Consider the following 230,686-nt stretch of genomic DNA (forward strand, 5'->3'; position numbering starts at 1 on the left):
GATAACTCTTCTGTATTCGGCTTGATAACAGTTGGCTTCTGCTGGCTTTCTAAAACGTTTTTCAGCGCCTCACCAGAACAATCCAGAACAACAGCAACACCACATTTTTTACAAAGTTCAATGACCTTAACATAATAGTTACTAGCAAGTCCCTTAGGCAAACTTCCTGAAATAGCAACAACATCTATATTGTTCAGGATAATTTCTAGATGTTCGATAAAATTCAAGGCTTCATGTTCTTGAATAGTTGGTCCTTGTTCTAAAATCTCCGTCTGTTTGCCATCATGAAGAACCGCAATGCAATTACGTGTCTCATTCCCAATTTCCACAAAGGAATTTTTAATATCATTTCGAGTGAGTTGTTTCTTTACATAACTTCCAATCTCACCACCAATGAAACCAGTAGCCACAACATCTTCACCGATTTGTTTCAAAACCCGTGTCACATTGAGTCCCTTACCACCAGCTGTTTTTTGAACTTTTTCTACTCGATTGACAGTATCCAATTGAAAGGTATCCAATTGATAGGCAATATCAACCGACGGATTTAAAGTGATCGTCAAAATCATGTGAGCCTCCTAGTCGTGGTATTCTCCACGATCCCACTTTTCAAGAAATTCAGTAAAGAACTCTGGATTAGCCTGCTCTTGATTGAGCGTTTCAACTGCAGCAATTTTTTCGATCAAACGTTTGTTTTCTTCAGTTGGTTTGTATTCTGCTTTAATGAAGGCTTCAATGATGTCGCACATAAGCAACTCACCCGTAATTTTACCACCAAAACCAATGACGTTGGCATTTAACTCTTCCTTAGCATAAAGCGCAGAGGTCATATCACGAACCAAGGCTGATCGAATTCCAGGAACCTTGTTTACAGCATTGTTGATTCCAACACCTGTTCCACAAATACAAATTCCCAAATCTGCTTGTCCGCTTGCAACAGCTTCACCAACTTTTTTACCAAAGATTGGATAATGAGTACGGACATTATCATAAGTCCCAAAGTCCAATACTTCATATCCTTGATTTTTCAAATAATCTACCACAGCGATTTTTTCATAGGTTACAATGTGGTCACAACCGATTGCAATTTTCATCTCTTATTCTCCTTTGTTTACAACAATTAGCACATTTTATTTAGCATATCGACACGAATTTGGTGACGGCCGCCATCATACTCACCTTCAACAAATCCTTTAACGATATTTTTAGCAATTCCTTCTCCTACAATCTCACTACCGATTGTAATAATACGCGAATTGTTGTGCCCTCTTGTCATATAGGCAGAACGTTCGTCTGAAACTTCTGCAGCAATCATGCCTTTGACTTTAGTTGCGGTCATAAAGGGACCAACTCCATAAGCATCAATCACAATACCAAGATTTCCTTCCTCTTGATTGACTGCTTCAACTACTGCCAAAGTTGTATCAACAAAATCACTTCCATCACTGACATCTTTAAAGTCATATGATTTTTCTAGCAAATAACCTTTAATAACGTCTTTTAGTTTTGAGCCCGCTGGATCAGCACCGATAATGATTGTCATAACCTATCTCCTAACAAAAATAGAAAGTTGTAGCCATATGTGGCAGAAAATCTTTGTTTTGCAAAACTTAGAAAAGCGTTTTCGCTTTTTATGTTTAAATTATACAACCAAACAAACACAAAGTCAACATATTTTGTTTTATTTTTGTTTATTTTTTTCGTATATAAACAAAAAACCAACATTTTGCTGTTGGTTTTGATAACTTTATGATTTTGTAGAAATAATTTCAATGTGGTTATGTAATAATTGGTAATTTTCATCCTTTGCATTCATATCTGTCACTAGAGCAGTTACATCATTCAAATCACAAAAGGAAGTAAAATCATCTTTGCCAATTTTCGAAGCATCTAGCAGTAGATATTTTTCTAAAGAATGTTTAATAGCAATATTTTGCGTATAGGCTTCAGCTAGGGTGGAAGTCATGACATCAGTCCCCTTAAGTCCATTACCCGAAAAGAAAATCTTGCTAAATCGCATTTTTTCTAAACTTGTATTGGTAATTTCTCCTACAAACGATTCTGTCACTTGGCGATATTCTCCCCCCAGGAGAAAGACTTGAAAATCCTCTGTCTTCTTTTGAGATAAGATTGTAAAAACTGGCATACAGTTTGTGATGACAGTTAGACGAGGATTTTTAATAGCTTCAGCCAGAAAGGCAACTGTTGTTCCTGGACCTAAAAATACCGTATCTCCATCTTCTATCAGCTGTGCAGCCCTTTCTGCTATCTCTTGCTTGGCTTCCTTATTTTGAATGTGTTTCTCAGAATGGGAATATTCCCGATATTGAAAAGCCTTATTACTTCTAGCACCGCCATGGATTTTGGTTAAGACCCCCTGCTCTTCCAATTCCATAAAATCACGTCGAACGGTCATATCAGTAACATTTAGCAATTCAACAATCTCAGAAATTCTAACTGTACCTTTTTTGTTTACCAATCGTGTAATTTCTTCTAGTCGTTCTCGTTTATTCATGTTTAATCCTTTGTTCTTTTTTTACATTATATCAAAAATAAACAAGAATATGTTGGAATTTTGAACATTTAATCAATATTAATGGAAAAATCGTCTGTCTTGTATTTACTCATATTTAAAACTCTTACGTATTTATCCAACTTCCTCACCGCATTTTCGTAATCTTCGATTTCATTGTCTAACTGATTCTGTATCATTTCAATCTCAGATTCAATCTGTCCAATCGTTACATCCTGCGATAAATTCATCTTGGAACATTCATACTTAGCTAATCGCTTGGAATCTTGATTCTCGCTTTGTAAGTTAACAAGGACTTCTGCCATCTTGTTTAAGGTGGCATTTTTTTCTTGTAGATTTGTCAAATCTATATCTAGCTGTGCGATTTCTTCAACCAATTCATCTTTTAATTCAAGAAAGGATTTATTTTGAGTGTTTAGCGTTATCAATAGATTGATTTCTTCAATTTTTTGTTGAAGATCGACCAGACTTATTCGTTTCTTATATGGTAGAGACCTATTATCATATGCCAGTTGGCGAATCAAGTCTCTTCCTTTCATAAAACGATTCTTTTCTGAATTTTCCTTGTGAAAAATGAAATAAGAAGATGTTTCTCGAATAAACAACATATACTGTTTCTTATTTTCTTGTTCTAAGATATTTAGTTGATGATTTGGAATGAAGATTAGTCCTTCTTGTCCAATCCCCATCCAAACTTTTATGAAAAGCCCATCTGAAACCACCTTTTCAACTAGCTCCTCAGCAATCTCAACTTCAAACTCATGTACTGCATCTCTCTTAGTCTTGTACGTCTCATAAGCTTCGGTTATTTCTTCTTCGGTTAATATTTCCGAAAGCTGTTGTGACTCAAATTTTTCAAATTCCGTTTTTACTTCACTATTATGAAGCACTTCAACCACATCATGTTCTTTGAAGTAGCTCTCAAAATACATAGTGTCATAAAGATTTTTCTTACTTAATGACTTATTTGGTATGGAAATGTAGCTTTGTCCATCAGAAAGAACAAAATCTATCGTTTTTATTTTGCTCCTCAATTCTAATCCCAGTAACCCAGCTTTCTCAACTAAATCATCAAATGAATTGGATCTTGGCAACAAAAATTCTAAAATCTGTTCAATTTTTTTCTTGGAAAAGTAATATTGAAAATATTCTTTTGAATAGGGTTCTCTCTTATTCAACTTATCTCCTCGAATGACTTGCTTCATATCCCTATCTGTCATGAAAAATCGACTATGTTTCCTTGAGAAATCTATTTTGATATTTAGTTGTTCAGATTTTTGTATAAAATCATTGAAATCAATTGAATGTTCCATGAGAAAAAATAACCGCTGCTTCAATTCGTATTTGTGATTAGAACGGCGATAGACCTCATAATCTCTATGAGAATATCGTTTAGGTGGAATAATTTTGGCACCAGCTACTTTAGAAATTCTATCCGAAATCATTTGTAAATTTCTTTCAAGAGCGTAGTCCCACTTCAACTTTTTTTGAGATTGGCAGTCGATTGAGTTTATAATAATGTGATTATGACAATGGTCCTGATCAACATGAGTGGCTACAATGAATTTATAGTGACCACCTGTCAACTCTTTTATCGTTTCATAGCCAATACGATTGATTTCCTCTGGGCTTAATTTATCTTCAGGTGAGAAAGACTGAATAATATGATGAGCATGTATTTTCTGTTGCTTTTTCTCTTGTCTATCAAACCGTGAATCGTATAGTTGGTCATTTGAAAGGAAATTATTTTGATACATCTTTACCAGTTCCACATAGTCAGGAAAATCAAGATAATTACTCATCCCAAAATCTGAAATCAACGATAAATTCCTGGTTTTCTTAGGATCAAGAATATACTTTATCAGTTGACGTCGATATTTTTTCCCATGAACAGCATAATGCTTAGTAATGACCATAAAATTCTCTCAATCGTTGACACTTTATGTCAAAATCTTGTTGCAACTGTTTTTCTAACTGAGCTATACCGAGCTGCAAATCTTTTACTTGTTGAAGATTTAATAGGTGGCTTTGATTTACCGCACGTGCAATCTGGTTTATATTGTTTCCAATCCTACGAATTTCAAAAATCAGGTCTTGGAATCCTCTGGTATCGATTGTGATAAAATTCATACCAGGATCGAGTAAGGTCTTTCTGGCATAATGCGAAAAGTTTGGACACTGGCTATGAGCAAGATTTTTGTTTAGGATAATTAATTCTTGATCACTTAAATACACCTTTTTCAAATTGGTTCGATAACGATTTTCCATAATAGCTTACCCCATGTACTTGTCTTTGAATGAATGACTTAAAGGAATAGTTCTCTCAATTTCCTTCATCAAATCTTTGACACAAGTCAAAATGATTTCAAGATGTTCAAGGGTAACGGATTGGGACAACTTTGCCAGAACAAGAATCTCATGTACATCTCGGTAAATCTGTTCTACTTTTTGGTGTTGTAAATATTTTATCCATTCTTCAAGTTGCTGGGATGAATGGTGGTTTATTTTCAATAATTTACCTCTAGCAAAAGGGGGAAATTGTTCATATCCCTCCTGTTCCATCAAATTTTGTATCTGTTGATACTCTTCTATTGAGAAATTGACTTCCTTACGTATCTCTCTAACTAAATTTTCCATCCTGTATCCCCCTCATTCTTTAATATCGGTATATCCCCGCCCTCGTATTAGACACGGCACTGAATAATATCTTCCTTTCAGGTCTTTGCGAGCTCAGATATTGTGTCCACAATATCCCAAAAATCATATCGCCAGCTGACTAAAACTCTCCAGTTTTGACAGCTAACGATATGATAACTTGGTGGCTTCGCCCCCAAACCCCCAGTAGAAAATCAAAACTTGATTTTCTTAAGAATGATATTAGGATAATAGAGGTGATTTGGAAAAGGTATCACAACATGATAAATGAGGGTAAGAAAAAAGAGAGCCGAAGCTCTCTAAAAATTAACATAATAATTTATTCTAAAGACAAATTAGCTAGAGACCTAGTCGGACTACAGTTATGAATGGAACAAATTATTCTGGCTCATAATTTATACTATTTTGAAATGAACTAGCACCATGGAGAGATATCATATTTATCACCTATTTCTTTATAAAACTTAAGGGGCAACTCTCTCCCTATTCGCACATTGAAATTACTCATTATTTTCTAAAATATAAGTATTCCAATACTCTTCAATATCTTTATTAAGCTCCGGAGTTTTTCCTTGGCTTAATTCCACTTTGTCAGGAAATTCAATGTTATTAAATAACGGTACTTCCTCAGCAGCTTTCATTTTTCGTCCAATATTAATATGCTCAATTAACTTATTTAGTGTATTTATCAACTGATTATAAAAATCTCCTTTAGACAAATCAGAATTTTGAGTAAGATTTAATAGAAATTCACCTTTTTGATTAAGATAATCAGGAATCAGATCATATTCATCAAAATTGATTAGATAATCTTCTGCACCTCGCGTTGCCCAAGCAGCACCTCCTTCAAACATACAATAATCTGAGTCTTTAAAATCCTTCGTAACATAAAAGAATAATAATGTATTTTTATTGACAATATTTTCTTTAGAAATTTCACCTAAGTTTTGCTTAATATCAATTTGAGGTGCATCCTCTTTACTTGTATAGAAAATCTCGTCTGAAGTAACACCAATCTTTTTTAATAAATAATAGAAAAAGTCTAATACATTCTTATTTCTTCGTGAATGGGAAAAGAAAATAGTATACTCGTTTTTAAAATTTTCTCCTTTGAGTTGTTGTACAACCCTATTTTTTATATTAATATTTAGCTGATCCATTTCATGGGTACTAAAGCTATTTCTATCCTTTTGAGACTTAAAATCATCAAATATTTTATCAATATTTTTAGAAGTCGATTCTTTAGCAATTTTTTCAGATTTTGTTCGTAAAGATTGAATCTCATTATTCATTTTATTTCTAACTTCTAATCTTGTACGAATTAAACTTGATACTTCTTGTTTTATTTTTTTTGCTAAATCCACTACTCGAGGATCATTTTCATCCATATTTTGTCTACTAGTCGTTGCAATATCTTTAAAGTTGTTGTCATCAAGAATGTCATAACCGATTTCACCTTCAATATAGTTTACAAAAGCTTGCGTATTATTAATTACTGGCAAAAAATTAGAGATAGCTAATTTATTTCTAACATAAATTCTAAGACTCAAAGGATTATATAACTTATTTTTCTTGAAATTAGTATCATTTAACTCCGTTGCTTCAGACGAATTTATAGTAGAGTGTATACCAATCCATCCAGTTATCTTACCAACCTTTGTTTTTTCTTGACCATCTTTGCTATATGTAAATTCTGTACCTGTAGCTTCTTTATAAACGACTTGAATATTATCCGAAAATTTTTTATCAAAGCCTTTTAAATTCAACTGATAGTTTTTATTTGAATATTTTTTTGATAACTCATCGTATGTTTCTTTATCAAAGCAAGTAATCTGTACCATATTTTTAAATGGGATAGTTTTAATTACTTCAGTGTATTCTTTTTTTAAATCATTATCATTTTTTACAACTTTTAAAAATATCTTTTGTGAGTTTAGGTTAGACACAGTAAAATAATCAGATAGTGTAGAATTTAGCGTTTCTATAGATGCATCTCCATATCCTGTTAAATTTACCTTCTCCATTCTTATCATGGTTCCGGACTCATAATGTAAAAATTCACGATTATTGAAAGCATCAAAAGAAGAACTTGACATTTGAGGATTTTGAGTATCATTTTCTAATTCTGAATTTGGGAATTCCATTTCATATACTAATAATTCAGTATCTTTTTGTTTTGTAGCAACATAATAGTGATTGCTTAGATACAAAGCTGCAAGCTTACCTATTCCCTTTCTCCCCATAACACTTTCTGAATTTTTCTGATTTAAGCGCCTGTTTCTTCCAATTTTTATATAATTTTCTTTTAAATTATCATAAGACATCCCTTCACCATTATCATAAACTTCAATCACAGAGTTACCTTTTTGTCTCATATCTATAGCTATATAAACTTCTGTAGAACCTGCATCTAAACTATTTGCAACTAGCTCAGAAAGTGCAGCCCATGCATTAGAATAAAGATTTTTCCCCAATAAACCTAATGCCATGTATGAAAAACTAAACTGTAAATCATCACTTTTTTTATTATGCTCCATAACTATCTACCTCTATCTTCATCAAAATTATTTAGAAAAAATCTTTTAACACTATCAGCTAGCGCAATACTTAACAGAGGAGGAACAGCATTGCCTATTTGAATATTTACTTGAGTTTTTGATCCATAAAATTGAAAGCTATCTGGAAATGATTGGAGTCTTGCTCCTTCTCTCGAAGTTAAAGCTCTATTTTGCTTAGGATGAATACATCTTAAAGAAGAGGGAGTTGATAAATTATTCGTAATTGTTGATGATGGTTTATCCCACCATAATCTTCCATAAGAGTTTCTATAACCTGACGTTAGGTATAGTTCTTTTGAAGCTTTCCCTTCATCAACAAGTTTATTGATTTGATTTTTTCCTTCACCTTGCTTCACTAACTTCATAAGTTCTAACATTCTTAATCCGTAAGTTCCATTTTTATGATTAGTAAGTCTCCTCTCTCCATCCCTCATTAGATATTGATATTTAGTATTGGGTTTTGAATCGTAAAATGATTTTTCCTCACCATTATTTAACTTAGGCAAGTCACTAATTGCATCAGAAACAGATAGTGGCTTACTTACTTTTTGGGGAGGGAATTCCCAACCTTCTTTAATCAATAAATCATTTCTGATACCAACTAAAAATACCCGCTCTCTGCTCTGTGGCACACCATAATCTTTAGCATTAAGTAACTCCGTATGAATATCATAACCAAGATTGTCTTCAAAATCTCGGAAATTCTCAAAACTTTCAATGACATTTTCTATCACAGGTCTATTTTGGTCATCTTTCATTGTTAATAACCCGTAAACATTTTCAAATATAAACATTTTAGGTCGTATAATAGATAATAAACGTCTATATTCTTTATACATTTTTGCACGTTCATCATATTGACGCTTCCCTACTGTACTGAAAGATTGACATGGGGGACCTCCTATAATTAAATCTACATCATGGATATCCACCTGTTTATCGTTTAAAAATTTTTCATCAATAGTTTGAATGTCGTCATTAAACATTTTAATATTAGGGAAATTAGCTTTAAAAGATTGTGAAGCCTCAAAATTTAATTCATTTGCAAAAATAATCTGAAAACTATCGTCATCTCTAAATCTATTTCGATATATTGCTTTCTGAAATCCAAATGTCAATCCACCGGCTCCAGAAAATAAATCTACAACTTTTATAGGCATATTTTTCCTTCCATGTTGATATATAGTATTTTACAACATTACAAATAAGTATCCATGGTGCTAGTTCATTTCAAAATAGCGTAAATTATGAGCCAGAATAATTTGCTCCATTCGTAACTGTAGTCCGGCTAGGTCTCTAGCTAATGTATGTTCTATGTCAAAGAGACGACACAGTTCAAAAAAACGTGTTTCAATAGTTCGTCTCATTGCCATCACTTTCCAATTGTTATGTTCTTCGGCCCCTGCCATGTTTTGTAGAAATGGCGTTGTGACGTTATGCCTAGTTCAGCTTGTAACAAAAGCAAGACAAGAAGCGCTTCATCTGAAACTTTGCCTAAGCCAACATTACGCCGATGTTTAAAGGAATCTGGGCAATAGGTTTTATAAAAGTAATGACAAATTTGTGATAATTGGCGCACATTCCATTGCAAATGATGAGATTTAGCAGTATACTGTAAGTAGCTTATTTGGACTAACCTCCAGTATGTTTCGTCACTTACAGTATAGTCCTTTTGGGCTTTTTATTGTATTTTGAAATTAACTAGTATCACGGGTAAGTTCTATCTCTTTTATAAATCTGAATCTGGTCAAAGAGCTTGTCGCCTTCTAGCTCTCTTAGGTTATCAACCAAGTTCTCTACAATCCCATCATGGTGTTCTTTTGGCGTTGCTCTAGCCTGATTGGGATCGATGGCATAAAGTTCTTCGTAACGAATCAAGGTGCTGAGATAAGACAGTTCTGGTTTGGTACCAATTACAGCTAAAGAAACTTGGTAACCTTTAGAAGCTAATAATTGAGCAGTCTGATGAGGAACTTGAGTAGTTCGCAAGGTTCCCTCGATCAGCAAATGATAACCTTGTGTGCTAAGTTCATCAACCAGATGCTCTACCATTTTTCCTGCAAATCCCTTGGTATAGTCCACGCTGTCCTTGCCATACTTTTCTTGCAGGGCTAAGTAATTGGGTTGCTGAGAACGGTAGCTGTCACCATCGATGATAATGATATTACCTTGAAATTCCTTTTGCTTGATACGATGAATAGTCGTCTTACCTGCTCCGCTTTGTCCACCAAGTAAGATAGCTTTCGGTTGTTCTGGAATTGTTTTGCCTCGGGTTAAAGCCCGAATGGTTCGCTGTAAGGCCTTCTGAAACTCAGCTTCACTGAATTCTTCTAATCTCATTATGCCACCACCCGATGATGCACCATATCTAACATCCGCTCAATACCGTCTAAATAGCCATTGTAACGCTCTATTTCATCGAAGGTATCAACAAGGTAAATTTTCGTATTGATCAATTCAGCCAAATCATCACTCATCAAAATCCAAGGATTGGTTTTATCATCAAAAGCAATATCTTGACTATCCTGGTATCTATAAAGCTGTGATAATATGGCTGCTCCACGTTCTTTTATCACTTCTACTTTTAAAGTCAGTTGGTAATCTTCAACAGGTGTTAGCATCTTGTCCTCCCCTACAATATCGATATAAGAGACATTAAATTTCTGACAAATACGGTCGATAAGCTCTGTTGAAACTGTACTAGTCCCATTTTCATAACGACTTAAGCTATTGCGTGAAATACCGACCATTTTCGCAAATTCTGGCTGTGTTAAATCGTGTGTTCGACGTAGTGATTTTATATTGTCTCCAATCATAGATAAAGACCTCCTCATATTTGCTTTCATTATACCATAAAAAACGGATAACGCACCAAATATGGTGCGTTATCCGTTTTTAGGTTTCTTCGATTGCTTAAATTGCTCTATTCGCTTCTCCAACTGCTCAGTATTCAGTTTATTTTTCGCTTCTTGGATCGACTTATCAAGACTTTGTTCCTCATCGGTTATAACGCTTTGAGATAATTCAACGTTCCTATCAGGCTTAAAATTTGTATCAAAAACCACATCTAGGAGTTGTTCTACTTTGGTTAGTTCAGTATCTGACATCCCAGATAGTCGATGAATCAGTCGTTTAAATTGATCCTGGTTCTGTTTTTTCTTTTGAAAAAATTTCATTATCTTCTCCATGCATTGTAAAAAGGTAGCCCGCTTAGGACTACCTGACTTATAAATCATCAATGGCTACTGAAATAGCCTGTAACTTTTTATTTTGGATTTTCTTTTCATCAATCAATTGATGAAGTTCTTCAATTTGCTTCTGACAGGCGGAAATATCCTTGTTGTTTTGTGCAATGGTATCAGCCAAGTGTTGTTTATAGTCACTTGTGATATTTACCTTCTTCGGCTGATTTTGTTTAACGGTTGATGCGAGCGTTTGTACATCTTTTGATTCTGACTCCTTTTGTTGCTGTTCAAAAGCAGCCACATAATCTACTTCTTCAATTGGTTCTTCATCCTGTTTATGGAAAAGTGCTGCGATTTTAGCTCGTTCTTCATGGGACGATGTTGATTTCACATCGTCTAGTGGCTGATCAAAATTCCATGTTTTACTCATTCTATATCCTCATTTCTGTAATTTGTTTCTTTACCAAAGGCTTGCTCTAGTGCTTCATGAAATGACAACTGACTTGATTGTTGCCGTTTGATAAAGGTACTATACATAGCTGTTTGTAGTTGGTCACGATAGTGTTCCAATTTCTCCGTCTCACGTGAGACCTTTTCTTCTTGCCTAGCAACTTTCTCAGCTAGACGTTCAATCACACTCATAGGGTGTCCTCCTTGTCACATTCTAGATTATGATAGCGGACTTGATTTTGTTATCACAATTCCAATGCATGCTCCCATTTAGGTGGAGGATGATTCTTATTAACATGTGCTTGGGCTGTTTGGATAAAATCACTTAAGGATATTTCCTTCTGTTTTTTCACAATATCATTCCAATCAGACTTTATTTCAATCCCCTGCAATGGTGGTAAATCTTGAACGATTGGAAGTCCTTTGTCTAACAATTTTTGACAAAATTCTCTTCCTGCTTCATCGTTATCAACAGCCAATGTTATGACGTTTGAATGAGTTTGAAAAAAGGTTGTCGTCTCTTGTATTGCCAGAAGATAATGGCTAAGTCTGCTTGGTTTTACTGTATCTAGAAATGCCAATTTCCCCTGTTCTTCTGCTGCCAGACGTAAGGTCTGATAAGCAATCACAGAAAGTTTTAAGCCTTCCATTGAAATAAGGCGAACATCGGATAATTGCTTTTGGTGAAGCTGATAATAACTCATCATATCGATAACGGATTCACAAAAAATGAGTCGCTTGGGATTCCCAATATCGAAACTAATACCGACATGGCCATGAGATCCATTCATGATTTTCTTCAAATAACCACGTTTGTGTTTTTCTTCATTTTTGACGAGACCCTGAAGGCTTGCGGCCTGTAATCTACCATTATGGTCATAGCTTTTAAACACTAATACTGACTCCGATTGATAAGTAGCTTGAGCAAGCAATCCTTGTCTACCAAAGGTATTGATAATCTGATCACTTAGGCCACGGATGTCTTTTGAGTAAATACGTGCTTGCTGAAAGAGTTCTTCATGCAAATAATATTGGAAGAGTTTATAAGTTTCTTCTATCACCTTAGCTTGTTCAAAATCCCCAGTTTCAAGATAGGATACAGCCTCTTTGAAAGTAACACCTGTTACTAATTGAACAAAGTCAATTACATCTCCTTGTATATCTCTTGAAAACCATTTGAAAGTATTAGTATCCGCAAAAATCCGAAAGGAATCATGATCTGGGTGTTCATAAATGTGTCCTGATAAACGTCTAAAGGAATAACCTAGACTTTCAGCCACATCTAAAATGGCCTTTTGTTTTACTGCTTTAATTCGTGTCATCTTGTCTCCCTATCAAAAAAATCAGAAGACTGTCTCCTGCTAGTTGTTCTCACTTGTTGTAGTTCCTTGGATCGTTGGTATGCTGGAATTAGCACCATCTGTGGTTTCTTTCATGTCCTCCAGTTTCCCATTCCAAATGGTCAACTGATTAACCAGGAGCTTGTCGGAAACCTTGGAGTAGGATAACATAATCGTCTTGGTTTCTGTCTGAGTTGTTCGCTGTTGTTGCTCACTCAAATCAGAAACATAGGGCACTTGATAGGAAACTTCCGCAAGTGCAACATTGCTTTCTGTATTGACATAGATACTGGCTGATTCAAATCGGTAGTCAAGCATATAATCTTTATAAACTTGATTGATCGCTTCATTCTGATTTGTTTCCTCTTCTGAAAATGCCGAATCCGTCATGTAGGGCTTGATACGAACGTTATTTTCACCCAGCTGAACTTTGGTGAAATATTGAGTGAGAAATTCTTTGACAAGCTCATCTGAAAGGACTGTCGCTCTTTCCTCCTGCTTTTTCTTTGATACAAGTTTATTGGCTTCTGCTCGTATTTGGTTCTCTGTTTGCTTTGAAATGGTTTGTGAGCCAATCGTGTAGCCAATCATGACCATAAAACTGACTGCGATTAAACCTCCTACTCCAATCAGAAATCGAGCTTTCACTTTATTTAACATGGCTTACTCCTTTATTAGTGATAGCCTCATCATATCAAGATTAAGTTGGAAATTTTATCACAAGAAAATATGATTAACTACAAATTATACTCTGTAAAAATCAAAAATAGCAAACCAGAACCTATTCAATAGATAAAGATGTTGAATTATAGTTCGTTGCGTTTTGAAGTAGCCAGCTCTATTCCAAATTCTACTGAACTAGTTTTCAGAAATTGGTGCTCAAATATCTTTTCAAGAAAATATAGTTATAATGACTCTTTAAGAACATTAAAAATTTTCACTCCGATTACTTTAAAACTGAGCCAAATAACTTTATTTTCCGGATTAACTACTTTGTAGAATAATTTAAACTAAATTTTTTTTAAGATATACTACAATAAAAGACATATCCTATAATTTCTGTAGTAGGAACAATCTATACAGAGGCTATAGTTTTTTGAGTATATAAAAAAGTTCCATAAGACCTCCCTAATCATCATTAGGAAGTGCTTATGGAACAATTTTAGAATACCACAGTACTCTTCGAATTAGAAAATAAGAACATCAAATCGAGACCATTTTTTCAAGTCAACACGCATATCACTATTCAGCGTGAGCTTGATTACCCAGCTCCAAACTGCCTTAGTCAGATGTTATTACCAACATAAATCTACAGTATCTATTCTGAATATCAAAGGGATACCAACTATGTTAAAAACCAAAGATGTCTTCTTCAGTGTAAATTCTGTAAACAGATGACAGTCACTGAAGTGTCTCTCATCAAAAAACACTAAATCTCACACCCCATCTGCATAAAGATCACTCAATACTGCACCGAAAAACTCACCGACACTTCCACTACCTAAAGACTTCCTTTCTCAACCTCTGTCGTACAACGTCAGTTAGAACTGCTATCTGACGGAATTTCCCTATTCTAACACTAATTTAAAGCAATCGATAAGCTCATCAAGGATATCAAACGTCAGTCACTCAGTTTTCGACAAGTTACAAACTTCAGAAACAAATTTCTAAACTAACTTAACATCAAAAAGATAGAATCAATCTGTTCCTCTCTCCTATAGATTATAAGTCTCCTACTACAGCTGCAATGGGGCTTTTTAACAACCAAATTATGACCATCTGAATAATTTATAACTTATCAAATGTAGAAGATAGTATATCTTTGTATTTATTCTACATTATTGCTTTCTAAATTTTAAACTACATACTAGAAAGACTATGAATAACAAAACATCGACAACATACAGAGACCTACTCTCAAGATATATTCGGATGGCATTGAATAGAAAAAACATTGATAGAGTTAATAACGCATACGGTATTACTTTTTTCATGAATTTGAACCTCCTTTACACCAGTATATCTAAGTTACAATACAAAATCATGAGTAAAAAGGGTAATTACTTAATATATCCTAACTTCTGAGCTTTTATAACAGCTTTTAACGTTGAATCAACTTCGAGTTTTTCCAATATATTTTGAATATGATTCGTTAGCGTTCTATCAGAAATGTAAAGGGATTTAGCAATGTCTTTTCGTTTTTCGCCATTTCCTAAATGTATAAGTATTTCTTTTTCGCGTTCTGTCAATTCATCTATAAAATAATTCTGATTTGGAAAATAATTTTTCCCATAGGAAATATCTTTAAGAATCTGAATTAATCTTTTGGAACTTATATTTTTAGGAACAAATGCCTTTACTCCTAACTTCTGAGCTTGATATTCATATACAGGTAAATCAAATCCCGTCAATAATGCTATCTTGGAATCAGGATATTCCTCTAAAATATCTTGAGCTATTCCAAAGCCATCCGTACTAAATTTTTTGTCTAAGTTAATGTCTAATAGTATCACTTGGTACTCAATTACTTTTGAAAAAATGCTTTTAAATTCATCTTCATCATTCATTATATCAATGTGAATATCTGGTTGATACTGATGTATAGTTAAGGCTAAACTCTCTGCAAACAGGCTATGATCATCTATTAATAAAATTTTCAATTGCCTTCTCTCCTTCCATCATCAATTTGATATCGACTCTTAATCCGTTAGAGTCCGATTGCTCAAAAGTAATAGTCCCCCCTACTGACTTTACTTGTTCTTCCAAGACTAATAATCCGTGTCCATGTTTAAATGGTTTTAACTTTTGATAATAGCCATTATCCATAACTGATAAAGAGAGTTCCCGCCCATCTCTAGCCAATTTTACAGTAACCGTTTGAGCATTGGAATACTTATAAGCGTTATTAACGAGCTCTCTTAACCATCTATATATTAAAAAATCATAAGGAGGATAGATAACTATGTTTTTTGCTGAATAAAAGTGCAGAGAAATATCCGTTTTAGGGTAACGTTTTTCAAATGCTTTTAGCATCATACGATAGTTATCATACAAAGATAAGCCTTTTAGCAATTGAGGACTATACTGATTCATTCGCTCACGAACAAAAGTATTGAGATACTCTAGTCTTTCTTCAATAATTTTAACTGAAACGCTTGGATTGTCTAAACGAGATAGTTGAATTAAAGCATTGATATCTTGAAGAATATTATCATGCAGGAAATTCGCAAACTCTTGTTTTAAAGCTTCTTCTTTCAAAATTGAATTAATCCCTACATGTTCAGATTGCGTACTTCCAGTTATTAGTCTATAACTTTCTCCAACTAACTGGAAAAAGTACTGAAAATATAAAATAATTGTTATCGTTTCAAGAACAACTAGACTCGTTCTCTTTAAAATTAGAATAAACAGAACAATATATAATAAAATCAGAAAAATAAGTGTTAATAATTGTTCTTTTTGTTTAAATACTGCACCATTATGATAAAACAAGATGAGTATTAATCCTGTAATTAGAGCTAAAAAATAAAATAACCAGAACCCAGAAAATAAAGCTGATGAATTAAAAAAAATGAAACCAATAGAACTGAAACAAATCATGAGGTAAAAGATTAATAACATTAGCCAATAAAATCTATTGGAATCATTTCTATAAAACGTTTGCTTGTTCCTTAGAAGAACAATTAAGAGAGCCATCGCGAACGTAACTACCAAATAAAGTGAAAAGGCAATACTAGTCAATCTTGGAAAAAGTAAGCTTACACTCGATAGAAGCCCTACTATCATCACAAATAGATAAAAAGAAGTCTGTAACTTTTGAAAAAACAAGCTGAGCGATATAGATATTAACGAAGAATAGATTATAATGCCAATCATATACTGTATCCATGGAGGAAATGCGGAATCTCCTATGACAAACAAAATTGAGTGACACTGACAAAGTCTGATTAACCAAATAATAAATTTGCTAATCTTAGACCTAGTAGATATTGCTCTGTGCAAAATAAAATCCAATAACAATAATACATTTAAAGCAAGCAAAAACAAGATATTTTCGATGTTATTTAGAATGCATTTAGCGGACAAATAGATTAGTCCTGTAATAAACAAAGCATAATACGCTGTACTTAACAAATTTCTTCTCATGTCTTACTCAAATCTATTTTTTTCTTACATAATATTATACCAATAAAAGACAAAGAAAAGACTAGAAAAAACGCTAAATAGTGGGTTACAGTAAATGATTTAAAATTTGCTAAATAGCTTAAATAGGAGTAGGGGTTAACAATCCATGTGATTTCTCCCAGAGGGAAACGTCCAACAACGACTCCTACAATAGCTGTTAAAATAGGTAATACATAATTCCCGCTTGACTGATGTATCAGTAGACTAATATTGATGAGTGCAATGATACTTAAAATTGATAACAGTAAAAATAAGCTATTATCAATAATCACATTAAGGGCACTTTCTCCTCTCAAGGAAATAAAAATCAGTGGAATCAAAAAGTGACAAAGAAATAAAATTGGCATTACTATCCAATAAAATTTTACTATAGACCACTTTATCTGTTGACTAGATATTCCTTTTATTGTTAAGTTTTGAAAAGCAGTATTCTCAACTTCACGTTGCAATGAAATGATAAGAAGTACAGGAATCATCACTGGTAGTAAAAAATTACTATATAAATCTAGACCTGTCACAAATAAAACCTTCGCTGGAATTTCTTTAATCGTATATCCTGCGTAGCTTTGAAAAATGACTAAAAACATACCTATCCCTATGAATACGGGAGCTAAATAGGTTCTCTTATACTTTAATAATTCTAATTTCCACATAATTCCCTCCTAAAGATGAAACTTTTTAGAAACTACTAAAAGAACAGCACCACTCCATATAATATTCTCTAAAGTGATTACTAAAATTATAATTGGATTGAGAATACTAGAAGTTATCAGATAAGAAATACCATTTATCGGGAACACATAAATAAATATAGTATTAGAGGCAAAAAGTGTTTGCAACAGAATAAGAATAATAACACTGCTTAGAGCAGATAAACTATTTTTTTCTAGCAGGTGAGTACAAAACTGAAGTGTGATCGTGAGTAAGCTGAAAAATATTGCTGATGATAACACTAAGAATACCGTAGACCAATCAATCGTTAACGATAAATATGTCTGTGTAACTATAACAAAGAAAATAGTTGACAGTAATTGATAAAAAACAAAAGATAGAATGACTGTAAAATACTTTGAAAAGATAATTTTATTTTTCTTCCCTATCCCCAAAAGCAACAATTCCCAAGTATGGTTATTGTGCTCGCTTGAAGTAACAAAAAAGTTAGTAATACCATTTACCACTAAACTCACCAATCCAGAAAAACCTAAAAAAATTAGCATGGACTTCTGAAAAGGTGTTTGTGCTATGTCCCCAACTTGCACATCTAATGATTTAATGATAAAAACCGTTCCTAGCATTTGCAAACAAAAAGTAATGCCAAGCAATAACAAGGCTGTTGGGGTTCCTACAAACCTCTTTATTTCATTTTTTATCAATGTGACCATACACTTTATCTCCTTTCGTTAAGTCTAAGAAGATTCTTTCTAGGTTTTTATTTGGTGAAACCTCCAAAATATCGATTCCTTCTTGTACAATGAATTTTATTAAATTTGGTATATCTTTTTTGTAAGAATTTATTTCAAAATGTGATTCTTTTCGAATAAATGAGATATCTCGAACTTTCAAAATATGTTCAAAAACATCTGGATTTGCGACTTCAAAAAGATAAGAGCTGTCCCTTTTATTATAAAGTTCAGAGAGTGTTCCCTCAAAAATAAGCTCACCGTCATGTATTATACCGACCATATCTGCAATCGTTTCTATTTCACTAATATGGTGACTTGATATAAAAATCGTTTTTCCTTCTTCTTTAGCTAGTCTGTATAAGAGTTCTCTGATTTCAACAATTCCTTTCGGATCTAATCCATTCGTAGGTTCATCTAATACCAATATATCTGGATTATTTAAAAAAGCAAATGCTAAACCAAGACGTTGTTTCATACCAAATGAGAACGAAGACACAACTTTATTGCGAACCTCACTTAGGCCCACCAGATTCAAAACTCGATCAATTTCTTCTTGCGGTTTTTTGAGAACTTCTTGTATAATAGCTAAGTTTTCATAAGCTGTTAAGTTTTTATAGTAACTTGGTGTACTAATAAAAGCTCCTATTATTGACTCCTGATTTTTTAAGTCGTTAAGACTTACACCGTCAAAGTATATGTTACCTTTTGTAGCAGGTAGTAATCCAGTAAGGATTTTCATCGTTGTAGTTTTACCAGCTCCATTAGCACCAATAAACCCATAAATTTTCCCTGAAGGAATCCTAATAGTGACATCGTTTAAAATGATTCGATTACCATATTTCTTACTTATATGATTTAAATGTATATCCATTTTCTCCCACTCCTAATTCTAATTGTTTTGATCCAGGTTGAATTAATTCATTATCATGTGTAATAATAATTTTGGTTGATTCAAGAGCATTAATAGCTGCCATGATAGCTTTTGCGTTTTCAGAATCCATATTACTTGTTGGCTCATCTAAAATAATAACCTTATATTCTTGCAAAAATAATCTTAGCATTCCTATTCTTTGACGCTGACCAGTTGAAAAATTAGTACCATTTTCCAATATAAATAAATTTTCAATATTTAAAGCATGAGGAAATATATCTGAAAGATTTACTTTATCAATTGCTAACATCAGTTCTTCAATAGTGTAGTTTGGACAGAATAATTTCAAATTTGATTTCAGAGTGCCTTTAAAAAGAATTGACGGATGTGATATATAGCAAATATCTCTTCTTAAATCTAGGTTTTGGTCTAGTAAGTTAACTCCTCCAATAATTATATTTCCTTCATTACCTTCCCCACTAATACTTTGTAAACCTAGTAAAATTTTTACTAAGGAGGTTTTGCCGGTACCTGATTTTCCAGTTATAAAAAGAGTATCTCCTTCCTTAAGAGAGAACGAAAGATTTTTGAAAAGATATGGTGATGCATTATCGTATCTATATGATAACCTGTCGACATTAACTATGCCGTTTTGAATCTTCGTAAAGGTTTTAGGAATTTGTTCTTCTCCTACCAAGTCTACAAGTCTTTCAATATTTGGATACAGATTAGCCACGTTAATTAGGCTACTTACAATTCCCATCGTGGGAGAATACAATATCATAGCCATAGAACTGATTAAGGCAATTTCCCCACTTCTTTCAGGATTCAATAACACTATAACTAGGCTCATAATAGAAATTAGAAGAGAGAAGAATGTCGAAGTGGCTTGCTGGAATGTTATTGATTTAGCTTCTACAATTCCTCTATCAATCTGCGACTGTACATAATCTGATAAACTACTTTTGATTTTTTTTAGATAACGATGGGTAATTCCTGATCCTATTAAAAAATTATAAGATAGAATACCATCATTAGCAACACTTCGAAGTATAGACCGTTTATAACTTTCATTTTTGGATAATTTCATTAAAATAGTGATGAATATACAGTTAATGATAGCAATTAGTAAAAGTAGCAAAATTAACATACAAGCATAGATTCCAGTGTTTAATATTAAGTATAAACTTGCAAAGAAAATAAGCATTATTGAGATAATCATATTAGGTACTTCAACTGCCAAAAATCTACAGATTTGAGGATTAACCGATATTCGTGACATGATATCGCCACTATGGTATCTGCTTATTTCAGATTCAGTTAGACTAAATAACTTCTCGTAAATATTAACTGTTGATTTTTCTTCAAGAATTATTGTTTTTTGACTCCGAAATTTTTCTAAAATATAGTTCAAACCAGCTGTTAACCATATAACACCTATTAAAATAATTACTTGATTTATATTAACGTCTCTTGTTGATAATTCATTTATTAATTTACTTATTAAAACAGGTATCATTAATAATAATATATTGTAACCCACCAAAACAGTAGGATAGACTTTTCCAAATTTCAAATTCCAAATTTTTGTGTTTCTGATCCTAGATACCTTATCTCTTAGGGATGACTTTCGCTTTGTAAAAGATTGATTTGGTCTTAGCTCCATACAGTATCCTGAAAAGAATTTTATAAATGTATCTTTGTTAAGAGTTTTTCGTCCATAATTAGGGTCAAGTATAGTTACCTCTAACTCGTTGTACTTTTCTAGCACTACAAAATGTGAGAAATCCCAGTAAAGTATTGCTGGAAGTAGTATTGATGACATCCCTCTCATATTAACTATCCTAAACACAGTAGCGTCTACACCGAATTGTTTTGCAACGTTCTTTATATCTCCCATGCTCCATCCAACAGCGGTATTTTTATATTTATATAGTTCTGATAACTCAACATCTCTTCCTAAATAGTCCAAAATCATTGCTAAACAGCATGGTCCACAATCATTTTGTTGGGATTGTAGCTTTTCTCTTATTTTTTTCATTGGCATCTCCCTTAGAACCCTAGAGTAATAACAGACCCTCTAAGTGTTTTTTTTCGTTTGAGATAATAGAGAAATCCTGAGATTCCTGTAAATAGCGAAATATCTTTTTTTAGAATATTATTGTGATTGGATTTAAAAATTAAAGTTTTCTCCAATATTTCCAGTCTCTTCTTATGCTCGTTAGAAAGCAAATTATCCTGATTCAATACTTGCAAGAAATCCAATCCTCCTAAAAATCCGTGGCACAAACAATATTCCTCAGTCTCACATAATTTATTCATAAGATAATCAATATTAGATAATACTTTATCAAGATATCTAGAGTCGTTACTTATTTTATATAAAATATATTCAGAAACAAGATAACCTGTCAATCCGTTGCACCATCCCGAGCTAGGATATAATAAAACATTATCCTGACTCTCAAAGTACTCAAATCTATTCATAAACTCTGAATTATCTGGCAAAATAAGAGAACATATTTTATAAATAACCTTTATACCGGTAAATCCATGAGCAAATCCCACTTTAAACTGTTCCTGATTTTTTGTTAATTCTAGGAAAACTTCTCCTAACTTCTTCAATTCAACTACATCTACTAATTCTGGCTTTTTCAAAAATATTAAATAGCTTTGTAAAATTAATCCACCCAAACCATCAATTATATCAAATTCAGTAAAGTCTATATCATGAAGTAAATAATCATCTTTATTTAAAGAGTTATTTAAATTTTTATAAAGCAATAATGAAGCATAGCCATTAATTAAGCCTATATCTTTTGAATTTATAATTTCTTGTTCAATAACTTTTAAATCAAATATTTCTTCCAATTCATCATAAGATAATAGCAATCCCAACTTTCCTTCATATAGTCCCAAATTAGACTCTCCATATATGTAATTACCACTAGAATCTTTCTGAAGAGTCAGTGCATAAGGCCGTGTGACATTAAATATTGATTCCCTTACTAATTTTTTAACATCTAATTCAAGATGATTATTTCTCAATTTAGAAAAATTGTAATTATCAATATTCAAACAGACTCTAAGGAGATTTAATTGATATTGTAAATCTTCATCGGACATACAATTTAACTTAAAATTTACAGAATCGTAAAGACTCATAAGATATTTTGTATCATTTCTTGAAACATTTCCAAAATTACCAAATGTAAACAATGGGACCTCACCATTAACTAATTGCTCAACTTCAAGCATAATGTACTTTTTTTCATGACTACTGATTACTGGTATTTCTTTTAAGAAGCTTGTTAAAACATTTCTTGTTTTTAGCTCATCCATCAATAAATCTGGCACAGTAATTCGATCAATAAGTGCTGAATATACAGATGTATTTCTTAAGACCAATCTACATAGTAAGGCATTTTTATACCTTAAGACTACTGTTTTTATAATCTTATAACAACTTCTCAATCTTGAATAACCAAATATGAATCCAGATTCAATATCACCTAAAAATTTATTTGCAGAAATATGAGATTCATGGAGTAAAGGTAAGAATTCTTTGATATCATTAAATTGGTGTTCTGTCAATTCCAATCGTAATTCCGAACTAAACGGGTTAATTTCTTCAAAAACTTTTTTTACAACTATATTTACTTGACCTATACTACTACAGTCAAATATTCCATCAAAATTTCGTCTATATTTCATTGGGAGTAAGCCAGTTGAAAAGATGCTTTGTGAAATTCTTCCCTCTATTTGTGACACAGGATTTATTAAAGTTTCAAAATCAATCACATAGGGATGTTCTTTACAAGCAATAATATTTTCATTGTGCATATCATTTCCATTCAACACATACGTAAATGCCAAAAGCACTCCCATATTTCTATAAAATGAATGGATTTGACTTTTATCATGGCAGGACAAATTGTCAATCTTCTCTTGGATCATAAAATTGCTACCAATGAATGTATCAGGAAATTTGAAATACTTAGAATCGAATACTCTACAATTTAATTCATTCAAAATTGGATACAAAGTGTATCCTGAAGTCTTATAAAAAAATGATTTATTTTGAAGTTGAAAGCTGATATTCCTATTACTACCGTGATTGTCTCCCACCATTGATAATATTTTTACACTTATATTTTCTTGCCTTAGATCAAAATTTTCTATAATTTCATTATAATTCTTGGTTAAATTTTTCAAAAAACATTCAATGCTAATTTCATAATTTTCTTTCAAAAGATTCAATCTTCTTTTTAAAACTGGATATTTATCAAGAAAGTACAAACCGTTATTAAGAATATTTTTACAAAATTCATTGTATTCACTATATTTTGAATTGGTTCCTTTCCCTATCCTAAATAAATTTATTTCTTGGACCAATACAGGAAGTAGTATTTTTCTAAACTCTTCCTTAAAACTATTAATAATGCTATCAGAAAAGGAGCACACTTCACTAAATTTTGAAGTGGAGAAAGAAAATTCCTCTATTACCTTTGAAATTACTATATCAAAACTTTTTTCCTCTGTAATATTAATTGTCATAGATATTACCTCTAGTAAAATAAAAGGAAATGTCCTATCAATTATGGCGATAGGACATACATAGTTACAAACTAATTTTTATTTTAACAATTTTTGCACCCAGAGATGAATCCAATATTTACACAAACATTTGATAAAAAGCCTGGACAGTCTTTAGTTAGAGTCTTAACAAACCCACTTCCAGCACCACCAATTAATAATGTAATTTCTTGATCAGTTGCAGTTTGAACATAGATTTCTGGTTTAATATTATTCATTATAAATTCCTCCTTGAATAATTAATTATTTGTAACTATGCTTCCCTATAAGATTATTATAAATCGATTAGTGATGTAAAACATGAGTAAAAAAGGCAAAACTCTATGGTACAAATCCTAAAAATAACGAAACGAGAAAATAAACCTGCAAACTAAATAATTGGTTCTCTTTATTCCTACTATTAAATTTTGCTTTTTGCTTCTCAAGTTCATCTATTCTGAACTGTACTATAGCTTGAAATATCAGTTCACATTGGCTTTCTTCTATGTGTATTCAAAAAAGCCAAATAATATCTTAAACCAATCACTAGGAATACCAATTTACATATTCCTGATAATCCTAAGATTTAGGTTGCTCTATTTTTAAGATTTTTATAGTAATTATAAACAAGAGAAAGTTATTAAAGATAATATAAAAACCAGTAAAACTCCAAATACCATTAGTTGCTAAATCTTCTGTATAAAGGTAGCTCTCAGTAAAGAAGAGGTAAATTCCATAGATTTCAATAAAGATTATTCCACTGATGAGTCCGATAAGAAATAAAGCACCTGAAACTTTCACAATCTGATAAAGGACAAGCAACATCAGTCCTATTGCTATGATAATCAGAAAGCTTTGTAGAATTTGTTCCAACATCTTACACCTCTTTCTAGGCTAATTGCTTACGGTAATAGTTGGCTTGTTCCTGGTCAAGTTCATCTAGTTGAGCAATCAAATCAAGGTATTCTGCCTTCGTCACCTCATCTAAGCTTGGAAAATCATTCTCACGACTTGTGATGATGAGTTCCAGTTGTCCAGTGATTTCACGCTTTGAGAAGCTATAATCAAGAGTTTCATCTTCATACTGTTCCTTTAAAGCTTGGTAGTTGGCTCTAGCCTCTGGGCTTGTAAAGCCTTGTGCCAACCATTCTTCAATTTGATAACGCATTTCTTCTAGTGTTTGGACCATGATCTATTCTCCTTTTGTGATTTCTTGACTTCATTTTACCGCGTTCAAAAATATTTGTCAGCCTTTTTTCTTATATCTCAATTGCTATTTGTTGCTTCATTTGGGGTGTTGAATCTTCACTAAACTTGGCCAAAGCTGCATCTATCTCCTCTATCTCAGCTTCTTTTTCGACCAAGGGAGCCAAAACTTCATACTTGGCCTTTACAAGCTGGTACTCCTCTTCCTTTGGAAAGACTTTCTCAACTTCAACTTTAGCTACTTTTAACTTATCTCGTAAATCCTTAACCATTTCTTCAGTCTTTTCTTGATCATCTATAATATGGTCGATGGCATTACTAATTCGTTGAATGGTTCCTACGTCTGATTTCAAATCAAGAGCGACTGTATACTGGTTATCACCTACAATCATTAAAGAGACGGTCTCTGGCAAGGGCTCACTAGGACCTCGTGTAGTCATTTTTAAATCAAATCCTCTAAAGCTGGCAAGGGTTCTGACTTCCTTGGTCTCTGAGCGGTTATAGGTAATGAGTTTTCGCAGATAGTCCCCTGCTTCTGCACGATTATCCGTTTTCTGATTATCAAATTGCATGACAAAATCTTGCGACTTTGTTGCCAAAGATTGGGCAATATCTTTATCATATTGACTCAACCGTTTTTCCATGATAGGGAGGTGCTTCTCGCAATAGGAAATTGTGTGGCGGTATTCATCTTTTGAGCGATTAAAAGCTCGTTTTTGATTTTCTAAAACTGTTAGTTCATTTTCCAATTCCATTTTGAGTTTGAGATAGGGGTTTCCAGTTGCCAAGGCCTTAAAGTCCGAGGCGGTCATGGTTTGTTCATCAATGTCTTCTGCCGACCGAACAGGGTCTTTTGAGGTCATAATCTGAGTGATATATTTGAGCTTATTCTCCTGCGTCTGCCAGAGGTAATTATCAAAACTCCCTTTGGTAATGTAGTGATAAATATCTACCTCATGGTGCATGTTTCCTTGTCGGATGAGCCTTCCATTTCGCTGTACAATATCAGTCGGTCATTTTTTGCGGACAGTTCAATACATGCCTGTCTGTTTCGCTCCCTGCTCCTGCGTTTGCTCTCGTTTGATTTCTCCCTCTGTATCTTCTTGGCACAAGCAGGACAATACTTCGATATGCCAGAGCGGGGAACATATTCAACACCGCACACCGTACAATTCTTAGGCTTTAACGCAGTCCACCGCTTTGTCGGTGTGATATGTAATTCACCGACAAAGCCGATGAATTTATAATAAATCTTGATTTCCTGCCGCACCATTCCGTCTGTAAGTTTCTCACGTTCCGAAACAAGTATCTTGTCTATAAGTGCGTTTATGATGGTTGCGTCCAGTTCCTTAATGCCTTGATAGTTGCGGATTAGGGAGAGGAAATCACGGACACCCTGCGTCTTCTCATAGCTGTCGCTGAGCGTTTCCGTTACCTCTTTCAGCCTTGCTTCAATTTCAAGCTGTTCTTTCTGGTATTTTCCCGACATCATCTCAAAATTCCGCTCGGTAATACGCTCCATCACCTTATCTTCATAGAGTGAGGAAAACAGCCTGTCCAGTTCTGCAAGGCGTTTGTTCAGTTTTCTTTGCTCCTTTTCCAGTGCCTTTGCCTTGCTCTGGTCTGTTTCCGTGAGCCGCTTTTCAATCGCCCTCACTGCCTTTTCATCATTGACTGCCATATCCGCAAATCGGTTGATGTCGGTGAGGACAGCGTTGAACAAGTCCCTCGCTTCAATGCTGTGTGCGGTACACATGATATTACCGTATCTGCCATAATTATTGCAGGAATATTGTACGCAGTCGATGATGTCGGGGCGTTTCCTCCTGTTGGCACTCATAGCCCGCATCGCATAGCCGCAGTCCGCACACTTAATAACGCCTGCAAAGATGTTCTCAAAGCCGCCCTTGTTTTCTGGTAATCTGCGGCTTGTAATAAGCTGCTGTACGGTATCAAATTCCTCCTGCGTGACTATCCCCTCATGGGTGTCTGGTATCACTTCCCATTCTTCGGGCAGCTTAGAGGGGCGTTTCTTGCTTTTCATGTTGGCGGCAATCCGCTTGTAGCCTGCAAGGTTTCCCGCATATATCGGGCTTCTTAAAATGCCCCTTACGCTGTTCTCGCTCCAAATATAACGGTTCTCCTCATTCTCCTCAAAATACCTCTCATAGCCTGTTGCCCCCTGCTCCGCCGCATAAGCGGCGGGGCGTAAGATATGCTGTTTGTTGATGTGCTTGCGGATTTTGGCGATTCCGTTGCCCGCTAACGCAAGGTCAAATATTTCCCTTACCACATGGGCAACTTTGTCATCTATCAGCAGATGGTTGTGGTCGGCGGGGTCTTTGACGTAACCGTATGGTGCTGTCGTCCCCATGAATTTCCCCTGCTGAAACCTCGCTCGGTACGCCGATTTTATCTTGACCGACACATCGGCGGAATACATTTCGTTTAGGATGTTGCGGAAAGGCGTGATGTCCATAGCGGATTTATTGAGCGTGTCCACGCCGTCATTGACCGCTATATACCTCACATTATGCTCTGGGAAAAACACTTCCAGATACAGTCCGCAATCAAGATAGTTCCTCCCCAGACGAGATAAATCTTTCGTGATAACGCAGTTTATCAGACCGCTTTCAATGTCCTTAATCATGTTCTGGAAACTTGGTCTTTGGAAATTTGTACCAGAGTAACCGTCGTCCACATACGTTTTTGCTAAGTGCCATCCCTGCTTTTTCACATAATCCGTGAGGATGGATTTCTGTGTCGCAATGCTCGCACTCTCGTTATCCGTGCCATCGTCTTTTGACAAGCGGCAGTACATGCCGACTTCATAAATCTTGTTCTCCATTCTTATTCCTGCCATACTGTAAAACCTCCATATCTGTCCTATCTGTTTTCATGTTCCATTGCGTACATTCTAAGCGGACAGCCCCTCATTGTCGAAGGTGTCGCCCTCGGCAATCTTCTTCCGAATATCCTCGGAAATAATCGGGATAAACGCTTCTGTGACTGTCTGCGTGCCGACATATTCACGGCTGATTATCATCTGAACTGGTGCTTTCGGCACGATACGCTTTCTCTTTTTATCTGCTTTCTTATCCTCGCCCATACTTAAATCTTCCTTTCCAGACAGGGCAGGAGAACGTCTGGAAACGCCCCGCCCTGTCAATCAGATACCATCAATCCCCGCTGTTTACTTCTTTCTGTAATGCTTCAAGGAGTGCTGCTGCTTCATCAGCGTTCAACGTGATACCCTTTCCGCACTTCTCACGGTTCGGGGAAAAGCTGCGGATGTCATATTTCGGCTCTCTTCCGTTCCATGAGATAAGATTGATTTCTTTTGTGTAGCCGCTGTCGCCCTTAGACAATACGGCGATTTCCTTTACAATCTCATACTGGATTTCTTTCATTCTTCATACCTCAATTTTCTGCATTTACCTCCCGAAAAGAGAAGATTAGCGGCTGTCCCTGCCCCGTTTCCTCTGCAATTCACGCTCCAAAAGTTTAATGATGGTTTCCTCCATCTGCTTCGGCGTTGTGTTCTTCGGAAAATACTTTTTCAGCTTGCTTGTGTTGATTTTCAAGGTTTCTTTCTGGTTTCCCTTTTCCTCCGTCATAATTGCAAATATCGTATCCATGTCAAGCCGCCCGCTCTGGCTTAGGCTTTTCATCCGCTGTGCCTGTGAGAGTGAGGGCGTTGCTTCTTCGCTCTCCATCGTGGCAAAGAGGTTTTCCTGCTCGTCTTTCTTCAAAAAGGACAGTTCCACCGCAGGCGTGAGGGCGATTTTCCCCTCGTCCACCATCCGCAAAATCGGCGGTATCAGTTCCGTCAAACGGATAAATCTTTGTACGGTCATCCTGCCTACGCCGAAGCCCTGTGCCACCTTGTCGTCCGTCCGCAACTTCGTCACAACTTGTGACGAGGTTAAGTCTGTGCGGAAACCCTGCCGCTTCATGGCTTCGGATTTCATCTTGTAGGCAAACGCCCGCTCTGATGGCAGGATATTCTCACGCTGTAAATTACTGTCTACAAGGGTGATGATGGCTCGGTCACGGTCTAAGGGCAGGACAAACGCAGGCACGGTATTTATCCCTGCAAGTTCAGACGCACGGACACGCCGCTGCCCTGCAATCACTTCATAGCCGTTCCCGTCCTCTTTCGGGCGTGTGATTATCGGCGTGACAATGCCAAATTCCTTGATGCTTTCCGCTAATTCTGACAGCGTTTCATCCTCTGCCACATGAAACGGATTGTCGGGAAACGGGTACAAGTCTTTGGTCTTTAACACCTTAAAATCCTGTTTCTTCATTCACATATCTACCTTTCTTTCGCTCTGCTTTTATGGTTTTTCTGCAATTCTTCCAACACTTCGGGCGGTATCTTTGAGAGCAGCCGCCCCATCTGCTCGTTGGTTCTCTGCAACTCAAATATCTTCTGGTTCGCTTTCTGCACCTTTAGTTCCTGCTCATACTTTTCATCACGCATACGCCCCGCATAGTCTGATTCCTGCCCGATTTGCTCCTTTAGGCTATTGATATAGGCACTCTGCTTACTGATTTCCTTTGAGAATTTCTCCACGTCTGGGAGCCATGCCGCAATCAGTTCCAGAGCCTTGTCACGCTTCTTCCCTGCATTAAAGGCGTTGATGTCGGACAGTGCAGACACAATTTCCTCATACTGTTTATCAAGCCTGCCGCCCAACTTATAGAGCCATGTGGGGACATGTTTCCGCTTCGTTTCCATTGAGGACTGACCTCTTTCAAGCTGATTCCACCGTGAGGACATCCGCTCATGGTAGGCGGTCTGCCATTCGGACAGGCTCTTTTGATTGCCTAAAATTGTTTTGGCAGACAGCTTATTGTCTGGTGTAATCGGCACAAAACAGAGGTGCATATGCGGCGTTCTCTCGTCCATGTGGACGACTGCGGAGAGGATATTTTTCTCCCCGACACGCTCTGAAATGAAATCCAGAGCCATCGTAAAATACGCTTTCTGTTCTTTGGGCGGCAGGCTGTTCATAAATTCTGGCGAAGCCGTGATAAGCGTTTCCACCATCATCACGCTATCTTTCCTCGTCCTGCACCCTGCTTCGGCTACCATGCGGTTAATCTCTTTCTTGTAGGTGTACCTCGGCGGATTCACAAGATGGTAGTTATCTTTCGAGCGTTCCATATCTATATCTGGATTGCTTTTATAGGCTTCTTTTTTACGCTCGTTGTGGCGTTCGCAAGCCGCAACGCCGCCCGCTTTGCGTTTCTGGAAACGCAGGATTGCATAGGGCATAATTCATCATCTTCCTTTCTTCGGCGGGTAAACTGCCCTTTGGGTGACAGCGGTGACGGCGGTGACAGCAGTTTTGGGATACCCCCTACCGACTGCCTCAACTGTCACCCTTATTCCCTGCATGACGGTCATGTCGATGATGACGGTGTTTTTGGAATACCCCCTCGCAAGAGCCGTCACCGTCATGCTGCCATTCTTTTATCCGAAGCGTGGAGCGTAGGATAAGCAGGGCGTAAGACCTGCCATAAGGGAGTCCAGAGGGAACGTCTGGCACACGACTTTGCAGGGCAAAGTGTAGTGTGTTACACCCTGTAAACGCAGTCGGAAAAATCGGAAGGATTTTTCTGACCGCAGGGGTGGTTTTACACGCCGAAAAGGGCGGGTAAATCCTACGCCTGCACTTTGCGTTTACGGGGTGTTCTCCCGCAGGGATGACAGCGGCAGGGTATCCTAAAATCACTGTCACCGCCGTCACCGCTGTCACCCGCAGGGCAGAGTCGCCAGCTTTACACGGCTTTAAGCGTCAATGACAGTAACAGGGGGTATCCCAATATCGCTGTCACCACCGTCACCGCTGTCACCCGCCCGCTTTGCAAGCGAAATCTGCCTGCCGTGTTTTTTGCGGCTGTACTGATAAACGATATGGTTCTCATTTAAAAATGTGGTGCGGTATTCATTGAGCCATTTCGTAATCACCGTGGGTATGGTTTCCGTTTCCCTCATAGCGGCTAACAGCTCCGTTGCCGTGCCTGCCCATTCTTCCTTATCCCTCATAAAATCCACCAACCGAAAAAGGACGTCTGGTATCGTTTCTTTCGCAAGCTGCTCCTGCGTTTTTCTCTCCACAAGTTCCCAACTGCAATCACGGAAACGCAGCGTGTATTCCTGATAGGGCGTGTCCCTGCCCGTCACATACAGCTTGGCGGTGTCGGATGCCCGTTTCTCCTTTTCCAGAACAAAGGTAGCGTCCGCACTCCCCGTTAAGCCTGTCGTCCCAGACACCTTGTTGAACACATCGCTGTCATTCTGCTTTCGGATGTGGTGTACGACAATGACCGCCAATGAATGCCTGTCGGCAAAGTCTTTGATTAGTGAGATGTCCCCATAGTCGCTTGCGTAGGCATTGTCTTTTGAAGCTGTACGGACTTTCTGCAAAGTGTCAATGACAATAAGCCTGCTGTTTGGGTAATCTTTCAGATAATCTTCAAGCTGCACGATAAGACCGTCTGACAGCTTGCAGCTTGCCACGGCAAAGTGAAGCCGCCTGCTCGCTTCGTTCGTCAATCGGAACAGCCTGTCCTGTATACGGCAGAACGTGTCCTCAAGGCAGAGGTAAAGCACGTCGCCCTCCATTGTCGGCATATCCCACAAGGGAAGTCCCTGCGACACGCATAAACATAGCTTCAGCATGAGCCAGCTCTTTCCTATCTTCTGTGAGCCGCAGAACAGCGACAAGCCTGTGGGGATAAGGCTGTCCACCACAAAGGACGGCTTCTCAAGCGGTTCATAAAGGAGCGTTTCGGCGTTGACTGTCTGTAACTTCTGCATGGCTTTCCTCCTTTCGGGCGGTGTTTTTGTTTTCGTTGCACATAGGCGTTGACCTCCTTAAAAATAGATTTACTCCCACGAAGAAAAAGTGAGAGTATGTAATGCCGCCAATCCCACACAAATAAAAAACAGATTTCTTTTTCGGGCGGTGTCGGTCACGGTTGGAGATACTTCCTCATTTCCGCCTTTACTTTCTCCTTTGCAATCGCAACAGATTTCTGTATTGCCGAAGCGGTGCAATGCTCCATAGCGGCGATTTGGTAAAAATTGAACTCATACTCGTAGTAGAGCAGGAAACGCCGCCTTTGTATCTCTGGCAGTCCGTCAACCGCCTTACAGAGCAGTTCTGCCCGTTCTGCCTCAATCATTTGTTCCTCTATGCTCTTAGGCAGCTTCAACGCCCGCCTGTTCAGCGTTTCGTCCCATACTTCCGAAAACTCCCTGTGCCGCTCGTCCCATTGGAGGAGATTCCTGTTCCTGCGTTCCATCTGCCGAAACTCCATAAAGAACTGTTCCGACACTTCCAACTCGTGGGATTTGCCCTGCCCGTCCTTAAAGCTGATAAAATACCTTGTGCCGCTTTCCGTGGATTCCTCCCGAAGCGTGTACGCCTTAACTCTGTATGCCATCCCGCTTGCCTCCTGCAAAAAATAAGTGAGGGGATTTCCATCCCTCACCCAGTAGCCCGCAGGACGGCAGGCTGTTTTAGACGCTATAAAATTTTCGTAGCTTCTTCCGCAGATGGTCTAACCTCGCATAGATGGCACCAGTCGTCAAATGCACGAGCGGGGCAATCTCCTTTGTGGAATACCCCTGCATTTTCAGCAGGACGATTTTCAAGGTACGCCCGTCCACCGCGACTAATACTTGATAGAGATTTTCGCTCTCAATCTCGTCCAGTAACTCCGCAACCGTACCCACTTCCGTCTGCCGCTCCCTGTCTGCCATGTCCTCAAGGTATTCCGCAATGTCATTCGTCCATCGGTAAAACCGCCTGTTGGAATTGAAGTCTGCCCTGTCCGCAATGCGTATCTGCTCAATGGTCGCTTCATCAACGCCGCACTCACGCAGCAGCTTTTCCTCCGCTTCTTTCCAGATACGCCATTTCCTGTCCTCCCGTCCGTGGTTATATGCCATGCTTCTTTTCCTCCAATCAGAATTGATTGAGAGGGCAGAGAAAAACCCCCTCATTTTCCCAAAGGAAAAAACAAGGGGGCTGAACGCCTTAAATTTTAATTTTCTATTATCTTTCTTAGTTTTCTTAGGATTCTGGCTTTGCGTTTGTTCACAACGCTCTGGGTTATGCCGAACCTCGCCCCGACTTCACGCTCAGAAAGTCCGTCAAAAAAGATTGCCTGTATCAATTCCTGTTCACTATCCGACAGCAAAGGCAGGGCGGCTTTCAGCCTGTCCACCATAACCGCATTGACAACGGTTTCCGCAATGTCTGCCGCTTCATCAGCGATAAAGTCTAAAGGCTTCCCCTCGCTGTCCGTAAATCCATCCAGAGAAAGCAGGCTGTTCTTCGTATCTAATTTTTTCAGATAACGCCACCGTTCCTTATCTCGGTAGAAGTCCGTGTATTGCTCCCTCACGACTTCAAGCAGACAGCCTTGAATGGGGATAAACAGCTTGTCCATATAGGTCTGGTCGGATTCCCTGCGGCGGCAGAAATCCGTATAGGACAGTTCCACATATCTGCCGCTTTCCTTGATATATACCTTTCTCGGTGCGTATTTCACTGTAAGTACCTCCCATCTGAATTTTTGAAATGTTCAAAATCCAGATGGAGAGGTGGCGAACGACACCTAACACCACTAATAGCCCTATGGCACTTTCCAACAAAAATCGACAAAAGAAAAACCGCAAAGGCTCTATGACCTTTACGGTTATGGGAAATATTAATTCTGTTGTATGGAGATTGTACTTCTACATTCAAGGCAGGAAGTGCCGTTGCATAGGCAGAAATTTTTTTAACTGGTTTCCTGCCGTTCTCTGATATGCTATGTATTGATAAATTTTGCTTCGTATGAGCAGATAGATAACTGCCCGAAAAAAGGACATAAAAAAATCCCTCCAAATTTAAAAACAAATTCAGAGGGTAATTTAGGGTATAACAAAATAACCCACCCGAATATCGTTTTTTTTATTTGGTGAGTTTGTTCTTTCAAATACGAAACAAAAAGAGCCGATGATTCGTGAATTGTTCCACAATTTCATCGGCTCTGCGTCTTAAGCGTCTGGCTCTTTGATGACAGTTATCTTCAAGTTGTCAACTTTAATCAATCTTTCTTGTCTGCATTTTGGACAATAAAGGGGATAATTCTCCAAAACAGTGTCCTTCCTAATTTTATTACGGGTTTTGTTCCCACAAACAGGACACAATATCCATTCGCATTTCATCATAATTAGTCTCTAATCCTTTCAAATCTCATTTTATATGACTTTTGCAAGCTGTTAAGCTAACTTGTGGAACATATGCCGAACCTTATCTATACGGCTATTCGGGCGGCGGGGTTGGCAAATAAATTTACCAATAGCTGGCTGGTATCCTTTTAACTCTGTCAAGCAGACTCCCTGCCCATTTGTGAAATAAGTTAAATCGTTCCTGTATTCTTGAATACATCTAGCAGGGATTTCTCCTTTCAGAATGACCTCGTCATTCTTTATCTGAGTACTTACAATATCTGCACAATACCTTGGAGCATCATGATACGCCCGTGAGAGATATTCCTGCGGTGCATAAATTTCAAAGTGGAGATATGGCTCTAATAGTTCTGTCCCTGCTTTTTTTAAAGCCTGCTCCAATACGATAGGGGAAAGCAGCCGAAAGTCTGCGGGGGTACTTACAGGACTATAATACAATCCATATTCAAAACAGATTTTACAGTCTGTCACTTTCCATCCATACAGCCCCTGCTCGCAGCCATAAAGAACCCCCTCCATAACCGCATTTTGGAACGATTGATTTAAATATCCAAGTGAAACTCTGCTTTCATACTGCACTCCGCTTCCAATAGGGAGCGGCTCTATGGACAACCCGACAGAAGCCCAGAAAGGATTTGGCGGGACTTCTATGTGGATGGTATATTCTGCTTTTCTAAGCGGTCTTTCCATATATATAACAGTAGGCTCTTTTATTTCTGCCTCCACATGATATTTTTCCTCAAGGATGGCACAAATGACTTCCATCTGCACTTTCCCCAAAAAAGAAAGTATAATCTCATGCGTTGTAGTATCCACATAATATTTTAAAAGAGGGTCGCCATCTGAAATTTCTGTAAGTGCCCCAAGCAATATTTCCCGCTGTTCAGATTTCTTTACTGCAATCGTTGTTTGGAGCATAGGGAGAGGATTTTCAATAAATTTTCTCTGCGGCAACAGTATTCCGTTCCCCAAAATACTGTTTAGCTGCAAAACATCATTTGGTAAAATTACAATATCACCAGAGCAGGCTGTATCGGATGAATATAATTCACCGTTTGTCGGAACACACATCTCTGTGATTTTTATTTTCTCTTTTTCAGATATTCTAATAACATCCCTCAAATGCAATGTTCCGCTATATATACGCACATAAACAAAACGCCGCCTTTTCTCTGAATATTCAATCTTAAAAACCTGCCCGCATAGTTCAGATTGACCTTCAGGCGTTGATGAATAAAATTTACTGGCAATCACTTCTATAAGCTGCCGAATCCCCAGATTGTTTTTAGCGCTTCCGTGATAAACGGGAAATAACGTTCCGTTTTGGAATCTCCTGTTTTCTTCCTGTTCCAGTTCTGACATTTTAAACGGTTTCCCTGACATATATTTCTCTAATAGTTCATCGTTTCCCATAATTACCGCATCCCACTGTTCCATATCGTCATTGTCTGTTACATTTATATGGGGATGCTGCCCAACCTTTTGCTTCACTATAATTTCCGAAGAAAGCTTTGCTTTCATTTCTTGATATACCATTGGCAAATCAATCCCCTCTTGGTCAATTTTATTGATGAAAAAAATTGTCGGAATCTTCATTGTCTGTAGTGCATGAAACAGTATACGGGTCTGTGCCTGTATGCCATCCTTTGCAGAAACTAATAATACTGCTCCGTCTAATACGGATAAAGAACGGTATACTTCCGCCAAAAAATCCATATGGCCTGGCGTATCTATAATGTTGACTTTTACATCCTCCCACTGAAAAGATGTCACTGCTGTCTGGATAGTGATTCCCCTTTGACGCTCCAAATTCATTGTATCTGTCCTTGTTGTGCCTTTATCTACGCTCCCTGGTTCTGCAATTGCACCACTGGTATACAATAAACTTTCCGTTAATGTTGTCTTTCCTGCGTCAACGTGAGCCAGAATGCCTAAGTTAATTATTTTCATGTGATTTTCCTCCTATCAACACCCAAAAAAGGGCATAAAAATACCCAGTGATAAATACTCCTATCACTGGGTAAATAACTCCAATAGCCCCAAAACACTTATATGTTTTCGGGCATATAAAATTACATGATAAAAGTATTCTTAAACTGGGTACAAAAAACTAAGCCCCATATTAAAAGTGAAACGGGACTGCTACTTTTTGTTCCCACTATCAAATTGACAGTTTATTTAAGAATACCTTGCCGCATATTTATTAACTCCTTGTATAATACTGAATCTAATTATATTCCTTAACCCTTTATTTGTCAAGCTGACAAACTAAAGCAGAAAAAGCGGCAGGATTTCCCCCTGCCACTAATCATCTGTTTATGCAAAAATAATTTCCTTTTCCACAATCTCCCTCGCACAAGCCCTTATGTTATTGAGGCATCCTGTCCATTCTAAGGCGTTTTCTGCCTTTAGCTGTTCCGTTATGCCCTGTGCCTGTTTCATACCCTCTATGAGCCTTTCAAAGCGTTCCTGTGCCTGTCTGTTGATGTCGGCAAGGTAGGCGTTTAGCCTGCCGCTTGTAAGAAGATTGGTGTATGTAACTTTACGGTACTGTTTTAGATAATCTAAATGCCGTTGCCCCCAGATGCCTATTGCCTGTTCTTCTTCGGCGGGTACAGTTAAGCACGGTATCAAATAATCCCCTTGCCTTTCGTATTTGCCGCCCAGTTCCTCAAATAATGATTTTGCCATTGTCTGTTACCTCCACATTCTTTTTTATTTTGAATGTCCGCAAAATCCGTCCTACATCAGAAGGACGCCAGGGAACATCTAAGTGGTGGACAGCTTTCATGCGTGATTGCACGTTTAGCCCCGTTCCACCTTTTTCAGTCGAAGCCATGAGAATCCGTACTTCACCACTATTGACCTTTCGTGAGAGAGAATTTTTCTTCTCATCAGTATTGGCATCATGCACAAAGGCAATTTCTTCTTTTGGAATACCGCGATCAACCAGCAAGTCCTTAAGTTCATTGTAAACATCAAAGCCCTCTTCCTTACTTTTAGGGGTTCCAATATCAGAGAAAATCATCTGAGTGGCTTTGGCTTCAACTCCTTCACGGTAAATCCGCTCGACATTATCGACTACTTGAAGGATTTTCTGATTGTCTGATAAGGTATAAGCAGGGTCAATCAACCGCATATCAATAGCTAGTTTTCTGGCTTCACCTGTGATTTTAAGCATGTTATCTCTACTTGGGTCAACACTACCTGACTTGATAGCGTCTGAACGCTCTACCAGTTCTTCTAAATAGTATTTCTGAGCTTGTGTTAACTCGCTTTCCACCGCAATAATCTTAGCTTCAGGTACAGGTAAGTCAAGCATATCCGATGTCTGAATATCTGCTGTTTCCTTGTAAATTCGCATGAGTTCAGGCAAGTTGACAAATTTCTTGAACCTTTTCTTAGGTTGATATTTATCACCTGTCGGGGCTAGTTCCATAGAGTTTTCGATATTCCCAAAAGCACCAACCCATGAGTCAAAATTGGATACCTGGTATCGTTCCAAGACATCGGGTTGAATGTAATTCATCATAGTGAAAAGTTCACTAATGGAGTTTGAGACTGGTGTTCCTGTCGCAAAAACGACATTTCTATCACCATGCTCTGCCTGAACCTGTCTCACCTTCATCTCCATATCCACATTCTTTTTTGAAGTGGTGTTGGTGATTCCAGCTACATTCCCAAGTCCAGTGATTGGACGGATATTCTTGAAGTGATGAGCTTCATCCACAAAAAGAAAATCAATTCCAAGGTTTTCAAATTCAATAAAGGTATCTCGCTCTAGTTTTTGGAGTTCTTCCAACTGGTGCTCTAGTCCCTTGATTGAACGCTCTGCTTCTTTGACCGTATAATCAGAATCACTTCCTAGCTTGATTTCTCTGAGTTGCTCGAGTTTGTCATTGATATAGGTGACCTGTTTCTCTCGACTCATCGGTATTTTCTCAAACTGGGAATCCCCAATGACAATGGCATCATAGTCCCCTGTGATAATACGTGATACAAACTGTTTGCGTTTGGCCTTGGCAAAATCTTTCTTGGTGGTCACATAGACTTTCTTGGTTGGGAAGAACTTCATAATTTCTTGACCAAACTGAGCAGTCAAACTAGACGGAACCACATAAAGAGGTTTATGCACCATCCCTAATTCTTTCAATTTGAAACCAGCTCCGATCATGGTCAAGGTTTTTCCAGACCCAACTTCATGAGCTAGGAGGGCTCGTTTTTCCTCCACAATCCGTTGAATGGCATTCTTTTGGTGAGGGCGTAAGGAGATATTCTGAGCAAGTCCATCAATGGTTAAATGACTACCATCATAGGTCTTAGATACTGTACGATTGTAGAGCCTATTATAGGTGTCTTCAATCATTTGTTGAACTTCTGGATACTTTGATACAAAGTCTTGAAAGAGTTCTTGGAGGTGTGTTTCCTTGGCACGTAGGACCGTTGTTTTCTCCACATCCGTCACATTCTTTTTCTTATCCCCTTCGACAATTTGTTTTGTGATCGTTGGTTGATTGGAATTCAGGAGATTTTCAAAGATTTTTCGACCACTATCATAGCGTGAAGCAGGGACACCTAAACTCCTGTCCGTTGCGTTGGAATAGGTGTAGGCAAACTTAGATTGGTAAGTGATAACCCCGTCAATGGGACTGACTTCAAGGACTGTTGCTACTTCTTGGTCTGACAGTTCATAGGCTTTCCCCATAAAGGTTTCTTGGGCAAATTTTCCGTAAACAGACAAAGGAATCCAGCGTGAAGCGATTCGATAATCAATGTCTGCCAAAGTAATACGTGCTGGTTTGATAGCTTCTAGAAGTCCTGCATAATGTGACCAGTTAAAGTCCTGATTGTCTTGTTTGACGAATAGATCCACCACTTCTAACTTGGTAACGACATCACCTGACAGGAAGTCTTGGCGAGAAACATAGGACAGTTCCCCATTCAAATACTTCTCAGGATCAGGCATAATGAGGTCTCCTAACTCCTCAATCAAGGTCATCTTCGATTCAACCTGATAGATAGACATCATATAAGCGAAATCAACACCACGTCCGTCAGCCAAGCTGGAATTTAAGGCATCAAGGGCAGTATGTACCTTTTTAACCTCTTTTTCAGGACGCACTAGAGCCTTTTCAAAGGCAAGGGATTTAGTATAGATAACATACTTTCCACTTGGATCCAGACGTTCATCTTCCAAACTAGCAAGAAGCGAATATTTATCATCACTATCAAAAAGATTACGATTCACTGCACTGTTCAAATAACCATAGCGTTTGACAAAGCTATCATAGGTACGATTAAGCTTGCCTAATAAGTCGTTGAACTCGCCTTTATCATAGTCATAATAGCGTTGAATGGCTATGACTTCTTGATAGGCATTACGAATGTCCACCATTCCTTTGATTCGTGCTACTTCTTTCTCAGATAAGGGAGCTTCATAGAAAACTGTCTTTTTATATAACCCTTTAAACTGACCATGTTTTGCTGCATCATCGGTCACATAAACATCTAGAGCAGTGCTATCAGTCACTTCTAAGCTATTAAATCTATCAATCTGCTTTTGGGAATACTTGGTGTCCCATGCTTTGAAGTTGCCTACTTCATCGACATAGTAACTGATTTCTTCCGTCTTGGTCCCCACTCGAATGCCTTTATTGTCTCGATAGTAGACCGTAGAACCCTGGTAACCAAAACTGTACTGACCTAGATTCTCCCTCATTTCAGCTGGAATGGAGGTATCAATGACTTGTTCGGTCAACACATTTGGGTTAATGATGACCTCATTTCTATCAATCTCCCTTGGGGCCTTAACGTGATTTAGAGCTATTTCAACACTTGCAATCAAGTTATCACTAGTCCCCTTAACAGAAAGTGTTCCGCCGTTAAAATTTCTGACCTCGTAGGTTCCTAGCACTTGGCTATTGTATTCTCCATCAAAGTAAGGATTGAGCCAAATGCGACTATCCTTTTCATAACGAATGGAACCTGAAAAGGCTAAGTCATCTGTCACATATCCCTTGTTCAAGTGTTTCTGGAAGAACAACATATCCGTTGTAACATTCGTTCCTGCAATGGCCTTAAAGGTAGAGTCAGGCAGTCGAACCCCTCCAAGAAATTCAGTTGTCTCACGAATATCTTGTAAGATGTTTTCTGTTCGCTTATCCATGGTTCCTGTGGAAGAGATAATCGCTACTTGTCCACCATCATGGACCAAATCAAGTGACTTTTTGACAAAGTAGTCATGAATCATATAAGGCTTATCGTACCTGTTATCCGCAATTCGTATATTGGCAAACGGCACATTTGAAATCACCAAATCAAAACTATTGTCGTTAAAAGCCACCGTCTCAAAGCCCTTAATTTCAATATGGCTATTCGGGTGAAGGTGCTTGGCAATGGCTCCTGTAATGGTATCTAGCTCTACGCCATATAGCTCACTCTTTTCTCTTAAGTGTTTGGGCATAGCCGCAAAGAAATTCCCTGTTCCCATGGAAGGGTCTAGGATTTTTCCGCCTGTAAAACCATCTCTTTCCAACTTATCCCACATCTGACGGATCAGGGTAGGGTCTGTATAATAGGCTGTCAAGGAGGACTGTTTCATATCCGAATACTCTTTATCTGTGACTAAGCTTTTCAGTTCTTCTCGTTCCTTAGAAAATTTTGGATGATAGTCATCAAAAAATTCATTGGCAAGTCCACCCCAGCCCACATACTTGGCAAGGAGTTCTTGTTCACTTGGATTTGCCTGACGGCGTTCCGTTTCAAGTGTTTTAACCAAACGAATAGCCGCAATGTTTGTCTCAACCTTATCTCTAGCAGTCTTAGGATAAAAGTCCGTCATATCTTCTGGAAAATAAAAGTCCGTTACTGGAATCTCTGGAATTGTTCCGACTACTTCCTCTTCAGGAATTTGACTATCTGATTCTTCAAGATCAGTATCGTTATGACCTTTTTCTGAACCATCTGGTTCCAATAGTCCAATACTCTGAACTGGCTCCTCGTCCAGAAATGAAAAAAGGTTTAATTCTTGGTCCGCTTCTTCTATCTCTGTTTGTGGTTCTGCCATTGGCTGATGAAGTGCCTGACTGACTTCTTCCCAGGTCCTCACATAAAGAACTGGATTTTGTTCTATGATATCCGAAAAGTCATTGACTAACTCAATCCGAATCAAACCGTTCAATCGAGCATCGCTGACCGACACGACCTCAAAGTCCTGCCCCTTATAGGAAACCAATGACCCCAGAGGATAAGTGTCCAATACTCTCTGGACTAGTGGATTTCCCGCAAATTCTTCATCAACCACTACTTTCGTCTCAGCTTTCTCTAGCTTGCTCTTCCAATCACGTAGGTTCAAGTCCGATTGACTACTTTTAGCTTTTTCAAATGTTTCTGCATCTTCTCTGCTTAATTCTTCATGTAAAAAGGCATAAGCAACCTGTCGCAACTCTTCTAAAGAAAGTTGACTGCCAAAGAAAAATTCTACTTTATCATGACTCAATCCCATTTGGAGTAGTTCGGTCGCAAGGGCTAGTTGAGTTACCGTAGCTTTTGGATAACCACCTAATAAAGCAAGGTCCGAATTTTTCAAACGAAAACGACCTGCGGCATCCAATAAAATGCCGACTTGGTCTTGGTCAAACTGAGATAGCTCAATCCCTATCTGAGTCAATTTTTCTTGATTTTCTGTCCTAATGGCTTGTCCAATTTTTTCTAATTCCTTTTCTTCGACTGTAGTCAAGGTTCGTTTCAGCTCATAGAGGCTACCATCAGCCTCCAGATAGGTAAGTAATTCCTCGCCATCAAAGACTGGTGTCATTTCCATTTCAGTGTCAAAATCACCTCGTCTAAGATTCGGAAGTTTTGAACGTTCATTTCGAATCTGGTCAAAATATGTTAGAATCTCAAATTTACGTCGTAAAGATAACTCTTCATAAGCCGGCAGATGACTTGTTTTTCCAGTTCGGTTATCCAGTTGAGACAAATCTACATCCAAACTAGCAATAACCAGAAAGCCCTCTTCTCGAAAAGATATTGCCTGATTACTACTCGCTTTGTGCTCATTACCAGTTTCTTCTTTTTCTTGAACTGTTTCATCAACTCTTGTTTCAAGCTCAGGTTCGTAGGTCAAGAGAAACTGTTCAATATCTCGGCTAATGCGATCCGCTAAATTATTTGCCACACGATAAACATTGACCAAATTAGCTCTCCTACTCTTTTGTAAGAGTGAATCCGGCGATATGGTTTGGTAGTGACCATTTGAGTCTAATAATTGAAAACGAGTGGCCAGATTAAACAAGGCCACTTCAATCACCAAGTCTTTTTCAGACGGCGATAGTTTGTCGAGTTTTTGGAGACCAGTTTGGCCGAATACTTGTGTATAGGTCAATAGATCATGAGCAGTATCATAAGGACTAGCTTGGATAAAAGCTGAAACATCTGTCTCAAAGTGAAGTACCTGAACAGATTTAATAATTTCTTGCCTATTGGTTAAAAACTGACGAATAAGACTATCCCACTCCTCATCAAAGTGGTTTGCTTGGTAATACAAAAATGCTTCAAGCATGGCTCTGTCACGAGGAATGGTAGCCCGCAACATCTGTAGTAAAACTTCTTGATTCATTCGTTCCTCCCATCAAAAAAGAGCTGAGATTCTATTCTCAGCCCTTCGTTTTAGTCTAGGACCAAGGCTCGTTGGTCTTTTTCTTGTGGCATACCTTCCATCAAAGTCGCCACATAGTGTTGTAAGAAATGACTTTTCTGGTCTAGTAACTCTTTCTGCAAAGCAAGATGAACCAGATCTCCAAAATAATCCTGACTGGAAATGGCCAAGTCCTGTTGAATCATGGCCTGTAATGTTTCAAGGCTAAGTGGTGAATAATCGTCACTATCTAAAACTTCATACTGTTCCAAGGTGTCTGAAAGGCTATTTGAGGACATTAGATCCATAATAAAACTAGAGCCTTCACCTGTTCGGTACAGTTTTTCCAGAATATCAGTCATATCTGCCTGTACTTCATCCAAATAGCCATCCACTTTAACTCGTAGCTCATCACTAATCAAGGACAGGTCATCTTCATCCATATAATCTTGATAAACCTGATTGAGGATTGTTCTATCAGAAATACTTAATTCCAAAGAGAGAAAGGCCTTGATAAACTCTTGGTAATCGTCCTTCTCCATTTCAGACAAAGCCTCTTTCATGGTGTCAAAGTTCCAAGTCATCACACAACTCCTTTTGTGGGACTAGTGGTGAATGTCCTGATTGTAGTTCTTCTAAATCAGCTTGACCATCACCATCTGTGTCAATAGCATATGGATTGGTCCCAAGAGCCAGTTCCTGAGCGTCTGTCAAACCATCTTGGTCTGAATCCATTTCATAAATGGTTTTTGGATTCATCTACTTCTCCTCCTTTTTCTTCAGTCCAAAAGCCGTACCAAGCAGAATACCAGCTCCAATCAAGCCCAAAAGGGATTCATGTTCCCCTGTATTTGGCAATTCACTTGCTGGAACAGGCGGTTCAATAGTCTCAATTGGTGGTTGAGGTGGTGTGGGTTGATTTGGACTTGGTTCTTCAGGTTTAGGGGTATGTGTTACAACTGTATTTGAGCTGATGACATAACCATTCACTGTATGGAGATAGGTATTCTCCACCTGACCAGTCGCAATCCGTTTCATCTGCAGGTAAACATCTGCCTGAAAGGCTGAATCATCAGAGATGGTCTCTAAGAAGGATTTATCAAATGAAATTGACACGAGGCCATTTTCTGTATCCACCTGTTGCAAGGTATATTTCGTGACTTCCGTTCCTTCTTTTAAGACAGAACCGTCTTTGAGGGTGACATCCGTCATCAGATAGCTACGATAAACACCATTATACTCATCATGCTTTTCATCATAGTTATCTTCAAAACCATATTCAAATAAATCTGTCGCACGATTGCTTGGAATCATTGCTCCAACTAAGCGATAGTTAAAGATTTGATGCAAGGCCACTTCTTTCCCATCAAGGCTATCCTCTTTATTGGATAAGTCAATCACCACATCTTTTTGTGGGTCTAATCGGGGAACATTATTGACCACTGTTTCCGTGACATAAGCCAAGCCAAAATCAATCTGATAGGCTGTATTTTCATACTGACCACCTGTTTTGGTTAGCTCATTTTTAACCGTCATCGGAAGCGTGACAACTAAGGTTTGACCAGACTTCACATAGGTCTCATAAAAGGTTTTTGGATCATCGCTACTAAAAACTTGAATGGCTCCTTTAGGTGTAAACTCACGCTTAGCGATGGCATCTTGGACGACTTTCGGAGCTTCTGACAAACTTGCGTAGGTGCTAACAGAAATACCAGATACACGATTGCCTTCCTTATCCAAAACTTGAATGCCATCAGGATTTAGGGTAAGGGCTTCTTCTGGGTAATCGTCTACCATGTAAAATCCCTTGGCAAGAACATCATCCGTCACGACCATGTCCTTGTATTGACTGTAATCCAAGACAATTTTGTAATAATTGACTGTATTCGGAAGGACAGTCTTTCCATCAATTGAAATGCCTTCTTGATTGGTATTAGACTTGTGTGGAGTTACTTTAGGGACAAAATTGGTCACCGTATTAGTTTCATATGCTTGTCCAAAATCCACCTGATAGGCCACGTTTTCATAAGACTTCCCTGAATTAATCATGGTTTCCAAAACAGTCATCGGAGTGACGATGGTAATATTCTCCCCCTTAGTCACATACGATTCATAAAAGGCTTGTGGGTCTTCTGGCATGAAAACTTGGAAAGCTCCTTTAGGCTGAATTTTTTGTTTAGAAAGGGCTGCTTGTAAGGAGTTAGGAGCTTCTGATAATTGAGAATAAGACTTCACCGTGATTCCTGAAACTGTTTTGCCATCAGATGTGATAACCTGAATAGCTGTTTCATCTGGCAATAAAGCTTCTTCTGGATAATCATCCACAAAGTAAAAACCTTGTGCAATCTGAGACTTGTCTGCTTTAATCCCTCGGTATTGGTCCAAATCCCATGAGAGTGTATAGTGATTTTGAGTTCCCACAAGCATGGGCTTCCCATTGATGTCCACTTTGTCTTTATTGAGGTTTTGTTTCTTGGGTTCTGGAGAAACAAGGGTGTTGGTCACTTCCTTGGTTTCATAGCCATTGCCGAAATCAACTTGGTATGCCTTGTTTGTATAGGTCTTTGTTTGACCATAAAGACTATCTTTAACCGTCATTTTGGTCAAAAGAGCCAAGGATGTACCTGTTTTGACATATTGGTCATAAAATGCTTGGTTGTCATCCGGCATAAAGACTTGAAAGGCACCTGTCGGTATAATCTTAGCACGAGCTAATTTATATTGAAGGTCTTTAGGGGCTTCATTTAACGAAGCATAGGTTTTAACCGTTATACCTGATACCTTTTGACCATCAAGGGTAGTAACAGCCGTGCCATTTTCCACCACATCAAGCACTTCCTCTGGGTAATCATCCACAAAGAAGAAGCCTCGTGCAATTGTCTCTGTAGCAGAACGATCTCCCTTATACTGGTCCAAATCCCAAGTCAATCGGTAGTGGTTGGTTGTGCCAAGGGCTACGACCGTGTCATTAATGAGGACACCATCCGCATTTTCATTATTTTTATCTGGTGTAATGAGTGTGGTTGTCTCCCCATCACCTGGTGTACGAACCGTCACAATATTTGAAGTGACTGTATAGGAATTGGCTGTTCCCTTGTTCACAAGCAACTTGTAGCTATTAGAATAGGTTGCCCCATCATTTTGAACAGTTCCATAAAGTTTGGGAGCAGTCAGTTGATAAGACTTAGTGAGGTCTTGATTGACCTCTTGAAGCAAAGTTTCCTTGGCAGTCAGAGTCACAAAATTCTTAGACTCATCAAAGCTAAGGACATAGTTTCCATTCTCTTTTTGTGTTGTTTCCTTATCAAACAAATAACCTGCAGGCAAGTAGTCCTCAAAAATGAGACTAGTCGTTTGAGTACGTTTGGGCGATAAGGCATCAACTGTTAAGGGATAAATCACCGTTGAATCTTTTGCGACAGTTTTATCATGAAGATTAGCTTGGTCACTATTGATCACTTCTTTCATAATCTCTGGAGTTGTCGTCAAACGGTACGCATGATAATGGACAGTGGGTACTTGTGGTGGCGTTGGAAGTTCTTTTGGAATAGGTTTGACAGGTAAGGTTACCTTGGTCAAAGTTAGACTAGGCTGAATCACTTCTTCCAAAGGCTTTGGCGTGAAGGTTACAGGCTTTTCAGGTGTAAAGTTTTTTGGAGTAAAGACATCTGGTGTTACCGTAATAGGTTCTGGAACGGGTTCAAGTTCCACCGTTACGTGAGGTTTGGGACTATAAGGTGTTACTGTACGTGCCACTGGTAGGGTATTTAAGGCAAACCAGTAAGATAATCCAACATTCTGTGGCATATCGCCTTGTCCAAAGGTGACTGTATAGGTATTGCCCGATGTGACCGTTGAGACAATAGCTCCTTTATAAGCATAACGACTTGATGTGGTATCCCATTCCTCAGGTAAGTTCAAATCACTTGCACGGTTGGAACCCAAAGAACGTGCTAGACCTTCATTAGTCACTTGAACGGTTGACCCATTAATCGGCACAAATTTCCCAGATGAATCTTTAACATACTCTAGACCAATGTCATTATGATTGAGGGAAGAATGTGTGAAGACACCTGGTTTTTCTTTGGAGAAGGTAACTTGTGAGCCGTCTTCCAAAAAATACTTAGCAACTACGCGAAACTCCATCTTATCCGTTCGCCAGTCACCATTTCCATCATTTCGGTAGGCGATAAAGCCTTCGGTAGGATCATTTGGTACAACCAGCTTCACGGCAGCGGTTCCAGCTGGTGATACAAGGTTGGTAATATCGTAAGTCACATGACTAATCTTTTTGCCATCAAATCGTGCATTTTGAAGATTTTGATAGTTAAAACTAAGAGTTTCGCCTGTTTTGAAGCTATCATAGACAAAGAAGCCCGTGGAATCTAAAATTCTTGAGTAGCCCCCCAGCATGGCATCGCCAGTTGAAATAATCTGATCAGGACTTCGGGTAATGGCTCCATGTTGTGCTTGTGGCTCACCGTTATTGAGATTGAGGGCTTGAGCAAGGGCTTCAGAAATATAACCTTCTTCACCTTTTGAAATCTCGGCCAAGTCACGTTGATAGCGTTCCATTTCTTTGGCATTGTAGGCATCAATCGCTTCATTTTCTTTTCTAGCTGCGGCTTCTTTTTCCTGATTGCGTTTTGTAATGGCTTCAATCTCAGCAGCTCGATCTGAAACTAATTGTTGTTTCTTCTGATTAGCCTGATCCACCGCAGCTTGACCTGCACGGTTTTCAGCATCTACAGCAGCTTGACCTGCCTGATTACGCCTTTCAATGGCTTCATTATCTGCCTTTGTCTTAGCAAGTCCAGCCTCATTTTCTTTTTGAATGACCTGATTTTTCGCAACAATATCATCTGCCTTGGTTTTCTTTGTTAGATAATCCACTACAGCTTGTTCGTTAGTTGATTGAATGGTTTCAACAGCCTTGCCATAGTTTGTATAGTCAAGTTCAGATGTTCCATTTCCAGCTGAAACTACATGTTCTTTTACTGTCACATCAGCATCTGCATACCGAGTTTTTAGGTCATTGACTTTAGTATCAACCCAAGCATTTGTCTCTTTACCAGTTTGGTTGGCCCTTTCGTAGGTCTGTGACAGCTCCTTATTTTCTTGTTCAATGCGAGCTTTATTCGATTCGTATGTCGCTTTATCAGCTTTGTAGGTTTCAGTAACTTCATTGATAGCCTCAACCTGTTTTTGGGCATCTTCTTCTGCTTTTGAAATTTGTTGGTTGGTTTCTGACACAGAAGTTGTATTTCCTAAATCCATTGGGCTATCTTCAACTGTAGAAACACCTTCAGCCTTTGCCTCTTCAACTGCTTGTGTTACCGTATCATGTGGTACGGTGACAGCAATCGCTCCATTAGATTGACTAGTTGACCCTAAACTTTCAGTTTGTTCAGATACAGAGGTTGGTTGTGCTTCTGGTAAATTCGTGGCTGGATTTTCCGATCGTTGAATAGTGGTGTCAACTGACGATGTGACTTCATCAGCATGTGCAACCGTTCCTCCCCAAGCAACAACAGCGGTCACCATTGTTCCAAGGGCAACCGAACATAACGTTCGATATTTTTTACTCTTACGAAAGACGTGTTTCTCGCCTTTTTCCTGATTGACAAGAAAGTGATGATTACATGTTTTGGTCATAAATAGTCCTTCTTTTCTTTTTTCTGTAGCAACAAACTGTCACTCTTTATTAGATACGAGGGCGTTAAGCGAGCACGACAAAAATAGGAGTTTTGACGAAGAACTTTCCGTTCTAGGAGAAACTCTCTTTTTTGTACAGCTCGTAGCCCAAGTTCAATACCATCATAAAAAAGAAGGCTTGATTTTGTTATCACAATCAGTTCAGGGAAAAGAAAATGTTGCTTTTGCACTACAAATGTTGTAAAATTGTAGTGTAAAAGCAACATAGAAAGGAGTAAGCATGTCAAAAAAAGAGATTCTACTTGAATTTATAGAAAACCACAATGGTATTATCACCTATAGAGATTGTAAAGCTCTAAATATTCCAACAATATATTTGATAAGACTAGAAAAAGAAGGAATTCTATACCGCGTCGAAAAAGGAATTTTCCTAACCCAGAATGGAGACTACGACGAATACTACTTCTTTCAGTACCGATATCCCAAGGCTGTTTTCTCATATATCTCAGCGCTTTACCTGCAACAATTTACAGATGAAATTCCTCAATATTTTGACGTAACCATTCCTAGAGGTTACCGTTTTAATACTCCTCCTGCTAACCTGAACATTCATTCCGTTTCAAAGGAATATAGCGAACTAGGAATTACTCTTGTAAAAACCCCTATGGGAAACGAGGTAAGAGTATATGATTTCGAACGTATTATCTGTGATTTTGTGATTCATCGAGAAAAAATAGATACTGAGCTTTTTGTCAAAACACTTCAACTTTACGGAAACTATCCTAAAAAAAATCTTACAAAACTCTATGAATATGCGACAAAAATGAACACCCTGGACAAGGTCAAACAAACTCTGGAGGTCTTAGTATGAATAAAGCTAAGCTAACAGCACTCTGTCATAAAATATCAAAGAATACTGGATTAACCTTTAATTCCGTGATGACCTATTACTTTCTAGAAGTGATTTTGAAAAAATTAAGTCAGAGTACCTATTCAAATCACTATATCTTCAAAGGAGGATTCCTACTGTCAAATGTTATTGGAGTTGAATCTCGTAGCACGGTTGATATTGATTTTTTGTTCCATCAAATAACACTCTCAGAAGATACTGTAGAGCAGCAACTCAAGGAAATTTTAGCAGATTCAGAAGAAGGTATTACTTTTGTGATTCAATCCATCATAGATATTAAAGAAAGTGATGACTATGGTGGCTATCGAGCAACAATTTTGTGCCAACTTGAGAATATTAAACAAGTTATCCATTTGGATATCGCGACAGGTGATGTTGTAACTCCTCAGCCGATTACATACGACTATAAAGCTATTTTTGATGAAGACAATTTTCCAATCATTGCTTATACAATTGAAACAATTCTAGCTGAGAAACTTCAAACTATCTATTCACGTAACTTCTTGAACAGCAGAAGCAAAGATTTTTACGATGTTTATATTCTTTCAAAACTGAAGAAAGAAGACATTGACTTCATTCAGTTGAAAAATGCCTGTCAGAGAACATTTTCATATCGCGAAACAGAGCTCGATTTTGAAAAGATTATTGAACTACTCGAGAGGTTCAAATCTGACCCTATTCAGAATAAACAATGGCAAAATTATTCGAAAAAATATAGCTATACAAAGGGGATTTCCCTTGCAGATGTTCTTGATGAGATGATTCGTCTCATAGCAGTTCTCATTTCTATAAATTCTGATTAATAGAGACAAAAAAATAAAAAAGGATATGCTAACATTTATACACTTTGTTAGCATATCCTTTTTGTATTTCGTCGTATAAGCAAAACTCAAGCTACTATCCACTCCAGATAATTTTCGGAAGGTGTAGTTGGGATTGCCATTGTAGTTGGTTTCGGAGATAAGGAATGAGCCATCTGGGTAGACTTTTTCGACAAAAGCCACGTGTCCATATTCTGCTGGTGTGCCATATCCTCCTCCCGCAAAGGAAAGAATAGCTCCTGCTTGTGGACTTGTCCCTGTCTCCCCACCGAGACGTGCGGCTGTACGCACCCAGTCTTGGCCATTGCCCATGGTACTGATAATTGAAATCTTCTCACCATTTTTACCTTTAAGTTTTAGACCCAGTTGGTTGATACGGGCTGCGACTCCCCACGTACATTGGCCGTAAGCATAACCCATACCGTCACCACCTCCTGGAATAGAGTTCTCAAAAAGATCTCCTCGTACAGCTTCAAGTGCTTTTGGATCGCTTTGTGCAGTCCCACCGTTGGGTTGACTGAAGCCTTTTTCAATTTGGTAATACCACTCACTGGCTCGTGTCTGACGCTCAAGTAGCTTATCACCACTATTTCCTTCCCAGTAAATGAGAAAGAGTTGGGCAAGACTAGCTGGACTTCCTGAATTTTTGAAGAAGTCCTTTAACCAGTTGGTGTAATAAGGACTATCCCCATGCAACATGAAATCCAGTTGTAACCCTAAGTCATACCACTTTAGATTTTTTCCTTTGGCATATTCGAGCAACAAGGTATGTCTGCGTGACCCATCTGCAGTATCTGTCCATTGTCCTAAGCCTAAACCACGTTTGAGAATATTTGGGTAACGTCCATTGTATATAGTTGGACCATTGAGTGAGAGCCAGCCCACATCATCCCACGAGCTGTCTGTCGCACCAATAGGAGGAGATAGATAGTCGCCTTCCGCACGCTTGGGATTAATAGAGGATTCTACCGACCAATTTCCTAAAATGGCTGCAATAGCTTGATTGGTCGCACCTTTGCTTTTGAGATAGTCATAAATAGCCTTTGCTCTCTCGAACTCATCGCCACCAAACTGACCAATAGTTGGAAGAATGGTTGTCTGAACCTGGATTACTTTTGGAAAGTAGAATGCTGGATTGACAAAGACCAACTTATCCGTGTCAACATCAACCTTCTGATAGGTGACTTTTAGACCCGTTCCGTCTTTGGTCTGACCAATAATATCTCCTGCCAAGACTGGTTGATTTTCACTCACTCAGCCTGAATGAATGCCGAACAAGGTTAGTTTAGTTTTATTCACTCCATTACCAGATGTCAAAACAACGTTCTCTCCATCAAGAGATACCTTGCCATCCATCGGAGCCACAATGACTTGACCTTCTTTTGCTTCTAAGATGATATGGTGATGAAGCGTTGGTTTTTCATCAATGACCTCATAACCATATCGGTAGGACATACTTAAGTAATCCTCATCCGTCTGTTCCTGAAAGGGATTGTCCAATTCTTGAAGGGCTAAATAGTTGCCTTCTTCGGTCAACTCTTTTAGTTCTTCTTGGTCCTCATCTGACAGCTTGTAAGCAGGTTCTTTATACAAGTCAGACATGGATTTAATAGAATCACCACCATTTAAATCCGTCCAGACTTGACTGAGAAATGCTTTGTAAGTCGCACCACCTGTTTCCATGACATCATCTAACTTGTAGTCTTGGTATTGATGATTCATGTAAACCATGATCTCATCAATCTTGGTGTAGTAGGTAATCCCTTTATCGTTGGTTCTCGTATGTTCTACATCTTCCCACGTCATGTGGGTATAGGCTTTGGTCAACTCCATCTCATCTTGCTGAATGACACTGCTTCCTGAGACACTCATGAAAAAGCTCATCATCAAAAGGAGTATCAAGAGAATGCCTGAGACAATCCAAGTCAAAGGATTTCCCGCGATTGCAGAAAAGAAGGTCAGACTTCCCTTAATGGCTTGAACAAACCCCTTAACTCCTGCTAGACTGTTCTTTCTGGCATGCTTTAAAAAGGTTTGGTAGCGTCTTTGTGGTTTAAGAGTTTTCTGGCGTGTGAATCCTTTTCCCTTTTTGAGGTTTTGGAATCGTTCCTTTCCATGAGCCACTTTCGTCTTTGTATAACGCACACCAGTCTGTCCACTTTTCACCGCCACTTTACCTGCTTGATAGGTAAACCTGCCATAGCGTCTGGCTTTCAAACTAGTATCCTTTAAGGTTCTTAGACCATCTAAATCATCATCCTGTGCCACCAAGTCAAGCGATTCAGAGGCAGCTAAGCCTAATACAGCTTTGAACTTGGTGGAGTTTTTCTTAGACTTTTGGACTTTCTTGAGTTGTTTGACTTCACGTTTGGCAGAACTCACTTCTTTTTCTGCACTGAGTCGATCAAATGATTTTTCTTGGTGAAACTGAAAGCGAGACTTCACGGAAGGATCTTCTTTTTGGAAAGTAAACTTGGGATTAACCGATTTTGACTTTTCACTTAGTTTCACTTCTGAAAAATGTTTACTTGCCGTCCGCAAACGTTCTTGGGCATGAGGAAGTCGATAGTTCTTGATTTCCTTAACCTTCAACAATCTAGGAGACACATAGGTAATTTCCTTTAGGAACTTCTCTTCTGCTTCCATTTGACTACTGAGTAGATTTTCTTTTAACTCTGTTTTCTTTTCCTGAAAAAGAGAATTTTGAGATGGTTTTCGAAATCTTCCTTTATTAGGAACAGTCTGTTTTAAGGCTCTAACTTCTTTCCGATAATGCATACGGGCTGATTTTAAGTTGCTTCGAAAGTTTTGCCTGGCTTGTTTGACTACCTTTTTATCCTCTTTCATCTCATGTCCTCATTTTTTCAGGGTCCGTACTCATGATGTCAAAGAGCTCAGTGTGTTGTGGAATCTTATTTTTGAATGGGACAACGGTGGAACCGGCCTTAATTAAGCCTGCCCCTTTTTCAGGATTGACCAAGTATTTCTCCAATTCCTTGGAAAGTCCAAGCATATGTACCAATTCTTCACGATCGCTCTTGGCCTGTTTTAATAGAATCATAAACTCGCTATTGGCGATAATGCGTCTGCCATTGGCATCCAAAAGAAGAGTCTCTACATTTTGAGTAATACCTGTCGGTATCGCCCCATACTTACGGACACGACTCCAGAGTTTAAAGAAGAAATCAGACGCGTACTTGTCCAATAGGAGAAGCTGCATTTCATCAAAGTATATCCAGGTCTTCTTTCCTAGTTTTTGGTTTTTCACCACCCGATTCCAAATTTGGTCAAAGATAACCATGAGGGCAATTTGTTTTAATTCATCGCCTAGCTTTTTGACATTATAAATCAAGAAATGACTATCTGTCTTGATATTGGTCCTATGTGAGAAAATATCCAGCGACCCTTCCACATAGAGTTCCATATCGAGTGCCAAGTCCTTAGCTTCCTGTTCAGGTTGTTGAGATAAGACAAAGACCCATTCGACCAAGGATGGTATGTCAAAATGCTTATAGGTGAGTCGTGTCACACGGTCTATCAGCGACTTCTCACGACCATCCATTTTGCGGTCCAAGAGCTTACCTATCCAAGACAAGAGAAATTCTGACTTGACCTTGACTGGATCCTCATCCATATTCTCATCGGATAGATCGAGGACATTTAGGAAGGTAGTAGAATCTGGGGCAATATCAATACTCTCCCCACCAAAGGCTTGACCGATAATACTGTACTCATTTTCTGGGTCAACAATAATAATTTCGGTATCACTATCTGCTTCTTTAAACTTAGTAGAGATGATTTCATGTTTTGTCGCCATCCCTTTGCCAGCTCCAGAAGTCCCTAAAATCAAACCTGACGGAGTATTTAACTTGCCACGGTCAATACTGATGATATTACTTGAGATTTGATTAATGCCATAAAATTTCCCACCCTTGTCCTGAATATCTACGGAAGTCCAAGGTGCATTCACGGCAATGTTTGAAGTCAATAGAGACCTAGAAATACCTTCAAGATAGTTCTTCCCAAATGGCAAGAGACTATTAAAAGCCGCTTCTTGCATATAGGTCAAGTTATCGATAATCATATCATTAGACCCTGCCACTTGCTTGATAATATCAAGAGATTGTTTGAGTTGGTCTTCAGTATCCGCAAGCACACCAATCAGAAATACGGTGTCAAACAGCTTATCTCCTGTTTGGGTCATGGTTTGAAGAAGAGCTTCTGCTTCATCGATGTTGTTTTCAAGAACATGGCCGACCTTCTCCAAATAGATTCCAGTCCGAGCCATCTTTTGTTGTTCCCCAATTTTTTGTGATTCCATCAAGGTCTTCTTGGTTCGCAGCTTGGTCATAGTTTCAGACTTAGTAGAGCCTTTAGCATGTAGGCTAATCATCACTTCCAAATCTGACTGCATGAGGTCACGAATAAATTTATCCCCTAGCTCCATACCATAGTCACGAACATAGACAATCTGTAATAATCGATCGTCCAATTCAATATGATTCTTGTGTTTAAAGGAAAGGTAGGTTGGAGCAATAAAGTGTTTGGTGGATTGACCTGACAGGGTTAAATCCTTGTAAGAGAATGGTAAATGATTTTCACCTCGTAACATATCCGCAAGGACATTCACTCGCTCTTCTCCACCAAGCAGACCAATAGATACATCAATCTCTGAAAAGCCACTCTTGAAATATTCCCCAATTTGCGACAGAGAGCGATAGGCTAGTTTTGGACTCTGGTCGCTCTTGCCAAATGAAAGAAACTTGACCGCATAAAAGTTATTCTCGCCCGCCTCTAAGTTGGCATTCATCATGCAATTTAATTCATCACGATAAGCATCAAACCCATCTTCCTGTAAGGGATAGAGAATACTCTTACGGAATTTTTCCAAATTGACCTTTTGATTGAAAATGGTCAGTTGGAAATTGGTCTTATCATCCAGTGAATTGATTAAATCGGAATATTTTTCAACAATAGCTCCTTTATCATCTAAGCCTACCGTTTGATAATTGACATCACCTAAAAGATAGGTTTGTGAGAAATAGCTTGGACTGACCTGCATAAGGCCATTCTGAAAAAGTCCTTGATAGGCTAACGTATTTACGGTAGAAGGTCTGATCTCCTGCTTCTGTGTTTTCGTCTTTTGCTTTTTGTCATTAGAAGAGGTCTTTGGTTTCATTGAGTGTTTTAATTTTTTCACGTTGGTCTCCTTTTCTTCCAGTAAATGTACGATCTGGTACTGTCAGTTCATAATGAAATCGGTACTTGAGGTAGATTTCAAATGGTAAATCATTAGGGCGATAGACCCCAAATAACATGAGTGGAATGGTAAAGCTAAAAACAAAACCATAGACAAACCAATCCCCAAATTGCCAGTAAAATAGGTTCAATCCTAATACCAAAATGGTTATGGCGATGGCAGGAAATACAAAAATAACCTGTCTAGTTGTAAATCCCAGCCATGCCCTGTGTTGAACCTTTGAGATGTCCTTAAAGACACGAGTGTTCATAAATGTTCTCCAATCTAAGTAAGCTATAAAAAGAGGAGGCGAGATAATGATTCCCTTCCTCCTACATCCCCAAAATACTTCGGGCGGTTCGTTGACTGCCAACTAAGGCAATGATTAATAAGATGGCCTGTACCAAGCCACCAAACATAATGGCGAGTGATTCCATAACTCCAGCTCCATTTGATACGGCAATCTTTCCAGCCGATTCAAACAAGGGAACAAGCGATACAATTAGAAAAATCAAGATACCTTGAACGGCATAGACCATGATGTTCTTAAGGTAGCCAATCCCAACACTTCTCCAGTCATCACTAAGGAAGGTCGGAATGGTAACAGGGGCAAAAGGAATCATCAGATAGAGTTGGATAAAGCGAATGGTAATCAAGATATTGACAACCATGATACTGGCCATTCGTACCAACCAAATGAGAATCGCAAAAAAGCCAATAATCATTTTTCCTACAATTCCAGATCCCTTGATGCCTGAGATGGTATCGTAATTAGCACCACCATTCGTGACAAGCCCTGCCACTTGTTCAATAACATAAGAGGCAATGGCAATAATGGCTTCCACAATAACCGTCGTATTGGTAATCACGACCGCGACCATAATGTAGCTGACAATCATAGGTGCTGTGGCTTCAAAGGTCATCGCACCACCTGAGTTTGCGATTTTCTTGGCCATTTTTGAAAATTCGAGTACAAGAACAACCGCAAGAATAGCTACTCCCAAGGGCTGCATAATCCCCTTGGTAATAACCGTCATGTAAGACCACACCGTCGGATTAAAGTCCGCTAGTGACTTAACCAAGTTGGCGGTTGATTCTAAATCAACTTGAAAACCTTCAAAAAGGCTATCGCTAGATACTTTTTCAGAGGCTAGAAATACAAAAGGTGACGTAAAATTCATCATCATGTCATGTTCTGACCTCCTCTAAATGGTAATCTGTGTCACAAAAGCACCAGCAGCTCCCACCATGACGCCACCAACAATTTCTAGAATGGCATTTCGGACACCTGGACCACCATCTTTAATGTTGGTTGAAAGGTTGATAATACCCATGACAACAAGAAAGGCCCCTACTGCAATCAAGCCTTTTTGTAATAGAGACATGGCTTGGGAGAACATGGAGCTAGCGTCCACTCCGTAAACAAAGCCTGTTAGTTTTTGATTCATATTTTTCCTCATTTCTATTAATGTAGTGTCGTTTCTGTGCTTAAATCCCTTATTTTATGGCCTGACAAATCTATCTCTTCCTCAGTGATTAGGGGATTGATGTGGTAGTGCCACCAGCGTTCATCAGATTCCTTATCTGCAAGCCATTTCCAATTCTTATGTTTGAGTGGAAAATATTTCTTTGATCTAAATACTGGCACTCCTGCAATTCTTACGAGGCACTCATCTCGTTTCATATTCCCAACTTCATCAGCCGTCATCAAGTCACGGGCAATTTTCTGGTGTGAGGTAGAACTTGAGCCAGTCTGCCCAAAAGAACGACTGGTGCTTCTGACATCAACGGTTTGTTTGCCTAGAAGTCCACTCATGAACTTAAAGGTTTCCTCATCATTCCCACCCAAATAGAGGAGACTGTCACAGTTCCCCAAAATGGTTTTCCAAGCTTCTTTTTCCTTATAAAGTCCTTGGAGTTGGGCAATATTTTGCAAGATTGGAACTAGACTCATGTTCCTAGAGCGAACTGTTGAGGTTTGTTCGGCAAAGTCTGAGATTTCTCCGACATTCGCAAACTCATCTAGATAGCTTCGAACATGAATAGGCAGTTGCCCTTTAAAGTCCATATCTGCCTGTCTGGTCAAAGTAGAGAAAACCGTAGAGAAAAATAAAGCAGATAGGAAACGAAAGGTAGTATCGTTATCTGGAATAACAAGATAGACCATGGTCTTTTGAGTGCCCCACGTTTTCAAATCCATAGTGTCTCTTTGCGTCAAATCAATCACTGATTGGATATTAAAAAGGGCAAATTTAGCTGTTGTAACCGCAATTACCGAATCCAATGTCTTATCCTTATAATTTTGGAAATCCGCCCAGTTTCGCATGGTAAAGTTCTCGTGACCATATTTCTTAGCATAGTCTTCAAACAAGACTTCAAGAACACTTTTGTCCTGATTGTCTCCCTTTGATAAGAGTTTGATGAGTTTCCCAATCTCTGAAAAGGCTGGATAACGGCCACGCTTACGTCTTGCTTCCTGTTCTTGCTTGGAACTTCCTGGAGGATTGTAAAAATCCAGCAAATAGGAGGCAATCGCTCTCACCAATGTCATGGAAGCCTCGTCCCAAAAGGGATCACTGCGAGAACCATTTCCCTTGGTATTGTTAAAATAGACCGTTAACATGCGGTTCAAATCATTTTCTGTCTCAACATAACGAAAGGGATTAAAACCATCTGAATTGGTCATGTTAACCAGGTCTAAAACCTTGACCTGATAACCGTTTTCCAAAAAGAGTTTACCTGTCTTCTCAGCCAAATGGTCTTTAGGATCCACGACAATATTGGAACAGTTAAGCTGGATAAGGTTGGGTTTCACAAAGCGAAAGGTCTTACCTGCCCCAGAACCCCCAATGACAATCAGGTTTTTATTTCGGTCAAACTGGGGCTTCTTCTTTTCCAACAAGGTCAGACGAACATCACGAGCCAAAATCGTGTCATTGAAAGGATACTTACTGTAAAAGAACCGCTTTTCCTTACTGGTTCCAAATCGTGCAGAACCATATTCTTCCCCTTCTCGATAGACTTTCTGTCCTGTTGAAATATACAGATAGACTAGCATCATCGTTAGAACCCCTAGGATAAAAGCAAGAAGAGATTTTTGAGTAAAGTAAAATAGCCATAAAGGATTGAAGACTTGATTTAGCCCCTCTCCTAAGAGGTAGGCAAAACGTTCAATAGGTGGGGCATTGGTTAAACTATCATAGAGTAGGGTTAGACGATGGCAGAAATAGCCAAAGGCGAGACCCAAGAGTCCAAAGACAAATGCTTTTTGCCTGGAATACATTACAAGGTCACCTCCTTTGTTTTGACTGCCAAAGGTTCTGTCACTTTTATTTTCTCTTTGGCCAATTCAATCTCTTGGTCCAAGGTTTTGTCAAAAGTTAGCCCTTGTAACTTTTCTGGATTAGACACCAGTTTCTTCAACAATTCATCCAAGTGATGACCGAGCAAGGTCTTATCCTTGGCATAAAAGTAGAGATAGTCTTTATGCCAACTAATTGCGATTGGCAGTTTTTCTGACTCCATTAGCTCCTTGAATTTCTCCACATCAATTGGCTTATCTAAAATGTCTTTACTAACATTAATCCCTTCAATGGCGTAAGGGCTTTGAAGGAGTTCTTCCAGTTTTTGAACCCCAATCTTATAAGCTGAATCTTGGGCTAAGGCTTGCCTAGCTGACCATTCTAAGAGCTTTAAGAGGGTTCTAACTGTCAATAAACTACTTCTTTCCACGTATTGCATTGCTTGACGTTCTTGTTGTTCAGATGACATGGTGACCTCCTCTTCTTTGAATTCCCTATCAAACATAAGGTGCTTCCATAATACTGAAGCACTCTTGATTTTGGTATCACAAGAAGGTTAAGATATTAACCAAACTATTCCAAAGCAAATGTAAGGTGATTGCCGTCATACAATCTGTTTTCAATCGGACAACAGCCAAGGTCATCCCAAGACAGCTATAGATGAGCCAACTCCCTAACTGATTGGGTCCATGGGATAGAACAAAGAGAAAACTGGTCACTCCTATTTGTACAACGGGATACGTCAATTTTTTCCACAGCAATTGCCTGTAAACTACCTCTTCAAGGACACTTGCATTGACCAGAAACAGTAAAAAGATAAGATGAGGAACCTGCTTTTCTACTTGTGCCAATACCTCTTGATTCCTAGTCTGAACTGAAAATAGGAAACTGATGAAGACTGCATAAGCAACCATACACACAAAACCAAGAAGCAACCATCTTAGGCGATTTTGTAGGGTTATATTTTTTGCTTGAACAGTTTTGTGATGAGTAATCTCTAGACAAGCTACACCTAAAAGAAGCATTTGTAGCAGGATTAAGACCTTAATCGTCATATAGTCATGCAGGTATAAACTCACAAGAAGACCGTTAAGCTGTATGGCTAGATAATACAACACTACCCTTATCATTGTCACCTCTTGAATAAATCTTCATAATCAATATCTAATACCAAAACAATTCGCTCAACCCATCTTGTCTGTGGCATCAGACGATTGGATTTGTAATGTCGCAATTTTTGATAGAGGCGATTAAACTCACTTGGATAAATATATTGACCTTTGAATACTTTGCGAGCTAGTTCTGCCCAAGTGAGGTCTTTTTCTGCTAGAATGATTTCTAAATTGTCCCAAAATCGTTCATTCATCTTCACACCTACCCTGTCACTTGTTTCATCAGACTGGCCTGAAACAGCTCCTCTTTTACCTGTCTAGGAAGAAAGGTTCGCACTTCATCTAACCCAATAGCTGGATAGACATGATTCTGGCAGACAATGAGATGCAAACGAAGGTTTTGGTCTGGCTTTTGGAGAATAAGCTGAATCATCTCATTCAAACTTATCGAATATTGACGCTTAAACCGAAGAAATCGTGGCGACAGCAACTCAAAACAATCCGTGGTTTTGGCAAAGAGTGACAGTAAGATTTCCCGGTTTACATCACATGCTTTTGTACAACGGTAAGTCACACCATAGGTCGTCAATATGGTTAGTAAATCTTGATTTGTATTGGCATTATTTCCTAGATATACCTCAAGCATAGGCTCCTCCTTATAGGGTTAGGCTATTTTCAACTGTTGGTTCAGGAGTTGAGAAATAGCGACTCATATCAATGGGCATCCGTCCTTCACTAAAGCACTTGACCGTCACCAAAGTCGTTAATATGCCCTCCTTTCCCCTAGCAGTATAATTTTCACCAAAGGCACGAAAAGCCAGGTGATTGTCTTTCGTCAATAGTGTATCTACACCATTTTTAATATCCCTAGTTTCCAAAAAATCCGATATCCGATGAAGATTGGATTCGTAGAATAGGGGATCATTCATCTCTTTGTGGTAATCATCTTCAAAAGTCACCTCAAAGTCACAATCAAAATTGGGGAGCGACAGTATCTTTTCCAATAACTGATTGGTTTCAACTTGGTGAATACGTTCCTCTAAATCAGTACACTCTAGGATACTTTTCTTATGTAGTAGGTTCATGTTTTTCTTCCTCTTCTATTTTTCTAAATTCTCTCGCAATGGCTTCAATAACCGTCACCGTTACACTATTGCCTGCCTGTTTGTATAGTTGGCTCTTACTGGAAACACTCTCTGCTCTTTCATAAGCCCAATCAGGAAAGCCTTGAAGTCTGAAACACTCTCTTGGTGTCAGTCGTCTAATTCTTAGGCGATAGAGTTTTCCGTCTAAGACAATGCCTGTGACTTCATACCACTTATCCTGTCGATATTCCAGAGCAGCGACCACCACTCCCATATTATCTGAAGTCGTCAGGGTATTGGGTATTCCCTTTCCCACTCGTCCCCTACGTTTGGTTGAGTCTGGATAAGCTAGATTGACAGAGTCTCCAAGAGCTGCCTTTGCATACCCTCTTTTTGTGGCTTCCTTGATTTTCAGAAATGGTAGCTCCTCTCTCAGCAAAATCCTTGGCACCTTATCTCCACCTTGCATGGTGGTCAAGGTCGGTGACAAGCCAGCAATGTCAAAGACTCTTCCAGTCTGGTCAAAGCTAGTCGGCAGATTTCCTGCGACGACAACACCATGTCTGTCTTGACTGGTCAAAGTAAACATGGGGTCTTGATTGTCCTTAAAACGACGCCCATGTTGGCGTTTTTCTAGTCTATCTGGTGTTAAGACTGGAATGGCGATTTTAGCTCCCTCTCCTTTACCTCTTGTTAGTGTAGGAGCAAGTCCACTCGTCAGATAGACTTCACCATTCAAACCACGTTTAGAGGGATTGATATTTCCTAACCTTTCAAGATGAGCTGGGCTGTTTTCTCTTCTGAGAGGAAATAGGAATCTGGAACGGTATCTTCTAGAATGTCCGATAATAAAGACCCTTTCTCTGTTTTGCGGGACTTGGAAGTCCTTACTGTTAAGCACCTGCCATTCGACATCATCCCCCAATTCATCCAGCGTGGAGAGGATTGTGGAGAACGTCCGTCCCTTGTCGTGATTGAGTAGGCCTTTGACGTTTTCCAAAAATAGAAAACGTGGTTGGATTTGTTTGGCCGCTCGAGCAATCTCAAAAAAGAGAGTCCCTCGAGTATCTTCAAATCCCAGTCGTCTTCCTGCGAGTGAAAAAGCTTGGCAAGGAAATCCCCCGCAGATAACCTCCACTTGCCCTCTAAATTGTCTAAAGTCATGGTCTGTGACCTCTTTAATGTCATGGTATTCTATTTCTCCTTCTGTGTTAAACATGGCTTTATAAGATTTTCTAGCGAATTTATCAATTTCATAAAAGCCCAAACACTCATGCCCCTGTGCTTCCATTCCTAGCCTAAAACCACCTATCCCAGCAAATAAATCTAAAAATTTCATTCTTCCTCTCTTTTCAAATAAAAAAGAGCCTTACACTTGTAAAACTCTTGCCTATATATGATCATCCATTTCAGGTGCACGGATGATTTCAACAATCAAAATGATGATAGAAATCAGATAGACTCCACCTAGTATCCACCAAATCATCTTAATCACCTCCCTTTACTTCTTGTCGTCTGAGCTGCTTGGTCCACTCTGACAGCACACCATTAAATACATATTCAGCTATCACTTCTGCTGACCGAGCAAATCGCATATGTTCCAATGCGTACTGATAACGGTCACTAAAATAAATCATGGCATAGTCACTAGCCGACTGAGATAGACCTGTCTGTTTTAACTGGTCATGAACCAAACCCCAAATATAGTCTCGATCGTACTTGGTCACGGCATCGACTTTTGAAGAAAAGTTTTCTTCTTGTTTGTCATCTACTAGCTGAATCTCCTCCTCGTCCTCAATAAGGAAATCACTCCCTTCAGTTTCACTATATTTAGTCTCACTAGGGGCTGAATTTAAGACCGGCCCCGTCTTTTTTTGAGATCCCCCTAGTGTTTTTTTAACGCTAGCCCCGTTTGAATCTAAGACTGGGGTAGGTTCATGTTCTAATTCCCCCAAGTAAATTTTATTTGCCATACGACCTTTTTCACTAGAGGACTGTTGGACTTCATCAATCAAGCCATATTCACGTAAGGTTTTCTTGATAGAGAGTAATTTTGACTTTGAACAACCTAAAAGTGCCATCAGATTTGAATTGGAATAAATCAAGTAAATAGCCCCATCCTCATCAATCCAGCCCTTACTCAAAGACAACTCCAACCGATCTTTTAAAACCGCGTAGGCTACCTTAACCTCCAGCTTCATATCCTTATACCGTTCGCTCTCAAACAAAACTTTGGGGAGTTTATAATAACGCTCTGATGTCTGATATTGATTAGCTGTAATTCGTTTCATGATTGTCCCTCCAAGACTAAAATTCCAACATTTCCAAATTCATCAAATCGGATTAAACCTAGTTGTTCCATTTCATCAATTAGCTGAGTTGCTTTCTCAATATCAACTCCCAAGATAGACGCGAGATGACACATCACCATTTGACGTGATGATTGTTCCTTCTTTTGCATAATTACCTCCAAAACTCAAAAAAGGGGTAGACAATTTAATGTCTACCCCCGAAAATTTATTAAAACAAAAATCCTACCAAAGAATTTTTGGCAGGATTTTTGGCAGGAAACCAAATCAATTTATCAGTTTCTTTCAATCGCTTATCGCTCTCAAAGACTGGTAAATAGGGATTTCGCAATCTAATTATGATGTGACTCTTATTTAAGAGTAACTGAAGCGCCTGCTTCTTCCAATTTAGCTTTGATTTCTTCAGCTTCTGCAGTTGCAACGCCTTCTTTAACCATAGCTGGTGCACCGTCAACAAGCTCTTTAGCTTCTTTAAGACCAAGACCAGTGATTTCACGTACAACTTTGATAACGCCAACTTTTTTGTCGCCAGCAGATGTCAATTCAACGTCGAATGAATCTTTAGCTTCTTCAGCAGCACCACCAGCTGCAGCAACAGCTACAGGAGCAGCTGCAGTTACACCAAATTCTTCTTCGATAGCTTTAACAAGGTCGTTAAGCTCAAGGATAGTAGCTTCTTTAATTTCAGCAATAATGTTTTCAATGTTCAATGCCATTGTAATTTTCCTCCAATTTAGGTTTTTAAATAGTTTGTAGCACTAAGCAGCTACGCTCTGACGCATTAAGCTGCGTCTTCTTTTTCTGCAACAGCTTTGACAGCGTATGCAACGTTGCGAACTGGCGCTTGAAGTACAGAAAGCAACATAGAAAGCATGCCTTCGCGGTTTGGCAATGTAGCAAGTGCTTCGATTTCTTCTTTAGAAGAAACTTTACCTTCTACAGCTCCACCTTTGATTTCAAGAGCATCAGCAGTTTTCGCGAAATCGTAAATTGTTTTAGCTGGAGCAACTGCATCGTTTGAGAATGCAACTGCAGATGGACCTACAAACAATTCTGCAAGACCTTCAAGACCAGCTTGCTCAGCAGCACGACGCAAGATTGAGTTTTTGATAACTTTGTACTCAACTTCTGCACCACGCAAGTTACGACGAAGAACTGTATCTTGTTCTACTGTCAAACCACGAGCGTCTACAACAACGATAGATGTTGCAGCTTTCATTTGCTCAGCAACGGCATTTACTAATTCCGCTTTTTTAGCGATAATAGCTTCACTCATTTTTTTACCTCCGTTTTTATTTTGGACTAGGCACAAAAAAATCGCACCTAAACCTAGACACGAAAGTACAAATACGTTTATCTCAATAATCGTTTTGTGCCTCGGTAGGATGTTTATGAGTCCAGCTCCCCTACTGTCTTAGGTCAGTTTTTTCAAACCTCAATTATCATAACACAGTATTTTCAATAATGCAAGACTTTTCTCCTATTTTTTTAATTTTTTAAACATTTTTTCAAACTGGTATTGCCGTTTAGTTCGTTTTAGTTGTAGAGGTCAGACTTGGAATGTGAAACACTAACTGCTGTGATTTGCTTCGTAAATCCTATCTCCAACCTTTTTATCTCGATTTTTTCATTTCTAAGCCCAGGCTGAAACAGTTCACTGAACAGTTTTACTCCACCGGCCTGTTAAACCCAATCAACTACTGCGCTGAGATGTTGATACTAACCTTGAGAAGCGGTGCTGGACTTTTTACCCAGCCTCCGCTTGTCGAAGTAAGCTAAGATAAACTAACATGACTATAAAAAACAACTGCCATTCCCTTGAGAATAGCAGTTTAATCTTATTTAATCTTGTCTTCTTCGTAGTCACCATTTGGACAGACAACTTGTTTACCACCACCACGAACTTTTTTCTCAACGAGATAGTGGTCGCATTTCGGACAAGAACGCCCGACTGGCTTGTCCCAAGAAGTAAATTCACACTCTGGGTAGCGATCGCAACCATAGAAAAGACGATTGCGTTTACTCTTGCGTTCAATCACCTGCCCTTTTTGGCAAACCGGACAAGTCACACCGATTTCCTTGGTGATTTGTTTGGTATTGCGGCAATCAGGGAAATTGCTACATGCATAGAATTTTCCAAAGCGACCTAATTTAATAACCATTTCATGTCCACAAACATCACAGTCAAAGCCAGCTGGTTCATCCTTAATTTGGATTTTTTCCATCTGTTCTTCTGCCTTAGATAATTCTACCTTGAATGGCTGATAGAAACCGTCAATGACCTTCTGCCACTGCTCTTTCCCGATTTCTACATCATCCAATTTTTGTTCCATATCGGCTGTAAATTTGACATTGACAATATCTGGGAAGAATTCAACAATCAGCTTATTAACGATTTCTCCGAGTTCAGTTGGTTCAAATCGCTTAGCCGCAAGCTTAACATAGTAACGTTTTTGAATGGTTTCAATTGTTGGTGCATAGGTTGACGGGCGACCTACACCATTCTCTTCTAATGTTTTAATTAAGGTTGCTTCAGAGTAGCGAGCTGGTGGCTGAGTAAAGTGTTGTTCTGGATTTGTTGACGCGCGTACCACCGTGTCACCTTGTTCCATATCTGGCAACATCTTATTTTTATCAGCGTCGTTATAGACAGCCATATAACCATCGAATTTTACTTGGCTACCATTAGCAGCAAAGACAATACCATTTTGACCCAAACGAACACTCATGGTATCAAAAACTGCTGCAGCCATCTGACTTGCGACAAAACGATTCCAAATCAGTGTATATAGTCGTAATTGGTCCTTGTCCAGATATTTTGCAATTGATTCAGGTGTTAAGTTAACATTTGATGGACGAATGGCTTCGTGGGCATCTTGTGCACCACTGGCATTTTTTACTTTATTACCATGCTTTGAATAGGTAGCACCAAAACGCTCCGTGATAAAGTCAGCAGCTTGTGCTTGTGCAACAGGGCTAATACGTGTTGAATCCGTACGCATATAGGTGATCAAACCTTGGGTACCACCTGCGCCAAGACTGACACCCTCATAAAGTTGTTGGGCAACCATCATGGTTTTACGAGTACGGAAATTGATTTTATTAGCCGCATCCATCTGCATAGTAGAAGTTGTGTAAGGCAGAGGTGCATTTCGTTTGCGTTCCTTACGCTCAACCTGTTCTACTAAGAAATCATCTCCATCGAGTCGGGCAAGAATTTCTTTAACCTGCTCATTGTTTTCAATTTTAGTTTTCTTTCCATCTATACCATAGAATGAAGCCTGGAATTTCTTGCTCCCCTTTTTGAAGGTTGCATCAATTGTCCAATATTCTTCTGGTTTGAAATTGCTGATTTCATTTTCACGGTCGATTATTAATTTGAGAGCAACCGATTGAACACGTCCTGCTGACAGGCCTTTTTTGACTTTCTTCCATAAAATAGGTGAGATAGAGTATCCTACAATACGGTCTAAGACGCGACGAGCTTGCTGGGCATCTACCAAGTCTAGGTTAATAGCACGTGGCTCCTGAAAAGCATTTTTTACTGCATCTTTTGTAATTTCATTAAAGACAACACGGTTTTTATCGTTTGCGTCCAATCCCAAAATGTGAGCCAAATGCCAAGAAATTGCTTCTCCTTCGCGGTCCGGGTCACTCGCGAGAAAGACTTGCTTAGCATTTTTTGCTTCTTTTTTCAAAGAATTGATGAGTGGTCCTTTTCCACGTATGTTGATGTACTCAGGTGCATAGTTGTTATCAAAGTCAATAGACATACTAGATTTCTTCAAATCTCGAATATGCCCGACTGAAGCAACGACCTTATAATTTTTACCAAGATATTTTTCGATTGTTTTTGCCTTAGCAGGAGACTCTACAATAACGAGATTTTTCTTGGTTGTTGTTTTTTTCTTACTAACTGTTTTTGTAGCCATTCTTATACCTTACAAATATTTTTAACCTCACAAAGAATATACTATTTTTCAGTCAGTGTCAAGATATTTATTTTCCTATAGGAAGACTTGTTTTAAAATTGATACTCAGAAATGATGTCCAAGCCTGATGTGATGCACTTTGCCCCCTCTTGAATCAGATGATGACAACCATCTGATTTTCCGTCCATAATGGAACCTGGAATAGCATAGACTTCCCTTCCTTCTTCCAAGGCACGTTCGCAGGTAATCAAGCTACCAGACCGCATTTTTGCCTCACAGACCACCAGACCTTCTACCAACCCAGCAATGATGCGGTTACGTTCTGGGAAATGGTATTTGAGTGGCTGAGCACCAGCTTCATACTCTGTCAGCACCAGATGGTGTTTGCCAATATAGGTCTGCAAATCTTTATTTTCTTTGGGATAAATATTATCTAAACCTGTTCCGATTACAGCAATGGTTTGTCCTCCATTTTTCAAACTGGCGATGTGGGCAGCCGTATCAATTCCTCTTGCCAAACCACTGACAATGACAAAGCGATTGTTGAGTTCTTTGATAATCTTCTGTACTGACTGAACACCATTTTTACTGGCATTTCGTGTACCAACAACTGCCAGCTTTGATTTTTCTAGCAATTCTAAATCCCCTTGATAAAACAAAAGTACAGGTGGATTGTAAATCTGTTTGAGCGCCAAAGGATAGATGTCATCTAAAATTGAAAATGATGGATACTTATTAAATTCCTCGCGACAGGCTTTTGTATCTAGATTCTTATAATTTTCCATGAATAGTACTGGATTTTTACATTCAGACACTACAGCGACGTTACGTAAGGTCAATTTTTTACCATGTTTTTCTTGATAGGCCAAAACTTTATTCATATTAAGATTGGTCAAACCTGCTTTTTTCCATTTAAACAATTCAAAATTATTCATTTTCTTCACCTCATTCTTATTGTTCGTAATGGAAAGAAAAAATTCTCCCAAATGGAAGAATTATTTTTGAGGTATTTCTTTGATAACACGCGCAGGATTTCCCGCTAAAACGACATTATCACCAAAAGACTTGGTTACAACAGAACCAGCACCAACAACAACATTGTCCCCCAAGGTCACGCCTGGTAAGATTGTCACACCACCACCAGCCCAGAAATTATCACCAATTGTAATAGGAGCCCCGTATTCCAAGCCAGAATTGCGTTCGTCAGGGTCCAAGGGATGCAAGGGAGTCAACAATTGCACATTGGGACCAAGCATAGCATTTTTCCCAATTCGTATCGGACAGACATCAAGCATAGTACAGTTGAAATTAGCATAAAAATCCTCTCCGACATGGATGTTACTTCCGTAATCACAGTAGAAATTTGGCTCCATGTAAATCCGCTCTCCTGTAGCTCCAAACCAGTTTTTCAAGATTTGAGAACGTATAGAGCCATCTAATTCATTATTGAAGTCCTGCATCTTTTGGCGAGCCAGAGTTCTCATTTGTCTAAGTTCTGGATCTGCTGCCATATAAAATTGCCCAGCTATCATCTTTTCTTTTTCAGTCAGCATACATCTGCTCCTTTTTTTCTTCTTAATACATATCTTAGGTTTTATTAATCTAAAAGTCAATCCTTCTTGACAAGTCCAGCTAAGATTTGGTATTGTTCTTATTAATTTAAACCAACGAAAGAGGGAATCATGCAAGAAAAACATGAACAAACTATAACTTTGACTGCTGTAGAATTGCTTGGGTTGATACAAACTGAATCGGTGCAATTACTAGACGTTCGTGACCCAGAAGAATATTCAGCTGGTCATATTGATGGTGCTATTAATTGTCCCATGGATCGGATTGCCACATTTGATGGACCAGTCGACCAACACTATCTCCTCATCTGTAAGAGTGGAAAACGTAGCAAGCTGGCCAGAGAAATCATGTCATCTAAGGGATATAAGGCAAATGATATTGCAGGTGGCATGGATGCTTGGGACGGATTGATTGTGAAATGAGGGTATTTCGGAAAGGAAGTACCCTTTTTCTTTACTTTATTTTTTGAAAATTATATAATCTAGTTATGGATACTAGATAAAAGAAAGTAGATAACCATGAAACAAACTATTCCCTACTGGCATGAATTACCTGATTTAGATTTATATTTGGACCAAGTTCTGCTGTATGTCAATCAAGTAGTCAATTCTCAGGAAAGCCTTGAACAGAAGAGTTTATACTCAATGAAAATCTACAGTAGCCTAGGAAACGAAGCCGATGATAGAACTGGGGTTCATCAAGGCAAGTTGACAACGGATAATGTTGATTTTCGAAGAGTATTGACTGCTGCAATGATCAATAACTATGTCAAACACAAACAGCTTGAAAAACCTATTAAGAAAAAATATCAGAAACAGCAAGTTGCCCGCTTGATAGCATTGACTATCTTAAAAAATGTCTTTTCTATTCAAGAAATCAGTCAGACCTTAAATCTTCTTCTCCACTCGAACAACTCTGAAACCTTATACAATCATTTTGTTGACTGCATGCGAAATGAGGAGAGCGATGAAACGCCTGAAATCATTCGTTATGCCTGCCAGTCTGTTAAACTATATTACAAAACCCGTCAACTCACTATGGAGTTAGAAAGGAGTCACCATGAATCCTAGTTTGAAATTAAGTCTGAAATTGTCTTTTGGCGAAGAAGTCGCAAATAGCGTCACCCATGCAGTCGGAGCCCTGCTTATGTTGGTCTTACTCCCCATTACTGCTATCCATTCTTTTCAAGATTATAACGTGACTGCTGTGGTCGGCATGACTATCTTTGTCATCAGCCTATTTCTCATGTTCCTATCCTCTTCCATCTACCACTCCATGCCCTACGCTTCTACTCACAAATACATCCTACGGATTATCGACCACAGCATGATTTACATTGCTATCGCTGGAAGCTACACACCTGTTGCCCTATCCTTGGTCGGTGGTTGGTTGGGCTATCTAATTGTTGGTTTACAATGGGGATTAACCATTTTCGGCATTCTCTATAAAATTTTCGCCAAAAAAATCAATGAAAAATTTAGCCTTTTTCTCTATCTCTTTATGGGCTGGTTGGTTGTCTTTATCTTGCCAGCCATTCTTCAAAAGACTGGACTTGTTTTCGGAATTCTGATGCTGGCTGGTGGTTTATCTTATACTATTGGAGCCCTCTTCTACGCCAAGAAAAAGCCCTATTTCCATATGATTTGGCATCTCTTTATCCTACTGGCTTCAGCACTACAATATATCGCCATTGTCTACTTTATGTTATAAGAAAACAGCTTCTAGAAAACCTAGAGGCTGTTTTTAATGCATTAAACTGATAATCATTCCAATCAGATAAAGGATTGTCATGATGCTCAAAAATACCAAATGCGTCTTTCGACTCATGACCACATAGCCTACAAATTCCCGAATGAAGGCATTAAGGCTAAAGTAAAATTTGGTTTTTGCCCCGTAGCCGATACATTTGATTTTCAATTGTCGTGCCAATAGCAGGGCTCTGAAAACGTGATAGTAATTGGTGACAAGGGCAAATCGACTGCCTGATTTCATCAGGGCATAGGAAAATTTCAAGTTTTCCTCGGTATTGGTTGATTGGTTTTCTATCACAATATCTTCCGCAGGAATGCCCTGTTCCAAGGCATAGTAAGCCATAGCCTGTCCCTCTGCCAAGAGTTCATCAGGCCCCTGTCCACCTGACATGATGAGCTTGCTGCCAGGATGTTTCTGGTAGATCGCTATGCCTTTTTCAATCCGCGAAGCCAAAAGTGGCGTTACCTTGTCACCAATCAAGCCAGCACCTAAGACCACCACATAATCAAGCTTGCCTGGGAAGAGATTGACCAAATTGACAAAGCTAGACGTGGTATAGAGCATGCTGATGATAATAGCATATGACACCAAAAAACCAACGTAGACGAACAGCATGTTGAAAAAGCTGATGCCTGAAAGGGATTGAACCACAAAGGGAGCGATGAAGAGATAGAAAGTCAGGGCGACTGCCAGTCCCATGGATAGGAAATTATGGAAACGAACCCCTTCTCTCTTCAAAATCTGAAAACCATTTAGATAAAGTGTGAAAAGCAGGACAAATGGACCACTTAACAAGGCTAAAAAGAGCACCATAGCCACAGCTATAGCCAGCAAGCGCAAGATTTCATTGTTTTCGAGAATGCCTGTTGAGATAATCCATGCCAAGGCCCAGACGAGGATGTTCAAGGCAAACAGGGAGATGAAAATCGACCGCCGCTCCCAGAAATAGATGAGAGCAAACAGACTGATAGCTGCTAAAAATAAGCAGAAAAAGACTGTCAAGACTAGTTTCCCCCTGCTACCATAGACTTAATGGGCTCAAAGGTCTTACGGTGAATGGGCGTGATGCCTAGCTTGTTCAAGCCTTCCAAATGCTCTGCCGTTCCATAGCCTGCATTCTTGGCGAAGCCGTAGCCTGAGAACTCCTTGTCATAATCCGCCATCATCTTGTCCCGCGTCACCTTTGCCACGATAGAGGCCGCTGCGATAGACAGACTGTTGGCATCCCCCTTGATGATAGAGGTTTGCGGTATGGAGGTATCCAACTTCATTGCATCTATCAAGAGATGTTCAGGCTCTTGGTTCAGCTTTCCCAAAGCCTCTAACATAGCTAACTTGGTCGCCTCGTAGATGTTGACCTGGTCGATGACAGCTGCATCTTTGACACCCACACCGACTGCCACGGCTCGCTCCATGACTTCTTGATAGATTGACTCGTGCTTGGACTTAGGAATTTTCTTTGAGTCGTTGAGGTAGCGAATTTTGCAGCCCTTTGGCAAGATAACCGCCGCAGCCACCACAGGACCTGCTAGAGGCCCCCGGCCGACTTCGTCTATCCCAGCGATTAACTCCACACCATTTTCATAAAGGGCTTTTTCGTAACATAGCATAGCTTCTAAGCGAGCGTCTTCTGCTGCTTCTTTTTCCAGCACCTTACGGCGTTTCTTGATAGCAGCCTGGACCCCTGCTCGATCATCCTGAGCTAGTTCCAACCAGGCAGGGCTGTCTAGACTGTCCACCTGAGCCAGCAGAGCAGTCACTTCCTTAATCGTTGCCATCTAAGTCACTCACCTTATCCAATGTATAGGTGCCCAAACGCCCATCTCGAACATCCTTGACAAAGAGGTTGTAAAAACGGTCATAATCATCACGGAAGCCCAGTTTCTTGGTCCAGTCCATGATGAGTTCAGGCGTTTCCTGCTCCAAATCCATGCCCTTGAACCGCTCTTGCAGGCGTTCTGGGTAGTTGACCTTGAAATAGTCCAAACCAAAAATAGTGACCTCGTCCATAGGCAAGAGCTGGTCCTTAATCGCACCAGTCAGAGCCAACTTCAGTCCAACTTCCTGGTCCTCAAACTTAGGCCAGAGAATACCTGGTGTATCAAGGATTTCAAGGTCCTTGTTTGACTTGAGCCACTGTTGACCTTTCGTCACACCTGGTTTGTTGCCGACAACGGCAATTTTCTTACCAGCTAGACGGTTCATGAGGGTGGATTTTCCAGCATTTGGAATACCGATAATCATGGTTCGCAAGGTCTCCTTTTGAATCCCTCTTTCGCGGAGACGTTCAATCTTGTCTTTCATCAGACTCTTGGCTGCGTCGGTCACCTTTTTCACCGTCGCTTGCTCTTTTGAGTTGATAGCAAGGGTACGGATACCCTGACCTTCAAAGTAGCTCTGCCATTCTTTGGTACGAATAGGGTCAGCCAAATCGACCTTGTTGAGAATCATGAGCTTGGGCTTATCGCCAACAATCTTGGTCAGCATAGGGTTTTGGCTGGATAGGGGCAAGCGGGCATCGACCAAAATAGTCACGAAATCAACGTACTTGATGTTCTCCTGCACCTGCCTGCGAGCTTTTGACATGTGGCCCGGAAACCATTGAATTGTTGCCATGGGGTCCTCCTAAATATGATTCATTGAAAAAAGCCGTAAAAACGGCTTGTTTTTTTATTATTATAGCAGAAAATCAATATTTTGTCTTTCTTGTTCCTCTTAAATTCTTTCCCGTAACTTTTCGACAAAGAGATAGGCTGCGGGACAAATCAGAGTATTTTTTATTGTTAAATTGTTGATTTGGTAAATTTTCTTGCGGTCAGTATGCGGAAATTCTCGACAGGCTTTGGGACGAGCATCATAGATACTGCATAGATTATCGCCTCCAAGGAAGGGACAGGGCATGGATTGAAATACCTTATCTCCGTCCTCATCCACACGCAAGTACATGTCCTCAAAAACTGGAAGTTTCATGCGCAAATGCTTGGCAATTCGGGTAATATCTGCTTCTGTAAAGAGTGGTCCCAACGTTTTACAACAGTTGGCACACTCTGTACAGTCGATTTCAGAAAATACTTCGGCATGAATATCTTGAACAATTCTATCCAAATTTTTAGGTGCTTTTTTCTTCAAATTTGCTAGAAATTTTCGATGTTCTCCTTGCTTCTGCTGGGCCAATTGCTTGTATCTTTCAATGTCGACGGTCATAAACTCTCCTTTTCGACCACTATTATACCACAAACTAGCTATTGAGCTCTGCTATTTTTCAAAATGCTGAGCTAAATTATAGCATCACTTAATAAGGTTAGTGTCAACATCTCAGCGCAGTGGTTGATTGGGTTTAACAGTCCAGTGGACTGTTAAAGGTTGGAGATAAGATTTGCGAAGCAAATCTCAGCAATTCGCGTTTCACACTCCAAATCTGACCGTTACGACTGTTGCGAACAAAGTTCGCTCTATCTCCAACCTCAAACTGTCTCCCAGACAGTTTGAGCTGTGCGGGGGTGGGAGTGAAACAGTCTGGGAATAGACTGTTTCAGCTCAACAACTAGAAATAAAGACTTGTTTGACGAACTATTTTTTCCCACTCCCAAAAATCCTGCGGGAAACTTCGGCTACGGGTAGACCAATAATGGTGTGAACATCCCCAGAAATACCGGCCACAAAGCGTGGGTCAAGCTCCTGAATACCGTAGGCACCTGCCTTGTCGAGTGGTTGTTTATCACGGATATAGGACTGAATCGCTTCTTCCAAGGCTGGATAATAGTCCACAAAATCAATCTGTGCAACCGTATAAAAAACATCCAGTGAGTGACTTGTCCGTAGGCAGACAGATGTTACAACATGATGGCTCTTTCCAAAATAGGAACGTAACATGGTTTCAGCTTCTGTCAAATCTTGAGGCTTGTTAAAAATTTGCCCATCTGATACGACGATTGTATCCGCAGAAATGTAGAGATGGCCAGTTACCAAATCCATGTCCGATTTGGCTTTGGAAATTTCACAACAGGTTTTTGCAGCTCGAGTGAGAAAATCATCTGTAGCGAATTGTTTCATAAAATGTTCTTCGATACCACGCTCATCCACTTCAACTGATGCGATTTGTGGTTGTAAAAATCCCAATAATTGTTTACGACGTGGGGAGTTGCTAAGCAGAACGTAAGTACTAATCTGCTCACGATCCCCCTCTTTTTGATATTGAAATACAGTTTGCATGTTTCCTCCAGTCAAAAACAGAGTCCGAAGACCCTGTTTTCAGATGATTGATTAATTTTCTTTTCTACGACCTACTGCCATGGCCAGTCCTGCAAGACCTAAACCAAACAGGCTGAGCGTCAGATTCATCTGGTCACCAGTATTTGGCAAGACTCCTGCTTTTGTAGTTTTTACTGGACTTGCTACTTCTGGTTTTTTATCTCCTACTTTTGGAGAATCAACTGGGACCTTCTTGTCCGTTGCTGAAGTATTTTGTGCTTGATTAGATGGTGAATCTGTATTTTCGGCTGGAACAGTTTCTGGATTTGATGCTGGATTTTCTGGATCAGTATCCAATAAAATCTCGATAAAGTCTGGGTAGCCATCTTCATCCGTGTCAATGCTTGAATTTACAGGAATGATACGTGAATATGGGTTGACAACCTCATAAGCTGATAAGTCAGCTGTCTTTAGGTATTCAGCAAAGACGCTGTCCATTGAAGGACCTTCTTCACGTGCTCCGCCAAGCATTGTGTAGCCGTCACCACCAGCAGCAAGGAAGTCATTTGTTGCTAAATAGTACGTTTTTTCAAGATCCAAGGCGTCATATTCGCCAGTCTCTGGATTAAGAATACCGATAAGAAGAACACGTTCTTCTACAGGAAGAGTTGGATCGTAGAATACATTTGCTCCTGAAATGTGTAGGAATCCACCACTAGCTTCAAAGAGTGGCATGCCATTTTCATCTAAAAGCATCTCGCCAGTTTCTGGATTCACTTGCAAAGTAGATGATAAAGACTTGGTAAACATATCATAAATTTGCTGACCAATCACAGTGATTTGCGAAACAATGTTACCAAATGGCAAGACTGCAATAATATCACCTTTTGTAACAGGCTGATCTTTAGCAATTGTTGCACGTAGACCACCACCGTTAGTCACAGCAAGGCTGGTTTTGTTTGAAAATCCTGTTTGACCATAGGCATAGATTGCATCCGTCACTGCATTCCCCAAGTTGGTTTCACGAACACGCACGTTTGAGCGGTCTCCGTTGAATTCCACTGGGTTATTTTCAATAACTACTTGAGCATTTTCAGCTTCATATTTTGCTTTAATTTCATCAACCAAGGCTGCGATTTTAGCATTTGGCGTCACATTTTTAGTATCCGCAGCAGAAATCAAACCAGCTTCACCCAATAATTTATCGGATTTCAAGGTTACTTTACCGATATTGTTCAAGTAAGAGCCTGTTTGATTATAAGTAACATTATCTCCATAGGTAGTCGCTTCTACCGTGTGGGAATGACCGTCGATAACAATAACACGTTTACCAGCTAATTTACTATTTTTAGAAAGTGCTTCAGCAAGAGTTGAGCCTCTCCATTCAACAGGCGTTGTAGAATCGACACCTAGGTGAGCTAGAATGATATAGTTCTTGTAAACACGATTATCTGCTAGAGCACGTGCTTCCACTTCGTCAATCACTTTATTGACTTCTGTGACTGGGTCGGTAAACGTTACTCCCTCAACATTTTTCGGATGGGTTTTTGTAGCAGTTTCAGGTGTTGTTACACCGATAACCACAAATTCATCACCTACAACAGTCGGAGTTTTATCGACGATAGTTGAAGCTTCAAAAACACGAGCACCATTAACGTAAGTGTTAGCACTCAATAGCGGGAAGTTCAAGGTTTCCTTGTACTTGATTGCTTGATCCATCCCAAAGTCAAATTCATGGTTACCAACAGCCATTGCATCATAGCCGACTTGGTTCATGATATTGGCGCGGTCTTCACCTTTTGTAGAGTTGGAAATTGGAAGTCCTTGGAAGGCATCACCAGCATCTACTACAATTGTATTCTCTACTTTGGCACGTTCTTCTTCAATGACTGCCGCAGCCTTAGCGTCACCGATGACATTCTTTTCTTCAAGAATACGACCGTGAACGTCGTTTGTGTGGATAATGACTGCCTCTACTGTTTCTTCCGCAGCAGGGACAACAGTTTCCTCCGTTGCTACGTTTTCAACTGACGTTGCTGGTACCGTAGCAGTTGCATCAGTCGTTGCTGGCTGATTGGTTGTGGTAGCTGCAGTCGTTGTCTCAGCAGCTTGTACTTGTTGAGCTAAAACAAATGGAGCCAACAAGAGTGTGGACATTACAGGCAACAAGATTTTTTTCTTTTTCATAAATAGACCTTTCTTCGGCATTTTTTATATCTCTATTATACACTTTTTAACAAAAAACAAAAACATTAAAATCGCTTACACGTAAAAAAGGTTCGAAATAAGCGAATTAGCCATCTAATCCGCTCATTTCCTATTTACCAAATACTATTTGTCCATTTGCAATGGTGTAAAGGACCTGTCCTTTCAGACTATCACCAACAAACGGAGAATTAGCAGACTTCGAGGCAAAATCCGCTGTGACCAACCGATTTGCATTTGGGTCAAAAATAACAAGATCAGCTGGGCCATTTTCAGCAAGATAGCCAGCATCAAGACCATAGAGCTTGGCTGGATTAATCGTCATTTTCTCCAACAATTGCACGAGTGTCAGATGGCCTTCTTCTACCAAGTGAGTCAGGCCAAGCGAAAGCGAGGTTTCCAAGCCTGTCATTCCTGAAGGAGCTTGCGTAAGGTCCTCTACGTTTTTCTCATCTGCGTGATGAGGAGCATGGTCCGTCGCAATGACAGAGATAACACCAGATTTCAACCCATCAATCACAGCCAAGCGATCACTTTCTAATCGTAGTGGAGGGTTCATCTTAGCATTGGCACCTTTTGTTAGAAGTAAGTCCTCAGTTCGTGAAAAATGTTGGGGTGCTACTTCTGCCGTGACGTTTGCTCCGAGACCTTGAACAAATTCAACCACCTTGACCGACTCGGCTTTGGATAGATGCTGGATATGAACACGCGCACCCGTTTCATAGGCAATCATGACATCGCGAGCGACCATGCTGTATTCTGCTACGCCTGTTGCTCCACAAACATGAAAATGTTTTTCAGCTACTTGCTCGTTTAGTCCCAAGACACCATTCAGGTCAGGGTCTTCTTCATGCAGGCTGATGAGACAGCCCTGCTCTTTGGCTAATTTCATAGCTTGTCTAACCACGCCAGCATTTGTCAAAGGAATACCGTCGTCCGAAAAGGCCACCGCTCCAGCTTCTAGCAAAGCAGGAAAATCGGTCAGGTTTTGCCCATCGAAATGATCTGTAATGGTTGCCACACTATAAATGTGAATAGCTTCTTTTTTAGCGGAATCCAATACTTCTTTTAAGGTTTCAACATTTGAAATCGTCGGATTGGTATTAGCCATCATGACAACAGAAGTAAAACCACCCGCTGCTGCAGAAAGAGCTCCTGTATGAATATCTTCTTTATGGGTCTGACCAGGTTCCCGAAAATGCACATGAACATCGACCAAGCCAGGAGCAACGACTAATCCTGTCGCATCAATCATCTGTTCAACGTCAGCAGAAATCGACTCCGCGATCTTAACAATCTTACTTCCGTCCATCAAGATGTCGCAAACCTTGTCTAAACCGGATTGCGGATCCAATACTCGACCATTTTTCACTAATAACATTCATATTCTCCTTTGTAGTACCAAAGCCATTACCATCTACTATCGAAGCCAATCAATTCCTGTTCTGCCTTGTGAAGTCAAGTAGGCATTTGCTTGTGAGAAGGGCTTGCTTCCAAAGAAACCTCGATAGGCCGAAAGAGGGCTTGGATGAGCAGATTCGATAACCAGATGTTTTGGATTGGTTATCAACGCCTTTTTCTTGCGAGCATAAGCACCCCAAAGAATATAGACAACAGGCTGGTCTAAGCTATTGACCACCTTAATAACAGCGTCCGTAAAAGGCTCCCAGATTTGCCCTGCATGTCCATTTGCCTGACCTGCTGGAACAGTTAAACAAGCATTGAGCAAAAGCACACCTTGTTCCGCCCAGGCTGTCAAATCATGATCTTGTTTGACGCCAATATCATCCGTCAATTCTTTTAAGATGTTTTGAAGAGATGGCGGAGCTGGTACCGAGTTCGGAACAGAAAATGACAAGCCCTGTGCCTGACCAGGTCCGTGATAGGGATCCTGTCCCAAAATAACTACTTTAACCTCTTCCAAATCCGTCGTTTGAATGGCAGCAAATACCTTCTCACGAGGCGGATAAATGGTTCCACCAGCATAAACATGATCTAAAAACTGATTGATTTTACCAAAATAATGCTCTGGCAACTGCGCCTTTATCAATTCGTGCCAAGCTGAATGTTCCATAAACTACTCCTAGTTTGAACTTTTCTCTTTAACAATATAAATCGGACGTTTCTTCGTTTCCAAGAAAACTTTTGCCAAATATTTACCGAGAATACCAATGGTCATCAACTGCAGACCTCCCAAAAATAGGATGATACAAATAGTCGACGGCCAGCCAATTGTAGGATCTCCGAACACCAAGGTTTTGAAAACCACAAAAACCATTAGAACTAGCGACAACAGGAAGGTGAAGAAACCTGTATAGGAGGCAATATTCAAAGGTGTATCTGAAAAATTGATGATTCCTTCAATAGAATAAGAAAGCAATTTCCAGAAAGACCAACTAGTTTCACCAGCAACCCTCTCAACATTCTCATATGGCAAGTATTCTGTCTCGAATCCAACCCAGGCAAAAATGCCTTTTGAAAAGCGATTGTATTCAGACACAGATAGAATAGCATCTACCATGTGACGACGCATGAGACGGAAATCACGGGCACCGTCTACTACCTCGACCTGGCTGATTTTATTCATCAATTTGTAGAATAATTTTGCAAAAAAGCTTCGAATCGGTGGCTCACCATCACGACTGACACGACGGGTTCCAACGCAATCTAAATCTGGATTTCCATCCAACATAGCCTTCATTTCCATCAACATTTCAGGTGGATCTTGCAAATCAACATCCATGACAGTCACTAGCTCACCTTGTGCAGCTTGTAGACCTGCATAGAGAGCAGCTTCTTTCCCGAAATTCCTTGAAAAGGAAAGATAGCGAACAGCTCGGTCTTGACCAGACAATTGGCGTAAAACCGTTAATGTCCTATCCTTTGAACCATCATTGACAAAAATATACTCAAATTGTTCCCCCATCTCCTTACGAACTTTCTCCATAGCATCGTAAAAATAGGGAATTGCCTCTTCTTCATTAAAACAAGGCACGATAACTGAAATCATGTTCTTCTCCTCATACGGTCAATTATTGTATTCTCAAAATACGTTAGAGACTATTATACCATTTTACAGGATAAGTTCCCAGAAATCGTGCGTGGGCTCGTTTTAAATCTAGTCTTCCTGCCAAGTTTCTTGATTTTGACGGAACTTTTTAAGTAGATTCAAACCATCTGCATTAATATATCCCTGTACTTTTGCGACCTTGATTAACTCTGAATAATTGCTGAGCGTCACCAATTTCACGCCAGCATTGTCAAAATTACGATCTGCCTTCGGCAATTCATAAGTAAAGATTGCCACAACACCAATAACGTCAGCGCCTTCACGCTCAGCTGCTGCTACGGCATCTAGAACAGAGCCTCCAGTAGAAATCAGGTCTTCAACGACAACCATTTTTTGTCCCTTGACGATGCGCCCCTCTAATTGATTCCCTGCACCATGGTCTTTTGGTTTGCTACGGATATAAGCAAATGGCAAATTCATCCTGTCTGCAATGATAGCGCCATGAGGAATACCTGCTGTGGCCGTTCCGGCAATCACCTCAACCTCAGGAAATTCCTCTTCAATACGTTGGACAAAGCCATCTTCAATCAGATTTCGAGTTTCAGGATAAGATAGTGTAATACGATTATCTGTATAGATAGGGGATTTGATACCTGATGCCCATGTAAACGGCTTTTCAGGGCGCAGATGCACTGCCTTAATATCCAATAAGTGTGATGCGATTTCTGTTGCTAGTGTCATAATAGACCTCCTTCTAAATGCGTACCATTCCAACATGACCATCCCGCCGAATAGCCTGTCACTTCTAAAGTATTGGTTCAATCTATGAACCCTACAAAAAACTATATTTATCCCTGTTGAATTCTTACAGATTTCTCCTAGTCCACCATTTCAATCCATGAATCAAAATACTGTTCAATGAAATTAGTTTTCTCTTTTATTTCTGTCACGGTAAGTTTTTCATCAAGACCTGTCAGAACCCATTTATCCTCAACATCATCTCTACGATGGATAATCGCGACCAATTTCCCCTCGAAAGCTGTCAAAGGCTGCCGAACAGCTTTGGAAATGATGTAAACATCTTGTTCTTCACCATCTCCAGCCAATAGATTTGGAATGTAGCCGTAATTGATGGGGTACTGGTTACCAAATTTATCAATATACCCGATAGGTCTATCGATGATAACCTGATAAACCTTATCCACGATTCCACTCCTCTTTAATAGACAAATAGGTCTGGTAAGGATGGTCGGCTCTCGTAATCGGGCGACCTACTACGATGTAATCACTACCGATTCGAGCAGCATCTGCTGGTGTCATAACTCGTTTCTGATCGCCTACTTCACCGCCAGTCGGACGAATCCCTGGCGTCAGGCACACAAAATCAGAACTTGTGGCATCTTTAATCAAAGCCACCTCATGCGCTGAACAAACCACCCCATCAAGACCAGCTTCTTGTGCTCTTTGAGCATAATGAACAACCGCTTCCTGCAAACTAGTCTGTATATTCTGGTCACTTCTCATCTGCTCCTCTGAGGTAGAGGTCAACTGAGTGACCGCTATTAAAACAGCATCCTTACCCAATCCCCTTCGTGCTGCCCGCATCATCTCAACACCACCAGCAGCGTGAACGTTGGTCATATCCACACCGAGTTTTGCCAAGACTTTCATAGCAGACTCGACGGTATTAGGAATATCATGCAGTTTCAAATCTAGAAAAATACTGTGACCACAGCCTTTCAAATAATTGATAATACCTGGTCCCTCCGCATAATACAACTCCATTCCAACCTTTACATAGAGTTTCTCATCTGGTGGAAACTGTTCCAGAAAAGACTGAACTTCTTCTTTACCTGCAAAGTCAAGGGCAATAATTGGTCTTGTTTCTTTCATAAAATCCTTTCATTTACACAAAAATCCCTGCCAAATCGGTCAGGGATGTGCACGAGTTCAGCTTGAAAATCACCTTTCAAGCCTATTACATGACACCTTCCTAGCCTCTCTGGACTTAGTTAAAGGAGATATTTTCTTTATATTACTCTTTTATTTTACCTTTGTCAATGCTTACCCAAGCTATGTCTGATTTCTCGGCGTAAACCTTCCAAACTATCAATACCATAAACTTCCATGCATTTTGGCAAGTCTTGAATAATCTTTGGACAAGCAAATGGGTCTGTAAAGTTGGCTGTTCCTACCCCTACAGCTGAAGCTCCTGCAACCATCATCTCTATAGCCTTGTCCGCCGTATCCACACCACCCATACCAATAATCGGTAAATCAGTCATCTGAGCAACCTGACGAATGAGTTTGAGAGCAACCGGAAAAACTGCTGGACCTGACATTCCTCCTGTACCATTTGCCAAGATTGGTTGTCGAGTTTTGAGATTGAATCGCATACCAACCAAGGTATTTATCATCGTCAAGCCAGTCGCTCCAGCATCCTCAGCAGCCTTGGCCAACAAGGTTATGTCTGCCACACTTGGTGTCAGCTTAACGTAAACAGGGACAGATGAGGCTTCGACTGCTGCTTTTACTGCTTGATAGGCTAATTCTGGTACCTGTCCAATCAAGAGACCATTATTTCCGTGGTCCACATTGGGACAGGAAATGTTCAGCTCGATAGCTTTTACGTTTGGAGCCTTTGAAATTTTTCCAGATACATAGGCATATTCTTCGTTGGAAAAACCTGCTACATTGGCAATGATGGGCAAGTCTGGAAAATGCTGTTCCAACCAGGGGAGTTTTTCGGATAAGACGGCATCAACGCCTGGATTTTGAAGTCCAATGGCATTGAGCATACCTGCTGGTGTCTCGGCTACACGGGGAGTCGCATTGCCATAACGAGGATGACGGGTAGTCGCCTTAATCATAATGGAACCAAGCTGATTAAGGTCATAATAATCTGCATACTCCTGACCAAAACCGAAGCAGCCAGAGGCTGGAATGATGGGATTTTTCAAGTCCAAGCCTGGTAAGGAAATCGCTAATCGTTTTGTCATTTCAACCTCCTATAAAATCAGACTGCCAGTCGCAAAGACTGGACCTTCCTTGCAGACACGCTTGTTCTCGTGTTCTTGTCCCTCTTTGGGTTTGACAACACAGGCATAACACGCCCCCATCCCGCAAGCCATCCTAGCCTCCAGTGAAATGTAGGCATGAGCATGGTCCTGAAAGCGTTGGTCAACATAGTTCATCATAGCAGGTGCCCCACATGAGTAGATGGCAGCAAACTCGTTTGTCAGCTGTTCAACGACCGTTGCGACATTCCCCTTACGCCCATAGGAACCATCATCCGTTGTGACATAGACTACCCCGTAGCTTGCCAGTTCCTCTTCCAAAATGACAGCCTCTTTGGTGGCAAAGCCAATGACTGACGTGACTTTGGCGCCACGGTTCGCCGCCTGTTTCGCCACTTCCACCAAGGGAGGAACACCGATTCCTCCGCCAATGATGAGAATGCGGTCATCTTCTTTGAGAAAGTCTACTTCAAACCCTTTCCCAAGCGGTCCCATGACATCCAAATACTGCCCAACAGTCATTTTCGAAAAGACCTCCGTCCCTTGACCTTCCACTCGGTAAATAATCCGACATTGAGACTTATTCCTATCAATCTCGGAAATAGATATTGGTCTCCGCAAGAGCATGGAATCATCTGGGACACGAATATGGATAAACTGCCCCATTTTCATATCTTGGACCATATCCCCCTGCAAGGTCATAGCAAAAATTCGTGGCGCTAGTTGGACTTGGTCCACCAGTAACATCTGTTCTTTTAAAATCATCTTTTCTCCTATTCTATATAACAATGACACAGAAAACAAGAAAGTCGATATAGAGAAAAAAACCTTGCTGGCTAGCAAGGTTACACGAAAAGAAGGCAGCATTTGCCCTATTTATCACGTTCCCTTCTTCGCCTCTCTGGACTCAGTTAAAGGATATATTTTCAGCATTATACATTTTTTAGAATAATTTGTCAAATCATGTTACAATAGAGGTATGAGAATCCAACAATTATACTATATTATCAAAATTGCAGAAACAGGCAGTATGAATGAGGCTGCCAAGCAACTCTTCATTACCCAACCCAGCCTTTCCAACGCTGTACGGGACCTGGAAAAAGAAATGAAAATTAAAATCTTTTTCCGTAATTCTAAGGGCATTACCCTGACAAAGGATGGCATGGAGTTTCTTTCCTACGCTCGTCAAATTGTTGAGCAGACCGAACTATTGGAAGACCGCTATAAAAATCCGAATGCAAAACGCCAACTATTTAGCGTCTCTTCTCAACACTATGCCTTTGTCGTCAACGCCTTTGTCTCGCTTTTAAAAGAAACTGAAATGGAAGATTATGAACTCTTCCTACGTGAAACGCGGACCTGGGAAATCATTGATGACGTTAAGAATTTCCGCTCAGAAATCGGAGTGCTTTTCCTCAACCATTTCAACCGTGATGTTCTGCTGAAACTTTTGGATGACAATCGACTATCCTATACAACTCTCTTCACTGCCAAACCACATGTATTTGTCAGCAAAACCAATCCTTTGGCACAAAGAAAGTCAATCACTCTCGATGATTTGGTAGATTTCCCCTATCTCAGCTACGAGCAAGGTATTCACAACTCCTTCTACTTTGCAGAAGAAATTCTAGCCCAGGAACACCATAAAAAATCGATTGTCGTATCTGACCGTGCCACACTCTTCAATCTCTTAATCGGTCTGGATGGCTATACAATCGCAACAGGTATCCTCAATTCAAATCTTAACGGAGATAATATTGTATCCATTCCTCTGGAATTTGACGATGAAATCGAATTGGTCTATATCCAACACGAAAAGGCATTGCTGTCCGACATGGGAGAAAAATTCATCAATTACCTACTTGAAGAGGTAAAATTCGACCAAAAATAAATACCATTTTATATAGACAAACAAAATACAATATGTTATGATACATTTATGAAAGACGTTGAAAAGAAAAATGAAAATAATTCATTTTTCTTTAAGGAAACGCTTTCATTTTTTTATACTCTATGCTATAATACATGTATCATATATATTAAGGAGTGGTTAGATGGCTCAAAATAAAATGTTAGCTATGATTCTTGCTGGTGGACGTGGAACACGTCTAGAAGGGTTGACAAAAAAAGTCGCCAAACCAGCGGTCGCATTTGGCGGAAAGTACCGCATTATTGACTTTCCTCTCAGTAACTGTGCCAACTCAGGTATTGATATTGTCGGAGTTTTGACTCAGTATGAGCCTGTTCTCTTGAACTCATACGTTGCTCAGTCTCAACGTTGGGGGCTTGATGTACAAGGATCTGGTGTCTTTGTATTGCCACCGAGTGAAAAAATCGAAGGTTTCGGACTTTACAAAGGTACAGCCGACGCTATTACACAGAACATTGATTTCATTGATCTTCACGATCCAGAGTACGTATTGATTTTGTCTGGTGACCACATCTATAAGATGAACTACGACAAACTCCTTGATACACATATTCAGAAAAAAGCAGATGCCACGATTGCGGTTATCGAAGTTCCAATCAAAGAAGCTTCACGTTTTGGTATCATGAATACGGACGAAGATTACCGTATTGAAGAATTTGAAGAAAAACCAGAAAATCCTAAGAGCAATTTGGCATCAATGGGTATCTATATCTTCACTTGGAAGACCTTGAAAAAGTACCTTCAAGAAGATGACAAATTGGACACTTCATCTCACGATTTTGGGCATGACATCATTCCGAAATACTTAGAAGATGGCCGCACTCTCATTGCCCATCCATTCCGTGGTTATTGGAAAGACGTAGGAACCGTTAACAGCCTCTGGGAATCCAATATGGACTTGATTGATCACGCTGGAGATTTGGACCTTTCTGATCGCTCATGGAGAATCTATTCAGAGGATAAGGGATCTCCTGCCCAAGTCATTGGTGCGACTGCAACTGTTAAATCTGCCTATATTGATAAAGGAGCAGTTATTGATGGTACAGTAGAACATTCTGTTATTTCAACAGATGTACAGGTCAGCCAAAATGCCGTCGTAAAAAATTCTGTCGTCCTGCCTGGTGCTATTATCGGCGAAGGTGTTGAGCTTGACTACGTCATCGTCGCTGAAAATATTAAAATTGCTGACGGAGTTAAACTCACAGGAGACATCGACCATATCCTCTTGATCGACAAAAATGTAACCAAGTAAGAAAGGACTGCTATGCTAAGAAATACTCTCGGAATTGTAAATATTGAAGGAAACAACGTACATTTTGGTGATGTGATGAAGCACCGTGGCGTACAAGCTTTCGGTTTCTTAGGTCGTTATCGCCTAATTGACTTTGCTCTATCCAATATGTCAAACTCTGGAATTACAGAATTCCAAGTATACATGCCTGCCGAAATGCGTTCAACAATTCAGCACGTTGGTACAGGAAAACACTATAATATCAACAGCAAACGCGGTACCCTTCGCTTGCTCAATAGCGCAACAGACCCAAATAGTGTCTATCGTCATGATATTAACGCCTTCACAGAAAACATCCACTACATCGAAAATTCTACAAAAGATTATGTGCTAGTTGCTCCATCTTACTTCATCTATAGCCAGGATTTTTCAAAAGTCATGGATGACCATATCGCAACGGATGCTGATATTACCGTTCTTTATAAAAACGTTTCAGATGCTAAAGAAAATTTCATCGGCTGCCAAACTCTCAAATTTGGTGAAGACCATCGTGTCGTAGCTTTTGAGGAAAACCATGGTAAATATAAAAACCGTCCCGTTTCCCTTGAAGCCTACATTATGAAACGGACTACATTTATCGACTTGATTAAACGTGCTAACAAAGTGTCATCTCTCTACTGGTTAAAAGATATTTTACGTGATACAGTTGACCAGTATAAGATTATGGGCTATGCACATCGTGATTATGTCGCATGTATCAATACGACTGCTTCCTACTTCAATACTCAAATTGAATTGATTGACCAAGATACCCGCAAACTCCTCTTCAAACATGATTGGCCAATCCATACCCAAACAAGTGATAGCTCACCATGTTTGTATGGTCCATTGGCAGAGGTCAAACGTAGCCTAATTTCAAACGGGGCAAACATCAATGGTCAAGTCGAAAATTCAGTCATTGACCGCGATGTTATCATCGAAGAAGGCGTTGTTATCAAAAACTCAATCATTCTCAATGGCGTGACAATCAAAAGTGGGGCAAATATTGAAAATGCAATTATCGATAAAGCAACTAAAATTATTCACCCAATTGACATCAAGGGAAGCGAAACTTCGCCTTCATACTTGAAACCACACCAAATCATTTAGGAGCTAACATGACAAAAAAATCTGTTCTCTTTGTAGCATCCGAGGGACTTCCGTTCATCAAGACTGGCGGATTGGCTGATGTTATTGGCTCTTTGCCAAAAGAATTGGTAAAACAGGGTTTAGATGTCCGAGTCGTTCTACCACTCTACAAAAAAATTGCAGTAAACAATCACTCTGATTTCGATTACGTATCAAGTTTTGATGTGCGGGCTGGCGACATCCAATCTATGGCAAATGTTTACAGTCAGGTTGTTGATGGAGTAACATTCTATTTTATTGAGCACCGCGATTTCTTTGAACGCGATGAACTATATGGATATGACGATGATGCCATGCGTTTTGGCTATTTCCAACATGCTACATGTCGTCTGTTGGAAGCACTTCATTTCTTCCCGGATGTCATGCACACACATGACTGGCACACTGCTTCCCTTCCATTTCTTTGCCGTACTTTCTATAGCTACCGCGAAGAATTCCGCAATATCAAGCATGTATTCACTATTCATAACTTGGCTTTTCAGGGAATTTTCCATAAACAAGCGCTTTGGTCAGCCCTTGGCATGGACTATAGCTACTATTTGGATGGTATTGCACGTTTTCATGATGAATGTATCAGCTTCATGAAGCTTGGTATCCTATACGCTGACAAGGTTACTACAGTTTCTGAAACTTATGCTCGCGAAATCCTAACGGAAGAATTCGGCGAAAACATGCAACATGTACTAGAGTTACGCAAATATGACTTGGTTGGCATTGTCAATGGTATCGACTATGATAGTTGGGATAGTCAAACAGACCAGTACCTTGTGAGAAATTATAGTCTTGAAACGATTGAAAGTAAAAAGGCTAATAAACTGGCCCTGCAAGCACAATTTGCCCTTCCACAAGATGAGAATGTCCTATTGATAGGTATCGTCTCTCGTTTGACATGGCAAAAAGGGTTCTATCTCTTGACCGAGGTACTTGGCCATCTTCTTCAAGCCCATGTCCAATTTGTTATCTTAGGCAATGGTGAGGAAGACATTGAAAATGCCTTTAATCACTTTAAACACGCCTATCCTGATAAATTTGCATTCTACCGTGGTTACAATGAACCACTTGCCCACCAAATTTATGCAGCAAGCGATCTCTTCCTCATGCCTTCTATGTTTGAACCATGCGGCATTAGCCAGTTGATTTCAATGCATTACGGAACACTCCCTCTAGTGCGTGAAACAGGTGGCTTGGTTGATACTGTAGCACCATACAATATGTCTACCAAGGAAGGAACTGGTTTTAGCTTTGGAGGGCGTGACGCTTACAATATGCGACAAGTCTATGATTTAGCCCTTCAAACCTACTATGATCGTCCCGATGACTGGCATGCCATGGTTGAACAAGCTATGAAGCGTGATTTTAGTTGGACAGCTTCGGCAGAGAAATACATCTGGCTCTACCGTGAAATTAGTGGTTAGGAAATAAGATGAAAAAATAAACTGAATCGGAGTGGGACCCTAGTCCACTCCTTTTCGGCAATGGAGATTGCTATGACAGAATTTACTGACCTAGATTTATATTATATGAATGCTGGTGAACATACCACTCTTTACGAAAAAATGGGTGCTCATATTATAAAAGAAGGAAACAAAATTATCGGAACCCAATTTCGTGTCTATGCCCCAAATGCCAGAGAAGTATTCTTAGTTGGCAACTTTAATGAGTGGCAACGCAGTCACTCTATGGAGCGTGAAATTGATGGTGTGTTTCAACTTTATGTAGACGGATTAAAATCCCTTGAAGATTATAAATATCTGATTATCACACACGATGGGCGTGAAATATATAAGGCTGACCCTTATGCATTTTTCAGCCAAGTTCGTCCAGACACTGCCTCTACAACCTACAATTCGCGTTATAAATTCAAAGATGACCTCTGGATGTATCATCGTGTTAACTATGATTTTAAAGAACAGCCAGTATCCATCTACGAGGTGCACTTAGGTTCGTGGAAGCAAAAATTTGCTAATAAGAATGAAGGAGGAGCTCCTGTAGAAGCTTTCAATAGTTATAAGGAAATTACTCCACTTCTCATCGAACATATCAAGGAAAATAACTACACACATATTGAATTATTGCCAATTACCGAGCATCCTCTCGATGCGTCTTGGGGCTATCAGGTAACAGGCTACTACAGTCCAACTAGTCGCTATGGCAAGCCAGATGAACTTAAGTATTTAGTTGACCAATGTCACCAAGCAGGAATCGGAGTGATTCTTGACTGGGTACCACTTCATTTCTGTAAAGATGCTCATGGGCTCTACCAGTTTGATGGTAGTTGGCTATACGAGTACTCCTACGAACAAGATCGTGAAAACCACCAGTGGGGGACTGCTAATTTTGACCTTGGAAAAGGACTGACTCGTTCTTTCCTTCTTTCTAATTTAAAATACTGGTTGGAATATTTCCATTTTGATGGCATCCGTGTTGATGCACTATCTTATCTCCTCTATTGGCGTGGTGAAACAGATGAAGATAAGATAAATCATGCCGCTATTGACTTTATCAAACGTGTCAATGCCATGGTCCATACCGACTATAAGGGAGTCCTGATGATTGCTGAAGACTCTTCAAGCTTCCCTAAAGTCACACATCCTCTAGAAGATGGCGGTATTGGATTTGATATGAAATGGGATCTGGGCTGGATGAATGATACACTAAAATTCGTGGAACGCCCTGCTATTTATCGAAAATATCACTCAAATGAAATCACTTTTGGTATGTACTATAACCAAAACGAGCAATTCTTACTACCACTTTCGCACGACGAAGTTGTTCATGGGAAGCATTCCATTATCGAGAAGATGAATGGCGACTACGAAGATAAGTTCCATCTGGCTCGAGTCTACTACAGCTTTTACTTTGCCCATCCTGGAAAGAAATTACTCTTCATGGGAAATGAATGGGGTCATATCCGTGAATGGCACGAATATACAGAAATGGACTGGGGACTGCTACAATTTCCAATCCACCATTCTTTCTATCAAATGATGAAAACATTATCTACTTTCTATAAAGAACATGATGCTTTCTGGAAATACGACTACCAAGCCTATGAAAAAGGATTTAATTGGGTAAAAATAGATGAAGAAGCAAGCCTGTATGCTTTTTCTCGCACTAGCGATGAGCAAGAAATCTTGACCATTCATAACTTTAATGATCAAGAACTATTTGATGTACACTTGGATTTGCCAGCTGACAGCGAATATAAACTTGTCTTCTCATCTAATGCTATTCCAATGGACACATTTAGCCTCTATCCCGATGAAAATGGAGCTAGAATTACTGTACCACGTTTGACCAGTTTTTATCTAGAGCGTGTGAAATAATTATCTATAAAGAATGGAGTATTGAACCGACCCCAATTTTCTATCTAACTTTCGGGGTGTGGCTCACTTATTCCATTCTTTTTGCATGCAAAAACAACCACCGTTTCCGGTGATTGTTCCTTTCTCTTATTCAACACTTGTATATGTTGCAGCTTTCTCAAGGAAAGTATCAAACTCACCACTTGCTTTTACTTCTGCGATAACCTTGTCTATCGCAGTTTTTAGTTCTGTACTACCTTTTGGCAAAGCAATGACTTTCGAATTTTCATCAATCGTTGGAAATTCAACGGATGCAACGGCTAAATCTGAATTCTGTGAAACATAACCAGCAGCAACTGGAGAATCCATTAAAATAGCATCAACTTTTCCTGATTTGAGCTCATTTACAGCTTCACCCATCAAGGTTAAAGAAATTAGGTTAGCTTGACTAATATTTTCCTGTGCGTAGGCTTCCTGTGTTGACCCCTTTTGTACCGCAAGAGTCTTCCCGCTCATAGCATCAATTGAAGTGAGTGAATTGGCGCTATCTTTTTTGATAAGTAAGACATCAGAAATTTGATAGTAACTTTCAGAGAAATCAAAAACTTTTGCACGCTCTTCCGAATAAGATAGACCAGCAATTGCAATATCAGCTTTACCATTTTGAACGCTAGACAATACATTGTCAAAACTCATTGCTGAAACTTCAAGCTTGACCCCAAGTTCGTCGGCTATTTTTTGAGCCAACATAATATCTGCACCAACAACTTCATTCTTTCCATCAACTAGTGCCTGAAACTCGAATGGAGCATAGTCTGGACTAGTTGCCACTACCAATGTTCCTTTTTCTTTAATTTTATCTAATGCAGATTGTGATGACGTCGAAGAACAAGCTGCCAATGTCAGTCCTGCTAAAACTGTTGCTACTAATGCCAAGATTTTTTTCATATTTCCTAAATACCTTCTCTTTATTTTAATAAAATACCTATTCTAAAAAACACAAGCTTTTTGATTTTCATTGTATTTTCTTGCAGTTTTTCAGAATGTATTCTCATTTTAGTTCATTTTTATACATTTGTCAAGAAAATATTATTTTTATTCACTTTAATTGTATAAAATTTAATTGTTAGCAATGGATAATTCATAGGCTTCTTGAACAAATTGATCCATCTGTCCAGATTCCACTAGTTTTGTAATGACAGAGTCAACTTTTTCCTTTAAAGCTGTACTTCCTTTTGGCAAGGCAATAGCATAGGCATCTGAATAGCTACTTTTTATCTCAGTATCTAAAATAACCAAATCATCATTTTTGGCAACATAGGCTTTCGCAATCGGCTCTTCAAAAATAACTGCTTCTACCTTCTGTGATTTTAATTGATTAATCAGCTCTCCGTTCGAAGCAAGAGCAATAACCGTGGAAGACGGAAGCTGTTCTTTAACGATTTGTTCTTGAATAGAACCTTTTTGTGCTCCTATATTTGCCTCAGCTAGAGAATCAAGCGATGTATATTGTGCCAGATCCTCTTTATTTATAATAACTTTATTGGTTGAGGTGTAGTAAGGAATGGAAAAATCATACACTTTTGCACGCTCTTCAGTGGCTGAAATTCCTGAAATGGCAATATCCGATTGCCCTGACTGGACATTGTTCAAAACATTATCAAAACTCATCGCTGAAAATTCGACTTCTACACCCAATTCTTGACCAATGGCTTTTGCAAGCTCAATGTCAGCTCCAACGATTGTATCTTTGCCATCAACCAGTGTTCTAAACTCAAATGGTGGAAATTCTGGATTCAATGCAACAATTAGTTTTCCCTTTTCCTGAACATCCTTCAAAGAAGTATCTTCTTGAGTAGCATTTCCATTACAAGCGCTTAGGGTCATCGTTGCTAGTAAAACCAAGCCTGTCATAATATATTTTTTCATCATCATATTCTCCTTTAAAATAATCCTGTGCATACTTATACCGTTTTTTTATATAAAACATCGGACTTTCATTGTAGTAAAATGCATATTTTTTCTCCTTTTTTGAAAGATAAAAACATTTTATGTCATTTTTATACATTTGTCAACTTGTTTATTGTATTTTTATTCAAATGTTTTTGTCTTATATAAAATTTAATAAATATTTTCACTTCATCATGTTTTACAATCCCCTAGCTAACATGTAACTACATACTAAAATCAAATGCAATCGAATAAAAAGTTATGCTTTAACAGACATATTTCTTGACAGTGCGTGATATACATAAAATATTCAATCGGCTCTAAAGGGATATTAATATCGTTTATAATTAACTATAAATAAAAGACAAGGACATTAACGGGAATATTCTTGTCTTTTATTTATAGTTTTATTGTAATGAGTAGTCTGTTATTAATAAAAACTAACCTTGATAATACTAATAATTGAATACAAGAATCAATAAGTCTAAAAACAGAAAAAGTGAGTCTTATCTTTGGACTCTATCAGAAGAGTTGTCTGATAGTCTATAGTTATAATTAATTAGAAATATAGATCGTTAATAATTGATTCCAATGACGATGTCGTCGGTAATTCCTGTTTCTGTACTTTATTTTTTCTTTGTCTTTTTATGTATTGTTCAAAATCTCCAGACATACTTGCGTAAGTTGTAAAACGTCGCTTTGCTTGATTCACGGTTTTTTCAAACAATTTATTAGCTTCAATAGGATTCACTCTCTGTAATAAAGCAAAGCGTTCTTGTTTCATCATAAATGATGTCATTTTATCAAAATTTGGTCGCTTATAATCCAAAATCATTGGATTTTTCCCTTCAATATCTAGCAATGGATTATACCGATATAATGACCAGTATCCAGATTCCACAGCCTCTCTTGCTTCTTGCAGTGTCTCCTTCATTCCTCCAACTAATCGATGAGCAATACAAGGAACATAGGCAATTACAATAGATGGACCAGGGTATCGTTCTGCCTCTTCAAAAGCTTTGATAACTTGAAACGGATTGGCACCACTTGCTACTTGGGCGACATAGACATTGCCATATGTCATAGCCATCATCCCCAAATCTTTCTTTGCACCTTTATTTCCAGAAGCTGAAAATTTAGCAATCGCTGCAGTTGGTGTACTTTTTGAAATATGCCCACCTGTATTTGAGTAAACTTCGTTATCCAAAACCAAAATATTAATATCTGCACCACTTGCAAGAACATGATCTAATCCACCATAACCAATATCGTAAGCCCAACCATCACCACCAATAATCCATTGTGATGGTTTTACAAATAAATCTCGCTGTTCATATACTCGTCGTAATAATGGTTTTGACTCATCAAGCTCACACTCTAATAAATTAAGCAATTTTGCACTACGTGCAATCGTACCATTGCTATTATTAATATTCTTAATCCAATCATCAATCAAGTTACATAACAAAGGACTTGCTTCAGTTTTACCTCTCTGCATTATTTCAATTAGAGCACTTCTTCTTGTTTGGTTGGCAATTAACATACCATAACCAAACTCTGCATTGTCCTCCAACAATGAATTGCTCCAAGCAGGACCTTGCCCTAACTCATTGGTTGTAAATGGAGTTGCTGCTACCATTCCTCCCCATATTGATGAACACCCTGTAGCATTAGCAATCATCATTCTACTGCCAAATAGCTGTGTCAATAATTTTATATATGGAGTCTCCCCACATCCCGAACAAGCACCTGAAAATTCTAAAAGAGGTTTCTCAAATTGTGTATATTCTACAGTACCAATTTTAGCAGGATTTTCTTTAGCTCGCAAAGTCATTGAAAATGCCCAGTTAATCGCTTCTTCTTTTAAATGCTGTGAATTGTCCCCGATGAGTTCAACCATACTTAGAGCCTTGCCTTTCACTGGGCAAGCCTTAACACAAAGCTCACATCCTGTACAGTTTTCAACTGATACTTGAACACGATATTTTAGTCCGTCTTTCCCCTTATAATCCCTTACAATATAACCTTCTGGCGCCTCTTCTAATTCATCTTCCTCAAGTAGAAAAGGACGAATTGCGGCATGCGGGCAAACAAATGAGCATTGGTTACACTGTACACAGTACTCTGAATGCCACTGTGGCACCTCCCATGATGTACTTCTTTTTTCTTCAGCAGCAGTCCCCAGCGGTATATCGCCCGCAACCATGCCATTATTAATTAAGTCTCCAACAGTTATTTTGCTTCCTTCTTGGCGATTGAGTGGTTCTTGAATAGCAGAAATATATTTAGAGGTACGCTCTGATGGTGCAATATTTTTCGGAAAACAGTGCTTCCATTCCTTAGGTATTTCTATTTTTTCTATAGAAGAAATGGTTGCCTGTAAAAGCTGTATGTTACTTTCTACTACCGCTTCTGATTTCTGCTCATAATTGAGGAGGACTTCCCTTTTCAAGGCCTCAAAAGCCTTCTCCATTGGCAACAGATTAGTTAATTTTAAAAATGCTGCCAGCATACATATGCCAACCTTACCGGGTATTCCTACTTCTTGCGTTAATCTATAAGCGTTTATTATATAAAACTGAATATCATTTTCTGCCATATATTGCTTAATTTTACTAGGAAGTAGGTTACTCAATTTTTCGCTGGGCCATGTCGTATTTAATAAGAAGATGCCTTTGGGTTTCAACCCTTTCAGTAAATCAATTTTTCTTAAATACCCAGGCATTGCAACTCCGACAAAATCTGCTTGCTGAACAGCATAAGAGGAACGAATTGGGGCACTTCCAAAACGAAGATTAGAGGTCGTGATACCATTCTGTTTTCTGGAATCGTAATAAAATGTTCCCTGAACGTTACAATCAACTTCCTCACTAATGATTTTAATAATTGATTTGCTAGAACTAACTGATCCATCACCACCAAAACCCCAAATTTTTGCTTGAAATGTATCTTCCGAGGTCAAGTCCTTTGTAGAATTTACTGAAAGAGATAAATTAGTCACATCGTCAATAATACCTATCGTAAATGGATTTTTAGGTTCTTTCTTTTCTAATTCTTCAAAAACAGCAATAATTTGATCAGGAGTCGTTTCTTTCGAACCCAAACCATACCTACCACCGATAACTTTCAAAAATCGCTGTCCCTGATATAGAGCACTCTGTACATCTACAAAAAGAGGTTCACCTAGTGCTCCAGATTCCTTGGTCCGATCCAATACCGCTACAGTTTGAACAGTTTTGGGAATTTTTCCTAAAAATTCAGACTTTGGAAATGGGCGATAAAGATAAATTTGAACAAAACCAACTTTTTTACCCTTTGCTATTAGATAATCAATTGTTTGACAGATAGTCGGTGCTACTGATCCCATTGCAACAATAATATGTTCAGCTTCAGGGTGACCATAATAACTAACCAAATCATAATCTGTCCCTCGTAATTGATTAATTTTTTCCATGTACTTCTTGACAACGTACGGTAGAATTTGATAGTGGCGATTCACCGTTTCTCTTTGTTGGAAAAACAAGTCTGGCCCTTGGTTAGTCCCAGATACCGTTGGTGAATTAGGATTCATCCCTCTATTTCGGAAAATTCCCAGAGCCTCTTCATTCAGCAAGTTTTTTATCTCATTGTATTCTAAAACTGTAATTTTTTGCATTTCATGGCTTGTTGAAAAACCATCAAAAAAATTTACAAATGGTAGACTAGCTTCTAAGGCTGCCAAATGAGCAACTATGGATAAGTCCATTACTTCTTGAACAGTCCCTTCAGCCAACATTGCAAATCCTGACTGTCTCACAGCCATAACATCACTATGGTCTCCAAAAATACTTAACGCATTTGTAGTGACAGATCTTGCTGCAACATGAAAAACAGTCGGTAGTAACTCTCCAGCAATTTTATACATATTGGGCAACATCAATAATAAACCTTGAGACGATGTAAAGGTTGATGTAAGAGCACCCGTTTTTAGTGAACCATGTACAAAACCTGCTACTCCAGCCTCAGACTGCATTTCAATTACGTTGACTGTTTGGCCAAATAAATTCTTTCTTCCACTAACTTGCCAAATATCAATCCATTCTCCCATAGTAGAACTCGGAGTAATAGGATAAATACCTGCAATATCACTAAATGCATATGCTGTGTAGGCCGCTGCCTTATTGCCATCCATTATTTCTTGATAGGACATCCTTACTTCTCCTTTGTTCAATATTGATAAATTCATGCTTAGAAAAGCTCACCCAAAACTAGATGAGCTTTCTATTAAATTTTTAATTTCCTTTTGGTAGAATGGTTTCCACTTCTGTATGCGGACGTGGAATGACATGGACAGATACAAGTTCTCCTACTCGTTGTGCTGCAGCTGCTCCAGCATCAGTTGCTGCCTTAACGGCTCCTACATCACCGCGTACTAAAACGGTAACCAAACCTCCTCCAACGTGCTCTTTTCCTATCAAAGTAACGTTGGCTGCTTTTACCATTGCGTCTGCTGCTTCAATAGATCCAATCAATCCTTTTGTTTCAATCATACCTAATGCTTCTGATGCCATTGTCGTGCTCCTTTGAAAAATTTAATTAATTATTCTAATGGGGTAAAATAGTTTCCACTTCTGCATGCGGACGTGGAATGACATGAACAGATACAAGTTCTCCTACTCGTTGTGCTGCAGCTGCTCCAGCATCAGTTGCTGCCTTAACAGCTCCTACATCGCCGCGTACTAAAACAGTAACCAAACCTCCTCCAACGTGTTCTTTTCCTATCAAAGTAACGTTGGCTGCTTTTACCATTGCGTCTGCTGCTTCAATAGACCCAATCAATCCCTTTGTTTCAATCATACCTAATGCTTCTGATGCCATTGTCGTGCTCCTTTTAAAAATTTAATTAATTATTCTAATGGGGTAAAATAGTTTCCACTTCTGCATGCGGACGTGGAATGACATGAACAGATACAAGTTCTCCTACTCGCTGTGCTGCAGCTGCTCCAGCATCAGTTGCTGCCTTAACAGCTCCTACATCACCGCGTACTAAAACAGTAACCAAACCTCCTCCAACGTGTTCTTTTCCTATCAAAGTAACGTTGGCTGCTTTTACCATTGCGTCTGCTGCTTCAATAGATCCAATCAATCCTTTTGTTTCAATCATACCCAATGCTTCTGATATCATTTTATATCCCTCCTTTATTTAATAAGACGTAATTTATTATTTCCTGTAACACCGAGTGCATTTGCTTCTTCTGTATCTAAATGACACTCTAATGTGAAGCTATCACTAACTCGTACCACAACTTGATTAAGAATACCACCACGTTCACCAGGAAGCTCCAATGAGACTACTTGCCCATCTTCAACTCCGAAATGTTTTGCATCACTCGGGTTCATATGGATATGACGCTTAGCCACAATACAACCTCGCTCAATTTGAACAGCCCCTTTTGGACCAATTACGATACAGCCAGGAGTATCTACAATATCCCCTGATAAGCGCAACGGTGCGTTAATTCCTAACTTGAAACAATCGCTTTTTAATAATTCAATTTGCGTATCACTTCGGCAAGGACCTAATATCCTAACTTTTTCAATGATTCCCTTCGGACCTACAAGTGTTACACATTCTTGATAAGCACACTGCCCCTTTTGCGATAAATCTTTCAATTTATGAAACACATACTCTTGACCAAATAATGCAACTGTATGTTCCTGAGATAAGTGAATGTGGCGATTTGACACGCCCAACGGAATGACATTTCTACCAAAAACGTCTGCTTTTTTTGAATTTTCTTCTACGTTTGGAGTTGATTTTCTACAATCAGACTCTTTGCCATCTAAGTAATCAATCACTTTATAAAAGAGGCTCTCTAAATCTTCACTCACTGTCTTCCCCCCTATCTCTTTTTCAATGCAGAGAGAATTTCTCTAACTATTGCTTCATTGTCAATATTTTCGTTAATTTCGACTATGGATTCATCCGCTAAAGTTTCTTGACGTCTTTCAAAAGCAGCTTGAATATCTTGTGGCGTTTGATTCAATGTATCCTTAACAGGTTCGATTGTCGGTGTACAATGAACACTAGCCGAACATACTGCATCAACTGTTGCCTCTGACTTTGATAAAGTTGTCTGTTTTGGAAGCGCTTGAAAACGATGGTCATTCGCGACAATTTGTGTGACGTCTCTTACACCGTATGCTACGGTCTTGATATTAATCAAATGCTCAGGAGTTAGATTGTCTGAAACTGAGCTACCACCATCTGTACCACAACCAAGAGTAAAGGCAATTGGTAAGCCAGTTGAAATACCTGTTCCTCCTTGGCTACCACCTGTGTTAATTAGAATACGAGAAGCAGGCTTACTTGAAAAGCGGAAAATCATATCTGGATCACCTGTATGTAAGCTCATAGTATGACCAATACCATTTTGTAATAGCTTAATACTAAGCGCACAAGCTTCCTCCCAATCTTTCACCACATAAAAACCTAATACTGTAGTCAATTTTTCAAATGATAGCGGGTTTCCTTGACCTACACCAACTTGTGGACCTACTAAAATATTTGTATCAGATGGGACAGAAATACCTGCTGCTTCCGCTATTTTAATCGCTGGCTGACCTACAAATTTAGGATTCATCGCTGGATTGCAACCATGTGAATTTCCTCTGAAAAGTATTTGACAAACCTTATCAGTTTCTTCTTTCGTCATTAAATAGCAACCTTGTGCTTCCAATTCTTGAAGTACTAAGTCTTTATTGGCTTCTTCACAAATAATAGCTTGCTCTGAAGCACAAATAGTACCATTATCAAAAGTTTTAGATGCTACTATATTTGAAATAGCTTTTTTTACATCTGCTGTTTTTTCAATATAGGTGGGAGAGTTACCAGCTCCGACACCAATTGCGGGTTTACCACTACTATAGGCAGCCTTTACCATTCCTGGTCCACCTGTTGCAATAATAAGCGCAATATCTTTTGAATGCATCAATTCATTGGTTGACTCCAATGTTGGATTCATAACGCACCCTACTATTGATTCCGGTGCTCCAGCTTCAACCGCAGCTTTTCTCACTAACTCGGCTGCCGCCACACTACAACGTTTTGCAGAAGGATGAGGAGCAAATACAATAGCGTTTCGAGCCTTTATTGAAATCATGGACTTATATATTATCGTAGAAGTTGGGTTAGTTGAAGGAGTAATTCCTAATATTAAACCCATTGGTTCTGCTACTTTGAAAATTTTATTTTTCTCATCAAACTGAAGAATGCCTGTGGTTTGATATTCCTTTATTTCATCATACAACAAAGTAGAGGCTGCATAATTTTTAAAAGCTTTATCTTCTAATTTACCAAACCCTGTCTCCTCTACGGCTAAATCTGCCAAATAATAAGCATTGGTTGCAACTGCCTTCACAATATTTTTTAAAATAGCGTCAATTTGTTCATCCGAAAAATATGCAATTTGATTAGCAGCTTCTTTACCATTTCTCACAAGATCACGCGCTTCTTGTATGGAGCAAAGATCTACATCCAGTGTTTTCATGTTTCGGGCACCTCCTAAAATTATTCTTTATCATTTTTCAGCTGACGAGAGTGCTTATCTACCAATAATTCAATCATCTTTCTTCTTATCATTTTGGATAATTCTTCTTCTGTAACATAAATATTATTATTGACAATCAAAGCACGAAGTTCTGCTGCTTTCTTTTTTTCCAATTGTCTTTTGTATTCTTCTACTGACATTACTGCCTTTTCTTCAATGGTTTCCGCATTTTTTTCGTCTGTCCCAACGCTAACTGTCACCTCAGTGTCAACTACTCTATCTGCTGGTTCTATGTGTTCCGAAATTTCTTTACGTTCTTCTGTTGAATTGTTGGCAGAAAGGAGGTCATCTTGAAGAGCTGCAATCGACTCGTTTTTCTTTTTTACAAAAGGTACTAGCTGGGCATCTGGCCTAGGAATGACATGTGAACCATACAGCAATTTCACTCCCAAGCGCTGAACAGCACTTGCTCCAGCTTCCACAGCTGTTTTTACAGCGCCAACATCACCTTCCACAGTAATTGTAACCAAACCGCCACGAACTTTTTCTAATTTCAGTAGCGAAATATTTGCAACTTTTAGCATAACATCTGCTGCTTCAATGGCTCCGATAAATCCATATGTTTCTATCAAACCTAATGCCTTCATTATTTTTTACCTCCTGAACTACATTAAATCTGCCCAGTTCGATGGATAAGTAGTATAAAATAATTTCGCATTATCAGGTGATCCCCATATTACATCAGAACCTGATGGTACAAATATTACATCACCTTCACGTGCCACAAATGTCTGTCCATCAATTTCAATGGTCACAGTTCCCGTAATAACATAATCTATTTCTTCATAAGGCAGCTTCCAAGCAAATTTAGATTTCTCAATAGTCAGAAATCCTGCACTCATCTTGGACTCGTTTTGACCAACAAGTTCTTGAAAACCGACCTTGGTATTTGGTGTGCCAGTATCAAAGTCATCCATGCGAACAGTTGATCCACGAACAATCCTCATCCCATTTGTATGTGAGACAAAGCGATACGGTTTTACTTCTTTTTCAGACTGATCACCTGCATTCATCAAAATATTCTTTAAAATATGTAGGATTTCATCGGTGCTAACTCGTTGTTCGTTTATGCCTGATGTCATCTTTTCGCATTCATTACAATACTCGAATGATATATTGTATCTCTTAGCTTCATCCTGTGCAGCCGGTGTTATAATTGTACCTTTTTCAATATAACAAATTTTCTGGCCAGCTTCTTCACAGGCTAAGATATCCTTTGCAACTATTAATTTTGACATTGTTTCTCCTTTCTATTCCAAAAATCGATTCATTTCGCCACTCTGCTGTTTAATTTGATTGTAATTCTCGTCAACAATTCCTATAACTGCAGCATCAACTGGCATCTGATCATTTTCCATCATGCGACGAGCTGCAGAGCCTGTCGCAACAATAACCCTATCACCTATACCAGCACCAATCATATCAACAACAACCATAATCTCGCCTGCACGGCTACCACCAACTACCTTTGCTAGCAAAAATTTTACACCGCTTAAGGCATCTGATTTTCTAGTAGCCCAAATAGTATCTACTAATTCTGCAACTAACATCTTGCCTCCTAATATATAATATTTTCACTACAATTCATTGCAATTCCAATTGGGGTAACAAACATAGGATTTCGAGGTTTAACCGTTCGAATTCCTGTTTCTTTTTCAATAATTGTTTCAATTCCTGTTAAACAACTAGTACCACCAACTAAATAAATAATATTGACATCATATCCTTTAATATGGTTATTTATTATACTGGCAACTTTCTCAACAACTGGTTTTAATACGCTGAGGAGCTCTCCATGATTAGCGTTATTACGTTTATAATCATCTGCTTCTTCAAACGACAATTGATACGCCCCAGATATTACCAATGTAAAATGTGTTCCACCAGTAGCCTCATCAACAGTTTTAACAACTTCTCCATCTTTTAAGATAGATATACCAGTTGTTCCTCCTCCAATATCTACAATGGCACCATTTTCAAGACCAACTATTGTATTTGCAGCCGTTGGTTCATCTAACAAAGCCGTTAGTTCAAAGCCTGCTCCTTGGACAACGTTTTTAATGACTCCACCATCCAAAACATCTGTTCCAGGAGGCAAAGCAGCCGATGCATAAACCAGTTCCGTTTGCAATTGTTTTTCTAGAGTCTCCTTTAACTCTCTAACAATCTGAATAGATCCGATATAGTCGACTATCATCCCATCTTTGATAACATTTGCGCTACGATGAGCCCCAGCTACGATATTTCTATTTTCATCAAGGACAACTAAGACTATATAGGCCGTACCTAAATCAATTCCTGTATAATAGACTCTACTACTCTGGACGATAGGTCTTTTCTCAGCATTTTCAAAATCCTCTACATACTGATCACATGTTTTAGGTAATTTTTTTGAGATCATCACCCACCTCCTCACATCTATTAATACAATCTATAATGATACCGGCTAAATAATTAACGGTATCTTGCAATACTATAGGTGGCTTTTCACCAAATTTTTCCGAGAAGGCTTGAAACTTGAAATAAAGTGGAAATAGATAGGATGCAATCTTTCCTTTTCTAGTCTTTAACAGCAACCTTACTCTACTCAGATACTCAACCATATCTGACTTATTCATTTTCTGTTGATCTTTCCATCTGAATTGAATCGATTTCGTGGATGATTTACTGGACATAGATTGTTCCAAAGCACAAAGTTCTTCAGAAATTGAAAAGTCCAGATTCATTACTTCAAAGGCTACTTGTAATAGCTCACTTCGAAGTAACAACCAGTCATTAGATTCGCTTAAGCTGACATCATTCACTTTGGAACCATTGATTGTCGAGGTTTGTCTGTTAGATTTTTTTCCCCCTTCATCAATAATCTTCACTTTACGATCCATGAGGAAAGTCTTAGCACCTGGGGTCAATCTTGTCTGATTTTGAATAGTGAAGGTTTCAAAAGGATTGTCACGATAAATAAGACGTAAATCATCTTCTGTTAAATATTTCATAACATCCTCCTTCCATCCAATAAATTTTTCCAAAAGTCACTTAACGCAGCGACCGATAAAGTTTCTCAATTTGTCCTAGTGTCACCGTTCTTGGATTTGTTGGTGTGCACGCATCTTCCATGACTCTTTGTGCCATTTTCGGAATCATACTTTCAAATTCTGCCCGATTAATGCCTAGGTCTTCAATTCTTGCAGGAATAGACATTTTTTCAGATAATTGTTTAATTGCACTTATAAGTGCTACAACTGACTGGGTAGGAGTAATTTTTGCAAGTCCTATTATTTCTGCAATTTCAGCATATCGTCTTGTCACGTCCGTCTCTCCATGGGCTTCCAAGGAAGCGTTATATGAAATTACATACGGTAACAAATAGGCATTAATCCTACCATGTGGTACATGGAAAAATGCTCCTATCGCATGGGATAGGCTGTGGCAGATACCTAAACCAGCATTATTAAATGCAATACCCGCAATTGACGAAGCATTATGCATTTTTTCACGAGCGAGTATATTATCTCCATTTTTATATGCCTCTAGCAAATATTTCCAAGTTAACCGAATACCTTTCTCAGCACACGCATCAGAGAAATCACTTGCTTTATTAGAGACATAGGCTTCTATACAATGAGTCAATACATCCATTCCAGCATCTGCTGTTACTGATGGAGGAACAGTCTTGGTAAACGTTGTGTCTAAAATTGCGAGATTTGGAACCATTGAATCATCTACCAGGGCAATTTTCTCGTTATATGCTGGATCGGAAATGACAGCAAAAGCTGTATTTTCACTTCCTGATCCACTTGTAGTCGGAATTGCAATTAAGTAGGGACTTTCAGTTTTTTCTGTTTCAGAATATACACGAATCACTGCTTTAGCTGTATCCATTGCTGACCCCCCGCCTAGAGCAATAACTGCGTCTGGCTTATAATCTCGAATTTCAGCAATACTTTCAGAAACAACTTGGACTGTCGGATCCGGAACTACTTTTGAGAAAATCTTAAAGGTAGCTCCTGAATTCCTCAAAACTTCTGTAACCTTTCCGACCATTTGACTTTGTTCCATAAAAGGATCACAAATGATGTAGGCTTTTTGAATTGGTAATTCTGAAATTTTTGTTATAGCTCCTTTTCCAAAAATGAAACGAGGACCTACATGAAATTCTTGTATTTTCATTGATTACCTTCTTTTAATTTTTTAATCTTTTCAAGTAATGCAACATATGTATCATTATTTTCTAAATCTAATTCAATTAATTCATTCACACCTGTTTCTCTCAATTCTAATAAACAATCAGTTGTATTATTCTCCAATTGTTCAGAATGGTAAACAATTACACCAAGACTAGGAATTCTAAAAACTTGAGCAAAATTTGGCGAATAAACTCTATAATTACGATCAGATGGTAAAAGCATAACGATACAATAGGCATTTTGTTGCGTTGCAATAATATGTTTTTTCATTCCCGGACTTCTCAGATAACTATCGGGAACATAAATAGTTCTAGAACCATATACAATCGATTCTATTAGTTTGATGTCACATCTTCCTTCAAGAAATTGAATTACTTCTCGTTTACCACTATCCTCCGGCCCAACAACCAATATTCTTTTTTTCATGATTTTGTTAATGGAACAATCGAGAATCCCAAATTTTCTTTAAAATAGTCAAGAATCCGTTGCAAAGCTGTTTCTACACTTTGTACATCCCCGCTAAACATGACTGAGCCCGTAAATCTATCTACAAAACAAATATCTACATCAGCCGATTTACCAGATAAGTCAGCGGCAATTATTGCAGTCTCATAAGGAGTAATTGCTAAAATTCCAATAGCACCTCTATCTTCAACGCCAAGGCTATCATAAACAGCCTGAATAGGTGCCGCAATAATATGAGCTAAGGTTATTTGTTTCCCTGGAACCGACTCCTGAATAATACGTTCCATTTTCTCCATAGGACCACCACCTCACTAATAGATCAATGTTTTACAACATTCACAAGCAGATCACTGGCTAGAATATAGCTCTCAATCCTATCCAAATCAAATTGACTCAGTGAAGGATCCCCTTTAATTTGGTACTCAAGCCCCAATTGTTTGTACTTATTAACACCCAACTTGTGGTAAGGAAGCAAATCAATTCCTTTAAAGTTCAAACTATCTTTATACGGGAGTAAAAAATCAATAATCGCGCGAATTTCTTCCTCGCTATCATTAATTCCTTTTAACATTGGCATGCGTATTTTTACATTATAGCCGGCGTCTAGTAACCATTTTAAATTTGTTAGAATTCGTTCGTTTCCTACACCTGTCCATTCATTATGTTTTTTTGAATCCATATGTTTCAAATCAAATAAGAATAAATCAGTGTATTCCGCAACCTTCATCACAACCTTATTTGGTACATAGCCTGCGGTCTCTACGGCAGTGTTTAATCCATCTTGCTTACAGGCTTTAAGCAAAGCAAGAGCTCCTTCACCTTGTGCTAGGCATTCACCACCGGACAACGTAACCCCTCCGCCAGACATTTCGTAGAAGGCATCATCCTCATGTATGATATCCATCAATTCTGAAATTGTCTTAGATTCTCCTGCAATTGTTAAAGCTCCTTCTGGACATCCCTCTATATCGGATTTACTAGGACGTTTTTTCTGATAGCGAGTCACATCAATCGGATGTTCCTTATCAGCATAATCATATGGTATAGGCGCTTCCTCATTAGCAAATTTAAAACAAACACTTCCAAGGGGACAAGTCTTAGCACATGCATTATATGGTTTACACAATGTCTCTTTATGCATAATATTCGTCCCAAACTCAAGCCCTTCAGGATTAGCACACCATTTACAACGCATTGGACAACCTTTGAAGAAAACAATTGTACGAATACCTGGACCATCATATAAATTGTATTTTTGAACATTGAATACATTGATTCGTGTTTCATGTTTTTTAATCGTTGTCACTTAACTTCTCTCCTATCAAGCGCAGGCAGGAGGATCTCTTTCAGAGATCCTTTACGCCTCACATATACTTTAAATTCGTGTCAGTACTGTACGAGCAATAATTTCATCCTGTACGTCTTTACACAATTCAACAAAGAATGCACTGTAACCTGCTACACGTACAATTAAATCACGATATTTTTCTGGATGTTGTTGTGCATCTAGCAAAATTGCATTATCAAGGTAGTTAAATTGCATCTCACCATTACCAAGGATACTTGCTGTTCTCAGGAGAGTTATCAAGCTCTCCTCACCTTGTGGTGTATCAAGAAGTCCTGCCATAATCTTAAAGTTATGAACCATACCAATATTCATATTTTCATTGGCCATCTTAGAAACAGATTTAATAATAGCAGTTGGGCCTTTGGTATCCATACCATGATCTGGCGAAATACCGTCAGACAGTGGTGTCCAAGCACGACGGCCAGATGCCGATGCACCTGTAATCTGTCCAAGCGGAGTATTATTTGAAATAGATAGAGTACCATGACTTAGGACAGAATAGAGTGTTTTATATTTACGATGTTCCTCTTCCGTAAATTCAATAATATCTGATGCAAAGTAATCCACATAATCATCATCATTACCATACTTAGGTGCCGCTAAGCAATCTGCTCGAATTTGATCATATCCTTCAAAATCAGCTATCATCGCTTTATTCAATTCATCAAGAGTATATTTCTTATCTTCGAATACTAATTTCTTGATTGCTGCCATTGAATCTGCATAGTTTGCAAGACCAGACCAAACAACACCAGGTCCAAAGTTGTACATTGCACCACCAGATTTTACACCTCGACCATTTTCCATAGTTCCTTCATACATCATAGACATCAAAGGAGCTGGAGCTAATTCACGTTGGACACGCTGAGAAATAACTGTCATCACAGAAGTCCATTTTGTAACATATTTGATAGTCTCTTTAACAGCGGCTTCAAACTGTTCAAACGTTTTATATTGGTCCAAAGATCCCATGTCTGGGGTAACTGGCTTACCGTACCACAATGGGATTCCATGATTTAATGTTGTTTCAATCAAGATTGGCCATTGAGTATAGGCTGTCGATGTCCATTGATACAGACGACCTGATTTTTGTGGCTCAACACATCCCATCAAACAGTAATCACGCGCGTCCTCCATTGAAACACCCTTAGCCAACATCATTTTAATATGCGAATCATCAAAATGGCATGCTGGGAAACCAATACCTGCTCGAACGACATCAACAATTTTCTTCAAATATTTCCGCGGTGACTTATTATTAATGCGAGTCGCTAAAGTAGGTTGGTATACTTTTACATGTCGAATAGCATCCATCAAGAGATAAGTTAAGTCATTTGTTGCATCACGTCCTTCACGAGTAACACCACCCACACACATGTTAACGAATGGTTGATATCCCGCAAAAAATTTTGAAGAACCTTCAGAAGTAAGCCACATCATTTCTGACATCTTAATAAACATACAACCAGCCAATTCAAATGCTTGATAGTCATTCATTCGACCAGCTTCAATATCACGTTTATAGAGTGGGTACATATATTGGTCAACACGACCAATAGATAATCCAGTTTGGTTTTCTTCACACAGCAACAGATGTTGAATTGTTACAACATATTGCATCGCTTCCCAGAAGGTTTCTGGTTTATGAGCTGGGACATTAGCATTTACACGGGAAATCATTTCCAACTCAGCTTTACGTTTAGGATTTAATTCTTTTGCCGCTAACTCAGCTGCATGTTCAGACATGCGTTTAGCATAAATCATCACACCTTCCGCAGTAAGGATTTGTGCTTTATAGAAATAAATTTTTTCCAAATCATCTGGATTTCCATAGTCTAATTTTGAAAGGTGTGCTTCTGCCTCAGCTTTAATATCAAGCATCCCTTTACGCATACCTACAACATCATAACCAGGGTTGGAGTCACCGCCGCCTGAACAAGCATGGTATGAGCAATCAGAAACAAACGATTCACCTGAAAGCTCCCATGCACCAGCTTCACGATATTGTGTTTCACAAGCCTCATCTACAGAACGACCTTCCCAGTATGGGAAAATTTCTTCTCTCAGTACTTTTTTATCTTCTTCAGACAATGCGTACGGATCTTGTGGACGTGTTGATACAGTATCAATTTCATCACGCAACCAACGCCACGATATATCAGGTGAGAATGCACCAAATCGTGCACCACCGTTAGGTGCACCTACTAACAATTCATTATCTTGAATGACTACAGGTGCAATTTTACAAAATTCCTTGAAAGCTGTCCCACGTAGAATTGCTTTCGGCATACCTTCGTTTTCTTTAGAAATTCGTGTTAAATTCGTAGCACGAAGTAAAGAAATGGTTGGTTGCGCTTTCAAATATTGATTTTTTAAAGCTTGCAAGCGAGGTGTAATCCCATCTGGAACTTCTGTCCCCTCCGCTGCAAGCGATACTTCATTTGTAAAATGAACCTCTGGCTTTGTAATATCATCTGAAACACTTTGGAAAATTTTCACCAGTGAAGCACGCTCTTCAGCACTTAATTTTTTTGTAGCTTCTTCTAGCTTAGCTGTAAATTCCTTCATATCCATATTGAATACTTCCTCTCTTTTAAACAATCACACTAAATCTTATCATTAAATTCAAAACCAACGTGACGGGTATAGGTCAAATGTCTTGGCGTAATGTTTTCTGAGCTATATCCTTTACCGGTTGTAATACCACCTAAAATTAATGAGGTAGGAAAATTAGAAACAATACCTGTCGCAACACATACCGTCGGAGCATTTACGACAATTCTTCCAACTTTTTTGACTAAAGCAAATTCTCTAATAATCTTCCAATCTTTGGAATGGATGGTAAGTGTGTGACCTATTTTTAGTTCGTCTAATAGATTCATACACTTAACACAGGCCAATGTCCAATCAGGTTCTAAATACACTATTATTATCGGACACAGCAGTTTTCGACAAAAATAATCCTCTTCATTCATGTAATCTTGTATAGATACGAGGACCTTAGTTCCCTGAGGTACTTGTATACCAGCTTTCTCTGCTAACCAAATTGCTGACTTTCCGATGTAACTTCTGTTTACATTTTTTTCTGATTGTCTTAAAAATTTAGTTAAATTCTCAGTTTCTGTATCTGACAGCAAGTAGGCGCCATTCCTTTTCAGACTATCTTTAATTTGATCTGCAATAATATTTTCCGTAACAAGAAACTGTTCCGCTCCTGGTAAAATCCCATTCTGAAAACTCCTAGAGTGAATAACATCTCTAACTGCTTTTTCTAAATCCGCACTTCTCTCTATAAATACTGGACCAGATGACTCTCCACCAAATATTAACGGAGTGTTTGTAACAAACTTATTTGATATATATTCTGAACATCCAATATTAAGAATGAGCGAAACCTTATCACTAGACAATAATTCTACTATTCCTGCATCACTGATTGTTTCTCCTAAACTGATACCACCCTCTGAATATCCCGACTCTTCTGCTAATATGATTAGTTTTTTCAAACTATCTAAAGTTGCCTTCGTAGAACGTTGATTGGCAATAAATATCATAGCATTCCCTGTTTTCATTGCAAGTAAGCAAAGGTTTACTAATAGAGTAAATGTTGGATGAGAGGGCAACATAACGGCAATAACTCCTAGAGGAGCACCAATTTTTATACATTTTTCTTTGGGATTGCCACCAATAATACCAACATAGTTCTCATTCTGCAATGTCTCACCAAAACGTTTAATAAAATGTGTACACAAGAAAAGTTCATCTTCTTCTACGCCATAATCGTTTCCTGCAACAAAATCATGAACATAACCTCTCATACTAGATTGTAAAGACTTTATAAAAATAGAGATAATGGTATCTAAATCTTCTTGACCGTACTTTTCCAGATGAACAAAAGACATTTGACCGTTCAGAAGCAAATTTCGTATCTCTTGAATTGATTCCAAATCTTTGTCAATATATCTCATATCGTCCACACTTTCCTATTCTACTGTTTCTTCTGGGAACATCATTTCCAATGAATATCGATCAATAATTTTCTTCAAATCTTCATGAGGTCCTGGGATAACGACACTACTGTATACTTCAGTCCCCATCTTTTCTACCGCCTTAACCCCTGCTTCTACTGCTGTTTTACAAGCAGCAGTCTCACCTTGAACAATTACTGCAATATAGCCAGATGCAGTATTAACATACGCAATAACATCGACGTCTGAAGCTTTTACCATTGCATCTGCTGCTTCAAGTGCGTAGACAAGACCGAATGTCTCCACTGCTCCAATCGCTTGATATCTTTCCATTGCTTGCTCCTTTATCAATTATCAATATCATGTACAGAAACCATATCGCCAACTGACGAAATCGGTCTAGGCATCACATTGTGCGCTGTTAATTTCCCAATTGCATCTGCTGCACGTGCACCAGCTTCTACGGATGCCTCAACTGCCGCCACATCACCAACTACCATTATTGTTACTAATGTAGAGCCAACATTTTCATATGAAACTAGCTTAACATTACTAGCTTTCAACATCTTATCACACGCTTCTAGAGCTGGTACTAAACCAACCGTTTCAACAAGCCCTAAGGCTTGACCACCACGATATCTCATCTTTCTACTCCTTTAGCTTCGAAATTCTTTTGCGATATATTTTTCTACCGCATACCTACCGTCATCGTTTATTTGATAACGTATCCGTAAGTTACCATTTTCATCTAAATCATATCCAGTTTGAACCAGATAACCATTGCATTCCAAAGACATTAAATGTTCTAGGAATAAATCTTCCCTAAACTGTTTTTCATTTCCAAATTGAGATTTTAAAGCTGACATAACTTGGAACACATCTGCTTCTTCCACAGTGTTCATATAATTAAGTACAGCAGTCCTTGCTGGTAATAATTTCATGGATTATTCCCTTTCTTTTCTAAAAAAATCCAATGGGTTAGTTGTTACTAGTATCGCTCCTCCAATAATAACAAGTGAACCAACTACGATTGTTGTAGTAATTGGTTGTCCTAAGAAGAGAATACTCAACAGAACACCCCAGAGAGCGTAGGTGATATTTAATGACATTCCAATTGCAGTACCGACCATTGCATTCGAACGATACCATTCCATATATGAAATACCTACAAGAGTCCCAGAAATTAATAAAAGGAATACTAAGAATGGAGAGGTTAGTGTAGCGGTAAACAAGCCGGTAGCTCCGATAATTGGAACAATAATAACCATTTGTATCAAACCTGAAACCAATTGGCGTAACGTTACTGTAACTTCTGAGTCAAGCATCGCGCCACCAAAACTTGAAATAGTTCCTTCTAGCCCCCAACATACTGCGGCTACAACCGCTAAAATAATTCCTAAAGTGAAATTAGGAGCTCCTTCAGGCTTCACTAGATTAATTACGACTGCACCAGCGACACACATCAACATCCCCGCAACAACACGCATATTTAATTTTTGCTTCAAGAAAATAGCGGAAAAAAGTGCTCCAAAGGCTGCTGTAGTTGCTGAAATCGGAATTGCAAATGCACCAGCCAAATATAACCCAACTAAATAAGCTCCATTTGCAACTGGCCCTCCTAGAATATAACCTAATACCATTATTTTGCCAGGTTTAGTAGCCAGCGTCCTGCCGAGCTCCTGAAACTTTCCATTTTTTATAACTCCTAATAAGAGCATACATCCGCCGAGAAAATCGTTAATCGCCCCCATTACAAAGGGTGCGGCTAGAATACCTACGGCTGACTTAATGGGGTCAAAACCTTGTAGTATCATAATCACAAATGAGTATAATCCATAAAATAAGCCAGAAATAACTCCGCTTCGGATACCTGCAATATGGAATTTCCGAGTCGTTTCAACCATTTTTTGTTGTGCAATAGCGCTTGTTGTTTGTTCCATACAAATGACCTTCCATTTCTAGCAAACCACTACTCATTTAGTCGTAGGCAAGATAGTTTCCACTTCACTATGAGGACGTGGAATAACATGAACTGATATAAGTTCTCCTATTCTTTGTGCCGCAGCAGCGCCAGCATCCGTTGCTGCTTTAACAGCACCAACATCTCCCCGAACCAAGACAGTTACCAAACCGCCACCAACATGTTCTTTTCCGATTAAAGTAACGTTTGCTGCTTTAACCATTGCATCAGCCGCCTCTATTGAGCCGACTAATCCCTTAGTCTCAATCATTCCCAATGCTTCAGAACTCATGACACTACCTCCTTTATATATTTTTTACTAAATTGATAACTATGTTAATCATTTAATAGAGCAATAAAATACTTGTTACAGTAACATTGTAAACCCTTCCATAAAGTCAAAGTCAATTATTTTTTTATAATCTACAAAAATAATTTTATTATTTCGAGATTTATGAATTAATTCACTATTTTCCTATCTCTTACATTGATACTTACCTCAAATATGCTTATTATTTTGATTAGAACGTTCCGACAATTTTAATAACCAAGCATAATTTTATATATTTTGCAAGAAATTTGTTTGGAAAACTTTATCCTTAGGTAAAAGTTTGGAAGATGGGTAAAATTACTGTATTTTGTAATTGTAAAGTCATAACCACCCGTGAAAACGGGTGGTTATGACTTTGTAGTAAATGGATTTTCTACGGTACTTAGGTGTGAAAACTATGTGATATTGGCACATCCATTTGGTATGTGATAAACTGTAACTAGTTTTAGCCATGCTAAACTAGTCCACTGGACTAGTTTACTCCTCCTTGATCTGACCTGAACAATTAGATTATAACATGAAAAAGAAATGGAAGCTCAAAGCCTTATCAGCCACCAGCATAGCCGGTGGTTTTCTTGTTTTTCTCTTCGAGAAAAACTGGCTCGAAGCCATAGTCATAACCACCCGTGAAAACGGGTGGCTTGTACACCGGCTATAAGCCGTTTCTCTCCAGCGACGTCTAAAGACGTTCGCTGAACTTCGTTCAGGTTAGTGCTGTAATTACTTGACTAATGCCCGTAACAACGGGCTTTTATCTCGTTCTAAAACTGCCATCTGAAAATGGATCTTCATACTCTTTGACACTCAATTTATCAAGTGCAATGTCATTTTTCTCCTGCTCGCGAATATATTTCGCAACTGTCTTTTCATTCAGTCCAACGGTACTAACATAGTAGCCTCTAGCCCAAAACTTTCGATTTCCATACTTATATTTTAAATTGGCATGTTTATCAAATATCATTAGAGCACTTTTGCTTTTCAAATATCCCATAAAATCGGAAATCGAAAGTTTCGGAGGTATCAAGACAAGCATATGAACATGGTCTGCATCATGTGTCCCTCAATGATTTCCACGCCTTTGTATTGACATAGATGACGGAAAATATCAATTAAGTCCTGTCTAATTTTGTAGTAAATGGATTTTCTACGGTACTTAGGCGTGAAAACTATGTGATATTTGCACATCCATTTGATATGTGATAAACTGTAACTGGTTTTAGCCATTTCTTTTTCCTCCTTTATCTAACCTGAACAATTAGATTATATCAGGAAAAAGAAATGGAAGCTCAAAGCCTTGTCAGCCACCAGCATAGCTGGTGGTTTTCTTGTTTTTCTCTACGAGAAAAACTGGCTCGAAGCCATAATAAAAAGATTGAAGATGATATTTTATATCATCCTCAATCCATTCCATTAATAAAATGTTATTTTCGATTAATTTCCTCCTGTGTAACAACAGGAATAATGATTTCCGTTACAAATTCATCTAAATTTTGAGTAACCCAGTAGTCAATAACATGTCTCTCATAACATTCATTTTTTAAATCATATTTATGTTCTTCAGCATAATCTATCAAACGCTCGTATGTTTTACCTATACACTCTAACGGTCCTATATGATAGCAACTCAAAGCCATGAAACCTCCAAAAGTTGAAAAGCTTTCTGACTCTGGAAAGCAATGTTGCAGAATTGTCGCAAACTCACTTTCTCCGTTCATCTTACTTAGATAAGAACTGTATTTTAATATAACAGGACCCGACACCTCTAAGCTATGCGATTCTAAGTGCCTTATCCACTCAAGATTTATTATTGATTCCTTATAATTATAGTGATAAGGTTGTTCAAGGTAACAATAACTAGACTGCTCGGAATAGTATTTAACACTAATAATGGGTTCAGACTTTGAAATAGCAGATAACTTCAGATTCTGTAAACATAATTCCCCCTCAATAATCAACTCTAACCAATCATCTACTGATGAAAGCGCAATTGATAACTCCTCACGTTCTGCATTTATCTCATCGCGTCTTTTCTTGAGATGATGATAGTGTGTTGAACAACCAGCTACACTAATTAACTCTTTAATTCTCTTTAGATTCAAACCAACTTGCTGATAGTACTTAATTAGCGGTATCAACAGTAAAGTTTCTTTATCATAATACCGATATCCATTCTCACTCGAAATATGCGTAGGATGGATTAGGTCTAAGCTTTCATAATAGCGTAGTGTTTTCGTTGAAACACAGCTCATTGCAGCTGCCCTACCGATTGAAAATAGATTGTCTACTCCCATACACCCTCCTCTTTTTATTAGTAATATAAGCATACGATATGACTTCATCTTAATATACAATTTATTAATTGTCAACGTTTTCACAAAGAATTATTAATTTCAAAAAAGAATATATATCCAATAAAAATATACTAGGCAACCGAAATTACAGACAAATCAAGTAATAAATAGCCGTTCAATATCCAATAATTCCTTATTTTATATAATAATACCTGCGAATTACAACACAAATAAAAAAGAAGCTCAGATTGAAGAAAAAGTCCATTTTGGACAATTTTCTTCAATCTTTTTTCTTTATGTTGAAAATAAAAAACTCTCAGAAACGCCGAAATATAAATGTTTCTAAGAGTTTAATAATTTGCTATCTTTCGCAAACTTCTTCAATTTTATATATTTTTAGGAGTTTGTCTACGTTCTGAAGAAGCTATTTCTAGCTTCTACCTAAAATTCCTATCCCAATCTCCATCGTCATTTTTTCGAGTATAAAAGAACTCAGAAAAATCTGGATCATCCATGACTTTTAGGATTTCTAGCAAATCATAGGCTAAGTCCATCTGCGGTAAGTCTGTTTTCTTGACCCAACGCACCTCTCCCTCTTCAGTTGATTGGAGGGTTCCAGTAAACTCCGTCGCCTTATAGAGAAAGACCAGATAGCGATGCCCTTCCTTGTCGGGCCAATGTTTAACACCAACCAGGCGAGCATTTGTGATGACCAGGCCAGTTTCTTCCTCAACTTCCCGAACAACCGAGTCATAAAAATTCTCACCTTCCTCAACATGCCCACCTGGAAAGGCAACACCAGACCAACGATAACGCTTGGGATCTCGAATCTGTACAACGACCTTCCCTTCCTTATCTTCGATTAGACACATGTTAGTCAAAGTGACCATTTCTTTTCTAGCCATTTTTTCTCTCTTTCTGTTTTAAAATCATTCTATATTCTGTACGTTCCCCACCTAAATTGACCGTTTTTTTGACACCATCAAATCGGAAGCCAACTTTTTCATAGAAGGCAATGGCACGCGCATTCCCCTCCAATACCCAGAGAGTAACGGTTTCGTAGCTCTGCAATTTTGCCAAAGCCGCCTGCATGAGCTGGTAGCCTATCTTCTGATCATAATAGTCCGCCAAGACATAGAGGGCGTAGAGCTCCCCTGCTCCTGGCAAATCCTCCTGACTAGACGAGCCGTAACAGGCAAAGCCAACCACCTTATCATCCATCACAGCAATCAGGATATTCTGAGGATACCGAACCGCCCAGTCTTGACAGCGTTCTAAGGTGTAAGTATTCTTTAAAAATTCCTGAGGTAACAAGTCAGCATAGGCTTCCTGCCACGATTTCCAATGAACATAGGCCTTGCCTAGCATTTCACTTTCCGTTTCCAGTGGTTTAATCATCATCTAATATACCTCCGAATTTTTTCCTCTAGTATACATTAAAAAACAAGTTGGCACAAGACCAACTTGTTAATAATTATTTAATTAAAAATCGATGTTCTGAAGTCATTTGTAGAGTTCATCAAGGCTTGATAAACTTTCACTTTGAGTGCATGAACACGACTATTGTTCAAGTTGAGGCTGTTCGCTTGGATGTCTGCCTCCATGGCTTCTTTCATCAAGTTTTGCAACTGTTCAAAGCTTGTGATGGTTATTTCCTTGGTAGAATTTGCAACACCTAGTTCATACTGCATGGTAAACGGCTTGAGTTTGCCTGCTACTGCTTTTTCCAAACGCTCAGTAAACATGGCTTTCTTGAAATCAGCCCATGAAGTATATTGACCTTGGAATACATAGTCTAAGACAAGATTGTCTGTAATCAAACCAACATCTTTTTTAGTCCATGTATCGTAAATCTTAGAACCTTTTTCCATAGCTAGGTCAGACAACTGCCCGGAAGCATACGGCACAAAACCATCTGTGTAGCCTTTAGCTGCAATCAATTCAAAGGCCATACGGCGGAACATGATGTCGCCTGGTGAACCTTTTGAGTTTGAAAGGGCTGAGAAGTTAGCTGCAAACATTGGAACGCTGACATAACTGTTTCGATCCCACTTCTTGCTTGTGTTTGCTGTATTGTTCACATACTGGCGCTGAACGATAATACTCTGATCAATCAAATCATTGAAGGACTTCAAGCTTGCAACTTCGTCATCTGTCAATGCACGCGCAGAGTTTCCAGCATGGGTATCAACACCATTATTTTGGACATAGTAGTTTTCAATCTTACGCAACCATGCTTTCTTCGCTGCATCCGATTGAGCCAAAATGTTTGTACCTTCTAAGTAATCCAGTAAGTAAAGCACATCGAACTGATTATGGTAATACTCATTGAAATCAGCCTCGCTGTTGAAACGTGCAACTGGATCTCCGACATGGACACGGTTGGCATCATCGCTATTATAGACAGCGTTGAATCCAAGGTTCATCTCAGTGACATTGAAGACATTTTGCAGAAGACCTTGGGCATAAACTTCCATACCTTGACCAATACGGCGGCCATAGCCTTTCAGATAAATATCGCCATCTTGGTTGTGGACCATTTCGTGGGTATAAAGGGCTGTGCCATAATCTGACAGCATATCGTAAGTGATATAGTAGGTCTCACTTCCATCCGCAAAGGCAGTCTTAATAGACGGATGCTCACGGTACCACTTGTTGATAGGGCCGTAGAAATCTTGGATAGCATCAACATCGGCTGTCAAGTTGCGATAAGACTTCGTGCCGTCTGGACCATACATCATGTAACCTTCGTTATTGAGGACAGATCTGAAGAGCTTGTCACGGTTGGCTTCGTCCATCATCTTATACCAGAAGTCTGCATTATCACGCTGACGTTCTGCCGCCAAATCAACCATCTGACGAACCTTATCACGATTTTCCACTGTTGAATAATCATCTACATAGTGCTCATATGAACCAATCGCGATGGTGTTCATGTTGGTGATGATAAAGATATTTTCTTGTGGCAGGGTCAAGAGTGGCAAGAGCATGTGGTTGTACTTCCAAGTTGGGTTAGACACCGTGTCATTCACAATCTTGCTGTAGGCACCGACATTGTACTTGCTGTAAGTATCTGTCGTTTCCTGCTTAGCAGCCACTTCTGGAATCAAAGACTTACCTTCAACCACATAGGCTTTAGTGGTTTGTTTGAACCATTCATTGTTAGTCATTTCTGGTAAGAAGAGCTGACGATAGTCTTCCAGCATATCGAAAAGCTTGGTCTGATTATTTTGTTTACCAATGATAGATGCAAAAGTGGTCACGTTATTGTGGGCACGAAGAACATCATAGCCACCATTACCAATTGCAAGAATCATATCAAGGGCAGACGCCGCATCATTTCCGAAGAAGTCAGGTTCAAAGATGGTCAAATCTTTGGTATTCATCTCTCCAAAGTTGATGTCATACCAACGGTTCAAGTAAGTCAAACCGAGCACAAAGGCTTCTTTGTTATTGGTGATTTTCTCTTTGATGTAGTCTTCAGAAGCCTGACCTTGACCATTTAGACTAGCAACCAAAATCTTACGAACGTTGCTCTCTAGGTTGGCCATCACTTGTTCATAGCTTTCACCAAAGTAGAAGTCTTTAGCTGTGCCAGTCTGAGTATCCGCATTCAAAGTCGTTGGATAATTGATAATAGCCTTCATAGCATCCGAGTCAAGGACAACCGAAGAAAGGCTACTTACCAAGTCATTGACAAGGGCACTTCTGTCATTCAAGAATGATTCTGGCGTGTAAATCAAGTTCGTACCTGAAATGGTGTACTCGACCACATGATTATTCTTGAAATCTTCTAGATAAGAAACTGTCTTGTAATCCACAGTGCCATCTGCATAGTGAAGCATAATCTTATTGATATTGGCCTTCTCAGCGTAGACATCAGCAACTACAGCATTGTCCTTCATTGGTACAACATCCAGCAAACGAACCTTGTTTAGCTTATCATCTGTCGCAATCTTGTTTCCATAATAGACAAGAAGTTCCTTGTTGTAGAATGGCAAGATTTTCTCCATGTTGTAGTAGGCAATTTCATGGTCAGCCTGTGCCTTATCCAAGGTCAAGTAATCTACTGAATAGTTGTTTAGGTTGAGCGGAACTGAATCGTCAATTGTCGCTTGAATAGCCATAGCTTCCACTTTTGCTTGCGCTTCTTCATCAGTGATAACGGTGACGTTGGTCAAGCTATCAGATATTGTAGTGAAACCGTCTTTAATCTTACCAGTTGGATTTGCTGGTTGACCGATAATGCTTGTCGCACCAGTCATATCACTGATAACATTGTTAACATTACCACTATATGGAGCATAGGCACCCGTTACTTGGTTGGCACCTGCGATTCCACCGACGATGGCAGCTGATTCAGTCGTCACAATAGAACCAGTTGCATAAGAATTATAGACACTTCCTGGTACATCGTAGACAAGCATGGTACGACCGACGATACCACCAGCTACTTGATTTGCCGTACCTGGAAGGGTAATGGTCGCATCAACCTTAGCATTTCCAACACTTGCCATCGTACCGTTACCCAAGATACCACCAGTTAGGCTTGCATCGGTTCCAGTTACTTCAATACTACCCTTAAAGGATACATCCTTGATAGTAGAGTTGGTTGCAGAATGAACTAGACCAGAAACATGTTGCGGACCTTTAAGGCTTGCTTCTACTGCTACGTTTGTAATGGTTGCTCCATTGGCATTGATAGCAATTGTCGCAAGTGGGTTCTTAGAGGTTGTGTTTAGGCTTGCATTTTTGATGTCCAAGTTTTGAACTTTACCACCAAGGTTAAAGAACAATGGTGCTTTCAAGTTGCTGATAGAAAAGGCGTAGCCGTCATTTAAGCCATCCAAGGTGCCACTAAAGTTGGTCACATACGATGCAACATCTCCAACAGGAACTTCACTTGCGTCCAAATGCGCTCCTAGTTTGAAGGTACCTTTTGGATTTGCCTTCATAGCATCAATCAAAGCTTTGAAGGATGTATAGGTATTGGCATCCGTCGCCATCTTCGGAATGTAAAACTCACGGTTGGCAATGTATTTGGCATCCTTATCTTGCACCAATTCATCAAAGGATGAAACTAGTTTGAAGACTGCCTTGCCATTCAAGGTTGTTTCTTCAATGCTTGACACAGGTAGGTATACTTCCTTGAAGCGGTCTGAAGTCACCTTGATAAACAATTCATCTGTGGTTGTTGGCAGTTCTTCCAAGAATTCTTGACCGATGTAGCTACCATTCTTACGACGGTAAACAGTCACCGCATCAATATCCTTGATTTCAATCTTCTTGTAGACCAAATCAAATTTACGCATGCTTTCAAGAACAGCTTCTTGTTCTGAGCTTTGTTCCTGCTCTGCCATTGTGTAGAAAATCTTAGTCTTAACAGTGTAATCTGTGTAGAAATCAAGATTTTCAAGTGTCAACTTGCCATTTGGATCTGTAATGGCCTGTTCCTGTACCAAGGCACCTGTATTATCATAGAGAAGAGCAACAGCTCTTTGGAAGTTGGCAGTTTCGTCTGTCAACTTGTAGCTAATTGTCGCTGACTTGACATCGTCATTTTCAACCAAGTCTGTGATAATCACTTGTGGGACTTTTTCAACTTTTGTACCACGCGCAATCACTTGCTTGACTGGTTGTTTGGTGATTTCTTCTGTTACAGTAGGATTTTCCTGACGAACTCCCTTGATAGTCTGGTAAGTTGTTGTAACTGTCTTAGAACCATTTACCCCTGTTGTTACAACTTTTGTCTTACCTTCTAGCAGTGTCGGATCAGCAACATACTCTGTTTCAAAAGCGATGTCAACCGTTTCTGTGTCTGATTCGGTACCCTCGATTGGCTTGGTGCCTTTGAGAACCTCTTTCGTTGTTGGCTCTTCAAGGACTTTCTCAATCACTGTTGGGTTTGGTTGACGGACTCCGTTGATTGTCTGATAAGTAGTGGTAACTTCCTTAGAACCAACCTTACCTTCATTAACAACTTTTTCTTCTCCAACATAAAATTCTTCTGTTTCTGTGACTATCGTTTCAAACGGAAGCTCTTCTGTCGCGACAACGGTTTCAACTCCAAGAACATCTGCTGTTTTCGTGCCGACTCTTACAACTTCTGTTACTGGCGCTTTTGTCACTACATCTGAAACTTGTTCGGATTTAATCAGTACACCATCGGCATAATAATTCCTAGTCTCGATTGTCCGAACACCAGCTTGTCCCTTCTGTTCAACTTCACGGCTGCCTTCTGCCAAGTTTGCATCATAGATTTCTTGCACATCAAAGGCAATAGCTTCTGTATGAGTTAGTGTTTCTTCCGTTAAAGAAATCGTTGGAACTTCATGGCTCGGTGCCGAATCTGGTACACTTGTGACTGGCCTTGTTCCAACATGGATAATCTGTGGAGCAGCAGTTTGGTTAATCGTTTCAGAAACGGTTTCTGTTTTTACTAAAATACCGTCGATGTAGGTTTTCTTTGTCTCAATTGTCTTTTGTCCAGCTTTACCTTCTTGCACAATCTGTCTTGTACCTTCTAGCAAGGTGTCATCAGCAACTTCTTGTGTTTCAAAAGGAATAGACTCCGTGTAGGTAGATACTTCTTCTGTTATCTGTAAGGTAGGTAACTCGTGACTAGGCGCTGTATCTGGTACTTCTGTAACAATATCATCGGTTGCTTGTTTTGTACCAACTTCAACAATCTTTGGAACAGCAGTTTTTGTAACCGTCGAGGAAATCTCTTCTTCCGAAATAATTTGACCTTTTGAATGGACTTGTTTAATCGTTACAGTACGCTCCCCATCCTGTCCTTCTTGTACCACTCGCTCTGTCCCCGCAGATAATTGGGGATTTTCTACGGTTTGAATTTCAAATGGAATGGCCTCTGTCTTGTTGACAATGGTTTCTGTACGGATTCCTTCTGAAGCTGGGAATTCCGCTGTTTTTTCCTCTTCCGAAGTAGTTTGTTCAATAGCTTTGCTATCCTTCAAATATCCTACATAAACGTAGCCATCAATCTCAGCTGGGGCCGGTAACGCTTGTCCGGCAGATATTTCGATAGCATGGTTATATTGAGCCAAGATTTGACTCGTCAATGCTGAGCTAGTTGGACCCAAGAAGCTTGCTCCCGTAGCTGTCAAAAGGATGACGCCCGCCAACTCTTTCTTACCTTTTTTACCAAATCTAACAGCCAATAATAGGAGAGACACTCCGCCCGCCACCAATAGTCCGGTTTCTACGGAGCCAGTATTTGGCAAAACTTGAGACGTGCTTGTCGATGGAGTAGATGCTGTGCCAGTAGCTGGACGATAGATCAGGTAATAATTTGCATCCGTTTCCTGAGCTAAGCCAGGCAAGTCACGAATAATCAACTCCTTTTCTGCATCTGTCAATTCTTGCTCTGTCACATAGGAATAATTGATAGACTGAGCACTAGCTGACGGTGCTGCTGCGACCGACGATGCAAAAAACAAACTTGCTACAGCTGCCGAGACAAGTCCAATTGACAGTTTCCGAAAACCGAACCGCTGTCGTTTTTCACCAAAAATATTTTTCATAAAAACTCCCCTATTCCCTAAATAGTATAGAAACCATTATAACCTTTTATAGGGATAGGGACAAATTTTTTGTCCCTAAGTCCCCAAGTAAAAATTTTAAGTATTATAAAAGGTGGCAGGTCAATTTCTACCTGCCGCCTATTGTAATTTCATTCTACTTAAATCACTGAATTTAGCAACTCTTACTACATATTTTTCAACTCAATAACCATGTCACGAATCTGGGCTGCCAATTCAAAGTCAAGTACTTCTGCAGCGGTCTGAGCTTCAGTTAAAATTAAACTAGTACATATTTCCTTCTACTCATTTACCATTATAACTCATCTAAATGGATAAAGATATTAAATGAAATAATAATCAACAATTACAATATTTTCAAACATATCATAATCCATATCATACGTAAACTCAATCGTAAATTCTAAATCACGACTGCTTGATTCATAAAAGAATTCTTCTTCTCCTTGTTCAAAATCAGGATTTTTTGTAACAATATTAAATTCTACTTCAGCATTAACAATTGCAGTACAAGTAATCTCATAAAAATTATCTTCAAAAGCATACTCATCAATATTAGAACTCAATATATGAATATCTTCAAACTCTCCCCAGCCTGAAAAATATTCTCCTTCAAAATCCATATTGGGTAACTTATCTTCAACATATTCAGCCAACGAATCCATAATGTTATAATCTTGATTCAATTTTTCTTCAAGTTCAAATATATCCGTAACCTCTCGTCTCTCAACTTTAGAAGTAAAACTATTACTTAAAGATGATGTTGCCTTCGTAAAGGCTTGAACCATATCTTTCGACTGTTGGGGAGCTAACGAAGACATTGAATTAGCAAGCTCTTCAAGGGTATCACCAATTGATTTAGCCATTCGGTTAGAGATTTCACTACCAGAAAATCTCTTAATAAATTCAAGCTCATCCATCAAATAAAAACTAGCTCCTGACTTCTCCCTCATCTCCTCAATCAGTTCAATTCTCGGTCCAACCACCTGATATTTATCTTTACCCTTTTCATCTTTTCCAACTAATACTTTATAATTCAAATCAGTTTTATCAGGACGTTTTCCATCAGATGTCACAAATACAACATTTTTTATATCACTCTCTGAAGATTTTTCCAGCATATCTTCCCAAATAATTAAATCCCCAAACTTTTGTTGATAGACAATACCATTATAACCTCTGCTGTCTTTCTTATTTTTATCATTAAATCCCGGCGGAATATCTTTCTTATAGCGTTCCTCTCCTCGTTTCTCAACCTCATTTATCCAATCCTGCCCATAGCGTTTTCGTGTCTTCTGCTCTAAAATCTCGATTAATGAAGAAAAAGTTGCTTTTTGAGTGTCACTTATTGAAGAAATCTTTTCCAGTAGTTTCGCCTCTATTCCTAATTCACTTGAATCTAACAGACTACTTAAGTAAGAACTCAGCTCCTCTTGCTGTAAGTCATTTCGAAAAGTTAGACTAGAAAATAATGTCTTAGCTGCCTCACTTTTTATCTTATTCCAATTTTTATTGAATCTACTCTTAAATTTTTCAACATTCACTTTACTTAACAATAAAGTCTCAGATTTATGAAAATGGAATTCCAATGCAACTAAGTAGGGAATGTAGATAAAATCTTGAACTTTCTCTATTGTTTCAAAATATTTTTTGGCTGCTTCGGGAGTAAAGCGAAATACATTCAATAACGAATTGGTATCAAATACAATAATTGTATTTTCTTTAGTTATTGAATCAATACTCAAATCATTTCTATAAAAACCATAGAATTCATCTTTAAAATTCATTTTCTTCTCTTTCATTGTGCAATAGTATAACTATTATAAGACTGAAAATTATCAATTCTCCTACCCCATCGCTTTCAGCTCCAGGACCATATCACGAATCTGGGCTGCCAGTTCAAAGTCAAGCACTTCTGCAGCTTCCTGCATTTGACCTTCCAGTTTCTTGATCATAGCCTTGCGTTCGTCTTTGTTAAGAGCATTGAAGTCCACCACTTCTTCCTTGTCCTGAGTGACAGCCTTGGTCACGCTAATCAGGTCACGGATTTCCTTCTTAATGGTCTGTGGGATAATACCATGTTCTTCATTATAAGCCATCTGGATTTGACGGCGGCGGGCTGTTTCTTCCATTGCCTTCCGCATGGACTCAGTGACCTTATCCGCATACATAATCACATGGCCCTCAGAGTTACGAGCCGCCCGTCCGATTGTCTGGATGAGCCCCCGTTCATTACGGAGGAAGCCTTCCTTGTCAGCATCTAGAATAGCCACCAGACTGACTTCTGGCACGTCAATCCCTTCACGCAAGAGGTTAATCCCTATCAAGACATCAAAGACACCCAGGCGCAAATCACGGATAATCTCCGTACGCTCCAAGGTCTTGATGTCCGAGTGCATATACTTGACCTTGACGCCCATTTCTTTCAGGTAGTCGGTCAAGTCCTCTGCCATTTTCTTGGTCAGGGTAGTGATAAAGGTCCGCTCACCCTTCTCAACACGGGCATTGATTTCACCTAAAAGGTCATCCATTTGACCCATGGTTGGACGGACTTCCACTTCTGGATCCAAAAGCCCTGTCGGCCGAATAATCTGCTCGACAACGGTATCGGTCTGCTCCATTTCATAATCACCCGGCGTCGCAGATACATAGACAATCTGATGGACATGGCTCTCAAATTCTTCCCTGCGCAGCGGACGATTGTCCAGTGCACTCGGGAGGCGGAAACCATAATTGACCAACATCTCCTTGCGTGAGCGGTCACCATTGTACATCCCCTTAATCTGACCCATGGTCATGTGGCTCTCGTCAATCATAATCAGGTAGTCTTCAGGGAAAAAGTCCAGCAGGGTATATGGAGGCTCGCCCTCGCTTCGCCCGTCCATGTGGCGAGAATAGTTCTCAACTCCGTTGGTGTAGCCCATTTCCCGAAGCATCTCAATGTCGTAGTCGGTTCGTTGTTTCAATCGCTGAGCTTCTAAGAGTTTTCCTTCTGCCTCAAAGACCTTGAGCTGCTCTTCCAGTTCCGCCTGAATCTTGGCAATAGCCGTTTCCATGTGGTCATCGTTGGTCACGAAGTGGGTGGCAGGGAAAATCGCCAAGTGGTCCACATCGCCCAAAACCTTACCTGTCAGGCTCTCAATCTCACGAATGCGGTCGATTTCATCCCCGAAAAACTCCACACGGAAGGCATGCTCATCACGAGAAGCTGGGAAAATCTCCACCACATCTCCACGCACACGGAAACGTCCTCGTTGGAAGTCGATGTCGTTGCGCTCAAACTGAATATCGACCAAGGAATTAAGCAACTGGTCACGGGAAATCTCCTGACCTGGGCGCAGGCTGACCACGCTATCTGAATATTCCTTAGGCGATCCCAAACCGTAGATACAGGAAACGGAGGCCACGACGATGACATCGTTGCGTTCTAGCAAAGCTGAGGTCGCTGAGTGACGGAGTTTGTCAATCTCATCATTGACCGAACTGTCCTTCTCAATATAGGTATCGCTAGACGGTACATAGGCTTCTGGCTGGTAGTAATCATAGTAAGACACGAAGTATTCGACCGCATTTTCTGGGAAGAATTCCTTGAACTCACTGTAGAGCTGACCAGCCAAGGTCTTATTGTGGGCGATAACCAAAGTAGGCTTATTGACACGGGCAATGACCTGACTCATGGTGTAGGTCTTACCAGTACCAGTCGCCCCCATGAGAATCTGGGCTTTTTCGCCCCCCTCGATGTTATCAACCAAGGTTTCAATGGCTTGGGGCTGGTCACCAGACGGTGCATATTTTGACACAAGTTTAAATTGGTTTTCAGTATTTCGATTGATCATTTGTTCAATTTTCTTTCTTCTAGTAAATCTTGCAACTTCTCTTCGGAAAAATGCTCAATTGGTCCGGGTTCAATATCAAGAATCGAAGTTTCCGCCGTGTATTTCAATAAATTCTTTATCTTAATTCCATATTGTTTAGCATAAAAGACAGCTCGCTCACTGTCATGAAATAATATCAATAAGTGCGTGTAGGTGTCCGACAAACTGGCCCTTGCACTCGTTTTAGCCCCAGTCGCAAATGCAATTGTCTTCCCTACAGATTCTACTGTTTTTTCAGAAACATTTCCAAAAAGACGGCTCAAGCCTGCTCCTAGCGTCGGCTCTTCTATTCCTATAAACTCAATTTCTTTTATAGGAATGGACACAGCTTTTCTTCGAAATATTCCCCGATAGAGAACAAAGTGATTCTCTGTCAGTTCAAATGCTTTTAATCCAAAAAAGAGGCGCTGAATAGAAACGATAATAACCAGATGTGAAGACAAGGTTGGAATGCCAAAGATCAGTAAAAACACAATCCCACCGAGGGTCACTGTCGCTACATCTTCTCCCCATAAACTGATAAATAAAACAACCGTTACATAAGACAATGGCAAGCCAAAAAACAAACTCAGACCCAAGGCCAACATAGATTTCCATCTGCTATAACGAACAATCATACCCATTCCTTTCACTATTCTATTTTACCACAAGTCCGCTTGAACTTACTCAAAATCAATTGCCCTAAAATATTAAATTTTCTCACATTTTAATGACTTTGTATGTCAGAAATTCTAACATTGCAAAAACCTCAATTTTGCATTAATTTTCAGAATATGATATACTAGGACAGTTATTTTATAATAGAAGGAGTATGGAAATGAAGAAAAAACTACTCATGTTATTGGCAAGCATTCTGCCAGTATTCTTTATTTTTACTGGCGTTAAAGCTGACGATACTATTGATGTCGTATTTGACAATGCTTACGCCCCATTCGAGTTTAAAGACTCAGATCAAATTTATAAAGGATTAGATGTTGACATCATCAACGAAGTAGCCAAGCGCTCAGGTTGGACCATGAATCAAAGTTTCCCAGGATTTGATGCAGCTGTCAACGCTGTACAGGCTGGATCTGCGGACGCCCTAATGGCAGGTACAACTATCACCGAAGCGCGTAAGAAAGTATTTACTTTCTCAGACCCTTACTTCGACACTAAAATCGTTATCGCTACCACAAAGGCAAATACCATCTCTTCATATAAGGACCTTAAAGGCAAGACTGTCGGTGTCAAAAACGGTACCGCAGCCCAAAACTTCCTAGAAGAAAATAAAGACAAGTACGGATACAACGTAAAAACTTTTGATACTGGAGATTTGATGTATAATAGCCTTTCTGCTGGTGCTGTTGATGCTGTAATGGACGACGAAGCGGTTATTCAGTACGCTATTCAACAAGGTCAAGATCTAAGCATTGATATTGACGGCGAAGCCATCGGTTCATTCGGTTTCTCTGTCAAAAAAGGTAGTCAATATGAATATCTTGTTGAAGACTTTAACAAAGCTTTAGCTGAGATGAAAAAGGATGGTACCTACCAAACAATCATGAACAAATGGTTGGGAGCTTCTACCACTTCTACCGAAAGTGCCGACTACTCATCTCGTTTAAGCTTAACAGGAAACGCATCAGCTAAAGCAACACCTGTCAAATCAAGCTATACAATTGTGGCAGATTCTTCTTTTGCTCCATTTGAATACCAAGATGAATCAGGTAACTATGTCGGGATTGACATGGAATTAATCAAGGCAATCGCTGAACAACAAGGATTTACTATTACCATTCAAAACCCTGGTTTCGATGCTGCACTAAATGCTGTTCAAGCTGGACAAGCTGATGCAGTTATTGCAGGTATGTCTATCACAGATGCTCGTAAGGAAATCTTCGACTTCTCAAACGCCTACTATACTTCAAACATCCTATTAGCTGTTAAAAATGGTAGTGACATCGCTTCTTACGAAGACTTAAAAGGGAAAACTGTTGGGGCTAAAAACGGTACTGCTTCATATAGCTTCTTAGAAGAAAACAAGGCAAAATATGGTTACACCCTAAAAGCCTTCGACGAAGCTTCAAGTATGTATGACAGTTTAAACTCTGGTTCTATCGATGCTCTTATGGATGACGAAGCCGTTCTTCTATATGCCATCCAACAAGGTCGCGACTTTGCAACACCAATCCCTGGCGAAAAATCAGGTGAATACGGATTTGCCGTGAAAAAAGGTGCCAACCCAGAATTGATTGAAATGTTTAACAACGGTTTAGCTGCCCTGGTTGAATCAGGCAAGTATGATGAAATCCTTAATAAGTATTTCAACTCAACTGAAGAAGCAAGCGCAACAACTTCAACTGTTGATGAGACAACGATTGTTGGTCTTTTGAAAAACAACTACGGTCAATTGCTCTCAGGTCTTGGTATCACAATTGGACTTGCCCTTCTATCATTTGCTATTGCAATTGTCATCGGTATTATCTTCGGTATGTTTGCAGTCAGCCCAGTTAAAGCACTCCGTGTTACTTCATCTGTTTTTGTAGATGTTGTTCGTGGTATTCCGCTCATGATTGTCGCTGCATTCATCTTCTGGGGTATTCCAAACTTAATCGAGTCGATTACTGGTCAACAATCTCCAATCAATGACTTTGTCGCTGGTACAATTGCCCTATCCCTCAACTCTGGTGCCTATATTGCTGAGATTGTTCGTGGTGGTATTCAGGCAGTTCCAGCTGGTCAAATGGAAGCATCTCGCAGTTTGGGTATTTCCTACGGAACAACCATGCGTAAGATTATCCTACCTCAAGCTGGTAAAATTATGTTGCCTAACTTTATCAACCAGTTTGTTATTACTCTGAAAGATACTACTATCATTTCTGCGATTGGTTTGGTCGAACTCTTCCAAGCAGGTAAAATCATTATTGCACGTAACTACCAATCCTTCCGTATGTATGCAATTCTTGCCATCATTTACTTGGTAGTTATCACACTCTTGACTCGCTTAGCACGCAAACTCGAAAAAGGAGGCAAATAATGGCTCAATTAAAAATCAACGTCCATGACTTACACAAGTCTTATGGAAAAAACGAGGTCCTCAAAGGTATTACTGCTAAGTTCTATGAAGGGGATGTTGTTTGTATCATCGGCCCTTCTGGTTCAGGTAAATCGACCTTCCTTCGTACAATGAACTTACTTGAAACCATTACAAGTGGTCAAGTAACAGTCGATGGATATGACTTAACCGATCCTAAGACAGATGTTGACGCCTTCCGTTCAAATGTCGGAATGGTATTCCAACACTTCAACCTCTTTCCACATATGTCTGTACTTGATAACATCACATTTGCGCCAATCGAACACAAATTGATGGACAAATCTGAAGCTGAAAAAGTCGGCATGGAATTATTGGAAAAAGTTGGATTGGCAGACAAACGCGACGCTATGCCAGACAGCCTTTCAGGAGGTCAGAAGCAACGTGTTGCCATCGCTCGTGCCCTCGCAATGAACCCAGACATCATGCTCTTTGACGAACCAACTTCCGCCCTTGACCCTGAAATGGTCGGAGACGTTCTTAACGTAATGAAAGACTTGGCTGAGCAAGGTATGACCATGTTGATCGTCACACACGAGATGGGCTTCGCCCGCAAGGTTGCTAACCGCGTTATCTTCACGGATGGCGGCGAGTTCCTTGAAGATGGTACACCAGAGCAAATCTTTGACAACCCACAACATCCACGTTTACAAGACTTCCTTGATAAGGTCTTGAACGTGTAAAAATACAAAAAGCCTTTGACCAAGCGTGTCAGAGGCTTTTTAACATCTCACAATTAATACCTATAACATCTTTTTGTAAGAACACCCTTTCTTAGTCTTCTCTACAACTTCAAAACCACATTTCTCAAACAGCTTTCGTGAACCAAGATTCCAATCGTAAATTTCTTCGACAAGTATTTCCACAAAGCCAAGCTCCCTTGCACGTTCTACCATTCGCTGCAATACCTTGGTTCCAATTCCTTTGTTCCAATACTGCCTATCTCCAATGGCAATGGCAAAATCATCTGCAAACAGCGTCACATCACCAATTGGGATAAACTGACCATTTTCAAGTATTTCAATAAAATAACATTCTCCATTTGTTGCCAAATAGCCGTACATACGATTGAGCCGATCCAAAGTATAAGGTTCCTTATTTCCATCAACCAGCCAGACCAATTCTAGATCTTGGTGCCATTCAAAAGCAAAATCATGCTGACCATCATACCGACGTAAACGGACTTGTTTGTCTATTTCTAAAATGTCTGCTTGCTCAATTCCAGTGATTGCCATTTCGGATCCCCTCTCATTTACAATAAGTTCATTTTAACATATATCTCTATCAAAATCTATGAATATTATAGCACACGATTGACAAGCTTCTATCGATATGCTATATTAAAACAAATAAAGCATGCGAGGTAAGGAGAAATGGACAATAACAAGTAAACTCAATTTAAGTTCTATACTTATTTAGTAGTTTTCTTGCGTCCATTTTTCTGTTCCCTCTATTCCTTGAATAGGGTCTTTTTGAGCAGATTTCGACACACTACTAAATAGGTAGTGTGTTTTTTCTTGTAAAGGAGGCCTTATGCTACTAACCACTCAACACCTAACCCTCGACCATCAAAAAGATTTGAGAAATCTGGTTCATGACCTAAACCTCATTGTTAACCCTGGCGATAAAATAGCAATCATCGGCGAAGAAGGAAATGGAAAATCCAGTCTATTACTCACCTTGATGGATTCAACTCTTGTCGCCGACTACCTGCTCATATCAGGCAGCATTCACCGATATTTTCACTCGCCAGTCTACATTCCCCAAAGTCTTTCACTGGAAATGGCAGAGCTAACCTTGAACGACTACTTCTTTGGAGATATAGAGAGCAATATTGATTACGGCCTACTCTACCTCTATGCTGACCAGCTCCAGTTTGACAGTGAGCGATTTGCCAGTCAACAATTGATTGGAAGCCTGTCAGGTGGCGAAAAATTAAAAATTCAGTTAATCAAATCTCTAGCAACTCCATCTGATATTATTTTTCTGGATGAGCCGTCCAATGACTTGGATTTAGATACCTTACTTTGGCTTGAAAACTACATCATCACGAGTCCAAAGACCATCCTATTTGTTTCTCACGATGAAGACTTTCTTAGCAGAACAGCTACAAAAATCATTCACCTAGAATCAGTAAAAAAGAAAACACTTGCTCAGACCAAGGTTGAAGATCTTGACTACCAAGATTACGCATTGAGACGCCAACAAGCCTATCAGAAGCAAGTCCAACAAGCTCGGAATGACAAAAAAGAATTTGACAAGGCTATGAACAAACACCTACGTCAAAAATCACAGGTTCGTCATACCTTGCTCAACACCCACGATGCCACACTAGGACGGCTCATAGCCAAGAAAATGAAGAATGTCTTATCACGTGAAAAACGCTATGAAAGAATGAAGGAAAATCTCACACAAGTTCCTTTTCATGAAGATGCCATTTCCCTCTTCTTCTCAGACATTTCACCACTACCAGCTAGAAAACAAGTGCTTCACTTAGAAAACTTCCAATTGAACATTGAAGGGCAACAATTAGTTCAACATATCCATTTCAACTTAAATGGACAAGAGAAAGTTGGCATCATTGGACAAAATGGAATTGGTAAATCCAGTTTTCTAAAGTTAATCTATCAAGAACTCAGGCAACGAGCGGACATAAACTTGGGCTACATGCCCCAGCACTATTCAGAAGTCCTTGATGAGTCTAAAACTCCACTTGATATTTTATTAGAAAATGGCAATCGTGAGCAGGAACAACTTATCTTAACACATCTAGCCAGTCTGCAGTTTACACGACAAGAAGTTCATCACAAGATCTGTGAACTTTCGGGGGGACAAAAAGCCAAGTTACTCTTGTTAAAAATGGTTCTTGATCAAGCCAATTTTCTCTTATTAGATGAACCCAGTCGAAACTTCTCTCCTACTTCTCAGCCATATATTCGTCAACTATTTGCCGATTATCCAGGTGGCTTGGTATGTGTATCACACGACAGACGTTTTTTGAAAGAAGTTTGTCAAAGAATCTACCGACTAACTGAGAATGGACTGGAAGAACTAGAACAGATATAAAAAAGGAAATTAGCACACACGCCCAATTTCCTTTTCTAATAGTATTTCGAATATATTCGCTTTACAGCTTATAGTTTATCAAGAGCAAGCTGTAAGTCCTCAATCAAATCATTGACATTTTCAAGTCCGATGGATAGGCGAATTTGATTTGGTGTGACCCCAGCAGCAAGTAAATCTTCTGGAGCTAACTGAGCATGCGTGGTTGTAGCTGGATGAACTACTAGTGATTTAGCATCGGCAACGTTTGCTAAATTGGAAAAGATTTCCAAACTATCAATAACCTTACGCGCTTCTTCTGCTCCGCCTTTTACTTGGAAAGAGAAAATAGAGCCAACTCCCTTAGGCAGGTATTTATCCGCCAAAGGCTTATAAGGACTAGCTGGAAGTGATGGATAATTGACCGACTCTACCTGAGGATGACTAAGTAAAAAGTCAACAATTTTTTCAGCATTAGATACATGACGCTCTACACGGAGAGACAAGGTTTCTAACCCTTGCAAAAGCAAGAAGGCGTTGAATGGAGAAAGGGCAGCACCTGTATCACGAAGTAATTGTACACGAACTGCTACAATAAATGCAGCTGCACCAATATCACGAGTATAACTAATGTTATGATAGCTTGGATCTTCTTCAACAAATTGCGGAAACTTACCAGATGCCGCCCAATCAAACTTGCCGCTATCGACAATCACACCGCCAATGGTCGTACCATGCCCACCGATAAACTTGGTTGCTGAATGGACGGCAATATCAACACCATGAGAAAATACATTAATTAAATATGGAGTTGCGAAGGTATTATCTGAAACAAGCGGAATGTGGTGGTTGTGTGCAATTTCTGCCAATTTTTCAAGATCAGGAATATTGATAACAGGATTTCCCAAGGTTTCAATAAATACAAGTTTTGTATTATCTTGAATGGCAGTTTCTACTGCTTCAAAGTCATCAATATCTACAAAGCTTGTTGTAATACCATAGCGAGGAAGAGTTTCTTTGAATAGGTTAAAAGTCCCACCATAGAGTGTCGTTGCCGCCACAATGTGATCGCCAGCATGTGCCAATGCTAGAATAGTGTATGTGATAGCTGCCATTCCTGAAGAAGTGGCCAAGGCACCAATACCACCTTCTAAAGCTGCCACACGATTTTCAAAAGTAGAGACCGTCGGATTAGTGATACGAGTATAGATATTCCCTGATTTACGCAAGGCAAATAAATCTTCTGCTTCTTGAGCGTCTTTAAAAACATAGGAAGTAGTTTGATAGATGGGGACAGCACGTGATTTTGAAGTAGAATCAACTTCTTGTCCAGCATGGAGTTGAAGGGTTTCAAATGAAAATTCTCTAGTCATAAAGGTACTCCTTTGGTCTTTTTCAGTATTCTACCTCATTTTTACCATCTTGACTAATACTTAAATATTAGAGAGATGTATAGTTAACAACTATAGCCACATGATCAGTTATTCTAGAAAAATAATATTCATTTTCCTTGAATAAAATAAGGACAAGATTTACAATAAGATTATGAATACCTTAATAGAATATATCGGTCCGATTATCCTCCTAGTACTAATAATCTCTTATAGCATCTATCGCAGACGCCATCCTAATAATATGGACACTAAACAAGCGCTCAAATGTCCAAAATGTAAGTCAATAAAACTGCAAACTTACGTTCCAACACAAAAAAGATATTCTCGTAAAGCCGGTATGATTGGTCATGCAATCAATGGCATAGAGGGAGCTATGTTTGCAATGCTCTATGAAGCTGATCGGACTTATTATCGTTGTCAACATTGCGGTTACCGATTTTCTAGAAAGGAGAATCGTTTTATTTCTAACATCGAATAACCTCCCTATTTTTAATAGCCATAATACAGAAGCATTCGCTCCAATTTTTATTAGCTGAAATATAATCCCATAAACGCATCATTAGACTTCTTCCTTTAAGATTCTAAGCTGATGCGCTTTTTTATTTATCTGTTACTCCAATCAGCATGAGATGTTTTCCTACAACTGTATCGGTTAACTGACTAGCTTAAAAATTCCTGTCCAATTTAGAAATGCCTTTCGACGCATTTGTTCAATTTCACAGCGAAATAATCCTGCTAAGGTTGCTCTATTTAAAACAATATCATTCTTACGAGAAAGGCTAGTTACTTTATTTACAAGCGTCTCGACTTCTTCACCATCTCTAATTCCCATATCCCATAACTCTTGAAGTACTGATTTTTTATACATTTTCTCATATTCTGCCATACCTTGTAGAGTCCAGTAACGTTCATTATTCTCAACTTCTAACCATTGCCACACAATTTCTGTATCGGCTACATTAGGTTTTTCATGCTGACAGGATAGACAGAGGACCATCTGATTAGCCAGGCTCGTATCCTTGCTCCATTTGCTTGATACAATCTGACACACAGCTACACCATGAGAACTTTTACATCTCCAGCATTTTCCTTCAAGCAATTCATCAGCGCTCAAAATTCCTCTTTCTATCAAAGTATCATTCCAATACTCTGCAACTTTCGATACTTCAGCATTCTTATTCAACAAATTAAACATTTTCATTCTCCTGTTATAATTACTTTTCTAATATTTGTGTCCGAACCATACTAGCCTGCAACATTGCTAACTCAACTACACAAGAATAATGACTTAAATCAAGATTTTCCAACAAACGATAAGATACAAATAACTTCGGTTGCAATCGTGTGAGAGGTTTTGACCATATTACTGCTTCTGACTGGAATTGTTTGAGTGCCTGAAAATAAATCTGATCGACTGTAAGATAGGCTCTACCATTTAGTAAATATGCGTAATCTTGTATTAAATCTCTACAAAATGAAGCTACCCAAATAGCTGCGGTCTTCTCAGAATCAGCATCGTAATCGGCTAATAAGTCCAGCGTAATCAGACTTCCTTTTCCAAAATCCTTCGATTTCTGATTTCGCAATTTTTCAGCATTTATCGGAGTCGTCAAACCAAAATGATTAGCATAGGTTTCCCACTCTTTATAAATATCATTCCAAGAAATCTCTGTCATCCTTTTCATTTGCGACTCCTATTTTTCTTTTTGTGAGATTATCATAACACCGTTTTGATCCTTTGTCAAACATGTTAAACAAAATTTGCAAAAAATATTTTTTAATGGTATAATTAGTTAAACAGATAAGGAGACAACCATGATTTTAGGTGATATTTTAAAAGAATACCGAAGCAAGAATAAATTATCAATGGATAAATTCGCTGAATTATCTGGTTTAACAAAAGGCTATATTTCTATGTTGGAAAAGAACCAGCATCCCAAAACCAAAAAAGCTCTCCTGCCAACGATGGATACACTAGAAAAAGTCGCTAAGGGCATGGCTATATCGGTTGGTGAGCTAATCGAGCAACTAGATTCCAATCAGGATATAGCTTTAACGATTACTCCTTCCCAATTTAAACTCTTTCAACAGCCTATTCATCCAGAGATTCAAACCTTGGACAATGAATTAAAGGGTGATTTCCATGCACGATGGTTAACTTTTGGTCAAGAACAGTTAGCAGCTATGCAAACTGCCTCAGTTACTCCTTCTGCTTCTATTCTTCACTTGGATGACTACCGGGAGCGAATCGAATTACCTGTTCCTGGTAAGGTTTCTGCCGGTACAGGTTACTGGCAGGATACAGATATGAACAATCTTGTATCATTCTATAACGATGAGATTCCGAATAACCAATCTTATGATACAATCGCTCAGGTTGTGGGAGATTCTATGGCTCCGCATATCGAGGATGGAGACTATCTCTTCATTCGCCTAACTCCTCATATTCCTCTAAATACGATTGGAATTTTTTCAGTCAATGGCGAAAATTTTGTTAAAAAGTTCAAAGGTGACTATTTGCAATCACTCAATTCTGACTATGATGACATCTATTTTAACCCAGAAGACGATATTCGACCTATTGGTCAAGTTGTAGATATTTATAGTCCAGATTGATTTCTAATCCTAGTTAATCACTAGTTATATTGGCTACATTCCTCCATCTAGTTTTGGAAAGTCTGTTCGTATAGCTGGCGTTTTTTCCTACTGAAAACAAACTGAAAAGCACAGTAAAGGGAGGCTATGACAGCCTCCCTTTTATATGTCAAATTGGAAAAGTCCATTACCAGATAGTTATTTGACAACAAGTTAATGATTAAATAATTATTCTGCTACCCTTATGTCTCTGATTGTCCTCTTACTATTTGTCTAAAGTGTGGAGATTGCTTATTATGATGAAAATCGCTAGAGGTTTTTGTGATTTTCTAAGGTTATGTTCAAAAGTTACAACATCTTGAACACATAGTAGTTACGACACGAATAATCTTAGCCTACTTCTGATTGAACCGGGTAGCAAGGCTAAATAATGAGTTAATGCTATGCATTTGACAATGGATATCACAAATAGATATAAAACAGGGATAACGGACTTTTCCCCCTACTAGCATCCCTCTCTTTTTATTAGAGAAAGATGACTAATAGTATATACACTTCTACGAACGCTAAAGAACTCCTTTCAGCAATTCAGATGGCGTTCAACATCTTAACTAACTATTTCCTTTTTTCAATTAGATTATACCACTATTATAAAACGCTTTCAAATAATTATGTGCTCCAAAGTCAATTTTTTTGCTTTTCTTTTTCCTTGATAAAGTTTTCCCACATTTTTTGTTGCGGTTTAGCAAATGGGTAGGTAGGAAAATCTTCTACAGAAACCCATTTCAATTCTTTTGATTCTGGAAGGTTAAGTGTTTCTGCCACACCTTCTACCATTTCTATCTGCCATTTGCGGTGACTAAAAATGTGCTGGACGATGCCAAATTCTTGCTCCTGCCAATCAACAGTCAGACCATAAAGTTCCGTAAAGCTCTGCCGAATATCTGGCTGAACAACTTCTTCTGCAACTTCAAAGAGAGAGACTTGTTTGTCAACGATTGCTCCTTTTTCCAAAAGCGGAAAAGACCAGAAACCTGATAAAAGACCTGCTTCATTATTTTTTTCCAATAAAAATTGATTGTCTTTATTTCTAATGAGAAATCCCTGGTAGGCCACGGGAATCGGCTTTTTCTTTGGTGCTTTGATTGGATACTTATCCATTGTACCGTTTAAGTAGGCTGCGCTAAAGGCTTTGACTGGGCTGTCCTGGGGACGTGGATTAACTGGCGATTCAATATCCGACCCCAGATCCATCAGGGCTTGGTTGAAATCGCCCGGCCTGTCAGGATCTATCAAGATTTCCATCATCGCTTGGAAAATCTTGCGATTGGCAGGCAAACCAATATCATAATCAACCTCAAACAAGCGGCTGAGAACCCGCATCACATTGCCATCTACCGCTGGTTCTGGCAAATTAAAAGCAATACTGGAAATTGCTCCAGCAGTATAGGGACCAATGCCCTTTAGGCTTGAAATGACTGCATGCGTGGTCGGAAATTGCCCATCAAAATCTTCCACCATTTGCTGAGCCGCCTTTTGCATATTCCGCACGCGCGAATAATAGCCCAATCCCTCCCAGAGTTTGAGAATGACCTCCTCTGGTGCTTGTGCTAAATCACTAATCGTAGGCAAGTGATGGAGAAAACGTTCATAATAAGGAAGGACCGTGTCTACTCTTGTCTGTTGAAGCATGATTTCAGAAACCCATATAGCATATGGGTCCCTTGTCCTTCTCCAAGGCAAGTCACGTTTATTAGCATCATACCAATCTAAGAGTGCCTTGCGAAAAGCTTGAATCTTTTCCTCCGGCCACATTTCGATTCCATATTCTTTCAAATCTAACATACATCTAGTATAACACAAAGAAAGGGTGCCAGCTTTTGCCAACTCCCTTATATCGTTTATAATCAAAATCAAACTAGCTCCAAAGGTTTGGGGAACCTTTGGAGGTTGGAAATAGAGCGAACGAAGTTCGTCTCTACAAAGGTTTGGGGAACCTTTGGAGGTTGGAGATTGAGCGAATGAATTTGTTTCTCTAAATCTAGCCAAGACTGTCTGTTTTTGATGTTCGAAGAATTTTATTCTACTTTACCTGTTACAAACATGGTAAAGCTTGCTGAAGCAAGTAGCTGTTTATCTTGGTTTTCTATCTTAACTTCGACGACCTTTGTTCTACTTCCATCATGTGTGCAAGAACCAGTGACGGATAAGGTATCACCAAGATTAGCTGCCTTCATATAATGGATATTGGACTGTAGGGTGACAGAATAAGCCCCCCTTGCTACCGTTGTCAGACCTGCAACTGAATCTGCCAATGTGAAAAGAAAGCCTCCATGTGCTATGCCGTATGGATTGAGAGATTTTTCCGTCACCTTTGTGGTCAGTAGCACCTCTTTCTCATTGAGTATTGTAGCTTGATAGTCATCTAAAACCGTAATCGGTTGTAAGTTTAATTTATCTAACACTTTCATCCTCCTCTGTCTGCTGACTTGTTTGCATTTGATAATAAACGCCTTGTTCAGCCATCAATGCTTCATGATTCCCTTGTTCAACAATTTTTCCGTCCACCATGACCAAAATCAAGTCAGCTGATTGAATGGTTGATAGGCGATGAGCAATAATAAAGCTGGTCCGTCCTTCCATCAATTTGGCAAATGCTTCCTGTACTAAAATTTCTGTCCGTGTATCAATAGAGGAAGTCGCCTCATCTAAAATCAGGATTTTAGGTATTTTAACAAAGACACGCGCAATAGACAAAAGCTGACGTTGTCCCTGGGATAAGGCTTCACCTCCATCTGCCAAAACTGTATCGTACCCCCGCGGAAGCTGACGAATAAAGAAGTCTGCATTAGCCGCCTTAGCCGCCTCAATGACCAATTCCCGCGTGGCATTTGGATAGCCATAGGCAATATTATCATGAATGGTACCAGATTTAATCCATGTCTCCTGTAAAACCATCCCAATCTGTCTGCGAAGATCCTCACGACTGTACTGGCTAATCGGAACTCCATCTAAAGTAATTTGACCAGCCGTTACATCGTAGAAGCGCATAAGCAGGTTAATCATGGTTGATTTACCTGCACCAGTAGGTCCAACAATGGCTACCTTTTGGCCAGATTTGACATTAATGTTCAACTGTTCTATAAGAGAACGGTCAGGGCTATAAGAGAAAGACACATTTTCAAAGGAAATAGCTCCCTTCAACTCCTCCGAATCGATTTCCCGCTCAGCCTGATCGTCAATGCTATCTAAAGCCAAGATAGCAAACAGTCTGTCTGCACAAGCTAAGGCGCTCTGCAATTCCGATAGGACCGAGGAAATATCATTAAAAGGCTTGCTGTACTGACTAGCATAATTGAGAAAAGTTGTCAGTGCCCCCACTGTGAAATTCCCTGTCATAATTCTCAGAGCTCCAAGTCCTGCAAGTAAGGCATAAATAATAGCATTGATAAAGCGAGTGCTTGGATTGACCGTTGAAGAGGCAAAGATAGCCTGTTGGGAATAGGTCGCATACTGGTCATTCACAACTTGAAAACCTTGCGTAAATTGCTCTTGAGCATTGAAAGATTGAACCAGTGTCAATTGACTGATGGACTCTTCCAAATGCTGAGATTGCTTCCCACGTGCCTGAGTCTGTTGTCTATAATAACCATAGGATTTCTTAGCGATATAGCGTGCCACAAGCAGAGAAACTGGAGTTAATGCCACAACCAGCAACATCATCGTCAAGTCAAGCCTAGCCATAGTGAAAATAGTTAGGAAAATAGTCAAGATACCAATGAAAAATTGATTGAAAATCATCAAGAGACCATTTGTTAATTGCTCACTATCACTTGAAAAACGAGCCACCAAATCACCAACTGAATGACGATCCAGATAAGATAGGGGCATCTGGTGCAGCTTCACATAGACCTGTTCACGCAAGTCGGCCACCATTCCGTAAACCAAGCGATTGGTTACCAAAGGTAAGTACCATTGCACCAGCGTATTAAGCAAGATAACCATCACCATTTTGCCTAAGATACCGAGCAAGACCTGACCATCTGCTATCAATACGGCATCGACTGCCTGACCAATCAAGATAGGCAGATAAACTGTCAGAAGGACTTGCACCAAAGTTCCCACCAACATCAAGGACATTCGAAGGGGCTGGTGTAGAACCAATCTGACCAGTTCCTTAAAACTAGATTGTCTCATAGCTATCCTCCTCTCCTTGTTGTTGCGATTGGTGAATTTCTTGGTAAATGGCAGAGCTTCTCAGCAAGTCCTCATGGCGACCAAGTCCAACTTGACGCCCTTGTTCCAAGACTAAAATCTGATCAGCTGTCCGTAAACTATTGGTTCTCTGAGATACCATTATTAAGGTTTGCTCAGGCAATTCACGACAAATCGCAGCCAATAACCGACTCTCCGTCAAATAATCCAGAGCAGATGTTGCATCATCCAAGATTAAAATCGGTGCTTTCTGTAAAATAGCGCGTGCAATGGTCAAACGTTGACGCTGTCCACCAGAAAAATTCTTACCAAAGGCTTCGACTGGGCTATCCAAACCACCCTTGTCTTCTATGAAAGATTTAGCTTGAGCAATTTCTAATGCAGACCATAGGTCACTATCAGATATTTCTTCCAATCCTAAAGATAGATTAGAACGAATAGTTCCAGCAAAAAGCTGAGCCTGTTGCGGAACGATAGCAATTCGCTGCCGCCATTCTTTTAAATTCTTGGGACTTTTTCCATCAATGAAGAGAGAGAGCTGATTTGTTGGCACTGAATAGAGTGCCTGCAATAAATCTACTAGGGTGGATTTACCTGACCCAGTTCCCCCGATAATTCCCATAAACTGTCCCTTACGTAAGTCAAAAGCAATGTCAGACAGGGACTCCTCAGCAGATTTTGGATACGAAAAGGAAAGATGGCGCACAGAAAAGATGATTTCCTGATCCTCACTAACCACTTTTGGCAAACTAGACTCTACATCCTCAGATGTTTGGTCAAAAACCTCTTGAATACGTTGCGCTGAAATATAGGTCTGGTTGAGAGTAGACACAACCATAATCATCTTGACCAATTCTACTAAAATTTGAAGAAGGTAGTTGATAAGAGCGACCAACATCCCTTGCTCCAGTAGGTTGTTTGAAATGCTTGTATTTCCCTGCCAGATGAGAATGAGTAAGGTACCGTTGACCACTAAAAATGTCAATGGTGATAAAAGACTAGACCAAAAACCAGCCTGCAGCTGTTGTTTCTTATAAATCTGATTTATGCCTTGAAAAGCCTTAATTTCCCGCTCTCTTTGTCCAAATGCACGAATCACTCGCCAACCAGTCACTGTCTCACGTACCTGCCCCACCAAACCATCTAATTCTTTTCGCATCGATTGATAAATACGGCTGGTCATAACAGAAATGACTGCCACTATAAAAATCAATAGGATAATCATTCCTAGAAAATAGGCAGATAGACTTGGGCTAATATAGAATGCCATGATGAGCGAACCAAATACGACAATTGGAGCACGTAAAAACAAACGAAGAAAAGTATTAATACCCGTTTGAATTTGTAAAGTGTCGCTGGTCAATCGTGTCAGCAAGCTGGATGAGGAAAGAATATCTCGGCTAGACTTGGGAAGGGAAAGAACCTTCTGATACAAGTCATTCGTCAGCTCTTTAGTCACACCAACCGCTGCTTTAGCTGAATAATATTGCGCTATTAGTGAAACAATAATTCCAATACATGCTAGACCAACCAGTAAAAAAAGCATAGCAACCAGGTTTCCCCGGCTGCCATTTGGAATAATTGTATCAACGATATAGGCGATAATTAATGGTACCAAAAGCTCAAAACAAGCTTCCAATAGTTTGAAAACTGGACCTAATATGGATTCCTTAATATAGTCCTTAAAATATCGTGATAAAAATTTCATATTAACGGTGCTCCAAAGCCTGAACCGCAGTAATCAAGGTCAAGTTGTAAACATCATCAGGGTTACAACCACGAGACAAGTCGTTTACAGGCTGATTCAAACCTTGTAAAACAGGACCTACCGCTGCAAATCCACCCATACGTTCGGCAATTTTATAACCAATATTACCAGCTGAGATACCTGGGAAGATAAATACAGTCGCTTGACCAGCAACACTCGAACCTGGTGCTTTTAATTTACCTGTAGCAGGGACAAAGGCAGCATCAAATTGCAATTCACCGTCCAAATCCAACTCAGGACGCAATTTTTGAGCAATTTTAGTTGCTTCAACCACCTTATCAACTTTAGGACCTGAGCCAGAACCTTTTGTTGAATAGCTAAGCATTGCAACTTTTGGATCGATACCAAACATTTTAGCAGTACGTGCTGAGTTGATAGCGATTTCAGCCAAGGTTTGAGCATCTGGATCAATGTTGATAGCACAGTCACCAAAAATATAACGCTCTTCACCTTTTACCATCAAGAAGGCACCTGATGTTTTCGATACACCTGGCTCTGTTTTAATGATTTGAAGAGCTGGACGAACTGTTGAAGCGGTTGAATGAATCGCACCAGATACCATACCTTCTACTACGCCCATATATACCAACATAACACCAAAGTAGTTAACATCTTTCAACAACTCATGTGCCTGCTCTTCTGATACCTTACCTTTACGGCGCTCTACCAAAGCAGCTACCATCTCATCATATCTATCATAATGAGCTGGGTCAATAATTTCAAAACCTTCTGTAATCCCTTCAATGTCAAGGTAAATCTTAATACGATCTGGGTTTCCAAGCAAGACCGGTACTACATCCGACTCATTTACCAAACGTTTTGTCGCTTGCAAGATACGTGGTTCTTCACCTTCTGGCAATACGATACGTACTTTTTTACCCTCTAGCTTTGTAGCTAATTGCTCAAAAATTTTCATGAACAAACTCCTTAAATTTATTTACTTATTAACTGATTGATAACAGCCTGAAAATCCTCAGGAAGCGGTGCTTCCAAATCAATCCTTTCGGCTGAAAAAGGATTGTCGAAGGCTAAATTATGACAATGTAAGGCTTGACGTTCTATCCCACATTCCAAACTTCCACCATACATATCATCTCCTAACAATGGAAATCCAATGTGAGAAAAATGAACACGAATCTGATGAGTCCGCCCAGTATGTAGTTGAATATCTACTAAATGAATATCTCCCCAAGATTGCACAACACGATAGGAAGTATGAGCATATTTTCCATTCTTTGTCACACAACGGGTAATGATGCTATCCTCTGGACGACCGATAGGGGCAATAATATCCCCTGTCTCTTCTAGCTGCCCATTCCCCTTCACCAAAGCATAATAACGTTTATGAATAAGCTTGGCCTGTAACTGCTTATCGAGTCGTGCATGGGCATAGCCGTGCTTGGCAAACAGCATGACGCCTGATGTATCCCTATCCAGACGAGTCACAATATGAACCTGCTTATTCTCATAATTCTGCTCAATAAGATAACCTTTTACAAAATTTGCGATTGTGGATGAATGCAAGGCAGAAGGAATGGAGGCGTAGCCAACCGGCTTATTTATCGCCAGAAAATGATCATCTTCATAGACAATATCCAACGGAAAGAAAATCGGCTTCAAACTACCAGTCAAATCCTCTTCAGCAGGTATGTCAATTGTAACCCTATCTCCAATATCAAGCAAGTAAGTTGCATTTTGCTCAATATCGTTGACCCAGATATTGCCGCCGGTATACTTAATCTTCGCTAATAGGCCTTTAGAGACACCGTGTTTTTTAAGGAAAGTCTTTATTTTCGTATGCTGGTCAGCAATGAATTCAAACCGCATTACTCCACCTCTCCAATAAAGGCGTCCTTAACCCGATTCCAAAAACTAGTATGGCTCGGTGTTGCAACAAAATGAATCTTACTATTGTCTATCTGATACTCTATACTTTCAATACTATCATAGACAAAAGTCTTATTGTCCACCGCAATCGAGTAACGGTCACTATGCTTTGGTTCAATCACAATCTTGTCTTTTTTAGGGACAACAACGGATGAACCCAAGGTGCGGTAAACACGATTGTTCAAACTTGCCACTTCTGCAATCTGCAATGCCTCGATTGTTGGATGTAAAACAGCACCACCTAATGACTTGTTATAGGCTGTTGAGCCTGTCGGCGTTGAAACCGAAATTCCATCTCCTCTAAAGCGTTCGAAGGGCACATTGTTAATAATAATATCTGCGACCATGGTCTTAGAAAGACGTTTTACTGTCGCCTCATTTAAGGCACGCGCCTCGACAATGCGACCATCTGTCATCTTGACCTTAACATTTAAAATCGGATACGATACTCTAGCACCTGTATCAAGCTTAAGATTTTCAATCAGCTTGTCCACTTCAAAATCACGATAATCTGTATAAAACCCCAAATGACCCGTGTGAATTCCTACAAAACGTACACGATCAATCAACTTTTCATATTTGTGAAAAGCAGATAAAAGCATCCCATCTCCACCGATAGAAATGACAATATCTGGATTTTTAGGAGTCAAAATAAAATTTGCTTCTTTTAACTTTGTCCATAATTCTTTGGACACCGCTTCACTCTTAGGATTTCGACTAGCGAGCAGAGCGATTTTTTTTCTACCTGTATTCTTCATCTGTATCATCACTGTTGCCCACACCGTCATTCAGTTTGCGATAGGCAGGATCAAATAAGGCCTGCGCTTCTTGAATGTCGTTGCGGATTTTTCGCATCTCCTCATCTAATTCATAGGCAATTTTTGCTGTAACTTCCAAGCGTTTCTTGATTTCTTCTGGAAAATTCCCCTTATATTTATAATTCAGAGAATGTTCAATTGTAGCCCAGAAATTCATGGAAAGGGTTCGAATCTGGATTTCTGCCAGAACCGTCTCGTTGCCATTTATAGTATCCACAGGATACTCAATCACCACATGATATGAACGGTAGCCAGAGGCTTTCATATTGTTGATGTAATCCCGTTCATGCACAATTTGCATATCCTTGCGTTTCCGCAAAATAGCTAATACTTCTTCAATGTCGTCCACAAATTGAACCATAATCCGAAGACCGGCAATATCTTGCATATCTTGAGCAAGATTTTCCAATTTGATATGTCGCAGGACCATTTTTTCTTTAATGGATTCAATCGGTTTTACCCGTCCTGTGACAAACTCAATTGGAGAATGCCGATTAGCCTTGCGATACTGCTTGCGAATCCCCCGCAGTTTGATTTTCAATTCACCAACTGTCTGAATATAGGGGTCTAAAAATTCTTCCCAGTTAAAGTCCATACGGCCCCTTTCTTGTCAAAACTTTTAAATTGTATTAGAATAACACAAAGACTAATCTATTATAACACATTGAAAGGGTTTACTGCATGAAAAACCACCTTGAAATTGAGTATAAAACCTTACTGACCAAATCCGAATACAAACGCCTGCTTACTGACTTTTCAGATGTGAGCCCAATTCTTCAAACAAACCACTACATTGATACCCCAGACCTAGATATGAGGAATCACCGCTTTTCACTTCGTATTCGTACATTTGAAGACTCAGCAGAACTAACCTTAAAAATTCCACAAGAAGTCGGAAATCAAGAATATAACCAAGCTCTAGACATCCAAACTGCTCATCATTTACTGGAAAATTTTCAACTACCAGCAGGACAAATTTCTGACATTATTTCTGCAACAGAGATTCCACTTGATAAACTTGCTGTCTGGGGAAGCCTCACGACAAAACGCTATGAGAAACAGACATCTATAGGTCTTATGGCCCTCGATGAAAATGATTATGTGGGACAAAAAGATTATGAATTAGAAGTCGAAGTGACCGATGCAGATGCAGGGAAGATTCTTTTTGATGAATTCCTTAAGAAGAAATCAATTCAATTCAAATATGCGAGTAGTAAGGTCGCACGAACAGCTGCCTACATGAAATAACTATAAAAAATCAGCCAAATAAGGTTGATTTTTTAGTTTCACTACTGAAAATTTTTCATTTTTTTGATAGAATAGAACTATCTATTGTAAAAAATACTTTTATGTCATCATAAAAGCTCAGTGTGTAAAAGGAGTTACTTTAAAATGGTACAACCACTCGGTGAACATAACATTAAATTATTCTCACTCAATAGCAACCGTGATATTGCTGAAAAAATTGCTGATTCTGCTGGAATTCCTCTTGGAAAACTGTCTTCTCGTCAGTTTTCGGATGGTGAGATTCAAATTAACATTGAAGAATCTGTACGTGGCGTAGACGTCTACATTATCCAATCAACAAGCTATCCGGTCAATAATCACTTGTGGGAATTATTGATTATGATCGATGCTTGTAAACGTGCTAGTGCCAACACCATTACAGCGGTCATCCCTTATTTCGGCTATGCTCGTCAAGACCGTACCGCTTCTCCACGCGAACCAATTACAGCTAAATTAGTTGCAAATATGCTGGTTAAAGCTGGTGTCGACCGTGTATTGACTCTTGATTTGCACGCTTCACAAATTCAAGGTTTCTTTGATATTCCAGTAGACAATCTCCTTACAGAACCACTTTTTGCAGCTTACTACATGGAAAAAGGACTCTGCGGAGAAGATGTCGTCATTGTGAGTCCTAAAAATTCTGGTATCAAACGCGCGCGTAATATCGCTGAATTTCTAAATGCACCGATTGCGATTATCGACTACGCTCAAGATGATTCTGAACGTTCTGAAGGCTATATTATTGGTGATGTTGCTGGTAAAAAAGCTATTTTGGTGGACGATATTCTCAATACTGGTCGCACTTTCTCACAAGCTTCAAAAATTGTCCAAGAAGGTGGTGCTACTGAAATTTATGCAGTTGCCAGCCATGGTCTCTTTGCGGGAACCGCAGCCCAACTCTTAGATGAAGCACCAATCAAAGAAATATTAGTTACCGATTCTGTTGCAAGCAAAGAACAGCATCCTAAAAATATCGCCTTCCTAACAGCTAGTGACTTGATTGCAGATGCCATCCACCGCATCCAAGAACATCAGCCACTCAGCCCACTTTTCAAATTTACTAGTCCTGAAAAAGAAAACTAGGAGTAAACTCTTTGATTTATTTAGATAATGCAGCAACCACTGCTCTATCTCCTACTGCACTCCAACGGATGATGGAAGTGGCTCAAGAAAATTATGGAAACCCCTCCAGTATCCATCAAAGCGGTCGAAAAGCCAATCAATCTCTTAGACAAAGTCGTCAAGAGATTGCTCAGATTCTCTCCGCCTCTCCTGAACAAATTATTTTCACATCTGGAGGCTCCGAAGCTGATACTTTAGCTATTCAAGGCTATGCACTTGCACATCAATCCAAAGGAAAACACCTGATTACTACGGCTATCGAACACCATGCTGTCCTCCATACCATGCAATATCTAGAGGAGCGGTTTGGGTTCGAGGTAACCTATATCCAACCAGTCGATCAAGTAATCACCGCTCAACAAATTCAGGATGCCCTTCGACCAGATACTATTTTAGTCAGCGTCATGTTTGCTAACAATGAGACCGGTCAGCTACTTCCCATCAAGGAAATTGGAAAGCTCCTAGCCGATCATCAGGCCGTCTTTCATGTAGATGCTGTTCAAGCAATTGGAAAAATTGCAATTGCTCCCTCTGACTACGGAATTGACTTCCTCACGGCCTCTGCCCATAAATTCCATGGTCCAAAGGGAATGGGATTCCTGTATAGTAAAGTTCATAAATTTGATTCCTTGATCCACGGCGGAAAGCAGGAACAGCAACATCGAGCAGGTACTGAGAATCTCCCTGCTATTGCTGCTATGGCGACTGCCCTAACAGAACAATATGAGTCCTTAGATACGCATCATAAGCATGTCAGTGAACTGCGACAACATATTATCAAGGGATTGTCTGGCTTAGACTATTATCTCAATCAGGCTGGACCTCATCTCCCTCATGTCCTTAATATCGGTTTTCCTGGTAAACTTAATGAACAACTACTCATGCAACTAGATTTGGCAGGTATCGCTGTTTCTAGCGGTTCCGCATGTACGGCAGGTGTTGTCCAAAATAGCCATGTTTTAGAAGCTATGTATGGAAAAGACTCCCATCGTCTGAAAGAATCCATTCGTATCAGCCTATCTGAAATCAATACAAAAGAAGAGATAGATGCTCTTATCATCGAACTAAAGAAAATACTTGGAGGTTAAAATGGCATTTCAACAATCAGTTACCTTAAAAGATTGTAATTTTACTTATCACATTAGCCCTGCTATCAAAAAATATACACTCCGTGATAACACCTTTGAACAAAGCAAAGCAGGTCACTATCAGCTTACACGTCTTCTGGAAGAAATTCCAAATTCAAACCAAGGATTCCTCTTGAAAATTATTATCAATCAAGACCTAACAGGTTTTAAAATTAACATTACCGACAAGTCTGGTCTTCATCTGGTAAACATTTTTAAACCAGAAAGTAACAAGGTTATTCAAGAAAAATTCTATTTCCTCATGGATAGCTTGATTGACCGTAACATCTTTACAAAAGAGGGTTAGTATGATTGAAATTCACTATCTTGACGCTTACAAGCAAGAACGTATCCAAACATTTGAGAATAAAGATGCAGCCATTCTGGCTTTTTCCGGTTGCTTAACCCTCCCAGACTATTATCCAGTTACCAGCATTACACAAGACGGACAAGCTCTGGATTACAAAGGGACAATCGGGGATCTCTATCGCTATTTACAAACACTAGATTAGACAGTTTCCTGTTTAATCTTTTTTTAAAATCAATCTGTTGATTTTTTCACAAACTTGGACTAGAATAGAATAAAGAACTGTTTAATATATAAATAATCGATAAAGCGTATTCTATCGAAATAAAGGAGTCTAAAGTGAAAAACGATAAAAAATCTGATATTCCACGCGCAACTGCCAAACGACTATCCCTCTACTATCGCATTTTTAAACGTTTCTATGCAGGAAATATTGAAAAAGCTAGTTCAAAAGAAATTGCCGAAGCTATCGGAATCGACTCAGCTACCGTCCGCCGAGATTTTTCCTATTTTGGAGAGCTTGGTCGTCGTGGCTTTGGCTACAATGTCAAAGAGTTGATGGATTTCTTTGCAGATATTCTAAATGATACCTCCATCACCAATGTTATGCTTGTTGGAGTCGGGAATATGGGGCGGGCCTTGCTACACTATCGCTTCCACGAACGAAATAAAATGAAAATAGTCATGGCTTTTGAAGCAGATGATAATCCAGCTGTTGGAACGACAGATGAAAACATCCCAATCCATGCAATCTCAGAAATCAAGGAACGTATCAGCGAAGCAAACTCTCAGACAGCCATTCTAACGGTACCCAGCGTCAAAGCGCAAGAAGTGACTGATATTCTTGTTGAAGCTGGTGTTAAGGGAATTCTGAGCTTTTCACCAGTTAACTTGTCTGTCCCAAAAGATGTCGTTGTTCAGTATGTTGATTTGACTAGTGAATTACAGACACTACTCTACTTTATGCGAAAAGGATAAGCAATGAAAAAACCAGTTATTGGTATTTCTGGAAATGAATATAAAACAGGGGATCATACAGAACCCCTGCTTTCTTATACCCAGACTTGCCTCGTACAAGCTATTGAAGATGCTGGCGGACTCCCACTCATCCTTCCTGTTACAGAGCCTGATTTGGCAAAATATTATATCCATCTTATTGATAAACTCATCCTAACAGGAGGACAAAATGTCCAGCCAAGTTACTATCACGAAGAAAGGACTATTGACAGCGATAATTATCTACCAAAGCGTGACGAGTTTGAATTAGCCCTCATAAGGGCTGCCCAAGAAAATCAGAAACCTATCTTCGGTATCTGCCGAGGTCTACAGCTCTACAATGTAGCTCAAGGTGGTAGCCTTCATCAATCAATTTCTGAACATTGGCAAGACATAGACGGACAAGAAGTCAGTCAAACGATTCAACTGACTCAAAACAGTCCACTTTACAACATATATAAGTCCGATCCGAGTGTAAACTCATTTCACCGCCAGGCTATCAAAGACTTAGCACCTGACTTAGAAATCATTGCACTATCGGATAATCAACAGATTATTGAAGCAGTTCATTCAGCCTACCCAACTAAATTTTTAGGGGTTCAATGGCATCCTGAACTACTCTACGGTAAACGTGAGATTGAAAAAGACCTCTTCTACTATATTGTCAATAAACTTTAAAATAACTCACTTTCTTCTCTAAAAGAATAGTAATCCTTATTTCCAACAATTAAATGATCTAATAATACCAGTCCTAGCTTTTCGCAGGACTCTTTTAAATTCTCCGTAAATAGCAAATCATTCCTACTAGGTTGTACTGAACCCGACGGGTGGTTGTGAACGATGATAATCGATGTTGCCATGCATTTTACTGCGTAATGCAAAATTTCACGTGGTTCTGCAATGCTACGATTAACACTCCCAATAAAAATCGTTTTTTGACTGATAATCTGGTTCTGTGTATTGAGATAAAGTGCAACAAGATGCTCCTGCTTCTTATGCCCGATTTCATGAATCATCTTACGTCCCAACTTCTCACTTCCCAAAATTCTCTCATTTAAGAGTAGCTCTGATTGATTGATACGTTTTCCAAGTTCAATCATAGCCTTAATTTCAATCGCCTTAACGCGCCCAATTCCAGTCAAACTTTGCAATTCTTCAATTGATAATTCTCTTAGAGCCGCTAAACTCTCCAAACGATTCAATAATTTATTGGAGAGAATAGAAACAGGTTCTTTTTTTGTTCCAGTTCTAATAAAAATTGCTAGTAATTCCTGATTACTGAGACGCTCAGCTCCAACTTCTACTAAACGTTCTCTAGGTAGAGTGGCCTCTTCTTTAAATTCAATTTGATACATAATTTCCTCCTCACCTATCTATTCGTAAAATCTTGCAAAAAAAGAAGCCATATAAAACCAAAGAATATCTCCTCAGTCTTATACCACTTCTTTATCCTTAATATATAGATGTTTTATTGTCCATAATCATACTGATTATAACTCTTATTGAAGGAATCTAAGATGTCTTTTGCAGTTTCATTATATGGAGTTGTTGATTCAAGAACTCCTTTTACAATGATACGTTGCGTAGCATAATAGTCCGTACATGTTACCAAGGTAACTTCTGTACGTCCTTCTACATCATCAATGACATAGACACTTTCAGGCGAAACAATTTCCACACTATCAATAACGTAGGTGTAAACATTGGTCTTGTCAGTAATATAGATTTTCATGCCGTTTTTAGCACGATCAAGCGGTGAAAAGAGAACATCTGCCGCACCAGTTACACCAAAAATATGGTGGCTGGCCAACGCATAATTTCCTTTCCCCATCTCTTGGTTTTCCTTCATGGTACCAGCTCCATACATGAGCGAAGTATTGAAGACCCCTTTAAAAATAGGAAGGTTGATACCAAGCTCGGGAACCGCAATTCCACCAATTACAGGTAAGCGTTGCGCATCCCACTGAGCTGCTAAAATAGCCTCTGTAGAAATAGACTGAACCTGATCGAAATCAAATGTTGTTTCAGCCTGTTTATTCTTTTCGATATCCTCTGTCGTAACATTGCTAATCTGGTACTTATTCGTATTCCAGCCAATAATAAAATTACGGATAGAGGTGTTGAATATCAACGCTAGGGAAATCAGTATCAATACAACTGTTAAAAGATTGCGCCAAAAAGAACCTTTACGCTTCTTCTTTTTTTCACGTTTTGACATGATTATTTATTCCTTTTCTTCTTTAATTTCGGCAGCATCTACCAAGGCAAAGGTCATGATTTTCGCTTCATCATTCAAGCGCATCACTTTTACACCCATGGTTGAACGACCAGTTTGAGAGATATTGGCAACACTTGTACGAATAATCACGCCAGTATCGGTAATAACCATAATATCTTCATCACCAGATACCGTTGTCAAACCTGCCAGAGAACCATTCTTCTCAGCAACTTTAAGAGTCTTGATACCCTTACCACCACGACCTTTGGTTGGATACTCACTGGCTGGTGTACGTTTACCAAAACCTTTTTCCGTCAATACGAGTACTTCTTGGTCATCAGAAATCATAGTAGCGCCAACTAACTGGTCTCCCTCGCGTAAATTGATACCACGAACACCTGTTGCTGTACGGCCCATATTACGAACATCTGTTTCAGTGAAACGTACAGAATAACCGAACTTAGTCCCCATAATAATATCTGCTTGACCATTTGTTAAGAAAACATTGATGAGTTCATCGTCTTCTTTCAAATTCAAAGCTTTCAGACCGCTCTGGCGAATATTGGCAAATTCTGACACACTAGTCCGTTTTACAACACCTTGGCGGGTTGCAAAGAAGAGATAGCTATCTGCCTCCTGGTCCTTAGTTACATTGATAATGGTTTGAATTGCCTCGTTTTCTTCCAATTTAAGCAAATTGACTACTGGAAGCCCCTTTGCAGTACGACCGTATTCTGGGATTTCATAGCCTTTGAGACGGTAAACACGTCCCTTGTTAGTGAAGAAGAGCAAGCGATCATGAGTGCTTGTAGAGACTAATTCTCGTACAAAATCATCATCCTTGACGCCAGTTCCTTGAACACCACGTCCTCCACGCTTCTGAGCTTGAAACTCATCCTGTGCTAAACGCTTGATGTAGCCTTGGTTTGACAAGGTGATTAAAACATCCGTTTCTTCAATCAAGTCCTCATCTTCAAGGGAAAGAACTTCACCAACCATCAATTCTGTACGGCGTGGGTCAGCATATTTACGTTTGACTTCTTCTAATTCGTCTTTAATAATCTGAACAACACGCTCAGGCTTAGCTAGAATATCAGCCAAATCTGCAATCAATGCCACTAACTCATCATATTCTGATTGAATCTTGTCACGTTCCAAACCTGTCAAACGACGAAGACGCATATCAAGAATGGCCTGACTCTGACGTTCAGAAAGGTCAAATTTCTCCATCAATTCAGCTTGAGCAATAGCATCAGTTTCTGAATTACGGATAATACGAATGACTTCATCAATATGGTCAAGTGCAATCAGCAAGCCTTCTAAGATATGAGCACGCGCTTCAGCCTTTTCTTTATCAAATCGTGTACGGCGAGTGACTACTTCTTTTTGGTGTTCAATATAAGACTCTAGAATCTGACGTACAGAAAGGATTTTCGGTACACCATTTTGGATGGCCAACATGTTGAAACTAAAGTTGGTTTGAAGCTGTGTTTGTTTAAACAAATTATTCAAGATGACGTTGGCTGAGGCATCACGACGAACTTCGATAACAAATCGTACACCCTCACGGTTGGATTCGTCTCGAACAGCAGTGATTCCTTCAATACGTTTTTCTTGGACTAATTTGACAATATGTTCTTGAACCTTGGACTTATTGACCATGTATGGAAACTCTGTAACAACAATGCGTTCACGACCATTTCCATATTCTTCAATTTCTGTGCGGGAACGAAGAACTATTGAACCTTTACCAGTTTCATAAGCACGGTGAATTCCAGATTTCCCCATAACCAAGGCACCTGTCGGAAAATCTGGTCCAGGCAAGACTTCCATAATCTCACGTGTTGTTACCTCGGGATTGTCCATAACCAGCTTAACTGCCTCGATAGTCTCACCCAAGTTGTGTGGAGGAATGTTGGTAGCCATACCAACGGCAATACCAGTCGTTCCGTTAACTAGAAGGTTAGGGAAACGAGCAGGTAAAACCTCAGGCTCACGTTCACTCGCGTCATAGTTATCCGCAAAATTTACCGTATTCTTGTTAATATCACGAAGCATTTCAAGCGCAATCTTGCTCATGCGTGCTTCTGTATAACGCTGAGCGGCTGCTCCGTCGCCATCCATGGAACCAAAGTTTCCGTGACCATCAACTAACATGTGACGGTAGCTCCACCATTGTGCCATACGAACCATTGCTTCGTAAATCGCACTATCTCCATGCGGGTGATATTTACCCATAACATCCCCTGTGATACGGGCTGATTTTTTATGTGGTTTATCCGGTGTAATTCCTAATTCATTCATCCCATACAAAATACGGCGATGAACCGGCTTCAGACCATCACGTACATCAGGCAGAGCACGCGAAACGATAACACTCATCGCATAGTCGATGAAGGATGATTTCATCTCATTGGTCAGATTAACCGTTACTAAATTTTTATCTTGCATTATATGCCTCTTTCAACAGTCATTGTGCTTCTATTATACCATATTGGCGAATAAATTTCTTTGTTGGAAACTAGCATGTAAACATTTTCAAAGGCGCTTTCACAAGTGACAAAAAGCTTAAAACATGCTAGAATGTATTATGGTCGGGATGAAGTCATCCCCAAATAAAACTAAGGAGATGTTTAGCAATGACTGCAACTAAACAACACAAAAAAGTAATCCTTGTCGGTGACGGTGCCGTAGGTTCTGCTTATGCATATGCTCTTGTTAACCAAGGGATTGGTCAAGAATTGGGTATCATCGATATCAACAAAGACCGTACTCAAGGTGATGCAGAAGACTTGAGCCACGCATTGGCCTTCACATTCCCTAAAAAAATCTACTCTGCTGAGTATTCAGATGCTCATGACGCAGACTTGGTTGTATTGACAGCTGGTTTGCCACAAAAACCAGGTGAAACTCGCCTTGAATTGGTAGAGAAAAACCTTCGTATCAACCAACAAATCGTTACAGAAATCGTTAACTCTGGTTTCAACGGTATCTTCCTTGTTGCTGCTAACCCTGTTGACGTATTGACTTACTCAACTTGGAAATTCTCTGGTTTCCCTAAAGAGCGTGTTATCGGTTCTGGTACTTCTCTTGACTCAGCTCGTTTCCGTCAAGCATTGGCTGAGAAAATCGGTATCGACGCACGTTCAGTTCACGCTTACATCATGGGTGAGCACGGTGACTCAGAATTTGCAGTTTGGTCACATGCCAACGTTGCTGGTGTGAAATTGTACGACTGGTTGCAAGATAACCGCGATATTGATGAGCAAGGTCTTGTTGACTTGTTTGTATCTGTTCGTGATGCAGCCTACTCAATCATCAACAAAAAAGGCGCAACTTACTACGGTATCGGTGTTGCACTTGCGCGTATCACTAAAGCAATCTTTGATGATGAAAATGCAGTACTTCCATTGTCAGTTTACCAAGCTGGCCAATACGAAGGTGTTGAAGATGTCTTCATCGGTCAACCTGCTATCATCGGTGCCCACGGTATCGTTCGTCCAGTCAATATCCCATTGAGCGAAGCTGAATTGCAAAAAATGCAAGCATCTGCTAAACAATTGAAAGACATCATCGATGATGCTTTCGCAAACCCAGAAATTGCAGCTGGTGTAAAAAACTAATTATATAAAATAGTAAAAAAGGTGAGCAATAGCTCGCCTTTTTTACCTTCTAATATCATAACGTAACATAGCAATTCCATCTGTGACAGTTGACTCTACCAAGAGCAATTTCTTTTCTTCCAAAAGTGAGGCAAAAAGTGGAATACCGTCACCCAAAATAGTAGGAATAATCCCAATAATAAGGTGATCAATCACTCCCGCCTCTAAACAGTCCTGAACCAGACTTGCCCCACCAAACAACCAAATATCTCCACCTTCTTGAGAGCGAAGTTCCATAATCTCCCCGATGACGTCCCTTACGAAACGCACATTACCATAGTCCGTCTGCTCAGTATGACTCGCAACGATAAATTGCTTTTCCTGATATCCTTCAATCATTTCCAACGGACAATCTTCTAATGATTTTCTCCCCATCACAACTGTATCACAGTTGTTAAAGAATTTTTGATTATCAAACTGTAAGACCGTATCGTATTTATCGGTACCATGTCCTTCAATCCAATCGTAGCTTCCATCCTTACGTGCAATAAATCCATCTAAACTCATTGCAATATTTAACACCAATCGTCTCACAATTAACCTCATTTCATACCTTAGTGACAAACTATTATACCAGTCATTCTTCCTATTCTCAACCAAAAGTCCCTATAACTCCTCTTCCTTTGAATAGGACAATTATTCATTTCCTATACAGCAAAGAACATGATAAAAAGGCCCACTGGACCTTTCAAAACCTAGATAAACTCCTAAAAATATATAAAAAATTGAAGAAGTTTGCGAAAGATAGCAAGTCATTAAACTCTTAGAAACATTGATATTTCGGCATTTCTGAGAACTTTTTTATTTTCAACATAAAGAAAAAAAGATTGAAGAAAATTGACCAAAATGGACTTTTTCTTCAATCTGAAAGGCCCACTGGACCTTATTCGCTTTCGTATTTTCAAGCTCATGATAAAAAGGTCCACTGGACCTTTTTATTTAGATTTGATATAGTTGATACCGTCTGCTTTAGGAGCGACTGCTTTACCAAAGAAAGCAGACAGGGCAATAACAGTAATCAAATATGGTGCAATTTGAAGATAAACCGTTGGAATATCTTTCAATCCTGGTAATTGTCCACCCACTACTGCTAAACTTTGCGAAAGACCGAAGAATAGACTGGCAAGCATAGCGCCAATTGGATTCCACTTACCGAAAATTACAGCTGCTAGAGCGATGAAACCTGAACCTACGATTGTTGTTGCAGAGAAGTTGATATTCACTGATTGAGCACTTACAGCTCCACCAACACCACCAAGGAAACCAGCAATCAACACACCTGCATAACGCATAGCGTAGACATTGATTCCCAAAGTATCCGCTGCCTGCGGATGTTCACCTACTGAACGAAGGCGCAAACCAAACTTGGTTTTATAAAGGATGAACCAAGCAAGAAATGCTGTTGCAATAGCTACATAACCCATCAAGCTTGTATTTTTGAAGAAAATTTCACCAATGATTGGAATATCTGCCAAGATAGGGAATGAAAATTTACCAAATGATTCAGTAATACTATCAGTTTGACCCTTATTATAGATAACCTTGACTAGGAAAACTCCCAATGCTGGAGCCAAAAGGTTCAACACCGTACCTGAGACAACGTGGTCTGCACGGAAATTAATCGTCGCCATCGCATGAATAGCGGCAAAGACAACACCAGCAAGACCTCCTACAATAACAGCTAATAATGGAGTAGCATTACCAAATGTCCCTGCAAATTCGATATTGAAAACAACACCAGCAAAGGCACCGATAACCATGATTCCTTCTAGACCAACGTTTACAATACCACCGCGTTCAGAGAAAACTCCTCCAAGACTGGTAAAGATTAAGGGTGCTGAATAAATCAACATTTGCGAAATGAGTAAGGCAAGAATTGAAACATTCATCTTATTTCGCTCCTTTCGCTTTATTTCTAGATTTTAATAATTGTTCAAAAATAAATTTCACACCGATAAAGAAAATGATTGATGCAGTAACAACGTTGATCAATTCAGGTGGAATCTGTGCACGTACCATACCTGGGGCACCGACAGAAAGAACACCGAATAGAAAGGCAGCCAATGGAATACCTAACGGTGAATTAGAAGCTAAAAGCGCTACTGACATACCATTAAAACCAATATCCAAGTTACCGCTTTGAATGTAAACGTTTTGGAAAGTCCCCAAACCTTGGATAGCTCCCCCAAGACCCGCAAGAGCACCTGAAATAATCATAGATAGAATAATCGTACGCTTCGCAGACATACCCGCATAATCCGATGCTGTTGGGTTAAGCCCCACTGAGCGAATCTCAAAACCAAGAGTTGTTTTGGTCAATAGGAACCAAATCACAAAAACTGCAATCATGGCAAAGAAAATACCAATATTCATACGTGAGTTATCTGTCAATGCACGGAGCCACTCTGTTTGGTAAGAGGCATTTGCTGACACGTTAACTGTCGAGTCTGTATTCTTCATCAAACTATCTGCAAATACATCACGAATGATATAGTTACATGAATAGAGTAAGATGTAGTTCATCATAATCGTAACGATAACTTCACTTGTTCCCAAATAGGCACGTAGAATACCTGGAATAGCTCCAGCAATACCGCCTGCCAACATAGCAATCAAGACTGTTCCCAAAATCAAAACTGGACGTGGTAAGTCAGGATTCGCCAAGGCAAACCATCCCGCAAAAACCCAACCAACATAGGCCTGACCAGACAAACCAACGTTGAAGAAACCTGCACGACTAGCTACTGCGAAACCGAGAGCAGTGAAAACAAGTGGTGCCATTGCACGGAAAATTTCACCAATTGATTTGATATTACCAAAAGCTGAATAGAATAACTCTTCATAGCCCCAAATTGGATCGTAGCCAAAAACAAGCATGACAATCGCTCCAAGTAGGATACCGCTGACCACAGCCATTAATGGAAGGGCCAAATTCTTATATTTATTAAGCATGTTCTTCTCCCTTCTCAATATGTCCACCTGCCATCAAGACGCCTAACTCTTGTTTATTGGTCTTAGCAGGTTCAACAATACCATGGATGACACCATCATGGATAACAGCAATTCTATCTGATACATCCAAAATTTCATCCAATTCGAAGCTAACAACAAGAACAGCCTTACCCTTATCACGTTCTGCAATGAGACGCTTACGAATATACTCAATAGCACCAACGTCCAAACCGCGTGTTGGTTGGCTAACAATGAAAAGGTCTGGGTTGCGATCGATTTCACGCGCGATGATAGCTTTTTGCTGGTTACCGCCTGAAAGAGCCTTGATTGGAACGAGTTCACTCGCCCCACGAACGTCAAATTCTTCCATTAATGCGCGTGCTTTTTCATTAATGATATTATAGTTCAAGATACCATTTTTCGAAATCGGTTCTTTATAGTAAGTTTGAAGCGCAAAGTTCTCAGCAACAGTCATCGGAAGAACGAGTCCATCGCGATGACGATCTTCGGGAACGTGGCTCACTTGCATTTCTGTAATTTTACGTGGAGTTTTACCAACTACCTCCTCACCTTTGATAGTGATTGAGCCAGATTTTACCTTACGTAAACCAGTGATTGCCTGAATCAACTCACTTTGACCGTTTCCGTCGATACCGGCAATACCAACAACCTCACCTGCTCGAACATCAAGCGACAAGCCCTTAACTGCTGGAATACCACGGTTTTCATTGACAACCAAATCCTTAATTGACAAAATGACTTCTTTAGGACTCGCTTCAACTTTCTCTGTTTTAAAGGAAACGGAACGTCCAACCATCCACTCAGCCAAATCTTGGTTTGTTGCACCTTCAACGGCAACTGTTTCGATTGATTTACCACGACGAATAACTGTTACACTATCGGCAACTGCACGAATTTCATCCAATTTGTGCGTAATCAAAATAATAGATTTACCTTCTTCAACCAAGGCTTTCATAATTTTCAAGAGCTCTGCAATTTCCGCAGGGGTCAATACAGCTGTCGGCTCATCAAAAATTAAAAGGTCTGCTCCACGGTAAAGTGTTTTAAGGATTTCTACACGTTGCTGTGCACCCACAGAAATATCTGCAACCTTTGCAGTTGGATCAACTTCAAGACCATACTTAGCAGAAAGTTCTTTAATTTCTGCGATAGCTTTTTTAAGGTCAATCACGCCACCTTTGGTGGTTTCAGAACCAAGAATGATGTTCTCAGCAACTGTGAAAGCATCAACCAACATAAAGTGTTGGTGCACCATACCAATACCCAATTGGGCTGCTTTGGATGGAGAGTCAATCTTCACGGATTGACCGTTGATAACAATTTCACCGCTTGTAGGTTCCAACAAGCCAGCAAGCATGTTCATCAGAGTAGATTTACCCGCACCATTCTCACCAAGAAGGGCATGGATTTCACCACGTCTGACATTCAAATTGATGTGGTCATTTGCTACAAATTCACCAAATATCTTAGTGATATTGCGCATTTCAATGACATAATCCTTAGTCATAATCTATTATCCTTTCTGACTATAGCCTTCTGAAAATTCTTCAGTACTACTTTAGTACCTTAAAATTCTTCATCAACTATACCATTTTTGTCAGTAAAACCTACCATAGCTGATAGGCTTTACTGAGAAAAATCTCAGCCCGAAAACGGCGACCCCGTCGGGTCGCCGAATCGGAATTGTCGAAAAGAAATTCATTAAGGTTTTTCAGGAACTTCTACTTTGCCATCCAAGATAGCTTGCTTAGCATCTGCAACTGCTTTAGAAGCATCTTCTGAAAGGTTAGTTTCTGCCAATTCAACACCTTTATCTTTCAATGAGAATTGAAGTACTTGACCACCAGGGAATTCACCTGCGACAGCTTTAGTTGCAATATCTTTAACTGAAGTACCAACTTGTTTCAATGTTGAAGCCAATACAAAGTTAGAAGACTTACCATCTTTAGAAGTGTATTCACCTTCTGCTGATTGGTCACGGTCAACACCGATTACCCAAACTTTATCTGCTTCATTACGAGTTTCATTTTCTGCTTTAGCAGCAGCAAATACACCGTTACCAGTACCACCAGAAGCGTGGAAGATAACATCTGCACCTGCAGCATATTGAGCAGCTGCAAGAGTTTGACCTTTAGCAGCATCACCAAATGAACCTGCATAGTCAACTGTAATCTTGATATCTTTGTTTACAGACTTAGCACCCGCAACGAAACCAGCTTCAAAGCGATCGATGATAACACCTTCCATACCACCGATGAAACCTACGTGGTTTGTTTTAGTTGACTTAGCTGCAGCAACACCAGCAAGATATGATGCTTCATGGTCTGCGAAACCTACGCTAACTACGTTGTCTTGATCTGGAACAACACTATCCACGATTACATAGTGTGTGTCAGGATTATTTGGTGCAACCTCAGCAATCGCACTCTCCAAGGCAAAACCAATACCGAACACAAGGTTGTAACCACCAGCAACAGCTGAATCAAGGTTTGTGATGTATTCTGATTCATTAGCTGATTGGAAGTAATCGTAGCCATTACCTTTAGAAAGACCAGCTGCATTACCCCATTCTTGAAGACCTTCCCATGCAGATTGGTTAAATGAACGGTCATCAACACCACCAATGTCAGTAACGATAGCAGCTTTCACAGATGTGTCCGCTGATGAAGATGCCTCTGAGCTACTGCTTTTTGAAGCACGGTTACCACATGCAGCCAAAGATACAGCCGCAACAGCTGCTAGACCAAGTCCAACAAGTTTCTTGTTCATTTCTGAACCCTCCTAAAAATCTTTTTGCAACTACATTGTTGCAGAGTAATATTGCTACAGTCAAATGACTGTCATACAGACTAGGTTAAGTCTGTAAAGGAATATGGAAGTAATTCCCCGACTGTCATCTCGACTGTCGATTTATCTTTAGCGACCAAGGTCACTTTTAAATCCTTATCAAAAAATTCTGCCATAACTTGGCGACAAGCTCCACAAGGAGATATTGGCTTTTCTGTTTCACCATAAATAATGATTTCAGAAAAATCTTTCACACCTTCAGAAATGGCCTTGAAAATAGCTGTCCTTTCAGCGCAATTGGTCAAACCAAAGCTCGCATTTTCAATGTTTACACCCGTAAATATTTCCCCTGTCTTAGCTACAAGAACTGCACTAACTGGAAACTTTGAGTACGGTACGTATGCTTTTTGACTGTTTTTTACAGCTAATTCAATTAAATCAATAGTCTCCATCCGCCTGTGCTCCATTCATGATTGCCACGCCTGATGACGCACCAATACGAGACGCTCCTGCTTCGATAAAGGCAATGGCATCTTCATACGAACGTGCACCACCTGAAGCCTTCACTCCCATGTCAGGACCCACTGTTTTTCTCATTAAGGCAACATCCGCTACTGTAGCACCGCCTGTAGAAAATCCTGTAGATGTTTTAACATAGTCCGCACCAGCTTCTTGAGATAATTGACAAGCTTTCACTTTCTCATCGTCAGTAAGGAGACATGCTTCGATGATAACTTTGACTAGTTTATCACCACTTGCTGCTACAACAGCTTTAATATCCTCCAAAACCAAATCGTAATTTCCAGTTTTCAGAGCACCGATATTGATAACCATGTCAATCTCATCTGCTCCATTTGAAATTGCATCTTTTGTTTCGAATGCTTTTACAGCAGGTGTGTTTGCTCCGAGAGGGAAACCAATAACCGTACAAACTTTTACATCACTATCTTTCAAGCTTTCAGCTGCTAAAGCGACCCAAGTTGGGTTAACACAGACACTTGCAAAATCATATTCTTTTGCTTCTGCCAAAATCTTTTCAACCTGCTCTTGTGTTGTCTCAGGTTTCAAGATTGTATGGTCAATATATTTATTCAATTTCATGGTTTTCTCCGTACATTAAGAAATAATCTCTATGATTTCTTTCGTTTTTACACTTTCTTTATCTATTTTAACATTTTTTCGGAAATTTGTAAGCATGTTTTCCGAAATATTTTCATTGGCATAAATCGTTGCGATTTGCTCGCCTTTAGAAACAGCTTCCCCCACTTTCTTATGGAAAACAATACCTGTTTCATAATCTAAATTGTCAGTCTTGACTGCGCGACCTGCACCAAGTTTCATTGCAAAGAGACCGAATTCCAACGCAGGAAGCCCCACAAGGTATCCATCCTCCTCCGCAAGAACTGGAACTTGCTGTGTAACCTGAACTGGACGATATAAATCTTCTAAGTCACCACCTTGGGCAAGGACCATCTCTTCAAATTTCTTCAAAGCTGCACCATTGTCAATATGTTGGCGTACTTCTTCAATGCTTTTCTCAACATTAGCAAGTCCCAACATAATTTGGGCTAGTTCACAGATAAATTCGGTAACATCTTCTCGACCTTTACCTTGTAAAATTTCAATAGCCTCTAAAATTTCCAAACGATTTCCAATCGAAGTTCCAACTGGTTGAGACATGTCAGTCAAAACTGCAACTGTCTTACGCCCAACCGCCTTCCCAAGATCCACCATGGTTTTAGCTAGAACCCGTGCTTCTTCAACGGTCTTCATGAAGGCGCCTTCTCCCACTGTTACATCTAGAAGAATCGCATCCGCACCTGCGGCAATTTTCTTAGACATTACCGAGCTGGCAATCAGTGGAATAATGTCAACGGTTGCTGTCACATCTCGAAGGGCATAGAGCAATTTATCAGCTTTGACAAGATTGTCTGACTGTCCAATAACTGCAACACCAGTATCTTGAACTTGCTTGATGAAATCTTCTTGACTAACTTCAATCTGGTATCCTTTGATTGACTCTAACTTATCCAAGGTTCCGCCAGTATGACCAAGTCCACGACCGCTCATCTTTGCAACTGGAATATCAAAACTTGCTACCAATGGCGCTAAGATGAGTGTGACCTTATCTCCGACACCACCTGTAGAATGCTTATCTACCTTGATGCCTGGAATTGCAGACAAATCAATCTGTTCACCCGTTGCAACCATGGACATTGTCAAATCAGAAATCTCACGTGTTGACATCCCTTTGAAATAAATCGCCATCGCCAAGGCTGACATTTGATAATCCGGTACTGTCCCGGCTACATATCCATCAATCAACCATTTGATTTCTTCAGACGATAGTTCTAAGCCATCACGCTTTTTTTGAATTAAATCAACTGCTCTCATTCTCTCACACTTTCAAGGATGTAGTAACCCTTGTCTTTCTTTATAATCTGGCAGTTGCCGAACACCTCTTCCATCTTAGCCTTGGCACTCGGTGCACCTTGTTTCTTTTGAATGACAATGGTCAAGGTTCCGTTTGCCTCTAAGCGTTGAAAGGCTCCAGCAATTACTTCATGTACAACCGATTTTCCGGCCCGAATAGGTGGATTTGAAACAATATGATTGAATGTTTCGTCCACGTTTTCGTAGATATTGGATTGATAAATTTTAGCGGTAACACCATTCCTCTCAGCATTTTTTGTAGCTAAATCCAAAGCTCTGCTATTAATATCAATCAGTGTTGTCTTGGTGCTGAACACCTTAGCAAGTGTCAAACCAATTGGTCCATAACCGCAACCAACATCCAACACCGATGCCCCTTTTTCAAAATGAAGGGTTTTTAAAAGCACTTGACTACCATAATCAACCATCTTCTTGCTAAAAACACCTGCATCTGTCATGAAAGACATTGGGGTGTCTAGTAAGTTTACGTGGATTTCATGAATATCATGTGCTACTGTAGGATTTTTTTCGTAATACATATTGGACATGTACTTATTATAACATTTCCTAAAAACGTTTTCAAGAGTTTTTCTTACATGAAAAATATGATAAAATGAAATCGATATTGAAACGCTTACCTATAGGAAGAATTATGTATGAAAAATGAATTTTTAAATTTTGAACAAATTGACCGAGCCACTTGGCAACAACTACATCGTAAGACTACCATTCCACTTAGTCAAAGCGAACTAAATTCTATTAAAAGTTTTAACGACCGCATCCAATTACATGAGGTTTCTGACATCTATCTTCCTTTGGTTAATCTTATCCATATCTATCGGAAAGCACGCAAAGACCTAAATTTTACGAAGAGTTTATTTCTACAGAAAACTATCAAGCCTCAACCATTTATCATTGGCGTTTCTGGAAGTGTTGCTGTCGGAAAATCAACAACTAGTAGATTGCTACAAATTCTTATCGCTCGGACATTTAAACACGCCAAGGTTGAATTAGTGACAACGGATGGATTTCTCCATCCAAATGCGGTTTTAGAAGAACGGCAACTGTTAAATAAAAAGGGGTTTCCTGAGTCCTATGACATGGAGAAATTGATTGATTTCCTTGATAAGATAAAAAACGGCTACGACTGCCAAATTCCTGTCTATTCACATGAAATCTATGATATTGTCCCCAACAAAACTCAGGAGATTAAGTCTCCAGATTTCTTGATTGTTGAAGGAATCAATGTATTTCAAAATCCACAAAACCAGCGCCTCTATGTCAGTGACTATTTTGACCTGTCTGTATACGTTGACGCTGATGTGGAGCATATTGAAACCTGGTACTTGGAGCGATTCCAAAAATTATTGACATTGGCAAAAAATGACCCTAACAACTATTACCATCGTTTTACCCAGATGACGTACCCTGAGATTCTGTCTATTGCCCAGAATACTTGGAAAAACATTAATCTAGCTAACTTAGAAAAATTCATTGAACCAACCAGAAACCGTGCTGATATTATTCTTCATAAGGCCGAAAACCATGAGATTGATAAAATTTATCTAAAAAAATAAATTTCACTTGTCAAAAATACTCTTTTCAGATATAATGGTATAGTTAGTACAAGAAAGGGTGGAGGTGAAACCATTGGCAAACATTAAGTCAGCTATCAAACGCGCTGAATTGAACGTTAAACAAAACGAGAAAAACTCAGCACAAAAATCAGCTATGCGTACTGCAATCAAAGCATTTGAAGCTAACCCATCTGAAGAGCTTTTCCGTGCTGCTAGTTCAGCAATCGATAAAGCAGAAACTAAAGGTTTGATTCACAAAAACAAAGCAAGCCGCGATAAAGCACGTCTTGCATCAAAACTTGCTTAATTAAAAAAGAAACCTTTGGGTTTCCTTTTTTTTTATTTTTTTCCATCATAAGGAGACGGGACAAAGTGGATTAGTTTTTCCCTCGATGAATAGCATCATTAACTCGTCAACCACAAATCCCTCACTAGGATTATACACCTAGTGAGGGATTTATGTTCGTTTTCATTGAGGGCGGAGCCACCATGGATGTCTTTCCCACTCCCTATTTTTTATTATTAAGAAAGAACACGCTCCTTGAGATTCAAACTAATTCGTTAGAACCAATCTGCCAGTTCAAATGTATAGGTTTGGTCATTATAATAGTACTGATACTCTCCTACATCGCCCAAAGCCTGAAAAATAGCATTATTTTCAGTAGAGGCCAATGTAATCATTTGTTGCATTGCTTCTGCTGTTCCGAATTGCAAGACTACTTTATCCGTACCTTGTAGTCGCTGGTCAGTGATGGACTGTAAAACTGCAGCTTCATCAAAGCTTGTGAAATAAACTCCCTTTTGAACATAGTAATTCAATGAATTATCTGTACACTTTGGATAGATCAATGCTCTAGGTTCGTAATATTGTTCTTCTCCCCAGTAGTCGAGGAGGTCGGTATCAGCAATTCTACTTCTCTCTAATATTTCATCAGGGACACATAGATAATCGTATGAAATATCTGTATGCGCTTCTCCACTTATAGCTTGATCAAAAACTGGATCTCCCCAAGTCGTATCAACACCATAGTATTGTCCATTTATCTTGACTAGATTCCAAGCATGCCCAAACTCACCGTTTTGCCCATTTTTTGCAATCCCTGTGACATAGATACAATCAATGCCTGCTTTTTTACATAGATATTGGAAGGTGCGACTATAGCCAGCACAAACGGATTTCTTATCTAATAGCACACTGGTAATTCCTTGACTTCTCCACGTGACAGAGTTGGTTTGTAGGGCTTCAAGGTCGTATTCCGTTTGCTTTATAATCACCTCGTAAAAATATTTAACCTTCTCATAGTCCGATCCTGTTGGTGCCTGAGCAAGTATCTTATTCACTTCCTCTTCTATTTTATTTCGTGTCGGAGATAAATCAGTCGGATACGCTGGCTCTTCTAAATCCAATATATCAACTCCGCCACTCATTGCCGCTTCATCTGTCAGCCAGTAAAATTCTGGATAATCATGAGCGACAGAAAAATAGACGCGCGAATATATTTCATCATTAACAGAATCAATATCGATCACTTGCATCCGCTTGCTGAGCCCATTAACAAATTGGAGATAGACACGACGCTCCTTATCAGTATCCAATTGTTGGTAGTAGAAATTTCCTTGAACCTCTTCTTTTAATGCTGTTAATTCTGCTTCTAGTTGCTTTTTTTCTTTAGAAAATTCAATTTTAGCTGCTTCCAAACGTTCACTCAGCTCTTGTCCTCCTCCTGAACAAGCAGAAAGGACTGTCGCCGACAATAATATGGTTAAAACGCCACGAGAAACTCTCCTCATATTTACCTCCATTCTTGTTTAAGTATAACATAATTAGGAGGCTTCTGACAAACTATACAAAAAAATTAGACTAGAATTTTCCTAGCCTAATAATATTGTTTTATTTAGGTAATCCTACCTCAAAAATAGTTCCTTTCGGTTGGTTATCTCTAACAGAGATTTTCCCACCTAGTGTCTTAATAATTTGCTGAGCCAACGATAATCCTAGACCGAAACCACCTTTTTGACGTGTTCTGGCCTTATCAACTCGATAAAAGCGATCAAAGATTTTCTTCTTATCGGCATCGCTGATTCCCAAACCATTGTCGGCAACTGTGAAGTAGACAGATTTATCCTTGATATTAGCTGTAATTTGAATTCTGCCATCATCGTCGGTATACTTCATGGCATTGTCAAATAAAATGGTGAGCAACTGTTTAATCAGGACCTTATCTGTTCGAATCGGCTGATGAATCAAATTATTAACTGTTAGTGTTTTTCCATTTTCTTCGGCAATCATAAGGTAATTAGCAAAGATTTCATCAAAATAGTTCGGTTGGACATCGATCATATCGACTTTTAAGCCATCATCACGACGAGCCAAATTGAGCAAGTTCGTTGTCAATAATCGCATATTTCGGACTTCTTCCAAACTAGATCCGATGCTTTCACTACTCTCTAAAATCGTCGCTTCGGGATGGCGAAACAGGCTCTCCAAACGATTTTGGAGAACAGCCAGCGGCGTACGCAACTCATGACTAGCATTTTCGACAAAGTCCTTTTGTTTTTGATAGCTGATTAGAATTGGACGCATGCTAAGATTTGATAGGTAAATACTGGCCAAGATAGAAATGAGCCAAGCTGATACCATAACAATAGCAACTGTCGATTCATAGGTCTCAATGGAGGATTTTATCTGGCTGACATTCACTAAAATTGTCGCATATTTTATATCATAGGACGAATAATAACCTAGTTCATCTGTAGCCAGCTCAATCGTCACATAGCGATAATCTTCAGACATACCGAAGCTTGATTCAACCGTTGCTTCCTTAATTTCGCCCAATTTTTCCTTATCTAACGGTAGGTCGGCCAAACCAGTAAAAGTATCCGGATTGACCATTTCTCCACTTTTACTATAGAGTAAGACATGAGTATTGACACCTAATCTCAGCTGATCTCCATCTCTAGTATTTTTTTGATCTTTAGGAACAGGCATGCTATCTGAGCTAGAGCTCGTCGTTTCTTCACTAGTTGGGCTATCTTGAAGTATAAAGACAGAGTTGGGCTCATAGGTTCTTGCGATTGCAAAACCAACAGCCATCGCTGGTTCTTCCTTAATCCGTTTCAAGGTATTATCGGAATTTTGATACATAGTTGAACGCATTAATTGAAAAATGATAGCTGTCATCAAGCCAAAAATCAGGGTAAATACTGCAAAATAACGGATAAAGAAGGAAAATTTATCCGTATACACTAATTTTCTGATTCGCTTAGGCATTTTTTAGAATGTACCCGACACTACGCAGGGTTTGAAGATTTTCCCCAAAGGTCGTTCCTTTCAACTTTTTCCTAATTTTAGAAACATATACTTCTACTACTGAAATTGTAGTATCACTGTCAAAGCCCCAAATACGGTCAAAAATTTGTGTTTTTGGCAAAATAACATTTTGGTTTTGCAAGAAATAAACTAGTAGATCAAATTCTTTTCCTAGCAGTTCAACTTCTTCGCCATTTACCATCGTCATATTTGTAGATAGGTCAACTGTCACATCTCCAAAGGTTAGTGTGTTTTCATTAAACTTACCCGCTCGTTTTAATAGAGCTTGAATTCGCATCTTCAATTCTTCTAAATAAAACGGTTTTGTCAAGTAGTCATCAGCTCCCAATTCAAAACCATGGCCTTTATCCTCTAGACTTTCCTTGGCTGTTGTAATTAGAACAGGTGTCGTAACACCTTTTTCACGTAACTCTTTCAAAACTTGGAAGCCATCTTTTTCAGGCAACATCAAATCCAAAAGAATCAAATCATAAACGCCTGTTTCCGCCTCATAAACGCCCTCTTCGCCATCAAAAACCTGCATAACATCCGCAAAATCATCTAAGAAATCGAAAACAGAATTTGATAGGCTTAAATCATCTTCCACTAACAATATTTTAATCATCATATACTCCTTACGTTTCGGTTTAATAAACAAACCAAAGACCTAGGCACAGGGCATGGTCTTTAATAGAAATGGTTAGATAAAGTCCCACTGTGACCATCTAAAAATGAATGACTGGGTAGGCTTTATCTAACTATTTATTGATACGTGTTCATTATATCATGGAACAAGTAGAAACCAAAATCTCAATGTTTATTGATTAGAAGAACTACTATCCCCTGAAATGTGAGCTTTAATTTCTTGATTCTTCTCCTTTAAAGCATTCACTTCATCAGAAGAAGTACTCGAGTTTGACTGGGTTGCTCCACTTGTTGCATCAGGAGGGGTTGTACCTTGGCTAGGACCTCCTTGACCTGGTGGCATGCCTTGGCTAGCTCCACCTTGACCTGGTGGCATACCTTGGGTATTCGCAGATGCGGCTACCTGTCCATTTGTTGCTGCAGAATTATTTTGCGCCAAACTTGCCTGACTTTGTGTTGAAACTCCTGTTGAGCTTTTCGAAATACTCATCCCCCCTGCAAAGCCCAAGGTAGCAGCCGAAATAGCAACTGCAGCTAGTACTGTTTTTGACTGTGACTTAAATTGATTAATAAATGACATGAAATTCCTCTTTTCAATAGAATATTATCAGAATGAGGCCCACTAAATAACTCCTCTTTACCTGATGATAATAGTATAGTATTAAAAACTTAAACCAAGCTAAAGAAATCCAGCATTTTTATAAAAGTTTATTACATAAAAAAGAAGCCCTCTCGGACTTCTGAATTACAACTCTGTAATATCACCTGTGCGTAGATAAACAACCCACTCACAAATATTTTTAGCATAATCACCGACACGTTCCAAGTAGGTTAAAACTTGGTAATAGTCGCGACCAGCAACCAAGGATTCTGGATTCTTCTTGATTTCTTCCGTTGTCAATTCTTGGATACTTGAATAAAACTCATTAACAACCTCATCACGAGCAGCTACTTCATATGCGACTTCCATATCCGCATCACCAAGATAAAGCTCCAAAGTTTCTTCAACAAGTTTTCGAACTTCGCGCCCCATCTTCTTCACTTCATCTTCAACTACTGGAATACGGACTTCGCCTTTCATACGAATAGCAGCTTTTGCGATCGAAACTGCGTGGTCTCCCATACGTTCTAAGTCACTTGTTGCTTTCAAGACAGTGATTACTCGACGTAAATCTGTAGAAACTGGTTGTTGCAAAGCAATAATCTCTAAAGATTTCTTTTCGAGTTTAATTTCAAAATCATTGATTTTTTTATCGGCTTCGATCACTTCTTTAGCCAATTCACGATCATGAGTTGTAAAGGCACGAACAGCATTATTAATTTGAGCCAAAACTTCATTTCCCATCGCGTAAAATTGATTGTGAAGTTTTCCTAATTCTTCTTCAAACTGCGCTCTTAACATATAAACCTCTTTTCTTTTTAACAGGCCTAACCAAACTTACCTGTAATATAATCTTCTGTCTCTTTGTTTGCAGGGTTCATGAACATTTCTTTTGTCAAATTGTATTCTATCAAATCGCCATCAAGGAAGAAACCTGTTCGATCTGAAATACGTGATGCCTGTTGCATAGAACGTGTTACTAGCACCATTGTATACCTATCTTTCAGACCATAAAGTGTGTCCTCAATTTTACCAGCCGAGATTGGGTCAAGTGCTGATGTTGGCTCATCCAACAAAATAATTTTTGGGCTTGTCGCCAATACGCGGGCCACACATACACGTTGCTGCTGACCACCTGAAAGTCCAACTGCCGAGTCATGCAAGCGATCTTTCACTTCATTCCAAATAGAAGCACCAATCAAGGAACGCTCAACTGCTTCGTCCAAGACCTGCTTGTCCTTGATACCGTTAATACGTAAACCATAAACGACATTCTCGTAGATAGACATAGGGAATGGGTTTGGTTGTTGGAAGACCATACCGATTTCCTTACGAAGATCAACAGTATCCGTACGAGGACTGTATATGTTTTTTCCGTTGTAATCAATCGCACCTGTCAATGTTACCTCTGGATTTAAATCTCCCATACGGTTAATAGAACGCAAGAGGGTTGACTTACCAGAACCAGATGGTCCAATCAAAGCAGTAATTTCATTTGGATAGAAATCGATTGACACATTATTCAAGGCTTTTTTCTTGTTATAGTAAACAGACAAATCTTTTACTTGTAAAATAGGTGATGTCATTTGTTCCCTTTCTATCCAAAATGTCCTGAAACGTAGTCACTAGTTGACTTGAGTTTTGCATTCTGGAAGACGTTTGCTGTCTTATCATATTCAATCAAGTCACCCAGATAGAAGAAAGCTGTGTAATCACTTGCACGTGCTGCTTGTTGCATATTGTGCGTAACAATGATAATGGTGTAGTCCTTCTTCAATTCAAACATAGTTTCTTCTAACTGCATAGTCGCAATCGGGTCCAAGGCTGATGCAGGCTCATCCATAAGCAAGATTTGTGGTTTTACAGAGATAGCTCGTGCAATACACAAACGCTGTTGCTGTCCACCTGATAAGGTAAAGGCTGACTTGTGCAAGTCATCTTTTACCTGATCCCAAAGGGCTGCTTGTTTCAGAGAAGTTTCAACAATCTCATCCAAAACCTGCTTATCTTTCACGCCTGCACGTTCATGTGCAAATGTGATGTTACGATAAATAGATTTTGCAAATGGGTTGGGACGTTGGAATACCATTCCGATATGCTTACGAATTTCGTAAACGTTCATATCTGGTCTATTGATGTCGATTCCTTCATAAAGAATTTGACCGGTTACCTTAGCAATATCAATAGTATCATTCATACGATTAAGACTGCGAAGATAGGTTGATTTCCCACACCCTGATGGTCCAATCAAGGCTGTAATTTTATTTTTTTCGAACTGCATATCAATGCCCTTGATCGCTTCATTTTTACCATAGTAAACATGAACATCTTTTGTCGAAAGGGCGATATTCTCCTCTGGAAAAGTAATGATATGGCGTTCATTCCAGTTGTAATCTGCCATTTTTTCTCCTTATAAGTCAGACTTCTAGGCTGCTGAAGTCATTTTCGCATGAAGTTTCTTACCGATATATCGTGCAGAAAGGTTGAAAATCAAGATGAAAACCAAGAGGATTGCTGCTGAACCAGCAGAAACTTGGGTTGCATCTGGGATTGTACCTTCGCTGTTTACCTTCCAGATATGAACCGCAAGGGTTTCTGATTGACGGAAGATAGAAATCGGACTAGTAACACTCAATGGATTCCAGTTTGACCAGTCAAGAGCTGGAGCTGACTGACCAGCCGTGTAGATAAGAGCTGCTGCCTCACCGAAGATACGACCAGATGCCAAGACGATACCTGTTACAATCCCTGGAAGTGCTTCTGGAATAACAACATGGAGAACAGTTTCCCAACGTGATAGACCAAGAGCCAATCCTGCTTCACGTTGTGTATGGTGAACGTGACGAAGGCTGTCCTCTACGTTACGTGTCATCTGTGGTAAGTTGAAGACTGTAAGAGCCAAGGCACCTGATAAGATAGAAAAACCGTACTCAAACTGAACAACGAAAATCAAGTAACCAAACAAACCAACGACAACGGACGGTAGGGATGATAAAATCTCAATACAGGTACGGATAAAGTTCGTCAATGGACCTTTTTTAGCATATTCAGCCAAATAAATACCTGCACCGGTTGACAAGGGAACAGAAATTAAGAGCGTTACAACCAATAGGAAGAATGAGTTGTAGAGCTGAATTCCAATACCACCACCAGCTTTGTAAGATGAAGATTTACTTGTCAAAAAATCCCAGCTTACATGTGGCAGACCACGTAGCAAGATGTAAAGAATCAGTGATGTCAAGATAACGACAATCACACCAGCGATTGAGTAAAGAATACCAGTCGCCAATTTATCAAATTTTTTAGCGTGCATAGTTTTTCTTACCCTCTCTCGTAATAAATTTCATAATCATGTTAAAGATAAGGCTCATCAAGAGCAAGACTAGGGCCAAGGACCATAGGACGTTGTTCTGAACAGTTCCCATAACCGTATTACCGATACCCATTGTCAAAACAGAAGTCAAAGTCGCTGCTGGCGTTGTCAATGAAGTTGGAATCACTGCTGAGTTACCAACCACCATCTGAATCGCCAAGGCTTCACCAAAGGCACGCGCCATACCAAAGATAACGGCCGTAAAAATACCTGGCTTAGCTGCGTTCAAAATAACACGCCAAATCGTCTGCCAGCGAGTGGCTCCCATAGCCAAACTTGCTTCGCGGTAATGACGAGGTACTGCACGCAAACTGTCAACCGTCATAAAGGTTACTGTTGGCAAAATCATAACGAAAAGTACAAATACACCCGACAAGATACCAAAACCTGTTCCACCGAAAATTGAACGTACAAATGGTACAACTACTTGCAAACCAATGAAACCATATACAACCGATGGAATACCAACCAAAAGTTCGATAACAGGTTGTAAGATTTTTGCACCACGTTTTGGTGATATTTCTGTCATGAAGACCGCTGCACCGATTGCGATAGGGGTCGCAACAACAGCTGACAGAATCGTAACAATGAAAGAACCTGAAATCATTGGCAGGGCACCAAATATTTTCGAGCTTGGTTCCCACTTGCTTCCAAATAAGAAATCAGTGATGCTCACACCGTCAACAAAGAAAGTCGATAATCCACGCTGCGCAACGAAAATCAAAATCATTGCAACAATAAAGACAATCAATGATAGACAAAGGAATGTAATTACCTTACCAAACTTCTCTAATCGAGAATTTTTAGATGGAGACGATAACTCTTTTGCTAGTTGTTCGTTTTTCATGCTTACTCCTTCTCAGTCACCGTGCCATCAGCACTTTTCACAACTTTCATATCGTTGATAGAAATGTATCCCATACTTTCAACGATACCATTTTGAACTTCATCTGACATCATGTAATCTAAAAATTCTTCTGTCAAATCAGTCGCTTTTCCCATCGTATACATATGCTCATAGGACCAAATTGGCCAATCATTTGTTGCTACATTTTCAGCAGTTGGTTCAAAACCGTTTAGCTTAATTGTTTTAACGGAATCATCTATATAAGCAAATGATAGGTAGGAAATTGCACCTGGTGTCTGAGCAACAATAGATTTTACCATACCGTTAGAATCTTGTTCTTGACTCTGAGCTGCGGTTTGTCCATCCATGATAACACTATCAAAGGTCGCACGCGAACCTGAACTAGCTGCACGGTTAATGATTGAAATTTCCAAATCCTTACCACCTAGTTCTTTCCAGTTGGTAATCTCACCAGTAAAAATTTTACGCAAATCTTCTGTAGTAATATCTTTAACCGATACTTGCTCATTTACAATAACGGCTAAACCAGCTACTGCTACTTGATGGTCAACAAGTTTACTTGCATCAATACCATCTTTTTCCTCAGCAAATACGTCAGAGTTACCAATCTGAACAGCTCCAGACTGAACTTGTGACAAGCCAGTACCTGATCCTCCACCCTGAACGTTGATGGATTTACCGATATTGACACTACCAAATTCATCTGCTGCTGCCTCAACAAGTGGTTGAAGCGCTGTCGAACCTACGGCTGTAATAGACTCTCCTCGATCGATCCAAGAAGAACAACCAGAAAGAGCCATACTACTCAAAAGAAACAAAGCTGCAATTCCAAGCTTCTGCTTTTTTTTCATTTCGTTTTTTCCTTTACATTTTTCAGTGGAATCTCCTAAAATTAACTCTGTATTTTACATAGAATTTACAAGATATTTCCACTCATCCACTATATCATATAAAAAGACAAGTTGCAAAAAAAATCTGCTGATTTATTTTAAAATCTCAGCCCTTTTGGAAAGCCATTTTTAAGCGTTCCAGATACAATTTTTGCGAAACCAAGACCGTTCCCCTGAACTGCTACCTGATACCAGCCATTAGCTAAATCCTTGGACACAGCTATTGTATGTCCAGCAGTGTAGGACGAGAATTCTTCTAAGCTGATTTCCACTCGATTTTTAACCTCCGAACTATGGAGTGCTAGACCTAAAGCAAAACTTGGTTCAAATCTTTTTTTCTTAAACGTCCCCAAGTGAAGGCCATTTCGAGCAATCTTTACTTTTGATAAATCAGGAAGGCCGTGTGGCAGTAGATAGAGATTGTCGCCAAAAACCTGCAGTAAACCATCCAATTGAACCTTTAAATGCTTCTGTTCAAATTCTTTCCAGAGAGCTTGCTGTTCTCTATTCAAATTGGATTTTCCTGGTTTTAATTTTTTCTGACTGGCTTCACCTAGAAATCTAAATTTGGCAACGAACTGACCTTCTCCTGCAAAATGGTGGGGATACATACGAGCAACTTCTGTATAGCCGATTCCTTCTACCATTCCATTGATTTTAGGAATGTCTATCAGTTCCAAATCATATTGTTCTAAGAGCCAAGTCACTACTTCTTCATTTTCCTCTGGTGACCAAGTGCAAGTAGAATAAATCAATTGACCACCTGGAGCCAACATGTTCAAGGCCGATTCTAAAATCTCTCTTTGCAAGCTTGCACATTGTGCTGGATAATGTTTGGACCAATATTGAATCGCATCGGGGTCTTTTCGAAACATCCCTTCACCTGAACAGGGAGCATCTAGGACAATCATATCGAAATATCCTGGAAAGACCTTTTCCAAGCGGTCTGCTGATTCATTTGTTACAACAACATTCCTCGCTCCGAAACGCTCAATATTTTCAGCCAAGATTTTTGCTCGTTTGTTGGAAATTTCATTACTAACCAAGAGCCCCGTATTTTCTAAGTATGAAAGCAAGTGAGTAGACTTTCCTCCTGGCGCTGCTGCCAAGTCCAACACTTTCATCCCTTTTTCCGGAGCTGCAATCTGACCGACAACCTGTGCAGCCGGCTCTTGTGAGTAGACTAAGCCAGTTACATGTTCTGGAGACTTTCCTGAGACCTTACCATAGTATGACCAAGTCATATTAGGGATTGGTTGCTCAAAGTCCAATTGGCTTTCTTTAAGAGGATTTGTGCGAAAGCCTGAGATTGGGTCTTGTTCGAAACTCTCAAAAAATGCTTGGGCTTCACTACCAAGCAAATGATTATATTTATCTATAAAATCCTGTGGTAATTGCATTAGAATATATACCCCTTCACTTCCTCAAGATGGGATTCTGATACTAGCATGACAAACTCTCGCTTATCATAGGCCAGACTCGGACCATCAAAACTTAACATGACTAAGCCTAAAGAGGAACCAATAATACTGGCTGCTGCGTAGTCCCATGGACACAGATAAGAAGCATAGGCAAATAATCTTCCTTCCAGAACGTGGGCGAAACCAATTCCAGCACTTCCTACAGATCTTGTACCTAAACTTTGATTTGCTAATTCTGCCACTCCATGTGCATTGGCTGCATACAACTGTGCATTGATTCCTATCAAACTCTGGCGAAGAGGGCGCAGCTCTGGTTTCTTTAAGCGTTCTTGATTGCAATAAACAGGGAACGAATCTCCTCCATGGAAAAGTTTGTCTCGCATGACATCATAAATGATACCGAACTTTCCTACTCCATTTTCAAAATAGGCAATCATAATGGCAAAATCAGTTTTCTGAGCAATAAAATTTGTGGTGCCATCAATTGGATCAATAACCCAAACATTTCCCTCATGAATAGAAGAAACGTCTCCACCTTCCTCACCTAAAATCCCATCACCTTGATAGCGAGATTGAATCTGTTGAGTCAGCATTTCTTGCACTTGTTTATCAAGGTGCGTTACCAAGTCTGTAAAGTCACCCTTTTCTTCAATCTGAAGATCATCATGTAGATGCTGTCGGAGAAAATTTCCAGCCTCCAGGACAATTGTTTGGGCAAAGTGATACTTAGTTTCCAAAACGAATAACTCCTTTCCCCTTATCTCGAGCAGCCTTAACAACTCGATAGGTTGAATAACCAGAAACCGCTTCAAAGTCACGATCAATTTGACGTTCCTGTCCCTTACTTTTAACAACATCTTTGAAGCTTTTATAACTAGCTAATATAGCTACTGCATCTGCTCCTTTTTCATAAGCTGCCTCCACCTGATTCAAAAAAGAAAGCACGGAGGAAATCTCCTCTGTGCTCCACGAAAAATCAAGTGGATATGAATAATTTTTGTTCATATCTTTTATCCTATTTCTGCTCGTAATGTGGCATTTCTCAATTCTTGTTTACGGTACTTGCGCGGAAGAAATGCACGAATTTCATCTTCGTTAAAACCAATCTGCATCCGCTTCTCGTCCAAAATAATCGGACGTCGTAAGAGGCTTGGATAGGTTTCAATTAACCCAATAAGTTGCTTCACAGAAAGCTCATCAACATCAATATCTAGCTTCTGAAAAACTTTTGAACGGGTAGAAATCAAATCATCTGTCCCATTTTCTGTCAATGCTAAAATGTTCTTCAATTCCTCAGCAGTTAGAGGGCTAGTCATAATATTGTGCTCAATAAAAGGGACTTCGTGACTTGTCAGCCAAGCACGAGCTTTACGACAACTGGTACAACTCGGTGACAAAAATAAAGTAATCATGTCTTCCATCCCCTCTAAAAACATTTTTCTTCTTATATTATACTCTAACTTAAAAGAGTTTTCAATAGTAAATCTAATCTCTTCCCTGTAATTTTTCCAAAGATTCTATTTTTTTCTCTAAGCGTAGCAATATTTCGTTTTGTTCATCAATTTTTGCCATCAAGGTATCCAACTTCGTTTCACGCTCTGTTTCAGAGAAAAAACGAGTTATCGTGGAGGTAACCATACCAAAAGTACAAATACCAACCAACATCAAGAGGATGGCTATAATTTTAGAAATCGTATCTTGGGGGACAATATCTCCATACCCTACAGTTGTCATCGTTACAATGGACCACCAAAGTGCATCGAAGAATGATTTTCCTTCAATCACTGATAATAAGACACTTGCAACTAACACCGCTGAGATATTTAACATCAACACTTTGGATAAACTGTTGGTATGCAAAAGCTTGTTGATTGTATCCCAGAATCGATTAGACAGGGCAAATATTCTCGTTACTTTGACCAATCTGAAGAGTCGTGCAAGTCTTCCCAAGCGAAGAAAACTGAAGAATGAATCAAATGGAATAATGGCAATTAATTCCAAGATATGCCCCTGTACATATTCAAGTATGTCATCCGCATAATAAAGCTGAGCAAAATAATCGCAGACAAAGATAAACCACAGGAGCCAATCCAGTACCCGATAGCCACTAGAATTGGCAATACTAGCATCCATTAATTCAAGTACGATAAGAAATACATAGACTACAGCTATGTAGGTCATAGCCTTCTCATAAAAAGGATGACGAATCAATCGTTTAAGCATATTTCCCCCATTGCAAGGCAAATTCCTCATCAGATTTCATCTGCTCCATCAAACCTTCAATCCCATCAAATTTGACCATATCTCGAATTTTTTCAAGCCAAAAAATAGTTATTTTTTCTCCGTAGATAAAGCGGTCAAACCCAAAAATATGGGTTTCTATCCGCATCTCAGTTCCATCAAAGGTCACATTTTTCCCAACGCTTGTCATAGCTCGATAGCGTTTTCCATCTACTTCGACATCAGCGACGTAGACTCCCTCAGATGGTAAATGGACACGGTCAAAAGGAGCCAGATTTGCAGTCGGATAACCAATAGTGCGCCCTCTGGCATCTCCATGAACAACAATTCCCTCCGTCATAAATGAATAACCTAAAAGTTGATTAGCTAGAGAGACATCCCCTGACTGGATAGCCTGACGAATGCGAGTTGAAGAAACTTTTTCTCCGTCCAGGCTCACTTCACTTACAATTTCTACCTGGCCATCAAATAGCTCTGTCAAATCTTTGACATCTGCTCTGCAATTTCCAAAATGATAGTCGAAACCTGCGACCAAAATCTGGGCATTGAGACCTTTGATGTAGCGCTCCAAAAACTGCTGAGGAGTATTGTTAGCAAATTCACTAGTAAAATCAGTCAAAATAAGATTATCAACACCATATTTTTTCAATAAGAGGTAGCGTTGCTCTTGACTAGTCAAATGCAGTAAAAGTTCTGGGCTAAAGCGAGAAAAAGCCAACCGAGGTGACTCTGGAAAGGTCAGAACAGTTACTATCAAACCTTGCTCATCTGCTACTTTTCTTGCTCGATCAAGTAAAGCCTTGTGCCCAAGATGAATCCCATCAAAGTAGCCTAGTACTAAAACCGTCGGCTCCTCTTGATTCAATTCACTATAATCTTTAATTGTTCTAATGTTCATGTTTTCTATTTTATCACAGTTATTGAGAAATTTCTTAGACCAAAACCTTGCTCGGTTTATACAGCTGGTCGCGTTTTTCAAAAATAGCAATCAACTGACCATCATGAAAGCCTGCTAAACGCTCTGCTTCTGCATTCAATTCTACAAATCGACCAAATGTAGCATCTTGCACCTGCTCTTCTTTCAATTCTACAACAGGTAAATCCCCGATACCACGTTCAATAGGTTGGAGAAATGAAAAATCATTTTCTGCTACCAGTAAAGAAATTTCTTCCAAAGTTAAGGCGTCCGCTAGGTCCATTCCTGCTGACCCAGTTCGTTCCAACTTAGACATGTGACTGGCGTAGCCTAACTTAGCCCCTAAGTCAACAGAAAGAGTACGGACATAGGTGCCCTTTCCACAACGAACTCGGAAGGTAAATCGTGCACAATCATCTGCCAACTCAATTGGACTGGTACGTTCAAAACTGTATATGTCAATTTGGCGTTGGGGACGTTCGACTTCTTCACCCGCCCGTGCGTATTCATATAGCTTGCGGCCATTTACTTTGACGGCGGAATACATAGGCGGAATCTGGGTAATAGTACCGACAAAACTAGCCATAGCCTCATCAACTGCCTGCTCTGCTATGTCCAAAACCGGTGTCCGCTCAACAAGGTCACCCGATGCATCTTCTGTCGTAGTAGAGTAGCCAATGGTAATCTCCCCCTCGTAGATTTTCCCCTCGTCCTGCATAAACTCAATCATACGAGTAGCCTTGCCGACTGCAATTGGCAGAACCCCTGTCACATCTGGATCTAGCGTCCCACCGTGTCCAATCTTCTTCTCCTGCAGAATCTTTCGGAGTTTAAAAACTGCATCATGCGAGGTCATCCCCGCCTCTTTTTTTAAATTAATAATTCCTGAAATCATGTTTTCATTATAACACAAAGGACCGCTCTTGTGGGCGGTCCGGTTGGAAACTTGATGAAGTATAGCAAATTACATCTGCCTCACTCTTAACAAACGATTTGCACGGAAACGTCGCAAAAAATTCGAGTGAAAGACGGTAATATCCGCAATACCAATGAAGAATAGGGAAAACAGAAGATTTTCGGCTGAAAAATCCAGTAGAAAACGGATTGAATATGACCCCCCTAGCCAAACGGATACAATTATGACCAATGGAATACTGACGACGGCCTTAGTTTCTCTCTGTAGTGCCTTTTTCCACTCCTCATTTTTCCAATCTTGAAACTCTTCCAGTGGGATACCTAGGTACTCATCCTTTATCCACAAAGCAATCACAAAATGAAGAACAAATACTAAGACACTATACAGCAAGATATTCTGATTGTTGGTTTCGAAAAATCTTATTTTTTCGATATTGTTCAGTAAAATACAAAGTAACATAGCCAAAGTGATTCCCAACCATATTGATATTCTCCTCGGAGCGTATTCTTGCTGACTTAAATATACTTTTTGGGTTTCAGAATCATAAAATAGGCTTTGCTTTCCTAATCTACCAAAGACAATCATTGTTTTGGTTTTGAGCATCATTCCCTCCAACATGTACTCAATCGTGCGATGTCATGCCCGCTTCTTTTTTGACGTTAATAATTCCTGAAATCATGTTTTCATTATAACACAAAGGACCGCACTTGTGGGCGGTCTGGTTGGATTAAATTTCCCGATGAAAATCTCTGTCAATTTCAAAAAATGGTTGGATATTTTGGACGTATTCCAAGACGCCCTGAAACTCTCCCTGGTCATCACGCACGGCCTTATAGACCACATAGACAAACTTGCCCATACTCTCAGACTTGAACCACATGGTCACCTGGTCTTTTCGCCCTGTGCGGAGCAATTCAAAAATCTTCTTGACCTTGTCTAAGATTTTGGGTGGATGGCAGAGCTCCACATGACGTCCAATCTGGCTCGGAGTACGTTTGAAAATCATGTCTTCAACAGGGTGGCTGTCATTATAATATTGGAAAATGCCATCATGTTCATTGCTATCTTCCTAGTAATCCATCCAATATTTCAATCAATTTTTCTTTTTCCTGACTCTCATTTGTTTTAAACCTGATTAGGGGGATGTTGCATTTTTTCAAAATGTTATCCTTCATAATATCACGTTCAAACTGCTTAGAATTACCTTTGTGGAATGCATGTCCATCTACTTCTACAGCTAGTACAGGTGCTTTGGTAAGTCTATTGATTATCAAAAAATCAAGGTGCGTATTTCCATGCCTTGCATACTTCGCTTCCACTTCTGTTAGTCGAGTAAAATCCTTCACAAGATTATGCAGTTTATAGTCATGTATAACATCTAGACTATTATATTTTTCATCGCTCATAAATACTTCCTTAATCCGATGATACATTAAATTCTCAGAATCATATCGCGATATCCGTTTTCGTTTTCTAAAATATTCCTCCTTTTCTTGCTCATACTGTTTGTATAAGTAATCGAAGATGGAATATACAGGGCTCTCTCTTACTTCAAAATTATTATATTGTATATATCCCAATAAATCACTAATATTTTTATCTAATGATTGCTCATTCCCAGTCATGACAAGAAATAATTTATTTTTAGCTCTTGATATCGCCACATTTAGTAAGTACGGATCATCCGTAAAACGTGTTATGCTGTTATCAACCGTGGAGATGATTATCGTATCTTTTTCTTTTCCCTGAAACTTATGGACTGTATCGCTTTCCAAATCATCAATTTGCTCTTGCAACTTCTCTTTCTGCTTTCGATAAGGCGTGACAACTCCTGTCCGCTCCCGATAAATTTCATAATTTGGAATAACATCTTTCAGAATTATATCAATCTCTCTCTGACTATAGTGATCACGAGCGTGATTTCCCTTAGGTGTTCTAATAGCCTGAAGAACATCTTTTTCCCCTTTATCACCTGTCATAATCACTAAGTCACCATTATAAAACTTTTGATTGCAGAAATTGATAATTTTGGGATGACATCTATAATGCTCTCGTAATAGCGTTTCTGGAATATTCGGAATCACTTTTAGTACCGATTGAAGAAAACTGTTTGTGTATTCATAACCACTATGAACACCGTATTTATGGAAAAGCTGAGCACTACTTTCTTTGACATCTTTTGTGACAATATGCGGTAGCTGTTTACTATCTCCAACAACTACAACACTTTTAGCACAGGATAATGCTAGTGCCCCAGTTGTAATATCCACTTGTGAGGCTTCATCTATGATTAAATAATCATAGGTAATATTCTTTCCTAAACTTGTTGTTGATGAAAATGTTGTACTAAGAACAATAGGATATTCTAGAAGAACTCGTTTCGATTGTTCCCTTAAATCTTCCTTTGTAAACTGTACTCTATTTCTTCCATTCCCATACTTACTAACTAGAAAATTTTTGAAAATCTTTAATGAATCACTGGTCAAATTGTTTAAAACTTCCGTACCATTTAAGTGAACCAATTCTTCTTGAAGAGTTTCTAATTTATTCCTTATTTCTGTTTGTTTATGCTGGTAAAATAGGTTCTGAAATTGTATTGTCAAATCAGATAATTCTTGTTTATAAAGTTCCCAGTTTTTAACACCATATAATAAAAAGTTTTTTATCTTAAAAATTAAACCTAACCTTTTATTCTTTTTATAGAATTCCTCAAATTCATTCCAAAGCTTAAATAACTTCTTAGCAGAATATAGGTTTAATTCTATAGGCGATATATCTATGTGCTCAAAAAAATCCTTGAAATGATGATATTCCGTTTCTAGTTCTGAGAGTTCTTGTCTCAGATTAGCCACTTCTTCCTGAATTTCAAAAATACGAGGAAGCCTACGAATCTTTTCATTTAATTCCTTATCAAGACTTTCCATACCATTATCTTTTAATCTCCAAGAAGAAAAATCAGGGTACATACTATACTGATTGAGAATAAAATTATTTTTATTTTTTTCACTTCCAAGGTAAGCCACGGGAAAGTCAAGACCATAGTTCTTCAGTTTTTCGTAAATATTATCAATGGCTGCATTATTATTAGAAACAATTAGAACCGTCTTATTCCGTATCACTATATTAGCTATAATATTCAGAATCGTTTGTGTCTTACCAGTTCCAGGAGGTCCTTGAATGACACTAAATTGATTTATTAAGGCATTTTTTGTTGCTTTATATTGACTATTATTGCAACCAAAAGGGAAAATCAGTTCCCCATGAAGCGGCAAGTTATTCTTCTTACTGGGACTTAGATAGCTCGCTAAAGCAACTGTTTTGTCTACGTAATCCAATTCCTCATACCTTTTTAACAAGAGCAATTGATCAGTCCCAGAGTTTCTCAGAGGATTCAGCTTAGATAGTTCTGTCAAATAACTAAAAACATGACGACTATTTGAATGTGTCAACTCATTTTGCCGTATTTCTAGGTCTCTCCCCATATATAATTTTCCAGTGCCATTTTTGTAGCGGATGATATAAGCTCGTGAGTGCGTTCCATTGAATTCAACAATTGACTCAATATTATTTAATAAAACCCCATCTTGCCTTCTATAAACTCCTATCTCTGAAGGATTCAACTGTTTGGAAAACTTCAGCACCTCAACTCTCTGCATATTGTAGCGATAAGGTTGGACATTATTTTTAAAATAAATTTCAAAGTAGAGCCTCCCTTTGTAACGAATCGATTGAAGCGATTCGATATTTTCTGACTTGTCCTCTCCATCAATCAAAATTATTTTTCTATCTTTCACCATATCTCCACTCTCACTTTCAATCTTAATCTTCCTCCCCCCTCAACGCCTCAAACTTGGCTTTCATAGTTGGGTTATTGCGGGTTAGTTTTTTGACGGAGACGTCGTCTAGTTTATTATTGGCTAGGCGAAGCTGGTTTTCGCTGGTGGTCAGGGCTGCCTTGACAGCTTCCATTCGCTTGATTGCCTTGTCTATTTCATCAATAGCCTTTTGGAAATTGTTGCTGGCCGATTGATAGTTTTTTGCAAAAGCATTCTTGAAAATTTCCAAATCTTCTTCAAAATGAGTAATATCGATATTCTGCTCCTTAACCAAGGCTAACTCCTGCTTGTATTGCAGACTATTAAGCGCAGCATTTCGTAAAATTCCGATTAATTGGATAAAGAACTGTGGTCGGATAACATACATCTTCTCATATTCATGACTAACATCCACAATCCCTGTATTGTAATAGTCATTGTCCGCCTCTAGCATGCTGACTAATACAGCATATTCGCATTTTTTCTCCCGACGGTCCTTATCCAACTCCTTAAAGAAATCAGCGTTTTTATGCTTGGTCTTGGTCGTATCTGCCTCGTTTTTCATTTCGAACATGATGGAAATAAATTCCAAGCCCGACTCGTCAAAATCACGGAAGATGAAATCTCCTTTTGAACCGGACGCTGATACTTCGTTGTCCTTCGCAAATTTGGCACGTGGAAAAGCATAGGAGCGAACCTTGTTAAACTCCGCCTCAGCAAATTGCTCCAAGCTCTCACCAATTGCCTTAGTAGACTGCTGGGCCTTGAAATTTTTGTAAAATTCCACCTGCTCATCCGCCGCCTTGAGCCGTACTTCGTACTCCTGACGAGTGGTCGCCAGGGCTAACTCTTGCTTTTGTTCCTGCAAAACCAAAGCATTTTGTGCCGCATCCCGCTCTTTTTCCACCTGAGCTACCGCCTGCTGCAACTCCAAATCCTTGGCAAGACCGATTTGCCCCAACTGAGCCTTAAGCTCTTGGATTTCTTGGTCTTTTTGGGAAATAGCAGAGCTGATCTCCAGTTCCGTCTGACTAGCAAATTTATCAAGTTTTGCGGTCAGTTCCAGAATCTCCTTATCCTTATCACTCAATCTAGCCTGCAAATCATTTTCAGCCTTCTGGCTTAATAATTCTCGTTCCCGCTCCAATCGTTCATGGATTTCCTTGTCAAACTCCGCACCACGCACCTGGGCTAAAAGCTGACTATATTCTGTTTCATTGACCTGAAAGGCCGTCCCACAATGGGGGCAAGTAATTTGATGCATATGCTCTCACTTTCTTCTTTTCAAATAAGATATTAATTTATGTAAAACCGTAGCCACTCCCAGCGCCAATAAAAAATAAAAGAAACGAACCGCATTTCTAGCATCTGGAAGCGATAGAGCCCAAAGGACAAAAATCGTTATGGCAGTCGGCCATCTCCATCCCCAGGTCATCTTCCGTTTGATAAACCATTCCATCCAATCTTCATTAGAATCAAACCGTGTTTCATAATATTCTTCTTTCAATTGTTCCCACCACTTTTTCATAACAGCCTCCTTTCAAATCACAGACCTTCTAATTCAAGCTCCAGAAAAGTCCTCCACTTTTCCTGCAAGGGTTGACGTACAGGCGACTCCTGACCTTCTAAGACTTTTTTGATACATTCATTTTGCACCAACCAGCCTGTCATGTCTTTTTGAGCATTCGCAAATTCATTACCAAAATCTTCTGGAATTCGTTCTTCAAAAGTAATCAAGGTCTGATTTTCTAACTGGGACAGTGTAAATGAAACTGTTGCTGAATCCCACCTGTAGGCAATTTTCTCATTTTTTCGGTATTCCAGTAAATCCATAACTTCACGGAATCCTTCCATTTCAAAAACCAGCGTATTTCCTACAATGTTTAACTATGGAAACCAGCGAGCCAAAGCACTATCCGTTGCCAACAAATCCCAGGACTCCGCCAAACTAGCTGGAACAGTGTAGGAAATAGTTACCAGATACATCTCGGACTCTTTCTGAACACTAATCTTCATACCATAACTCCTCTTCTATTTCCCTATTATACCAAAAAATACTGGTCCATAACCGATATTTCCATTGTCTCTATTCTTTAATCATAATCAAGCATGAGTGCTATTCATTCCAGAGGATCGAAAAACGGTATCTTGAAATCTGAATTATTTTTTATAACATCTTTCATAGACAGTCCTTACCTTTGTTTATATGGCTCATACTCCATATTTTGTATCCCCTAGCAATGTTAGACTTTCCTGCCACATAATGAACATTGTCATTTTTGAAACACTTCTATTTTTTACACTTTCATTTCATCTATCCGCCACCCAATTTATTTTACAATATAGAACAGAGTTTAGTATTTCAATCATTCCTTTCTCATTTTATGCTATACTAGATGTATTGAAAACAAGGAGGTTTATATGGTTAAACTAATCGCTCTTGATATGGACGGAACCCTCTTAAACGAGAAAAAGGAACTGATGCAGCCACAGATTGATGCCATTCATCAGGCTGTTGAAGCAGGTGTCAAGATTGTTCTCTGTACTGGTCGGCCCTTGGCTGGTGTTAAGCCATTCGTAGAGCAGCTCGGCTTTGACACCGAGGAAGAATTTATCATTGTCAATAACGGCTGTTCAACCCATTCGACAAAGGATTGGAGCCTGATTGACTGGGAAGAACTATCTATCTCTGATATTGATTATCTTTCCACTTTTATTGAAAATGATGATGTGCAAATTTCTCTCTTTGATGAGGAAGACTACTTCGTTCTTGCAGAAAAAGCCAATGCACGCGTTAATTTAGACGCAGGTTTGGTAGGAATGACTCCTCAACCAATTGATTTAAAAGAAGCCAAGTCAGGTCAGCATCGCTTCTTTGAAGCCATGTTCGTCGGTGAAAAAGAGCATATTGATGCCTTTGAAAATCAACACAATCCTGTACTCAGCCAAGGCTATTCCACCGTTCGTTCACAGGACTATCTGTTGGAAATTTTACCAAACGGTGCAAGCAAGGCCACTGGTTTGAAAAAACTGGCAGACCGCCTCGGTATCCTACCAGAAGAAATCATGGCTATGGGAGATGCCAACAACGACCTGGAAATGATTGAATTTGCTGGACTTGGTATTGCCATGGGCAACGCTAACGAGCAGGTCAAGGCAATCGCCCAGGACATCACAGACACCAATGAAAACAACGGCGTTGCCAAGGCCATTGAAAAACATATTTTGAACAAATAAGGAGACAATATGAAATACCCAACACTCTTAGACCGTTTCTTGGTCTATGTCAAAGAAAATACTCGCTCAGATGAAAATTCGACAACCACCCCTTCTACCCAGAACCAAGTCGAATTTGCACAGAATATCCTTCTGCCTGAAATGAAACGCATCGGCTTACAGAATGTCCACTACCTGCCAAATGGTTTTGCTGTGGGAACACTACCTGCCAACGACCCAAGTTTAACGCGTAAGATTGGCTTCATCGCCCACATGGATACGGCGGATTTCAACGCAGAAGGTGTGAATCCTCAGATCATCGAAAACTACGACGGCAACCCAATTGCCTTGGGAACTTCCGGCTACGAATTGCATCCAAAAGACTTCCCGCAACTTGCCAACTACCACGGTCAAACACTGATTACCACAGACGGTACTACCTTGCTGGGCTCTGATGACAAGTCAGGAATTGCAGAAATCATGACAGCGATTGAATTCCTAGTCCAAAATCCTGACATCAAGCACTGCGAAATCCGTGTCGGCTTTGGTCCTGACGAAGAAATCGGTGTCGGAGCAGACAAGTTTGATGTGGAAGACTTTGATGTGGACTTTGCCTACACCATGGACGGTGGACCGCTGGGCGAACTCCAGTACGAGACCTTCTCAGCAGCTGGTGCCAAGATTGATTTCCTAGGACGCAATGTCCACCCAGGATCTGCTAAGGACCAGATGATCAATGCCTTCCAAATGGCTATTGATTTCCACAATGCTCTTCCTGAGGCAGACCGCCCAGAAAAAACGGAAGGGTATGAAGGTTTCTTCCACTTGATGAACATGGAAGGTAGTGTCGATACTGCTTCTACCACCTACATCATCCGTGACTTCGAGGAAGAGGATTTCCTTACCCGCAAACAGCTCATGCTGGACATCGCTGAAAAGATGAATGCCAATTTTGACACTCCACGTGTCATTGTCAACCTACATGACCAATACTACAACATGAAGAAAATCATCGAAAAAGACATGACCCCAATCAATATCGCTAAAGACGTCATGGAAAATCTAGGTATCAAGCCACTAATTGAGCCTGTTCGCGGCGGAACAGACGGCTCCAAGATTTCCTTCATGGGCATTCCAACGCCAAATATCTTCGCAGGTGGTGAAAACATGCATGGTCGCTTCGAGTTCGTCAGCCTCGAAACCATGGAAAAAGCCGTCGATGTCATTCTCGGAATCGTCTCTTACAAATAAAATTTCAAACGGCTTTCAATAGAAAGTCGTTTTTTTCTGAAAAAATTTTAAAAAAATGCAATTTTATATTGTGTTATTGAGCTAATACTGGTATAATAGAACTATAAAAAAAGAAATGGAGTTTTATTATGACAGAAGAAACATTAGCACAGGGAATTCTCATTGGCATTTGGGGTACAACACTACTATTTTCATTTATTTGGTATATTCTTGTTGCTATTTCCAACTACATCCTCTTCAAAAAAGCAGGCTACGCTGGTTGGAAATCATTGATTCCAATCTACAATCTCTATATCCAACAATGCATCGCCTTTGGCTATGAAAAAAGATGGTTCATTCTATTCTTACTGATTCCACTAGCAGGACCATTATATGGCATCTATCTCGTTTACAATTTTGGTCGTAGCTTCGGTTTATCAGCTGTACAAGCTATCTTCTATGTTCTTCTTACACCTATCTTTAACCTCTACATCGCCTTTAATGATGGAAGTCGTTACCAAGGTCCACAAGAATTCTTTATTGACTAGTATACAATCAAGCCCCCGCATACGCGGAGGCTTTTTTAAACGAATAGAAAAATAAGAAGAACCATCATGACTAGACTGACCAAAATAGATAAGGAGTTAACATTGGCAGGTTCAGCTGAGCGACTACCTAACTTTAATGCATATATTGGGGACATGACTGAAATCGGAGAGACTAGACAGACCAGTAACATGATTTTCATCGTTTTATCAATAGGTAGAAGAAAATAAATGACTCCTGCTATTAGAATATTTGCACCCAGCCTCAAAGAGAGAAGATAGGCCAATCGACTAATTTCTTTCCAATTCAATTTTAAATCAAGCAAGATTCCCAACATGAGCATGGCTAAAAAAGGATTGGCGTTACTGGCTATCGTCAGCGCAGAGATAAGTTCGCGTGGAAGTTTGATAGAACAGACTGCTAACGATAGGCTAACTAGATAGACTACTAGTGGAACTGAGCGTAAAAGATTCTTTATAAAAGTTGCAACGGTCATTCTTTCCTGCTCTTCATCCACACCAGCTGCGATACTGTAATTCCCGCCTAGAACCATGATTGCATTCCCTGCATCAAATACGATGACGCTTAGTAGACTAGATAGCGGAAAAAAAGCTTGCACAAATGGGAGTGTAAAGGTTCCGATATTATAGCCTGATAACTGCATAAGACCGACGGAAGTCTGTTGACCAGACTTCTTTGCCTCCCAGTATCCCACCATATCCAAAAAAAGATTACAAAGAATCCCTAATAAGAAGGGAACGTATAAATCTATAGATACTTGGGCTGTCGCTGAAGCTACAAGGAGAGAGGCTGGTAGCGTAATATTCATCACTAAGCTAGAAAAGATTGTCGCATCCTCCCTTCGAACAATCCCTTTGGCTTTTAATGTATAACCTAAACCGATAACAAAGATAAAACCAAGAGCACGAGCTATTATAGTCATTTAGTTTGCTTTTAGTACAAGGCAACGAGCTGCAGGCTGTACTGAAGTACGGCAAAGCGAGTTCAAACAATCCAGTGGAGTGTTTGAAGTTGGAAATAAGGAAACGGAGTTTCCTCTTACGTCGAAGTAATCAAAGATAAACTAGTGACTATAATTCAAGTTCATTCATGAAACTAGCACAGCATATCGACAAGAATTTTGATGATATATAAAAATTTTATATAATCGCTTGATTTTGCTAAATAATAGGTATATAATTTATATATAAAATAATTATACATAGCCTTTCAGTTTGCTATTAATACTCGCTCCAACTATCTGGGAGATAGTTGGAGGTTGGAAATAAAGCGAACAAAGTTCGTGTCAATTGCTGTAGGCTGTACTAGCGTACGGCAAAGCAAGTTAACGAAGTAGTAAAAGATAAACTGGATGGCTATAAAGATAAAGAGGTGAGTTTATGTACTACCCCGTATCCTCTATCTTGATAGAATTTCTGGTCTTAGCCATCGTGGAAAAGCAGGATTCCTACGGCTATGAAATCAGTCAAACCATCAAGATAGTTGCTGATATAAAGGAATCCACACTCTACCCTATTTTGAAAAAATTGGAAAAGGCTGGCTATGTCACCACCTATACCCAAGAATTTCAAGGGAGAAAGCGGAAATACTATACCATCACTCCTGCTGGATGTGAGCACATCCCCTTCCTGCAGGGTGAATGGAATAGCTACAAAGACCATATTGACGGAATTATAGAAGGGAGCTTACGAAAATGACACGCGCAGATTATTTGAAACAACTGGAACAAGCATTATTTCAACTTCATCCAAGTGCCAGACAGGAGGCTTTAGACTACTTCAATGAATATTTTGACGAAAAGGATAACGACGAGGAAGCTATTATAGAGCTAGGAACACCTGATGAAGCAGCAAAAGAAATTATTGCCAATCTACCTGAAGATGCCCTAATCACCGAGAAAGACCAAGCAAGTCCACATTCATCTAAACCATTTGATTTCAACTTTGATTTTGACTTTCAATTTGACTGGGAGAATTTTTTCAACAATTTCAAACATTCAGCCTATCAAGCTAGGGAAAGAATTGAATTGACGGCGAAGATTGAAGAATTACCTGATTTTTCAAATCTACAGATTATTCTCGAAGACCAGGCTCTTAGTGTACAAAGCTATGAAGGTGACAAGGTAGTATTGCACAATCCATTTTCTGAAGAGATATCCTATCAGGCTTTTGACTATCAACTAGTCCAAGATAGTTTGTACCTATCTAGCAAGCCACTCCCAGACCACCTCTACTTTTCCAACCAGCAAACCAGCTCTGCTATTCTCAAAATCCCTACAAGACTCCTGCCCCTTACTAGTCTCAATCTGAAAACGACAGATAGTAGTTTGACGATGGCGGCTGTGCAGGCGAGTGAACAGCTAGTCATCAATGCAGAAGATAGCAGCATTAGCATGACGAAAGTGAGTTGTCCAAAATCTGCCCTACAGCTAGAGGACGCTACACTCACTTTCTCAGATGGTCAGCTGGGCGTGATAAATTTGGAAGCTAGTGATGCTGTTATCACTCTCTCAAGCATGAGCCTTTCAGATGCAAGGATAACATTAGAAGACTGTGTCTGGAAGTTGAAGGATTTTGTCCTTGAAAAGAGCCTAAACTGTCAGGCTGAAGATTCTGTCCTAACCTATCAACCAAGTACGGACATCAGTTTGGACATCTGGGAGGAAGATTCTAGCCTTAAACTTCCAAAGGATATGGCATTTACAATGATGAAAGAGGGTGACATCACTCATCTGAGCTGCAAGCAAGAAATTAGCCCTGCTCAGCTAGTTATTCATTGTCAAGACTGCCAACTAAATGTGGGATAAAGGAGTTTATCATGAACCGAAAGGAATATTTACAGAAACTCGAGAAACAGCTAAAGCATCTACCAAAAGAAGATTTTCAGGATACCTTAGACTATTTCAATGAATATTTTGACGAAAAGGAAAACGATGAGCAAGCTATTCAAGAGCTAGGCAGTCCAAAAGAAGCAGCCCGTGAAATCCTAGCAAATCTCTATGATAAAGAGAGGATTGAAGATAAGCCAAATACAAGCAATATGGTCTGGTTGACCATCCTCGCTATCCTTGCCGCACCAATCGGCGTCCCCCTAGCAATCACTTTGGTCGCCCTCTTCATCACCCTTCTCCTAATCATCTTTAGCCTCTTTCTGCTCCTTATCTCACTCTGGATTGTCCTCCTCAGCCTCGCAATCGCCCAGATGCTCCTCGCCTTTGACCTCTTCACGCTCTCATGGTCCTCCTCTCTCCTCTTCACAGGCCTCGCCTTCATCTGTTTGGCACTCACCCTCTTGGGTAGTAAATTCACTCTAGACCTTGGAAGCAAAACCTTCTTGCTTGTTTTACACTGGATACAAAGAACGATCCGCAAAGGAGGCTATCATGAAACAGCTTAAGCCATTTACGAAAATCAGTCTGAGCCTGTTCACTCTTGGAACAATTCTCAGCCTCATCGGCTACTTTGCTGACGGGTGGACAAATATGAAAACTGTTGCAGAAAACTATTTTCAGCCCCAAACAGCCAGTTTTAGTAACATTAGGGCTATAGAAGTTAATGAAAAACTGTCCATTATGCCCTCGCCTGACAAACAATTTCACCTCCACTATTACCGAAATCAGCACAAAGGCATTGACCTCCTCAGCCAGCAAGTTCAAGATGGAAAATTAACCATTTCTAGTGCCTATCAAGGCATCGTTACTTATGATGGTTTACTCGAACCTATCTTAAATCTTGTCAATGACCAGAATGTTGCCTACTACCAACCTGTCTTACAGGTCCCTAAAAATAGCACAATCGAAACACTCTCAGGGAGCATTCAAGGAGATGTCTATCTGGATAAAGTGACTATTCAAGATTTCCAACTCTTTGTTGAAAATGGTGACATGTTGATTGAAAACAGTCACATCAGCCTTATTAGGCTATTACACATCAATGGAGAAGTAGCAATCAATCAGTCCACATTAACAAGTCCAGCGGACATCACCGATACTACCGGAAGTATTCTAACTGTTGAGGATGGTGATTTTAAAGCAAAAAACCTAAAACTAGAGGGAAGGCACGGCATCAGTAATTACGATGGCTCAATCGACATTTCTCTTCATTCACAAACAAAAAAGGACATCTACATAGATGCCAGTCAAAATAATAGCGGGATTGACCTTCCAACCTATTCCAATCCCCAAGCCACTAATTACCTCTATATCTCTACATTAGATGGAGAACTGAATATTCAGTAATTGCAAAAAGCCCTCCTCACGGAAGGCTTTTTAACTTATTTAAACAACAAAATAGAGATCAGTGCCAAGATGGCTGGTCCACCTTGGGTCAAGATAATTTTTGGACTAGATGTCACAGCTCCATAACCTGCTGCTCCAATAACAAACAAGACAAAAATAGTTGTAATTTCAAGGTTTCCTGTGAAAATTCCATACAAGAGAAAGACAGCCAACAAACCATTGTAAATACCTTGGTTTTTGAAAAGTGTCGTCACAGACTTACGTTGCAATTCATCCTTTGCCATATTAAAGACACGACTAGTAGAATCTGAATGGGTCGCAAAGGTTTCCAAGTACATGATATATAGGTGCTCAATAGCTACGATACTAGCTAGAATAGTGGTAAAAATAGACATAATGTCTCCTCTCAAAAATTATATAGGTAGATTTTGCAAGCCAATCAACAGTTTATCAAGAGTGGCTAAGAATTGCTCGCTCTCCTCAACAGTTAGAATCTGATTCATCAAAGCTTTGATAGCTTGGTGGTGGGCAGAAGGATTCGTGATTAGCGCTTCCCTAGCCAGCTCAGTTGGCCAGACAAGTACTTCTCTCTGATTGTCAGGATTTCGCTTGCGAATGATATAGCCGCTCTCTTCCAACAATTTGAGATGACGTGTAACCGCTGCGCGGTCTATCTGAAGCCTCTCCTGCAAAGCCAACTGATGCAGGGGTGCATCTTTTAATAATGCTTGCAATATTGAATAGCGTGTCAAACTGATTCCCAACTGCTTTTCAAAAAGATTGGAAATCGTCTCATCTGCCACTTTCAGTCTGTATAACAAATCTTCCATTTCTTGCATTATCTACCTCTTTTGATTGATTAATCAATCATTGATAAGTCAATTATACTACAATCCGAACAATTTTCAACTATTTTGCCTATCTATTAAAAAAATATGTTGCCTACACCTATATTTTGTTATAATTAAAAAAATAACTAGCAGAGGGATGGGACTTACTTATGGAAAATACTCCTAGACTAAACTTGGTCATAGATGTGCTCATGCTCGCTGGTGCCATTTTGGCACAAAGCGGTGCAGAAATTCACCGAGTTGAAGATACCATGATTCGGATTGCACATTCACAAGGAATTGAACAGGCCAATGTCCTTGCCATCCCTGCTGCTATCTTTTTCTCCATCGACCATACGAATATTTCGCGTATGAAACGCATCGTAAATTCAAATTACGACATGCAGAAAGTTTGTGACGTCAACCAAATCTCCCGTTCCCTAGCCAATAAAGAAATCAGCCTGGAAGACGCTTGGAGCCAATTAAATGCAATCAAACAACAAAAGCCACCTTATAACAATATCCAAATAACCTTAGCTGCCGTAGTAGCCGCACCATTTTTTACCATTATGTTCGGAGGTTCTCTTTTAGATGCAGCAGGTGCTGTCCTCGCAACGGCCTTGGCTTTCCCTATCTCACTGATTGTCGAGCGCTACGTTGGAATTGATTTTGTTACCACCTTCGTTGGCGCCTTTATCTTCTCACTTACCTCTTACTTATTAAGCGCAACCACTACTCTCCCCATTAATCCCAACTTAATTAACGCAGGGGCAGTCATGCCTTTTGTACCAGGGATTGCTTTTACAAATGCTGTAAGAGACCTTATGACCAATCATATCAATACAGGGATGACCAAATTTTTCCAAACAGCGCTTATTATCTTATCGCTCGGTGCAGGTACAACTGTGGCCTTTATGCTTGTGAGGTAATCTATGACACCAGTTAACTTCTTATTACAGGCACTCGCCTCTTATATCGCTATCGCAGCCTTCTTAATTGTTCTCAATGTTCAAAGAAAAATGCTAGTCCCTGGTGGACTCCTAGGCATGCTAGTCTGGCTCATCTATCTTTCATTATTAGGACCAACTAATGTACTGATTGCAACCTTCCTTGCAGCAATTATCGGATCTTGCATTAGTCAAATCATGAGTATTTTACTTAAAACACCATCTGTTATTTTTTCACTTGCTATCCTAGCACCGCTTGTTCCAGGCTATCGAGCCTACATGACCACGACTTATTTCGTTTCTGGTGACCACGCTCAAGCCCTAACCAATATCACTACCGTCTTAACTTTAGCCTTAGTCATTCCCATCGGTATGGCCAGCGGAACAATATTATTACGCCTTTATAAGGTTCTTCGAACAGGCAAAAAAACAGCCTAACCCCTTGAAAATAAGGGGCCTTTTTGTTAAAATGAAAACTTATCAAAGGAGATGCTATGAACCAAAACGTAACCAATTTAAAACTTGCTGAACGTGGTGCCTTGCTATCTATCGGTGCCTATATTATCTTATCAGGTATCAAACTCGTTGCAGGACAGCTCTTTCATTCAGATGCCTTACGAGCAGATGCCTTCAATAATATTTCTGATATTATCGGTAATATCGCTGTACTTATTGGACTAAAAATGGCACAGAAACCAGCTGATACCGATCATAAATTTGGACACTGGAAAATGGAAGATTTAGCAAGCTTGATTACATCCTTCATCATGTTTGTCGTTGGTTTCCAAGTACTCTATGATACCCTCCAAAAACTAATCAGCAATTCTTCTATCGAAGTAGACATTATGGGGGCCATTGTCGGAATTTTTTCTGCACTAGTTATGTTAGCTGTTTATTTATATAATAACCGCTTGGCAAAAAAAGTACGTTCCAAGGCCTTAGAAGCAGCTGCCAAGGATAATCTATCCGATGCAGTCACTTCCATAGGAACTTCTATCGCAATCTTTGCTGCGGCTTTCAACTTCCCTATTGTCGATAAAATTGCAGCCATCATCATTACCTTCTTTATCCTAAAAACAGCCTACGATATTTTTATGGAAAGCTTCTTTACCCTGTCTGATGGATTTGATGAAAATTTATTGAAAAAGTACGAGGAAGATATTCTCAAACTCCCAAAAATCGTTTCTGTCAAATCACAACGTGGTCGGACTTATGGAGCCAATATCTACCTTGATGTTGTTTTAGAAATGAATCCAGACTTATCCGTTTATGAAAGTCATGAAGTGACTGAGCAGGTTGAGCAACTCCTAACACTCAAACATGGAGTTTTTGATGTGGATATTCACGTAGAACCATCTGAAATTCCACACGATGAGATGTATGAGCATGTGTACGATAAACTCTTCCGTTTTGAAACAGAGATACAAGCGCATGCTAATGGATATGAAGAATTGATTGACGACCAGTATCTCTTAATTGATGCCAAAGGCCGCTATCGAAATAAAACTCAGATGCTTGCCGGCCACCCCATCCAAACGACGTATTTATCCAATTACCAAATGACCTCCATAAGCCAAAAATCAAAATTAGTTACGTTTGAAATTGGTGATTATGTTCATACGTCACTTTGGCGCCGTCATGAAAATTGGACTGTTATTTTCCACCAGATCTCAAAAAAACAAGCCTAGTCGAATGACTGGCTTTTCCTTTACCTTAAATTTTGGTTTTATACTCAATGAAAATCAAAAGTAGCCTAGGAAACGAAGCCGAAGATAGAACTGGAGTTCATCAAGGCAAGATGACAACGGATAATTTTGATTTTCGAAGAGTATTAAAAAAAGAGCGCATGGCTCTTTTTCTTATATTATTAGTTTTTTACTGCATCGGTTGCAACATCCTCACCAAACCATTTTTGGGAGATTTCTTGGAATTTACCTTCTTTATATAATTCAGCAAATGCCTTATTAATGTTTTCTACGAGTGTCGTATCTGATTTACGAGCACCGACTGCGAAGGCTTCGTTTTCAAAACCTGCATCAATGATGTTGTAATCTGCGATAATTCCCTCTTGTTGCAAGTAATAATTTGCATATACACGGTCAATCAAGAGGCCATCAATACGATCGTTTTTCAAGTCAATCAAGGCTTCATTGAAGGTCGCATACTGACTTGCATCGTTATTTTGAACAATATCTTTCAAAATAGCTGGTTGTGATTCAAATACTGAATAGCCAGATGAACCTGCTTGCGCACCCAAAATCTTATCCTTCATATCAGATACTTGGCTAATATTGGAAGATTTTTTAGTTACAAGAACTTGTTGGTTATCCATGTAGGGATTTGTGAAGAGAACTTTTTCCTTACGCTCATCTGTAATAGAATAACCATTCCAAATTAAATCAATATTCCCGTTATTCAATTCGGTTTCTTTCAAGTCCCAGTCAATTGGTTGCCATTTTACAGTAATTCCATATTTTTCAAAGACTGCATTAGCCAAGTCAATATCGAAACCTGTGTAAGAACCATCTGTCTGTTCAAATCCCATTGGAACAAAGGTCTTATCAAAACCAATTGTGATTGACTTTTCAGATTCGTAAGTTGACCAATTATCAGACTTGGTCATTGACTGGCTTGAGCCACAAGCAGCAAGGGCAAAAGTCGTTACAAGAGCAAGAGCTCCAAGCATCATTTTTTTAATATTCATCATCATATTTGTTCCTTTTCTTAGTGTTTCGGTTCAATTTTGATGATTTCATCTGCGATATTCTCAGCAAACTGCATATCATGGGTGACCACAATTTGCGTGATTCCAGTAGCCCTATTTTCAAGAATCAGTTTCTCAACTTCTTTTCTTAATTCAGGGTCTAGGGCCGAAGTTGGTTCGTCATAGCCGATAATCTCAGGATCAATCATCATCGCACGCGCCAAAGCCACACGTTGTTTCTGTCCGCCCGATAATGAAAATGGGTAGGCAGTTGCGTGGTTAGCAAGTCCAAGAGTATCCAAGAGTTTAAGGGCCTTGTCTTCCGCCTCTGAACGCGACATATTTTGCGTTTTCATAGGAGAGAGAACCAAGTTTTCCAATACGGATAGGTGCGGGAAAAGCTGGAAGTCCTGGAAGACAAAGCCCAGCAAATGTCGTTTTCCCAACTCCTCTAATGGCAGTTCTTGACCATTATACATCAAAGTTCCTGAATCAATAGTCTCTAAACCAGCCAACATCCGTAAAAGAGTTGTCTTACCACCGCCAGATTGACCAACGATGGCAACAATTTTCCCTTCTGGAATGACCAAATCATAGTTGGAGAAAATCTGTTTATCTTCAAAGCGTTTTGACAAATTGCGTAACTCTAACATGACTTCCTCCTATCTATAATAATCAAATTTCTTTTCTACTTGTTTAGAAATCAGTGTTACCGCACCGATCATCAATAGGTAGATTGCACCTGCGATAAACATAGGCGCCAAGCTGGCATCACGATTGGCAGCAGTACGACTAGCCAACAACAAATCGCTAACCCCAAGTGCATAGACCAAAGAAGTATCCTTTACCAAAGTCATGACTTCATTGAAAACACTTGGCAGGACAATTTTCACCACCTGTGGTAAGACGATGTAGCGAATGGTCTGAACAGGGGTAAATTTCAATACCTTAGCCGCTTCATACTGACCTTTTGGAATAGCTTCAATACCACCACGGAAAATTTCAGAGAAATAGGCCGCATAGTTGAGCGTAAAGGCCAGAATCACAGCAGGCATTCGGTCAAAGGTAATACCCACACTTGGTAAAACGTAATAAACAAAAATTAATTGTAAAAGCAAGGGGGTTCCTCGCATAATTAATACATAGAAATGCAATAACCATTGTAAGGGTTTAAATTTAATCTGCATTAAAAAAGCGAAAACAGCTCCTAATGGCAAGGATAATATCAATACTAGAAAAAATACTTGCAAGGAGACTGCTGCACCATTTAGTAGACTGGGCAGAACTTCCAAAACATAATCCATAGAGCTCTCCTAAAAGAATTATTAGGTTCTAGTATATCAAAAAATATCCTTAATTTCAAAGAATTTTTCAGAATTTTTAATAAATTTAACAAAATTTTGTATATTTTTTCAATAGTACAAAAAGAAGGCTGGAAATCCATGCCTTCCTTCTTCTTATTCAACAGTAACAGACTTAGCCAAGTTACGTGGTTTATCAACATCCAAACCGCGTTGCAATGTCGCATAGTATGCAATCAACTGCGTCGGAACGACCATAGCAATCGCTGACAAGAATGGATGAACAGTTGTAACAGTGATGTCATCTTCTTCCTTAGCTACTGCTTCATCTACAATTGTCAAAACATTGGCACCACGCGCCACTACCTCCTGAATATTGCCTCGAGTATGGCTTGCAAGGTGTGGATGATTTGAAATCAAGGCCAAGACTGGAACACCATCTTCAATCAAGGAAATAGTACCGTGTTTCAATTCACCTGCCGCAAAGCCTTCACACTGGATGTATGAAATTTCTTTCAATTTCAAGCTGGCTTCCATAGAAACGTAGTAGTCACTACCACGACCGATATAGAATGCGTTGCGAGTGGTTGATAAGAGTTTTTCAACTTTTTCAGCAATCACATCTTTTTCTGACAAGCTGGCCTCGATAGATTGAGCTACGATGGACAATTCATGCACCAAGTCAAATTCTTTCGCGTAGGCATTGCCATTTGCATCACCGACAGCCTTAGCCAAGATTGCCAAAGTCGCAATCTGTGCAGTGTAGGCTTTTGTGGAAGCTACCGCAATTTCTGGTCCTGCATGGAGCAACATGGTGTAAGTTGCCTCACGTGATAGGGTAGAACCAGGAACGTTGGTTACGGTCAAACTTGGAATGCCCATTTCATTAGCTTTAACCAATACCTGACGGCTATCAGCAGTTTCACCTGACTGGCTAATCATGACAAAGAGTGGCTTTTTGCTCAAAAGTGGCATATTGTAGCCCCACTCAGATGAAATTCCCAACTCTACTGGTGTATCTGTCAATTTTTCCAAGAAGTCTTTTGCGGCAAATCCTGCGTGATAGGAAGTTCCAGCAGCCAAGATATAGATACGGTCAGCTTCTTGTACTGCCTTAATAATATCCGCGTCAACTGTTACCTGACCAGCTTCATTTGTATAGGCGCTAATCAATTTACGCATAACAGTTGGTTGCTCATCAATTTCCTTGAGCATGTAGTATGGATAAGTCCCCTTACCAATATCTGATAAATCAAGCTCAGCTGTATAGCTACCACGTTCAATCGCATTGCCATCATAGTCCATGACTTCAACACTATCTTTTTTCACGATAACCAATTCCTTATCGTGAATTTCCATGTATTCACTTGTCTCACGAATCATAGCCATGGCATCTGAGCAGACCATGTTATAGCCATCGCCCAAACCAATCAAAAGTGGAGATTTATTTTTGGCAACGTAGATAGTATCTGCATCCGTAGCATCAATCAAGGCAAAGGCATATGAACCTTGAATAATCTTCAATGCTTTTTTGAAGGCTTCTAGAGTTGACAAACCTTCTTCTGCAAATTGACCAATCAAATGCACAGCAATCTCTGTATCTGTCTGACCTTTCAAGTCATGACCTGCAAGATACTCTTCCTTGATTTCTGCATAGTTTTCAATCACACCGTTGTGAACAAGGACATGCCCAGCAGTTTGAGAAGTGTGAGGGTGAGCGTTGTTCTCAGTTGGTTTCCCGTGTGTTGCCCAACGAGTATGACCGATCCCTGTTGTCCCTTCGGTCTTATCGCCAACTTTTGCAGACAATTCTGCAATGCGACCAACAGCTTTCACAAGATGAGCTTGCTCACCACCCGTCACAAAAATACCTGCTGAATCATAACCACGGTATTCTAATTTTTCAAGTCCTTGAATCAAAATATCAGTTGCGTTTGTATTTCCTACAACACCAACGATTCCACACATACATATCACCTACGATGTTTGTTAACATCGGCTTTCATTTCTTTAAAAATTGGTCTAGTCTAATTTATATCTAAAAAGACCAGTGAAATCAGTATATAACAAGATTTCATCCTTGTCAACATTTTAATTGGTCTAGTCTAATTTCAAAATACAGATCCAGTCATCTCATACTCAATGAAAATCAAAAGTAGCCTAGGAAACGAAGCCGAAGATAGAACTGGAGTTCATCAAGGCAAGTTGACAACGGATAATTTTGATTTTCGAAGAGTATCAACACAAAAAAAGCTGATTCTACTGAACCAGCCCTGTCTTAATAAAACCAAATTCTGAAAGTGGACTAATCCGAAAAGTCAGTCTACCAACAATATCATCACTAGAAATCAAACCAAAACTACGACTATCCTGTTGATTCGTTCGTACATCATTCAACACCAAATAGTGCCCCTCTGGAATGACGTTGTACTTTCCATTTGTCAAGGTTTCCAATGTAAAGTCATCTGTATAACTCTCTTGTGAATGAGGCGTTTTTAAATAGTTCTCTGTAACAATAATATCATTACGATAGAGAACATCGTCCATATAGGTAACCGTCTCGTTTTCCAATGCAATCACACGACTCACATACTCTTTTCCCTCATGGTTATACAAAATAAAATCTCCATGAATCGGACGAACATTTCGCACCGTCATGATAAAGTCGTTTTTCTTCAAATAACTATTTGCCATCTCAGGGGTAATCGTGACTGGCTCAAGTAACCAAAATCGTAGGCCAATGATTCCAAAAATCAATAAGACCAATAAACTGATTTGTTTTATTAAATCTCTTTTTACCATAATCTCTCCATTTCACTAGTATTATACCACAATTTAGAGCTATTAGTGTCTGAGATGCTGGTAAATCTCTTCAGCAATAACTTGATTTCCTAGCGGTGTCAAATGAAGACCGTCGCTATAGTATTCAAGATGTCCCTCCGTCACAGTGTAAAGGTTAATAACTGGTAAACCAAGTTCATTTCCGATAGCTGGGATAATCTTTTGTAATTCATCTTCAATAATTTGATTATTCAATCCAAAACGACTGGTTGGTACGTAAGGCGGGATGACTAAATAAACATCCGGCTGGCTTGCTAAAGCCATATACTGCTCGGCCATTTCCCTATACTCTCGAATAAATCTCTCCCTATTCCAATATGGTCCTCGGCTGTCGTTACTACCAATCATGATGATGACAATATCTGCTTCACTCTCAAGTGAAAGTTGGGCATTCTTTTCTTTAAAGTAAGGAAAATCTGCAGTTGACTGAAGTGAACGCCCAATCAATCCGTAATTTGAAACTTGATAGTGATGCCCAAGTTTCTCAGCTAGAATACAAGGATAGGCATCTTTTTCACGATTCTCCAAGCCATATCCATAAGTCAAACTATCTCCGACTGTTGCAACTTTTACGGCCCCACTTCCAACGGTTAGGACCTCAGGATACATTATATCTGACACACGAACTCCTCAATTTTTCTTATTTTCTATTGTATCATGTTGAAAAAAATAAATAAACTTCTGAATTTGTGATATAATTAACTTATGAAAAAACGAGTTATTATTATAGGCGGAGGAATTGTTGGCTCTACTGCAGCCTTTTATCTCTCCCAAGAAGAACAAGTCAATCTTACTCTCATTGATTCAGGTATTGGAACAGCCACACGAGCTGCCGCAGGTATCATCTGCCCATGGATGGCTCAGAAAAAAAATAAAGACTGGTACAAGCTGACTTCCGATGGTGCTGTTTTCTACCGTCAATTGGTAGCCGATTTGGAAAAATCGGGTGCTACTGAAATTCCATTCAAACAGACTGGAACCATCGGCCTAAAAAGTAAGCCTGAACTACTTGATAAAATCCAAAAAATTGCCGAGGAACGTCGCATAGATACTCCGACTATTGGCGAAATTACTCCGCTTATAGGCTCGGAAATTAACCAGTACCTGCCACTACTTAAACCAGACTATTTTGGTATCCATTTAGAAGGTGGCGGTCGTATTGATGGTGGGCGTTTGATTGATATTCTTCAGGAACAATTTTTGAAAAATGGTGGTACACGTATCTACGGACAAGCAAAACTGCTCGACAACCATACTGTCGAAGTAGATAATCAAGTGCTTACTGCTGACCATATTATCTTAGCCACAGGGGCCTGGTTGCCACATATTCTTGAACCTCTTGGTTATCAAGTGGATGTTCGACCACAAAAAGGACAATTGTTAGAATTAGATACAGAATTCGATACTGATAATTGGCCAGTTTGTATGCCTTACGGAGAGATTGACATCCTACCATTTGAAAATGGAAAAATCATTATTGGTGCAACTCATGAAGATGATATGGGGTACGATTTAGAACTAGACCCTGAAAAAATCCAAGCCATGCATGATAAAATAGCTGAATTCATGCCTGATTTGGCAAACTATCCTGTAGCCAGAACTCGCATTGGAACGCGCGCCTATACTTCAACTTATTCACCATTCTACGGAAATATTGAGGACATGCCTAATGTCTGGGTAGCTAGTGGTCTAGGCTCTACCGGCCTGACAAATGGCCCAATTATCGGTTGGCAAATTGCTACAGAAATTCTCAATCAAGAAACAAACTTTGACCGTACACCATATTCTCCAAATAGATATATTCTCAAAAAATAAGATACAATAAGTTTAGATTCTACTAACCCTTTAAATGTAGATACTAGGACTAGTTGTTATCCAATCAATAAATACAATAAGCAACGGGGGAACCTCGTTGCTTATTTCTATCTAGGACGCTACTATCCTAGTTTCAAACAATTTAACATGCGACTATATCAATTCAAATACTATCTCTATATTAGATACATCATATCAGAACTGACTAGGGAGCTCAGAAAAGTGATTTATGAGAGCTAAAACTTCTGTGCTACTGCCAAATTCGACCAGTGATAAGTACTTGGCTTTCTGACGTGGAGACAAATCACTCTTATTGATGAGACTTGCAGCCTCCGCTTTTTGCGAAGCAAGACAGACGTCTTTTTCATCTAATAATACTTTCCGCTGAACTTCAGTCAGATTCTGATGAAGTAAAACATCATCATACGAACAGATTGCTTGCGCCGAAGCAGAAGCCATAGGAAAAGCTAAGCCTCCAGCAAGGGCTAGACCCAAAACTGCTTTACCGAGTTTATTCATATTATTACCTCTCTTCAAATATAACATAAGATTTGATAGAATTATTACCTTTGTGGTGCGCATCACAAATTTTTTCTTTTGTAATAACTAGAATACTTCTATCTAGTATACCAGCCACTACACTATTATTATAAACAACACCCCTAAACTCACCGTCAACTTTTTCTGATTTTAATCTATTATATGATTTAGCATTATAAACTACAAATTCTCCTATCCTCGAGATTGGTTGAATATGAAAAGACTGAACCTGAGTCCAGTCTTCCACTATTTCTGACGTCGTTGCTTTCTACAATAGTTGCTGAAAGCATCAATTAAAAAGGGGGGATTTTCGACAAATTTTAAATCTTATCTTAGCGACGGAAACTTGATTCTAGTTTGAATGATTTACTTTCTACAATATGCTTATGTGTTCCGTAAGGGATTTTGCTAATAATTTCAACATGGAAATCTTTTGAGCCCTTCAAATCCTCATCTGTCAAGTTAGCAATATAGGATCCTGACGCTGTGCGTTCAAGTGGAATACAGTTATGTTCCCCAAAAACGAAGTAAACATCTGGCGCTTCGTCATAGTATTGTTTCAAGAATACTTCTACTTGCGCACCAGGAACACCAGTTTGTTGTGTCAATTTCACATCCACATATGAATTACGAGTGTAATTAGCTGTTTCTCTTGTGTTATATTTTACGTAAGTATTTGATTCAGCTGTATTGGCGCTGACAACAGGGGCAAGCGCTGTAAGACCTGTACTCATGCAAGCTACTGAAAGCATGGCAAAATTTTTCATTTTCTTTGAAAAGTTCATAACATTTTCTCCAATTTCTATTATCTTATGTCCATATTACCCAAACTCAAACTATAAAATGGTAATATGATGAACTAATCCGACTGGAATAGTTTCTTTCGTCCGTAACAAATTTTTTGAATGCATTCTGTTGATTGTTACAAGATAATCCTAATTGAAATTTCTGTTTATAGCAATAGATTTTCCCAGCTTTTTATCTATTTTTCATGAGTTTTTATGACTGTCCTTAGATAATTTACTATATCAGATTTCTTCATATCCACAGCTCTGAGACTATGAGAAACAGGAGTGGGAAAGAAGTTGACTGGTCAGTCAAAAAAAGATGTTGACACGAATAAGAAACGAGGCTGGACTTTATGCCCAGCCTCGTTTCCATTAACAATCATATTAAAATGAGCTAATTTTTAACAAATTTTAAACCTTATCCTAGCGACGGAAACTTGGCTCTAATTTGAATGATTTATTCTCTACAATGTTCTTTGCTGAACCGTGTGGAATTTTACTAATAATTTCTAAGCGGAATCTTTTTGCACCTTTCAAATCTGCATCTGTCAAATTAGCTGCATAGTCGCCAGATGGTGTTTGATCGAGTGGGATAACATAGTTTTCACCCAAAATGAAGTAAACATCTGGTGCTTCTGCATACTTCTGTTTTAGTTTTACCTCTACTCGTGCACCTGGAATACCTGTTTTTTGTGATAATGTCACATCCACAGCTGAGCTGCGACGGTAAGTAACCGTCTCTTTTGTATTATATTTTACGTAAGTATTTGATTCAGATGTATTGGCGCTAACAACAGGAGCAAGCGCTGTAAGACCTGTACTCATGCAGGCTACTGAAAGCATGGCAAAATTTTTCATTTTCTTTGAAAAGTTCATAACATTGTCTCCAATTTCTATTATCTTGTGTTCATATCGCTTAAACTCAAACTATAAAATAGCAATATGATGAACTAATCCGACTGGAATAGTTTCTTTCGTCCGTAACAAATTTTTTGAATGCATTCGATTGATTGTTACAAGATAATTTTAATTGAACTCCCCACTTATAGCAATGGATTTTCCCAGCTTTTTATCTATTTTTCATGAGTCTTAATATACTTCCGAAGTAAATTTTACAATAGATAATCGCTGATTATTCACTCTCTAAACCTCGATTATTGCTTTCTACTTGCTTTTTTTAATAGTCCCCAAACACTACCAAGTAAGAGAGTTAATAGGCTAACTCCAATAATCTGCCCAGAAGTATTTGTACCTGATTTTGAAGATTGTTCCACACTTAAAACTTGCTTTGTATCCGTTTTGGAGTGAAGAGCCGGATTCTGACCATATTCCCTCATATTATTTGAGGATTGAGAGGTGCTTCCTACAATTGCCACAGATCCAACCATCTCAAATAGCTCGGTTTCTTTGCGTTCTTCATCCATTTCTCTTCTGAACATCTGAGGCTCTCTCTCTGGAACTTCTGGCAATACAATCTCCTGAGAACTCATATCCATTTTAACACTGTCCAATGATTTGGATTTAGGGACCAAGATTTTTTCTTTACTCTCCAAATCATTCATCAATGTATTCGGTTGAATCACCTTTGTTTCTGTTAAGATTGAAGACCTATCTGCTTCAGCCAAGACGCTTTCTGTCGTTACCTCTGTCAGAAATTCAACTTGAGGAGCATTCGACTCATTAGTAACCCCCTCAGAATCCACTTTTAATGCGGAAGAAACTCCGCCATCTACAAACCTGTATTTTTCAGAAATAGTAGATGATGTAGCTACTGATTCGACCACACGAATTGCTGAATGCCCAGGTAAAGCTGGAATATCCTCGGCAACAGGAACTAAAGTTGTTTCAGTTTGGATGACTGTTTCACTTTCTGCACTAGCTGGTTCATCGAGAGAGGCTTCGACTACTGGGGCAGAGACCGTTTTGGGCAATGCAACAGGAGGAATAACTTTCTCTCCTACCTCCACAGAGACTTCTGGTTGAACAGGAATAGCTGACCTGTCTCGAGACGAAATTGGGACTGGTTGGGAGACGGTTTCACTTTCTGAACTAGCTGGTTCGTCGAGAGAGGCTTCAACTACTGGAGCAGAGAACGTTTCGGGCAATGCAACAGGAGAAATATCAGTTTCTCCTACCTTCACAGTGACTTCTGTGGCTTCTGGTTGAACGGGAATAGCTGACCTGTCTGGAGACGAAATCGGGGCTGGTTGGGAGACGGTTTCACTTTCTGCACTAGCTGGTTCGTCGAGAGAGGCTTCAACTGTTGTGGTTTTGGTGGTGGCTAGTTGTTCAGTAACAGTCCTCTCATCTTGAATTTCTTCCTGAGAAGCGACTTCTGTGACTTCTGGTTGAACGGGAATAGCTGACCTGTCTGGAGACGAAATCGAGGCTGGTTGGAAGACTGGTTCGCTTTCTGAACCAGCTGGTTCGTCGAGAGATACTTCGACTGTTGTGGTTTTTGCGGTGGCGGGTTGTTCAGTAACAGTCGTCGCAACTTGACTTTCTTCCTGAGAAGCGACTTCTGTAACTTCTGGTTGAACGGGAATAGCTGACCTGTCTGGAGACGAAATCGAGGCTGGTTGGAAGACTGGTTCGCTTTCTGAACCAGCTGGTTCGTCGAGAGAGGCTTGGACAGTTGTGGTTTTAGAGGTGGCTGGTTGTTCAGTAGCGGTCGTCGCAACTTGATCTTCTTCTTTTACATTTACCCCCTCCATGCCTATGGGACCTGATAGAAGTTCTGACCTCTGATTCTCAACTGTTTCTGATTCACGAAGTTCTTCCACAGGGACTACCTCATCATTTTTCACAGCATCTTGAGCAACTACTACTGGTAGATCGCTCCCCTCTACTTGAGTTTCCTCCCCTAAAGCTATAGTTGACTGGCTCTGGTTTTCATTAGCAACTAACTGTTCATCATTTACTGGTTCACCAATGACTGCAACAGGCAATATCGCCTGGTCGTCTACTGGTAAGACGGGTTGATTGATACTATCTACAACAAGGGCAACATCCCCTTTTTCTTCTTTCCCATCTGCAGAGCAGATTTCTGGAGATAGCTGAGAATTTTCATCTGCATTGGGCGGAAGCTCGCCTGCCTGCAACTCTGCTGTCAAAGCTTCTCCAACTGCTGACATAGGGAAGTCTAAACTTTTTAAACTATCCTCTAACGCAACATTAAGTAGCTCGGAGCTTTCTGCTTTTTGAATGGCTAACACACCTTGATCATATAGCCTATCTAACTTTTCAAGATATGTTACACGTGCCGATTCGGATAATTCAGATTGTCCTTGAATAGACAGAACCAACGCCTTCTTTGTATCAGCTAGTATCTGACTAGCTATTTCTTTGGCTTTTGCGAGCGGATTGAAATATTCTTCCCATAAGTCTTGACCAAGACGAATCGTATGAACATAATCCAAAAGCGCCCCAGCTGAATTATTTTTCACATGATTATTCAAACGTGGATTTCCAGAAGCGTCACGAGTGATTCCCATACGCTTCAAACCAATTTGTTCTTGTTGATCATCAGAATCAGTGATATAGACAGCCCTAATCTTACCTTGATTATCGTACTCAGCACCCCATACCGTCACAATATGCGTTGCATAGCCTAATGTTCTATAAGTTAGACCGAGTAATCCTTTGCTCTCCAAAACAGTTCGAACATCCTCACCAAAACGCTCATAGCTACCACTGAAAATACGATTTGTCAGTTTTTTCTCTTTGAAAACGTCGTAGAAAAAGCCACCCCTACTATCTGGTACTAACTGGCTATCTTCCAGATTGACACCACCCTGTACCTTAGGTTTATATCCATTAATAAACAAGTCAACTAAGGCATCTGACACAAAACCATTTGTACGATAACCGTAGTAAGTTTTGAACATATCAAAGACTCGACTATTTTGCTGATCCTGGAACGAATCAATATAGCGACGTAGGTCCGTTATTGCATAGTTTTCCCCAACATTTACTGTACTATTTTTTTCCTTGAGATATCGCTCAACATAGGAACTATTCTGTTCCAACCACCAATGTACCATGTTGGAAGACACGGCCGCAAAACATAGGTTAAGGTCAATAAATGAAGCATTGAGACTTTTATTGGTATCATAGTAGCCTTTTCCTGCCTCAAATGGCGCTGTATAGTTTAAATAGTCTCCATACTTTTCCTTTACAAAACCACCGCTTTGTTCCATTGCAGGAGGAGTAATTCCATGAGCCCATACAATTTGTCGTTGCTCGCCGCTCTCCGTTTTATAACTGGTCTGATTCAAAATTTCTTTTGTCTCAGCAACCTCTATCTGATTTTGCTCACTCGTCGTAACTTCTGTATCATTTCTAGAAACTACATTCTCGGTCCCTCCGTCAACTTTCATCTCTACCGCTACTTCTCCTTCAGCGATAACAGGTGATGGGATGTTGTCTGCTATTTCCTCTACAATTTCAAGATTAGAACCATCTAGGGATTCATTTTTTTCTGATTCAATAGATGCCTCATCCTTGACTTGTGATTCTTCAATTATTTCATTCACTCCTGTAACAACTGTATCTGCAGCAACAGTGGATGTATGAATAGCACATAGCAAAGAGACTGAGACCAAGCCAACCGCTGATTTTCTCAAAGAAAATCGTTCTTGAATGTTCATCTTTCCTCCGTTTATCATCAAAAATTTGAATAAACTATTCTATTTACGACTTATTTTTATTTCCACATCCCCCAAGAAAATATTTATAAACAAGCGTTTGAAAGAAATTCAGATATAGTCTATTTCCATAATCACGACAAAAAGGTCCAAGAGGACCTTTTTGATTATTTTACTGTACGAACACGCATAGTGTTTGTTGAACCTGCAACACCTACAGGCACACCAGCAACGATAATAATATCATCTCCTGCTTCAACAAGACCTTGCTCTTTGGCAATACGTTCAGCCAAATCAAACATATCGTCAGTTGAATCTGGACGTTTTGTTACAACTGGGATAACACCCCAGTTAAGCATCAATGATTTTTGTACTTTCTCAGTAAATGTTACTGCCAAGATGTCAGCATCTGGACGGTATTTAGAGATTGAACGAGCTGAGTAACCAGTTTCAGTAACTGTTACAACCAACTTGATGTTCATTGAGTGACAAGCGTCTTTTACTGCAGATGCAATAACTTCTGTTTTAGATGCACGGTTAAAGTGATCAGAGTTCAAACGACCATATTCGTTAAGAAGAGTTTGTGCGTTTTTAGCAATAGTTGCCATTGTACGAACTGATTCAACTGGATATTTACCGTTTGCAGACTCACCTGAAAGCATTGTTGCGTCAGTACCGTCGATAACTGCGTTGAATACGTCTGATACTTCTGAACGAGTTGCACGTGGTTTTTCAGTCATTGTTTCCAACATGTTTGTTGCTGTGATAACTGCTTTACCAGCTGCATTCACTTTAGTGATAATCATTTTTTGGTAAACTGGAACCATTTCAAACGGTACTTCGATACCCATGTCACCACGAGCAATCATGATACCATCTGCTGCTTCGATGATTTCGTCGATGTTGTCGATACCTTGTTGGTTTTCGATTTTCGCAAACAATTGAACGTGATCGTTACCAGTTTCTTTACAGATGTTACGAACAACTTCTACGTCTTTTGCAGTACGTACAAATGAGATGGCAATGAAGTTCAAACCTTGCTCAAGACCGAAGCGGATATCTGCGTTATCACGCTCTGCAAGAGCTGGGAAAGGAATTTTTGTGTAAGGAATGTTTACACCTTTTTGTTTAGCAATTACACCGTCGTTTTCAACCAAAACAACAAATTCACGGTTTACTGCATCTTTTTCAACAACTGTCAAACCAAGTTTACCGTCGTCAACAAGGATTTGTTTACCAACTTCAACATCGTCAAAGACATCCAAACCACCTGCAACGTTCAAGGCAATCACTTCTTTGGTAGATTTGATACCTTGTTTTGTAGCAACACGCAATTTGTCACCAGTTGTATATGCATATTCTTTTACATCATCTTCAAACAATTCTGTACGGATTTCTGGACCTTTTGTATCCAACAAGAAACCTACTTTTTTACCAGCGATTTCTTCTGCACGACGAACTGTTGCCATACGGTCACCTTGCTCTTGGTGGTCACCGTGTGAGAAGTTGAAACGGAAAACATTAGCGCCTTCTGTAATCAAAGCAGCGATTTTCTGTGCTGATGCCTCAACATCCAATTTTTCACCCCAGTAACCATCGTCACCGAATTTTTTACCACCGCGGATTTCTACCGCTGGACCAAGGGTTGCAACAATTTTAACACGTTTGTTCATCTTAACAAAACTCCTTTTATTTCAATGGTCTTATGACCCTAATTAACACTTTAAAACAACGATGCCTAGATTGACAAATTACGGTTCAAATCAGCCAATTCCAAATCTGCTTTATGCGGATTATTAACCACAATCTTACCGTCAGCAGTCAAGCTGAACAATGCACCTTCTTCTGCAGTTCCAAGAATTGGATTTTCAACCATTTGCTCGTTACGGATACCTACTGCAAGACCTCCACGGCCTTCTTTAAGCAATTTAACGGCATGAGCACCCATACGAGAAGCGAGTACACGATCACGCGCTGTTGGAGAACCACCACGTTGGATATGACCAAGTTCTGTCACACGAAGATCACTTGTATCGCCTGCTGCTTTCAATTCTTCAGCAAACTGTGCAGCTGGCATAACACCTTCAGCCAAAACAATGATGCTATGTTTCTTACCATTGTCGTAGCCCGCTTTAATACGGTCAACAACATCCTTGATATTGAAGTCTTCTTCTGGAACAACGATAACATCTGCACCAGAAGCAATACCAGCCCAAAGAGCGATGTCTCCCGCATGACGTCCCATTACTTCAACAACAAAAGTACGACGGTGACTTGATGAAGTGTCGCGGATTTTATCAATCGCATCCATAGCAGTTGTTACAGCTGTATCAAAACCGATTGTAAAATCTGTACCCACGATGTCATTATCAATTGTACCAGGTACACCAATAGCTGGGAAACCATGCTCCGTCAAGCGCATTGCGCCGTGGTAAGAACCATCACCACCGATAACAACTACACCTTCGATACCATGTTTTTTCAATTGCTCAATCCCTTTAAGTTGCCCTTCTAATTTGGCAAATTCTGGATAACGAGCTGAACCAAGGAATGTTCCTCCACGTGAAATAACATCACCTACAGAACGCGCAGACAATTCATGGATATCACCCGCAACCATACCTGCGTAACCTTCATTGATTCCATAAACTTCCATTCCTTCTGAAATTGCTTGGCGAACAACTGCACGAATAGCAGCGTTCATACCAGGGGCATCACCACCACTGGTCAAAACAGCAATACGTTTCATTCGTTAATGCTCCTTTAACTTTTCATTTTAACTGCCCTATTATAACATACTTAACCTAAACTTGCTTGACTTTTTGCTATTTTTTTATCGAAAAATCGTTTTCATAACAAATTCACTTAACTCTTCTTCTAATTGAGGCGTTTTCATAACCATGTGATGCTCAGCCTGAATTGTCTGATTACTATCTTGATAATGAAGTACTACTGGAATGCTTCCTCTATATTTATCCAAAATACGAGCAACGGCATAATCGTGTTCTCGATTTTCCAAAAGAATCCAAAATTTCTCCAAACTGACAGGCTCTAATTTTTCTAGAACTAATTGCAATTGTCCATCGCGCTCTTGCACTCTACCTGTGATGTAGCCCATTCCCCCTTCTTCCAAAATAGAAGCGTATTGGCGATAAGATTCTGGGAAAAGAGTTACGTCAAGCGTCCTCTTGGTATCTGTCACTCGAAGAAATGCCATCTGCTCCCCAGTCTTTTTGGTACGAATCAATCGAATAGCTTGAATCTGCACAAGAACGGTCGCTCGATTGCCAACCGCTAAATCAGCCAAATCTGTAAAACTACGCTTAGACTCTCGACAAATAGTGACTAAAGGATGGGGACTAATACCAACACCTAGCAATTCCTGCTCTAGCATAAATTTTTCGCTGTCACTGTAATCTTCTACATCTGTCCAACTATAACTCTCCTCTGCAAAAAATGTACCAATCGCCTCTGCAAAGACAAAGAGATTGTCTAGATTTTCAATAATCTTTTTACGATTGGCGTCAAAATCATCAAATAAACCAATCTGAATAAGAGGGTTCAGTAAATCTTTTTTCTTGAAATTATCTGGCAAGCGCAAAATAAAATCTTCTACAGACTTATAGGGACGATGATCCAATATCCACAAAGCTAAATCTTTAGGCAAACCTTTTAGTGTTTTTAATCCTAGGTAAACCTTACTTTTATCAAACTTATCGTGATAAGGAATATTGTTAATCGTGAGTCGAGCCACCTCAAAGTCAAACTGCATCGCATCTTCAATATAAGCACTGCTAGAATGATTGAGCATGACATCAAAAAAGACATCCGTATAGTGACTCTTGAAATAGGCCATTTGAAAGGCTAAGGCTGAATAAGCATAGGCGTGGCTACGGTTAAAACCATAACCAGCGAACTTAGCCATCATACCAAATATTTCCCTTGCATTCTCTTCAGCATGTCCGTTTTTCAGTGCTCCCTGTAAAAATTCCGCTTCCATTGCCTGCATTTCTTGGGCATTCTTTTTAGACATCGCCCTGCGGAGTAAATCCGCCTTTCCAAGCGTAAAGCCTGCATAGACCTGTGCAATCTGCATGACCTGTTCCTGATAAAGCATGATACCATAAGTCGGTTGTAAAATAGGAGCAATGGTTGGGTCCAATAAATCAACTGCCTCTTGTCCATGCTTGCGTTTTACAAAGTTATCCGAATAATCACTAGCCCCCGGTCTATTCAAACTCGTTGTTGCAACTATATCTTCAAATCGACCAGGTTTGACCCTTCGAAGCAGGCTAATCGCACCAGGCTGTTCAAATTGAAAAATTCCCTTAGTCCGACCAGCAGCAAAAAGTTCCAAGGTTTTCTTGTCTTCTAAATCTATCTTGGCAATATCAATTTCCTGCTGATAACGTTCACGTACTCCTTCTACCATTTTTTGCACAAAGGTCAGATTTCGTAAGCCAAGGAAATCCATCTTCAACAGACCATTCGCCTCAACAGCATGTGCATCATATTGGGTTACCAGCATGTCATCCCCTATTTTAAGAGGGATGGTATCTGTCAAATCCTCATCACTCATCACTATCCCTGCCGCATGGATAGAAGTCTGTCGGGGTTGCCCTTCAATTTGTTGAGCAATCGCAAAAGCTTTTTGGTACTCTATCTTACTATTGATAATCTGACGAAAAGCGGCATTTCGCTGATAGGCAGAAGTAAGACTATCCCTAAATGAAATTTTCTTGGTTATATTACTTAACTCATATTCAGGTGTTCCGAAACGCTTAAATACATCACGAATGGCCTGCTTAGCTCCAAATGTCGAGTAGGTTACAATTTGAGCAGCATGGGTTGAACCATAACGATCTCGTACATAACGAATAAAATCTGCTCGATGAATATCTGGAATATCAATATCAATATCGGGCATTGAATAACGTTCAGCATTGAGAAAGCGTTCAAAGAGAAGATTATGCTTAACTGGATCAATACCTGTGATATTTAAGGCGTAGGCAACTAGGCTTCCAACAGCTGAACCGCGCCCCATTCCCATGTAGTACCCTTGGCTACGTCCAAAACGAAGTAGGTCCCATACAATCAAGAAATAATCATCAAATCCCATTTGATGAATAATGGATAATTCCTTTTCCAAGCGTTCCTTATACAGTGAATTAGTCAAGCCCTTCTCTTCTAATCCTTGATAGGAGCGCTCGTATAATTCTTCCACTGCAGGTCTGTCACGATTAAAACGCGGCAATTTTAAATCTGTATTTAATTGATAAGAAATCCCTGCAACCAAGTCACGTAAATTATCAACTGCTTGCGGAAATCGATTCGAAAATAGATTGGTTAAGCTATCAGCCGATAAAAGCTTTTGTCGATTATCTATATCTGCAACTTGATTAAGTGGAATATTATCTCGAATAGCATGGAGAACCTGTAGACTTTCCAATTGTTCCTCTTCAAAAAAACGAACCGTATGAATCGGGAGTATTGCTTGCTTAAAGTCTTGAACTGGTGTGTCAACCGTCACTCCGATATAATAGTTAGTACCTAGCTCAAGGTGCTCAATGCCAGAAAAATAAGGAACAACCACTGCTATGTCGACTAAATATTGACGAATGGTTTCAAAATCATCTTGCCCTGTCATCTTAGCAGTCGAAATTTTCAATAGATTGCGATAACCTCTGGTTGTCAGAGCAATCAATTTAGTAGTGACGTCCTGCTCCTCTCCCTGTAATTTCCAGTCCAGTTCACAACCAATAATTGGTTGAAGCCCCATTTTGTTACAGGATTCCATAAAACTATAGGCTGCATAAAGACTGTTTTTATCCATTATCCCCAATGCGTGATAACCAAGCTCTTTAGCCCTGCCTACATAATTTTCTATCGTCACCATGCTATCCATAAAGGTATAAACTGTCTTTGTATCTAATTGTGCCAGCATGGTATTCTCCTTTTCATGTTTCTTCTATTATATCAAATATTTATCCAAAAATATTTTTTAAAAATTCAAAACATTTTTCTTGCTAATTTATATAGTTTATTGTATTATTAAGATAAGACATACACACGGTGTCATCCTAGAAAGGAAATGATTATGACTTGGAAATTTGATAATAACATCCCCATCTATATTCAAATCAGCAATACTATTAAATTGCAGATTGTGACTAATCAATTAAAATCTGGAGATAAACTTCCCACTGTTCGTGACTTAGCCGAAATTGCTGGCGTCAATCCAAATACCGTTCAGCGCGCTTTGTCTGATTTAGAAACGGAAGGCTTTGTTTACTCGGTTCGCACAACAGGTCGTTTTGTAACAGATAATCAAGAATTGATTACACAAACTCGCCTACATTTAGCACAAAAGGAACTCGAGAATTTTGTGAACAATATGTTAGATTTGGGGTTCAAACACGACGACCTCACTGGCCAGTTAGATGATTATTTGAAAGGAGTCACTTATGAATAACGCATATACTTTGGTTGAGCTACAACAAGTTTCAAAATCTTATGGTGGAGCTGTCGCCCTAAATAATGTCAATTTGAAGTTGACTGCTGGAAAAATCATAGGACTTTTGGGACCAAATGGTTCGGGTAAAACGACCATGATTAAATTGATCAACGGTCTGTTGCAACCAGAATATGGTCAAGTATTGATCAATGGTCGCACCCCATCGCCAGAAACCAAGGCAATTGTATCTTATCTCCCAGATACGACTTATCTCGATGAGCATATGAAAGTGCTCGAAGCAATTACATTTTTTGAAGATTTTTACGCTGATTTTGATAAGGAGCGTGCTCTCCATCTTTTACAAGATTTGGGCATTGATTTAAACAGTCGTATGAAACATCTCTCTAAGGGGAATAAGGAAAAAGTCCAACTCATTCTGGTGATGAGTCGTCAAGCGCAGCTGTATGTTTTAGATGAGCCAATTGGTGGTGTTGACCCTGCCGCTCGAGACTACATTTTAAAAACCATCGTCAACAACTACTCTCCGACTGCCTCTGTTATTATCTCTACTCACTTAATTTCAGATGTCGAGCAAATTTTGGACGAGGTTATTTTCCTACACTACGGAAGTGTTATTCGCCATGGAAATGTAGATGACTTACGAATTGAAAGCGGAGAATCTATTGATGAACTCTTCCGCCAAGATTTTAAGGCTTAGTTAGAAGGAGATTGCTATGTTTAAAAAATTATTGAAATACGAATTTCAATCCGTAGGTAAATGGTATTTGGGAATTTATATTGCAGCTCTAGCCCTATCAGCAGTACTTGGTTTTTGGCTACAAGCATTGACCCTCCGTGCACAGGCTGGTAATACTGAACCTGGTGGTGGAGAGATGGTCTTATTGGGAACCTCCTTTATGACTTTCGGAGTTTTGATTGCGGCACTCTTCCTATCAACATTTGTCCTAGTCATCAATCGTTTTAGAAAAAATGTTTATGGCCGACAAGGTTATCTCACTATGACCTTGCCCGTATCTAGCCATCAAATCATCTTAAGCAAACTGCTTGCATCTATTGTTTGGTATGTCTTGGCAGGGATTACTTGTTTACTTTCAATCGGAATCATCCTTGCAGTCATTCTAGTAGCAAGCGAAGAGGCTATTATGCCAGAAATACAAACTTTTGTTCAAGATATCGACTGGACAGTTCTATTCAGTCAGATTGTCTATTATTTAATTGAAATTACTACTGGTATCCTTTTGATCTACTTCTCTATATCTGTCGGTCAATTATTCAAGGATCATCGCTTCCTCTTTGCAATCTTGACGTATATCGGCATTCTCATCGTTACTGGAGTATTTAGCACTTTCTTTGTCCTAAGTAACTTAGAAACAACTTATTCTACACCATTTTCTCTCTATCCAAGTCCAGTCTTAGCATTAGTCAATATTATCCTAGCTTTTGCTTACTACTTTGGAACCCACTTCATTATGACAAAGAAATTAAATCTACAATAAAAAGCTCTTTACTAGTCTAATCGACCGGTATAGAGCTTTTTTCTTAATACTGTTGGTCTAGGAGTTCCAACAAAACTTTCTTTTCTTCTTCGCTGGCAAAACTTGCCTGAATAGCGTTTTGATTGAAGCGATAAAAATCAGCCTTGCTAGTCCCAAAATATTCTACCAATAATTGATATTCTCTATTAAGTGTAGTATTAGAAACGGTACGATTATCTGTGTTGATTGTGATGTTTGCTCCTGCCTCAACTAGCTCATGATATGGAAAATATTCAATCGAATCAGCTGCACCCGTTTGAAGATTCGATGTTAGACACATTTCAAGTGTTGCTCCGCTATTGACAAAAGTTTGGATAGCTTCAGGATTGCGAGTAAGTGCTGTACCATGACCAATCCTTCTAATCCCAAGTTCAAGAGCTTGAATCACATTGGTCACACATCCACATTCTCCGGCATGGAAAGTCATGGGATAACCTAGTGCCTGAGTAAATTGAATAATATCCCGAAGTTCTTCCGTAGGATAGTCTGCTTCATTTCCTGCGAAATCAAATCCCACAAGTCCTTTTGGTGCCAAATCAGCAATAGCCGAAAAAAGTTCCTTCGTTTGATTCGGTTTCGTTTGCTTTAAACCACAAACCAAAAGTTTAGCAACCACTCCAAAATCTTCCTGCCCCCTGTTTAGTCCAACCAAAACTGCTGAGACCGCTTGTAAAATAGTCAAGTCTTGATCCGTCGACAGTTCTGGTGCAAAACGAACCTCAATGTAAATGATCTTATCTCTTGCAGCTTGTCGTACAAGATCATAGGCTGCCAATTCTAAAGCTGATGCAGTTTGTAAGAGTGGGCGAACAAAATCAAATAACTTTAAATAAGCCATTAAACTATCAACTTTTCCATGAACACTAACTAATTTTCTTAATGCTTCATCTTCTGCAGGAATAGTGATTTTAGCCATCTGTGCCAATTGTCGAATAACTCCGAGGGACAATGAGCCATCCAAATGACAATGCAACTCTGTTTTAACCAATTCATTTACATTCAACACTGTTAACACAACCTCCGTTTGGTATATTGTTAACTATCATATCATATTTTTGAAGAAAAACAAGAATTTTACCATAAAACCTGAACTTTCATTTATTTTCAGTTGTATCATTCACAGACAAAAAAAGAACGACTACCAGTCGTTCTTCAATAACATACGGAAGACATGGGATTCGAACCCACGCACGCTGTTACACGCCTACCGCGTTTCCAACACGGCCTCTTGAGCCTCTTGAGTAATCTTCCATATATGGAGCTGGTGGGAGTCGAACCCACGTCCAAACACCTGCTAACTTATTCGTCTACAACCATAGGTTATGTCTTGCTTTAACTTGAACTCGATACATAACTCAAACCTAGACCAAGCGAGTCAGTAAATCTCTTTTGGAACTGCCTGACTCAATCCCAACGTAGCTTGCTATTTTAAGACCAATCAGCAAACACAAGCAATTCGCGACTGGTCACGCAGGCAGGTTATTAAGCTGCTAATGCGTAGGTGTTTGTATTTTTTGCAGTTATATTTAACTGGCATTTTTACATCTGCCGATGAGTTGCAGAACAAGCCTCATAATGCCTGTCGAATCCGTAACAACCCCGTAGGATTTGATACAGGAACCATTATAGCAGAATTTTTTATAAATAGCAAAATTATTTTACATTTTCCTTACAATTTAAAAAAATTTTGAAATATGGTAAAATGAAAGTATGTATAAATTTTGGCAAAAAACCATTCAAGTATTAAGTATTTTGACCCTTATCGGGACTGCTATTTTTCTGTTTTGGCTCTATAAGATTGGCATTTTGAACGACCAAAATGTCTTAAGCGATTTAATCAAAAGCCAAGGTGCTTTAGGTAGCCTCTCCTTTTTAGCTATTCAGATTATTCAAGTTGTATTTCCGATTATTCCAGGCGGTGTTACGACTGTTGTGGGTTTCCTCGTATTTCATTTTTGGTGGGGATTCTTTCTCAATTATCTTGGAATTTCAATCGGTAGTATCATCCTTTTCTGGTTGGCTCGTCGCTATGGAAAGAAATTTTGTCTCCTCTTCATGTCTGAAGATACGTTTTACAAATATGAAAGCAAAATTGATAATAAACGTAGTTATGAAATTTTCTTTATTCTCTGCATGCTTTCTCCCATTTCTCCAGCTGACATAGTGGTGATGATTACTGGATTAACAAGCATGAGTTATCGGAAATTTATTATTATCACTTTACTTTGTCGCCCCTTCTCAGTTGTGGCCTATAGCTTCTTTTGGATCTATGGAAGCCAATGGTTGCAGCAATTATTAGGATAAAGACGAACACCCTTATCTTCGGACAAGGGTGTTTTGTTTATTCTACAATCTGCTGATACATATACGGTCGACGGTCTCTAAAGAGTCCCCAATCCAAACGCTCACGCGCTCCCTTGTCCAAATCATAAGTGGCAAGTAAGATTGTCTCTTCCTCACGTCCAGCCTTGGTCAAAATGTCTCCTGTTTCATCTGTCAAGAAAGAGGAGCCATAGAAACGCAAGCTAGACGATTGACCGCCATTTTCTGCAGAAGGCTGCACTTCTTCCAAGCCGATACGGTTGGCTGCAATGACCGGCGTGATGTTGGCCGCCGCATGGCCCTGCATGGTTCGTTGCCAATGACCTTGACTATCTGTATCCAAAATCGGCTCCGAACCAATAGCTGTTGGATAAAAGAGCAATTCTGCTCCATTCAGTGCCAAACAGCGAGCTGTTTCTGGAAACCATTGGTCCCAGCAGATGCCAATGCCAATCTTAGCGTAACGTGTTTCCCAGACCTTGAATCCAGTATTTCCAGGCGTGAAGTAAAACTTCTCCTGATAATAATGGTCGTCAGGAATGTGAGTCTTACGGTAAACTCCCAAAACACTACCATCCGCATCAATGACCGCAATGGAATTGTAGAGGCTGTTTCCATCTTTTTCATAGAAAGAAATAGGCAAGACAACCTGCAATTCCTTGGCAATAGGAATAAAGTGCTGAACAGCATCATTCTCATCTACAGACTTGGCATAGTTATAATAATCATACTGGCGTTCCTGACAAAAATAAGGACGCTCAAAGAGTTCAGGCAGGAGAATAATCTGCGCTCCCTGACCAGCTGCCTGTCTGACCAAACGCTCTGCAGTCGCCAGATTTTCCCAAAGGTCCTGACTACACTGCATCTGGACAGCTGCTACAGTAACATTTCTCATATTATTTATCCTTTTCATAAATTCTTTATGGAAGATAGAATGTACCTGTGATAAGGAAAGGCGGTACAGGCTATACTAGAGTATGCCAAACCGACTTGACGCTATATCAGGGACATTTAGCCCCATAAAGGGGAATTTGCTGGGTGATACAGTGTATATTCCCACCTCCAAGTAGGATGTCGCGGGCTGGTATGCCGACGACTTTTCTGGTTGGAAAAAGCTGCGCTAGGAGATGCAGTGCCACCGCATCATGCTCGTCATCAAACTGGGGCACCAGAACCGCACCGTTGCTGACGTAAAAATTCACATAGGAAGCCGCCAAGCGTTCTCCAACAGTTCTTTCTTCCTCCCCCGCTTCATAGACATAGCCTGGCAAATCCTCCTCTGTTATTAGAATAGGATGTTTGGGAATAGGCAGTTTGTGAATGGTTAACTTTCTGCCTTTGGCATCTACTTGCTCTTCCAAGTAGTCCAAATCAGCCTTGGACATGGCATATTGAGGGTCTGCCTCATCATCCGTCCAAGCTAAAACGATCTCAGCTGGGCCGACAAAGGTCGCAACATTGTCCACGTGTTCATTGGTTTCATCATTGAAAATTCCGTATGGAAGCCAGAGGACCTTTTCAGCTCCGAGAGTATCTAGAAGCACTTGCTCAATCTGGTCCTTGGTTAAATGGGGATTGCGGCCTGGGCTGAGCAAACAGGATTCGGTCACCAAGATGGTTCCTTCACCGTCACTGTGAATGGCTCCTCCTTCTAGGACAAAGGGATGGGTATCATGAACTGGCAGACCGATGGCCTGACTAAATCGACTAGCCACCTGATCATCTGCCTCATAGTCCTGATAAAGACCATCATAGCTTCCACCCCAAGCGTTAAAAGCCCAATCGACAGATAAAGCTCTGCCATTTTCATGAACCAAGACCGTCGGACCTGTATCACGCGCCCAAGCGTCGTTGGTGGGGATGTCCAGGTAGGCAATGCCAGCCCCCAGCATGGATTGAGCCTCCTCACGGTGTGCCTCATCGACCAAGAGATAGACCTGCTCGCTTTCAGCAATGGTTTTAATGACCTGGCTGAAGGCTTTTTTTGCCCCCTGACCATCAAAGGGCCAGGAACCAGGACGGGTCGGCCACACCATTAGTGTCCCGTGATGGGGCTCATACTCAGCAGGCATGCGGTAGCCAGCCGCTTTTGGACTTTCTATCATGACAACCTCCCCTTGAAATCTTCATAGCCAAAGCTTTTGATAATTCGGCAGTCACCAGTCTTGTCCATCAAGACCAAACTTGGCAGACCGATGCCGTTGAAGGTATTGTTTTTAACAAAAGAATAGATGGCCATATCTTCAAAATAGAGTTTGTCACCAATCTCCACAGGCTTTTCAAAGGAATAATCGCCGATAATGTCGCCCGTCAGGCAGGTATTGGAAGACAGCCTGTAAGTATTGGCCTTCTCCCCTGCCTCAAAGCCATTTCTCAGAGGTGGGTGATAGGGCATTTCCAGGACATCTGGCATGTGACAGGTAGCCGAAGCATCCAGCACTAGGGTTTCAATGCCATTCTCCACAATATCCAAGACCTCTGTCACCAGATAGCCCGCATTGAGGGCGATGGCCTCACCGGGCTCGATGTAGACTTCCAGCCCATATTTTTCCTGCATCTGCTGGATTGAAGAAATCAGCAATTCCAGATCATAATCTTCTCTGGTCACATGGTGGCCGCCCCCCATATTGAGCCACTTGATGCGGTGGAGGTAAGGGCCGAACTTGGCCTCGACAGCCTCCAAGGTGGTTTTCAAATCATCCGAATTTTGCTCGCAGAGGGTATGAAAATGCAGGCCATCCACCAAGTCCAGCAGGTCTTCTGAAAACTGGTCAATACGAACACCGAAACGAGAACCCGCTGCGCAGGGATCATAGAGGGCATGGTCACCTTGGGTGGAACATTCCGGATTGATTCGCAGGCCTACACTGACTCCAGCTGCTCGGCATTTGTCCACATGCTTGCGCAACTGGCGCTCAGAATTAAAGACGATATGGTCTGCAATTTCCAAAATCTCCTCCAAATCCGCATCCTTAAAGGCTGGAGCAAAAACATGGACTTCGCCCCCAAACTCCTCACGACCCAGCTTGGCTTCGTAGAGACCTGATGCGGTGGTTCCAGCCAGATACTGACTGATCAGGGGGTAAGTGGCATACATGGAAAAGGCTTTTTGGGCCAAGAGGACCTTACAGCCTGTGCGGTCTTGGACAGACTTGAGAATTTCTAAATTATTGACCAGCTTAGCTTCGTTAATGACATAGGCTGGGGTTGGGACTTGATCGATTCTCATCTAGTCCACCAAAACAGGATTTTCTACTACTTGCCAAGGCAATCCATATTGGTTAAGCAAGTCCATAAATGGATCTGGATCCAATTCTTCCAAGTTGTAAACACCTGGTTTTTTCCAAGTTCCGTCCATGATAAGCTTGGTTCCAATCATGGCTGGCACGCCAGTTGTGTAGGAAATAGCCTGGGAACCGACCTCTTTATAGCACTCTTGGTGGTCACAAACGTTGTAGATGTAGATAGTCTTCTCAACACCGTCCTTGATACCTGTAAAAATACAGCCGATGTTAGTTTTGCCGACGGTACGAGGACCAAGGCTGGCTGGATCAGGCAAGAGAGCTTTGAGGAATTGGATTGGCACCACTTCTTGACCATTGAAATTGATTGGATCTGTTCGCAAGAGTCCAACATTTTCCAAGCATTTCATGTGAGTCAAGTAGGATTGACCAAAAGTCATAAAGAAGCGAATGCGTTTGACACCTGGAATGTTTTTAGCCAGCGATTCGATTTCTTCGTGGTGGAGAAGATACATGTCTTTCTGACCCACTTCTGGGAATTCATATTCTCGCTTGATAGACATGGCTTCAACTTCTACCCATTTGCCATTTTCCCAGTAGGAGCCTGGGGCAGAAACCTCACGTAGGTTGATTTCAGGGTTAAAGTTGGTCGCAAATGGATAGCCGTGGTCTCCACCGTTACAGTCTAGGATGTCGATATAGTGGATTTCATCGAAATAGTGTTTCAATGCGTAAGCTGAGAAAACGCTGGTTACACCTGGATCAAATCCGGATCCCAAAAGTGCTGTCAGCCCTGCTTTTTCAAAACGCTCCTTATAAGCCCACTGCCATGAATAGTCAAAGTAAGCCGTAAACCCTTCTTCTTCACAACGTTTTTCGTAAATTGCACGCCATTCTGGATCCTCGGTATCCTCACACTCGTAGTTGGCCGTGTCAATATAGTCCACGCCCGTCGCCAAGCAGGCATCCATGATGGTCAAGTCTTGGTAAGGCAGGGCAACGTTCAAGACAGCTTTTGGCTGGTAGCTTTCAATCAAGGCAGTCACTTCTTCTACCTTGTCCGCATCCACTTGGGCAGTTTCAATTTTTACGGAAGTTTTTCCTTCTAAGGCAGCCTTCAAATCATCACATTTGGACTTGGTACGGCTGGCAATCATGACTTCCTTGAATGTATCTTCTGCCTGGCAAACCTTGCTGATGGCAACTTGGGCAACTCCGCCACAACCAATAACTAACAAACGACTCATTATTTTTTCTCCTCTTCTTCTAAAATATCTTCCACATATCGAGGCAAGAGAAATGCTCCGACGTGGAGGTTAGCGGTATAGTATTCTGTGAAAAGCTGGCGCGCCTTCCATTTTTCCTTGTCAAAATCTTCAATGGGATGGTATTTTTTAGAGGCAAAGCCAAACAACCAATAACCCGCCGCAGATGTCGGAATATGGGCCTGATAAACACGGCTGATAGGGAAGGATTGGGTCGCCTTCCGGTGCATGGAACGAAAGGCAGACTCATCTTCGTCATAAAATGGCGAACCATGTTGGTAAACCATGATGCCATCTTCTTTCAAAGCCCTGTATGCATTACCATAAAATTCCTTGGTAAAGAGCCCTTCCGTGTGTCCAAATGGATCTGTCGCATCATTGATGATGATGTCATACTCATTTTCACAGTTGCGCAAGAAACGCAGACCATCTTGTAAATAAACCTCGACCCGCTCATCTTCCAAGCCAGAGGCATAGTCTGGGAAATACTGACGACACACTTCAACCAGCAACTCATCTGGCTCTACTACATCAATACGTTCGATTTCAGGATACATACTGAGAACTTGGGCAACCCCACCATCTCCTCCACCCAAAATCAATATTTTCTTAGGATTTGGATGAACGGCCATTGGTACATGAACGGCCATCTCATTGTAGACAAAATCATCTGCATCTGAGAATAAAACACGACCATTAAGGGTCAAAATCTTTCCAAAGGCTGGCGAGTCCAATACCGCAATGTCCTGAAATTCACTCTTGCCTGCATAGAGCTGCTGGCTGGTCCGAATGGATAACTTGACATCTGGCGTTTGGACTTCTGAAAACCACATTTCCATCTTTAGCCCTCCTTAATGACATTGATAAAATTAACATCTGGATCTTCCGTACCTTGGACAGAGCAACCGCGCTCCTTGGCAAAGATGATGTAGTCAACAATTTCCTGGGTCACTCGTTCTCCAGGAGCCAAAAGAGGAATGCCTGGCGGATAGCACATTACAAATTCCCCGCAGACTTGACCAACTGCTTCTTGCAGGGAACGGCTTTCCCGCTCAGCATAAAAGGCCTCCTGCGGTGACAAAACCAGCTGCGGCTGGATGTATTCTCCTGAGATCAGGTCCGAACCATCTCGTGAATAGAGTCGCTTAATGTCAGCCAGAGCCCCCACCAGCCGCTCAATGTCCTGCAAGCGGTCACCGATTGAAATATAAGCCAAGATATTGCCAATGTCGCCAAATTCAATCTGGATGTCGTACTCATCCCGCAATAAATCATAGACTTCAATCCCTGTCAGACCAATGCCCTGCGTATAGATGGAGAGCTTGGTTACATCAAAATCATGCACCGTTTTACCATCAATCAATTCTTTAGAATAGGCATAGTAGCCACCGATGGCATTGATTTCACGACGAGCATACTCAGACATTTCAATGACTTTTTCAAAAGACTCTTTCCCACGAAGGGCCAGATTTCTCCGTGAAATATCCAAACTAGCCAGCAAAAGATAGGAAGCGGATGTTGACTGGGTCAGATTGATAATCTGGCGGACATACTCCACATTCATATCTGGACCGACCAATAAAAGCGAGCTCTGGGTCAGACTACCACCTGACTTATGCATGGAAACAGCTGCCATATCAGCCCCCACATCCATAGCCGCCTCTGGCAATTTGTCCGAAAAATGCAAATGCGCACCATGAGCCTCATCGACCAAAACTTTCATGCCCGCTGCGTGAGCTTTCTCAGTCAAGGTCCGCAGGTCCGAGCAAATACCATAGTAGGTCGGATTGTTAATCAAGACAGCAACAGCATCAGGATGCTCAGAAATCGCCCGTTCAAAAGCTTCATTTTCCAAGGCAAGAGCAATGCCAATCCGTGGCTCCACGCTCATATCCACATAGACAGGGATGGCGCCACAGAGGACAAGGGCATTGAGGGCTGACTTATGGACATTTCGGGGAAGGATAATCTTATCGCCCGCCTTACAGGTCGCCAAAATCATGGTCTGCACTGAGGAGGTTGTTCCTCCAACCATGAGAAAGGCATGACTGGCACCAAAGGCTTCTGCCGCCAATTCCTCTGCCTCTCGAATAATGGAGACAGGATGCCCTAGATTATCCAAAGGCTTCATGGAATTGACATCAATCCCCACGCATTTTTCTCCTAACAGTTCGACCAACTCAGGATTTCCGCGCCCTCGTTTGTGTCCTGGGACATCAAAGGGAACAATCCGTTTCCGGCGTAACTGTACCAACCCCTGATAAATAGGGGCTTGGTGTTGATTTTTCATATTGAAAAACTCCTTTGCTTGATGGACTCCTACCCTTTTTTAAACAAGTAAAAAGAGCAGGGTTCATCCTGCTCTACAATCCAAATCGACGTTTTTTATTCTTCTCTTGAGTTTATGTGCCTACCGTTTCCTACTCTCCAGTGCAAATATATACGTACTTTATTGACCGTTTCACAAGATGACGTGTGCTTTCACCACACTAAATTTGATATACGAATTAGGGATGAACCCTAAAATCAACTTATAAAATGTAGGCTTTTAACCCTATCAATAATGTGGCTTACGCCACGCTTCGGCATTCGACCCGCCTGTCCGTAGGCTTTGGTTATGATCAATAGCAGAGCTACTCATCCCATATAGGTCTGATATTTGCTAGAATAGGTATGACTACTTTTCCTAGGCCTGTTTATTGTAACACGGAAATTTCTCTTTGACAAGTATAATTTTTAATATTTTTTACAAAAAATCCAAACATTAATAAAAAAATGGCTTCAAACGTTCGAAACCATTTTGTTTTTTTATTTAATTCCTAATGCAATTCGAGCATAACGACTCATTTTTTGCACGGTCCAAGCTGGTGACCAAACCAGTCTCACATCAACTTCTGTCACTTCAGGAACATCCTTCAGTACATCATGAATTTGATCGGTAATTAGATCAGCTAATGGACAACCCATGGTCGTCAAGGTCATATCAATTTCAGCCTTGCCCTCAATAAATCGGATTTCATAAATTAGCCCTAAATTGATAATATCAATACCTAGCTCAGGGTCAATCACATCTTCAAGAGCATGAAAAATACGCTCCTGAATGTCTTTAATTTGATCTTCTGTGTACGTCATTTTTCTCTCTTTCTTATTCACAAGTTCAATACTAGAAAAGAAACAAACCAAGTTTGTGTCAAAAAGTCCACTGGACTGCGCTCGTTTCCAGTTTGCAGCGAGCTCCAATAGTCTGGGAGACTATTGGAGGTTGGAAATGAAACAAACGAAGTTTGTATCAAATTAGTCCACTGGACGTTACGCTCCCTTTCTCATTTCAAGGGGAGCGGTTAAAAAGATTCCCCGAATCTTGTCCGCTTTCGTGTTTCTAGGCGGACGTTGAGAAAGCCTATCCGTAGGCTTATTCCTCGCTTTCCTATTTCTAGGCTCGGGTTAAAACACCAAAGGTTAGCCTGCTTTCATATTTCTGGGCAGGCTTCAACAGTCTGGGAGACTGTTGAAGGTTGGAGATGAAACAAACCAAGTTTGTGTCAAAAAGTCCACTGGACTGCGCTCCCTTTCTCATTTCAAGGGGAGCGGTTAAAAAGGTTCCCCAAACCTTGTCCGCTTTCGTGTTTCTAGGCGGACGTTGAGAAAGCCTATCCGTAGGCTTATTCCTCCCTTTCCTATTTCTAGGATCGGGTTAAAACACCAAAGGTTAGCCTGCTTTCATATTTCTGGGCAGGCGTTAAAAACGTCCACTGGACGTTTTTAATCCTCAATAAAGTCTCTGAGTGGTTTGCTGCGGGATGGGTGGCGGAGTTTGCGAAGGGCTTTGGCTTCGATTTGGCGGATGCGTTCACGGGTTACGTTAAAGACTTTACCAACATCTTCAAGCGTGCGCATTTTACCATCATCTAAACCAAAACGAAGACGCAATACGTTTTCCTCACGGTCAGTAAGAGTATCCAATACCTCATCTAACTGTTCACGAAGAACGACACGAGTTGTGTAATCAACTGGATTTTCAATGACTTCGTCTTCAATAAAATCTCCAAGATGACTATCATCTTCTTCACCAATTGGAGTCTCGAGTGAAACAGGCTCTTGTGCAATCTTGAGGATTTCACGAACTTTCTCAGGCGTCATATCCATACGCTCAGCAATTTGCTCAGGCGTTGGGTCCTGACCCAATTCCTGCAAGAGATTGCGTTGTTCACGGACCAATTTGTTAATAGTTTCTACCATGTGAACAGGAATACGGATTGTACGCGCTTGATCCGCAATGGCACGAGTGATAGCCTGACGAATCCACCAGGTTGCATAGGTTGAAAACTTGAATCCTTTAGAGTAGTCGAACTTGTCAACAGCCTTCATCAAGCCCATGTTTCCTTCTTGAATCAAGTCAAGGAACTGCATACCACGCCCTACATAACGCTTAGCAATGGAAACAACCAAACGCAAGTTGGCTTCAGCCAAACGTTGCTTGGCTTCTGGGTCACCTGCTTCAACCGCCAATGCCAATTCTTGCTCTTCCTCGTTGGTCAAAAGAGGTACAACACCAATTTCTTTCAAATACATGCGAACTGGGTCGTTTACTTTTGCAGAAGTGCTTCCGAGCAATTCTTCATCAGATAATTCTGGTTCTTCCTCTACCTGCATAGCACGAGCAGAAGGGTTCCCTTCTTTATCGACAATCGAAATCCCTGCGTCCTGAATACGTTGGAGCAAATCATCGATTCCGTCAGCATCAAGCGTAAATGGAATAACCAGTTGGTCATTGATTTCATCGTCTGTAGCTGAACCTTGTTTTTTATGGTTACGGATAAATTCGGCAACTTGTACATCAAAAGTAGTTACTTCTGTTTTTTTATCTTTTTTATTTGTCATATTTACTCCATTTGTCTTCTTCTATCGAGGAGTTTTTGCAACTCATCGAGGGCAATATCTGCATTTCCCACATGGGAATGTTCACGGATTTTCCGTGCTAGGTGCTGGTTCTCCTTCTTTAACAATTCCTTGTCTCGCCGAATTTCTAATTCTTCGATTTCGTGTGGAGACACTTCATTAGGTAAACGTTCTTCCTGCATACGATACCAAGCCTGTTGAGCGGAATCGTTCAACTGTGATAGTTCAAAACTGGTAATTTCCCCAGATTTTTTTAACATATCATAAATAGCTTGCAATTCTGGCGTCGCAAAATAAAAATCTTCTCGTAAACGGAACTCATTGAGAATATAAGGATGTTCAACCATCCGATAAAGTAAATGGTTTTCTGTTCGAATAAGACTCGTTATACGAGCAATCGTTTGGACTGGTGGCAAATAAGACTGACCAGTCTGTGATTGAAATACCTGTTGTGTTCTCTCCTGGCGCTGGTTCAGACGAACAGCATTTACTGCCTGTTCCACCTGATTATAATCAAAGTCAGAAAGTAAATCCGCCACCTTATAAATATAAGAATTTTGAGCTGTAATGGATGATACTTTGGCAATAATTGGTGCAATCTTATCTACAAACTCAATCTGCATTTGTAGATTGTCAGGATTTTCAGGTTTCAAGTATTGAATCAAAAACTCTACATCGCTGATTCGTGACTTGGTTAAAACCTGTTGCAAGGCTTCTTCCGAATTTTTCTGCAAAAATTCATCTGGGTCCATATTATCTGGCAAACTCACGATTTCAACCTGAAAATCTTGTAGTTCGTCCAGCGCCTTCATGGTAGCTGCCTGTCCAGCCTTATCCCCATCATAAGTCAGAACAATTTTCT

General features: G+C 39.6%; 217 protein-coding genes, 1 tRNA gene, 1 other RNA gene, 9 pseudogenes and 1 other annotated feature (2 of these 229 running past the window's edge). Of the genes and pseudogenes, 41 read left to right on the forward strand and 187 right to left on the reverse strand.

The window, feature by feature from the left end; translation table 11 throughout:
* From K5Q34_RS00845 to K5Q34_RS01060, 44 genes and pseudogenes are all read right to left on the reverse strand, one after another.
* Nucleotides 1-569, reverse strand: the 5' portion of a protein-coding gene (locus K5Q34_RS00845) for a tagatose-6-phosphate kinase (protein ID WP_221864354.1). Its footprint begins 364 nt before the window's first position; the window shows 569 of its 933 coding nt (coding positions 1-569); the start codon lies at nt 567-569; its stop codon lies beyond the left edge, outside the window.
* A gap of 9 nt (nt 570-578) precedes the next feature.
* Nucleotides 579-1,094, reverse strand: coding sequence for a galactose-6-phosphate isomerase subunit LacB (gene lacB / locus K5Q34_RS00850; RefSeq protein WP_029172311.1), 516 nt, complete (start codon nt 1,092-1,094; stop codon nt 579-581).
* A gap of 26 nt (nt 1,095-1,120) precedes the next feature.
* Entirely contained in the window at nt 1,121-1,543 is a 423-nt protein-coding gene (lacA, locus tag K5Q34_RS00855; RefSeq protein ID WP_221864355.1) for a galactose-6-phosphate isomerase subunit LacA, read from the reverse strand.
* A gap of 204 nt (nt 1,544-1,747) precedes the next feature.
* Entirely contained in the window at nt 1,748-2,515 is a 768-nt protein-coding gene (locus tag K5Q34_RS00860) for a DeoR/GlpR family DNA-binding transcription regulator (RefSeq protein ID WP_221864356.1), read from the reverse strand.
* Nucleotides 2,516-2,583: 68 nt separating this feature from the next.
* Nucleotides 2,584-4,449, reverse strand: coding sequence for an SAG1250 family conjugative relaxase (locus tag K5Q34_RS00865; protein ID WP_205027964.1), 1,866 nt, complete (start codon nt 4,447-4,449; stop codon nt 2,584-2,586).
* Nucleotides 4,436-4,801, reverse strand: a complete 366-nt coding sequence (gene mobC, locus K5Q34_RS00870; RefSeq protein WP_109897955.1) for a plasmid mobilization relaxosome protein MobC — start codon at nt 4,799-4,801, stop codon at nt 4,436-4,438. The genes K5Q34_RS00865 and mobC overlap by 14 nt, the downstream gene beginning before the upstream one ends.
* Nucleotides 4,802-4,807: 6 nt before the next feature.
* Entirely contained in the window at nt 4,808-5,170 is a 363-nt protein-coding gene (locus K5Q34_RS00875; protein WP_205027963.1) for an SAG1252 family conjugative relaxosome accessory protein, read from the reverse strand.
* A gap of 518 nt (nt 5,171-5,688) precedes the next feature.
* Nucleotides 5,689-7,725 (reverse strand): ATP-binding protein, encoded by a 2,037-nt coding sequence (locus K5Q34_RS00880; protein WP_205027962.1) that lies wholly within the window; start codon nt 7,723-7,725, stop codon nt 5,689-5,691.
* 2 nt (nt 7,726-7,727) lie between these two features.
* Nucleotides 7,728-8,906: a DNA cytosine methyltransferase gene (locus K5Q34_RS00885; protein WP_202848739.1), complete on the reverse strand. Its 1,179-nt coding sequence runs from the start codon at nt 8,904-8,906 to the stop codon at nt 7,728-7,730.
* Between the two features lie 60 nt (nt 8,907-8,966).
* Nucleotides 8,967-9,373, reverse strand: a pseudogene (locus K5Q34_RS00890) (hypothetical protein).
* An 89-nt stretch (nt 9,374-9,462) separates the two neighbouring features.
* A pseudogene (locus K5Q34_RS00895) lies at nt 9,463-10,086 on the reverse strand (zeta toxin family protein); the annotation flags it as partial.
* The gene (gene pezA, locus K5Q34_RS00900) at nt 10,086-10,562 is read right to left on the reverse strand and encodes a type II toxin-antitoxin system antitoxin PezA (RefSeq protein WP_205027961.1); all 477 of its coding nucleotides are present in this window, start codon (nt 10,560-10,562) and stop codon (nt 10,086-10,088) included. The pseudogene K5Q34_RS00895 and the gene pezA, both read right to left, overlap by 1 nt.
* A 69-nt stretch (nt 10,563-10,631) precedes the next feature.
* Nucleotides 10,632-10,922, reverse strand: coding sequence for a hypothetical protein (locus K5Q34_RS00905; RefSeq protein WP_205027960.1), 291 nt, complete (start codon nt 10,920-10,922; stop codon nt 10,632-10,634).
* Nucleotides 10,923-10,971: 49 nt separating this feature from the next.
* Nucleotides 10,972-11,361: a DUF5945 family protein gene (locus K5Q34_RS00910; RefSeq protein ID WP_074411896.1), complete on the reverse strand. Its 390-nt coding sequence runs from the start codon at nt 11,359-11,361 to the stop codon at nt 10,972-10,974.
* Nucleotides 11,358-11,573: a DUF5965 family protein gene (locus K5Q34_RS00915; protein ID WP_205027959.1), complete on the reverse strand. Its 216-nt coding sequence runs from the start codon at nt 11,571-11,573 to the stop codon at nt 11,358-11,360. Before K5Q34_RS00915 ends, K5Q34_RS00910 begins: the two co-directional genes overlap by 4 nt.
* 53 nt (nt 11,574-11,626) lie before the next feature.
* A complete protein-coding gene (locus tag K5Q34_RS00920) occupies nt 11,627-12,703 on the reverse strand; it encodes a toprim domain-containing protein (protein ID WP_221864357.1) in 1,077 nt (358 codons plus the stop codon).
* Between the two features lie 39 nt (nt 12,704-12,742).
* Complete coding sequence (locus tag K5Q34_RS00925; RefSeq protein WP_174854709.1) at nt 12,743-13,381, reverse strand: peptidylprolyl isomerase; 639 nt, start codon at nt 13,379-13,381, stop codon at nt 12,743-12,745.
* A gap of 1,400 nt (nt 13,382-14,781) precedes the next feature.
* A complete protein-coding gene (locus tag K5Q34_RS00930) occupies nt 14,782-15,381 on the reverse strand; it encodes a response regulator transcription factor (protein WP_105105329.1) in 600 nt (199 codons plus the stop codon).
* A complete protein-coding gene (locus tag K5Q34_RS00935; protein WP_238140320.1) occupies nt 15,359-16,342 on the reverse strand; it encodes a sensor histidine kinase in 984 nt (327 codons plus the stop codon). Before K5Q34_RS00935 ends, K5Q34_RS00930 begins: the two co-directional genes overlap by 23 nt.
* 521 nt (nt 16,343-16,863) lie before the next feature.
* Nucleotides 16,864-17,559 carry an ABC transporter permease gene (locus tag K5Q34_RS00940; RefSeq protein WP_105140426.1) on the reverse strand — a complete coding sequence of 232 codons (696 nt, stop codon included), beginning with the start codon at nt 17,557-17,559 and terminating at the stop codon, nt 16,864-16,866.
* A gap of 9 nt (nt 17,560-17,568) precedes the next feature.
* Nucleotides 17,569-18,288 (reverse strand): ABC transporter permease, encoded by a 720-nt coding sequence (locus tag K5Q34_RS00945; protein ID WP_105135484.1) that lies wholly within the window; start codon nt 18,286-18,288, stop codon nt 17,569-17,571.
* A complete protein-coding gene (locus K5Q34_RS00950; protein WP_011922447.1) occupies nt 18,266-19,180 on the reverse strand; it encodes an ABC transporter ATP-binding protein in 915 nt (304 codons plus the stop codon). Before K5Q34_RS00950 ends, K5Q34_RS00945 begins: the two co-directional genes overlap by 23 nt.
* Nucleotides 19,152-21,221 carry a cysteine peptidase family C39 domain-containing protein gene (locus K5Q34_RS00955; protein WP_228475800.1) on the reverse strand — a complete coding sequence of 690 codons (2,070 nt, stop codon included), beginning with the start codon at nt 21,219-21,221 and terminating at the stop codon, nt 19,152-19,154. The genes K5Q34_RS00950 and K5Q34_RS00955 overlap by 29 nt, the downstream gene beginning before the upstream one ends.
* 11 nt (nt 21,222-21,232) lie before the next feature.
* Entirely contained in the window at nt 21,233-23,737 is a 2,505-nt protein-coding gene (locus tag K5Q34_RS00960; RefSeq protein WP_014638229.1) for a DUF4135 domain-containing protein, read from the reverse strand.
* 83 nt (nt 23,738-23,820) lie between these two features.
* Nucleotides 23,821-23,994, reverse strand: a complete 174-nt coding sequence (locus K5Q34_RS00965; protein WP_012775117.1) for a type A2 lanthipeptide — start codon at nt 23,992-23,994, stop codon at nt 23,821-23,823.
* Nucleotides 23,995-24,334: 340 nt separating this feature from the next.
* Nucleotides 24,335-24,631: a DUF5966 family protein gene (locus K5Q34_RS00970; protein WP_105140425.1), complete on the reverse strand. Its 297-nt coding sequence runs from the start codon at nt 24,629-24,631 to the stop codon at nt 24,335-24,337.
* Nucleotides 24,632-24,644: 13 nt separating this feature from the next.
* Complete coding sequence (locus K5Q34_RS00975; RefSeq protein WP_105140424.1) at nt 24,645-24,944, reverse strand: DUF5962 family protein; 300 nt, start codon at nt 24,942-24,944, stop codon at nt 24,645-24,647.
* 70 nt (nt 24,945-25,014) lie between these two features.
* Nucleotides 25,015-25,974: pseudogene (locus K5Q34_RS00980) on the reverse strand (hypothetical protein); the annotation flags it as partial.
* Entirely contained in the window at nt 25,911-27,824 is a 1,914-nt protein-coding gene (locus K5Q34_RS00985; protein ID WP_221864358.1) for a recombinase family protein, read from the reverse strand. The gene K5Q34_RS00985 and the pseudogene K5Q34_RS00980, both read right to left, overlap by 64 nt.
* 54 nt (nt 27,825-27,878) lie before the next feature.
* Nucleotides 27,879-28,070 carry a hypothetical protein gene (locus K5Q34_RS00990; protein ID WP_002596259.1) on the reverse strand — a complete coding sequence of 64 codons (192 nt, stop codon included), beginning with the start codon at nt 28,068-28,070 and terminating at the stop codon, nt 27,879-27,881.
* A gap of 70 nt (nt 28,071-28,140) precedes the next feature.
* Nucleotides 28,141-28,371, reverse strand: coding sequence for a YdbC family protein (locus K5Q34_RS00995; RefSeq protein WP_002596258.1), 231 nt, complete (start codon nt 28,369-28,371; stop codon nt 28,141-28,143).
* 45 nt (nt 28,372-28,416) lie between these two features.
* Nucleotides 28,417-29,271: a ParB/RepB/Spo0J family partition protein gene (locus tag K5Q34_RS01000; protein ID WP_002596257.1), complete on the reverse strand. Its 855-nt coding sequence runs from the start codon at nt 29,269-29,271 to the stop codon at nt 28,417-28,419.
* A gap of 8 nt (nt 29,272-29,279) precedes the next feature.
* On the reverse strand, nt 29,280-30,245 hold the full coding sequence (gene mobV / locus K5Q34_RS01005; RefSeq protein WP_002596256.1) for a MobV family relaxase: 966 nt from the start codon (nt 30,243-30,245) through the stop codon (nt 29,280-29,282).
* Between the two features lie 516 nt (nt 30,246-30,761).
* Complete coding sequence (locus K5Q34_RS01010; RefSeq protein ID WP_002596255.1) at nt 30,762-31,793, reverse strand: AAA family ATPase; 1,032 nt, start codon at nt 31,791-31,793, stop codon at nt 30,762-30,764.
* A gap of 155 nt (nt 31,794-31,948) precedes the next feature.
* The gene (locus K5Q34_RS01015) at nt 31,949-32,422 is read right to left on the reverse strand and encodes an RNA polymerase sigma factor (RefSeq protein ID WP_002596254.1); all 474 of its coding nucleotides are present in this window, start codon (nt 32,420-32,422) and stop codon (nt 31,949-31,951) included.
* Between the two features lie 76 nt (nt 32,423-32,498).
* Entirely contained in the window at nt 32,499-32,930 is a 432-nt protein-coding gene (locus K5Q34_RS01020) for a sigma-70 family RNA polymerase sigma factor (protein WP_002596253.1), read from the reverse strand.
* 95 nt (nt 32,931-33,025) lie between these two features.
* Nucleotides 33,026-33,535, reverse strand: a complete 510-nt coding sequence (locus K5Q34_RS01025) for a sigma-70 family RNA polymerase sigma factor (protein ID WP_002596252.1) — start codon at nt 33,533-33,535, stop codon at nt 33,026-33,028.
* 490 nt (nt 33,536-34,025) lie between these two features.
* Nucleotides 34,026-34,199: a cysteine-rich KTR domain-containing protein gene (locus tag K5Q34_RS01030; protein ID WP_008724758.1), complete on the reverse strand. Its 174-nt coding sequence runs from the start codon at nt 34,197-34,199 to the stop codon at nt 34,026-34,028.
* 51 nt (nt 34,200-34,250) lie between these two features.
* Nucleotides 34,251-36,170, reverse strand: coding sequence for a tetracycline resistance ribosomal protection protein Tet(O) (gene tet(O) / locus K5Q34_RS01035; RefSeq protein ID WP_221864359.1), 1,920 nt, complete (start codon nt 36,168-36,170; stop codon nt 34,251-34,253).
* A gap of 366 nt (nt 36,171-36,536) precedes the next feature.
* Entirely contained in the window at nt 36,537-36,911 is a 375-nt protein-coding gene (locus K5Q34_RS01040; RefSeq protein WP_001129922.1) for a TnpV protein, read from the reverse strand.
* Entirely contained in the window at nt 36,892-42,840 is a 5,949-nt protein-coding gene (locus K5Q34_RS01045) for an SNF2-related protein (protein WP_221864360.1), read from the reverse strand. The genes K5Q34_RS01040 and K5Q34_RS01045 overlap by 20 nt, the downstream gene beginning before the upstream one ends.
* A 50-nt stretch (nt 42,841-42,890) precedes the next feature.
* Nucleotides 42,891-43,442: a hypothetical protein gene (locus K5Q34_RS01050; protein ID WP_205027956.1), complete on the reverse strand. Its 552-nt coding sequence runs from the start codon at nt 43,440-43,442 to the stop codon at nt 42,891-42,893.
* On the reverse strand, nt 43,426-43,617 hold the full coding sequence (locus K5Q34_RS01055) for a calcium-binding protein (protein WP_205027955.1): 192 nt from the start codon (nt 43,615-43,617) through the stop codon (nt 43,426-43,428). The genes K5Q34_RS01050 and K5Q34_RS01055 overlap by 17 nt, the downstream gene beginning before the upstream one ends.
* On the reverse strand, nt 43,618-48,513 hold the full coding sequence (locus K5Q34_RS01060) for an SspB-related isopeptide-forming adhesin (protein ID WP_221864361.1): 4,896 nt from the start codon (nt 48,511-48,513) through the stop codon (nt 43,618-43,620). It lies immediately after the preceding gene.
* A 280-nt stretch (nt 48,514-48,793) separates the two neighbouring features.
* Between K5Q34_RS01060 and K5Q34_RS01065 the strand changes: the two genes are divergently transcribed.
* Both K5Q34_RS01065 and K5Q34_RS01070 read left to right on the forward strand, forming a co-directional pair.
* Nucleotides 48,794-49,384, forward strand: coding sequence for a type IV toxin-antitoxin system AbiEi family antitoxin domain-containing protein (locus K5Q34_RS01065; RefSeq protein WP_221864362.1), 591 nt, complete (start codon nt 48,794-48,796; stop codon nt 49,382-49,384).
* Nucleotides 49,381-50,226 (forward strand): nucleotidyl transferase AbiEii/AbiGii toxin family protein, encoded by an 846-nt coding sequence (locus K5Q34_RS01070; RefSeq protein ID WP_221864363.1) that lies wholly within the window; start codon nt 49,381-49,383, stop codon nt 50,224-50,226. Before K5Q34_RS01065 ends, K5Q34_RS01070 begins: the two co-directional genes overlap by 4 nt.
* Nucleotides 50,227-50,292: 66 nt before the next feature.
* Here K5Q34_RS01070 and K5Q34_RS01075 read toward each other — a convergent pair.
* The 19 genes and pseudogenes from K5Q34_RS01075 to K5Q34_RS01165 form a co-directional block, all read right to left on the reverse strand.
* Nucleotides 50,293-53,091: pseudogene (locus K5Q34_RS01075) on the reverse strand (phage tail tip lysozyme); the annotation flags it as partial.
* Between the two features lies 1 nt (nt 53,092).
* Entirely contained in the window at nt 53,093-55,444 is a 2,352-nt protein-coding gene (locus K5Q34_RS01080; RefSeq protein ID WP_221864364.1) for a VirB4-like conjugal transfer ATPase, CD1110 family, read from the reverse strand.
* Nucleotides 55,401-55,754: a PrgI family protein gene (locus tag K5Q34_RS01085; RefSeq protein ID WP_014636282.1), complete on the reverse strand. Its 354-nt coding sequence runs from the start codon at nt 55,752-55,754 to the stop codon at nt 55,401-55,403. Before K5Q34_RS01085 ends, K5Q34_RS01080 begins: the two co-directional genes overlap by 44 nt.
* Nucleotides 55,755-55,815: 61 nt before the next feature.
* Entirely contained in the window at nt 55,816-56,670 is an 855-nt protein-coding gene (locus K5Q34_RS01090; RefSeq protein ID WP_205027950.1) for a conjugal transfer protein TrbL, read from the reverse strand.
* 18 nt (nt 56,671-56,688) lie between these two features.
* Complete coding sequence (locus K5Q34_RS01095) at nt 56,689-56,931, reverse strand: hypothetical protein (protein ID WP_001072182.1); 243 nt, start codon at nt 56,929-56,931, stop codon at nt 56,689-56,691.
* A 17-nt stretch (nt 56,932-56,948) separates the two neighbouring features.
* Entirely contained in the window at nt 56,949-58,766 is a 1,818-nt protein-coding gene (locus K5Q34_RS01100) for a VirD4-like conjugal transfer protein, CD1115 family (protein WP_205027949.1), read from the reverse strand.
* Nucleotides 58,766-59,254, reverse strand: coding sequence for a hypothetical protein (locus K5Q34_RS01105; protein WP_205027948.1), 489 nt, complete (start codon nt 59,252-59,254; stop codon nt 58,766-58,768). Before K5Q34_RS01105 ends, K5Q34_RS01100 begins: the two co-directional genes overlap by 1 nt.
* Before the next feature lie 76 nt (nt 59,255-59,330).
* Entirely contained in the window at nt 59,331-59,915 is a 585-nt protein-coding gene (locus K5Q34_RS01110) for a CPBP family intramembrane glutamic endopeptidase (protein WP_205027947.1), read from the reverse strand.
* Between the two features lie 2 nt (nt 59,916-59,917).
* Nucleotides 59,918-60,151 (reverse strand): hypothetical protein, encoded by a 234-nt coding sequence (locus K5Q34_RS01115; protein WP_001005704.1) that lies wholly within the window; start codon nt 60,149-60,151, stop codon nt 59,918-59,920.
* A gap of 8 nt (nt 60,152-60,159) precedes the next feature.
* The gene (locus K5Q34_RS01120) at nt 60,160-60,543 is read right to left on the reverse strand and encodes a hypothetical protein (protein ID WP_221864365.1); all 384 of its coding nucleotides are present in this window, start codon (nt 60,541-60,543) and stop codon (nt 60,160-60,162) included.
* A gap of 10 nt (nt 60,544-60,553) precedes the next feature.
* Entirely contained in the window at nt 60,554-60,982 is a 429-nt protein-coding gene (locus K5Q34_RS01125) for a hypothetical protein (RefSeq protein ID WP_221864366.1), read from the reverse strand.
* A complete protein-coding gene (gene dcm, locus K5Q34_RS01130) occupies nt 60,966-62,321 on the reverse strand; it encodes a DNA (cytosine-5-)-methyltransferase (RefSeq protein WP_221864367.1) in 1,356 nt (451 codons plus the stop codon). Before dcm ends, K5Q34_RS01125 begins: the two co-directional genes overlap by 17 nt.
* Nucleotides 62,322-62,469: 148 nt before the next feature.
* A complete protein-coding gene (locus tag K5Q34_RS01135) occupies nt 62,470-63,273 on the reverse strand; it encodes a replication initiator protein A (RefSeq protein WP_221864368.1) in 804 nt (267 codons plus the stop codon).
* Nucleotides 63,270-63,443 carry a hypothetical protein gene (locus K5Q34_RS01140; protein WP_032504865.1) on the reverse strand — a complete coding sequence of 58 codons (174 nt, stop codon included), beginning with the start codon at nt 63,441-63,443 and terminating at the stop codon, nt 63,270-63,272. The genes K5Q34_RS01135 and K5Q34_RS01140 overlap by 4 nt, the downstream gene beginning before the upstream one ends.
* A gap of 198 nt (nt 63,444-63,641) precedes the next feature.
* On the reverse strand, nt 63,642-64,007 hold the full coding sequence (gene rplL, locus K5Q34_RS01145; protein WP_002936483.1) for a 50S ribosomal protein L7/L12: 366 nt from the start codon (nt 64,005-64,007) through the stop codon (nt 63,642-63,644).
* Nucleotides 64,008-64,072: 65 nt separating this feature from the next.
* The gene (gene rplJ, locus K5Q34_RS01150) at nt 64,073-64,567 is read right to left on the reverse strand and encodes a 50S ribosomal protein L10 (RefSeq protein WP_002936486.1); all 495 of its coding nucleotides are present in this window, start codon (nt 64,565-64,567) and stop codon (nt 64,073-64,075) included.
* A gap of 26 nt (nt 64,568-64,593) precedes the next feature.
* Nucleotides 64,594-64,728, reverse strand: a sequence feature (ribosomal protein L10 leader region).
* Between the two features lie 401 nt (nt 64,729-65,129).
* On the reverse strand, nt 65,130-67,223 hold the full coding sequence (topA, locus tag K5Q34_RS01155; protein WP_024408846.1) for a type I DNA topoisomerase: 2,094 nt from the start codon (nt 67,221-67,223) through the stop codon (nt 65,130-65,132).
* A 92-nt stretch (nt 67,224-67,315) separates the two neighbouring features.
* Nucleotides 67,316-68,158 carry a DNA-processing protein DprA gene (dprA, locus tag K5Q34_RS01160; protein ID WP_205027484.1) on the reverse strand — a complete coding sequence of 281 codons (843 nt, stop codon included), beginning with the start codon at nt 68,156-68,158 and terminating at the stop codon, nt 67,316-67,318.
* A 60-nt stretch (nt 68,159-68,218) separates the two neighbouring features.
* Nucleotides 68,219-68,776 (reverse strand): sugar O-acetyltransferase, encoded by a 558-nt coding sequence (locus K5Q34_RS01165; protein ID WP_205027943.1) that lies wholly within the window; start codon nt 68,774-68,776, stop codon nt 68,219-68,221.
* A gap of 129 nt (nt 68,777-68,905) precedes the next feature.
* On the opposite strand from K5Q34_RS01165, the gene K5Q34_RS01170 reads away from it, so the two are divergent.
* The 3 genes from K5Q34_RS01170 to K5Q34_RS01180 all read left to right on the forward strand — a co-directional run bounded on the left by K5Q34_RS01170 (nt 68,906) and on the right by K5Q34_RS01180 (nt 70,505).
* The gene (locus tag K5Q34_RS01170; RefSeq protein ID WP_105115626.1) at nt 68,906-69,217 is read left to right on the forward strand and encodes a rhodanese-like domain-containing protein; all 312 of its coding nucleotides are present in this window, start codon (nt 68,906-68,908) and stop codon (nt 69,215-69,217) included.
* Nucleotides 69,218-69,313: 96 nt separating this feature from the next.
* The gene (locus K5Q34_RS01175; protein ID WP_205027942.1) at nt 69,314-69,865 is read left to right on the forward strand and encodes a DUF1836 domain-containing protein; all 552 of its coding nucleotides are present in this window, start codon (nt 69,314-69,316) and stop codon (nt 69,863-69,865) included.
* Nucleotides 69,855-70,505: a hemolysin III family protein gene (locus K5Q34_RS01180; RefSeq protein WP_024385246.1), complete on the forward strand. Its 651-nt coding sequence runs from the start codon at nt 69,855-69,857 to the stop codon at nt 70,503-70,505. Before K5Q34_RS01175 ends, K5Q34_RS01180 begins: the two co-directional genes overlap by 11 nt.
* A gap of 33 nt (nt 70,506-70,538) precedes the next feature.
* Here K5Q34_RS01180 and K5Q34_RS01185 read toward each other — a convergent pair whose 3' ends face one another.
* The 14 genes from K5Q34_RS01185 to K5Q34_RS01250 all read right to left on the reverse strand — a co-directional run bounded on the left by K5Q34_RS01185 (nt 70,539) and on the right by K5Q34_RS01250 (nt 83,735).
* Complete coding sequence (locus K5Q34_RS01185) at nt 70,539-71,549, reverse strand: YdcF family protein (RefSeq protein ID WP_208546402.1); 1,011 nt, start codon at nt 71,547-71,549, stop codon at nt 70,539-70,541.
* A gap of 2 nt (nt 71,550-71,551) precedes the next feature.
* Nucleotides 71,552-72,325 carry a ribonuclease HII gene (locus K5Q34_RS01190; RefSeq protein WP_208546401.1) on the reverse strand — a complete coding sequence of 258 codons (774 nt, stop codon included), beginning with the start codon at nt 72,323-72,325 and terminating at the stop codon, nt 71,552-71,554.
* A complete protein-coding gene (gene ylqF, locus K5Q34_RS01195) occupies nt 72,312-73,163 on the reverse strand; it encodes a ribosome biogenesis GTPase YlqF (protein WP_208546400.1) in 852 nt (283 codons plus the stop codon). Before ylqF ends, K5Q34_RS01190 begins: the two co-directional genes overlap by 14 nt.
* Before the next feature lie 99 nt (nt 73,164-73,262).
* Complete coding sequence (locus K5Q34_RS01200) at nt 73,263-73,751, reverse strand: YkgJ family cysteine cluster protein (protein ID WP_002936504.1); 489 nt, start codon at nt 73,749-73,751, stop codon at nt 73,263-73,265.
* 366 nt (nt 73,752-74,117) lie between these two features.
* Nucleotides 74,118-74,759: a nucleoside triphosphate pyrophosphatase gene (locus K5Q34_RS01205; protein WP_221864369.1), complete on the reverse strand. Its 642-nt coding sequence runs from the start codon at nt 74,757-74,759 to the stop codon at nt 74,118-74,120.
* A 51-nt stretch (nt 74,760-74,810) separates the two neighbouring features.
* Nucleotides 74,811-76,925 carry a cell surface ecto-5'-nucleotidase Nt5e gene (gene nt5e, locus K5Q34_RS01210; RefSeq protein ID WP_221864370.1) on the reverse strand — a complete coding sequence of 705 codons (2,115 nt, stop codon included), beginning with the start codon at nt 76,923-76,925 and terminating at the stop codon, nt 74,811-74,813.
* A gap of 130 nt (nt 76,926-77,055) precedes the next feature.
* Entirely contained in the window at nt 77,056-78,324 is a 1,269-nt protein-coding gene (locus K5Q34_RS01215; RefSeq protein ID WP_205027936.1) for a dihydroorotase, read from the reverse strand.
* A 39-nt stretch (nt 78,325-78,363) separates the two neighbouring features.
* On the reverse strand, nt 78,364-79,017 hold the full coding sequence (locus K5Q34_RS01220) for a uracil-DNA glycosylase (protein WP_002939547.1): 654 nt from the start codon (nt 79,015-79,017) through the stop codon (nt 78,364-78,366).
* Nucleotides 79,018-79,026: 9 nt separating this feature from the next.
* Nucleotides 79,027-79,953 carry a glycosyltransferase family 2 protein gene (locus K5Q34_RS01225; RefSeq protein WP_013730366.1) on the reverse strand — a complete coding sequence of 309 codons (927 nt, stop codon included), beginning with the start codon at nt 79,951-79,953 and terminating at the stop codon, nt 79,027-79,029.
* 108 nt (nt 79,954-80,061) lie between these two features.
* On the reverse strand, nt 80,062-80,694 hold the full coding sequence (gene pyrE, locus K5Q34_RS01230; protein ID WP_014637891.1) for an orotate phosphoribosyltransferase: 633 nt from the start codon (nt 80,692-80,694) through the stop codon (nt 80,062-80,064).
* 137 nt (nt 80,695-80,831) lie between these two features.
* Nucleotides 80,832-81,158, reverse strand: coding sequence for an inorganic diphosphatase (locus tag K5Q34_RS01235; RefSeq protein WP_172115271.1), 327 nt, complete (start codon nt 81,156-81,158; stop codon nt 80,832-80,834).
* The gene (pyrF, locus tag K5Q34_RS01240; RefSeq protein ID WP_172115273.1) at nt 81,151-81,846 is read right to left on the reverse strand and encodes an orotidine-5'-phosphate decarboxylase; all 696 of its coding nucleotides are present in this window, start codon (nt 81,844-81,846) and stop codon (nt 81,151-81,153) included. Before pyrF ends, K5Q34_RS01235 begins: the two co-directional genes overlap by 8 nt.
* A 164-nt stretch (nt 81,847-82,010) precedes the next feature.
* Nucleotides 82,011-82,952 carry a dihydroorotate dehydrogenase gene (locus tag K5Q34_RS01245; RefSeq protein WP_221864371.1) on the reverse strand — a complete coding sequence of 314 codons (942 nt, stop codon included), beginning with the start codon at nt 82,950-82,952 and terminating at the stop codon, nt 82,011-82,013.
* Nucleotides 82,953-82,961: 9 nt separating this feature from the next.
* Nucleotides 82,962-83,735: a dihydroorotate dehydrogenase electron transfer subunit gene (locus tag K5Q34_RS01250; RefSeq protein WP_239514761.1), complete on the reverse strand. Its 774-nt coding sequence runs from the start codon at nt 83,733-83,735 to the stop codon at nt 82,962-82,964.
* A 214-nt stretch (nt 83,736-83,949) separates the two neighbouring features.
* On the opposite strand from K5Q34_RS01250, the gene K5Q34_RS01255 reads away from it, so the two are divergent.
* The 5 genes from K5Q34_RS01255 (at nt 83,950) to glgB (ending at nt 90,645) form a co-directional block, all read left to right on the forward strand.
* Entirely contained in the window at nt 83,950-84,861 is a 912-nt protein-coding gene (locus tag K5Q34_RS01255) for a LysR family transcriptional regulator (RefSeq protein ID WP_012775137.1), read from the forward strand.
* Between the two features lie 163 nt (nt 84,862-85,024).
* A complete protein-coding gene (locus K5Q34_RS01260) occupies nt 85,025-86,152 on the forward strand; it encodes a glucose-1-phosphate adenylyltransferase (protein WP_105095332.1) in 1,128 nt (375 codons plus the stop codon).
* A 12-nt stretch (nt 86,153-86,164) separates the two neighbouring features.
* On the forward strand, nt 86,165-87,280 hold the full coding sequence (gene glgD / locus K5Q34_RS01265; protein WP_009909890.1) for a glucose-1-phosphate adenylyltransferase subunit GlgD: 1,116 nt from the start codon (nt 86,165-86,167) through the stop codon (nt 87,278-87,280).
* Nucleotides 87,281-87,288: 8 nt separating this feature from the next.
* A complete protein-coding gene (glgA, locus tag K5Q34_RS01270) occupies nt 87,289-88,734 on the forward strand; it encodes a glycogen synthase GlgA (RefSeq protein ID WP_221864372.1) in 1,446 nt (481 codons plus the stop codon).
* Between the two features lie 72 nt (nt 88,735-88,806).
* A complete protein-coding gene (glgB, locus tag K5Q34_RS01275) occupies nt 88,807-90,645 on the forward strand; it encodes a 1,4-alpha-glucan branching protein GlgB (RefSeq protein ID WP_167786512.1) in 1,839 nt (612 codons plus the stop codon).
* Nucleotides 90,646-90,771: 126 nt separating this feature from the next.
* Here glgB and K5Q34_RS01280 read toward each other — a convergent pair whose 3' ends face one another.
* From K5Q34_RS01280 to K5Q34_RS01400, 25 genes and pseudogenes are all read right to left on the reverse strand, one after another.
* Nucleotides 90,772-91,572 carry a transporter substrate-binding domain-containing protein gene (locus tag K5Q34_RS01280; RefSeq protein ID WP_024385261.1) on the reverse strand — a complete coding sequence of 267 codons (801 nt, stop codon included), beginning with the start codon at nt 91,570-91,572 and terminating at the stop codon, nt 90,772-90,774.
* 171 nt (nt 91,573-91,743) lie between these two features.
* Complete coding sequence (locus K5Q34_RS01285; protein WP_398578123.1) at nt 91,744-92,553, reverse strand: transporter substrate-binding domain-containing protein; 810 nt, start codon at nt 92,551-92,553, stop codon at nt 91,744-91,746.
* Nucleotides 92,554-93,133: 580 nt separating this feature from the next.
* Nucleotides 93,134-96,763: a pyruvate:ferredoxin (flavodoxin) oxidoreductase gene (gene nifJ, locus K5Q34_RS01290; RefSeq protein WP_221864374.1), complete on the reverse strand. Its 3,630-nt coding sequence runs from the start codon at nt 96,761-96,763 to the stop codon at nt 93,134-93,136.
* An 82-nt stretch (nt 96,764-96,845) separates the two neighbouring features.
* Nucleotides 96,846-97,124: an ethanolamine utilization microcompartment protein EutM gene (eutM, locus tag K5Q34_RS01295; RefSeq protein WP_024400635.1), complete on the reverse strand. Its 279-nt coding sequence runs from the start codon at nt 97,122-97,124 to the stop codon at nt 96,846-96,848.
* A 34-nt stretch (nt 97,125-97,158) separates the two neighbouring features.
* A complete protein-coding gene (gene eutM, locus K5Q34_RS01300; protein WP_029171727.1) occupies nt 97,159-97,431 on the reverse strand; it encodes an ethanolamine utilization microcompartment protein EutM in 273 nt (90 codons plus the stop codon).
* 34 nt (nt 97,432-97,465) lie between these two features.
* On the reverse strand, nt 97,466-97,738 hold the full coding sequence (gene eutM / locus K5Q34_RS01305) for an ethanolamine utilization microcompartment protein EutM (RefSeq protein ID WP_172078252.1): 273 nt from the start codon (nt 97,736-97,738) through the stop codon (nt 97,466-97,468).
* Between the two features lie 14 nt (nt 97,739-97,752).
* A complete protein-coding gene (gene pduL, locus K5Q34_RS01310) occupies nt 97,753-98,445 on the reverse strand; it encodes a phosphate propanoyltransferase (protein WP_109371388.1) in 693 nt (230 codons plus the stop codon).
* 11 nt (nt 98,446-98,456) lie between these two features.
* Entirely contained in the window at nt 98,457-100,103 is a 1,647-nt protein-coding gene (locus K5Q34_RS01315) for an acetaldehyde dehydrogenase (acetylating) (protein ID WP_105136060.1), read from the reverse strand.
* A gap of 20 nt (nt 100,104-100,123) precedes the next feature.
* Nucleotides 100,124-100,750, reverse strand: coding sequence for a BMC domain-containing protein (locus K5Q34_RS11905; protein WP_105115608.1), 627 nt, complete (start codon nt 100,748-100,750; stop codon nt 100,124-100,126).
* Between the two features lie 18 nt (nt 100,751-100,768).
* The gene (locus K5Q34_RS01325; protein ID WP_029171724.1) at nt 100,769-101,401 is read right to left on the reverse strand and encodes a cupin domain-containing protein; all 633 of its coding nucleotides are present in this window, start codon (nt 101,399-101,401) and stop codon (nt 100,769-100,771) included.
* Between the two features lie 12 nt (nt 101,402-101,413).
* A complete protein-coding gene (locus tag K5Q34_RS01330) occupies nt 101,414-101,713 on the reverse strand; it encodes a EutN/CcmL family microcompartment protein (RefSeq protein WP_029171723.1) in 300 nt (99 codons plus the stop codon).
* Between the two features lie 8 nt (nt 101,714-101,721).
* Nucleotides 101,722-102,564 carry an ethanolamine utilization protein EutJ gene (gene eutJ, locus K5Q34_RS01335; protein ID WP_161943639.1) on the reverse strand — a complete coding sequence of 281 codons (843 nt, stop codon included), beginning with the start codon at nt 102,562-102,564 and terminating at the stop codon, nt 101,722-101,724.
* Entirely contained in the window at nt 102,542-103,156 is a 615-nt protein-coding gene (locus K5Q34_RS01340) for a hypothetical protein (protein WP_024410502.1), read from the reverse strand. Before K5Q34_RS01340 ends, eutJ begins: the two co-directional genes overlap by 23 nt.
* A gap of 40 nt (nt 103,157-103,196) precedes the next feature.
* Nucleotides 103,197-104,330: a 1-propanol dehydrogenase PduQ gene (locus K5Q34_RS01345; RefSeq protein ID WP_221864375.1), complete on the reverse strand. Its 1,134-nt coding sequence runs from the start codon at nt 104,328-104,330 to the stop codon at nt 103,197-103,199.
* Nucleotides 104,327-104,773, reverse strand: coding sequence for a EutP/PduV family microcompartment system protein (locus tag K5Q34_RS01350; RefSeq protein ID WP_114866447.1), 447 nt, complete (start codon nt 104,771-104,773; stop codon nt 104,327-104,329). The genes K5Q34_RS01345 and K5Q34_RS01350 overlap by 4 nt, the downstream gene beginning before the upstream one ends.
* Nucleotides 104,770-105,108, reverse strand: coding sequence for a BMC domain-containing protein (locus K5Q34_RS01355; RefSeq protein ID WP_024390048.1), 339 nt, complete (start codon nt 105,106-105,108; stop codon nt 104,770-104,772). Before K5Q34_RS01355 ends, K5Q34_RS01350 begins: the two co-directional genes overlap by 4 nt.
* Before the next feature lie 23 nt (nt 105,109-105,131).
* Nucleotides 105,132-106,118, reverse strand: a complete 987-nt coding sequence (cutD, locus tag K5Q34_RS01360; protein WP_024402171.1) for a choline TMA-lyase-activating enzyme — start codon at nt 106,116-106,118, stop codon at nt 105,132-105,134.
* 69 nt (nt 106,119-106,187) lie between these two features.
* Entirely contained in the window at nt 106,188-108,734 is a 2,547-nt protein-coding gene (gene cutC / locus K5Q34_RS01365; protein WP_105136056.1) for a choline trimethylamine-lyase, read from the reverse strand.
* A gap of 32 nt (nt 108,735-108,766) precedes the next feature.
* Nucleotides 108,767-110,128, reverse strand: a complete 1,362-nt coding sequence (locus K5Q34_RS01370; protein ID WP_221864376.1) for an aldehyde dehydrogenase — start codon at nt 110,126-110,128, stop codon at nt 108,767-108,769.
* Between the two features lie 15 nt (nt 110,129-110,143).
* Nucleotides 110,144-110,461 carry a BMC domain-containing protein gene (locus tag K5Q34_RS01375; RefSeq protein ID WP_024408819.1) on the reverse strand — a complete coding sequence of 106 codons (318 nt, stop codon included), beginning with the start codon at nt 110,459-110,461 and terminating at the stop codon, nt 110,144-110,146.
* A 14-nt stretch (nt 110,462-110,475) separates the two neighbouring features.
* Nucleotides 110,476-110,772, reverse strand: coding sequence for a BMC domain-containing protein (locus tag K5Q34_RS01380; RefSeq protein ID WP_024408818.1), 297 nt, complete (start codon nt 110,770-110,772; stop codon nt 110,476-110,478).
* A 12-nt stretch (nt 110,773-110,784) separates the two neighbouring features.
* Complete coding sequence (locus tag K5Q34_RS01385; RefSeq protein ID WP_024390054.1) at nt 110,785-111,069, reverse strand: hypothetical protein; 285 nt, start codon at nt 111,067-111,069, stop codon at nt 110,785-110,787.
* Between the two features lie 3 nt (nt 111,070-111,072).
* Nucleotides 111,073-112,068, reverse strand: a complete 996-nt coding sequence (locus K5Q34_RS01390; protein ID WP_024390055.1) for a DMT family transporter — start codon at nt 112,066-112,068, stop codon at nt 111,073-111,075.
* Nucleotides 112,069-112,101: 33 nt separating this feature from the next.
* Nucleotides 112,102-112,380, reverse strand: a complete 279-nt coding sequence (gene eutM / locus K5Q34_RS01395; RefSeq protein ID WP_024390056.1) for an ethanolamine utilization microcompartment protein EutM — start codon at nt 112,378-112,380, stop codon at nt 112,102-112,104.
* A 390-nt stretch (nt 112,381-112,770) separates the two neighbouring features.
* Nucleotides 112,771-112,872, reverse strand: a pseudogene (locus K5Q34_RS01400) (IS200/IS605 family transposase); the annotation flags it as partial.
* A 64-nt stretch (nt 112,873-112,936) separates the two neighbouring features.
* Here K5Q34_RS01400 and K5Q34_RS01405 point away from each other — a divergent pair.
* A complete protein-coding gene (locus K5Q34_RS01405) occupies nt 112,937-113,077 on the forward strand; it encodes a hypothetical protein (RefSeq protein WP_221864377.1) in 141 nt (46 codons plus the stop codon).
* A 93-nt stretch (nt 113,078-113,170) separates the two neighbouring features.
* Here K5Q34_RS01405 and tnpA read toward each other — a convergent pair.
* The 9 genes and pseudogenes from tnpA to K5Q34_RS01450 all read right to left on the reverse strand — a co-directional run bounded on the left by tnpA (nt 113,171) and on the right by K5Q34_RS01450 (nt 126,764).
* Nucleotides 113,171-113,643 (reverse strand): annotated as a pseudogene (tnpA, locus tag K5Q34_RS01410) (IS200/IS605 family transposase).
* A 197-nt stretch (nt 113,644-113,840) separates the two neighbouring features.
* Nucleotides 113,841-114,710: a MerR family transcriptional regulator gene (locus tag K5Q34_RS01415; RefSeq protein ID WP_221864378.1), complete on the reverse strand. Its 870-nt coding sequence runs from the start codon at nt 114,708-114,710 to the stop codon at nt 113,841-113,843.
* Between the two features lie 437 nt (nt 114,711-115,147).
* The gene (locus K5Q34_RS01420) at nt 115,148-115,615 is read right to left on the reverse strand and encodes an 8-oxo-dGTP diphosphatase (RefSeq protein ID WP_221864379.1); all 468 of its coding nucleotides are present in this window, start codon (nt 115,613-115,615) and stop codon (nt 115,148-115,150) included.
* A complete protein-coding gene (locus K5Q34_RS01425) occupies nt 115,608-116,111 on the reverse strand; it encodes a GNAT family N-acetyltransferase (protein ID WP_221864380.1) in 504 nt (167 codons plus the stop codon). The genes K5Q34_RS01420 and K5Q34_RS01425 overlap by 8 nt, the downstream gene beginning before the upstream one ends.
* 77 nt (nt 116,112-116,188) lie before the next feature.
* Nucleotides 116,189-122,254 (reverse strand): ZmpA/ZmpB/ZmpC family metallo-endopeptidase, encoded by a 6,066-nt coding sequence (locus K5Q34_RS01430; RefSeq protein WP_221864381.1) that lies wholly within the window; start codon nt 122,252-122,254, stop codon nt 116,189-116,191.
* 185 nt (nt 122,255-122,439) lie between these two features.
* Nucleotides 122,440-122,523 (reverse strand): annotated as a pseudogene (locus K5Q34_RS11910) (UvrB/UvrC motif-containing protein); the annotation flags it as partial.
* Nucleotides 122,524-122,595: 72 nt separating this feature from the next.
* Nucleotides 122,596-124,059: a PIN-like domain-containing protein gene (locus tag K5Q34_RS01440; protein ID WP_074391070.1), complete on the reverse strand. Its 1,464-nt coding sequence runs from the start codon at nt 124,057-124,059 to the stop codon at nt 122,596-122,598.
* Nucleotides 124,060-124,119: 60 nt separating this feature from the next.
* A complete protein-coding gene (gene uvrB, locus K5Q34_RS01445; protein WP_221864382.1) occupies nt 124,120-126,108 on the reverse strand; it encodes an excinuclease ABC subunit UvrB in 1,989 nt (662 codons plus the stop codon).
* Nucleotides 126,105-126,764: a hypothetical protein gene (locus tag K5Q34_RS01450; RefSeq protein WP_221864383.1), complete on the reverse strand. Its 660-nt coding sequence runs from the start codon at nt 126,762-126,764 to the stop codon at nt 126,105-126,107. The genes uvrB and K5Q34_RS01450 overlap by 4 nt, the downstream gene beginning before the upstream one ends.
* Nucleotides 126,765-126,964: 200 nt before the next feature.
* On the opposite strand from K5Q34_RS01450, the gene K5Q34_RS01455 reads away from it, so the two are divergent.
* Both K5Q34_RS01455 and K5Q34_RS01460 read left to right on the forward strand, forming a co-directional pair.
* A complete protein-coding gene (locus K5Q34_RS01455) occupies nt 126,965-129,163 on the forward strand; it encodes an ABC transporter substrate-binding protein/permease (RefSeq protein WP_170239701.1) in 2,199 nt (732 codons plus the stop codon).
* Nucleotides 129,163-129,903, forward strand: a complete 741-nt coding sequence (locus tag K5Q34_RS01460; protein WP_002940438.1) for an amino acid ABC transporter ATP-binding protein — start codon at nt 129,163-129,165, stop codon at nt 129,901-129,903. Before K5Q34_RS01455 ends, K5Q34_RS01460 begins: the two co-directional genes overlap by 1 nt.
* A gap of 60 nt (nt 129,904-129,963) precedes the next feature.
* Here the strand turns inward: K5Q34_RS01460 and K5Q34_RS01465 are convergent, their stop codons facing one another.
* Complete coding sequence (locus K5Q34_RS01465) at nt 129,964-130,455, reverse strand: GNAT family N-acetyltransferase (protein ID WP_105212393.1); 492 nt, start codon at nt 130,453-130,455, stop codon at nt 129,964-129,966.
* A 298-nt stretch (nt 130,456-130,753) separates the two neighbouring features.
* Between K5Q34_RS01465 and K5Q34_RS01470 the strand changes: the two genes are divergently transcribed.
* A complete protein-coding gene (locus K5Q34_RS01470) occupies nt 130,754-132,286 on the forward strand; it encodes an ATP-binding cassette domain-containing protein (protein ID WP_105119055.1) in 1,533 nt (510 codons plus the stop codon).
* 68 nt (nt 132,287-132,354) lie between these two features.
* Here the strand turns inward: K5Q34_RS01470 and K5Q34_RS01475 are convergent, their stop codons facing one another.
* Nucleotides 132,355-133,635, reverse strand: a complete 1,281-nt coding sequence (locus tag K5Q34_RS01475; protein ID WP_221864384.1) for an O-acetylhomoserine aminocarboxypropyltransferase/cysteine synthase family protein — start codon at nt 133,633-133,635, stop codon at nt 132,355-132,357.
* Nucleotides 133,636-133,897: 262 nt separating this feature from the next.
* Here K5Q34_RS01475 and K5Q34_RS01480 point away from each other — a divergent pair, with 262 nt between their 5' ends.
* The gene (locus tag K5Q34_RS01480; protein ID WP_032515138.1) at nt 133,898-134,134 is read left to right on the forward strand and encodes a hypothetical protein; all 237 of its coding nucleotides are present in this window, start codon (nt 133,898-133,900) and stop codon (nt 134,132-134,134) included.
* Between the two features lie 174 nt (nt 134,135-134,308).
* Here the strand turns inward: K5Q34_RS01480 and K5Q34_RS01485 are convergent, their stop codons facing one another.
* Both K5Q34_RS01485 and K5Q34_RS01490 read right to left on the reverse strand, forming a co-directional pair.
* Nucleotides 134,309-134,851, reverse strand: a complete 543-nt coding sequence (locus K5Q34_RS01485) for a hypothetical protein (protein ID WP_015646786.1) — start codon at nt 134,849-134,851, stop codon at nt 134,309-134,311.
* A gap of 19 nt (nt 134,852-134,870) precedes the next feature.
* Nucleotides 134,871-135,341 carry a hypothetical protein gene (locus K5Q34_RS01490; protein ID WP_221864385.1) on the reverse strand — a complete coding sequence of 157 codons (471 nt, stop codon included), beginning with the start codon at nt 135,339-135,341 and terminating at the stop codon, nt 134,871-134,873.
* Nucleotides 135,342-135,471: 130 nt separating this feature from the next.
* Between K5Q34_RS01490 and K5Q34_RS01495 the strand changes: the two genes are divergently transcribed.
* Nucleotides 135,472-136,272 (forward strand): XRE family transcriptional regulator, encoded by an 801-nt coding sequence (locus tag K5Q34_RS01495; protein WP_221864386.1) that lies wholly within the window; start codon nt 135,472-135,474, stop codon nt 136,270-136,272.
* A gap of 663 nt (nt 136,273-136,935) precedes the next feature.
* Here K5Q34_RS01495 and mutY read toward each other — a convergent pair.
* The 8 genes from mutY to K5Q34_RS01535 all read right to left on the reverse strand — a co-directional run bounded on the left by mutY (nt 136,936) and on the right by K5Q34_RS01535 (nt 145,534).
* Entirely contained in the window at nt 136,936-138,096 is a 1,161-nt protein-coding gene (gene mutY, locus K5Q34_RS01500) for an A/G-specific adenine glycosylase (RefSeq protein WP_221864387.1), read from the reverse strand.
* A gap of 233 nt (nt 138,097-138,329) precedes the next feature.
* Nucleotides 138,330-138,722, reverse strand: coding sequence for a PaaI family thioesterase (locus K5Q34_RS01505; RefSeq protein ID WP_221864388.1), 393 nt, complete (start codon nt 138,720-138,722; stop codon nt 138,330-138,332).
* Nucleotides 138,706-140,448 (reverse strand): ABC transporter ATP-binding protein, encoded by a 1,743-nt coding sequence (locus K5Q34_RS01510; protein ID WP_221864389.1) that lies wholly within the window; start codon nt 140,446-140,448, stop codon nt 138,706-138,708. Before K5Q34_RS01510 ends, K5Q34_RS01505 begins: the two co-directional genes overlap by 17 nt.
* A complete protein-coding gene (locus K5Q34_RS01515; protein ID WP_171935688.1) occupies nt 140,435-142,174 on the reverse strand; it encodes an ABC transporter ATP-binding protein in 1,740 nt (579 codons plus the stop codon). Before K5Q34_RS01515 ends, K5Q34_RS01510 begins: the two co-directional genes overlap by 14 nt.
* Before the next feature lies 1 nt (nt 142,175).
* On the reverse strand, nt 142,176-143,150 hold the full coding sequence (pta, locus tag K5Q34_RS01520; RefSeq protein WP_012775151.1) for a phosphate acetyltransferase: 975 nt from the start codon (nt 143,148-143,150) through the stop codon (nt 142,176-142,178).
* Nucleotides 143,151-143,167: 17 nt separating this feature from the next.
* Nucleotides 143,168-144,061, reverse strand: coding sequence for an RluA family pseudouridine synthase (locus K5Q34_RS01525; RefSeq protein WP_012027041.1), 894 nt, complete (start codon nt 144,059-144,061; stop codon nt 143,168-143,170).
* A complete protein-coding gene (locus K5Q34_RS01530; RefSeq protein ID WP_002935241.1) occupies nt 144,061-144,879 on the reverse strand; it encodes an NAD kinase in 819 nt (272 codons plus the stop codon). The genes K5Q34_RS01525 and K5Q34_RS01530 overlap by 1 nt, the downstream gene beginning before the upstream one ends.
* A complete protein-coding gene (locus tag K5Q34_RS01535; protein WP_024385279.1) occupies nt 144,863-145,534 on the reverse strand; it encodes a GTP pyrophosphokinase family protein in 672 nt (223 codons plus the stop codon). Before K5Q34_RS01535 ends, K5Q34_RS01530 begins: the two co-directional genes overlap by 17 nt.
* A gap of 86 nt (nt 145,535-145,620) precedes the next feature.
* Here K5Q34_RS01535 and K5Q34_RS01540 point away from each other — a divergent pair, with 86 nt between their 5' ends.
* The 7 genes from K5Q34_RS01540 (at nt 145,621) to K5Q34_RS01570 (ending at nt 150,456) form a co-directional block, all read left to right on the forward strand.
* Nucleotides 145,621-146,187: a CYTH domain-containing protein gene (locus K5Q34_RS01540; RefSeq protein ID WP_221864390.1), complete on the forward strand. Its 567-nt coding sequence runs from the start codon at nt 145,621-145,623 to the stop codon at nt 146,185-146,187.
* Nucleotides 146,188-146,331: 144 nt separating this feature from the next.
* Nucleotides 146,332-147,309 (forward strand): ribose-phosphate diphosphokinase, encoded by a 978-nt coding sequence (locus K5Q34_RS01545; RefSeq protein ID WP_012775438.1) that lies wholly within the window; start codon nt 146,332-146,334, stop codon nt 147,307-147,309.
* 11 nt (nt 147,310-147,320) lie between these two features.
* Entirely contained in the window at nt 147,321-148,436 is a 1,116-nt protein-coding gene (locus tag K5Q34_RS01550; RefSeq protein WP_221864391.1) for a cysteine desulfurase family protein, read from the forward strand.
* Nucleotide 148,437: 1 nt separating this feature from the next.
* Nucleotides 148,438-148,782, forward strand: coding sequence for a DUF1831 domain-containing protein (locus tag K5Q34_RS01555; protein ID WP_024385282.1), 345 nt, complete (start codon nt 148,438-148,440; stop codon nt 148,780-148,782).
* 1 nt (nt 148,783) lies between these two features.
* Nucleotides 148,784-148,987: a DUF4649 family protein gene (locus tag K5Q34_RS01560; RefSeq protein ID WP_024378702.1), complete on the forward strand. Its 204-nt coding sequence runs from the start codon at nt 148,784-148,786 to the stop codon at nt 148,985-148,987.
* Between the two features lie 134 nt (nt 148,988-149,121).
* Entirely contained in the window at nt 149,122-149,760 is a 639-nt protein-coding gene (locus tag K5Q34_RS01565; RefSeq protein WP_002935251.1) for a redox-sensing transcriptional repressor Rex, read from the forward strand.
* Nucleotides 149,761-149,763: 3 nt separating this feature from the next.
* Nucleotides 149,764-150,456: a gamma-glutamyl-gamma-aminobutyrate hydrolase family protein gene (locus K5Q34_RS01570; protein ID WP_221864392.1), complete on the forward strand. Its 693-nt coding sequence runs from the start codon at nt 149,764-149,766 to the stop codon at nt 150,454-150,456.
* Here K5Q34_RS01570 and radC read toward each other — a convergent pair.
* The 3 genes from radC to gyrA all read right to left on the reverse strand — a co-directional run bounded on the left by radC (nt 150,453) and on the right by gyrA (nt 154,447).
* The gene (gene radC, locus K5Q34_RS01575) at nt 150,453-151,133 is read right to left on the reverse strand and encodes a DNA repair protein RadC (RefSeq protein WP_024385285.1); all 681 of its coding nucleotides are present in this window, start codon (nt 151,131-151,133) and stop codon (nt 150,453-150,455) included. The genes K5Q34_RS01570 and radC overlap by 4 nt on opposite strands.
* Before the next feature lie 113 nt (nt 151,134-151,246).
* The gene (locus K5Q34_RS01580) at nt 151,247-151,996 is read right to left on the reverse strand and encodes a class A sortase (protein WP_044668608.1); all 750 of its coding nucleotides are present in this window, start codon (nt 151,994-151,996) and stop codon (nt 151,247-151,249) included.
* Nucleotides 151,997-152,002: 6 nt separating this feature from the next.
* Nucleotides 152,003-154,447 carry a DNA gyrase subunit A gene (gene gyrA, locus K5Q34_RS01585; protein WP_024402193.1) on the reverse strand — a complete coding sequence of 815 codons (2,445 nt, stop codon included), beginning with the start codon at nt 154,445-154,447 and terminating at the stop codon, nt 152,003-152,005.
* Between the two features lie 188 nt (nt 154,448-154,635).
* Between gyrA and K5Q34_RS01590 the strand changes: the two genes are divergently transcribed.
* Nucleotides 154,636-155,619 carry an L-lactate dehydrogenase gene (locus K5Q34_RS01590; protein WP_002940816.1) on the forward strand — a complete coding sequence of 328 codons (984 nt, stop codon included), beginning with the start codon at nt 154,636-154,638 and terminating at the stop codon, nt 155,617-155,619.
* A gap of 42 nt (nt 155,620-155,661) precedes the next feature.
* Here K5Q34_RS01590 and K5Q34_RS01595 read toward each other — a convergent pair whose 3' ends face one another.
* The 9 genes from K5Q34_RS01595 to K5Q34_RS01635 all read right to left on the reverse strand — a co-directional run bounded on the left by K5Q34_RS01595 (nt 155,662) and on the right by K5Q34_RS01635 (nt 164,399).
* On the reverse strand, nt 155,662-156,192 hold the full coding sequence (locus tag K5Q34_RS01595; protein ID WP_221864393.1) for a dihydrofolate reductase family protein: 531 nt from the start codon (nt 156,190-156,192) through the stop codon (nt 155,662-155,664).
* 401 nt (nt 156,193-156,593) lie between these two features.
* On the reverse strand, nt 156,594-157,547 hold the full coding sequence (locus K5Q34_RS01600; RefSeq protein ID WP_012775589.1) for an ABC transporter permease: 954 nt from the start codon (nt 157,545-157,547) through the stop codon (nt 156,594-156,596).
* 1 nt (nt 157,548) lies between these two features.
* A complete protein-coding gene (locus tag K5Q34_RS01605) occupies nt 157,549-158,610 on the reverse strand; it encodes an ABC transporter permease (RefSeq protein WP_029172131.1) in 1,062 nt (353 codons plus the stop codon).
* Nucleotides 158,603-160,138, reverse strand: coding sequence for an ABC transporter ATP-binding protein (locus K5Q34_RS01610; RefSeq protein ID WP_002935272.1), 1,536 nt, complete (start codon nt 160,136-160,138; stop codon nt 158,603-158,605). Before K5Q34_RS01610 ends, K5Q34_RS01605 begins: the two co-directional genes overlap by 8 nt.
* Nucleotides 160,139-160,332: 194 nt before the next feature.
* Nucleotides 160,333-161,400: a BMP family protein gene (locus K5Q34_RS01615; RefSeq protein ID WP_002940836.1), complete on the reverse strand. Its 1,068-nt coding sequence runs from the start codon at nt 161,398-161,400 to the stop codon at nt 160,333-160,335.
* 80 nt (nt 161,401-161,480) lie between these two features.
* Nucleotides 161,481-161,870 (reverse strand): cytidine deaminase, encoded by a 390-nt coding sequence (locus tag K5Q34_RS01620; protein WP_002940839.1) that lies wholly within the window; start codon nt 161,868-161,870, stop codon nt 161,481-161,483.
* Nucleotides 161,857-162,519, reverse strand: a complete 663-nt coding sequence (deoC, locus tag K5Q34_RS01625; RefSeq protein WP_002935276.1) for a deoxyribose-phosphate aldolase — start codon at nt 162,517-162,519, stop codon at nt 161,857-161,859. Before deoC ends, K5Q34_RS01620 begins: the two co-directional genes overlap by 14 nt.
* A gap of 15 nt (nt 162,520-162,534) precedes the next feature.
* Nucleotides 162,535-163,812, reverse strand: coding sequence for a pyrimidine-nucleoside phosphorylase (locus K5Q34_RS01630; protein ID WP_221864394.1), 1,278 nt, complete (start codon nt 163,810-163,812; stop codon nt 162,535-162,537).
* The gene (locus K5Q34_RS01635; protein ID WP_024376492.1) at nt 163,809-164,399 is read right to left on the reverse strand and encodes a class I SAM-dependent methyltransferase; all 591 of its coding nucleotides are present in this window, start codon (nt 164,397-164,399) and stop codon (nt 163,809-163,811) included. The genes K5Q34_RS01630 and K5Q34_RS01635 overlap by 4 nt, the downstream gene beginning before the upstream one ends.
* A gap of 108 nt (nt 164,400-164,507) precedes the next feature.
* Between K5Q34_RS01635 and coaA the strand changes: the two genes are divergently transcribed.
* Nucleotides 164,508-165,428, forward strand: a complete 921-nt coding sequence (coaA, locus tag K5Q34_RS01640) for a type I pantothenate kinase (RefSeq protein ID WP_172115319.1) — start codon at nt 164,508-164,510, stop codon at nt 165,426-165,428.
* Nucleotides 165,429-165,486: 58 nt separating this feature from the next.
* The gene (gene rpsT, locus K5Q34_RS01645) at nt 165,487-165,735 is read left to right on the forward strand and encodes a 30S ribosomal protein S20 (protein WP_012027069.1); all 249 of its coding nucleotides are present in this window, start codon (nt 165,487-165,489) and stop codon (nt 165,733-165,735) included.
* Between the two features lie 254 nt (nt 165,736-165,989).
* Here the strand turns inward: rpsT and K5Q34_RS01650 are convergent, their stop codons facing one another.
* The 24 genes and pseudogenes from K5Q34_RS01650 to K5Q34_RS11700 form a co-directional block, all read right to left on the reverse strand.
* Nucleotides 165,990-167,219 carry a transglutaminase domain-containing protein gene (locus K5Q34_RS01650; RefSeq protein WP_172115321.1) on the reverse strand — a complete coding sequence of 410 codons (1,230 nt, stop codon included), beginning with the start codon at nt 167,217-167,219 and terminating at the stop codon, nt 165,990-165,992.
* Nucleotides 167,220-167,319: 100 nt separating this feature from the next.
* The gene (locus K5Q34_RS01655; protein ID WP_044762919.1) at nt 167,320-168,699 is read right to left on the reverse strand and encodes a cell wall metabolism sensor histidine kinase WalK; all 1,380 of its coding nucleotides are present in this window, start codon (nt 168,697-168,699) and stop codon (nt 167,320-167,322) included.
* A complete protein-coding gene (locus K5Q34_RS01660; protein WP_009909965.1) occupies nt 168,692-169,363 on the reverse strand; it encodes a response regulator transcription factor in 672 nt (223 codons plus the stop codon). The genes K5Q34_RS01655 and K5Q34_RS01660 overlap by 8 nt, the downstream gene beginning before the upstream one ends.
* Nucleotides 169,364-169,555: 192 nt before the next feature.
* Nucleotides 169,556-169,963 carry a hypothetical protein gene (locus K5Q34_RS01665; RefSeq protein WP_172115323.1) on the reverse strand — a complete coding sequence of 136 codons (408 nt, stop codon included), beginning with the start codon at nt 169,961-169,963 and terminating at the stop codon, nt 169,556-169,558.
* Between the two features lie 165 nt (nt 169,964-170,128).
* Nucleotides 170,129-170,785, reverse strand: a complete 657-nt coding sequence (gene phoU / locus K5Q34_RS01670; protein WP_024413748.1) for a phosphate signaling complex protein PhoU — start codon at nt 170,783-170,785, stop codon at nt 170,129-170,131.
* Nucleotides 170,786-170,811: 26 nt separating this feature from the next.
* On the reverse strand, nt 170,812-171,570 hold the full coding sequence (gene pstB, locus K5Q34_RS01675; RefSeq protein WP_105211953.1) for a phosphate ABC transporter ATP-binding protein PstB: 759 nt from the start codon (nt 171,568-171,570) through the stop codon (nt 170,812-170,814).
* An 11-nt stretch (nt 171,571-171,581) separates the two neighbouring features.
* Nucleotides 171,582-172,385 (reverse strand): phosphate ABC transporter ATP-binding protein PstB, encoded by an 804-nt coding sequence (gene pstB, locus K5Q34_RS01680; protein ID WP_002940866.1) that lies wholly within the window; start codon nt 172,383-172,385, stop codon nt 171,582-171,584.
* A 24-nt stretch (nt 172,386-172,409) separates the two neighbouring features.
* Nucleotides 172,410-173,297, reverse strand: coding sequence for a phosphate ABC transporter permease PstA (gene pstA, locus K5Q34_RS01685; protein WP_014635996.1), 888 nt, complete (start codon nt 173,295-173,297; stop codon nt 172,410-172,412).
* Nucleotides 173,287-174,204 (reverse strand): phosphate ABC transporter permease subunit PstC, encoded by a 918-nt coding sequence (gene pstC / locus K5Q34_RS01690; protein ID WP_002937619.1) that lies wholly within the window; start codon nt 174,202-174,204, stop codon nt 173,287-173,289. The genes pstA and pstC overlap by 11 nt, the downstream gene beginning before the upstream one ends.
* A gap of 2 nt (nt 174,205-174,206) precedes the next feature.
* Nucleotides 174,207-175,076 (reverse strand): phosphate ABC transporter substrate-binding protein PstS family protein, encoded by an 870-nt coding sequence (locus K5Q34_RS01695; protein ID WP_024385295.1) that lies wholly within the window; start codon nt 175,074-175,076, stop codon nt 174,207-174,209.
* A gap of 137 nt (nt 175,077-175,213) precedes the next feature.
* A complete protein-coding gene (locus tag K5Q34_RS01700) occupies nt 175,214-176,515 on the reverse strand; it encodes an RsmF rRNA methyltransferase first C-terminal domain-containing protein (protein ID WP_205027912.1) in 1,302 nt (433 codons plus the stop codon).
* Nucleotides 176,515-177,273 (reverse strand): inositol monophosphatase family protein, encoded by a 759-nt coding sequence (locus tag K5Q34_RS01705; protein ID WP_044683432.1) that lies wholly within the window; start codon nt 177,271-177,273, stop codon nt 176,515-176,517. The genes K5Q34_RS01700 and K5Q34_RS01705 overlap by 1 nt, the downstream gene beginning before the upstream one ends.
* Nucleotides 177,263-177,541: a UPF0223 family protein gene (locus K5Q34_RS01710; RefSeq protein ID WP_024379624.1), complete on the reverse strand. Its 279-nt coding sequence runs from the start codon at nt 177,539-177,541 to the stop codon at nt 177,263-177,265. Before K5Q34_RS01710 ends, K5Q34_RS01705 begins: the two co-directional genes overlap by 11 nt.
* 5 nt (nt 177,542-177,546) lie before the next feature.
* Nucleotides 177,547-177,948, reverse strand: coding sequence for a Spx/MgsR family RNA polymerase-binding regulatory protein (locus tag K5Q34_RS01715; protein ID WP_024381367.1), 402 nt, complete (start codon nt 177,946-177,948; stop codon nt 177,547-177,549).
* Between the two features lie 73 nt (nt 177,949-178,021).
* The gene (locus K5Q34_RS01720) at nt 178,022-178,759 is read right to left on the reverse strand and encodes a potassium channel family protein (RefSeq protein WP_024406950.1); all 738 of its coding nucleotides are present in this window, start codon (nt 178,757-178,759) and stop codon (nt 178,022-178,024) included.
* Nucleotides 178,752-179,675 (reverse strand): bifunctional riboflavin kinase/FAD synthetase, encoded by a 924-nt coding sequence (locus K5Q34_RS01725; protein WP_221864395.1) that lies wholly within the window; start codon nt 179,673-179,675, stop codon nt 178,752-178,754. Before K5Q34_RS01725 ends, K5Q34_RS01720 begins: the two co-directional genes overlap by 8 nt.
* Before the next feature lie 34 nt (nt 179,676-179,709).
* A complete protein-coding gene (truB, locus tag K5Q34_RS01730; protein ID WP_105134500.1) occupies nt 179,710-180,588 on the reverse strand; it encodes a tRNA pseudouridine(55) synthase TruB in 879 nt (292 codons plus the stop codon).
* Nucleotides 180,589-180,657: 69 nt separating this feature from the next.
* The gene (locus K5Q34_RS01735) at nt 180,658-181,212 is read right to left on the reverse strand and encodes a hypothetical protein (RefSeq protein WP_221864396.1); all 555 of its coding nucleotides are present in this window, start codon (nt 181,210-181,212) and stop codon (nt 180,658-180,660) included.
* Between the two features lie 124 nt (nt 181,213-181,336).
* A pseudogene (locus K5Q34_RS01740) lies at nt 181,337-181,660 on the reverse strand (PAS domain-containing protein); the annotation flags it as partial.
* Nucleotides 181,661-181,670: 10 nt separating this feature from the next.
* Complete coding sequence (locus tag K5Q34_RS01745; RefSeq protein ID WP_105151267.1) at nt 181,671-184,403, reverse strand: AAA domain-containing protein; 2,733 nt, start codon at nt 184,401-184,403, stop codon at nt 181,671-181,673.
* Between the two features lie 25 nt (nt 184,404-184,428).
* On the reverse strand, nt 184,429-185,688 hold the full coding sequence (locus K5Q34_RS01750; RefSeq protein ID WP_024406944.1) for a DUF2130 domain-containing protein: 1,260 nt from the start codon (nt 185,686-185,688) through the stop codon (nt 184,429-184,431).
* A gap of 6 nt (nt 185,689-185,694) precedes the next feature.
* Nucleotides 185,695-185,952 carry a hypothetical protein gene (locus K5Q34_RS01755; protein WP_002940881.1) on the reverse strand — a complete coding sequence of 86 codons (258 nt, stop codon included), beginning with the start codon at nt 185,950-185,952 and terminating at the stop codon, nt 185,695-185,697.
* Nucleotides 185,953-185,969: 17 nt separating this feature from the next.
* Nucleotides 185,970-186,278: a hypothetical protein gene (locus tag K5Q34_RS01760; RefSeq protein ID WP_238336552.1), complete on the reverse strand. Its 309-nt coding sequence runs from the start codon at nt 186,276-186,278 to the stop codon at nt 185,970-185,972.
* Nucleotides 186,279-186,311: 33 nt separating this feature from the next.
* Complete coding sequence (locus K5Q34_RS11700; RefSeq protein WP_260619422.1) at nt 186,312-186,440, reverse strand: hypothetical protein; 129 nt, start codon at nt 186,438-186,440, stop codon at nt 186,312-186,314.
* Nucleotides 186,441-186,845: 405 nt separating this feature from the next.
* On the opposite strand from K5Q34_RS11700, the gene K5Q34_RS01765 reads away from it, so the two are divergent.
* The 3 genes from K5Q34_RS01765 (at nt 186,846) to K5Q34_RS01775 (ending at nt 189,418) form a co-directional block, all read left to right on the forward strand.
* Nucleotides 186,846-187,661, forward strand: coding sequence for a Cof-type HAD-IIB family hydrolase (locus tag K5Q34_RS01765; protein ID WP_024406942.1), 816 nt, complete (start codon nt 186,846-186,848; stop codon nt 187,659-187,661).
* 9 nt (nt 187,662-187,670) lie between these two features.
* Entirely contained in the window at nt 187,671-188,891 is a 1,221-nt protein-coding gene (gene pepT / locus K5Q34_RS01770) for a peptidase T (RefSeq protein ID WP_221864397.1), read from the forward strand.
* A gap of 128 nt (nt 188,892-189,019) precedes the next feature.
* Nucleotides 189,020-189,418 carry a DUF5684 domain-containing protein gene (locus K5Q34_RS01775; RefSeq protein WP_002940890.1) on the forward strand — a complete coding sequence of 133 codons (399 nt, stop codon included), beginning with the start codon at nt 189,020-189,022 and terminating at the stop codon, nt 189,416-189,418.
* A gap of 35 nt (nt 189,419-189,453) precedes the next feature.
* Here K5Q34_RS01775 and K5Q34_RS01780 read toward each other — a convergent pair whose 3' ends face one another.
* Entirely contained in the window at nt 189,454-190,359 is a 906-nt protein-coding gene (locus tag K5Q34_RS01780) for an AEC family transporter (protein ID WP_221864398.1), read from the reverse strand.
* Between the two features lie 457 nt (nt 190,360-190,816).
* Here K5Q34_RS01780 and K5Q34_RS01785 point away from each other — a divergent pair, with 457 nt between their 5' ends.
* From K5Q34_RS01785 to K5Q34_RS01800, 4 genes are read left to right on the forward strand one after another with little or no spacing between them, the layout of a single operon-like run.
* On the forward strand, nt 190,817-191,134 hold the full coding sequence (locus tag K5Q34_RS01785; protein WP_221864399.1) for a PadR family transcriptional regulator: 318 nt from the start codon (nt 190,817-190,819) through the stop codon (nt 191,132-191,134).
* Nucleotides 191,131-192,243, forward strand: a complete 1,113-nt coding sequence (locus tag K5Q34_RS01790; protein WP_221864400.1) for a DUF1700 domain-containing protein — start codon at nt 191,131-191,133, stop codon at nt 192,241-192,243. The genes K5Q34_RS01785 and K5Q34_RS01790 overlap by 4 nt, the downstream gene beginning before the upstream one ends.
* Before the next feature lie 11 nt (nt 192,244-192,254).
* Complete coding sequence (locus tag K5Q34_RS01795) at nt 192,255-192,833, forward strand: DUF1700 domain-containing protein (protein ID WP_105151255.1); 579 nt, start codon at nt 192,255-192,257, stop codon at nt 192,831-192,833.
* Nucleotides 192,820-193,674, forward strand: a complete 855-nt coding sequence (locus tag K5Q34_RS01800; RefSeq protein ID WP_221864401.1) for a DUF4097 family beta strand repeat-containing protein — start codon at nt 192,820-192,822, stop codon at nt 193,672-193,674. The genes K5Q34_RS01795 and K5Q34_RS01800 overlap by 14 nt, the downstream gene beginning before the upstream one ends.
* 35 nt (nt 193,675-193,709) lie before the next feature.
* Here K5Q34_RS01800 and K5Q34_RS01805 read toward each other — a convergent pair whose 3' ends face one another.
* Entirely contained in the window at nt 193,710-194,069 is a 360-nt protein-coding gene (locus K5Q34_RS01805; protein WP_024401803.1) for a DUF1304 domain-containing protein, read from the reverse strand.
* Nucleotides 194,070-194,087: 18 nt separating this feature from the next.
* Nucleotides 194,088-194,513, reverse strand: coding sequence for a MarR family winged helix-turn-helix transcriptional regulator (locus tag K5Q34_RS01810; protein WP_221864402.1), 426 nt, complete (start codon nt 194,511-194,513; stop codon nt 194,088-194,090).
* Between the two features lie 161 nt (nt 194,514-194,674).
* On the opposite strand from K5Q34_RS01810, the gene K5Q34_RS01815 reads away from it, so the two are divergent.
* Genes K5Q34_RS01815 through K5Q34_RS01825 form a run of 3 tightly spaced genes read left to right on the forward strand, consistent with a single transcriptional unit; the run spans nt 194,675 to nt 197,139 of the window.
* Nucleotides 194,675-195,433 (forward strand): threonine/serine exporter family protein, encoded by a 759-nt coding sequence (locus tag K5Q34_RS01815; protein ID WP_105151258.1) that lies wholly within the window; start codon nt 194,675-194,677, stop codon nt 195,431-195,433.
* Between the two features lie 3 nt (nt 195,434-195,436).
* Nucleotides 195,437-195,889, forward strand: a complete 453-nt coding sequence (locus K5Q34_RS01820; protein WP_024400719.1) for a threonine/serine exporter family protein — start codon at nt 195,437-195,439, stop codon at nt 195,887-195,889.
* A gap of 56 nt (nt 195,890-195,945) precedes the next feature.
* A complete protein-coding gene (locus K5Q34_RS01825) occupies nt 195,946-197,139 on the forward strand; it encodes a cation diffusion facilitator family transporter (protein ID WP_024406935.1) in 1,194 nt (397 codons plus the stop codon).
* 179 nt (nt 197,140-197,318) lie between these two features.
* Here K5Q34_RS01825 and K5Q34_RS01830 read toward each other — a convergent pair whose 3' ends face one another.
* From K5Q34_RS01830 to K5Q34_RS01855, 6 genes are all read right to left on the reverse strand, one after another.
* Nucleotides 197,319-198,161 (reverse strand): amino acid ABC transporter substrate-binding protein, encoded by an 843-nt coding sequence (locus K5Q34_RS01830; protein ID WP_221864403.1) that lies wholly within the window; start codon nt 198,159-198,161, stop codon nt 197,319-197,321.
* Nucleotides 198,162-198,175: 14 nt separating this feature from the next.
* Complete coding sequence (locus tag K5Q34_RS01835; protein WP_009909533.1) at nt 198,176-198,808, reverse strand: amino acid ABC transporter ATP-binding protein; 633 nt, start codon at nt 198,806-198,808, stop codon at nt 198,176-198,178.
* Nucleotides 198,809-198,817: 9 nt separating this feature from the next.
* On the reverse strand, nt 198,818-199,459 hold the full coding sequence (locus tag K5Q34_RS01840) for an amino acid ABC transporter permease (protein WP_002940990.1): 642 nt from the start codon (nt 199,457-199,459) through the stop codon (nt 198,818-198,820).
* A 153-nt stretch (nt 199,460-199,612) separates the two neighbouring features.
* Complete coding sequence (gene glmS, locus K5Q34_RS01845) at nt 199,613-201,424, reverse strand: glutamine--fructose-6-phosphate transaminase (isomerizing) (protein ID WP_136628214.1); 1,812 nt, start codon at nt 201,422-201,424, stop codon at nt 199,613-199,615.
* Nucleotides 201,425-201,715: 291 nt separating this feature from the next.
* The gene (gene lepB, locus K5Q34_RS01850) at nt 201,716-202,258 is read right to left on the reverse strand and encodes a signal peptidase I (protein WP_221864404.1); all 543 of its coding nucleotides are present in this window, start codon (nt 202,256-202,258) and stop codon (nt 201,716-201,718) included.
* Between the two features lie 42 nt (nt 202,259-202,300).
* Nucleotides 202,301-202,918 (reverse strand): GDSL-type esterase/lipase family protein, encoded by a 618-nt coding sequence (locus K5Q34_RS01855; RefSeq protein ID WP_221864405.1) that lies wholly within the window; start codon nt 202,916-202,918, stop codon nt 202,301-202,303.
* Nucleotides 202,919-203,002: 84 nt separating this feature from the next.
* On the opposite strand from K5Q34_RS01855, the gene K5Q34_RS01860 reads away from it, so the two are divergent.
* The gene (locus tag K5Q34_RS01860; protein ID WP_221864406.1) at nt 203,003-204,112 is read left to right on the forward strand and encodes an FAD-binding oxidoreductase; all 1,110 of its coding nucleotides are present in this window, start codon (nt 203,003-203,005) and stop codon (nt 204,110-204,112) included.
* A 195-nt stretch (nt 204,113-204,307) separates the two neighbouring features.
* Here K5Q34_RS01860 and K5Q34_RS01865 read toward each other — a convergent pair whose 3' ends face one another.
* The 7 genes and pseudogenes from K5Q34_RS01865 to K5Q34_RS01895 form a co-directional block, all read right to left on the reverse strand.
* Nucleotides 204,308-204,631 carry a hypothetical protein gene (locus K5Q34_RS01865; protein WP_044683461.1) on the reverse strand — a complete coding sequence of 108 codons (324 nt, stop codon included), beginning with the start codon at nt 204,629-204,631 and terminating at the stop codon, nt 204,308-204,310.
* A 353-nt stretch (nt 204,632-204,984) separates the two neighbouring features.
* On the reverse strand, nt 204,985-205,437 hold the full coding sequence (locus K5Q34_RS01870; RefSeq protein ID WP_024385326.1) for a hypothetical protein: 453 nt from the start codon (nt 205,435-205,437) through the stop codon (nt 204,985-204,987).
* A gap of 426 nt (nt 205,438-205,863) precedes the next feature.
* On the reverse strand, nt 205,864-206,316 hold the full coding sequence (locus K5Q34_RS01875; protein ID WP_024401815.1) for a hypothetical protein: 453 nt from the start codon (nt 206,314-206,316) through the stop codon (nt 205,864-205,866).
* Between the two features lie 2,227 nt (nt 206,317-208,543).
* Nucleotides 208,544-210,089: pseudogene (locus K5Q34_RS11975) on the reverse strand (IdeS/Mac family cysteine endopeptidase); the annotation flags it as partial.
* Between the two features lie 164 nt (nt 210,090-210,253).
* Nucleotides 210,254-211,759 carry a pyruvate kinase gene (gene pyk, locus K5Q34_RS01885; protein ID WP_221864408.1) on the reverse strand — a complete coding sequence of 502 codons (1,506 nt, stop codon included), beginning with the start codon at nt 211,757-211,759 and terminating at the stop codon, nt 210,254-210,256.
* Nucleotides 211,760-211,824: 65 nt separating this feature from the next.
* The gene (gene pfkA / locus K5Q34_RS01890; protein ID WP_029172161.1) at nt 211,825-212,835 is read right to left on the reverse strand and encodes a 6-phosphofructokinase; all 1,011 of its coding nucleotides are present in this window, start codon (nt 212,833-212,835) and stop codon (nt 211,825-211,827) included.
* Between the two features lie 84 nt (nt 212,836-212,919).
* The gene (locus tag K5Q34_RS01895; protein ID WP_221864409.1) at nt 212,920-216,030 is read right to left on the reverse strand and encodes a DNA polymerase III subunit alpha; all 3,111 of its coding nucleotides are present in this window, start codon (nt 216,028-216,030) and stop codon (nt 212,920-212,922) included.
* A 153-nt stretch (nt 216,031-216,183) separates the two neighbouring features.
* Here K5Q34_RS01895 and K5Q34_RS01900 point away from each other — a divergent pair, with 153 nt between their 5' ends.
* Genes K5Q34_RS01900 through K5Q34_RS01910 form a run of 3 tightly spaced genes read left to right on the forward strand, consistent with a single transcriptional unit; the run spans nt 216,184 to nt 218,057 of the window.
* The gene (locus K5Q34_RS01900) at nt 216,184-216,558 is read left to right on the forward strand and encodes a GntR family transcriptional regulator (protein ID WP_221864410.1); all 375 of its coding nucleotides are present in this window, start codon (nt 216,184-216,186) and stop codon (nt 216,556-216,558) included.
* Entirely contained in the window at nt 216,551-217,258 is a 708-nt protein-coding gene (locus K5Q34_RS01905; RefSeq protein ID WP_014638281.1) for an ABC transporter ATP-binding protein, read from the forward strand. Before K5Q34_RS01900 ends, K5Q34_RS01905 begins: the two co-directional genes overlap by 8 nt.
* Nucleotides 217,259-217,274: 16 nt before the next feature.
* Nucleotides 217,275-218,057 carry an ABC transporter permease gene (locus K5Q34_RS01910; protein WP_105151265.1) on the forward strand — a complete coding sequence of 261 codons (783 nt, stop codon included), beginning with the start codon at nt 217,275-217,277 and terminating at the stop codon, nt 218,055-218,057.
* 43 nt (nt 218,058-218,100) lie between these two features.
* Here the strand turns inward: K5Q34_RS01910 and add are convergent, their stop codons facing one another.
* The 3 genes from add to ssrA form a co-directional block, all read right to left on the reverse strand.
* Nucleotides 218,101-219,102 carry an adenosine deaminase gene (add, locus tag K5Q34_RS01915; protein WP_161944148.1) on the reverse strand — a complete coding sequence of 334 codons (1,002 nt, stop codon included), beginning with the start codon at nt 219,100-219,102 and terminating at the stop codon, nt 218,101-218,103.
* A gap of 157 nt (nt 219,103-219,259) precedes the next feature.
* A tRNA-Ser gene (locus tag K5Q34_RS01920) sits at nt 219,260-219,347 on the reverse strand.
* Nucleotides 219,348-219,349: 2 nt separating this feature from the next.
* Nucleotides 219,350-219,697, reverse strand: a transfer-messenger RNA (tmRNA) gene (gene ssrA / locus K5Q34_RS01925).
* A gap of 109 nt (nt 219,698-219,806) precedes the next feature.
* On the opposite strand from ssrA, the gene K5Q34_RS01930 reads away from it, so the two are divergent.
* A complete protein-coding gene (locus K5Q34_RS01930) occupies nt 219,807-220,400 on the forward strand; it encodes a TVP38/TMEM64 family protein (protein WP_024385388.1) in 594 nt (197 codons plus the stop codon).
* 37 nt (nt 220,401-220,437) lie between these two features.
* Here the strand turns inward: K5Q34_RS01930 and aguB are convergent, their stop codons facing one another.
* The 9 genes from aguB to dnaG form a co-directional block, all read right to left on the reverse strand.
* Nucleotides 220,438-221,313, reverse strand: coding sequence for an N-carbamoylputrescine amidase (gene aguB, locus K5Q34_RS01935; RefSeq protein WP_074390977.1), 876 nt, complete (start codon nt 221,311-221,313; stop codon nt 220,438-220,440).
* Nucleotides 221,314-221,419: 106 nt separating this feature from the next.
* Nucleotides 221,420-222,523 (reverse strand): agmatine deiminase, encoded by a 1,104-nt coding sequence (gene aguA, locus K5Q34_RS01940; RefSeq protein ID WP_074390976.1) that lies wholly within the window; start codon nt 222,521-222,523, stop codon nt 221,420-221,422.
* Complete coding sequence (gene nspC / locus K5Q34_RS01945) at nt 222,520-223,647, reverse strand: carboxynorspermidine decarboxylase (protein WP_221864411.1); 1,128 nt, start codon at nt 223,645-223,647, stop codon at nt 222,520-222,522. The genes aguA and nspC overlap by 4 nt, the downstream gene beginning before the upstream one ends.
* The gene (locus K5Q34_RS01950; protein ID WP_221864412.1) at nt 223,648-224,907 is read right to left on the reverse strand and encodes a saccharopine dehydrogenase family protein; all 1,260 of its coding nucleotides are present in this window, start codon (nt 224,905-224,907) and stop codon (nt 223,648-223,650) included.
* Complete coding sequence (gene speE, locus K5Q34_RS01955) at nt 224,907-225,764, reverse strand: polyamine aminopropyltransferase (RefSeq protein WP_208547395.1); 858 nt, start codon at nt 225,762-225,764, stop codon at nt 224,907-224,909. Before speE ends, K5Q34_RS01950 begins: the two co-directional genes overlap by 1 nt.
* 2 nt (nt 225,765-225,766) lie before the next feature.
* Nucleotides 225,767-227,215: an aminotransferase class I/II-fold pyridoxal phosphate-dependent enzyme gene (locus K5Q34_RS01960; RefSeq protein WP_221864413.1), complete on the reverse strand. Its 1,449-nt coding sequence runs from the start codon at nt 227,213-227,215 to the stop codon at nt 225,767-225,769.
* A 518-nt stretch (nt 227,216-227,733) separates the two neighbouring features.
* Nucleotides 227,734-228,057: a metal-sulfur cluster assembly factor gene (locus tag K5Q34_RS01965; protein ID WP_002935553.1), complete on the reverse strand. Its 324-nt coding sequence runs from the start codon at nt 228,055-228,057 to the stop codon at nt 227,734-227,736.
* A 630-nt stretch (nt 228,058-228,687) separates the two neighbouring features.
* Nucleotides 228,688-229,806: an RNA polymerase sigma factor RpoD gene (gene rpoD / locus K5Q34_RS01970; protein WP_002935555.1), complete on the reverse strand. Its 1,119-nt coding sequence runs from the start codon at nt 229,804-229,806 to the stop codon at nt 228,688-228,690.
* 2 nt (nt 229,807-229,808) lie between these two features.
* Nucleotides 229,809-230,686, reverse strand: the end of a protein-coding gene (gene dnaG, locus K5Q34_RS01975) for a DNA primase (protein WP_105135122.1). 913 nt of this gene lie beyond the right edge of the window; 878 of the gene's 1,791 nt are visible here — the last part of the coding sequence; its start codon lies off the right edge, out of view; the stop codon is at nt 229,809-229,811.

This window comes from Streptococcus sp. 2018110 (assembly GCF_019754115.1).
Lineage (GTDB): Bacteria > Bacillota > Bacilli > Lactobacillales > Streptococcaceae > Streptococcus > Streptococcus hashimotonensis.

Coding starts and splice junctions, on each gene's coding strand:
- lacB (WP_029172311.1), bottom strand. CDS start 1,094: ATGAAAATTGCAATCGGTTGTGACCACATTGTAACCTATGAAAAAATC.
- lacA (WP_221864355.1), bottom strand. CDS start 1,543: ATGACAATCATTATCGGTGCTGATCCAGCGGGCTCAAAACTAAAAGAC.
- K5Q34_RS00860 (WP_221864356.1), bottom strand. CDS start 2,515: ATGAATAAACGAGAACGACTAGAAGAAATTACACGATTGGTAAACAAA.
- K5Q34_RS00865 (WP_205027964.1), bottom strand. CDS start 4,449: ATGGTCATTACTAAGCATTATGCTGTTCATGGGAAAAAATATCGACGT.
- mobC (WP_109897955.1), bottom strand. CDS start 4,801: ATGGAAAATCGTTATCGAACCAATTTGAAAAAGGTGTATTTAAGTGAT.
- K5Q34_RS00875 (WP_205027963.1), bottom strand. CDS start 5,170: ATGGAAAATTTAGTTAGAGAGATACGTAAGGAAGTCAATTTCTCAATA.
- K5Q34_RS00880 (WP_205027962.1), bottom strand. CDS start 7,725: ATGGAGCATAATAAAAAAAGTGATGATTTACAGTTTAGTTTTTCATAC.
- K5Q34_RS00885 (WP_202848739.1), bottom strand. CDS start 8,906: ATGCCTATAAAAGTTGTAGATTTATTTTCTGGAGCCGGTGGATTGACA.
- pezA (WP_205027961.1), bottom strand. CDS start 10,562: ATGATTGGAGACAATATAAAATCACTACGTCGAACACACGATTTAACA.
- K5Q34_RS00905 (WP_205027960.1), bottom strand. CDS start 10,922: ATGAAATTTTTTCAAAAGAAAAAACAGAACCAGGATCAATTTAAACGA.
- K5Q34_RS00910 (WP_074411896.1), bottom strand. CDS start 11,361: ATGAGTAAAACATGGAATTTTGATCAGCCACTAGACGATGTGAAATCA.
- K5Q34_RS00915 (WP_205027959.1), bottom strand. CDS start 11,573: ATGAGTGTGATTGAACGTCTAGCTGAGAAAGTTGCTAGGCAAGAAGAA.
- K5Q34_RS00920 (WP_221864357.1), bottom strand. CDS start 12,703: ATGACACGAATTAAAGCAGTAAAACAAAAGGCCATTTTAGATGTGGCT.
- K5Q34_RS00925 (WP_174854709.1), bottom strand. CDS start 13,381: ATGTTAAATAAAGTGAAAGCTCGATTTCTGATTGGAGTAGGAGGTTTA.
- K5Q34_RS00935 (WP_238140320.1), bottom strand. CDS start 16,342: ATGTTATTAATCTTTTACCTCATGATTTGTTTCAGTTCTATTGGTTTC.
- K5Q34_RS00940 (WP_105140426.1), bottom strand. CDS start 17,559: ATGTGGAAATTAGAATTATTAAAGTATAAGAGAACCTATTTAGCTCCC.
- K5Q34_RS00945 (WP_105135484.1), bottom strand. CDS start 18,288: ATGGTCACATTGATAAAAAATGAAATAAAGAGGTTTGTAGGAACCCCA.
- K5Q34_RS00950 (WP_011922447.1), bottom strand. CDS start 19,180: ATGGATATACATTTAAATCATATAAGTAAGAAATATGGTAATCGAATC.
- K5Q34_RS00955 (WP_228475800.1), bottom strand. CDS start 21,221: ATGAAAAAAATAAGAGAAAAGCTACAATCCCAACAAAATGATTGTGGA.
- K5Q34_RS00960 (WP_014638229.1), bottom strand. CDS start 23,737: ATGACAATTAATATTACAGAGGAAAAAAGTTTTGATATAGTAATTTCA.
- K5Q34_RS00965 (WP_012775117.1), bottom strand. CDS start 23,994: ATGAATAATATTAAACCAGAAATCTATGTTCAAACTGCAACTGATCAA.
- K5Q34_RS00970 (WP_105140425.1), bottom strand. CDS start 24,631: ATGTTGGAACAAATTCTACAAAGCTTTCTGATTATCATAGCAATAGGA.
- K5Q34_RS00975 (WP_105140424.1), bottom strand. CDS start 24,944: ATGGTCCAAACACTAGAAGAAATGCGTTATCAAATTGAAGAATGGTTG.
- K5Q34_RS00985 (WP_221864358.1), bottom strand. CDS start 27,824: ATGGCAGGAATAAGAATGGAGAACAAGATTTATGAAGTCGGCATGTAC.
- K5Q34_RS00990 (WP_002596259.1), bottom strand. CDS start 28,070: ATGGGCGAGGATAAGAAAGCAGATAAAAAGAGAAAGCGTATCGTGCCG.
- K5Q34_RS00995 (WP_002596258.1), bottom strand. CDS start 28,371: ATGAAAGAAATCCAGTATGAGATTGTAAAGGAAATCGCCGTATTGTCT.
- K5Q34_RS01000 (WP_002596257.1), bottom strand. CDS start 29,271: ATGAAGAAACAGGATTTTAAGGTGTTAAAGACCAAAGACTTGTACCCG.
- mobV (WP_002596256.1), bottom strand. CDS start 30,245: ATGCCCTATGCAATCCTGCGTTTCCAGAAACGCAAAGCGGGCGGCGTT.
- K5Q34_RS01010 (WP_002596255.1), bottom strand. CDS start 31,793: ATGCAGAAGTTACAGACAGTCAACGCCGAAACGCTCCTTTATGAACCG.
- K5Q34_RS01015 (WP_002596254.1), bottom strand. CDS start 32,422: ATGGCATACAGAGTTAAGGCGTACACGCTTCGGGAGGAATCCACGGAA.
- K5Q34_RS01020 (WP_002596253.1), bottom strand. CDS start 32,930: ATGGCATATAACCACGGACGGGAGGACAGGAAATGGCGTATCTGGAAA.
- K5Q34_RS01030 (WP_008724758.1), bottom strand. CDS start 34,199: ATGATGAAATGCGAATGGATATTGTGTCCTGTTTGTGGGAACAAAACC.
- K5Q34_RS01040 (WP_001129922.1), bottom strand. CDS start 36,911: ATGGCAAAATCATTATTTGAGGAACTGGGCGGCAAATACGAAAGGCAA.
- K5Q34_RS01045 (WP_221864360.1), bottom strand. CDS start 42,840: ATGAATCAAGAAGTTTTACTACAGATGTTGCGGGCTACCATTCCTCGT.
- K5Q34_RS01050 (WP_205027956.1), bottom strand. CDS start 43,442: ATGACTTGGAACTTTGACACCATGAAAGAGGCTTTGTCTGAAATGGAG.
- K5Q34_RS01055 (WP_205027955.1), bottom strand. CDS start 43,617: ATGAATCCAAAAACCATTTATGAAATGGATTCAGACCAAGATGGTTTG.
- K5Q34_RS01060 (WP_221864361.1), bottom strand. CDS start 48,513: ATGACCAAAACATGTAATCATCACTTTCTTGTCAATCAGGAAAAAGGC.
- K5Q34_RS01065 (WP_221864362.1), top strand. CDS start 48,794: ATGTCAAAAAAAGAGATTCTACTTGAATTTATAGAAAACCACAATGGT.
- K5Q34_RS01070 (WP_221864363.1), top strand. CDS start 49,381: ATGAATAAAGCTAAGCTAACAGCACTCTGTCATAAAATATCAAAGAAT.
- K5Q34_RS01085 (WP_014636282.1), bottom strand. CDS start 55,754: ATGAACACTCGTGTCTTTAAGGACATCTCAAAGGTTCAACACAGGGCA.
- K5Q34_RS01090 (WP_205027950.1), bottom strand. CDS start 56,670: ATGATGATGAATTTTACGTCACCTTTTGTATTTCTAGCCTCTGAAAAA.
- K5Q34_RS01095 (WP_001072182.1), bottom strand. CDS start 56,931: ATGAATCAAAAACTAACAGGCTTTGTTTACGGAGTGGACGCTAGCTCC.
- K5Q34_RS01100 (WP_205027949.1), bottom strand. CDS start 58,766: ATGTATTCCAGGCAAAAAGCATTTGTCTTTGGACTCTTGGGTCTCGCC.
- K5Q34_RS01105 (WP_205027948.1), bottom strand. CDS start 59,254: ATGTCATCTGAACAACAAGAACGTCAAGCAATGCAATACGTGGAAAGA.
- K5Q34_RS01110 (WP_205027947.1), bottom strand. CDS start 59,915: ATGATAAGGGTAGTGTTGTATTATCTAGCCATACAGCTTAACGGTCTT.
- K5Q34_RS01115 (WP_001005704.1), bottom strand. CDS start 60,151: ATGAATGAACGATTTTGGGACAATTTAGAAATCATTCTAGCAGAAAAA.
- K5Q34_RS01120 (WP_221864365.1), bottom strand. CDS start 60,543: ATGCTTGAGGTATATCTAGGAAATAATGCCAATACAAATCAAGATTTA.
- K5Q34_RS01125 (WP_221864366.1), bottom strand. CDS start 60,982: ATGAACCTACTACATAAGAAAAGTATCCTAGAGTGTACTGATTTAGAG.
- dcm (WP_221864367.1), bottom strand. CDS start 62,321: ATGAAATTTTTAGATTTATTTGCTGGGATAGGTGGTTTTAGGCTAGGA.
- K5Q34_RS01135 (WP_221864368.1), bottom strand. CDS start 63,273: ATGAAACGAATTACAGCTAATCAATATCAGACATCAGAGCGTTATTAT.
- K5Q34_RS01140 (WP_032504865.1), bottom strand. CDS start 63,443: ATGCAAAAGAAGGAACAATCATCACGTCAAATGGTGATGTGTCATCTC.
- rplL (WP_002936483.1), bottom strand. CDS start 64,007: ATGGCATTGAACATTGAAAACATTATTGCTGAAATTAAAGAAGCTACT.
- rplJ (WP_002936486.1), bottom strand. CDS start 64,567: ATGAGTGAAGCTATTATCGCTAAAAAAGCGGAATTAGTAAATGCCGTT.
- topA (WP_024408846.1), bottom strand. CDS start 67,223: ATGGCTACAAAAACAGTTAGTAAGAAAAAAACAACAACCAAGAAAAAT.
- dprA (WP_205027484.1), bottom strand. CDS start 68,158: ATGAATAATTTTGAATTGTTTAAATGGAAAAAAGCAGGTTTGACCAAT.
- K5Q34_RS01165 (WP_205027943.1), bottom strand. CDS start 68,776: ATGCTGACTGAAAAAGAAAAGATGATAGCTGGGCAATTTTATATGGCA.
- K5Q34_RS01170 (WP_105115626.1), top strand. CDS start 68,906: ATGCAAGAAAAACATGAACAAACTATAACTTTGACTGCTGTAGAATTG.
- K5Q34_RS01175 (WP_205027942.1), top strand. CDS start 69,314: ATGAAACAAACTATTCCCTACTGGCATGAATTACCTGATTTAGATTTA.
- K5Q34_RS01180 (WP_024385246.1), top strand. CDS start 69,855: ATGAATCCTAGTTTGAAATTAAGTCTGAAATTGTCTTTTGGCGAAGAA.
- K5Q34_RS01190 (WP_208546401.1), bottom strand. CDS start 72,325: ATGGCAACGATTAAGGAAGTGACTGCTCTGCTGGCTCAGGTGGACAGT.
- ylqF (WP_208546400.1), bottom strand. CDS start 73,163: ATGGCAACAATTCAATGGTTTCCGGGCCACATGTCAAAAGCTCGCAGG.
- K5Q34_RS01200 (WP_002936504.1), bottom strand. CDS start 73,751: ATGACCGTCGACATTGAAAGATACAAGCAATTGGCCCAGCAGAAGCAA.
- K5Q34_RS01205 (WP_221864369.1), bottom strand. CDS start 74,759: ATGCAAACTGTATTTCAATATCAAAAAGAGGGGGATCGTGAGCAGATT.
- nt5e (WP_221864370.1), bottom strand. CDS start 76,925: ATGAAAAAGAAAAAAATCTTGTTGCCTGTAATGTCCACACTCTTGTTG.
- K5Q34_RS01215 (WP_205027936.1), bottom strand. CDS start 78,324: ATGTTATTAGTGAAAAATGGTCGAGTATTGGATCCGCAATCCGGTTTA.
- K5Q34_RS01220 (WP_002939547.1), bottom strand. CDS start 79,017: ATGGAACATTCAGCTTGGCACGAATTGATAAAGGCGCAGTTGCCAGAG.
- K5Q34_RS01225 (WP_013730366.1), bottom strand. CDS start 79,953: ATGATTTCAGTTATCGTGCCTTGTTTTAATGAAGAAGAGGCAATTCCC.
- pyrE (WP_014637891.1), bottom strand. CDS start 80,694: ATGACACTAGCAACAGAAATCGCATCACACTTATTGGATATTAAGGCA.
- pyrF (WP_172115273.1), bottom strand. CDS start 81,846: ATGAAAGAAACAAGACCAATTATTGCCCTTGACTTTGCAGGTAAAGAA.
- K5Q34_RS01245 (WP_221864371.1), bottom strand. CDS start 82,952: ATGACAAAACGATTAGCGATTTCCTTACCAGGCTTGGACTTGAAAAAT.
- K5Q34_RS01250 (WP_239514761.1), bottom strand. CDS start 83,735: ATGATTTTAAAAGAACAGATGTTACTGGTGGACCAAGTCCAACTAGCG.
- K5Q34_RS01255 (WP_012775137.1), top strand. CDS start 83,950: ATGAGAATCCAACAATTATACTATATTATCAAAATTGCAGAAACAGGC.
- K5Q34_RS01260 (WP_105095332.1), top strand. CDS start 85,025: ATGGCTCAAAATAAAATGTTAGCTATGATTCTTGCTGGTGGACGTGGA.
- glgD (WP_009909890.1), top strand. CDS start 86,165: ATGCTAAGAAATACTCTCGGAATTGTAAATATTGAAGGAAACAACGTA.
- glgA (WP_221864372.1), top strand. CDS start 87,289: ATGACAAAAAAATCTGTTCTCTTTGTAGCATCCGAGGGACTTCCGTTC.
- glgB (WP_167786512.1), top strand. CDS start 88,807: ATGACAGAATTTACTGACCTAGATTTATATTATATGAATGCTGGTGAA.
- K5Q34_RS01280 (WP_024385261.1), bottom strand. CDS start 91,572: ATGAAAAAAATCTTGGCATTAGTAGCAACAGTTTTAGCAGGACTGACA.
- K5Q34_RS01285 (WP_398578123.1), bottom strand. CDS start 92,553: ATGAAAAAATATATTATGACAGGCTTGGTTTTACTAGCAACGATGACC.
- nifJ (WP_221864374.1), bottom strand. CDS start 96,763: ATGTCCTATCAAGAAATAATGGATGGCAATAAGGCAGCGGCCTACACA.
- eutM (WP_024400635.1), bottom strand. CDS start 97,124: ATGGCATCAGAAGCATTAGGTATGATTGAAACAAAAGGATTGATTGGA.
- eutM (WP_029171727.1), bottom strand. CDS start 97,431: ATGGCATCAGAAGCATTAGGTATGATTGAAACAAAGGGATTGATTGGG.
- eutM (WP_172078252.1), bottom strand. CDS start 97,738: ATGATATCAGAAGCATTGGGTATGATTGAAACAAAAGGATTGATTGGA.
- K5Q34_RS01315 (WP_105136060.1), bottom strand. CDS start 100,103: ATGAAAACACTGGATGTAGATCTTTGCTCCATACAAGAAGCGCGTGAT.
- K5Q34_RS11905 (WP_105115608.1), bottom strand. CDS start 100,750: ATGAAGGCATTAGGTTTGATAGAAACATATGGATTTATCGGAGCCATT.
- K5Q34_RS01325 (WP_029171724.1), bottom strand. CDS start 101,401: ATGTCAAAATTAATAGTTGCAAAGGATATCTTAGCCTGTGAAGAAGCT.
- K5Q34_RS01330 (WP_029171723.1), bottom strand. CDS start 101,713: ATGTTAGTTGCAGAATTAGTAGATACTATTTGGGCTACTAGAAAATCA.
- eutJ (WP_161943639.1), bottom strand. CDS start 102,564: ATGATCTCAAAAAAATTACCTAAAACATGTGATCAGTATGTAGAGGAT.
- K5Q34_RS01340 (WP_024410502.1), bottom strand. CDS start 103,156: ATGAAATATTTAACAGAAGATGATTTACGTCTTATTTATCGTGACAAT.
- K5Q34_RS01345 (WP_221864375.1), bottom strand. CDS start 104,330: ATGAAAATACAAGAATTTCATGTAGGTCCTCGTTTCATTTTTGGAAAA.
- K5Q34_RS01350 (WP_114866447.1), bottom strand. CDS start 104,773: ATGAAAAAAAGAATATTGGTTGTTGGGCCGGAGGATAGTGGTAAACGA.
- K5Q34_RS01355 (WP_024390048.1), bottom strand. CDS start 105,108: ATGGAGAAAATGGAACGTATTATTCAGGAGTCGGTTCCAGGGAAACAA.
- cutC (WP_105136056.1), bottom strand. CDS start 108,734: ATGGATATGAAGGAATTTACAGCTAAGCTAGAAGAAGCTACAAAAAAA.
- K5Q34_RS01370 (WP_221864376.1), bottom strand. CDS start 110,128: ATGAGATATATTGACAAAGATTTGGAATCAATTCAAGAGATACGAAAT.
- K5Q34_RS01375 (WP_024408819.1), bottom strand. CDS start 110,461: ATGGAAAGATATCAAGCGATTGGAGCAGTGGAGACATTCGGTCTTGTC.
- K5Q34_RS01380 (WP_024408818.1), bottom strand. CDS start 110,772: ATGAGATATCGTGGTGGTCAAGCCTTAGGGCTTGTTGAAACGGTTGGT.
- K5Q34_RS01385 (WP_024390054.1), bottom strand. CDS start 111,069: ATGAAATTATTACCAGCAAGGACTGCTGTACTTAATTATATGAACACT.
- K5Q34_RS01390 (WP_024390055.1), bottom strand. CDS start 112,068: ATGGAACAAACAACAAGCGCTATTGCACAACAAAAAATGGTTGAAACG.
- eutM (WP_024390056.1), bottom strand. CDS start 112,380: ATGAGTTCTGAAGCATTGGGAATGATTGAGACTAAGGGATTAGTCGGC.
- K5Q34_RS01405 (WP_221864377.1), top strand. CDS start 112,937: ATGAAAAAGAAATGGAAGCTCAAAGCCTTATCAGCCACCAGCATAGCC.
- K5Q34_RS01415 (WP_221864378.1), bottom strand. CDS start 114,710: ATGGGAGTAGACAATCTATTTTCAATCGGTAGGGCAGCTGCAATGAGC.
- K5Q34_RS01420 (WP_221864379.1), bottom strand. CDS start 115,615: ATGGCTAGAAAAGAAATGGTCACTTTGACTAACATGTGTCTAATCGAA.
- K5Q34_RS01425 (WP_221864380.1), bottom strand. CDS start 116,111: ATGATGATTAAACCACTGGAAACGGAAAGTGAAATGCTAGGCAAGGCC.
- K5Q34_RS01430 (WP_221864381.1), bottom strand. CDS start 122,254: ATGAAAAATATTTTTGGTGAAAAACGACAGCGGTTCGGTTTTCGGAAA.
- K5Q34_RS01440 (WP_074391070.1), bottom strand. CDS start 124,059: ATGAATTTTAAAGATGAATTCTATGGTTTTTATAGAAATGATTTGAGT.
- uvrB (WP_221864382.1), bottom strand. CDS start 126,108: ATGATCAATCGAAATACTGAAAACCAATTTAAACTTGTGTCAAAATAT.
- K5Q34_RS01450 (WP_221864383.1), bottom strand. CDS start 126,764: ATGATTGTTCGTTATAGCAGATGGAAATCTATGTTGGCCTTGGGTCTG.
- K5Q34_RS01455 (WP_170239701.1), top strand. CDS start 126,965: ATGAAGAAAAAACTACTCATGTTATTGGCAAGCATTCTGCCAGTATTC.
- K5Q34_RS01460 (WP_002940438.1), top strand. CDS start 129,163: ATGGCTCAATTAAAAATCAACGTCCATGACTTACACAAGTCTTATGGA.
- K5Q34_RS01465 (WP_105212393.1), bottom strand. CDS start 130,455: ATGGCAATCACTGGAATTGAGCAAGCAGACATTTTAGAAATAGACAAA.
- K5Q34_RS01470 (WP_105119055.1), top strand. CDS start 130,754: ATGCTACTAACCACTCAACACCTAACCCTCGACCATCAAAAAGATTTG.
- K5Q34_RS01475 (WP_221864384.1), bottom strand. CDS start 133,635: ATGACTAGAGAATTTTCATTTGAAACCCTTCAACTCCATGCTGGACAA.
- K5Q34_RS01480 (WP_032515138.1), top strand. CDS start 133,898: ATGGACACTAAACAAGCGCTCAAATGTCCAAAATGTAAGTCAATAAAA.
- K5Q34_RS01485 (WP_015646786.1), bottom strand. CDS start 134,851: ATGTTTAATTTGTTGAATAAGAATGCTGAAGTATCGAAAGTTGCAGAG.
- K5Q34_RS01490 (WP_221864385.1), bottom strand. CDS start 135,341: ATGAAAAGGATGACAGAGATTTCTTGGAATGATATTTATAAAGAGTGG.
- K5Q34_RS01495 (WP_221864386.1), top strand. CDS start 135,472: ATGATTTTAGGTGATATTTTAAAAGAATACCGAAGCAAGAATAAATTA.
- mutY (WP_221864387.1), bottom strand. CDS start 138,096: ATGTTAGATTTGAAAGAATATGGAATCGAAATGTGGCCGGAGGAAAAG.
- K5Q34_RS01505 (WP_221864388.1), bottom strand. CDS start 138,722: ATGAAAGTGTTAGATAAATTAAACTTACAACCGATTACGGTTTTAGAT.
- K5Q34_RS01510 (WP_221864389.1), bottom strand. CDS start 140,448: ATGAGACAATCTAGTTTTAAGGAACTGGTCAGATTGGTTCTACACCAG.
- K5Q34_RS01515 (WP_171935688.1), bottom strand. CDS start 142,174: ATGAAATTTTTATCACGATATTTTAAGGACTATATTAAGGAATCCATA.
- pta (WP_012775151.1), bottom strand. CDS start 143,150: ATGAAAATTTTTGAGCAATTAGCTACAAAGCTAGAGGGTAAAAAAGTA.
- K5Q34_RS01525 (WP_012027041.1), bottom strand. CDS start 144,061: ATGCGGTTTGAATTCATTGCTGACCAGCATACGAAAATAAAGACTTTC.
- K5Q34_RS01530 (WP_002935241.1), bottom strand. CDS start 144,879: ATGAAGAATACAGGTAGAAAAAAAATCGCTCTGCTCGCTAGTCGAAAT.
- K5Q34_RS01535 (WP_024385279.1), bottom strand. CDS start 145,534: ATGGACTTTAACTGGGAAGAATTTTTAGACCCCTATATTCAGACAGTT.
- K5Q34_RS01540 (WP_221864390.1), top strand. CDS start 145,621: ATGAAAAACCACCTTGAAATTGAGTATAAAACCTTACTGACCAAATCC.
- K5Q34_RS01545 (WP_012775438.1), top strand. CDS start 146,332: ATGGTACAACCACTCGGTGAACATAACATTAAATTATTCTCACTCAAT.
- K5Q34_RS01555 (WP_024385282.1), top strand. CDS start 148,438: ATGGCATTTCAACAATCAGTTACCTTAAAAGATTGTAATTTTACTTAT.
- K5Q34_RS01560 (WP_024378702.1), top strand. CDS start 148,784: ATGATTGAAATTCACTATCTTGACGCTTACAAGCAAGAACGTATCCAA.
- K5Q34_RS01570 (WP_221864392.1), top strand. CDS start 149,764: ATGAAAAAACCAGTTATTGGTATTTCTGGAAATGAATATAAAACAGGG.
- radC (WP_024385285.1), bottom strand. CDS start 151,133: ATGTATCAAATTGAATTTAAAGAAGAGGCCACTCTACCTAGAGAACGT.
- K5Q34_RS01580 (WP_044668608.1), bottom strand. CDS start 151,996: ATGTCAAAACGTGAAAAAAAGAAGAAGCGTAAAGGTTCTTTTTGGCGC.
- gyrA (WP_024402193.1), bottom strand. CDS start 154,447: ATGCAAGATAAAAATTTAGTAACGGTTAATCTGACCAATGAGATGAAA.
- K5Q34_RS01590 (WP_002940816.1), top strand. CDS start 154,636: ATGACTGCAACTAAACAACACAAAAAAGTAATCCTTGTCGGTGACGGT.
- K5Q34_RS01600 (WP_012775589.1), bottom strand. CDS start 157,547: ATGAATGTTTCAATTCTTGCCTTACTCATTTCGCAAATGTTGATTTAT.
- K5Q34_RS01605 (WP_029172131.1), bottom strand. CDS start 158,610: ATGCTTAATAAATATAAGAATTTGGCCCTTCCATTAATGGCTGTGGTC.
- K5Q34_RS01610 (WP_002935272.1), bottom strand. CDS start 160,138: ATGACTAAGGATTATGTCATTGAAATGCGCAATATCACTAAGATATTT.
- K5Q34_RS01615 (WP_002940836.1), bottom strand. CDS start 161,400: ATGAACAAGAAACTTGTTGGACTTGGTCTAGCAGCTGTTGCGGCTGTA.
- K5Q34_RS01620 (WP_002940839.1), bottom strand. CDS start 161,870: ATGGAGACTATTGATTTAATTGAATTAGCTGTAAAAAACAGTCAAAAA.
- deoC (WP_002935276.1), bottom strand. CDS start 162,519: ATGAAATTGAATAAATATATTGACCATACAATCTTGAAACCTGAGACA.
- K5Q34_RS01630 (WP_221864394.1), bottom strand. CDS start 163,812: ATGAGAGCAGTTGATTTAATTCAAAAAAAGCGTGATGGCTTAGAACTA.
- K5Q34_RS01635 (WP_024376492.1), bottom strand. CDS start 164,399: ATGTCCAATATGTATTACGAAAAAAATCCTACAGTAGCACATGATATT.
- coaA (WP_172115319.1), top strand. CDS start 164,508: ATGAAAAATGAATTTTTAAATTTTGAACAAATTGACCGAGCCACTTGG.
- K5Q34_RS01650 (WP_172115321.1), bottom strand. CDS start 167,219: ATGAGGAGAGTTTCTCGTGGCGTTTTAACCATATTATTGTCGGCGACA.
- K5Q34_RS01655 (WP_044762919.1), bottom strand. CDS start 168,699: ATGCCTAAGCGAATCAGAAAATTAGTGTATACGGATAAATTTTCCTTC.
- K5Q34_RS01660 (WP_009909965.1), bottom strand. CDS start 169,363: ATGATTAAAATATTGTTAGTGGAAGATGATTTAAGCCTATCAAATTCT.
- K5Q34_RS01665 (WP_172115323.1), bottom strand. CDS start 169,963: ATGTCATTTATTAATCAATTTAAGTCACAGTCAAAAACAGTACTAGCT.
- phoU (WP_024413748.1), bottom strand. CDS start 170,785: ATGTTAAGAGCGCAGTTTGAAGAAGAATTAGGAAAACTTCACAATCAA.
- pstB (WP_105211953.1), bottom strand. CDS start 171,570: ATGACATCACCTATTTTACAAGTAAAAGATTTGTCTGTTTACTATAAC.
- pstB (WP_002940866.1), bottom strand. CDS start 172,385: ATGGCAGATTACAACTGGAATGAACGCCATATCATTACTTTTCCAGAG.
- pstA (WP_014635996.1), bottom strand. CDS start 173,297: ATGCACGCTAAAAAATTTGATAAATTGGCGACTGGTATTCTTTACTCA.
- pstC (WP_002937619.1), bottom strand. CDS start 174,204: ATGAAAAACGAACAACTAGCAAAAGAGTTATCGTCTCCATCTAAAAAT.
- K5Q34_RS01695 (WP_024385295.1), bottom strand. CDS start 175,076: ATGAAAAAAAAGCAGAAGCTTGGAATTGCAGCTTTGTTTCTTTTGAGT.
- K5Q34_RS01700 (WP_205027912.1), bottom strand. CDS start 176,515: ATGCAATTACCACAGGATTTTATAGATAAATATAATCATTTGCTTGGT.
- K5Q34_RS01710 (WP_024379624.1), bottom strand. CDS start 177,541: ATGAACAAAAATTATTCATATCCACTTGATTTTTCGTGGAGCACAGAG.
- K5Q34_RS01715 (WP_024381367.1), bottom strand. CDS start 177,948: ATGATTACTTTATTTTTGTCACCGAGTTGTACCAGTTGTCGTAAAGCT.
- K5Q34_RS01720 (WP_024406950.1), bottom strand. CDS start 178,759: ATGCTTAAACGATTGATTCGTCATCCTTTTTATGAGAAGGCTATGACC.
- K5Q34_RS01725 (WP_221864395.1), bottom strand. CDS start 179,675: ATGAACATTAGAACAATTAAAGATTATAGTGAATTGAATCAAGAGGAG.
- truB (WP_105134500.1), bottom strand. CDS start 180,588: ATGATTTCAGGAATTATTAATTTAAAAAAAGAGGCGGGGATGACCTCG.
- K5Q34_RS01735 (WP_221864396.1), bottom strand. CDS start 181,212: ATGCTCAAAACCAAAACAATGATTGTCTTTGGTAGATTAGGAAAGCAA.
- K5Q34_RS01750 (WP_024406944.1), bottom strand. CDS start 185,688: ATGCATCAAATTACTTGCCCCCATTGTGGGACGGCCTTTCAGGTCAAT.
- K5Q34_RS01755 (WP_002940881.1), bottom strand. CDS start 185,952: ATGAAAAAGTGGTGGGAACAATTGAAAGAAGAATATTATGAAACACGG.
- K5Q34_RS01760 (WP_238336552.1), bottom strand. CDS start 186,278: ATGGAAGGATTCCGTGAAGTTATGGATTTACTGGAATACCGAAAAAAT.
- K5Q34_RS11700 (WP_260619422.1), bottom strand. CDS start 186,440: ATGAAGATTAGTGTTCAGAAAGAGTCCGAGATGTATCTGGTAACTATT.
- K5Q34_RS01765 (WP_024406942.1), top strand. CDS start 186,846: ATGGTTAAACTAATCGCTCTTGATATGGACGGAACCCTCTTAAACGAG.
- pepT (WP_221864397.1), top strand. CDS start 187,671: ATGAAATACCCAACACTCTTAGACCGTTTCTTGGTCTATGTCAAAGAA.
- K5Q34_RS01775 (WP_002940890.1), top strand. CDS start 189,020: ATGACAGAAGAAACATTAGCACAGGGAATTCTCATTGGCATTTGGGGT.
- K5Q34_RS01780 (WP_221864398.1), bottom strand. CDS start 190,359: ATGACTATAATAGCTCGTGCTCTTGGTTTTATCTTTGTTATCGGTTTA.
- K5Q34_RS01785 (WP_221864399.1), top strand. CDS start 190,817: ATGTACTACCCCGTATCCTCTATCTTGATAGAATTTCTGGTCTTAGCC.
- K5Q34_RS01790 (WP_221864400.1), top strand. CDS start 191,131: ATGACACGCGCAGATTATTTGAAACAACTGGAACAAGCATTATTTCAA.
- K5Q34_RS01795 (WP_105151255.1), top strand. CDS start 192,255: ATGAACCGAAAGGAATATTTACAGAAACTCGAGAAACAGCTAAAGCAT.
- K5Q34_RS01800 (WP_221864401.1), top strand. CDS start 192,820: ATGAAACAGCTTAAGCCATTTACGAAAATCAGTCTGAGCCTGTTCACT.
- K5Q34_RS01805 (WP_024401803.1), bottom strand. CDS start 194,069: ATGTCTATTTTTACCACTATTCTAGCTAGTATCGTAGCTATTGAGCAC.
- K5Q34_RS01810 (WP_221864402.1), bottom strand. CDS start 194,513: ATGCAAGAAATGGAAGATTTGTTATACAGACTGAAAGTGGCAGATGAG.
- K5Q34_RS01815 (WP_105151258.1), top strand. CDS start 194,675: ATGGAAAATACTCCTAGACTAAACTTGGTCATAGATGTGCTCATGCTC.
- K5Q34_RS01820 (WP_024400719.1), top strand. CDS start 195,437: ATGACACCAGTTAACTTCTTATTACAGGCACTCGCCTCTTATATCGCT.
- K5Q34_RS01825 (WP_024406935.1), top strand. CDS start 195,946: ATGAACCAAAACGTAACCAATTTAAAACTTGCTGAACGTGGTGCCTTG.
- K5Q34_RS01830 (WP_221864403.1), bottom strand. CDS start 198,161: ATGATGATGAATATTAAAAAAATGATGCTTGGAGCTCTTGCTCTTGTA.
- K5Q34_RS01835 (WP_009909533.1), bottom strand. CDS start 198,808: ATGTTAGAGTTACGCAATTTGTCAAAACGCTTTGAAGATAAACAGATT.
- K5Q34_RS01840 (WP_002940990.1), bottom strand. CDS start 199,459: ATGGATTATGTTTTGGAAGTTCTGCCCAGTCTACTAAATGGTGCAGCA.
- glmS (WP_136628214.1), bottom strand. CDS start 201,424: ATGTGTGGAATCGTTGGTGTTGTAGGAAATACAAACGCAACTGATATT.
- lepB (WP_221864404.1), bottom strand. CDS start 202,258: ATGGTAAAAAGAGATTTAATAAAACAAATCAGTTTATTGGTCTTATTG.
- K5Q34_RS01860 (WP_221864406.1), top strand. CDS start 203,003: ATGAAAAAACGAGTTATTATTATAGGCGGAGGAATTGTTGGCTCTACT.
- K5Q34_RS01865 (WP_044683461.1), bottom strand. CDS start 204,631: ATGAATAAACTCGGTAAAGCAGTTTTGGGTCTAGCCCTTGCTGGAGGC.
- K5Q34_RS01870 (WP_024385326.1), bottom strand. CDS start 205,437: ATGAACTTTTCAAAGAAAATGAAAAATTTTGCCATGCTTTCAGTAGCT.
- K5Q34_RS01875 (WP_024401815.1), bottom strand. CDS start 206,316: ATGAACTTTTCAAAGAAAATGAAAAATTTTGCCATGCTTTCAGTAGCC.
- pyk (WP_221864408.1), bottom strand. CDS start 211,759: ATGAACAAACGTGTTAAAATTGTTGCAACCCTTGGTCCAGCGGTAGAA.
- pfkA (WP_029172161.1), bottom strand. CDS start 212,835: ATGAAACGTATTGCTGTTTTGACCAGTGGTGGTGATGCCCCTGGTATG.
- K5Q34_RS01895 (WP_221864409.1), bottom strand. CDS start 216,030: ATGCTGGCACAATTAGATACAAAGACAGTTTATACCTTTATGGATAGC.
- K5Q34_RS01900 (WP_221864410.1), top strand. CDS start 216,184: ATGACTTGGAAATTTGATAATAACATCCCCATCTATATTCAAATCAGC.
- K5Q34_RS01905 (WP_014638281.1), top strand. CDS start 216,551: ATGAATAACGCATATACTTTGGTTGAGCTACAACAAGTTTCAAAATCT.
- K5Q34_RS01910 (WP_105151265.1), top strand. CDS start 217,275: ATGTTTAAAAAATTATTGAAATACGAATTTCAATCCGTAGGTAAATGG.
- K5Q34_RS01930 (WP_024385388.1), top strand. CDS start 219,807: ATGTATAAATTTTGGCAAAAAACCATTCAAGTATTAAGTATTTTGACC.
- aguB (WP_074390977.1), bottom strand. CDS start 221,313: ATGAGAAATGTTACTGTAGCAGCTGTCCAGATGCAGTGTAGTCAGGAC.
- aguA (WP_074390976.1), bottom strand. CDS start 222,523: ATGATAGAAAGTCCAAAAGCGGCTGGCTACCGCATGCCTGCTGAGTAT.
- nspC (WP_221864411.1), bottom strand. CDS start 223,647: ATGAGAATCGATCAAGTCCCAACCCCAGCCTATGTCATTAACGAAGCT.
- K5Q34_RS01950 (WP_221864412.1), bottom strand. CDS start 224,907: ATGAGTCGTTTGTTAGTTATTGGTTGTGGCGGAGTTGCCCAAGTTGCC.
- speE (WP_208547395.1), bottom strand. CDS start 225,764: ATGGAAATGTGGTTTTCAGAAGTCCAAACGCCAGATGTCAAGTTATCC.
- K5Q34_RS01960 (WP_221864413.1), bottom strand. CDS start 227,215: ATGAAAAATCAACACCAAGCCCCTATTTATCAGGGGTTGGTACAGTTA.
- K5Q34_RS01965 (WP_002935553.1), bottom strand. CDS start 228,057: ATGACGTACACAGAAGATCAAATTAAAGACATTCAGGAGCGTATTTTT.
- rpoD (WP_002935555.1), bottom strand. CDS start 229,806: ATGACAAATAAAAAAGATAAAAAAACAGAAGTAACTACTTTTGATGTA.